This window comes from Micromonospora sp. NPDC048909 (genome assembly GCF_040649635.1).
In the GTDB taxonomy this organism is placed as follows: Bacteria; Actinomycetota; Actinomycetes; order Mycobacteriales; family Micromonosporaceae; genus Micromonospora.
Window position 1 is genome coordinate 397806 of the sequence record NZ_JBEZFU010000002.1, and the last position, 226816, is coordinate 624621.

A 226816-nucleotide genomic window follows, 5' to 3' on the forward strand; every position below is an offset into this window, starting at 1 on the left:
CGCGTCGAGCCCGTTGTCCCGCCGCCCCCGGCGGGCCCCACCCGCTGACACCGGACACCCTCCTCAACGCGCCTGCCGGCGCGGCCGCCCCAGCCCCCTCGGCGTGTGCGCACGCCGTGCCCTGAATCGTGACACGTCAGGGCCCGGTTCCGGGAGTGCGTTGTGTCGCGTCTTCCAAAGTGAGCGGCCGTCCCGCTGGTCGTGGCCGGGGCCGTATGTCCGTTTGTGCGCAGAACGCGGCAGGTGACTACCCGCTCTCCTGGTCGTCAACCGGCCACCGGCGGCCGGTGGCGGCGTACCCCGGTCGCGGTGGAGCCGAGTCGATCTACGTCGCTGGTCGGGACGGACGTCCATTGTGGCGAGCGCCCGCGCTTCGTAGGCTCGTCCGCGACGGCGGCGCCATTCGCGGCGCGGGGCTGCGCCGGTGCCGTCGTGACCGCCACTGGGAAAGGACGCCGGTGTTCTACTGGCTGATGAAGTACGTCGTGCTCGGCCCGCTACTGAGGTTGATCTTCCGGCCGCAGGTCGAAGGGCTGCACCACGTGCCGGCCTCCGGCCCGGTCATCCTGGCCAGCAACCACCTCTCCTTCTCCGACTCGATCTTCACGCCGTTGATCGTCAAGCGGAGGGTCACCTTCGTCGCCAAGGCCGAGTACTTCACCGGCAAGGGCATCAGGGGGTGGCTGACCAAGATGTTCTTCGTCAGCAGCGGCACCATCCCGGTCGACCGCTCCGGCGGCAAGGCGGCCCGGGCCGCGCTGGACACCCAGTTGCAGGTGCTGCGGGCCGGCGGGATCGCCGGCATCTACCCGGAGGGCACCCGCTCCCCGGACGGGCGGCTCTACCGGGGCAAGACCGGCGTGGCCCGGCTGGCTCTGGAGAGCGGCGCGCCGGTGGTGCCGGTGGGGATGCTCAACGCCGACGAGATCCAGCCGCCCGGCAAGCTGATCCCGAAGATCGCCCGGGTCCGGATCCGGTTCGGGGCGCCGCTGGACTTCTCCCGCTACCAGGGCCTGGCCGGCGACCGGTTCGTCGAGCGCGCGGTCACCGACGAGATCATGTACGAGCTGATGGAGCTCTCCGGCCGCGAGTACGTCGACGTCTACGCCCAGAAGCTCAAGATCCAACCCGCCCCCGTCGCCGCCTGACTCTCGCAGCCGGCCGCGGAGGAGGCCGTAGGTGGCGTCCGGCCCCTGTCGAACTGCTCCATATCTGAACCGGCGGTGCCGCGCGGTGAACCGGCGGTGCCGCGCGGTGAACCGGCGGTGCCGCGCGGTGAACCGGCGGTGCCGCGCACCGCGCCGCCGGGTGTTCATATCTGGAGCAGTTCGACAGCAGCCCCAACCTCCACCCGGGGGCCGCCGCCGACGACGACAGGGATCGCGGTCAGGGCAGGTGGAGCAGGGTGCGGGCGTGGTGGCGGGTGGCGAAGTCGTGCAGGCGGGCGCGGGCCGCCGCTGCGGCGGGCGGGTCGGTCTCGGTCAATGGGCCGATCGCCAGCGCGGTCGTGATGATCTCGTCGGTCACGTCGGTCATCCGGGCGTAGCTCGCCGCCGCCGACTGCAGCAGCCGCGCGGCGGTACGCGGGTCGCCGGCCTGCCGGGCCAGGGTGGCGTCGGCGACCTCGCCGGCGGCCCGGGCCCACGGGGTCCTCCGGGGCGCCCGGTCCAAGAGGTCGCGCACCAGCCGGGCCGCGTCGGCGCCGAGGACCCCGGCGACGTGCCCGACGGCCGGCACCCACTCGGCGAACGGGATCATCCGGGTCCGCCGCCAGTCCTCGTCCAGCTCGGTCAACAGCGCCATCGCCTCGTCCCGGTGGCCCTGCACCGCACGGCAGAGCGCGGCGTGCGCCAGGGTCGAGCGCAACACCCGGTGGAACCCGCTGCGACGGGCCGCGACCAGGGCCTGCTCGACCAGATCCGGGCCGTCGTCGCCCGGGGCGCCGGTCGGCTCGGTGGCGCGCAGCCCCCGCATCCAGCCGGAGACGGCCACGATGTGCAGGTCCCACTCGGCGGTCGGCCGGCGGGTCGACTCCGCCGCGATGGCCAGCGCCGAGGTCCAGTCGCCCGCGTAGTACGACCGGGTCCACTGGTCGGCGTAGCTGGTGGCCAGGCTGTGCTCGCCGCCCAGGTCGAGGCTCAGCTGCTCGTCGACCAGCCGGACCGAGCCGGCCAGGTCGCCCTCCTCCTGCAACGCCCACGCCAGGTTCTGCACCGCCCGACGTCGGCTGGTCAGCCGCTCCACCCGGCAGTGCTCGGTCACGTCGACCAGCTCCGCGTACGCCTCGGCGGAGCCGGCCAGGTAACGCGCCACCGCGAGGGTGATCCGCGCGTTGGCCTGGACCTCGCGCAGCTGGAGCCGCTCGGCGAGGCTGGCCGCGGTCCGGGCCGCGGCGCAGGCCGGGTCGGTCTCCGCGTTGAGCATGTGCACCCGGGCCAGCTCCAGCAGGGCGCTCGCCTTCTCCTGGCTGTCCGGCAGCTCGTCGTAGATGCCGATCGCCCGGTCCAGGCAGTGCAGCGTCGCGGCGCGGTCGGCCCGGCTCCAGGCGGCGGTGGCCAGCAGCGTCCAGGCCCGCGCCGCACCCGTCCGGTCGCCGCCCGCGGTGAGCCGCTCGGCGAGCCGGGTGAGCGTGTCCGTGCCGCCGCCCACCAGGAACGCGTCGCCGTCGCGGTAGAACGCCAGCTCGGCGTCGAACAGCTCCAGCGCCGGGTCGGCGTCGACGTCCAGCGTGAGCGCCCGGCCGACCAGCGCGGCGGCGGTGTCCAGCGCGTGCAGCTCGTACGCCCGTCGGGCCGCCCGGTGCAGCGCGGCCCGCGCCGCCGCGGCGTAGGGGGCGGTGTCCAGGCCGACGGTCCGGGCGATCTCGTGCGCCGCCCATCGGTGGTTGGCCAGCACCTCGGCCAGGTCGTGCTGCCGCCCGTCGGCGAGCTGCTCCAACCAGCCGGCGGTGCGGTGGTGCCGCAGCACCCGTTCGGCCCGCGGCAACCGCTGGTAGCAGACGTCGCGCACCAGGATGTGCCGGAACCGGTACTCGGACCGGCCGGGCATCGTCGAGCTTGCCTGCTCGTAGACCAGGTCGCGGCGTTGCAGCCGGTCCAGTGCCCGCTCCACCCACTCCACCGGCCGCCCGAGCGCGCTCGCCACGGGCGCGGCCCAGAACTGCACCCCGACCACCGCGGCGGCCTGGAGAACCGCCCGGTCGGCCGGGTCGAGCAGGTCGAGCCGGTTGGCGATGACCGCCTGCACCGTCCGCGGCATCTCCGCGCCGCCGGCCGGGTCGAGCCGGGCGGTCGGGCCCGCCGTGTCGAGCAGGCCGCCGTCGAGCAGCATCCGGGCGTACTCCTGCGCGTAGAGCGGGTTGCCGTCGGCGAACTCGATCAGTGGCGTGCGCGCGGTGGTCGGCAGCGTCGCCTGTCCGAGCAGCAGCGAGTAGAGGGTGTCGATGTCGGTGTCGTGCATCGGCGGCACCGAGATGGACATCGTGCCGCTGATCGTGCCGGTCCACGCCGGATGCCGCTCCCGCAGCTCCGGCCGGGCGGTCGCGACGACCAGCAGCGGTACGCCGCGCGCCGTCGCGCCCAACTGCTCGACGAAGGCGAGCATCGCCTGGTCCGCCCAGTGCATGTCCTCGAAGACCAGCACCGTCGGCCCGGTCGCGGCCAGCGCGAGCAGGAACCGGCGCCAGGCGGCCTCCGTCTCGCCGGGGGTGAGCCGCTCGCCCGGCACCCCGATCAGCGGCCCGAGCGCCTCGGCGAGTCGGACGGCGTGCGGGTCGGCGAGCTGGCTCAACCGGGCCCGCAGTCGATCGCGCAGTGCGGCCGGGTCGTCGACCTCCGGCACCCCCACCCAGCTCTTCACGATGTCGGCCAGGGCCGACCAGGTGACGTTCTCACCGAACGGGGGGCACTGCCCGACGAGCCAGGTGACCGGCGGGCCGGGCAGGTTCGCGGCGTGCCGGGAGAGTTCGCGCAGCAGCCGGCTCTTGCCCACCCCGGCCGGGCCGAACATCGTCACCAGCTGGGAGGTCCGCTCGGTCACCGTCCGGTGCAGGGCGTTGAGCAGCAGTCCGCGCTCGTGCTCCCGGTCCACCATCGGCGTCAGCTCCGCCGCGTGCGGGCCGGGGTGCGGCCGGGCCCGTACGGCCAGCCAGATCCGGCTCACCGCGGACCGGCCGCGCAGGGTGACCGGTGGCTGGTCGTCGTACTCCAGTTCGCGGCGGGTGGCCGACCAGGTGCTCTCGTCGACGACGACGCCGCCGGGTGGGGCGAACGACTGCAACCGGGACGCGGTGTTGACCACGTCGCCGGTGACGAAGGCCTGCCCACCGTCGCGGGTGGCGGAGAGGTCGACGAGGGCCTCGCCGGTGGCGATGCCGACCCGGAAACCGAGCGGCGGCTGCGAGCCGGCGGGCTGACGGGCCAGGTTGCGTTGCAGCTCCAGGCCGGCGCGGACGCAGCGCAGCGCGTCGTTGTCGGTGGCCACCGGCGCGCCGAAGAGCGCCATCACCGCGTCGCCGATGTACTTCTCGACCACCCCGCCGTACTGGTGCACGACCCGCCGGACGGTGGCGAAGTAGGTCTGCTGCAGACCACGGGCCTGCTCGGGGTCGGCCCGTTCGGCGTACGTGGTGAAGTCGACGATGTCCACGAAGAGCACGCTGACCTGCCGGCGGTCCTCCTGCACCGCGACGACGTGGTCGCGCAGCGGGTGACCGCAGCTGGTGCAGAAGTTCGCCCCGGTGTCGTTGCCGTGCCCGCAGTGCGCGCAGCTGACCGTGAGTGGCTGTCCACATCCGCCGCAGAAGCGGTCGTCAGGTCCGGCTGCGCGTGCGCAGTGTCCACACTTCAGGTCGATGTCGAGCTCCCGTAGGCGAGAGAGCCCAGTATCCCGCCCCGGTCGGCCAGTCGGGTACCCGACGTGCGGGTGGGCCACGCGGCCGATAGGGCGGGACTACTCTTCGGTACCAGGAAATTTCACATCAGGGAGAGTGCCGTGCAGGTCCGACTGTCCGCCCCGTGGACCGATCCGGGGGGCACGGTGTGGGCCCCCGGCGACACGATCGACGTCGACGCGGTCACTCTCGCCGAGCTGGAGGAGCAGGGCATGGTAGATGAGCCCGAGGGCCAGGCGAGCGGGTCCGGGAAGAACACGACCACCTCGTCGAGCACGTCCACGTCGGGGAAGCAGACCGATCCGCAGAAGATCGGCCCGGGGCCGGGCGCCCCGCCGGCCGACGACACCGACGACTGACGGTCGGGTGCGGCCGGCGGGCCACCCGGCCCGCCGGCCTCACCCGTTCGCCGGCGCCAGCCGCATCCGTGGCCGGCGCCCCAGCGCCCGACCGAGCAGCGGAGCGACCAGCCCGAGGGCGGCCAGTACGCCGAGACCGGAGATGACCAGCACCCATCGTGGACCGGCCGCCGCCAGCAACGGGGCGCCGACCGCGTAGGCCAGCGCCTCCGCGGCGTACGGGAACATGTAGACGGTGCCGAAGACGACGCCGAGCCGTTCGGCGGGCACGCTCTGCTGGATGAGGGTGTCCGCGGCGACGTTGTGCCAGCCCGCCCCGATCCCGGCCGCCGCCTGACCGGCGACGGCGAGCGCGATCACCGGGCTGACGCCGGTGACCAGCGTCCCCAGGGCAGCCGACCATGAGCCGGCGCTGGTCGAACCGGTCGCGCCGGGCGACGACGGACGTGGGGGAGAGGTCAGCGGTCGTTCATGCCGGCGCGGCGGCGCAGCGCGGCCACGTCGGTCACCACGATCCGGCGCCCCTCGGTGCGCAGCCAACCCCGGTTGGCGAAGGAGCCGATCGCCTGGTTGACGCTCTGCCGGGAGCCGCCGGCCATCTCCGCCAGCTGGCTCTGGTTGAGCTCGATGGTGATCATCGGCGCCTGGCTCTCGCCGGCCAGCCGCACCAGGGTCTTGGCCACCCGACCGGGCAGGTCGAGGAAGACGTGGTCGGCGTTCTGCTCGGTGAGCCGGCGGATCAGCCCGCCGAGCGAGCGCATCACCGCGTCGAGGATGCGCGGGTTGGAGTGCACCAGCTCCATGAACGCGCCCCGGGACAGCGCCAGGGCGGTGCAGTCCTCGATCGCCTCGGCCGAGGCGGACCGGGTGGAGGCGTCCAGCAGGGAGACCTCGCCCAGCACGTCGGGCGGACGGATCACCGACAGCACGGCCCGCTCGCCCGTCGGGGCGGTGCGGAAGACCGCGACCGCGCCGCGGCGCAGCACGATCAACGACTCGCCGGGGTCGTTCTCGACGAAGAGCAGCTGGCCCTTGCGGTACGTGCGCGGCACGGCGGCAGCGATCACACGCTGCCGTACCTCCGGCTCGAGCCCGGCGAACATCTCCACACCCGTGAGCGCGTCACCCGGCTCCGGCAGGCGAACCTCCACGGCCCAACCCCTCCCCAAGGACCACAACTCGCACACCGGGTGAACCTGACGGCCACTGACGTAGGTGAGCTGACACCAGTACGGCGTCCGGTAAGCGGTACACATCAGATCATGACGGTCCTGTCGCTTGCTGTACACCCCTCAAATCACTTCCGTGACAGTGCCCAGCTGGGACGGCCCGCCATCGTGAGGTGCGGATCCACCCGGTGGGGCGTGGGGGCGGGTGGATCCGGCCGCGGCCGGCCGGGGCGGGTCGGCACCCTCCCGCACCGCCGGCCGGCCCGGCGTCGCCGCCCGATCGGGGCCCCGACGGCCGCGGCGAACCGGCGGTGGGCGAGGATGTCGACGATGGTTTACCGCTATTTCTACGACTGCGAGTTCATCGAGGACGGCCTGGTCGTCGACCTCGTCTCGATCGGCGTCGTCGACGAGAACGGCCGCGAGTTCTACGCGGTCTCCACCGAGTTCGACGACTCCCGAGCCGTGCCCTGGGTGCGCCGCAACGTGCTGGACAAGCTGCCGTCCCCGGCCGACCGGGCCTGGCGCTCCCGGGCACGCATCCGCGACGAGCTGTACGACTTCCTCGTCGAGCCGATCCGGGACCGGCCCGGCGAGCAGCTCGAACTCTGGGCCTGGTACGCCGCGTACGACCACGTGGTGCTGGCGCAGCTGTGGGGGGCGATGCCGGCGCTGCCCCGGGAGATCCCCCGGTTCACCAAGGAGCTGCGCCAGCTCTGGGACGACCGTGGGCGCCCGACGCTGCCGGACGCCGAGGCGGCGCGGCACGACGCCTTGGTCGACGCGCGGCACAACCTGGCCCGCTGGCGCGCGATGACGGCCCGCTGAGCGGAGTTCGGAAAGGCCGCGTCTCGTAGGTTTGACCGGTTCTGTCCCGGGCACCGCCTCCGACGAGCGGAGTCGAGCGAGGGAGACCATCATGAGCAAGGAGCCGTCCAGCGCCGCCGACGCCCGCCGACGGGTCACCGAACTGATCCGGGACGCCCGGGTCGGCATGCTCACCACGATCTCCCTCGACGGTCGACAGGTGAGCCGGCCGATGGGCCTGCAGGACGCCGAGTTCGACGGCGACCTGTGGTTCTTCGCGTACGCGGACTCCGCCAAGGTCCGGCAGATCCGGGTCAACCCGGAGGTCAACATCGCCTTCTCCGACCAGCGCCGGCACGCGTGGGTGTCGGTCACCGGCACCGCCACCGAGGCGTTCGATCCGACCCGGGCGGAGCGGCTGTGGCATCCGCTGCTGCGGACCTGGTTCCCGGACGGGCCGGACACCCCGGGCCTGACCCTGATCAAGGTGCACGCCAGCTCGGCCGAGTACTGGGACTCGCCCGGCGGGACGGTGGTGAACCTGCTCGGCTTCGCCCGGGCCGTGGCCACCGGCCGGCCGCCGCAGCCGGGCGAGAACCGCGAGGTCCGGTACTGACCCCACCTGCCCGGTGGTCGGCGCAGGGGCGCGCTGTCGTTGCCCAGCCAGGACGACTACAGTGCGCAGTGACGGCCCGCCCCGGGCCGGCAACGGCGCCGACGGTCTCATCCGACCCATATCCTGGGGCTATTCCGGGCTTCACCTGATGCTCCAGGAGGATGAGCAGATCATGCGTATCGGCGTGCTCACCGGCGGTGGCGACTGCCCCGGTCTCAACGCGGTCATCCGGGCGGTGGTCCGCAAGGGCGTCGCCACTTACGGTCACGAGTTCGTGGGCTTCCAGGACGGCTGGAAGGGCCCGCTGGAGGGTCAGTCCAGGCCGCTGGGCATCGCGGACGTCCGCGGCATCCTGCCGCGCGGCGGGACCATCCTCGGCTCGTCCCGGACCAACCCGTTCAAGATCGAGAACGGCGTCGAGCGGATCAAGGACAACCTCGCCGAGCAGGGCGTCGACGCGCTGATCGCGATCGGCGGCGAGGACACCCTCGGCGTGGCCACCAAGCTCTACGAGCTGGGCGTACACGTCATCGGTGTGCCGAAGACGATCGACAACGACCTGGGCGCCACCGACTACACCTTCGGCTTCGACACCGCGGTCAACATCGCGATGGAGGCCATCGACCGGCTGCACACCACCGCGGAGAGCCACCACCGCACCCTGGTCGTCGAGGTGATGGGCCGGCACGCCGGCTGGATCGCCCTGCACGCCGGCCTGGCCGGTGGCGCGAACGTGATCCTGCTGCCGGAGCGGCAGTTCGACGTCGAGCAGGTCGCCGGTTACGTCGAGAAGCGCTTCCAGCACCAGTACGCCCCGATCGTGGTGGTCGCCGAGGGCGCCCAGCCGCTCGACGGCCAGATGGTGCTGCACAACCAGGAGCTCGACGCCTTCGGTCACGTCCGCCTCGGCGGCATCGGCCAGTGGCTCGCCGAGCAACTGGAGGCGAAGACCGGCAAGGAGGCCCGCACGGTCGTGCTCGGCCACATCCAGCGCGGTGGCACCCCGACCGCCTTCGACCGGGTGCTCGCCACCCGCCTCGGCCTGCAGGCGATCGACGCGGCGCACGAGGGCGACTGGGGCAAGATGGTCGCGATGCAGAGCACCGACATCGTCCGAGTGCCGCTGGCCGAGGCGACCCGCGAGCTGAAGACCGTGCCGCTGGAGCGGTACGCCGAGGCCGAGGTCTTCTTCGGCAGCTGATCGACCGACGCGGCGTCGCGGCCGGCCACCCGGCCAGCCGCGACGCCGTGCCTGGCGAGAAGGGGGTACGACCGGATGTCAGCCGGGGTGCACACCGTCGCGGTGGTCGGCGCGGGCAAGATCGGTGAGCTGATGCTCTCCGGGCTGCTGCGTTCCGGCTGGCCGGCGGACCGCTTGCTGGCCACCGCCCGGCGGCAGGCCCGGGCCGAGGAGCTGGCCACCCGCTATGGCGTCCGGGTGGTGGACAACCTGACCGCGGTCGACGAGGCCGAGGTGCTGGCCGTGGCGGTGAAGCCGCAGGACGCGGCCGCGCTGCTCGACGAGATCGGCCCCAAGGTGCCGGCCGACAAGCTGGTGATCTCGCTCTGCGCCGGCCTGCCCACCACCTTCTTCAGCCGCCGGCTGCCCGAGGGCACCCCGGTGGTCCGGGTGATGACCAACACCCCGGCGCTGGTCGACGAGGCGATGACGGCCATTTCCGCCGGCGCCCACGCCACCGGGGCGCACCTGGCGCTGGCCGAGGAGATGTTCTCCCCGCTCGGTTCGACCATCCGGGTGCCCGAGTCGCAGCAGGACGCGGTGACCGCGCTCTCCGGCTCCGGCCCGGCCTACTTCTACCTGCTGGTCGAGGCGATGATCGACGCCGGCATCCTGCTCGGGTTGCCCCGGCAGGTGGCGCACGAGCTGATCGTGCAGACCGCGATCGGCTCGGCGGTGATGCTCCGCGACTCCGGCGAGCACCCGGTGAAGTTGCGTGAGGCGGTCACCTCGCCCGCCGGCACCACCATCTCCGCCGTCCGCGAGCTGGAGAAGCACGGCGTACGGGCGGCGCTGCTCGCCGCCCTCGAAGCGGCCCGGGACCGGGCCCGCGAGCTGGCCGCCCAGAGCTGACGTCGTTCAGCCCGACTGCATCGCCAGGTCGTCGACCCCGCGCCGCAGCGGCTCGGTGAGCGGGGTCCGATGGGCGGTCGGTTGCGCGGGCACCCGGGCGAACCGGGTCCAGGCGGAGATGACCTGTGCGGCGGCGTGCCACGGCGCCGGGTCGTCGACTTCCGGGTCGGCGAGTCGGGTGACAATCACGCCCCAGTGCCGCAGCCGCTCCAGGTTCTCCAGGAAGGCGGGGTGCTGGGCGAGCGTCGGGTCCGGCACCGGCACGGCGACCACCGGCAGGCCGACGGCGGTCGCCTCGTTGAGCAGCCGCAGGGCCAGGTTGTCGTTGAGCCCGTACGCCCACTTGTTGACCAGGTCGAAGCTGGCCGGCGCGACGGCGTAGGCCTCGGCCGGCGGCAGCGGGTGCAGCGCTTCGGCCTGTTCGTCCTCGCGTATCGGATGGTCGGTGAGGGCGGTCAGGGCATCCCGGTCGATCACGTCGACCGCGTCCGGGGTGGTGACGATGTGGACCTCCCAGCTCAGCTCCTGGCAGGCCGCGATGAAGGGTGTGAGCTCGGCGGCCGGTTCGGTGCCGCAGACGACGAGGTGCAGGACAGGAGATCGTGACTTCCCGGGCATGGCGGCTCCTATCGCAGGTCCCGAGCCGAGGGTATCGGCGCTGACCCGGACGCGAGCCGTTTTCCGGGCAACCGGCCGGACAACGGCGACCAGCCACCGGTTGGCTGAGTGAAGACTCAGCCGAACGTCCGTCCCTAGTAGAACAGGTGCGACCGGCGGCGCCGCTCGAACGCCGCCAGCTCGCCGGCCCAGTCGCCGACCACGTCGTCATCCGGTCAAGGAGGGTCAGCCACCTCCGTCGGGTACTCCGCTGGGCGGCGGGACGGCCATACTGGCCCGGTGTTCACACTCGCCCAGGCCCGGCACCTGGTGGCCACCCTGCGCCCGCGCATCGACGAGCTGATCCGGTTGCGCGCGGACCTGACCGAGCTCCGCGCCGACCTGGCCGAGCACGGCACGAGCCGGCTCGGCGGCCGGCCCGAGGTCAAGGGGCTGGAGGCCCGGCTGCACGCCGTCCTCGACGAGCTGCACCAGCACGACATCGAGGTCAAGGGCATCGCCCCGGTGCTGCTCGACTTCCCCGGCGAGCGGGACGGTCGGGCGGTGCTCTGGTGCTGGCTGGAGGGGGACACGGACGTGCGCTGGTACCACCGGGCCGAGTGCGGCTTCGCGGGTCGCCGGCCGGTGTGAGGGCTCAGCGGGACGAGCCCGGGCTCGGGCTGCGGCGCGGCCGGCCGCCCGGCTCCGCGACGGCGAAGACCACCACGTTGTCGGTGTAGTGGCGGCGTCGACGGTCGAAGTCGCCGCCGCAGGTGATCAGGCGCAGCTCCGGGCCGGGCGTCGGGCCGTAGACCGAGGCGGTGGGGAACGCGTCCTTGCGGGTGCGCAGCGACCCGGTCACCCGGAACACCAGCCGCTGCCCGCCGCGCCACACCTCGACCGGGTCGCCGGGGCGCAGCTCGCCGAGCCGGGCGAAGACGGCCGGGCCGCGCCGGGAGTCGAGGTGCCCGGCGAGGACGGCCGGGCCGGGGTCGCCGGGGGCCGGACCGCCGCGGTACCAGCCGGCGACGTCGAAGCCGGCCGGTGGGATCAGGGTGCCGGCGCGGTCCAGCCCGAGCGTGGTGAGCGGGGCGTCGACGCCGATCCGCGGCACGCGTACCCGGCTGGGTTCGCCGCGTGGCGCGGACCGGCCCGGCGGCGGGGTGGCCGACGGGCAGCCGTCGGCGCACCCGGGCCGCCAGCTGGCGGCCCGGGGCGGCGGATCGGTGGTGGCCAGCCCGACCCCGGTCCCGGCGGCCAGGCAGACCGCCGCGCCCACCGCGACCAGCGCGGCCGCCGCCGACGGGTGGTCCCGGTGCCGGCGGATCGCCGGGCCACGCCGCGCGATCACCAGGTGGTACGTCGCCGGCGCAGCAGCAGCGCGAGACCGGCGGCCAGGGCCAGGGCGGCCAGCCCGCCGACGAGCAACGGGTAGCCGCCGGGCCAGCGTCCGGCCAGGCCGCCGGCGCCGGTGTCCACCCCGCCGGCCGGCACCACCGTGCCGCCCTCGGCGTCGCGCCGCAGCTCGGTGGTGAGGCCGCCCTTCTTCGCGTCCAGTACCAGCAGCGAGTAGACGGCGCCGCCGGTCAGCTGCACCTCGGTCTGGGTGCTCGGGCCGCCGCTGCCGGAGAGCCGCAGCCGCCAGCTGCCGGGCTCGACCAGCTGGTAGTCGGTGGTGGTGGCGAAGTGCACCCCGTTGGCGATGGTCGGCCCGTCGGCGGCGGCCACGTCGAGCACCGGTGCGCGTACCGAGGCCTGGACGACGCGGACCTTGGCCTGGCCGCCACGCGGTGCGCTGAGGTCGTCGCGCAGCACGCGCAGCCCGAGGTCGGCGTAGCGGCCGACCCCCGCGACCGTGTACGCCTCACCGCCGGTCACCGCGACCTCGGTGGTGAGCACCGGCGGGTCGCTGGCCGGGGCGCCCGCCTCGCGCATCGCCACCGCGTAGCGGCCGCTCGGCAGCGACAGGTAGTCGGAGACCACGCCGTATCCGACGCCCGGGAAGACCCGGGGCTCCGCCGTGCCGGGGGCGGCCAGGTAGACGTCGACGCTCGGGGTGTCGGGGGAGAGGTGGGCGAGCCGGACGTAGCCGACGGTCGCGGCGCCGGCCGGCACGGCCGTGGTGGTCACGAGGCCCGCACCGATCAGGAGCGCGGCGGCTCCGGCGAACAGGCGGCGCGGTGCGGTACGGAGCAGGTGCATGTCGCCTCCGGGGTCCGGACTTCGGGGGAGCCGTCCGTCCGAGAGCGTCCCGTGTACGGGACTGCGATGCAACTGCCACCGACCCGACACGCCGAGGAATCGCCGCGCCACGGTCCGTGCGCGGCGGTCGGGTCAGGCGGCGGCCAGCGCGGCGCGCACCGTGGCGGCGTCCGCCGGGGTCGAGCGCTGCGGATCCTGCGGGTCGCTGTTGTAGACAACCCCGTAGACCGGGGCGCCCGGCTGCTGCCGCCGTCCCTCGGCGAGTGGGCCGGCGTCCACCGCGTCGTAGCCGATCCGGTCCAGCAGGGCGGTCGCCGCGGCCTTCGCGTCCGCGTCGTCCCCGGCGATCGGCAGCGCGGTGCGGTCCGGCGCCCCGGTCGGCCGGGGCAGCGTCCCCAGGTGCCGGAAGTTGATGTTGTTGAAGACCTTGACCACCCGTGCCGCCGGCAGGTGGCGCTGAAGCAGCTCGCTGCTGGTGGTCGCCCCGGAGTCCAGGTCGGCGATCTGCCCGTCGCGCTGCGGGTAGTAGTTGTTGGTGTCCAGCACGACCTTGCCGGCCAGCGGTTCCACCGGCACGTCGCGGTAGGCCTTGAGCGGGACGCTCACCACCACCAGGTCGCCGGCCTCGGCAGCCTCCTGGACGGTTCCGGCGCGGGCCCGTGGGCCCAGCTCCTCGACCAGTTCGCGGAGCGACTCCGGTCCCCGCGAGTTGCTGAGCACCACGTCGTAGCCGGACGCCACCGCGAGCCGGGCGACCGTCCCGCCGATGTTGCCGCTGCCGATCATTCCCACCGTCGTCATGTCTGGCACAACTCCGTCCCACCGTGGCCGCCGGTGCGGCGCCCGAACGCGCCGCGAGCCCGTCCGGCCCAACCTACTGCCGGGGCCGTTCGAGGGCCGGCGCCTCGGGAAACACCACGCTGCCGGGCGGTCGGCCCCGGGGGAGGGCTTCCGGCTCACCACCGTGGTGTCGCCACTCGTCGAGACGGGCGCGTGCGACGGTGGCTCAGGCGGTGGTCGGCAGCACCTTCTCGACGGCGGCGCGCAGCTCGGCCGAGTCGGGCTCGACGGTCGGGGCGAACCGGGCGGCCACCGCGCCGTCCGGCGCGACCAGGAACTTCTCGAAGTTCCACCGGACGTCGCCGGTGTGTCCCTCCGCGTCCGGCGTCTGCACCAGCGCGGCGTAGAGCGGGTGCCGCTCGGGCCCGTTGACGTCGACCTTCTCCGTCAGCGGGAAGGTGACGCCGTAGTTGACCTGGCAGAAGTCGCTGATCTCGGCGGCGCTGCCGGGCTCCTGGCCGGCGAACTGGTTGCACGGCACGCCGAGCACCACCAGGCCGCGGTCGGCGTACTCGGTGGCCAGGGCCTGCAGGCCGGCGTACTGCGGGGTGAGCCCGCAGCGCGAGGCGACGTTGACCACCAGCAGCGCGCGGCCGCGGTAGCTGGCGAGGTCGGCGGGGCCGCCGTTGAGGGCGCCGATCGGAATGTCGAAGACGGTCATCCGGCGAGGCTACCGCCGTCCCGCGCGGCCCGCCTCGGTGGCCGCGCCGCCCGCCGCCGGCACCGGCGCCGTCCGCGGCGCGAGCGGGCCGAGGGGTGGCATTTCGACCGGTACGGGAAATCGAAACATGCACATCTTGACTAACTGATGACGCCGTGAGTAGCGTCTCACCATCCTTTTGGAAAGTTTCCTAACTGTTTGGGGAGACGCCACATGAAGAGATCGCTCCGCCGGGCCCTCTGGGCCGGCGCCGTGGTCGCGGTGACCGCCGCGATGTTGCCCGTAACCACCGCGTTCGGCGCCGGAAGCGTGACCACCACGTTCACGAAGGTGCAGGACTGGGGGACCGGTCACGAGACCAGGGTGACGATCACCAACGGCTCGGACGCCACGGTCAGCACCTGGCGCATCGAGTTCGACCTGCCCTCGAGCACCAGCATCAGCAGCTCCTGGGACGCCGACGTGACCCGCAGCGGCAACCACTACGTCGCGGTCAAGAAGAGCTGGGCCGGTGGCATCGCTCCGGGCGCCTCGTTCAGCTGGGGCTACAACGGCAGCGGCGCCTACCAGGCCCCGTTGAACTGCACCGTCAACGGCGCCTCCTGCGGCGGTGGCGGCACCCCGCCCACCACCCCGCCGCCGACCACGCCCCCGCCGACCACTCCGCCGCCGACCACCCCGCCGCCGACCACGCCGCCGCCGACCACCCCGCCGCCGGCCGGCGCGAAGAAGGTCGTCGGCTACTTCGCCCAGTGGGGCGTGTACGCCCGCAACTACCACGTGAAGAACATCCACACCAGCGGCTCGGCCGCGAAGCTGACCCACATCCTCTACGCCTTCGGCAACACCACCGGCGGCCGCTGCACGATCGGTGACAGCTACGCCGACTACGAGAAGGCCTACACCGCGGCGGACAGCGTCGACGGCGTCGCGGACACCTGGGATCAGCCGCTGCGCGGCAGCTTCAACCAGCTGCGCAAGCTCAAGCAGATGTACCCGCACCTCAAGGTGATCTGGTCCTTCGGCGGATGGACCTGGTCCGGCGGGTTCACCCAGGCCGCGCAGAACCCGACCGCGTTCGCCGACAGCTGCTACAACCTGGTCGAGGACCCGCGCTGGGCGGACGTCTTCGACGGCATCGACATCGACTGGGAGTATCCGAACGCCTGCGGCCTGAGCTGCGACGCCAGCGGCCCGAACGCGTTCAAGAACGTCGCCGCCGCGCTGCGGACGAAGTTCGGCTCCAACGCCCTGGTCACCGCCGCGATCACCGCGGACGGCAGCAACGGCGGCAAGATCGACGCCACCGACTACGCCGGGGCCGCGGGCAGCCTCAACTGGATCATGCCGATGACGTACGACTACTTCGGCGCCTTCGCCGCGCAGGGCCCGACCGCCCCGCACTCCCCGCTCACCTCGTACACCGGCATCCCGCAGCAGGGCTTCTGGTCCGACGCGGCGATCCAGAAGCTCAAGAGCAAGGGCATCCCGGCCAACAAGCTGCTGCTCGGGATCGGCTTCTACGGCCGGGGCTGGACCGGCGTCACCCAGAGCGCCCCGGGTGGCAGCGCGACCGGCGCCGCCCCGGGCACCTACGAGGCGGGCATCGAGGACTACAAGGTCCTCAAGAACACCTGCCCGGCGACCGGCACCGTCGGCGGTACGGCGTACGCCAAGTGCGGCAGCAACTGGTGGAGCTACGACACCCCCTCCACCATCAACGGCAAGATGACGTACGCGAAGAACCAGGGCCTCGGCGGCGCCTTCTTCTGGGAGCTCTCCGGTGACACCACCAACGGTGAGCTGATCGGCGCCGTCAAGGGCGGTCTCGGCTGAGCCGTAGGCCGACGCACCACCCACACGGCGGGGAGGGACACGCACCGTCCCTCCCCGCCCGCGTGCGCCTGTCGCGCCGCGGCTGGCCGAGGGACCCTCGCCGCCACCCAGGTTGATGTGGCAGACTCGCCGCTCGGCATGTCTCGATGTCCAGCGGTCGGAGGGAGGGGTTGATGGGTGTGACGCACCGGAGGCTGATGGGTGCCGCCGCCACGCTCGCGATCCTGCCGCTCGCCCTCACCGGCTGCGGTCTCGTGGGCGGCGAGGACGAGCCGGCGGCGAAGCCCGAGCGCGCCCCCGCGGAGGAGGCCGCCGCCAAGTCCCGCGAGCGGGTGCAGGCCTACCTCGACGCGATGACCGCCAAGGACGCGGCGGCCGGTCGCAGCCAGCTCTGCGCGACGATGCACGACGGCTTCGACGCGGCGTCGACGGGGCCGAACGGCGACTTCGCCGACCACTTCGAGGTGCCGCAGGCGGCGATCACCGACATCCGGTCCGGCCCGCGCGGCCAGGAGGTGAGCGTCTCGGTCTCGGTCACCGCCGGTTCGCGGAAGGTCACCCGGCCGCTGGTGTTCACCGTCACCAAGGACGGCGCCGACTGGTGCATCTCCGGCGAGGCGCCGGCCAGCGCCACCGCCACGCCGGTCGCCCCGGCCGGGACGCCCGCTTCCTGAGCTGCGCCGATGCCACGGCCGGCCGGCGACCTCCCAGTTTCCGGAACGATCCCCCTCGCCGCTCGGCCGCCCCAGCCGTCGCCGTACGCTTTCTGTCATGCGCCATGAGTGGCATCAGCTGAGCCATCCCGCGGTGGGCAGCCCGGGGCTGCAGACCAGCCGCCCGACCGTCGACTCCGCCGAGGACGCGGCCCTCGGCCTCGACCGCTGGCGGGACCTGCCGCGCGAGCAGACCCCGCCCTGGCCCGATCCGGGGGCGGTGGCCGAGGTGTGCAAGGTGCTCGACACCGTGCCGTCGGTGGTCGCGCCCTACGAGGTCGACCAGCTCCGGCAGCGGCTGGCGCTGGTCTGTGAGGGCAAGGCGTTCCTGCTCCAGGGCGGTGACTGCGCCGAGACCTTCGCCGACAACACCGAGAGCCACCTGCTGGCCAACGCCCGCACGCTGCTCCAGATGGCGATCGTGCTGACCTACGGCGCGTCGCTGCCGGTGGTGAAGGTGGCCCGGGTCGCCGGGCAGTACACCAAGCCCCGGTCGCTGCCGACCGACGCGCGGGGCCTGCCGGCCTACCGCGGCGACATGATCAACTCGCTGGAGGCCACGCCGGCGGCGCGGGTCGCCGACCCGCAGCGCATGATCCGGGCGTACGCGAACTCGGCCGCCGCGATGAACATGCTCCGGGCGTACCTGGCCGGTGGGCTGGCCGACCTGCACGCGGTGCACGACTGGAACAAGGGGTTCGTGAAGAACTCCCCGGCCGGCGAGCGCTACGAGGCGATCGCCCGGGAGATCGACCGGGCGCTGGCGTTCATCCGGGCCTGCGGGATGACCGACGACGAGGCGCTGCGCACGGTCACCCTGCACTGCTCGCACGAGGCGCTCGCGCTGGAGTACGACCGGGCGCTGACCCGGGTCTCCGACAACCGGGCGTACGGGCTCTCCGGGCACTTCCTGTGGATCGGGGAGCGCACCCGGCAGATCGACGGCGCGCACGTCGACTTCATCTCCCGCATCGCCAACCCGATCGGGGTCAAGCTCGGCCCGTCCACGACCCCGGACGAGGCGATCGAGCTCTGCGAGAAGCTCAACCCGGACAACATCCCCGGCCGGCTCACCCTGATCAGCCGGATGGGCAACCACCGGGTCCGGGACGCCCTGCCGCCGATCGTGGCCAAGGTCACCGCGGCCGGCGCCAAGGTGGTGTGGCAGTGCGACCCGATGCACGGCAACACGCACGAGTCGTCCAACGGCTACAAGACCCGGCACTTCGACCGCATCGTCGACGAGGTGCTCGGCTACTTCGAGGTGCACCGGGGTCTGGAGACCCACCCCGGTGGCCTGCACGTCGAACTGACCGGCGAGGACGTCACCGAGTGCCTCGGCGGCGCCCAGGGCATCGAGGACCTCGACCTGCCCGACCGCTACGAGACCGCCTGCGACCCGCGGCTGAACACCCAGCAGTCGTTGGAGCTGGCCTTCCTGGTGGCGGAGATGCTCCGTGGCTGACGCGATGGGTGAGCTTGCGAGCCCCGCAGTCGGCAGCCGAGGAATGACAGTGGCTGACGCGAGGGCAGCCGAAAGGATGATCGTGGCTGAGTTTGTTGATCTGCGTTCGGACACCGTCACCCGGCCCACCGCCGGGATGCGGGAGGCGATGGCCACCGCCGAGGTCGGCGACGACGTGTACGGCGAGGATCCGACCGTCAACGCGCTGGAGGCCGAGGTCGCCGCCCTCTTCGGGCACGAGGCCGCGCTCTTCGCCCCGAGCGGGTCGATGGCCAACCAGATCGCCCTGCAACTGGTGGTGCCGCCGGGGCAGGAGCTGCTCTGCGACGCCGACGCGCACGTGGTCACGTACGAGATCGGCGCCGCGGCCGCGTACGGCGGAATCTCCTCGCGGACCTGGCCGGCGGTCGGTGCGGACATCGACCCGGACGTGGTCGCCGCCATGATCCGGCCGGACGGCTACTTCGCGGTCCCGACCCGGGCGATCGCCGTGGAGCAGACCCACAACCGGGGTGGCGGCGGCGTGATCCCGCTGGCCACGCTGCGTCAGTTGCGCGAGATCGCCGACGACGCGCAACTCGCGCTGCACTGCGACGGCGCCCGCATCTGGCACGCCCACGTGGCCGACGGGGTGCCGCTGATCGAGTACGGCCGCCTCTTCGACACCATGTCGGTCTGCCTCTCCAAGGGCCTCGGCGCCCCGGTCGGCTCGCTGGTGGTGGGCAGCGCCGAGAAGATCGAGCGGGCCCGGCTCATCCGCAAGCGGATGGGCGGTGGGATGCGGCAGGCGGGCATCCTGGCTGCGGCCGGCCGGTACGCCCTCGCCCACCACGTCGACCGGCTCGCCGAGGACCACGCGAAGGCCGCCCGGCTGGCCGAGGCGATCGCCCCGTTCGGGGTGCTGGCCAGCGCGGTGCGGACCAACCTCGTGCCGCTGGACCTGACCAAGTCCGCCTTCGACGCGCACGCGCTGGCCGCCGCCGCGCGGGCCGAGGGCGTGCTGATCTCGGTGCTCGGCCCGCGGACCGCCCGCCTCGTCACCCACATGGACGTCACCGACGCCGCCATCGACCGGGCTACCCACGCCCTGACCAAGATCTTCCGCAGCTGACCACCTAACTCCCGCGCGGTCGCCGGTGATCAAGAGGTTTGCGCCATTCCCGGCCGGGATCCTGACGCGAATCTCTTGATCACCCCGCCGCAGTGGGCGGGGGGAGGGGTTGGGCGGGGGTCAGGGGTGCAGGCGGGTGAGGGTGGCGATGTCGGCGGCGTGGCCGACGTGCTTCTCGGTGGGCGTCTCCACCACCACCGGGACGCCGGCGGTCGCCGGGTGCGCCATCAGCTCCGCGAACGCCGGCTCGCCGATCATGCCCTTGCCGATGTTCTCGTGCCGGTCCCGGGTCGAGCCGCACAGGTCCTTCGAGTCGTTCGCGTGCACCAGCCGTAGCCGGTCCGCCCCGACCGTGGCCACCAGGGTGTCCAGGGTCGCCGTCATGCCGCCCTCGGCGGCCAGGTCGTGCCCGGCGGCCCAGGCGTGGCAGGTGTCGAAGCAGACACCCAGCCCCGGGTGCCGGTCGACGGCGTCCAGGTAGGGCCCGAGCTGCTCGACCCGGGAGGCGAGCGACCGCCCGCCACCCGCGCTCGGCTCGACCAGCAGCATCGGACCACCGGCCGCGGTGGTCGAATCCAGCAGCGGCAGCAGCGCCTCGCGCACCTGCCGCATCGCCGCCTCGGCGTGCCCGGCGTCGACCGCGCTGCCGGCGTGGAACACCACGCCCTGCGCCCCGATCGCCGTGCCCCGCCGCAGCGCGTGAGCCAACGTCTCGGCCGACTTCTCGACCGTGGCCGGGGTGGGCGAACCGAGGTTGACCAGCAGCGACGCGTGGATGAAGACCGGCACGCCCCGCTCGGCGCAGCCGGCGCGGAACAGCGCGTCCTGCCCCGGGTCGCCGGGCGGCAGCGCCCAGCCGCGGGAGTTCGAGACGTAGACCTGGACCACCTCGGCGCCGGTCGCGTCGAGGTAGGGCAGGGCCGCCTTCGCCAGACCGCCCGAGGTCGGCGTGTGCGCGCCGACCCGACGGACCCCGCTCACCGCCATGTCAGAAGCATCCGATCGTCACCTGGGTGCCGGGCGGCACCTGCGAGTTCTCGCCCGGGTTCTGGAACCGGACGACCGCGTTCGGGTTGAACTGGATCGCCACCGGGAAGCCCTGGCTCTCCAGCACCTGCTTGGCCTGCGGGCACGGCAGGTCGATCACCCGGGGTACGACCACCAGCGGCGGGCCCTTGCTGACCTCCAGCTTGACCTGGGTGCCCTTCTCCACGCCGGTGCCATCGGCTGGGCTCTGCCCGAGAATCTCGTCCTTCGGCTTGTCCGAGTCCTTGTAGTTCTCCACCACGACCAGGCCGAGCTGGGTGAGGGCGGTCCGGGCGTCGGTGAGGCTCTTGCCGACCAGGTTCGGCACGCTGATCGGGGCCCTGCCCTTGCTGAGGATGACCGTCACCTTGGCGCCCGGCTTGACCTCGGCACCCACCTTCGGGTTGGTGTCGATCACCACTCCGGCCGGCAGGCTGTCGTCGTAGCGGGCGGTGCCCTTGGCCACCACCAGCTTCGCGTTGAGCAGATCTGCCTCGGCCAGCTCGAACTCCTTGCCCACCACGTCCGGCACCGGGAAGCGCTCCGGGCCGAGCGAGAGAGTCAGAGTGATCGTGCTGCCCTTGACGATCCGGGCGGCCGACGCCGGGTCCTGGAGCAGGACGCTGTCCTTCGGGGCCTTCTCGTCGTACTGCGGGTCGGCGTAGGCGAGGGTGATCCCGGCGCGGGCGGCCTGCGCCTCCGCCTCGGCCTTGGTCAGGCTGACCAGCTGGGGGGCGTCCGTGTAGCGACCCGCCCCGAACCACCAGCCCCCGACAGCGGCGACCAGGCCGAGGACCACCACGACGGCGGCCACCGCCAGCCGGCCGCGACGGTCGCTCATCACCCGGGCGCGCAGCTCGCCGAGCCGGGACCAGAGGTCGCCCTCGCCGGGCGACGAGGTGGCCCGCCGTCGGCCGGCCCGCTGGCCGCCCTCGGGCAGCCGGGCCCAGTTCGGCCGCTCGGCCGGACGGACGGCCGCGACCACCATGGTCGGCTGTGACAGCGGCTGCTCGTCGGGAACCCGGCGCAGCACGGCGGTGTGGCTGTTCTGGTTGCCCAGCTGATCGCGGGCCACCTGGACCTCGGTGAGCAGCGCTCCGGCGTCGGCGGGCCGGGCTGCGGGGTCGCGCCGGGTGGCCCGGGCGACGAGCTCGTCCAGGACCGGCGGCAGGGCGGGGACCAGGGTCGACGGGGCCGGCACGTCCCGGTCGACGTGCTGCCAGGCGATGTCGATCGGGCGGTCGCCGTCGTAGGGCACCCGACCGGTGAGCATCTCGAAGAGCACGATGCCGGCCGAGTAGACGTCGGTACGCGCGTCGGCCCGGCCCTCGGTGACCAGCTCGGGTGCGACGTAGGCCACCGTCGCCATGAGCTGGTTGCCGTCCTCCTCGGCGCTGGCCTCGACCGCCCGGGCCAGGCCGAAGTCGGCGACCTTGACCACGCTGTCGACCAGGTTGGCCACGCCGCCGGTGGGCGCCTCGGCGACCAGCACGTTCTCCGGCTTGACGTCGCGGTGCACCACCCCGGACCGGTGTGCGGCGGCGATCGCGGCGAGCATCTGCTCGAAGATGGCCAGCGCCTCGTCCGGGTTGAGCCGGCGCCGCTCGGCGAGGACGTCGCGCAGGGTGCGGCCGCGGACGTACTCCATGACCAGGTAGGGCAGGCCGCCGTGGGTGCCCTGGTCGTAGACGGCGACCACGTTGGGGTGGGTCAGCCGGGCGATCGTCTTCGCCTCGTCGGTGAACCGCGCGACGAAGCCGGCGATGTGCGACCGGGCCTCGGAGGCCTGGGTCGGGTGAATGATCTTGACCGCCACGGTGCGCTCGAGGCGCTCGTCGGTGGCGGTGTACACGGTCGCCATGCCGCCACGGGCCACGCGACCGCGGATGCGGTAGCGCCCGTCGATCAGCGAGCCCAGCAACGTGTCGGCGACCTGTGTGTCCATCGGCAGGGAGTCTATGTGTCCAGAGGGTGAAGGTTGAACAGGATGCTACAGCCGGGGCCCGACCGGGTGGGTCCCGGCGCGCTCGCCGCTCGCCGGAGAACGCTCTGACCTGCACCGACACCCCGTCGATACGTCGGCGGCCGGCCCGCGCCGGATCGGCGGCAGGAATCCGCCGGCGGGCGGGCGCTCCACCCCCGACCGGCGTCTGCCGGACGCCTCCTGCGGGGTGCCGTTGGCCCGGCACGGCGGCGGCGTGGCAGGGTGATCGGGTGACCGAACCCGTACCCGCCGACCAGGCCGCAGCCGGCCCCGACCTCGCCGGACCCGCCGACGCGGCCGGCTGGCTCACCCTGCCGGACGTCGCCGAGCGCCTCGACGTGTCGATCAGCAAGGTGCACCAGATGATCCGCGACCGCGAACTCCTGGCGGTCCGCCGGGACGGCATCCGCCGGGTGCCGGCGGAGCTGGTGGCCAACCACACCGTGCTCAAGCATCTGCCCGGCGTGCTCAACCTGCTCGCCGACGCCGGCTACGACGACGAGGCCGCGCTGCGCTGGCTGTACGAGCCGGACGACAGCCTCTCCGGCACCGCCGCCGCCGCGCTCGGCGGCGACCAGGCCCGCGAGGTCAAGCGCCGCGCCCAGGCCCTCGGCTTCTGACCCACCCCCACCCCCACCCGCCGGGCCGACGTTGATCATGGAGTTGTTGTCACCGGCACCGGCACCGGCGTGTCGTGACAACAACTTCTTGATCGACAGGCCGGCCGGGGGAGGCCGGGGTGAGAGAGGGCGGCCGGGGTGGCTCAGTCGGTGCGGCGGGTGGCGGCGATGGCCAGGTCGACCAGGGCCTGGCGGGCCTCGGTGTCGAGGTCGACGGTGGCCAGCGCGGCCAGCGCGGTCTCGGTCAGCGTGGCGATCCGCTGCTCCGTCCGGGCCAGCGCGCCGCTCGTGGTGATCAGCTCGCGCAGCCGGGCGACCCGCCGCTCGTCCAGGCCCGGATCGCCGATCCCGGCCATCAGCAGCTCACGGCCGGCGTCGTCGGTCGTCTCCAGGGCCGCCGCCACCAGGAAGGTGCGCTTGCCCTCGCGCAGGTCGTCGCCGGCCGGCTTGCCGGTCTGGGTCGGGTCGCCGAAGACGCCGAGCACGTCGTCACGGAGCTGGAACGCCTCGCCCAGCGGCAGCCCGTACGCCGAGTAGGCCGCCTGGACCTCCGCCGGCGCGTCGGCCAGCGCGGCGCCGAGCAGCAGCGGCCGCTCGACCGTGTACTTCGCCGACTTGTAGCGGGCGACCTTGCCGGCCCGCTCCACCGACGTGTCCCGGGTCACCTGGGTGAGGACGTCCAGGTACTGGCCGACGGTGACCTCGGTGCGCATCTCGTCGAAGACCGGCCGGGCCCGGGCCACCGTGCGCGGGTCCAGCCCGGCGGAGTGCAGCAGCTCGTCGGACCAGACCAGGCAGAGATCACCGAGCAGGATCGCGGCGGCGTCGCCGAACCCGTCGGGGTCGCCGCCCCAGCCGGACCTGCGGTGCCGGGCAGCGAACCGTCGGTGCACGGCGGGCTCCCCGCGCCGGGTGTCCGAGCGGTCCATCAGGTCGTCGTGGATCAGGGCGCTGGCCTGCACGAACTCCAGAGCGGCCAGGGCGGCCAGCACCTGGTCGCTGTCCACCCCGCCGGCGCCCCGGTAGCCCCAGTAGGCGAAGGCCGGCCGCAGGCGCTTGCCGCCGCCCAGCACGAAGGTCTCGATCGCTTCCGCCACCGGTGTCAGCGCGTCGTCGACACCGGCCATCCAGATCCGCTGATTGGCCAGGAACTCGGTGAGGGCCTTGTCGATCCGCTGGCGGAGGCCGGCACGGTCGATCGGGGAGACGGGAGCAGCGTCGGTCACGCCAGAACGCTAGCCGGTCCGGTCGGCGCTCGGATACCCGCCAGTATCGGCTGTGCCGCGCGGCCCGGTGGTCCCCGACCCGTCTTCGCCGGGGGCGCCGGACGGGGCAGGTAGGGGCGGGCCGCCGTGACCAGGGCCGAGTGCCGGCGGACCGCGGGCGCCCGCCGGTGGGCGGCCAGCCGGCGACGTACCTCGGTCAGTTGGGTCACCGCCCGGGGTGACCCGGCGCGTACCGCGTCGAGCAGCGCCACGCCGGCCACGTCGCAGGCCAGCTCGACCTCGCCGAGCTGGAGATAGCCCCGGGCCAGCCAGCCGCCGTAGATCGCCGCCCGGCGCGGGCGCCCCGGCTCCCGGGCCGCGTCGAGCAGCGCCTCGGCCCGTCGGGGTCGGCCCAGGGCGACCAGGGCCCGACCGGTCATCGCCGCCAGCTCCGGGCCGTCGAGCCAGTAGAGCCACGGCGGCTCCCGCTCCGGCTCGGGCGCCCCGGCGACCCGATCCGCCGCACCGAGGGCCTGCCGGGCGGCGTCCGGCTGCCCGCCGAGCGCGGCGGCCAGCGCCACCCGGTGCAGCAGCAGGGCACGCAGCCCCGGGCTGGCCCACCGCCGGCTGCCCGCGTAGCCGGTGCGGGCCAGCAGCAGCGCGCCCTGCGGATCGCCGGCCCCGGCCAGCAGGTGACTGGCCGAGCCGAGCAGGTGCCCGGCGAGGGCCGGATCCCCGGCGGCGGCCGCGGCGCGCAGCCCGAGCCGGTAGGCGTCCAGCCCACCGGCCAGATCGCCGGCGTCGGCGGCGAGCCAGCCGGCGAGCTGGGCCGACTCGGCGAGCACCGGCAGCAACCGGCGGCGCCCGGCCGGCCCGGACCGGGGCAGGGCCCGGACCACCCGGCGGAGCCGGTCGGCGCCGAACGGGGCGAGGTCGACGCCGCCGGCGAGGTCGTCCAGCCGGCGCAGCCCGGCCAGGTCGACGCCGGGTGCCGGGCCCGGGCGGGAACGCGGGGACGGGCCACCGGGCGGTGCCGCCCCGACCGACGGCCACCCGGGATGCCGGCCGGACCCGACGCCCGGTGCGTCGGAGGCGGTGAGCCGGCCGGGCGCGGGGACCAGCAGGGCAGCCCGCGGATCGGCCAGCCAACGCTGTGCCAGGGCAAGCAGCGCCGCGCGGGACCGGGCGCCCGCGGCGGGCCCGACCGGCGGCCGGGCGAGGCGTCGGGCCCGGGCCGCGGCGTCGGTCAACAGCGCGACCGGCGCGGCGAGGACGACGGCGAGCCAGCGCAGCCAGAAGTCGCCGGGCACCCGGACCTGCCGCTCCCACCGGGAGATCTCGTGCCGGCTCAGCGTCGGCACGCCGGCGGCGGCGCAGAGCTCGGCGGCGGTGCGCTGCTGGCTCCACCCGCGAGCCAGCCGGAGCTGGGTGAGCAGCGGCCCGAGCAGCAGCGGGCCGGCGTGCGGGGTCGGCGTCATGATCCCTCCCGACGGGGTCGGCGCGGCGCCGCGGGCCGGCCCACCGGACCGGCCGCGCCACCACTGGCGGCGACCCCCGCGCGTGCCCCCGGGAGCCGGCCGACCCGGCCGGCTCCACCCGCGCTGCCATCTGGATATCCCGGGGGTACGACGCTTTCCCGCGCCGCCCGGCCCGACCCGCCGCCCGGCGGCGTCCCGTCCGGCCGTCATCGGGTGGGAAGATCGTGGGTACGGGGGCCCGCTCCCGCTAGAGTCGGAGCGTGGCGCTCGGTCTTCCCTCGGTCCTCCCCAACCCGCAGCCGGCGATCGGGGAGCTGATCCGTGAGCGGCAGCCGACCTTCTCCTTCGAGTTCTTCCCGCCCAAGACGGCGCAGGGCGAGCGCCTGCTCTGGCAGGCGATCCGGGAGCTGGAGTCGCTGCGGCCGTCGTTCGTCTCGATCACGTACGGCGCGGGCGGGTCGACCCGGGACACCACCGTCGCGGTCACCGAGCGGATCGCCACCGAGACCACCCTGCTGCCGATGGCCCACCTGACCGCGGTCGACCACTCGGTCGCCGAGCTGCGGCACGTGATCGGCCGGCTGGCCGGGGTCGGGGTGCGCAACGTGCTGGTGGTGCGCGGCGACCCGCCGGGCAACCCGGGCGGCGAGTGGGTCCGCCACCCCGAGGGGGTGCTCTACGCCGAGGAGCTGGTCCGGCTGGTGCGCGACGCCGGTGACTTCAGCGTCGGCGTGGCCGCCTTCCCCTACAAGCACCCGCGCTCCCCGGACGTGGTCAGCGACACCGAGCACTTCGTCCGCAAGTGCCGGGCCGGCGCCGAGTTCGCGATCACGCAGATGTTCTTCGACGCCGACGACTACCTGCGGCTGCGGGACCGGGTGGCCGCCGCCGGCTGCGACACCCCGATCCTCGCGGGCGTGATGCCGGTGACCCAGCTGGGCACGATCGAGCGGTCGGTCCAGCTCTCCGGGGCGCCCTTCCCGACCGCGCTGGCCGAGCGGTTCGAGAAGGTCGCCGACGATCCGGAGGCGGTGCGCCGGCTCGGCATCGAGCAGGCCAGCGAGATGTGCCGCCGGCTGCTCGACGAGGGTGTGCCGGGGATCCACTTCATCACCCTCAACCGCTCCACCGCCACCCGCGAGGTCTGGCAGAACCTCCGGGTGGACGCGCGGGCGTGAACGCGCGCACCGCGACACCTGATCACCGCCGCGACGGTTGATCCGTGGTGGGCACAAACCTGAAGTGGGACGAGTACGCCACGGCGTGGGCGCGGCTGCACGGCGGCTTCGACCCCCGGTCGGCCGCGCCGGTGGTGCGCGCCTGGCTGCGCTTCGCCTACCACGTCGGGTACGTGCTGGGTCGGCTGCGGGTCGGCCCGACCGCGGTGACGGTGGTCGGCGTGCTGCTCTGCGTCTGCGTGCCGGTCTTCGCCGTACGGCCGGGGGACGGACCGTTCCTCGGCGCGTTGTTCGTGCTGCTGGCCGGGGTCGCGGACAGTGTCGACGGCGCGGTGGCGGTGGCCACCGGCCGGACCACCCGGCTCGGCTACGTCTACGACTCGGTGGCCGACCGGCTCGGTGAGGTCGCCTGGCTGGTCGCGTTCTGGCTGATCGGCGCGCCCGGTGCGTTGGTGGTCGCCGGTGGGGCGCTCTCCTGGCTGCACGAGTACGTGCGGGCCCGGGCGGTCTCCGCCGGAATGCGGGAGATCGGGGCGGTGACCGTGGGGGAGCGCCCGACCCGGGTCTCGGTGGCCGTCGGCGGGCTGCTGGTGGCGGGGCTGGCCGGGCTGATCCAACCCGACCTGACGGCCGGCACGATCACCATGGCGACCGCGGTCTGGGTGCTGCTCGCCGGCTTCGGTCTGGGCCAGTTGACGTCCGCCGTCCGCCGGGCCCTGCTCGAAGCCGGCTGAGCCCGACCCGTCCGGGCCGGTCCGGCGACGAGCCGCCCACGCCCCAGGTTCAGGCCGGGCCGATCGCGGTGGCGACGATCTGGGCGGAGAGGGTGACCATCGGCAGGCCGCCGCCCGGGTGACCGGAGCCGCCGACCAGCCACAGCCCGTGCACCGGGCCGCGGTTGGCGGGCCGGAGCAGGCCACCCGCGGTGCCGTAGATCGTCCCGCCCGGCGCGCCGGTCGCCGCCCCCAGGTCGGCCGGGGTACGGATCTCCCGGAACAGCACCCGGTCGCGCACGTCCACGCCGCGCGCGGCGAGCACGTCCAGGATCCGGTCGGCGTACGCCTCGGCGAGCCCGGGCCGGCGCCAGTCGACCGCACCCGCCGCGGTGCCGTGCCGGGGCGCGTTGACCAGCACGAACCACGCCTCGTGTCCGGCCGGCCGGACCATCGGGTCGTCGGCGACGGTGACGAAGACCGTCGGGTCGGGCGCCGGCCGGGCCCGGACGCCCCGGCCCGGGTCGCCGAAGATCGCGTCGAACTCGGCGTCGTAGTCGCCGGGGAACAGCACGGTGTGGTGGGCCAGCCCGGAGGAACCGCTCACCCCGAGCAGCAGCACGAAACCGGCCAGGCTGCGGTCGGTCAGCCCGGCCAGCCGGCCCGGGTTGGGCAGCAGGTCGCGGTAGAGGGTGAGCGCGTCGCAGTTGGCCACCACCACGTCGGCGGGGACCGGCGCGGCGACGCCGTCGAGGCGTACCCCGTGCACCCGGCCGCCCGCGGCGTCGATCCGGGTCACCGTGGCGCCGGTCTGCACGACCACGCCGAGGTCCAGACAGCGCGACAGCAGCGCGTCGGCGAGCGTGCCCAGGCCGCCGCGCAGGTACCAGCCGCCGAAGGCCAGCTCGGCGTAGGGCACGGCGACCAGCGCGGCCGGGGCCCGGCGCGGATCGGCGCCGGTGTAGGTGGCGTACCGGTCGAGCAGCATCCGCAGCCGCGGATCGGTGAGATGCCGGCGACCCAGACCGCGCAGCGTCCGGCCCGGCCCGATGGCGGCCAGGTCGCCCAGCCGCCAGGCCAGCGCGGCGAGGTCGCGGGGCGAGTCCACCGGGCGGCGCAGCACGTGCCGGGAGGAGGCCGCCCAGACCCGCTCGGCGCGGCGCCACAGCCGCTGCCAGTCCGCCGCCGCCCGGTCGCCGAGGGCGGCGCCGATCCGGGCGGCGAACTCGGCCGGGTCGGCGCAGGAGTCCAGGGTCGAGGAGTCCGGGAAGACGTGCCGGACGACCGGGTCCAGCGGAGCCAGGTCGAGGTACTCGTCGAGCTTCGCCCCGGTCGCCTCGAACAGGTCGGTGAAGACCTCGGGAAGGGTCAGCAGGCTCGGCCCGGTGTCGAAGTGGAACGACCCGGCCGGGGTGTCGTGCACGTACCGGCCCAGTTTGCCGCCGACCGTCTCGGCCCGCTCGAAGACGGTCACCTCGTGCCCGGTTGCGGCCAGCCGGGCGGCGGTGGCCAGCCCACCCACCCCGGCGCCGACGACCACGATCCGCGCCATCCGACGCCTCCTAGCTGACCGGGCGGCCCCGCCAGGACAGTTGCCGCCGCCTGCGCAGATGGTACGACCGCAGAGTCAGCCAACCGAGGACCACGACCGACACGGGGTGTGCCAGCGCGTCGGGCCACCACCGGCCGCCGGTGGCCCGGGCGGTGACCACCCGCCCGGCTACCCCGAGCAGGTAGGCCACCGCGGCCACCACCGCCGCCACCGGATGTCCGGCGACGAGCGTGCCCAGCGCCAGCAGCGGCGGGGCGGTGTAGAGCAGGAGCAGCAGCGCCAGCACGGCCGCCGCCGCGCCCGGATGCCCGAACGTGGCCCAGAGCGACTTCGAGTAGCCGTCACGCAGCTGCGGCCAGGTGTCGTACATCCGGCAGACGGCCAGCCGCGAGCCGTCGACGAGCGCGATCCGGCCGCCGGCCCGCTTGACCGCCCGGGCCAGCTCGACGTCCTCCAGGATCTTCTCGGCGACCGCGGCGTGCCCGCCCGCCCGCAGGTAGCCGGCCCGGTCCAGCACCAGGAACTGCCCGCCGGCGGCGGCCAGCGACGGTCGGGGCGAGCGCTCCATCGCCCGCAGCGGCAGGAAGGTCAGCCACAGCCACTGCAACAGCGGCTGGACCAGCCGGTCGGCCGCCGTGGCCGCCACGATCCGGGGGTACGGCGACAGCAGCGTCACGCCCGCCGCGCGCAGTTCGGTGACCGCCGCCGCCACCGCGTGCGGGGCGAGCACCACGTCGGCGTCGACGAAGACCAGCGCGGTGGCCGCCGGGTCGGCCCGGGTGGCGAGCTGCCAGCAGGCGTACGGCTTGCCCAGCCAACCCGGCGGCGGGGCCGTCCCGATGAGCAGGGTGACCCGCGGGTCGTCGCCGGCGATCGCCCGCACCACCTCGGCGGTGCCGTCGGTGGAGCCGTCGTCGAGCACCACGACGCGCAGCCCGGGCACCCCCCGCTGGTCGAGCAGCGCCCGCAGGCAGGGGCCCACCCGTTCGGCCTCGTCCCGCAGCGGCAGCAGCACCGCCACCGGCTCGGTCACCTCGGCCACCGGCGCGGCCGGCCGGCGCAGCCAGCGGGCGGCGTTGAGCACGGTGTGCGCGGTCAACGCCGCGACACCGAGGGCGAGCGCGAGCAGCGGGGTCATGTCGTCGCGTCGACGCCGGAGCGCTGCGCCCGGCGCGGCTCCCGCCGATCGTCGCGGTGCCGGAGGGCGCGCAGCAGCACCACCGCCAGCGGCACCGCGGTCACCCCCATCCCGGCCGCCCCCCACAGCGCCGACGCGGGCAGGTCCAGGAAGACCGCGTGGGCCAGCACGCTGGAGCCGTACGTCCAGAGGTAGAGCGCGAGCATCGGGGCGTCCCGGCCGTCGGTGACCGCCACGGCCGGTCCGGCCAGCGGGCGCAGCGCGCTCATCAGCAGCACCGCGAAGAGCAGCCAGCCCAGGTAGTTGCTGACCGGGACGCCGGGCAGCCCGGGCAGGGCTTCGGTGGCGTCCCGCCAGCGCCAGTAGCCCTCGGCCACCATCTGCGGGTCGAGGAAGAGGTCCCAGGCGGCCAACCCCACCGCGGCCAGCGCCACCCGCCGCACCACCAGCCGGCCCCGGGCCGGCGCGCCGGTGCCGCCCGGCGCGGTCAGCCGTACCGCGGCCAGCCAGGCCGGCCAGGCCATCCAGGTCCAGGCCAGCGGGATGATCAGGGGTACGCCGGCAAGCTTCGGCCCCAGCTCGCCGGAGTAGTCGTAGCTGCCGAACGGCACCCCGGTGGCCACCCCGACCGCCTCGATGGCGAACCCGCCGCCGGTGGCCACCGCGACCAGCGCCGCCGCGCCGCGCGGCCCCCGGCTGAGCAGGGCGTGGCCGACCGAGAGCAGGTAGCCGAGGACGACGGTGGCCACGGTCAGCCGGGCCCGGGCCGGCCCGTCGGTCAGCGGATAGCAGATCTGGGCGAGCACCAGGACGGCCAGCAGCGCCCAGGGCAGCCGCCGGCTCATGCCGCCGGATGGTCGAGCGGCAGATCCCGGCCGAGCACGCCGAACGGCCGCTCGTCGCCGGGGAAGTGGAAGTCGCGCAGCACGTCGCTGAAGCCGAACCGGCGGTACAGCCGCCAGGCCCGTGACGTCTGCTCGTCGGCCTCCGGGGTGGAGAGCAGGGTGGTGCTCCCCTCGGCCATGGTGAGCAGCGCGCGCAGCTGCCCGGCGCCCAGGCCGTGCCCCTGCGCCGGCGGCCGGACGTGCAGCTCGACCACCTCGAAGCACTCGGTCAGCCAGCGCTGCCGGGCCGGCGGGTCCAGCGCCCGCAGCACCTGGTCGTGCCACCACTGCCCGGCGGCGCCGAGGTAGCCGTAGCCGAACCCGGCGAGGCGGCCCTCACTGGTCAGGCTGGCGACGGCGCGGAACCCGGGTCGGCGTACGTGGGTGGCGATGTAGCCGCGCCGGGCCTCCAGCAGGTCGGCCCGGTAGCCCATCGCCTCGCCGTAGACGGCCACCACGTCGTCCAGCCGTCGGACGAGATCGTCCGGGGTCCACCGCACCAACCTCATGCCCACCCACCTCTGTCGTCCACGTCCTCGTCGACCCAGCCCAGCACCGCGCGGTCACCGACCACGCCACGCACCTCGAAGCGCGCGAAGAGCTCCTCGGCGTACCAGCCCTCGGTGGGGGTCCGGGTGATCGCCGCGCGATGCTCCGGGTGACGGTACGCGAACGCCACCAGGTCCGCCGGGTCCCGCCACACGCTCACGGTGCCCTGCCAGCCCAGCGGCGCCTCGCCCACGCCGAAGCGGGCCAGCAGCCCCGGCGCGGTGTGCAGGGCCGCGGCCACCGGCGGGACCGCCCGCCAGAACGTGGCCGCCCGGCGGGCCCGCAGCCGGGCCCGGGTCAGCGCGAGCACCGGCCCGGCGACCCGGCCGCCGGCCGGCTCACCGAACGGCCGGCGACGGGACCACTCACCCCGGCTGGTCAGCGGGCGCAGGTCGACCCGGACGGCGGCGCGGGCGATCCGGGCCCAGGCCCGGCCGACCGGCGTGTCGTCGAAGCCGGCGGCCGCGGTGGGGGAGTCCCAGACGGTCAGCGCGGCCCACCGGGTCAGGTCGGCGTCGCCCGGTCCGAAGCCGGTCCCGGTCCCGGTGCCGAGCAGTTTGCCGAACCGTACGCCCGGGGTGGCGCGCAGCCGGCGCGGGTCGAGCGCCATCCGGGTCAGCGCCCGGGGCAGCGCCGCCGGTGCGGTCCGCCACACGTGCAGGGTGACCAGGTCCGGAACGGCGTGCTCCACGGCCCGCTCGGTCACGCCACCTCGGTCGGGGTGCCGGCGGTGATCCGCAGCAGTTCGATGTAGGTGCTCGGGAAGACCGCCCGGGGCACGCCGCCGGCCGCCCAGACCTCGTGGTACGCGGCGAGCGCGGTGTCCACCAGGGTGCGCAGCGGCCGCGGGTGCCCGAGCGGGGCAACCCCGCCGATCGGCTGGCCGGTGTGCGTCCGGACGAACTCCGGGGTGGCCCGGCGCAGCCGGCTGACCCCGACCGACGCGGCCAGCCCGGCCACGTCCACCCGGTGCGCGCCGGAGGTGAGCACGAGCAGCGGCGCGTCGTCGGCGTCGAAGATGAGCGAGTTGGCGATCTGGCCGACCTGGACGCCGAGCGCGTCGGCGGCGGCCGCGGCGGTGTGCACCGCCTCGGGCAGCAGGCGGACGGCGGCGGGCGCGCCGGAGCCGTCGCGCGCGTCCGCGCCGGCCAGCGCGTCCTGCACCGCCCGTACGTTCGGGTGTGGCTGCATGCCGCCATTCTCCCCGGTTCGCTCCGCCGCGGGTGGGTCGGGCCACGCCGTGTCCCGTCGCCGGTGAGGGCCCGGCGCGTCACACGTTGCATTTTCGTCGGTGGGGAGGTGTACTGTCAGCAGTAGTTAGAACGAGTGTTCGATTGCCTCGAACGTTCGTTCCAACCCACCCCGGTAGCGGTGTTTCGCGGCGCGGCTCCGGGCGGTGCGGCTCCGCGGGCCGCACCGGGGTTCCGGGCAGTCGCGAGCCCGAGCCCCATCAGGCAGGAGCGTCGCCCGCCGCCCACGACCCCCGGGCGGCGGGCGACGAACCCGCCGGTACGCCGGCCGGGTGTGGTGTGGGGAAGCATCCACACCCGGCCGGCCCCCACACCGGTGCGTCTTCCTCCGCACCACTCGACCCGGCGTCCCGCCGGCGGATTCCGTCCGCCGCCGGCCGGCCGCCTCGGCCAGTGGAGGAGACAGTCCCATGCCGACCAACGCGGCTCAGCCACCGACGGTGCCGGCGCACGTGCTGCCGCACCGCACCCCCGCCCAGCTCCTCGCGGTGGCCCGGCACGGGCTGGCCGAGGCCGGCCAGACCCGTCCCGACGGTCTCCGCTACGCGGCCGCCCACCTGGCCGCCCTGCGTGCGGCCGCGGCCCTGCTCGCCGCCCGGGCCCGGCCCGCCCCCACCCGGCGCAACCGGATCACCAGCGTCTGGGTGCTGCTCTCCACCGTCGCCCCCGAGCTCGACGAGTGGGCCCGCTTCTTCGCCGCTGGGGCCGGCAAACGGGCCGCCGCCGAGGCCGGCATACCCCGGGTGGTCAGCGCCCGGGAGGCCGACGACCTGCTCCGCGCGGCCGAGCAGTTCGTCTCGGTGGTGGAGACCGCGCTCGGCGTGGTCCACCAGCCGGCGCTCGACGGCCTCGCCGCCTGACCCGGGATCCGTTCCCGCAGCAACACCTGATCCATCAGCAACACGACGGGGGGTTGGTCCGATGGCGGGCCGAATGGTGGTCGGTTCCGCCGCGCTGGCCGATCTGGTCCGTCCAGCGAGCGCGCCTGATCCGGCGGGCGGCCACCGGACGCTGCCGGTGGCCCCCGAGTTGACCGGGCTGCTGCCCAACCGGGGGCTGCGCCGGGGCAGCACGATCGCGGTCGCCACCGGCCACCCACGGCGCAGCGGCGGCACCTCGCTGGTGCTGGCGCTGCTCGCCGAGGCGTCCCGGGCCGGCTCGTGGTGCGCCGTGGTGGGGGTGCCGACGTTCGGGGCGGGCGCCGCCGCCGAGCTCGGGATCGCCCTGGACCGGCTCGCCCTGGTGCCGAACCCCGGGCCCGAGTGGGCCACCGTCATCGCCGCGCTGATCGACGGGGTGGACGTCGTGGTCACCGCGGTGCCGGCGGCGGTCTCCGCCTCGGTCGCCAACCGGCTGGCCGCCCGGGCCCGGCAGCGCGGCAGCGTGCTCGTCCCGTACGGGCGGTGGGACGGCGCGGACGTGACGTTGCAGGTGGTCCGGGGGGTCTGGGAAGGGCTCGGGTCGGGCCGGGGCCGGCTGCGCCGCCGGGAACTCACCGTCTCGGCGCGCGGGCGGGGGGCGGCCGCCCGGCCCAAGGAGATCAAGGTCTGGCTGCCCGGCGCGGAGCTGACCCGGGTGATTCCCCGTACCGTGACGCCCGCCGCCGGTCGCCCGGTCGCCGCCGGCCGGCTCCGCCCGGTGGCCTCGCCCGGGCGCGCCCTCGCCGACGACTCCCACCGTGGCGCGCTCACCCTGGTCGATCCGGCGTGACCGACGCACCGCTGCGCACCCTGCTGCTCTGGTGCCCGGACTGGCCGGTGCTCGCCGCCGAGATCGTCGACGGGGTGCCGGCCACCGGCCCGGTCGCGGTGCTGCACGCCAACCGGGTGGTGGCCTGCTCCGAGCAGGCTCGGGCCGAGGGGGTGCGGCGGGGCCTGCGCAAACGGGAGGCGCAGGGCCGCTGCCCCCAACTCACCGTCGTCGAGTACGACCCCGGGCGGGACGCCCGCGCGTTCGAACCGGTGGTCGCCGCGGTGGAGGAACTGGTCGCCGGGGTGGAGGTGGTCCGACCGGGCGCGTGCGCGCTGACCGCCCGGGGGCCGAGCCGCTACCTCGGCGGTGAGGAGGCGGCGGCCGAGCGGATCATCGAGCACGTCGCCCAGACCTGCGGGGTGGAGAGCCAGGTCGGGATCGCCGACGGCGTCTTCGCCGCCGGGCTGGCCGCCCGCGGCGGGCGGATCGTCCCGACCGGCGGCACCCCGGCGTTCCTGGCCGAGCTGCCGGTCGAGGCGCTCGGCCGGCCGGCCCTGGCCGACCTGCTGCGTCGGCTCGGGGTGCGCACCCTCGGCGGCTTCGCCGCGCTGCCCGCCGGCGACGTGCTGGCCCGGTTCGGGTTCGACGGCGCGCTGGCCCACCGGCTGGCCGCCGGGCGCGACGACCGACCGCTCGCCGTCCGCCAACCCCCGGCCGACCTGACGGTGACCGCCGAGCACGACGAGCCGATCGACCGGGTCGACGCGGCGGCGTTCGCCGCCCGGGCGTTGGCCGAACAGCTGCACGACCGGCTCGCCGGGCACGGGCTGGCCTGCACCCGGCTCGGCATCGAGGCGGTCACCGCGCACGGCCAGGAGCTGCACCGGGTCTGGCGTCACGACGGTCTGCTCACCGCCGCGGCCATCGCCGACCGGGTCCGCTGGCAGCTCGACGGCTGGCTCACCGGCAGCAGCGGGCGCGGCGGGGCCGGCCCGACCCGGCCGACGGCCGGCATCATCCGGCTGCGGCTGGTCCCCGACGGGGTGATCGCCCAGGCCGGTCTGCAGTCCGGTCTGTGGGGGGAGACGGGCGAGGAGCGGGAGCGGGCGCACCGGGCGCTGAGCCGGGTGCAGGGCATCCTCGGCCCGGAGGCGGTGCTCACCGCGGTGCTCGGCGGCGGCCGGTCCCCGGCCGACCAGGTGCACCTGGTGCCGTGGGGCGACGAGCGGCTGCCGGCCCGCCCCGGTCCGCCGCCGCTGCCCGGCGAGCCGGCCGCCGGCACCGGGGCCGGCGGTGGTGCCCGAGCGGGCGGTGGTGCCCGAGCGGGCGGTGGTGTCCGAGCGGGCGGTGGTGCCGGGGCCGGCGGTGGTGCCGGAGCCGGCGTCGGGCGGGCCGGTCGTACCGGTGCCAGCCCGCCCTGGCCCGGTCGGCTTCCGCCGCCCGCGCCGGCCGTGGTGCTGCCCAGTCCGCTGGCCGCCACCGTGCACGACGCCGCCGGCGAGCCGGTCGTGGTCAGCGCGCGCCTGGCGGTGAGCGCCGCGCCGGCCCGGATCACCGTGGGCACGGCGTCGCCGGTCGAGATCGTCGGCTGGGCCGGGCCGTGGCCGGTCGACGAGCGCTGGTGGGCGCCGGCCGAGGCCCGGCGCCGGGCCCGGTTCCAGGTCAGCCTCGCCGACGGCGCCGCCCTGCTGCTCGCGGTCGAGGCCGGGCAGTGGCTGGTGGAGGCGATCTATGACTGAGCGTCGGGCGGTAGCGGCCGCAGGGGTGACCGCCGGCCGGGCCGGAGCGGGCGGATGAGTTTCCACAACCCGAAGATGCCCTGGTCCGAGCTGGAGGGGGTGCTCTCCGGCCGGCCGCCCGGCGGCGCGTCCGGCCGGTCCCGCGCGCAACGGCACCTGCATGTGGTCGACCCGCTCGCGGTTGACGCCGACGGCGGGGACAGCCCGGCCTGGAGCCGCCGGCGGGAGCAGTACGAACCGCCGGCGGTGGCCCGCCCCGAGGGCGCGGTCCCCTACGCGGAGCTGCACGCGCACACCAACTTCAGCTTCCTCGACGGGGCCAGCCACCCGGAGGAGCTGGCCGAGGAGGCGGCCCGGCTGGGGCTCACCGCGCTCGCCGTCACCGACCACGACGGCTTCTACGGCGTGGTGCGCTTCGCCGAGGCGGCCCGGGCGTTGCAGCTGCCGACCATCTTCGGCGCCGAACTCTCCCTCGGCCTGCCCGGCCCGCAGAACGGCGAACCGGACCCGCTCGGCGCGCACCTGCTGGTGCTCGCGCACGGCCACGAGGGGTACGCCCGGCTGGCCAGCACCATCGCCCGGGCCCAGCTGCGCGGCGGGGAGAAGGGCCGCCCGATCTACGGCGAGCTGGAGGAGGTCGCCGCCGAGCTGCGCGACCACGTCCTGGTGCTCACCGGTTGCCGCAAGGGGCACGTGCCGGCGGCGCTGCTCACCGAAGGGGTCGACGCGGCGGCCCGCGAGCTGGACCGGCTGACCGCGCTCTTCGGCGCGGAGACCGTCGCGGTGGAACTCACCGACCACGGTCACCCGGTCGACGCGGACCGCAACGACGCGCTCGCCGAGCTGGCCGCCGCCGCCGGCCTGCCCACGGTGGCCAGCAACAACGTGCACTACGCGACCCCGGGGCGTCGTCGGCTGGCCACCACGGTGGCCGCCGTCCGGGCCCGACGCAGCCTGGACGAGATCGACGGTTGGCTACCCGCGGCCTCCACCGCCCACCTGCGCAGCGGCGCCGAGATGGCGGCCCGGTTCGCCGCGTACCCGGGCGCGGTGGCCCGGGCCGCCGAGTTCGGCGCCGAACTCGCCTTCGACCTGCAACTGGTCGCGCCACAGCTGCCCGCCTACCCGGTGCCGCCGGGGCACACCGAGATGAGCTGGCTGCGCGACCTGACCGAGCAGGGGGCGCGGGAGCGCTACGGCCCCCGGGAGGCGCACCCGACGGCGTACGCGCAGCTCGACCACGAACTGGGCATGATCGAGGAGCTGGGCTTCCCCGGCTACTTCCTGGTGGTCTACGACATCGTGGCGTTCTGCCGGGAGCAGGACATCTACTGCCAGGGCCGGGGCTCGGCGGCGAACTCGGCGGTCTGCTACGCGCTGCGGATCACCAACGTCGACGCGGTCCGGCACCGGCTGCTCTTCGAGCGGTTCCTCGCCCCGGAACGCGACGGCCCGCCGGACATCGACGTGGACATCGAGTCCGACCGCCGGGAGGAGGTGATCCAGCACGTCTACACCCGCTACGGCCGGGAACACGCCGCCCAGGTGGCCAACGTCATCTCCTACCGGCCCCGCTCCGCGGTGCGGGACGTCGCCAAGGCGTTCGGCTTCTCGCCCGGGCAGCAGGACGCCTGGAGCAAGCAGATCGACCGGTGGGGCTCGGTCGCCACGGTCGACGTCGAGGACATCCCCGAGCAGGTGGTGGAGTACGCCAACGAGCTGCAGACGTTCCCCCGGCACCTGGGCATCCACTCCGGTGGGATGGTGATCTGCGACCGGCCGGTGATCGAGGTCTGCCCGGTCGAGTGGGGGCGGATGCCCGGCCGCAGCGTGCTCCAGTGGGACAAGGACGACTGCGCCGCCGTCGGCCTGGTCAAGTTCGACCTGCTCGGCCTCGGCATGCTCTCCGCGCTGCACTACGGCTACGACATGATCGGGACGACCCTCGACCTCGGCGACATGACGCTGGACGACCCGGAGGTCTACGACATGCTCTGCCGGGCCGACTCGGTCGGGGTGTTCCAGGTGGAGAGTCGTGCTCAGATGGCCACCCTGCCCCGGCTCAAGCCCCGCGAGTTCTACGACCTGGTGGTCGAGGTGGCGCTGATCCGGCCCGGCCCGATCCAGGGCGGCTCGGTGCACCCGTACATCCGGCGCAAGAACGGCCAGGAGCCGGTGACGTTCGCGCACCCGCTGATGCGCAACGCGCTGGAGAAGACCCTCGGCGTGCCGCTCTTCCAGGAGCAGCTGATGCAGCTCGCCATCGACCTGGCCGGCTTCGACGCGGCCGGGGCCGACCAGCTGCGCCGGGCGATGGGCGCCAAGCGCTCGGTCGAGCGGATGGCGCAGATCGCCGACCGGCTCTACGCCGGCATGGCCGAGCGGGGCATCACCGGCGAGCTGGCCGACGACGTCTACCGCAAGCTCACCGCGTTCGCCAGCTACGGCTTCCCGGAGAGCCACGCGATGAGCTTCGCCTACCTGGTCTACGCCAGCTCCTGGCTCAAGCGCTACCACCCGGGGCCGTTCCTGGCCGCGTTGCTCAACGCCCAGCCGATGGGCTTCTACTCGCCGCAGACCCTGGTCGACGACGCCCGCCGGCACGGGGTGCAGGTGCGCCGACCGGACATCAACGCCAGCGGCGCCAAGGCGGTGCTGGAATCCACCCCGGACACCCGGTGGGGCAGCGAGCCGGGGGAACCGCCGCACGCCTGGGGGTTGGGCGGTCCGGCGGTCCGGCTCGGACTGTCCAGCGTGCGTACCCTCGGCGACGAGCTGGCCGAGCGGATCGAGGTCGAGCGGAGCGCGCGCGGGCCGTACCGCGACATGCCGGACCTGGCCCGGCGGGTCGGTCTCACCGCCGGGCAGCTGGAGGCGCTGGCCACCGCGGACGCCTTCGCCTGTTTCGGGCTGACCCGGCGGCAGGCGCTCTGGGCGGCCGGCGCGGCGGCCCAGGACCGGCCGGGCCGGCTGCCCGGCACGGTGACCGGCGCGGCCCCGCCGACCCTGCCCGGCATGGAGGCGGTCGACCGGCTGGTCGCCGACGTGTGGGCCACCGGGCTGTCGCCGGAGAGCCATCCGGCCCGGTTCATCCGCCCCCAGCTCGACCTGGTGGGGGCGGTGCCGATCGCCCGGCTCGGCCGGGTGGAGCCGGGCCAGCGCATCCGGGTCGGCGGCATCGTGACCCACCGGCAGCGCCCGGCGACCGCCGGCGGGGTCACCTTCCTCAACCTCGAGGACGAGACCGGCATGCTCAACGTGACCTGCTCGCCGGGGCTGTGGCAGCGCTACCGGCGGGTGGCCCGGACCAGCACCGGGCTGGTGGTCCGCGGTCGGCTGGAGCGGCACGAGGGGGTGGTCAACCTGGTCGCCGACCGGCTGGACGCGATCGAGCCGCCGGTCACTCCGGCCTCCCGCGACTTCCGCTGACGGCAGTGATCCACATTACGGTTTTCCGCCCAGCGGAGCGGGACACTTGTGGTCGCGCGGGCAGTGCGGCCCGCGCGGCACAAGGGGTGTACCGATGACAGGCAATGACGTGCACAGCGGCGCAGTGGCCAACTCCCGGCGGACCCGGCTGAGCGCCGGTTGGACCCCGGCCCACCACGCCGAGCAGCGTGAATACGAGGTCACCGACGGTCCGGTGGCCAACGCACTGCGGTCCCGCGCCCCGGAGGACGGCGACGCCACCGCCGAGTCCTGACGCGGTCGGACGCGTCCTGAGCGGGCCTGGACCGGATGACTAGGCTCGACCGGGTGGAGCAGACCCCAGGCCGGTTCGCCGGGCCGCCGCTGACCCCCCGTACCGCCGTGATCTGGTCGGTGCTGCGCGCCGAGCTGGACCGGCGGGGTGCGGCCGAGCTGACCGTCCTCGACGTGGGTGGCGGCACCGGCGGCTTCGCCGTCCCGCTCGCCCAGGCCGGGCACCGGGTCACCGTGGTCGACGCCAGCCCGGACGCGCTCGCCGCGCTGACCCGACGGGCCACCGAGGCCGGGGTGGCCGACCGGGTGCGGGCCGTGCAGGGCGACGGCGACGCCCTCGCCGGTCTGGTCGAGCCGGCCGCCGCCGACCTGGTGCTCTGCCACGCCGTGCTGGAGGTGGTCGACGACCCGGCGCCGGTGGTGGCCGCGTTGACCACCGCGCTGCGGCCCGGCGGCGCGGCGAGCGTGCTGGTCGCCGGTCGGGCCGCCGCCGTGCTCGGTCGGGCGATGAACGGCCACCTCGAGGTCGCGGCCACCGTGGCCACCGGTCCGGCCGGGAGCGCCGGCCCCCGGGACACCTTGCGGCGGCGCTACGACGCCGACGGCGCCGCCGCGCTGCTCACCGCCGCCGGGCTGGTGGTCGAGGAGATCCACGGCGTACGCGTCCTCGCCGACCTGCTGCCCGCCGCGGTCGCCGACGGGCAGCAGGGCGCGCTGGTCGAGCTGGAGCGGGCGCTCGCCGGCCGGCCGCCGTACCGGGACCTCGCCGCCCAACTGCACCTGTTCGCCCGCCGCCCGGCATGACCGGGCCGTCCGTGCCGACTGATCCGCTGGCGGTCGTCGCCCCCCGGTACGGCGACGGCAGCCTGGCCGACGTGCTGCCCAGCGCGCTCGCCGTGCTCGGGGTGCCGGGCGCTCCCGACCCGCTCGGGCTGACCGAGCCGCTGGCCGGGGTACGCCGGGTCGCCGTGCTGCTCGTCGACGGGCTCGGCTGGTACCAGATCCCCACCGCCGCCCCGCACGCCCCGACGCTGGCCGGGCTGGCCGCGACGGTCGGCCGGCCGCTCACCTCCGGCTTCCCGTCCACCACCCCGACCAGCCTGGTGACCCTTGGCACCGGCGTCGCGCCCGGCGCGCACGGCGTGCTCGGTTTCACCGTCCGGGTGCCCGGCACCGACCGGGTGCTCAGCCACATCGAGTGGACCGCCGACCCGGACCCGCGGAGTTGGCAGCCGGTGCCGACCCAACTGGAACGGGCCCGCGCCGCCGGGGTGGCGGTGACCGCGGTGACCCGCCCGGAGTTCGGCGGCAGCGGGTTGACGGTGGCCGCCAACCGGGGCGGCGACTTCCGGGGCGCGGCCGGCGTGGACGCGCTCGCCGAGACGATGCTGGCCGCGCTGACCGCCGGGAACGGCCCCACCCTGGTCTCCGGCTACCACCCCGACCTGGACCGGCACGGCCACCTCACCGGCGTCGACTCGGCACCCTGGCGGGTCGCCGCGGCGGAGGTGGACGCCCTGCTCGCCCGGCTGGTCGACGGTCTGCCACCGGACGCCGCGCTGCTGGTCACCGCCGACCACGGCCAGCTCGACGTGCCGGCCACGCACCGGTTCGACCTGGACACCGACCCCCGGCTGCGGGCCGGGGTGCGGGTCGTCGCCGGTGAACCCCGGGTGCGCTACCTGCACGTCGCCCCGGGCGCGGTCGACGACGTGGTGGCCGCCTGGTCGGCGGTGCTCGGCGCCGCGGCCCGGGTCCGTACCCGGGACGAGGCGGTCGCCACCGGATGGTTCGGGCCGGTCGGAGAGGAGCACCTGGCCCGCATCGGCGACGTCGTGGTGGTCTGCAACGACACGTACGCGGTGCTGGCCAGCCGGTCGGAGCACCCGACGGCGTCGCGGCTGGTGGCCTACCACGGGTCGGACACCGCCGCCGAGATGACCATCCCGCTGCTGGTCGTCCGAGGCTGACCGACCCGGGCACCCGCCGGATGCGGGCCAGCCCGCGTCCGGTCGGCGAGGTCGACCGGACCGTCTCGCCGCTCGCGTCGTACCCCCGGGCTAACCTGCCGCAATGGGCCGCAGTCAGTCGTTGCCCCGAGGCGGTGATCCGCGCTTCGGGCCAGACGCCGACGATTCCGGCAGCCCGATCCTGCACGTCGACATGGACGCCTTCTACGCCTCGGTCGAGGTGCGCCACCGGCCCGAGCTGCGGGGCCGGCCGGTGGTGGTCGGCGGCCTCGGGCCGCGCGGCGTGGTCAGCTCGGCCAGCTACGAGGCCCGGCGCTACGGCGTACGCAGCGCGATGCCGATGATGCGGGCCCGGTCGCTCTGCCCGCACGCGGTCTACCTCCCGCCGGATTTCCCCGCCTACACCGCGGCCTCCCGGGCGGTGATGCAGATCTTCCGGGACGTCACGCCGCTGGTCGAGCCGCTCTCCCTCGACGAGGCGTTCCTCGACGTGACCGGCGCCCGCCGGCTCTTCGGTCCGCCGTCCGCGATCGCCCGCCAGATCCGCGCCCGGGTCGCCGACGAGCAGGGGCTGACCTGCTCGGTCGGGGTGGCGCCGAGCAAGTTCGTGGCCAAACTCGGCTCGACCCGGGCCAAGCCGGACGGCCTGCTCGTCGTGCCCACGTCGCAGGTGCTCGACTTCCTCCACCCGCTGCCGGTGGACGCGCTCTGGGGGGTGGGGGAGCGCTCCGCGCAGACTCTGCGCCGGCTCGGACTGGCCACCATCGGCGATCTCGCCGAGGCGCCGTACGGGATGCTGCGCAAGGCGCTCGGTGAGGCGTCCGCCAACCACCTGCACGAGCTGGCCCAGGGGCGCGACCCGCGCGGGGTGAGCCCGGAGCACGTGGAGAAGTCGATCGGCGCCGAGGTCACCTTCGACGTCGACGTGGCCGACCCGCTGGAGATCCGGCGCGTGCTGCTCGGGCTCGCCGACAAGGTCGGCGCGCGGCTGCGCCGGGCCGGGCAGGTCGGCCGGACGGTGTCGCTCAAGGTGCGGCTGGCCGACTTCCGCACGGTCAGCCGGTCCCGCACCCTCGCGGTGCCCACCGACACGGCCCGCGAGATGTTCGACACGGTCTGGGCGCTCTACACGGCGCTCGACCCCGGTGAGCGGGTCCGGCTGGTCGGCGTACGCATGGAAGGGCTCGCCGCGGCGCAGGAGACGCCGCGTCAGCTCGCCCTCGGCGCACCCGAGCGCGGCTGGCGGGAGGCGGAAGCTGCCGCGGACGCCGCGGCTGCCCGTTTCGGGCGGTCCGTCATAGGTCCGGCCAGTCTGCTCGGCAACCGTGATCAGCATCGGAATGAAAATCCACCCCGGCCATAGGTCGTCCCGCTTTCCGACGCGCGACCCCCCTCGTAGACTTGCGGGTAAGCAGCCGGTTGGCTGCCACGGTCTGTCGGTCCGAACGGGCCGACCAACGTGACCGGGGAGGAGTGCCGTGCCGCTCTCGGAGCACGAGCAGCGGCTGTTCGAGCAGATCGAGCGGTCGCTTGCCGAGGACCCCAAATTCGCCTCGGCCGTGCGCGCCAGCGATCCGCGCTTCCATGCGCGGCGTCGCCTGCTCGTCGCTGCCGGCGTCATCATCGCTGGCCTGGCCCTGCTGGTCTATGGCGCGGTGATCAAGACTCCGCCGCTCGCTGTGGCGGGTTTCGTCGTCATGCTGGCCTCGGCCGCGTTCGCGGTGCAGTCGCACCGTCGGGCGCAGTCACCAGACCTGCACGTGGTGGGCGGCACGACGAGTCGTCGCCGGTCCCGCGGTCGTTCCGGTCGACGGTCCTCGATTCTGGACCGGATGGAGGACCGCTGGCGGCAGCGCCCGGAGGGGCACCGCTGAGCCCGGCCCGCCGCTGACCCGGGCGCGGTCGAGGCGGGCGCGACGAGCGGGTCGCCGGAGCATCCGGCGACCCCTGTGGCTTTCGCGCGCCCCGATCCGGCTGGCACCCTGCCGAGTAGGCCTCCAAGCGCCCGCCCCGGCCCGGCGCGCCGGCGTCCTCGAGCCCGTGGTCTCGCCCCGGCCCTGACCTGCGTCCGTTTTCAGGCTCGCGATCGCGTCTTCGAGCCCAGGTTCTGGTAGTCGGGCCCGCGGTCGCGCTGTTCGGCGTCCGCTCCGCGTGTTCGGCCTCGGCCCCGAGTGCTCGGGCTGGCGTTCGCCGACGCTGATGAGTGGATCTCGCTCGGACCAGCGGCCACCGCCCACCCGCCCGCGCCGCATGCCGCATGCGCACCCACCCCCGCACGCCGCATGCCGCACCCGCATGCTGCACGCCGCACTCCGCGCGCTGCGCCGCACTCGGCGCACCGCACGCCGGGCCGGGCCGGAAAGTGTTCGGGCCCGTCACCGCGTGTCGCGGTGACGGGCCCGGTGGAACTGACGGCCGGGTCAGCGGGCCGCCCGGTCGGCGAGCAGGCGGCGGGGGTTCCACCGCAGCAGCCGGTAGCGGGCCCGGCCGTTCGCCGACACCAGGCGGGCCGAGGCGTCCGCCACGGCGATCCGCCAGCGCAGCAGCACCGACGGCGGCAGCACCGCGGCGAGCAGCCGGGTCCGCCGGTCGGCGGTCTCGGCGAGCGCGCCGCGGACCGCGCGCAGCGCCGGCGTCAGCGCCTCGCCGGTCAGCGGGTCCCGGGCGTAGCGGGCGCGCTCCTCCGCCCGGCCGAGCAGCCGTACCGCGCCGGCGGCGTCGGGGTGCTCGGTGAGCGTGTCGCCGGCCAGCCGGTCGGCGGTCGCCCGGGGGGTCTCGGTCCGGTCGACCCGGACGCGGAAGTCCACCAGCGTGTCGAGCAGCTCGTCCCAGGCCGCGTGCGCGTCGGCCCGGGCCCGGTCCGCGTCGGCCCCGAGCACCACCATCCGGGGGCCGGTGGCGGCGGCCGCGCCGACCTCCGGCGCGCTGGCCGTGACGACCGCCGGCGTGGGGCGGCCGCGCCGTCGGCGCAGCGCCATCCGGCGCAGTGCCGGCACGGCGAGCAGCAGCAGGACGACGAGCGCCCCGGCGGTCCACCACGGCCAGACCGGCGCCTGCTCGGTCGGCGTGCCGCCGCCGACCGCGAGCCCGGAGTCGGTGTCCTGGTCGGCCGCGTCCGGGCCGGTGGGGCCGGCGGAGGCCGCGGTGTCCTCCGGGGTGGTCGGCGTGCCAGCCTCCGGCGTGGTCGGCTCGGGGGCGTCGGTGTCCGGCGCCCAGGCCGACCGGGTGGAGCCGGTGACGCCGTACGCCGGGGTGGCGTCGAACGGCACCCAGCCCATCCCGTTGAAGTAGACCTCGGTCCAGGCGTGCAGGTTGCGGTTGGTCAGCGTGTAGGTGTCGCCGGTGCGGTTGCTGCCGTTGGTGAAGCCGAACGCGACCCGCGCCGGGATGCCGGCCGCCCGGACCAGCCAGGCCATCGCGGCCGCGTACTGCTGGCAGAAGCCGACCTTGTTGGTGAGGAAGTCGACGATGTCCTGCCCGCTGCTGCCCTCCTCGGTGCTCAGCCGGTAGGAGAAGCCGTTGTCCGAGGAGAAGTAGTCGTAGATCGCGCGGACCCGGTCGTAGTCGGTGCTCTTGCCCTGGATGAGCTGCTTCACCAGCTCCTCCACCTCGGGCACGATCGGGGTGGCGGTCTGCTGTCGCCGCACCGGGTGGTCGGTTGCCAGCGGCGTGGCGGCCCGCAGTGCCGCCGGGGTGTACGTCGACCGGACGTAGTCGAAGGTGTACTTCTTGCTGCGTGAGTTCTCCCGGTTGGAGAAGACGATCTGCAGGTTCGGGTCGTAGAGCCAGTTGCCGTTCAGGTCCTCCACCTGCACCGGCTCGGCGTAGACCGGCATCAGCGGCATGGCCAGGTTCTTGGTGACCTCGACGGTCGCCTGGTAGCGGTTCCGCTGCACGCCCCCGGTTGCCCGCTCGGAGGGGTCGGGCAGGTCGCGGTTGATCGGCCGACCGGTGGGGTTGCGGACCTGGAAGCCCTCCGGTCGCAGCTCGTCGGCCACGCCGAAGCGCAGGTAGAACGGGTCCGGCTCGCTGGTGGTGACCTTGACCAGGTCGGCCACCTCGGACTGGTTGAGCTGACCGCGCAGCGTGGCGAACAGGTCGATCCGCCCGGGCGTGCCGCCCTGGCCGGCCCGTCCGGTGCCGTTGCCGTTGCCGGAGTTGCTGAGGCTGTCGAGCAGGCCGCCGGTCATCCCCGGCACGGCCAGGGGCAGCAGCACCGCCACCGCGACGCCGACCGCGGCCAGCCGGCGGCCGGCGGCGGCCAGCGGAGAGGCCTCCCAGACGTCCACGTCGCGCCCGTCGCCGGTGAACCGGCGGCCGAACCGGCGGACCCGGTCGACGTTGTCGGCGACCAGCAGCCACAGGTAGCCGGCGGCGCCGATCACGAACGGCACCGCGGGGACGCTGTTGACGTAGACCGCGACCGGCACCGAGTAGATGGCGAGCATCGGCAGGCCGGCGAGCGCCGGGCGACGCAGCCCGACTGCGAGCACGTCGACCACGACGGCCACCGAGCCGACGCCGAGCACCGTGATGAAGAGCAGCGGGTCGGTGTCCGGCACCTCCACGCCGTAGGAGCGCATGTCCTGCACCGAGCCGCCGATCAGCGCCCGGAAGTGGCTGAAGGTCTCGGGCGTGGGCAGGAACGCGAGCAGCTCGGTGCCGCCCGGGAAGAGCCAGGTCAGCGCGAGGGTCAGCCCGGCCAGCATGGCCAGCACCTGCCCCCAGAGCGGGGCGCGCAGCGCCCGGGCCAGCGCGGCCACCCCGGCGACCACGGCGACCGCGAGGGCCGACTGGATCAGCCAGGTCCAGCGCTCGAAGATCGCGGACAGCGGCGCCGCGGCGAGCAGCGTCGCCGCGGCGGCCACCAGGCCGAGGTTGCGTTGGCCGACCATCACCACGTCCCTTCGCTCATCGCACGCCCCCGGCGACCGTCTCGGCCAGCGCGGCGCGCAGCGCGAAACCCTGCGAGCCCCGGCCGGCCTGTGGCCAGATCGCCGGCAGTCGGCTGCCGTGGTCGACGCCGATCACCCGCCACCCGCTCTGCAGCAGCGCCAGCGCGGCGGCCGCGTGGGCGTGCTCGGCCTCGGCGCGGGCCTTCTCCGGCAGGTTGATCCAGGTGGAGCTGTCCAGCAGGAAGCCCACGCAGGTCGCGCCGTTGGCCCGCAGGCCGGCCAGCAGCTCGGCCTCGGCCGTGCTCACCGAGCCGAAGACGCCGATGATCAGGCCGCCGTCGGAGCGCTGGCGGACCCGCTGCACCAGCTCGGCGAGCTCGGCCCGCTGATCGAGGCGGACCTCGGCGAGCTGGTCGAGGAGCAGCCCGTCGCCGGCCGCCTCGGAGGCGTCCACGTCCGCCCCCGAGCCGGTGACCAGGCGCAGCTTGTAGCCGGCCTGGCGCAGGTGCACGGCGACGCTCGCGGCGCTGGAGACCGCCCACTCGAAGCTGGCCGTCGGGCCGTCGCCGCGGTGGCCGTACGCGCGGGTGTCCAGCAGCACGGTCGCCCGGCTCTCCCAGGGCTGCTCCTCGCGGCGCACCATCAGCTCGCCGGTGCGCGCGGTGGACTTCCAGTGCACCCGGCGCAGGTCGTCGCCCATCCGGTACTCCCGGGTCGCCGCGTCGTCCTCGCCGTGCACCGCCACCGAGCGGGCCCGGCTGTCGCCGCTGCCGGCGTACTCGCCGGGGAGGCGGACCGAGGGCAGCGGCGTGACCTGCGGGATCACCGTCAGGTGGTCGGTGCTGGGGAAGGCCCGGGTGAGCTCGCAGAGACCGAACGGGTCGGTCAACCGGACCACCAGCGGGCCCACCTCGTAGCGGCCACGCACGTCGGCGCGCACGGTGTAGGCCACCGAGCTGGCCTGGTGCGCGCCGAGGCGCTCCAGCACCACCCGGGGCCGGCTGCCCAGCGCGTAGGGCAGCCGGTCCTCCAGCAGCAGGGTGCCGGTGGGCAGTCGGGACATGTTCTGCAGCCGCAGCACCACCCGGGAGCTGGCACCGACCGGCACCCGGTGCGGATCCAGCGACCGGTTGCAGGCCAGCTTGTAGCGGCTACGACCGACGTACGCCGCGGCGAGCAGCGGCAGCACGGCGAGCAGCACGGCGACCCGGAGCAGATCCTTCTCGCCGAGGATCGCGGCGGAGATGGCCGCGGCGACCGCGGCGGCGAGGAAGGAGCGGCCGCGGGTGGTCAGCCCGCGGAGCGCTTCGCGCACGTCACGGCCTCCGCGGCTCGTACGGCCCGCGGCCGTTGCCCTGGGTGGGCCGGGTGTCGTAAGGGGAGCGCTTGCGGTCGTGCGGCAGGGGGAGTCGGTGCACCAGCTCGGAGACGATCGCGTCGGTGGTGCGCCGGGCCAGCTGCGCGTCGGCGGTCGGGATGATCCGGTGCGCCAGCACCGGCACGGCGAGGGCCTGGAGGTCGTCGGGCAGGACGTAGTCGCGCCCCTCCAGCGCGGCCACCGCACGGGCGGTGCGCAACAACTGCAGGGTGGCCCGGGGAGACGCGCCGAGGCGCAGGTCGGGAGCCTCCCGGGTGGCGGTGACCAGGTCGACCGCGTACTGCTTGACCGCGTCGGCGACGTGCACCTGGCGGACCGTGGCGATCAGCTGCCGGACGATCGCCGCGTCGGAGACCGGCCGCAGCTCGTTGAGGGGGTCGGTCGCGCCGTGCCCGTCGAGCATGGCCAGCTCGGCGCCGGCGTCCGGGTAGCCCATCGCGATCCGGGCGGTGAACCGGTCGCGCTGCGCCTCGGGCAGCGGGTAGGTCCCCTCCATCTCGATCGGGTTCTGGGTGGCGATCACCATGAACGGGGTCTGCAGCTGGTAGGTCACGCCGTCGACGGTGACCTGCCGCTCCTCCATGCACTCCAGCAACGCGGACTGGGTCTTCGGCGAGGCCCGGTTGATCTCGTCACCGACGACCAGGTTGGCGAAGACCGCGCCGGGGCGGAACTCGAAGTCGTGCGTCTCCTGGTTGTAGACGCTCACCCCGGTCACATCGCTGGGCAGCAGGTCGGGGGTGAACTGGATCCGGCGTACGGAGCAGTCGATGGACCGCGCCAGGGCCTTGGCCAGCTTGGTCTTGCCGACGCCGGGGACGTCCTCGATGAGGAGGTGACCCTCGGCGAGCAGGACGGCCAGGGCGAGGCGCACGGTGGCGGTCTTGCCCTCGATGACCTGCTCGATGTTGGCCACGATGGCTTCGCTGGCGGCGCGGAACTCGTCGTGGGGAAGCAGTCCACCCACCTCGTCCCAGGTCTGTTGTGTCACGGGCCTCCTCCTCGTCGCCGAACGGCAGCTCTGTAAAGAGCAGCTGGACCCGCCGTGGGGTTCGCGACGTCGAGCCTCGTCTGCCGCAGAAATCTCATGGGCCTCTCAGGCTAACCATGTTTGTCGTGATCGCCGACCCCCGCAGGCAGACCGCCGGTTACGCCCCGAATATTCGCCGTCCCGGGGGACATCGCCGGCCCTGACGGGGCGACGCGGGCCGGACGGCGAAAGGGCAAGGAGCCCGACCCCTGGCCAGCCACGGCCGGCTGACCCGGCTGCCCCGTCCCGACTCGTGGTAGCGGGCCCCCGTCGGCTCCCGGCCGGGGGGTACACTGCCGTCATGGTCGGAGTCTTCCTGCTTCTTACCGAGCCGTGCTGATGCGCTGAACGCGCGCGACAGCACGGCGGCCCCTCCTGCGTGAGGGGCTTTTTTGTGCCCGTCGCCAGCCGGCCGGCGCCGGGCGGCGAGCAGCCAGCAGACACGAGACGACCGCGCCGAGTGACGCGAGGAGACACGATGAGTGAGGCAGCCGCACCGGCGGGCGACATTCCCCCGTTCCGGTACACCGCGGCCCTGGCCGACGAGATCGAGAATCGTTGGCAGGACATCTGGGAGCGGGAGGGAACCTTCCACGCCCCCAACCCGACCGGGCCGCTGGCCGACCCCGGCCATCCCCGGGCCGGTGCGGAGAAGCTCTACGTGCTGGACATGTTCCCCTACCCGTCGGGGGCGGGCCTGCACGTCGGGCACCCACTGGGCTACATCGGCACCGACTGCTTCGCCCGCTACCAGCGGATGGCCGGCCGCAACGTGTTGCACGCGATGGGCTTCGACGCGTTCGGCCTGCCGGCCGAGCAGTACGCGGTGCAGACCGGCACCCACCCCAGGACCACCACCGAGCAGAACATCGAGCGCTACAAGGCGCAGCTGCGCCGGCTGGGCCTGGCGCACGACGAGCGCCGTTCGGTGGCGACCATCGACACCGACTTCTACCGCTGGACCCAGTGGATCTTCCTGCAGATCTTCAACTCCTGGTACGACCGGGACGCGGGACGGGCCCGGCCGATCGCCGAGCTGATCGCCGAGTTCGAGGGCGGCAACCGGCCGACCCCGGACGGGCGCGCCTGGGCGGAGCTGACCGTGGCCGAGCGGCGGGCGATCGTCGACGACCACCGGCTGGCGTACGTCTCGCAGGCGCCGGTGAACTGGTGTCCGGGCCTGGGCACCGTGCTGGCCAACGAGGAGGTCACCGCCGACGGCCGCTCGGAGCGGGGCAACTTCCCGGTCTTCAAGCGCAACCTGAAGCAGTGGATGATGCGGATCACCGCGTACGGCGACCGGCTGCTGGACGACCTGGACACGTTGGACTGGCCGGAAGCCATCAAGCTGATGCAGCGCAACTGGATCGGCCGCTCCACGGGCGCGCACATCTCCTTCCCGGTCTCGACCGGTGATGCCGACTCCGCGAGCGCAGCCCGCATCGAGGTGTTCACCACCCGGCCGGACACCGTCTTCGGGGCCACCTACATGGTGCTGGCGCCCGAGCACGAGCTGGTCGACGCGCTGGCGCCGGCGGCCTGGCCGGCCGGGACGAAGGACGCCTGGACCGGCGGGCACGCCAGCCCCCGGGCGGCCATCGAGGCGTACCGCAAGGCGGCGGCGGCCAAGACCGACGTCGAGCGGCAGGCCGACACGAAGGAGAAGACCGGCGTCTTCGTCGGGGCGTACGCCACCAACCCGGTCACCGGCGGGCAGATCCCGATCTTCATCGCGGACTACGTGCTGGCCGGCTACGGCACCGGCGCGATCATGGCGGTGCCCGCCCAGGACGAGCGGGACTGGGCCTTCGCCGAGGTCTTCGACCTGCCCATCGTGCGCACGGTGCAGCCGGCCGAGGGCTTCGCCGGCAAGGCGTACACCGGCGACGGGCCGGCGATCAACAGCGCCGCGCCCGATCGCGGCCTGGACCTGAACGGCCTGGGGGTCGCCGACGCCAAGGCCCGGATCATCGAGTGGCTGGAGGCGAACGGGCACGGCCGCGGCGCGGTCACCTACCGGCTGCGCGACTGGCTGTTCTCCCGCCAGCGCTACTGGGGCGAGCCGTTCCCGATCGTCTACGACGAGACCGGCGCCGCGATCGCGCTGCCCGAGTCGATGCTGCCGGTCGAGCTGCCCGAGGTCGACGACTTCTCGCCGAAGACGTTCGACCCGGAGGACGCGAACTCCAACCCCGAGACCCCGCTGTCCCGCCGTCGGGACTGGGTCGAGGTGGAGCTGGACCTGGGTGACGGCCCGAAGCGGTACACCCGGGAGACGAACGTGATGCCGCAGTGGGCCGGCTCCTGCTGGTACGAGCTGCGCTACCTGGACCCGACCAACGCCGACCGGTTCGTCGACGCGGAGAACGAGCGCTACTGGATGGGCCCGCGCGGCGAGGGCGACTGCGGCGGCACCGACCTGTACGTCGGCGGCGCCGAGCACGCCGTGCTGCACCTGCTGTACGCCCGGTTCTGGCACAAGGTGCTGTTCGACCTGGGGCACGTGTCGTCGTTCGAGCCGTTCCGCAAGCTGTTCAACCAGGGCATGATCCAGGCGTACGCGTACACCGACGACCGGGGCAGCTACGTGCAGGCCGAGGAGGTCATCGAGCGCGACGGCGGCTACTACCTGGGTGACGCCGTGGTCAACCGCGAGTACGGCAAGATGGGCAAGTCACTGAAGAACGTGGTGACCCCCGACGACATGTGCGCGGCGTACGGAGCGGACACCTTCCGGGTCTACGAGATGTCGATGGGCCCGCTGGAGGTGTCCCGCCCGTGGGAGACCCGGGCGGTGGTCGGCTCCTACCGGTTCCTGCAGCGGGTCTGGCGGGCCGTCGTCGACGAGCAGACCGGCGCGCTGCGGATCACCGAGGACCCGGCCGACGAGGCGACCCGGCGGCTGCTGCACAAGGTGATCGACGGGGTTCGGGGCGACATGGAGGGGATCCGGTTCAACACCGCGATCGCCAAGCTGATCGAGCTGACCAACGGGCTGACCCGGTTGCCGGCCACCCCGCGTGAGGTGGCCGAGCCGCTGGTGCTGATGCTGGCGCCGTTCGCCCCGCACGTGGCCGAGGAGCTGTGGCGGCGGATGGGGCACGACACCTCGTTGACCTACGCGGACTTCCCGGTGGCCGACCCGGCGCTGCTGGTCGCCGACTCGGTGACCTATCCGGTGCAGATCAACGGCAAGGTCCGTGGCCGGATCGAGGTCCCCGCCGGCGCCGGTGAGGACACCGTCCGCACGGCCGCCCTGGACGCCGTCGCCGCCTCCCTGGCCGGCAAGGAGCCCCGCAAGGTCATCGTCATCCCCGGCCGGATGGTCTCCATCGTCGCCTGACCCACCCACCCCGCTCCAACCCCACCCATTCAACCGCCCACGCCCCGCCCCGCCCCGCGCGTCGATCATGCAGTTGTGGTGCCCGGATCATTCCGGCACGAGGGCTTTGTACCCCACCACAACTGCATGATCGCCGGGGGCGGGGCGGGGCGGGGCCGGGCCGGGCCGGGCGCGGGCGCGGGGTGGGGGCAGAAAGGTGGGTCAGGGCATGGTGGGGCGGTGGGTGCGTAGCCAGTCGTGCCAGCCGTGGATGAGCTCGACGACGCCCGCCGCCCGGAGCCGGCGCATCCCCGGCAGGCCACGGTCGGCGTCCGCGTCGATGCCGCGCCAGGTGCTGTCCAACTGGGCCAGCATCACGTCGACCAGCTCCGCGCGGGGGAGGAGCCCCGCGCCCGCGTCGGACCCCTCGTAGGCGTCGCAGATCAGCCGGCACCGGCGACCCAGCTCCGCCGGGTCCGCGCCCGGCCCCAGCTCGGCCCAGTGCCAGCAGGCGAACGCCACGTCCTCGATCCGCCGGCCCGGGCGGGCCAGGTCCCAGTCGAGGAAGGCGACGGGCAGCAGCCCGTCCGGGGAGTCCCGGTAGACCGTGTTCTTGGGCGACAGGTCGCGATGGCAGACCGTCTCGGCGTCGCCGGCCAGCGCGCTGCCGGCGCACGCGTCGTGCAACCGACGGATCAGCCGAGCCAGTTCGACCAGGGCCGGATCGGCGAAGTAGGCCGGGTCCTCCCGGTCCCGCCAGGGCACCCGACCGGCCAGGTGGCTGAGCACCTGCCGGCCGCGCTCGTCGACGCCCAGACAGCGGGGTGCGAGGTCGGCGCCGGCCCGCTCCAGGTGGACCAGCAGGTCGGCCACGAAATCGGCGTTGGCCGGCGGGGTACGCCGGACGGTGTCCCCGACCCGGACCACCTCGGTGATGAAGCCACCGGGCAGCCGCTCCTCGGTGCCGCTCGCCGCCGCCCCGCCCAGCCGGCGGCCGGATTCAGGCGCGTGCTCGATGTCGTCCGCCCGGCGGCGGGGTTGCGGCGCGTGTTCGATGTCGTCGGTCAGCCGGCCGGGTTCGGGCGAATGCTCGACGTCGTCGGCCCGGCGGCCCGGTTCCGACTCCTGCTTCATGTCGTCAGCCCGGCGGTCCGGCGTTGCCGCTCGGCGCGCCACCAGCGCCGGATCAGCACCACGCTGGCAATCAACCCCAGTCCGGCGGGGGCGGCGGCGTACCAGTTCACCTCGCCGGGCGAGGAAACTGCGGCGCCGACCGCCGCGTAGCCGAACGCGGTCGGGGCGGAGGCGATCACGCTGCCGGCCAGGAATGGCAACACCCGCGCGCCAGTGGTGCCGTAGCCGTAGCTGACCAGCCCGAAGCCGGCGATCGGCACCAGCCGGACGGTGATCACCCCGAGCACGCTCTGCCGGGCGAACCAGCCGTCCAGCCGGGCCAGCCGGCCGCGGACCCGCTCCGCGACGAACTCCCGGCCGAGCAGGCGACCGACCGCGAAACCGACCGCCGCCGCCACCAGCGCCGCGCCCAGGGCGTACGCGGCGCCCTCCAGCGGCCCGAAGATCGCGCCCGAGGCGAGCGTGATGAAGGTACGCGGTACGAGAGCCACCAGCAGCAGCGCGCCGCCGAAGACCGCCGCGACCGGGGCGAGTTCTCCGAGCCGGTCGGCCAGCCGGGGCAGCTCGGACGGGGCCGGCCGGGGCACGACCAGCAGCAGTACGCCGCAGGCCGCCAGCAGGAGCAGCAGCAGGGCGAACCGGACGACCGGCGGCTGCCGGAGCAGCCGCCGGACGGCGGGGGTCATGCCCGGGCGGCGGCGGCCACCGCGGCGCGGCGCTCGGACCGGAGCCGGTCGGACCAGGTGTCGTCCACCGGCGGGAGCTGGTGCACGCCGGTGGCCCAACGCAGCAGCAGGTCGGCCAGGGCCGGGTTGCGGGCCAGCGCCGGGCCGTGCGAGTAGGTGCCGAGCAGCTTGCCGCGCCAGGCGCCCTCGGTGGCCCCGTCGTTGCCGATGCCGGCGGTGATCCGGGCCAGCGGGGAGACGCTCGGCCCGAGGTGGGTGCGCCCGCCGTGGTTCTCGAAGCCGCTCAGCGGCGGCACCCCCAGCCGCGGGTCGATGTCGCCGGCCAGCTCGCCGACGGCCCGGGTGTCGCCCCGGTCGGAGCTGATGTCGAGCAGCTCCAGCCCCTGGCACCTGGTGCCCTTGGCGAAGAAGGAGGTGCCGAGGAGCTGGTAGCCGGCGCAGACGCCGAACACCACCGAGCCCTGGGCGACCGCCCGGTGCAGCCCGCCGTCGGCGATCAGCCGCTGCGCGCCGAGCGCCTGCGGGCCGTCCTCGCCGCCGCCGAGCAGGTAGATGTCCGCGGTGGCGGGCAGCCGCTGGTCGGAGCGCACCTCCAGCACCTCGACCGGCATGCCGCGCTGGCGGGCCCGCCGGGCCAGGATCAGCGCGTTGCCCCGGTCGCCGTAGGTGGAGAGCAGGTCGGGGTAGATCCAGACGATGCGCAGGCTCTCAGTTGACACGGTCCAACTCCGCTCGGATGTCCTGGAACGCGGTGTAGTTGGCGATGACCTCCAGGCGCCCCGGGGGCACCGCGCGGATCGCCTCGTCGAAGGTCCGTACGTGCTGGAACGGCACGTCGTTGACGTCGAGCCGGACCGCCAGGTCGTACGCCCGGTCGCCGGTGATCAGCACCTGCCGGCCGCGGAGCGGGGCGAAGTCGACGTCGAAGAGCCATGACGTGTCGAGGCCGTCCGGGTCCCGCGCGTTGATCGACAGCAGGGTCGGCGCCAGGTCGGCCATGTCGAACGCCTCCAGCCAGCTCGCCGGATTCTTGGCCAGCAGCAGCCGGATGTTGCGCCCGTCCCGGTCCACCTGCGCGTAGCGCCCGGCGACCGAGGTGACGCTGCCCAGCCGGGAGACCGCGTCGACCGGCCGGACCCCGAACTCGGCCGCCAGCGCGAGCGCGGTCGCCGCGTTGCCGAGGTTGACCTTGCCGGGCAGCTGGAGGGCGACCTTGTGCCAGGCGCCCGTCGGGTCCAGCACGCCGTCGTCCTCCACCGTCCACTGCGGTTCGGGGCGGCGCAGCGGGCAGCCGGTGCACCACCACTGGTCACCCGAGCGTTGGATGGTGGAGCCGCACTCGGGGCAGACCCACGAGTCGTCGTGCCAGCGCTGGCCGGCGCTGAACCAGGTCACGTGCGGCGGGGTGATCCGGTGGTCGTGGTTGGCCGGGGGCGAGGCCGCCCAGACCACCATCGGGTCGTCGGCGTTGGCCACCACCCGCACGTCCGGGTGCCGGACCAGCGCGGCGCGCCAGAGCTGCGCCATCATGGCGACCTCCTTGGCCCGGTCGAGCTGGTCGCGGGAGAGGTTGAGCAGCGCCACCACGTGCGGCTCGGTGGCCTCCAGCACCTGGGCGAGGTAGTGCTCGTCCACCTCCAGCACCGCGTACGGGGTGCTGCCGGCCTTGGCCAGCGCGGAGGTGTGGCCGGTGGGCATGTTGGCGCCGAACGAGTTGGTGGCGACCCGGCCGAGGACGCCGACCGCGGCGGCGGAGAGCCGGGTGGTGGTCGTCTTGCCGTTGGTGCCGGAGACGAGCGCGATGGCGCGGCCGGCAGAGAGGTGCGCGAGCAGGTCCGGGTCGATCTTGAGGCCGATCCAACCACCGATCACCGAGCCGTCGCCCCGGCCCGCCGCCCGCGACAACGCCGCAGCGGTCCGGGACACGGAGCTGGCCACCTTCGCCCGCAGGGGCATCTTCGCGTCCGTCACCCGAGCGAGGTTACCGGACCACCCGCTCCACCAGATCGCCGCCGAGGGCGAACCGTTCGGCCGGGGGGTGGGCTCGCCCGGCCGATTCCGGCTCGGCCGGCCGGAGTCGATCTATGTCGGAAAGCGGACGTCGCCCGGGGGGCGCTGCGGCCCTCCACTCCGCCCCACCCCCCGTGACGTGCGGTTTTGGTCCCGGGCCGGGCGCGCCACGCGGGCGAATCTGGTTGCAGGTGGAGGGAAGTGGAGTAGAGTGGGGCCCAATGGTGAGGCCGGGAGGGTCGCACCGGCCCGGGGGGTCAGCGGCGCCGCGAACGCCGCTCAAGGGCGAGGGGGTTGGGCCGTGTTTCTCGGCACCCACACCCCACGCCTGGACGACAAAGGCCGGTTGATCCTTCCGGCGAAGTTCCGGGATGAGCTGGCGGGGGGTGTCGTGATCACCAAAGGGCAGGAGCGCTGCCTCTACGTCTTTCCGACGCCTGAGTTCCAGCGGATCGCGGAGCAGTTGCGCGCCCAGCCGATGACGCACAAGGCGGCCCGGGCCTACAGCCGGGTCTTCTTCGCCAGCGCCCACGACGAGGTGCCCGACAAGCAGGGCCGGGTGACCATCCCGGCACACCTGCGGGACTACGCCGCGCTCGACCGCGACCTGGTCGTGATCGGCGCGAGCACCCGGGTGGAGATCTGGGACAGGGTCGCCTGGGAGACCTACCTCGCGGAGAGCGAAGACGAGTTCGCCGACATCGAGGAGGGGGTGCTGCCCGGCGGTCTGTAGGGCGGCACGGCGCCCGGCGTACTGCGAGATCTCCAGCCGCTTTCGAGTTCCTGGCATCCCTTCCCCGGTGCCAGGCGCACGATCTCTCGGGGGGCCTCGGCCCCGCGACGGGCGGGAGCGGATGGGGATCTGGCGGTACGGCGGCAAGGGCCGTCCGGTACGGAGCGCGAATCGGAAGAACGGTTAACCAGCGGTGGGGGTCGACATGGGGGAGCTACGCGGCACGCACGTGCCGGTGCTGCTCGAGCGGTGTCTCGAGCTGCTGGCCCCCGCGCTGGGGCGAGGTGGGCGGACGGTCCACGTCGACGCGACGCTGGGCCTGGGTGGGCACGCCGAGGCGGTGCTCGAGGCGCATCCGCAGACGGTGCTGATCGGGCTGGACCGTGACACCGAGGCGCTCGCCCATGCGCGTGTCCGGCTGGCCCGGTTCGCCGACCGGATCCACCTGGAGCACGCGGTCTACGACGAGCTGCCCGAGGTGCTGCACCGGCTGGGCTATCCGGGGATCGACGGGATCCTGTTCGACCTGGGGGTCTCGTCGCTGCAACTGGACGCGCCCGATCGCGGGTTCGCCTACGCGCAGGACGCCCCGCTGGACATGCGGATGGACCAGACCCGTGGGGTGACCGCCGAGGAGGTGGTCAACACCTACGGTCACCCGGAGCTGGCCCGGGTGCTGCGGGTCTACGGCGAGGAGAAGTTCGCCGGGCGGATCGCCTCGGCGATCATCCGCGAGCGCGAGCGGACTCCGATCACCTCGTCGGCCCGGCTCGCCGAGCTGGTCAGGGAGTCCATTCCGGCACCAGCCCGACGAACCGGTGGACACCCGGCAAAGAGAACGTTTCAGGCTCTGCGGATCGAGGTAAACAAGGAGCTGGCAGTGCTGGAGACAGCACTGCCAGCCGCGCTCGACACGCTCAACGTGGGCGGCCGCATGGTGGTCCTGTCCTACCACTCGCTGGAGGACCGGCTCACCAAGGCGGCGCTCGCCGACCGGGTCCGCAGCAAGGGCCCGGTCGACCTCCCGGTCGAGCTGCCCGGCACAGGTCCGACGTTCCGGCTGCTCAGCCGGGGCGCGGAGCTGCCCGGGGAGCGGGAGGTCGCCGCGAACCCGCGGGCCGCCTCGGTGCGGTTGCGGGCCGCGGAACGGATCGACCCGGATGCGGAGCAGCAGGGGCGGACCGACCGCGAACGGTACCGCCGGCGGGTGAAGGCGATGCACCAACCGGGAACGGCGACCGCGCGATCCGTGGGGGATCGACCGCGGGCGTCGGGGGACGGCAGTGGGACGGACGAAGAGGGGGAGGGGACATGAACGTTGACGGGCGCGAGCGTCGGGACATCACCGGCGTCGGGCAGCGCGCACCGCGGTCGGGGGGCCGGACCGCGGCGGAGCGGGCCACCCGCGTCGGGAACGGTACGGCACGCACGGACCGAAAGAGCCGGCAGGGGGAGAACCGTGCGCGGGGGGCGCGCGAGTTTCCGACCCAGGGCAACGCCGCACTGCGGCCGCAGGAGCGCAGCGCCGTCGCCGGCGCCCGCCCACCGCGGCTGCGGGTGGCGCCGCCGCCGCCGGTGTCGGTCCCGCGGGCGCCGTTCGCGGCGCTGATCGTGGTGCTCGTGGTCGGTGGGGTGCTCGGCGTCCTGCTGGTCAACACCAAGATCAACGAGAATGCGATCCGGATCGAGAAGCTCCAGCAGCAGCAGGCCAAGCTGGACGTGGAGCAGGAGCAGCTGAACAAGCAGATCGCCGACTTCGAGGCGCCGGGCAACCTGGTCGCCGCCGCGCGCAAGCTCGGCCTGGTCGAGTCGGGCGAGCCGGGCTACGTCCGGCTGCCGGACGGCCGGACCATCGGCGTGCCGCAGCCGGCCGCCGGCCAGCCGTCGGTGACCAGCCAGCAGGGCGCGGGAGGCTGATCCGTGCCGCCGAGGTCGGAAGAGCCGCGCCGGAACCCCACGGGATCCCGGCGCGGCTCGTCGCGGGACACCGGGGGCCGGGGCGCCGAGCCGCGCGCCGGCGAGCAGGGCGTCGGGGGGATCTCCGGCGCCCGCGCGTACACCCCGCGCGGACGCACCATCCGCGAGGAGGGCGGTGGGCAGGCCCGGGGCGGCAGCGGGGGCGCCGAGCAGCGGCGTACCCCACGCAGCACCCGCTCCGGTGACCCGTTCCGCCCGGCCTTGCAGGTGCTCGACGGCGGTCGCGCCGGGGCCGCCCGGGCCGCCCGTCGGGCGGCGCCGGCCGCCGGCCGCTCCGGCGTGGTCCGCACCGTGCAGCCGCGCAACCCGCGTACCCCCTCGGACGAGCCGCCCGCGCCGCGGCGACGGACCAGCGCTCCGCGCGCCCCGCGCCGGTCGGACCGACCGGCCGCCCGGCGGCCGTCGCGCAAGCCGCCCCGGCCGCCGAAGCTGGCCGACCCGCGGCTGAGGCTGCGGCTGGGCACCGCGCTCACCCTGGCGCTCTTCGCCGTCATCGGCATCCGGCTGGTCTTCCTCCAGGCGGTGGACACCCCGGCCTACGCCGGCGGCGGGGTGGCCGACCGGACCCGGACGGTCGACCTGCCGGCGCCACGCGGGGCGATCTACGACCGCACCGGGGCCCCACTGGCGCACAGCGTCGAGGCCCGGTACGTCTTCGCCGACCCGACAATGATCAAGGACGCCCCGGCCACCGCGAAGGCGCTCTCGCCGCTGCTGGGCATCTCGGCGTCCAAGCTGACCGAGCTGATGCGCCAGCGCAAGCTGGAGAACGGCAACCCGTCCCGGTTCGAGTACCTGGCCCGGGGGGTGGAGATCCCGACCGCCAAGCAGGTGCTGGCGCTGGAGCTGCCCGGCATCGGCGTGCACCGCGACGAGCGCCGGGAGGTGCCCGGCGACGACCTGGCCGCCAACCTGATCGGCTTCACCAGCCAGGACCTGAACGGGCTGGAAGGGCTGGAGGCCCGCTACGACGAGCTGCTCCGCGGCGAGGACGGCAAGCGGGTCTACGAGGCCGGCCTCGGCGACCTGGCCGCCCCGATCCCCGGCGGCTACAGCCGGACCACCCAGCCGAAGCCCGGCAGCTCACTGCGGCTGACCACCGACCGGGACCTGCAGTACATGGTGCAGGTGATCCTCAGCCGGCACATGGCGCAGGTCAAGAACGGCACCGCCGCGGCCGTCGTGATGGAGGTCGGCAGCGGTGAGGTGCTGGCCCAGGCGAGCCACCCCACCTACAACGCGGCGAAACCGGTGCCGAGCGACCCGGTCTCCCGGGAGGACGTGGCCACCAGCTTCGTCGTCGACCCGGGCTCGGTGCACAAGGCGATCACCTTCGGCGCGGCCCTGCAGGAAGGGGTGATCACCCCGGACACCACGCTGCCGCTGGCGAACAGCATCAAGAAGGGCGACACCTGGTTCTCGGACACCCACCCGGCCAACGGCCGGCGGATGAGTCTGCCCGGGATGCTCGCCTACTCCTCCAACGTCGGCACCATCACCATCGCCGACCGGCTGGGCCGGGACCGCCTGATCGACTACCAGCGCCGGTTCGGGCTCGGGCAACCCACCGGCGAGGGGATGCCCGGCGAGGCCAGCGGCCGGCTGCTGCCCGCCGACGAGTGGAGCGGTTCGTCGTACGGGTCGGTGCCGATCGGGCACAGCGTGGACGCCACCCCGTTGCAGATGGCCGCCGCGTACGCCGCCATCGCCAACGACGGGACGTACGTCCAGCCGCACCTGATCAAGGAGGTGATCGGGCCGGACGGCAAGCACGCGCCGGGCAAGGCCCCGGTCACCCGTTCCGTGCTGAGCCCGCAGAACTCCGCCGCGCTGCGCACCATGCTGGAGGCGGTCACCACCGTCGACGGGGCCACCGGCGAGCAGGCCGCGATCCCGGGCTTCCGGGTCGCCGGGAAGACTGGCACCGGCTGGCGGCTGGTCAACGGGCAGAAGCAGCCCGGCGAGGTCTCCTCGTTCATCGGCATGGCCCCGGCCGAGAAGCCGCGCTACGTGATCGCGGTCTTCGCGTACGCCCCGGACGGCGGGGGGAGCGCGGTCGCCACTCCGGCGTTCAAGGAGATGATGCAGTTCACCCTGCGTCACAACAAGGTGCCCCCGTCGACCACGGGCAAAGCGCCCAAGTTCGTGGTCTATCCGCGCTGAGCAGCCAAGGCGGGACATCATCGGTGAGTGGGGACGAACCACCGGGGCGGCTTTGCGATCTGCGCCGGGCGACCGGGTAGGGTCTGACGCCGTGCCCGGCAATCCTCGCCCCCGTACCGTGATCGGCACCCGGCTCGGCGACCTCGCCGCCCGGCTCGCCGTCGAGCCTCCGGCCGATGCCGCCGAGGTGCTGGTGACCGGCGTCACGCACGCCAGCCAGGAGGTCCGTTCCGGCGACCTCTACGCGGCGCTGCCCGGCGCCCGCCGCCACGGCGCGGAGTTCGCCGCCGGCGCGGCCCAGGCCGGCGCGGTGGCCGCCCTGACCGATCCGGCCGGCGTGCCCGCGGTGACCGCGGCCGGCCTGCCGGCGATCGTGGTGGACGACCCGCGCGCGGTGCTCGGCACGCTCGCCGCCGCCGTCTACGGCGACCCGACCGCCGACCTCACCGTCATCGGGGTGACCGGGACCGCGGGCAAGACCTCCACCGCCTACCTGGTCGAGTCCGGGCTGCGCGCCGCCGGGCACACCACCGGGCTGATCGGCACGGTGGAGACCCGGCTGGGTGACCTGGTGATCGACAGCGTGCGGACCACTCCCGAGGCGACGGACCTGCACGCCATGCTCGCCGCCGCCCGCGAGCGCGGGGTCACCGCGGTGGTGATGGAGGTGTCCAGCCACGCGCTGGCGATGGGTCGGGTCGGCGGGGTCCGGTTCACCGTCGGCGGCTACACCAACTTCGGCTCCGACCACCTCGACTTCCACGCCGACGCGGCGGACTACTTCGCCGCCAAGGCGCAGCTCTTCGACGGGCGCTGCGCGGTCGAGGTGCTCAACCACGACGACCCGGCGCTGCGTCCGCTCTTCAAGCCGGCCACGCTCAGCTACTCGGCCGCCGGCGACCCCGAGGCCACCTGGTGGGCCGACGGGGTCGGCGGTGCGGGGTACGCCCAGCGGTTCACCGTGCACGGCCCGGACGGCCTCACCCTGCCGGCCGGCGTGGCCCTGCCCGGCCGGCACAACGTGGCGAACGCCCTGCTGGCCATCGCCGCGCTGGTGGCCGTCGGGGTGGACCCGCGGACCGCGGTCACCGGGGTGGCGGAGTGCGGCGGCGTCCCCGGCCGGCTGGAGCTGGTCACCCCGGCGGAGGCTCCGGTCCGCGGCGTGGTCGACTACGCGCACAAGCCGGACGCCATCGTGGCGGCGCTGACCGCGCTGCGCGAGCTGAGCAGCGGCCGGCTGATCTGCGTGATCGGTGCCGGCGGCGACCGGGACCGGGGCAAGCGGCCGGTGATGGGCGCCGCCGCCGCGGAGGGGGCCGACGTGGTACTGGTGACCGACGACAACCCGCGTACCGAGGACCCGGCGGCGATCCGCGCCGAGGTCCTCGCCGGGGCACAGCAGGCGGGTGCGGCGGCCCGGATCGTGGAGGTGGCCGGCCGTCGGGCGGCCATCGACGAGGCGGTCCGGCTGGCCGAGCCGGGCGACGTCATCGCCGTGTTGGGCAAGGGCCACGAGCGGGGGCAGGAGATCGCCGGCGAGGTGCACCCGTTCGACGACCACACCGAACTGGCGGACGCGCTGCGGGCCCGCTTCGGCGACCTGGCAGGCCACCGGTGATCCCGCTGACGCTGGCCGAGGTGGCCACCGCGGTCGACGGCCGGCTGGTCGACGCCGACCCGGACGCCCGGGTCACCGGCCCCGTCGAGTTCGACTCCCGCAAGGTCTCCGCCGGCACGCTCTTCGTCGCCTTCCCCGGCGAGAAGGTCGACGGGCACGACTACGCCGCCGCGGCCGTCGAGGCCGGCGCGGTGGCGGTGCTCGGCACCCGCGAGGTGCCCGGCGTGCCGATGGTGCTGGTCGCCGACGCGCTGACCGCGATGGGCCGGCTGGCCCGCGCGGTGGTCGACCGGCTGCCGGGGCTGACCGTGATCGGGCTGACCGGCTCCTCCGGCAAGACCACCACCAAGGACCTGATCGCCCAGCTCACCGCCCGGCTCGGTGCCACGGTGGCGCCGGCCGGGTCGTTCAACAACGAGCTGGGGCACCCGTACACGGCGATGCAGGCCGATCGGGAGACCCGCTACCTGGTCATGGAGAAGGGCGCCCGGGGGGTGGGGCACGTGCGCTACCTCTGCGAGGTGGTGCCGCCCCGGATCTCCGTGGTGCTCAACGTCGGCACGTCGCACATCGGCGAGTTCGGCTCGCGGGAGAACATCGCCCTGGCCAAGGGCGAGCTGGTCGAGGCGCTGCCCGCCGACGGCCTGGCCGTGCTGAACGCCGACGACCCGCTGGTGGACGCGATGGCGAGCCGCACCGGAGCCCGGGTGGTCCGCTACGGCGAGGCGCCGGACGCCGAGGTGCGCGCCGAGGACGTCGCCCTGGACGAGCGGGGGCGGGCGTCGTACACCCTGGTCACCCCGGACGGGCGCGCGCCGGTGCGGCTCGGGCTGACCGGGCGGCACCAGGTCTCCAACACCCTCGCCGCGGCGGCGGTGGCCCGGGAGCTGGGCATGCCACTGGCCGAGCTGGCCACCGCGCTGGGCGAGCTGGGGTTGGTCTCCACCCGGCGGATGGACGTCTTCGACCGGCCCGACGGGGTGACGGTCATCGACGACTCGTACAACGCCAACCCGGGCTCGATGGCGGTGGCGCTGAAGGCGCTGGCCGGCCTCGGCCAGGGTCGGCGTACCGTCGCGGTGCTCGGTTACATGGCCGAGCTGGGTCCGTACGAGCGCGACGGGCACGCCGAGGTCGGTCGGCTCGCGGCCGAGCTGGGTGTCGACCGGCTGCTCGTGGTGGGCGAGCCGGCCGCGCCGATCCACGAAGGCGCGACAGCGGTAGGAAACTGGGGAGGAGAGTCGGTGCTGCTCACCGATCAGGCGGCGGCCGTCGAGGTGCTGCGGGGCGAGCTACGGCCGGGCGACGTCGTCCTGGTCAAGGGCTCCCGGTACCGCACCTGGGACGTGGTGGACGCGCTGCGCGCGGACGCCAATGGGGAGAGCGCCGGATGAGGGCGGTCATCGTCGCCGTCGGGGTGGCGTTCCTGATCTCGCTCTTCTGCACCCCGATCGCGATCAAGGTGTTCACCCGGCTGAAGGCCGGCCAGCCGATCCGGTCCGACGGCCCGGTGATGCACCAGGGCAAGAAGGGCACGCCGACGATGGGCGGCGTGGTGTTCATCCTCGCCACGGTCATCGCGTACGTCGCCGGTCACCTGGCCCTGACCACCCTGCCGGACGCCCAGATCGCCCAGGTCGAGCCGACCATCACCGCGCTGGTGCTGCTGGGGCTGATGGTCTTCTCCGGCGCGGTCGGCTTCCTCGACGACTTCCTGAAGGTGCGCAAGCGCAACAGCGCCGGGCTCAACAAGCGCGGCAAGCTGCTCGGCCAGATCTTGGTCGGCGCGGTCTTCGGCGTGGTGGCGCTCTACTTCCCGAGCACCATGACCGACTCCTCCGGTGCGGTGACCAACACCGAGACGGTCGGCAGCACCACGCTGAGCTTCATCCGGGACATCCCGGCCCTGGACGTCACCAAGGTCGGGGCGGTGGTCATCTTCATCTTCGTGGTGATGGCGGCGACCAACGGCGTCAACCTCACCGACGGCCTGGACGGCCTGGCCACCGGCGCCTCGGTGATGGTCCTCGCCGCGTACGCGCTGATCGCCTTCTGGCAGTACCGGCACTGGTGCGCCGACCCGAGCTACACCCAGGCCTACTGCTACACGGTCCGTGATCCGCTGGAGATCGCGCTGATCGCCGGGGCGGCGGCCGGGGCCTGCGTCGGCTTCCTCTGGTGGAACACCTCGCCGGCGCGGATCTTCATGGGCGACACGGGTGCGTTGGGACTGGGCGGTCTGATCGCCGGCATGGCGATGTCGACCCGGACCATCCTGCTGCTGCCGATCATCGGCGGCCTGTTCGTGATCATCACGATGTCCGTGGTGATCCAGATCATCTCGTTCCGGACCACCGGCAAGCGGGTCTTCCGGATGTCGCCGTTGCAGCACCACTTCGAGCTCGCCGGGTGGAGCGAGGTCAACATCGTGGTCCGGTTCTGGATCATCGCCGGCATCGGGGTGGCCATCGCGCTCGGCCTCTTCTACAGCGAGTTCCTCGCCAACATGACCTGAGCCGCGCCCCGACCGGGCCGGCCCCGAACTGTGTCGCGTCCGCTCGGGCCGGCCCGGTGCGGGGCGGCCCGATACCGGTGCGCCCGAGCCCTCCGCCACCCGGCGGAGGGCTCGCCCGTTTCCGGCGACACGCCGAGCGGACCGTTGCGGGGGTGGCGAGCCGGCACAGCGGCGATGATGTCCGGGTGGGGGAGGGACGAGACACCGACGGCACCATCCAGGCCCGGCCGCGGCGGGCGCCCGGCGGCGGTCGTGGCACCGAAGCGACCGCGGCGCCGCGTGCGCCCGACGAGCCGGGCGCGGCGGCACCGGCGCCCCTGCGCGGCCTGGACGCCGCGGGCGGGCTGGCCGCGCTGCGCGGCCTGTTGGACCGCCCGCTGGCCTCCTACTACCTGCTGATCTCCAGCGCCGGCCTGCTGCTGGTGATCGGCCTGACCATGGTCTTCTCGGCGACCAGCGTGACGGACTACGCGGAGAACGGCAACGCCTCGACCTCGCTGACCAAGCAGGCGATCTTCGCGGTGATCGGCATGGTGGCGTTCTGGGCCTGCCAGCGGCTGCCGGCGAGCACCTACCGGGCGCTGGGCCGGCCGCTGCTGATCACCGCGATCGGCCTGCTGCTGCTGCTCAACCTGCTGCTCGCCTATGCCCGGCTGACCGGGCAGGACTCCGCGCGGGTCGGCCCGATCGAGGCACGGCTGCTCTGGCTCTTCATCGGTGGGATCCAGGTGCAGCCCTCCGAGCTGGCAAAGTTCGCGCTGGTGCTCTGGGGTGCGCACGTGATCGCCCGCAAGGGCGCCGCGCTGGGCTGGTGGCGGGAGCTGGCCACGCCGCTCTTCCCGGTGGTCGGCCTGCTCTTCGTGCTGGTCGGCTACAACGACCTGGGCACCATGATCTGCCTGCTGGCGCTGGTGGTCGGGCTGCTCTGGGCGGCCGGGGTGCGGCTGCGGGTGTTCGGCGCGCTCTCGGTGGCCGGGCTGATCGGCGTCGGCCTGCTCATCGCGGTCGCCTCGCTCGGCGCGGGCTCCGGCGAGCAGGGCGAGCAGAACTACCGGTTCGCCCGGCTGGTCTCCTTCTTCAACCCCCCGGCGCCCGAGGACTGCAAGCTGACCGGCTGCTACCAGCTCTTCCAGGGCCGCCTGGCCATCGAGCACGGCGGCTGGTTCGGCGTCGGGCTGGGCAAGAGCAGCCTGAAGTGGGACTGGCTGCCCGAGGCGCACAACGACTTCATCTTCGCCATCATCGCCGAGGAGCTCGGCGTGGTCGGCTGCGCCGTCGTGCTCGTCCTCTTCGCCGTGCTCGCCTACAGCGGTCTGCGGATCGCCCGGCGGGTCGAGGATCCGTTCCGTCGGCTCGCCGCCGCGGCGGTGACCACCTGGCTGGTCAGCCAGGCCGCGATCAACATCGGTGGGGTGGTCGGGCTGCTGCCGATCACCGGGCTGCCGCTGCCGTTCATCTCCGACGGCGGAAGTGCCCTGGTCGTGACGCTGGCGGCGGTCGGCATGCTCGCCTCCTTCGCCCGCGCCGAACCCGATGCGGCCAGAGCCCTGCATGCCCGTCCGCCGGCCCGTTGGGTCCGACTACTCTGGGCCCCGTTGCCGCCGCTTCCCGGACGGCGTCGCCGACCGGCGTCGCCGCCGGCGGCCCGAGGGCCAGTGCCCCGGGCGCGGGAGCGGCGGGAGGACGAGCAGGCCGTGGCCCGCCGTGTCCGGCAGACCCGGACGCGGCTAGGCGCGGCGAACGAGAGGAGACGCTGATGGGTCCGCTGCGTTCGGTGGTGCTCGCGGGAGGTGGCACCGGGGGGCACATCTACCCGCTGCTCGCCTTCGCCGACTGCCTGCGCCGACACGACCCCGGCGTCCGGATCACCTGCCTGGGCACACCCCGGGGCCTGGAGAACGAGCTGATCCCGCCGCAGGGCTACGACCTGCGCACGATCCCCGCCTACCAGCTGCCCCGCTCGGTCAACATGAACCTGGTCCGCACCCCGGGCCGGATGTGGACCGCGGCCCGCGCCGCCGGCAAGGTGATCGACGAGGTGCAGGCCGACGTGGTGGTCGGCTTCGGCGGCTACGTCTCGGTGCCGGCCTACCTCGCCGCCTGGCGCCGCGAGCTGCCCATCGTCATCCACGAGGTGAACGTGCCACCGGGTGTGGCGAACCGACTCGGGATGAAGTTCACCAAGCACGTCGCCGTCGGCTTCCCGCACCAGCCGGCGCAGGCCGAGTCGCTGCGCGACGCCCGGGTGGTCGGCGTGCCGCTACGCCGCAACATCGCCGGCCTGGACCGGGCCGCGCTGCGCGCCAGCGCCCGGGCCCATTTCGGACTCCGTCCCGACCTGCCGGTGCTCTTCGTCGCCGGCGGCTCGCAGGGGGCCCGCTCGATCAACCTCGCCGTCTCCGGCGCGGCCAAGGAGCTGGCCCGCAACGGCGTGCAGGTGCTGCACGTGATGGGCGCCCGCAACGAGCCGGTGCCGATCCCCACCGACCTGCCGGTGCCCTACGTGACCCTGCCCTACCTGTCCGAGATGGAGCTGGGTTACGCCGCGGCCGACCTGATGCTCGGCCGGGGCGGCGCGATGACCTGCGCCGAGGTGGCCGCGATCGGGCTGCCCACCATCTACGTGCCGTACCCGCACAGCAACCAGGAACAGAAGCGCAACGCGCTGCCCGTGGTGGAGGCCGGCGGCGGGTTGCTCGTCGACGACGCCGAGCTGACCCCGGACTGGCTGGAGCGGACGGTGATCCCGCTGATCCGCGACCCGCACCGGCTCGCCGCGATGGGCGCGGCCGCGTCGGCGTACGGGCGGCGCGACGGCGACGTGGCGTTGCTGAACTACGTCTACGAGGCGGTGGCCCGATGACCGCGCAGTTCACCCCGGCCGGCACGCTCACCGCCGAGGACCTCGGCACCATCCACCTGATCGGGGTCGGCGGGGTCGGCATGAGCGGGCTCGCCCGGCTCTTCCTCACCCGGGGCATTCCGGTCTCCGGCAGCGAGCTGCGCGAGTGGCCCTCGCTGGCCGGGCTGCGCGCGCTCGGCGGCACGATCCACATGAGCCACGAGGCGGCCAACCTGGACGGCGTGGACACCGTGGTCTACTCCTCGGCCATCCCGCAGGACCACCTGGAGATGGCGGAGGCGCGCAAGCGCGGCCTGCGGGTGCTGCACCGCTCCGAGGCGCTCGCCGCGGCGATGACCGGTCGCCGGACGGTGGCCGTGGCCGGCACCCACGGCAAGACCACCACCACCTCGATGGTCACCATGGTGCTCCAGCAGGCCGGTGCGGATCCCTCCTTCGTGATCGGCGGGGAGATCTCCGAGGTCGGCTCGGGCGCCCACCACGGCACCGGCGAGCACTTCGTGGTGGAGGCGGACGAGAGTGACCGCTCGTTCCTGATCTACCGCCCGTACGTCTCGGTCATCACCAACGTCGAGGCCGACCACCTGAACACGTACGGCGACCTGGCCAACCTGGAGGCGACCTTCGCCGAGTTCGCCCGGCTCACCGACCCGGACGGATACATCATCACCTGCGCCGACGACCCGGGCGGTCGCCGGCTGGCCGAGACGTTGCGGGCCGAGGGCCGCCGCGTGCACACCTACGGCGAGGCGGCAGACGCCGACCTGCGGCTGACCGAGGTCGCCTCGTCGGCGCAGGGCGTGCGCTACCTGGCCGCGATCGACGGCCGGTCGCTGGGCGAGTTCCGGCTGCCGGTGCCGGGGCGGCACATGGGGCTCAACAGCGCCTCGGCGGTGCTCACCACGTACCTGCTGGGGCTGCCGCTGGAGGCGGCGGAGGCCGCGCTGGCGGCGTTCCCCGGCGTGCGGCGGCGGTTCGAGCGCAAGGGCGTCGCGGACGACGTGCTGGTCTACGACGAGTACGCCTACCACCCCACCTCGATGACGCTGGCCCTGCAGACGCTGCGCGAGGTGGCCGGCGACGGCCGGCTGATCGTGGTCTTCCAGCCGTACCGGCTCTACCGCACCCGCGACCTGCAGGCGGAGATCGCCGCGGCGCTGGCCATCGCCGACGAGCTGGTGCTGCTGGAGGTCTTCGGCCCGGGTGAGCTGCGCCAGCCCGGCGAGGGGTCGGCGGCGCTGATCGAGGCGGTGTCGCTGCCGGCCGAGCGCAAGGTCTTCGTGGACTCCTGGGAGGCGGCGCCGGTGGAGGTGGCCCGCCGGGCCCGCCCCGGTGACGTGGTGGTGACGATGGGCGCCCCGCCGATCTCGCTGATGGGCGACCAACTCCTGGACGCCCTGCTGGCCCGGGCGGACGCGGCGGCGGACCCGGCCGGGACGGTGCCGCCGGGCGGCTCCTCCGGCGGCAGCGCGGCCATCGGGGGAACCGTCCCCGACGCCCCGCCCGGCGCCGGCACCTCGGCCGCGGGTGGCGCCGTGGCTCCGGACGGCGCGGCGCCCGCCGCCGGATGAGCCCCGGGCCGGCCCGCGGGCGGACCTCCGGCGCCGAGGCGGCCGGCCGGCGCGGTTCGGTGCGCCGGTGGCAGCTGGTCCGCGCCGGCAGCGACGCGGTGCCCGCCTCGACCCGGCGGTTCATGCGCCGGGCCCGGCAGCGCCGGATGCGCGCTGCGCTGCCGTGGGCGGTGGCGGCGGGGCTGCTCGCGCTGGCCGGGCTGGTCGCCTGGGCGGTGCTCGGCACCGGGCTGTTCGGGGTGCGCGAGGTGCGAGTGGAGGGCGCCGAGCTGGTGAACCCGGTGCAGGTGCGCGACGCGGCGGGGATACCGGACGGCGTTCCGCTGGCCCGGGTGGACCTGGCCGGCACCGCCCGGCGGATCGGCGCGCTCGCTCCGGTGCAGCGGGCAACGGTGACCCGGGACTGGCCGGACGCGCTGGTCGTCCGGGTGGTGGAGCGCACCGGGGTCGCGGTGGTCCCGCAGGGCGAGCGGTTCGTGGTGATCGACGACAGCGGGACGGTCTTCCGCAGCCTCACCCAGCGCCCGGACGGCCTGCCGCTGATCCGGGTCGTCGAGCCGGGGCCGGACGATCCGGGCACCCGGGCGGCGGTGGACGTGCTCGGCGCGCTCACCCCGCAGCTGCGCGCCGCGTTGGTCGACGTGACCGTGGAGAGTCTGGCCCTGATCAAGCTCCGGCTCGACGGCGACCGGACGGTGGTCTGGGGCGACGCCTCCCGGGGCGACGACAAGGCCCGGGTGGCCACCGCGCTGCTCGGACAGCGGGCGGAGACGATCGACGTGAGCGCGCCGGACGTCGTGACCTTCCGGTGATCCGGGGGTGCGACGAGGCGGGCGCGACGTGAGCCGTTCCGCTCCGGGCGGCGACACGCCGAGCAGGTCCTTGGCTCTGCGGGCGGGGACGCTTACGTTGCCCCGAAGAGGATCAGTGGTTGACATAACTGTAAGCCTCTAGTAGAGGGTGAGGGTTCCATCCCTGACCCCCGCTGGAGCACCGACGTCGACCACTGGCCTGGCCAAGCCGTGTGGGGCCGGCCCATGCCAATCTCGAGGGGAAAGGACCGGAGATGACACCTCCGCACAACTACCTGGCGGTCATCAAGGTCGTCGGCATCGGGGGCGGCGGCGTCAACGCCGTCAACCGGATGATCGAGGTTGGGCTCAAGGGCGTCGAGTTCATCGCGATCAACACCGACGCGCAGGCGCTGCTGATGAGCGACGCCGACGTCAAGCTCGACGTCGGCCGGGAGCTGACCCGCGGGCTCGGCGCGGGCGCCAATCCGGACGTCGGCAAGAACGCCGCCGAGGACCACCGGGACGAGATCGAGGAGGTGCTCAAGGGCGCCGACATGGTCTTCGTGACCTGCGGCGAGGGCGGCGGCACCGGCACCGGCGGCGCGCCCGTGGTGGCGAACATCGCCCGCAAGCTCGGCGCGCTCACCATCGGTGTGGTGACCCGGCCGTTCTCGTTCGAGGGCAAGCGCCGCCAGGTGCAGGCCGAGGCGGGGATAGACGAGCTGCGCAACCAGTGCGACACGCTGATCGTGATCCCCAACGACCGGCTGCTGGCGCTCGGCGACCGCAACATCAGCATGATGGACGCCTTCCGCACCGCCGACCAGGTGCTGCTCTCCGGTGTGCAGGGCATCACCGACCTGATCACCACGCCGGGTCTGATCAACCTTGACTTCGCCGACGTGAAGAGCGTGATGAGCGGCGCGGGCAGCGCCCTGATGGGCATCGGCAGCGCCCGGGGCGAGAACCGCGCGGTCGAGGCGGCCGAGGCGGCCATCTCCAGCCCGCTGCTGGAGCAGAGCATGGACGGCGCCCGCGGGGTGCTGCTCTCCATCGCCGGCGGCTCCGACCTCGGTCTGTTCGAGATCAACGACGCGGCGCAGCTGGTCACCGACGCGGCCCACCCGGACGCGAACATCATCTTCGGCGCGGTCATCGACGACGCCCTCGGCGACGAGGTGCGGGTCACCGTGATCGCGGCGGGCTTCGACGGCGGCACGCCGGCCTACAAGGCGGCCGAGCCGGGGCGGAAGACCAACCAGAACCAGCCGGCCCCGCAGAGCCCGCCGGTCACGCCGCCGGCCGCCATGCCGGCGCCGCAGCAGTCGCCCCGTCGGGTGCTCTTCGACGACGTCGACGTGCCCGACTTCCTCAAGAACGGGTCCTGAGCACCGCCGATGACCGACAGCTCGACCACGGTACGGCCGGACCGCCGGGCCGAACTCGCGGCCGGCCTGGTCCGGGTCCAGGCCCGGATCGCGGACGCGTGCGACGCGGCAGGCCGGGACCGCGCCAACGTCACGATGATCGCCGTCACCAAGACCTACCCGGCCGGTGACGTGCTGGCGCTGGCCGGCCTCGGGGTGACCGACATGGGGGAGAACCGGGACCAGGAGGCGGGCGAGAAGGCCGCCGCGGTGGCAGCGGCCGGCGCGACGCCGCGCTGGCACTTCATCGGCCGGTTGCAACGCAACAAGGCTCGGTCGGTGGTCCGGTACGCCGACGTGGTGCACTCGGTGGACAGCGTCCGGCTGGCCCGGGCGCTGGACACCGCGGCGAGCACCCGGGACAGTCCGCTGGCGGCGCTGGTGCAGGTGAGCGTCGACGGTGACCCGGCCCGGGGCGGCGCGCTGCCCGGCTCGGCCGATCCGGACGTCGGGTTGGACGCGGTCGCCGAGGCGTTGGCAGCGGCGCCGGCGCTGCGGCTGGCCGGGCTGATGGCGGTGGCGCCGCTGGGCTGGGAGCCGGAGCGGGCGTTCGCCCGGCTGGCGGAGGTGGCTGCCGCGTTCCGCGCGGTCCATCCCGGAGCCACCGAACTCTCGGCGGGTATGAGCGGCGACCTGGAAATCGCGATCAGATACGGCGCGACACATGTCCGCGTCGGTAGCGCGTTGCTCGGAATGCGCCCCACGCTGCGGTAGCCTGACCGCGAAAGAAGCAAATTACATCTGTGTTGTTTTCAAGGAACGGCATCCCGTTGTCGGGGGTCGTGGCGCGGGACGCGAATCGCGCGCCAGGGGATTGCCGTTCCGGTCCAGTGGGCAGAGAAGTCCACTCGCGACAGGCGACACGGCACGGGGGCGTGTGCCGCACGGCGGACGGAAGGGCGCGGGATGGGTGCACTGCGCAAGGCGGGGGTCTGGCTCGGTCTGGTCGAAGAGGACGACGAGCGGGCCTACGACGACGGTGGCTACGAAAAGGGGGGCTACCGCGAGTCGCGCTACCGGCAGAGCCGGTACGCCGAGGAGTTCGCCGAGGACGACGAGGACGACACCGAGGAGCCGCCGGCGCCGCGTCCCCGGGTGGGGGAGCGTGGCCGCCTCGGCGAGCGGGCTGGTCGGGCGACCGAGTCCGAGCGGGCCGAGGTCGAGCGGCCGGAGCGGGTCGAGCGCTCCAGCGTCCGGTCGATCACCCGGTCGACCGGCGAGACCTCGGGTGCGCTGACCTACCACACCCGGGACAACCTGGCCCTGGCCCCGCAGACGTCGCCCCGGGAGCGGGCGGTGGTCGCCGACGAGGAGCAGCGCTACCAGATCACCACGCTGCACCCGACCACCTACCGGGAGGCTCGGACCATCGGTGAGCACTTCCGCGACGGCGTTCCGGTGATCATCAACCTCACCGAGATGGACGAGGCGGACGCCCGCCGTCTGGTGGACTTCGCCGCCGGGTTGGCGTTCGGGCTGCGCGGTACGATCGAGCGCGTGACCAATCGGGTGTTCCTGCTCTCACCGGCCAACGTCCAGGTCACCGCGGAGGACAAGGCCAAGATCGCTGAGGGCGGCTTTTTCAGTCTGAGTTGACCCCGCCCGACCCGAGGGACGTCGCCTGCCGTGTTGTCGATCCTGCTGCAAGTCCTGTACCTGATCCTCTACGTCTTTCTGCTCCTTCTTCTGTCCCGGTTTGTCCTGAGCGCTGTGCTCCAGTACGGCCGCCGGTGGCAACCGGGGCGTGGGGCATCGGCGGGACTGGAATCCGTGTGGAGCGTCACTGATCCCCCTCTCAGCGCGTTGAGGCGTGTGATCCCTCCGCTGCGAATTGGTACCGTGAGCATCGACCTGGCCTCCCTTGTGCTCCTGGTTATCCTGTTCGTGCTGATGGAGTTCGTGTTAGAGCCGTCGATCATCAGGACCGCCTGATGACCGACGCGCTATCGCGGCCGCAACTGACCCGAGGAGTTTCGATGCCGCTGACCCCGGCCGACGTACACAACGTCGCCTTCAAAAAGCCGCCGATCGGCAAGCGGGGGTATGACGAGGAGGAGGTCGACGCCTTCCTTGACGAGGTCGAGCGCGAGCTCGCCCGTCTCATCGAGGAGAACAACGAGCTGCGCGCCCAGGTGGAGCGCGGCGGCCGTGGTGGCGCCCCCGCCGGCCCCGGCGGCGACGCCCGTCTCGCGGCGGAGCTCAACGACGTCAAGGCCCAGCTCGACCGGGTGCAGCGTGACAAGGCAGCGGCCGAGCAGGCCGCCCGCGCGATGCAGGCCGAGCTGGAGCAGGTCCGCGCGACCGGTGGCCCGGCCGTCACCGGTGACGGTGAGCAGCAGGCGCTGCGGGTGCTGATGATGGCCCAGCGGACGGCCGACGACCACGTCTCCGACGCCCGTCGCGAGGCCGACCAGCTGCTCTCCGAAGCCCGCTCGAAGGCCGAAGAGGTGACCCGCGAGGCGCGGGCGAAGGCTGACGCGCTGGAGCGCGACTCCCGCCAGCGGCACCAGGAGGCCATGGGCGGCCTGGACGCCAAGCGCACCGCGCTGCAGAAGCACATCGAAGAGCTCAAGCAGTTCGAGCGCGAGTACCGCACCCGGCTCAAGGCCTACCTGGAGAGCCAGCTGCGCGACCTGGACGGCCGCGGTCAGGGCCTGGAGGCCGAGATGACCCGCTCCGAGGGCAACCGGGCCGCCGGCGGCAACGGGCTGGCCACCGCCGGCCTCGCCGGCTCCTACGGTGGCGGTCGCTCCGGTGCTCTCGAGGCCGGTCGCTGATCTTCGGTCGGCGGCCGTCGGGAACGATGGCGGTCGCCGACCGCGTCTGGATGGTACGACGCGGCGGGGGTGAGCCGTGATAGTCGCAAGTCTCCTGCTCATCCTCGTCGCCGTGGCGCTGCTGGTGCTCGGCCTGGCCGGTGGCTCCAGCCTGATGCTGATCATCTCGATCGGGGCCAGTCTGCTGGCCGCCGTCGCGTTGGTGGTGGGTGCCCGCCAGGCAGCCACCAGCCGGACGACGGCGGGCCCGGATCCGTCCGGTCCGTGGCAGCCGGAAGCCTCCCGCCCGGCCGAACCGGCCGCGCCGCGGGTCGCGTACGGCCCGCCGCTGGCGGAGCCGGAGATTCCGGTCCAGCACGTTCCTTCGACTGTCGGTACCGGCGGCACCGGGTGGCGGCAACCACCCGAGGCCCCGGCCGACGACGAACCCTCCCCGGGCGCTGCCGCCGCCGGGGCCCAGGACGACGAGCCGGCCGCGCAGCCGGTCACGCCCGCCGAGGAGGCCCGGCTGACCCGGCTGGTGGACGAGGTCCGGGTGGTGGACGGCAGGCCCCGCTACCACCTCGACGACTGCGCCCACCTGGTCGGGCGGACGCACGAGCCGCTGCCGGTGGCCGAGGCGGTCGAGCTGGGCTTCACCCCGTGCCTGCGCTGCGCGCCGGCCACCGTCCTGCTCGCCGACGCCCGGCCGTACTGAGCGGGACTCATCGTGCCCGCCGACGACGCTCTCACGGTGGCGGTACGGGTGAAGCCCGGTGCCGCCCGGGCCCGGGTCGGCGGCTGCTTCGACGGGCCGCACGGCCCCGCCCTGGTGATCGCGGTGAACGCGCCGGCCGTCGACGGCCGGGCCACCGAGGCCGCCCGCCGGGCGCTGGCCGGGGCGCTCGGCGTCCGCGCCGCCGCGGTGTCGCTGCGCACCGGCGCGGCCAGTCGGGACAAGCTCTTCCTCGTGGAACGGCCCGGCCCCGAGCTGTCCGGCGTGCTGCGCCGGCTGCGCGACGGATCCGGCGAGTGAGGAACGCCCGGGCCAGGCGGTCGTGACGCCCGGGCTCGATCTCGCGCTGCTGGTCGGCGCGGCCGTGCTGCTGGTGGCGGTCGGCGCCGTCCGGCTCTCCAGCCGGCTCGGGGTGCCCAGCCTCCTCGTCTACCTGGCCATGGGCGTGGGGATCGGCGAGGCCGGGCTGGGCATCCGGTTCGACGACGTCGAGCTGACCCGGGCGCTCGGCTTCTGCGCGCTGATCGTGATCATCGCCGAGGGCGGGTTGACCGCCCGGTGGAGCACGTTGCGCCCGGTGCTCGGGCTCTCCGCCGCGCTCTCCACCGTCGGCGTGGTGGTCAGCATCGTGGTGGTCGGGGTCGCCGTGCACCTGTTGCTCGGGCTGGACTGGCGGCTGGCGCTGCTCTACGGCGCGGTGCTCTCCTCCACCGACGCGGCGGCGGTCTTCGCCACCCTGCGCCGACTGCGCCTGCCGCCCCGGCTGGTGGCCACCCTGGAGGCCGAGTCGGGGATGAACGACGCCCCGGTGGTGCTGCTCGTGGTGCTGCTCTCCCGGGAGGGCGCCGGTCATCCCTGGTGGTACGAGGTCGGGCTGGTCGGCTACGAGCTGGCGGCCGGCGCGGCGGTCGGGGTGGGTGCCGGGCTCGCCGGGCGGTGGGCGCTGCGCCGGGCGGCGCTGCCCTCGGCGGGGCTGTACCCCATCGCCGTGGTCGGCTTCACCGTGCTGGCGTACGCCGTCGGCGCGGTGCTGCACGCCTCCGGCTTCCTCGCCGTCTACGTCGCCGGGGTGCTGCTCGGCAACGCCCGACTGCCGCACCGGCAGGCGATCCTCGGCTTCGCCGACGGGCTGGCCTGGCTGGCGCAGATCGGCCTGTTCGTGCTGCTCGGGCTGCTGGTCTCCCCGGGGCGGCTGGACGCCGCGGTGCTTCCCGCGGTGGTCGCCGGGCTGGCCCTGGTGCTGGCCGCCCGGCCGCTGTCGGTGGCGGTCGCCGCGCTGCCGTTCCGGGTCGGGGTGCGCGAGCAGACGTTCCTGTCCTGGGCCGGGCTGCGTGGCGCGGTGCCGATCGTGCTGGCCACCATCCCGCTCTCCGAGCGGGTGCCCGGCGCGGACCGGCTCTTCGACGCGGTCTTCGTGCTGGTGGTGATCTTCACGCTGGTGCAGACCACGACGCTGGCGCCGCTCGCCCGCCGGCTCAGGGTCACCGCGCCGGCCGAGGCGACGGAGATCCACGTCGAGACCGCTCCGCTGGAGCGGATGCGGGCCGACCTGCTCCAGTTGGAGGTGCCGCCGGGATCTCGGCTGGCCGGGGTGCACGTCGACGAGCTGCGGTTGCCGCCGGGCGCCTCGGTGACGCTGGTGCTGCGCGACGGGGTCGGTTTCGTGCCGGTCCCGGACACCCGGTTGAAGACCGGCGACAGTCTGTTGATCGTGGCGACCGGTGGGGTCCGCGACGAGGTCGAACGGCGGCTGCGGGCGGTCAGCCGGCGGGGTCGGCTGGCCCGTTGGTTTGGCGAGTACGGCAATGATCGGGACGGTTGATCTGCTAGCGTTCCTTTTGTCCCGGTTAGGTGGGACTCGAGGCTGAATAGCGGTGCGTCGGTGCGGCACGTTGTCGGACGCCGATACGTTCCGTATTCTTGCCAACCTCCGGAGTGCGCGGCCGTTGTCGCCGCGCGCCCCTTTTCGTACCTGGGGGTGCCTGGTCGGTGCCCCCTGTCCAGGTGCCGCGGACCGCCGCGGTTCCGCGGCCGAGGGAGCGACGATGGCGAAGCCAGCCGACACCAGGACAGCCGGCCGAAAGCCGGTGGCGAGGCCCACCCGCAGCGCGGCGGAGACCGAGAAGATCCGGGCGGCGCTGGCGGCGCGGCGGGACGAGCTTCGCGCCGAGTACGATCAGACGCTGAGCGAGATCACCGAGCTGCAGCGCGATCGGCTGACCGACTCGGCCGGGGACGACCAGGCCGACACCGGGACCAAGACGTTCGAGCGGGAGCAGGAGATCTCTCTCGCCAACAGCATCCTGGAACGGATCACGCAGGTCGAGCGCGCGCTGGAGCGGCTCGATGAGGGTGGCTACGGCTGGTGCGAGCGGTGCGGCAACCCGATCCCGGTGGAGCGGCTCGCCGCCTTCCCGTCGGCGACCCTCTGCGTGACCTGCAAGCAGCTGGAGGAGCGGCGCTGAGGTCCGTTCCCCGGCGGCGATGGAGACGGTGAGCGATCACCGCCGAGTGTCGATGGGGAGCAGATGAGCGCAGCACCGTCCGCCGGATCCGGCCGGGCCGAAGAGGCCGACCGCAAGCCCCGGCCCCGGGCCGTCGCGATCCTCGCCGGCACCGCGCTGGTCGCCTTCCTGGCCGACCTGACCACCAAGCATCTCGCCCTGGCCAACCTCTCCGACCACGAGCCGGTCCGGATTCTCGGCGGGTTCATCTACCTCAGCCTGATCCGCAACAGCGGCGCCGCCTGGAGCATCGGCTCCGACTACACCTGGGTCTTCCCACTGATCACCATCGGCGTGATCGGCTGGATCGTCTGGATGGCGCTGCGGCTGCGGTCGATGCCCTGGGCGATCTCGCTCGGGCTGGTGCTCGGCGGGGCGCTCGGCAACCTGGCGGACCGGATCTTCCGGGCCCCCAGCCCCTTCCACGGTCACGTGGTCGACATGATCAGCGTCTTCGGGCCGTTCGGCGAGTACTTCCCGGTCTTCAACCTGGCGGACAGCTCGCTGGTCTGCGGCGTGATCCTCGCCGTGCTGCTGGAACTCACCGGCCGCCAGCGCGACGGCGGGCGGGTGACCCGCGACGGACGTCCGGTCGACGCGGGCGACGGCCAGGCGACCGCCACCGAGCAGCGGGAGCGCGCGTGACCTCCGCGTTCGCCGCCGGGGGCGACCACCGTTCGCTGCCGGTGCCGGACGGCCTCGACAGCATGCGGCTGGACCAGGCGGTTTCCCGGCTCTTCGGTCTCTCCCGCACCGCTGCCGCGGCCCTGGTGGACTCCGGCGACGCGCTGGTCGACGGCGTGGTCCGGGCCAACTCGTACAAGGTCAAGGCCGGTTCGTGGCTGGAGGTGACCCTGCCCGCGCCGGTCGCGCCGCCGACCGTGGTGCCGCAGGCGGTGCCCGGTCTGCGGGTGGTCCACGCCGACGACGACATCGTGGTGGTGGACAAGCCGGTCGGCGTGGCGGCCCATCCCAGCCCCGGCTGGACCGGCCCGACCGTGATCGGCGCGCTGGCCGCGATCGGCCACCGCATCTCCACCAGCGGCGCCGCCGAGCGGCAGGGAGTGGTGCACCGGCTCGACGTCGGTACCACCGGGATCATGGTGGTGGCCAAGAGCGAGCAGGCCTACAGCGCGCTCAAGCGGGCGTTCAAGTACCGCGAGGTGGAGAAGCGCTACCACGCGGTGGTGCAGGGCCACCCGGACCCGCTGCGCGGCACCATCGACGCCCCGATCGACCGGCACCCCACCCACGACTACCGCTGGGCGGTGGTCTCCGGCGGCAAGCCGAGCATCACCCACTACGACACCCTGGAGGCGTTCCCGGCCGCCAGCCTGCTCGACGTGCGGCTGGAGACCGGCCGGACCCACCAGATCCGGGTGCACTTCTCCACGCTGCGCCACCCCTGTGTGGGCGACCTCACCTACGGCGCCGACCCGACGCTGTCCGGTCGGCTCAAGCTGGACCGACAGTGGCTGCACGCCCGCGAGTTGAGCTTCGAGCACCCCCGAACGGGGGACGAGGTCCGCTTCGTCAGCGACTACCCTGACGATCTGGAACGCGCGCTCCGGATCCTCCGCGACTGAGCGGCGGCCCGTCCGACACCGACCGACGAGGGGACCAGCCCGTGCGCGCCGGCGATCTGCTGCGCCAGCTTGACCAACGGCTGCTGCCACCCCTGACCCGGGTGGTCAGGCGCCTCGCCGACACCTCGTCCCGGCCGCGGATGCTCACCTCCACGGCGCTGCTGTCGGTGACGGCGGTGCTGCTCACCGCCGTCTGGGCCGCCGGTGACCGCGGCCCGGTGGGTGACCCGACCGTCGGCGAGGTGACCCGCGTCGGGGTCGTCGACGGCGACTCAGTGCCGGGCTACCTGCGGGCCGCGGCGGCCGACCTGGCGGCCCTGCCCACGGCCGTGCCGGGCGGCGCCGAGGGCACCTACGCGCTGGTCTCGCTGGAGACCTACCTGCCGCCGCAGCGGCTCGCGGCGGTGCTCGGCGACGTGTCGGTCTCCGAGGTCTTCGGGCGGGTGCCGCTGCCCGGCCGGCAGACCGAGATCGTCCGGATCCCGGCGCTGCGCATCCCGGACGACGTGGTCGCCGGGATGGCCGAGCTGGCCGCGCGCAAGGACCAGGAGGCCGCCGACTACCGGGCCCGCGCCACCGCGTCCGCCGGCGACGCCGACGTGCGTCAGGTGTACGCCAGCGGCGCCGTGGTGGCCGCGGCGGAGGCGGACGCCTACCGCTCCGGGTGCGCCTGCGTCTACGCGGCGGTGGTCCGTGCCCAGCCGGCCGCGCTGCGCGCGGTGGCCGGCCGGCAGACCGTACGGTCGGTCGACCCGGCGCCGGAGGTGCGTCGGCTGGACCGGACGGTCTTCACCCCGCCGCTGCCCGAGCAGCAGGAGGTGGTCCGCCCACCGGCGGACACCGCGCTACCCACGGCGACCGTGGACGGGCCGGCCAGCCCCTCGGCGACGCCCTCGGCCACCCCGACGGTGGGCGAATCGTCGGAACCCGCACCGGTCGTGACGGATCCGGCACCCGAGCCGGAGCCGACGGCGCCGTCCGTGGCCCCGCCGCCGACCCCGGCCACCTCGCCCGACGCGACCGGTGCCGAGGCCGCGGAGCCGACCACGTCGTGATCGGGGACCGGCGGATTGGGCAGGATGGTGTGGTCCGAATAGGGTTTCCTTCGTAGCCTGTTTGATGGAGATTGATCGCGCTGGGGAGGGCGAGCCGTGGAGGGCAGCGAGACCGGCTGGGGCCGGCCGGCCGAACCGGCACCGCGGTGGCGGGCGCTGCTCGACCGGGCCCGGCTCGCCGGCCGGGGCAGTGAGCAGCCCGAATCCGACCGACGGGTCGAGGATCCCCTGCCTCCCGCCGAGCCGCTGCCGCGGCGGTCGCACGACGGCTACGCCGGGCGGGCGCAGGCCGTCAGCCCGCCGGTCGAGCAGCCCTACGGCGCGGATCCCGGTTACCGGGCCGAGGCCACCTACCGGGTGGACCCCGCCTACCGGGCGGAGCCGGCCTACCGGCCCGAGCCGACCTACCAGCCGGAGCCGACCTACCAGCCCGAGCCGACCTACCAACCTGGACGCGGCTACCAGCCCGAGCCCGGCTACCCCGCCGAGCCGGCCTACCGGGTGCCGGAGCCGCGCCGGCCGGACCCGGTCGAGTCGCGCTACGCGCTGCTGGAGAACGGTTACCGACCCGATCCGCCGCCGGTGGAGTCCCGCTACGCGCTGCTGGAGAACGGCTACCGACCCGAGGGCCGTGCGGCCGCCCCGGCGCCGCCGCCCGCTCCCGCGCCACCGGCTGCCCCGGCTCCGGCGCTCGCGCCGCCCCCGGCGGTCGTCGACCGGGGCTATCCGGCCCGGGTCGACTGGCGTCCGCCGGCCGCCGACCCGGAGCTGGAACGGGCCACCGCGCTGCTGCGCCAGGAGTTCGGCACCCCACGGGTGCTCGCCTTCGCCAATCCCAAGGGCGGGGTACACAAGACCACCGCCACGGTGCTCGCCGCGGCGACCGTCGGCAGCGTCCGCGGCCGGGGCGTGCTGGCCTGGGACGACAACGAGTTGCGCGGCACGCTCGGGCTGCGCGCCGGCAGTGCCCGGCACGCCCGGACCATCCGCCACCTGATCACCGATCTGGCCCAGATCGAGATCCTCGAGGGCAACACCCTGCTCGAGCACCTCGACGACTACCTGCGGCACGCCTCCGACAACTCCTACGACGTGCTGGCCGGGGAGGAGAGCCCCCGGTTCGCCCAGCGGCTGGACCAGTTCACCGTCCGGCGGGTGCTGGAGCTGCTCCGGCGTACCCACGAGGTGGTCTGCGTCGACACCGGCAACAACGTGGAGAGCCCGAACTGGCGCACCGTGATGCAGGCGGCGGACCAGTTGGTGGTGACCACGGTGCCCCGCGAGGACGCGGCGTTCAGCGCCGACTGGATGCTCGACCTGCTGCACGAGGTGGGCATGGGCGAGCTGGCCGACAACGCGGTCACCCTGATCTCCTGCCCGACGCCGGGCCGATCGACGTTGCAGGACGACCTGGAGCGGCACTTCGCCACCCGCACCCGCGCGGTCGCGGTGGTGCCGTACGACCCGGCGCTGGAGACCGGTTCGTCGATCGAGTACCACCAGCTCCAGCCGGCGACCCGGGACGCCTGGCTGAAGGCCGCGGCGATGATGTTGGAGCCGTTCGCCCGGTGAGGGGGTGTGCCGCCACCGGCGCCCCCGCCCGTCCGCCCGCCTGAGAGGATCATCGGGTGAGCCCGGACACCCCCGACCCCGACCGGTCCGCCGCCCAGCCCGGCGAGGCCGACCGCGCCACCCCGCCCGCCCACGACCCCGCCCCGGCGGACCCCCCGCCCGACCCGCGGGCCACGCCGGGCCCGCAGGCCGGTCTGCCCGGTCCGCTGGTCTCGCCGCCCGGCGCCGAGGACGGCTTGGCCGGTCCGGAAGCCGGGCCGCCCGCCTGGGCCTACCCGGGCGACCGCGCGCCGACGGAGGAGACCGGGTCGCGTCGACGGGGCGCGGTGCTCGCCGTCGGGGCCGGTCTGGCGCTGGCCGTGCTCGGCGCGCCGCTCGGTCTGCTCTGGGCGGCCGTCGCCCCGGACACCCCCGTGATCAAGACCGCCGAGGGCGCGGTCTACGCCCAGCCGCAACCGGAGCAACCGATCGCGGCGGACGGCTGGTTCAGCCTGCTCGGGCTCGCCTTCGGGGTGCTCGCCGCGCTCGCCCTCTGGTTCCTGCTGCGCCGCCGGCGCGGCCCGGTCGGGCTGGTCACCGCCGTGCTCGGCGCCTTCGCCGCCGGGCTGGTGGCCTGGCAGCTGGGGCGGCGGATCGGGCTGTCCCGCTTCGACCAGCTGCTGACCAGCGCGCCGGAGGGGCAGGGCTTCGGCAAGCCGTCCGACCTGCGGGCCGGTGGGATCGACTGGGTGCTCGGCGTGCTGCCGGTGCCGCACGGCAACCTGCTGCTGCCCGCGTTCGGCGCCGCCATCACGTACACCCTGCTGGCCGGCTGGTCCCGGTGGCCGTCGCTGCGCCCGGAGCCCGACGCCGCCGACCTCAGTTGGGTGTCGGCGGCGACGCCAGCTCCGCCAGCGGCACCGGAACCGCCCGCACCTGGCGCAGCAGAGCCGCCTCGCGGTTGAGCAGCCGCAACTCGGCCCGGAGCCGGGCCGCGGTGTCGTCGATGGCGAGCAGCCGCTGCCGGTCGTCGACGGTCAGCGCCGCCGTCGCGGCGACCAGGTGGGACAGCACGGTCGGATCCTCCGGCAGCTGCTCGGAGATCTCCTCCGGGTCGGCACGGATCAGCCCGAGATACTGCCGGAACACCGCGATCACCCGGGCGGCCAGCAGATCGGCGACCTCGTCCGGACCACCCGGCTCGGGCAGCCACTCCACCTCGGCCGTCAGGTAGGGCGCGGACTTCTCGTCGACGTCGGCGATCCGGAACCGGCGTCGCCCGACGGTCACGATGTCGAAGCCGCCGTCGGCCAACTCGGTGACCTGCCGCAGCTCGGCGGTGCAGCCCACCTCGTGCAGCGTCACATCGCCGCCGGCCGGTGTCGGCCGGGCGCCGGGCCCGGTCGGGGCGACCTCCCAGCCGGCCTGGATGGCGACCACGCCGAACTCGCGCGGGGCGCCCTCGGGGAGCCCGACCAGGTGTCGGACCAGGGCGCGGTAACGCTCCTCGAAGATGTGCAACGGCAGCACCAACCCGGGGAAGAGCACCGTTCCGAGGGGGAACACCGGCAGCCGCGCAGTCACGCCGTCGAGCCTAGCCGGATCCGGAACCGGCGGAGTGTCCCGGCTCACCGTCGTGCCGGCCGGGCGTCCCCGGACCGCTCCGGTGGGACGCGGGTGTCCCGGCTCACCGTCCCGTGGTACGGGCGGTCCCGGCCCGCCCCGGGCCGGCCGCCTAGACTCGCAAGGGTGTTGAATCGGATCGACCTGCGCGGTGGTCTTCGTGACCCGCGCCGCCTGCTGCCCCGTGCCCAGCTCGACGTCTCCGTGGCCGTCGAGCGGATCCGGCCCGTCGTGGAGACGGTCCGGGAGCGTGGCTACCCGGCGATCCGGGAGGCGAGCGAGCGGTTCGACGGAGTCTGCCCCGAGGTGCTGCGGGTGCCCGTCGAGACGATCGCCGCCGCGGAGGGGACCCTCGACCCGGAGGTCCGGGCCGCGCTGCTGGAGTCGATCAGCCGGGCCCGTCGGGTGCACGCCGACCAGCGGCGTACCGACCACACCACCCAGGTGGTGCCCGGCGGCACGGTGACCGAGCGCTGGGTGCCGGTCGACCGGGTCGGGCTCTACGTCCCGGGCGGCCTGGCCATGTACCCGTCGACCGTGGTGATGAACGTGGTGCCGGCCCAGGCGGCCGGGGTCCGCTCGCTGGTGGTGGTGAGCCCGCCGCAGAAGGACAACGGCGGCCTGCCCGACCCGCGGGTGCTCGCCGCGTGCGCGCTGCTCGGCGTCGACGAGGTCTACGCCGTCGGTGGCGCCCAGGCGGTGGCGATGCTCGCGTACGGGGCGGCGGTCGACGCGGCCGGCGAGGCGCACTGCACGCCGGTCGACATGATCACCGGCCCGGGCAACATCTGGGTCACCGCGGCGAAGCGGCTGCTGCGCGGCGTGGTGGGCATCGACGCCGAGGCCGGCCCGACCGAGATCGCCATCCTGGCCGACGACACCGCCGACCCGGTGCACGTGGCAGCCGACCTGATCAGCCAGGCCGAGCACGACCCCCTCGCCGCGAGTGTCCTGGTCACTCCCTCGGTCGAGCTGGTCGAGGCGGTGGAGCGCGAGCTGGCTCGGCAGGTGCCGGCGACCAAGCACGCCGAGCGGGTCACCAACGCGCTGACCGGCGAGCAGAGCGGCGTGGTGCTGGTCGACGACCTCGACGCCGGGCTGCGGGTGGTCGACGCGTACGCAGCCGAGCACCTGGAGATCCAGACCCGGGACGCCCGGGAGTGGGCGCTGCGGGTGCGCAACGCCGGCGCCATCTTCGTCGGCGCCTGGTCGCCGGTGTCGCTCGGCGACTACTGCGCCGGCTCCAACCACGTGCTGCCCACCGGCGGCTGCGCCCGACACTCCTCCGGGCTCTCCGTGCAGTCCTTCCTGCGCGGCATCCACCTGGTCGAATACACCCAGCAGGCGCTGCGCGAGGTGGCCCCGCACGTGGTCACCCTGGCCACGGTGGAGGACCTGCCGGCGCACGGCCAGGCCGTCAGCGCCCGCTTCGCCGGGGGCTCGGCATGACCACGCTGGACGATCTGCCGCTCCGCGACGACCTGCGCGGGCTGTCGCCGTACGGGGCGCCGCAGCTGGACGTGCCGGTGCGGCTGAACACCAACGAGAACTCCTACCCGGTGCCGGAGCCGGTGGTGGAGGCGATCGGCAAGGCCCTCGCCGCCGAGCTGCGCGACCTCAACCGCTACCCCGACCGGGACGCGGTCGCGCTCCGCGCCGACCTGGCCGGCTACCTCGGGCACCGGCTCACCGTCGACCACCTCTGGGCGGCGAACGGCTCCAACGAGATCCAGCAGCAGCTGCTCCAGGCGTTCGGCGGGCCGGGGCGCAGCGCGCTCGGCTTCACACCGGCGTACTCGATGCACCCGCTGCTGGCCCTCGGCACCGGCACCCGGTGGGTGCCCGCCCGGCGCGGCGTCGACTTCGGGCTGACCGCCGACGAGGCGGTGGCCCAGGTCCGCGAGCACAGGCCGGACGTGGTCTTCCTCTGCTCGCCGAACAATCCCACCGGCACCGCGCTGGACCCGGCCGTGGTGGCCGCGGTGCTCGACGCGGCGCCGGGCATGGTGGTGGTGGACGAGGCGTACGCCGAGTTCGCCCGGCCCGGCACGGTGAGCGCGCTCGCGGTGCTGCCCGGGCACCCCCGGCTGGTGGTGACCCGGACGATGAGCAAGGCGTTCGGCTTCGCCGGTGGGCGGCTGGGCTACCTCGCCGCCGACCCGGCGGTGGTGCAGGCGGTGCAGCTGGTCCGGTTGCCGTACCACCTCTCGGCGCTCACCCAGGCCGCCGCCCGGGCGGCGCTGGCCCACCGCGACGCCCTGCTCGGCACGGTCGCCGCGATCATGGTCCAGCGCGACCGGATCGTCGCCGAGCTGCGCGGCCGCGGCGTACGGGTCGCCGACAGTGACGCCAATTTCGTACTCTTCGAGGTCGGTGGCGACCAGGCCGCCGCCTGGCGGGCCCTGCTGGAGCGGGGCGTGCTGGTGCGCGACGTCGGCCTGCCCGGGTGGCTGCGGGTCACCGCCGGCACCCCCGCCGAGACCGACGCCTTCCTGTCGGCGATGGAGAAGCTCTGATGGCCGGGCGCGGTCCGCGCGTGCCAGCCCCGCAGTCACCACTGAAAGGCGAGCGATGAGCCGGACCGCCCGGGTTGAGCGGATCACCAAGGAGACCAAGGTCCTCGTCGAGATCGACCTCGACGGCACCGGCGCGGCGGAGATCAGCACAGGGGTCGGCTTCTACGACCACATGTTGAACCAGATCGCCCGGCACGGCGGTGTCGACCTCACCGTGCGCACCGTCGGTGACCTGGAGATCGACGCGCACCACACGATGGAGGACACCGCGCTCGCCCTGGGCGCCGCCCTCGACCAGGCGCTGGGTGACAAGGCGGGCATCCGGCGGTACGGTTCGGCCACCGTGCCGATGGACGAGGTGCTGGTCCGGGCCGCGGTCGACCTCTCCGGCCGGCCGTACGTACTGCACGACGAACCACCGCTGGCTCCGTACATCGGGCCGGTCTACCCGACCAGCATGACCCGGCACATCTTCGAGTCGTTCGGCCAGGCGGCCCGGATCACCCTGCACGTCGACGTGCTGCGGGCGGCCCGTCCGGGTGGACACCCGGACGCGCACCATGTGGTGGAGGCGCAGTTCAAGGCGGTCGCCCGGGCGCTGCGCGAGGCCGTCGCGATCGACCCGCGGTCGGCCGGCGCGGTGCCCAGCACGAAGGGAGCATTGTGATGAGCGCGGCGCTGCCGGTTCTGCTGCTGATCCTGGCCGGGGTGCTGGTGGGTGGCGTCTGGTCGCTGCACCGCCAGGGCGCCCCGCGCGGCGCGGTGCTGCTCACCGCGCTGCTCGCGGTGCTGGCCACCGTCGGTGGGGTGCTGTGGCTGCTGCCCGGGGAGGGCCAGTGAGCGACCGGAGGGAGGCGGCGGCGTGAGCGACGTGGTGGTGCTCGACTACGGCTCGGGCAACCTGCGGTCGGCCGAACGCGCGCTCGCGGCGGCCGGCGCGAGCGTACGGGTGACCGACGACCTGTCGGCCGCGGCCGCCGCCGACGGCCTGGTGGTGCCGGGCGTGGGCGCGTTCGCGGCGTGCATGGCCGGGATCGAGGCGCTCGGCGCCGGTCCGATGATCGCCGACCGGGTGGCCGCCGGTCGTCCGGTGCTCGGCATCTGCGTCGGCATGCAGGTGCTCTTCGAGCACGGCGACGAGCACGGGGTGGTGACCAAGGGGCTCGGCCTGCTGCCCGGCGGCGTCACGAAGCTGACCGCCCCCCGGCTGCCGCACATGGGTTGGAACACCGTCCGGGCGCCCGAGTCGTCGGTGCTCTTCGCCGGCCTGCCCGTCGAAAGCCGGTTCTACTTCGTGCACTCCTACGGGGTGGGCGACCCGGGTGCGCTGGCCGCGGCCGGCGCCACGGTCACCACCGCCCACCACGGGGCGGACTTCGTGGCCGCGGTCGAACGCGGCCCGCTCTCCGCCGCCCAGTTCCATCCGGAGAAGTCGGCCGACACCGGTGCCGCGCTGCTGCGCAACTGGCTGGCCGCGCTGTGACCGCCGGTGGTTGAGTCGTCCGTGGCCGCGGCCGGGTGGGGGGCGGCGTGAGCAAGGAACGGGCCCGGCGCCGGGAGGCGCGCGAAGCCGTACTGGCCCGGGAGCGCGCCGCGCGCCGGCGTCGGGTGGCCCGCCGGGAACGCCGCCGGGCGGTGCTCCGCAGGATCACGCCCCGGCTGCGTCGGGGCAGCGCGGGCCGGCTGGCCCGGCACAGTCGCGCCGAACGGGCCGCGATCGTGCTGCTCACCGCGGCCGCGCTGATTCTGATCTGGTCGTTCGTGGACGACCTGGCGCTCCGCCTCGCGCTGGTCGTGCTGCTGCTGCTCGTACTGCCGGCGATCGTCGTGATCGCCCTGGACCGTCGTACCTGATTGAGGAGAAGACGTTGAGCCTCACCCTGTTGCCTGCCGTGGACGTCGCCGACGGCCAGGCCGTCCGGCTCGTCCAGGGCGCCGCCGGCAGCGAGACCAGCTATGGCGACCCGATCGAGGCGGCGCTGGCCTTCCAGCGCGACGGCGCCCAGTGGATCCACCTGGTCGACCTGGACGCCGCGTTCGGCCGGGGCACCAACGCCCACCTGCTCGCCGAGGTGGTCCGCCAGCTCGACGTCAAGGTGGAGCTCTCCGGCGGCATCCGCGACGACGAGTCGCTGCTCGCGGCGCTCGGCACCGGGGCGGCCCGGGTCAACATCGGCACCGCCGCCCTGGAGGACCCGGTCTGGTGCGACCGGGTGGTCGGGGAGTACGGCGACCGGGTGGCGATCGGGTTGGACGTACGCGGCCGTACCCTCGCCGCCCGGGGCTGGACCCGCGAGGGCGGCGACCTGTTCGAGGTGCTGGAGCGGCTGGACAAGGCGGGCAGCGCCCGGTACGTGGTCACCGACATCACCAAGGACGGCACCATGCGCGGGCCCAACCTGGACCTGCTGCGCGAGGTGTGCGCCCGTACCGACGCGCCGGTGATCGCCTCCGGCGGCGTCTCCACCCTGGACGACCTGCGGGCCCTGGCCACCCTGGAACCGCTCGGGGTGGAGGGCGTGATCACCGGCAAGGCGCTCTACGCGGGGGCCTTCACGGTGCGGCAGGCGCTCGACACGCTGGCCGCCGCGTGACGGTCACCCGGCTCGGCTCGGGCGGCCCGTGGGAGGCCACCTACGGCTACGCGCGGGTGGTCCGCGCCGGTGAGCTGGCCTGGACCGCCGGCTGCACCTCCACGGTGGACGGTCAGGTGGCCCACGTCGGGGACGCCGCGGCGCAGACCGCGCAGGCGCTGCGGATCGCCCTGGACGCGCTCGCCGAGGTGGGCGCGCAGCCGGGCGACGTGGTCCGCAGCCGGATGTACGTGACCGACCGCGGCTACGCCGACGAGGTGGGCCGGGCGCACAACGCGGTCTTCGGGGCGGTCCGCCCGGCGGCGACCCTGGTGGTGGTGGCCGGTCTGCTGGATCCGGAGCATCTGGTCGAGGTGGAGCTGGAGGCGTACCTCGGCGATCGCTGACCGGGCCGCCGCGAACCGCCGCATTGCCGGGTTTCGCCGGCCGGGAGACGGCTCGAGCTTTTAGGTTGTGCACAACTTAGTTGTGCGATACCTTTCCCGGGTGACCGATGACCTGGTGCTGCGAGGGCAGGTGTGCTTCGCGCTCTACGCCGCCTCGCGTGCCATGACCGACGTCTACCGCGGCGTCCTCGACCCCGTCGGGCTGACCTACCCGCAGTACCTGGTGCTGCTGGTGCTCTGGGAGCGCGACGGCGACACCACCACCGTCTCCGAGCTCGGCGCCGCGCTGCGGCTGGACTCCGGCACCCTCTCGCCGCTGCTCAAGCGGCTGGCGGGCGCCGGGCTGGTGGTCCGGCAGCGCGCGGCCGATGACGAGCGGCGGGTCGAGGTCGGGCTGACCGACGCCGGTCGAGCCCTGCGGCAGCGGGTGGCCGACGTGCCGGCGCGGATCGCCCGGGCGACCGGGCTCTCCGTGCCGGAGCTGGTCGCCCTGCGCGACACCCTCACCCAGGTCACCGAGACCATCCACCGACAGAAGGAGCACTGACCCCTCATGCAGGTTCTCTACACCGCCTCCGCCCGGGCCACCGGCGACGGCCGCGACGGCCACGTCGCCACCTCCGACGGCACCTTCGACCTCGACCTCGCGGTGCCGAAGGAGATGGGCGGCGCCGGCGGCGCGGCCAACCCCGAACAGCTCTTCGCCGCCGGTTACGCGGCCTGTTTCCACGGTGCCCTGCGGCTGGTCGCCCGGCGGGCCAAGGCCGACGTGACCGGCTCGGTCGTCGAGGCGGAGGTGGGCATCGGCCCGAACGGCGCCGGTGGCTTCGGGCTGACCGTGACGCTCGTGGTCGACCTGCCCACCGTCGAGCGCGCCGCGGCCGAGCAGTTGGTGGAGCAGGCGCACCAGGTCTGCCCCTACTCGAACGCGACCCGCGGCAACATCGACGTCGCGCTCACCGTGCGGGCGGCGGCGTGAGCGGGCCGCTGAACCGGGAGATCCACCTGGCCTCCCGGCCGGACGGCTGGCCGACGGCGGAGAACTTCCGGCTGGTCGAGACGGAGGTGCCGAAGCCCGGGCCGGGCCAGCTCCTGGTCCGCAACCGCTTCATGTCCGTCGATCCGTACATGCGCGGACGGATGAACGACGTCAAGTCGTACGTGCCGCCGTTCCCGCTCGACGCGCCGCTCGACGGTGGCGCGCTCGGCGAGGTGGTGGCCAGTGAGGCCGACGGGTTCAGCCCCGGCGACGTGGTGCTGCACGGGCTGGGCTGGCGGGAGTACGCGCTGGTCGACGCCCGGTCGGCCCGGACCGTCGATCCAGAGCTGGCACCGCTGAGCGCCTACCTCAGCGTGCTCGGGATGACCGGGCTGACCGCGTACGCCGGGCTGCTGGAGGTGGCCGGGATGCGGCCGGGCGAGACGGTCTTCGTCTCGGCCGCCGCGGGCGCGGTGGGCAGCCTGGTCGGGCAGATCGCCAAGCTCAAGGGCGCCGCCCGGGTGGTCGGCAGCGCTGGCTCGGCGGCGAAGGTCGAGCGGCTGCGGGCGCTCGGCTTCGACGCCGCGTTCGACTACCACGACGGGCCGGTCCGCGACTCGCTGAAGGCCGCCGCGCCGGAGGGCATCGACGTCTACTTCGACAACGTGGGCGGCGACCACCTGGAGGCGGCGATCTCGGCCATGCGCCTGCACGGCCGGGCGGCGATCTGCGGCATGATCGCCCAGTACAACGACACCGCCCCGCCGGCCGCGCCGCGCAACCTGGCGCTGCTCATCGGCAAGCGGCTCACCCTGCGCGGCTTCCTGGTGGGCGACCACGGCTCGCTGCGCGAGCAGTTCGTCCAGGAGATGTCCGACTGGCTGCGCGAGGGCCGGATCTCCTACGACGAGACCACCGTCGACGGCATCGAGAACGCCCCGGCCGCCTTCCTCGGCCTCCTGCGCGGCGAGAACCTGGGCAAGATGCTGGTCCGCCTCTGACCGGCCCGTTCGGTAAACGTCGATCATGCAGTTGTGGTGGGGGATGAAGGCGGCAAACCGCCCCGGATCCGGCACCACAACTCCATGATCGACGGGCCGGGGCGGCGGGCGGGATAGGGTCGGGGCATGACGGTGGCGGTACGGGTCATCCCCTGTCTGGACGTGGACGCCGGACGGGTGGTCAAGGGCGTCAACTTCCTCGACCTGCGCGACGCCGGCGACCCGGTGGAGCTGGCCGCGGCCTACGACCGGGCCGGCGCGGACGAGCTGACCTTCCTCGACGTCACCGCCTCCAGCAGCGACCGCGGCACCATGCTCGACGTGGTGCGGCGCACCGCCGAGTCGGTCTTCATCCCGCTCACCGTCGGCGGCGGGGTACGCCAGGTCGCCGACGTCGACACCCTGCTGCGGGCCGGGGCGGACAAGGTCGGGGTGAACACCGCCGCGATCGCCCGGCCGGAGCTGATCGCCGAGATCGCGGACCGGTTCGGCCGGCAGGTGCTGGTGCTCTCGCTGGATGTGCGGCGGGCGCCGGCCGGCACCACCCCGAGCGGCTTCGAGGTGACCACGCACGGCGGTCGGCGGGGCACCGGGCTGGACGCGGTCGAGTGGGCCCGCCGCGGCGCCGAGCTGGGCGCCGGGGAGCTGCTGCTCAACTCGATGGACGCCGACGGCACCAAGGCCGGCTTCGACCTCGAGCTGATCGGCGCGGTGCGCCGGGTGGTGGACGTGCCGGTGGTGGCCAGTGGCGGCGCCGGAGAGGTGGCCCACTTTCCGCCGGCGGTCGGCGCCGGCGCCGACGCGGTGCTCGCCGCCAGCGTCTTCCACTTCGGTGAGCTGACCGTCGCCGAGGTCAAGGACGCGCTGCGCCGGGACGGCCACCCCGTCCGCTGACGGCCGGCCCCGGGCGGCTCAGTCCCGCCCGGAGTGTCCCTCCGGAGAGCGCCGCGGGGTGGGGATCGAGCGGACGACGTATTCCTGCACGGCCGCCGCGTGGTCGGCCTCGTCGAGCGTCCACTCGGCACTGCCCGGTGCGTGCCGCCGGCTCAACACCCCCTGCACGGTGTCCACGGTGGTCGCCAGCCCGGCGCTCGGCCGGCTGCGCCAGAGCCGCTCACCCTCGGCGGTGATCCGGAACCAGCCGTCGCTGACGCTCACCAACCCGGCCCCGGCCAACCGTTGGATCGCCGCCTCGACCTCGTGCCGTTCGGGAATCGACTGGTTGAGGTGATCGGCGGTGGAGAGCACGTCGGCCAGGCGTACGCCCTCGGGCCGCCGGCTGGCCGCGGCCCGGCGGTGCCGCCCGGCGCCGCTCGCGATGACCAACGACACGAAGATCCAGGCGTCGCTCCGGCGCCATCCGCTCTCCCCCATGCAGAGATGATGCAGGCGCGTGTCGCGGAAGGGAACACCCGGCCACCCCCGACCCCGCCGGCAGCAGCCCGGTGTGCCCCTCGCCGGACGCTGCGTGACTTCTCAGCCCGCCGGTTGCGCGGCCACCGGCCCGGCGGTGTCGACCTCCGGCTCGGCCACGGCGAACAGGGGAATGAACAGCTGTGCCAGCGGGCCGATGCTGAGCGCGTAGGCGACGGTGCCGAGCCCGACGGTGCCGCCGAGCAGCCACCCCAGCGCCAGCACGGTGACCTCGATCACGGTCCGGACCAGGCGGATCGACCGGCCCGGTCGGCGGGCGACGTAGCCGGTCATCAGCCCGTCGCGCGGGCCGGGGCCGAGCCGGGCACCCAGGTAGAGCCCGGTGGCCGCGCCGTTGGCCACGATCCCGGTGACCAGCAGTCCGATCCGGACCCAGAGCGGACCGCCCGCCGGCAGCAGGGCCAGCGTGGCGTCCACCACCAGACCGATCACCACCACGTTGCTGACCGTGCCGAGCCCGGGGCGCTGTCGCAGCGGGATCCAGAGCAGCAGGACGAGGGCGCCGACCGCGATGGTCACCGTGCCGAACGAGAGCCCGGTGAGCCGGGACAGCCCCTGGTGGAACACGTCCCACGGGTCGAGGCCCAGCCCGGAGCGGATCATCAGGGCCATGGACACCCCGTAGAGGCCCAGGCCCAGGTAGAGCTGGGTCAGCCGTCGCGCCGGCCGGTGCCGCAGATTGCCAATCGCTGCCATACATGCCAACCTAGGGGCCAATTCGCCGAGCGATAGAGCCAATCTCGCAGGAGTGGCCATGACGAGTCAGGTACGGGGCGTCCAATTGGCTCGGCTGCTCGGGCAGTGGCACGCCCTTCCCGGCCGCCGACGCAGCCCCGACTACGCCGCGCTCGCCGGCGCGGTCCGCGGGCTGCTCGCCGACGGCCGGCTGCCGCTGGGCGTCCGGCTGCCCGCCGAACGGGAGCTGGCCGAGGCGCTGCGAATCAGCCGGACCACGGTGACCGCCGCCTACCGGCAGCTGCGCGAGACGGGCCACCTGGCCAGCCGCCGCGGCGCCGGCAGCTGGACCATGCTGCCCGGCAACCACCGGGTGGCCAGCTCCGGGCTCTGGACCCCGCAGGACGATCTGGACATGATCGACCTCGGCTGCGCCGCGCTGGCCGCCCCGCCGCAGCTGGTGCCGGCCGCCCGCGCCGCCGCCGAGGACCTGCCCCGCTACCTCTGCGGCGCCGGCTACCACCCGACCGGGATCGTCGAGCTGCGCGAGGCGGTGGCCGCCGCGTACACCGAGCGGGGCCTGCCCACCTCGGCCGAGCAGATCATGGTCACCAGCGGCACCCAGCACGCCCTCGACCTGGTGCTGCGGCTCGCCCTCGCGCCGGGCGCCAGCGTCCTGGTGGAGTCGCCGACCTACCCGAACGCGCTCGCCGCGCTGGCCGCCCGGCGGGCCCGGATCGCCACCCACGGGTTGGCCGCGGACGGCGCCGGCTGGGACGCCGACCTGCTGCTCGGCAGCCTGCGGCAGACCCGGCCGAAGCTGGCGTACCTGATCCCGGAGTTCCACAACCCCACCGGCCACCTGATGCCGACCGACCTGCGCGAGCGGGTGGTGGCCGCGGCCCACGCCGCCGGCACCGACCTGGTGGTCGACGAGTCCTTCGTGGAGCTGCCGCTGGACGGCACCGAGCTGCCCCCACCGACGGCGACCTTCGACCGGCACTCCCGGGTGATCTCCATCGGCGGAATGAGCAAGCCCTACTGGGGCGGCCTGCGCATCGGCTGGGTACGCGCCTCCGCCCCGCAGGTGCAGCGCCTCGCCGCGGCCCGGGTCGGGGTGGACATGGCCAGCCCGGTGCTGGACCAGTTGGTCGCGGTACACCTGCTGGCCGACGGGCCGGCGATCGTGGCGGCCCGCCGGGCGCAGCTCGCCGCCCAGCGCGACGCCCTGCTCGGCGCCCTCGCCGAGCGGTTGCCGGACTGGCGGGTCACCGTGCCGCGCGGCGGGGTGACGCTCTGGGCGGAGCTGGACGGGCCGATCTCCAGCGCGCTGGCCCGGGCCGCCGAGGAGGTCGGCGTACGGCTCGCGCCCGGTCCCCGGTTCGGGCTGGACGGGACGCTGGAGCGGTTCCTGCGGCTGCCCTTCACGCTGCCAGCGGGGGAACTGGTGGAGGCGGTCGACCGGATCGCGACGGTCCGCTACGACCTGGACCGGGCCGCCCGACCGCAGTGGCGGGAGCCCGCGGTCATCGCCTGACCCCGGCGCGGCGGCCGTCGCGGGGCCACGGCCGGGTCAGCCGGCTGTCAGACTGACCGCCGTGCTGGACAGCGGCACGACGCGACGGGCGTCGCGGATGCGGGTGATGACCGAGGGCTCCGCAGTCACCCCGCTGGAGCTCTTCTTCGACCTGGTCTTCGTCTACGGGCTCACCCAGGTGACCACGCTGATGGCCGACGACCTCACCGGGCGGGGCCTGCTGGTGCTCGCGCTGCTCTGGTGGTGCTGGTGTTGCTACGCCTGGCTCGGCAACACGGTGCGCGCCGACGAGGGGCCGGTGTGGCTGGTGCTCTTCGCCGTGATGGCCACCATGTTCGTGGTCGCGGTGACCATTCCGGAGGCGTTCGACGACCTGCCCGGTGGGCTCTCCGGGCCGGTCGTCTTCGCCGCCTGCTACCTGACGGTCCGGGTCCTGCACCTGGTGATCTACTGGTCCGCCGCCCGGGGCGACCGCGGTCTGCGCCGCCAACTGCTCCGCGCCGCCCTGCCGATGCTCGGCGGGACGGTGCTGCTCTTCTCGGCCGCGCTGCTGCCGCAACGGATCACCGACTCACCCGGGCCCCCGCACCCGGCAGTCGACCCGCGCCGGAGCTGCGCTGATGCCGCACCCGGTGGCCCGCCCGGAGGGGGCGGGCCACCGGCTCGGCGCGTTCAGAGTTCGGCGAGCGTGCCCTGGTACATCTTGTCGATCTCGGTCGAGAAGTTGCTCTCCACGCCGCGCCGCTTGATCTTCAGCGACGGGGTGATCTCACCGTCCTCAATGGTGAGGTCGCGCGGCAGGATGGTGACCTTCTTGATGGTCTCCCAGCGGTTGAGCTTGGCGTTGAGCTGGGCGACATACTCCTCGACCATGGCCCGCGCCTCGGGCGAGGCCACCACCGTGGCGTAGTCGCGCCCCTCCAGCGGCGTGCCGGCGGCCCAACCCTTGATCGCGTCCGGATCCAGCGTGACCAGCATGGTGCAGTAGTTGCGGGCCTGGCCGATCACGATCGCCTGCGAGGTGTACGGGCAGATCGCCTTGAACATCCCCTCGATGTGCGAGGGCGCGATGTACTTGCCGCCGGACGTCTTGACCAGGTCCTTCTTCCGGTCGGTGATCCGTAGGTAGCCCTGGTCGTCCAGACTGCCGATGTCGCCGGTGCGGAAGAAGCCGTCCTCGGTGAAGGCGGCGGCGGTATCCGCGGGCAGGTTGTGGTAGCCGCGCATCACCGGCCGGCCGCGCAGCAGAATCTCGCCGTCGGTGTCGATCCGGCACTCCAGGTCGCCCATCGCCCGGCCGACCGTGCCGATCCGCAGCCCGTCCGGCGGGTTGACGAAGTTGCCGGCGCTGGTCTCGGTCAGGCCGTAGCCCTCCGAGATCGGCAGGTTGGCGGCGGCGAAGAAGGTGGCGATCTCCGGGCTGAGCGGTGCCGCGCCGGAGACCAGCACCCGCATCCGGCCGCCGAGCCGGGCCTGGATCTTGCTGAAGACCAGCTTCTCGGCCAGCCCGTAGCGCAGCTTCAGCCCGGCCGGGAGCGGCTTGCCGGCCTGTTCCAGGGCGACCTTCTCCTTGCCGACGCGTACCGCCCAGGCGAAGATCTTCGCCTTCGCGCCGCCGGCGTCCTGCGCGGTGGTCACCGACTTGTTGTAGACCTTCTCGAAGACGCGGGGGGCGCCGCACATCAGCGTCGGCCGGATCACTCCGAGCAGGTCGACCAGCTTCTCCACCCGGCCGTCGACGTAGGTGGGCAGGCCGACGTGGGTGGCACCGCAGAGCAGCGTCTTGCCGAACGAGTGGGACAGCGGCAGCCAGAGGTACTGCAGGTCGTCGGGGCGCAGCAGGCCGAGCTCGGCCTGCGCGACGCCCTCCCAGACCCACCCGCCGTGCAGCAGCTCGACGCCCTTGGGGCGGCCGGTGGTGCCCGAGGTGTAGATCAGGGTGGCCAGATGGTCCGGGCCGATGCCCGCGACGATCATGTCGATCAGATCCGGCTCGGCGGTCAACGCCTGTTCGCCGCGGCGCTCCAGCTCGGCCAGGGTGAGCTGGGGGATGGCGGCGTTCGGGTCGGCGACGCCGTCGAAGAGCACCACGTGGGTCAGCGCGGGCAGCTCGGCGCCGGCGATCTTGGCGGCCTGGTCGGCGTTGTCCGCGAAGAGCACCCGCGACCCCGAGTCGGCGATGATGTAGGTCGCGTCCTCCGGCTCGGTGGTCGGGTAGACGGTCGTGGTCGCGCCGCCGGCACACATGATGCCGAGGTCCGCGATCACCCACTCCAGCCGGGTGGGCGCCAGGATCGCCACCGGTTCCTCAAGGCCGAGGCCGAGCCCGTGCAGCCCGGCGGCGACCGCCTTGGCACGGTCGCCCACCTGTCGCCAGGTCAGCCAGACCGGGCCGGAGTCGTCAGCCGCGGGGTGGGCGAAGGCCTGGCGGTCGGGCGTTTCCGCCACGCGCTTGAGGAACATGTCGGGGATGGAGCGGTACGGTACATCGAGAGCCATCGCTGTGCCGCCTTCGGGGGTGTGGCGTGACGGTCGTCACGTCATGGTGGTTACCGCAGAGTATTGCGTGGCACCCGGCGACGGCTAGCCCGGGTGATCGTCCGACAGGCTCGTCCCAGCAGGCGGAACGGACTCCTCAGGCGTAACGGGCGGCGATCAGCGACCAGTCGTAGGTGGCCCGGATCCAGTTGCGGCGCGCGGTGAGCACCGGGCGGATCGCCTCGTCGCCGGTCGCCAGCAACGCGGCTTCGCCGGCCAGGTACGCCGCCAACGCCCCGTTGAACCGGTCCGCCGCCGCCAGCAGGGCCTCGGCCTCGCCCTGTCGGGACTCCCGGGCGATCGCCGTGACCAGGTTGTGCCCGTCCGGGGCGACCCGCTCCTTGGCGTAGGAGAAGACGTCGTTGCACCAGCAGACCAGGTCCGCGGCGAGGGTGTCCACGGCGAGCAGCGCCGGTTCGGCCTGCGGCCCCGCACCCGGCAGCCCGTCCAGGGCGAGGTCGGTCAGCGCGAAGCTGGGGTGGACCCCGCCGGTGTGTCGCCGCATCTGGACGTACTCGGCCACCCCGGGCGCGCGCCGGTGCTCGCGATTCGCCGCCTCCCACAGCAGCGCCAGCAGGTAGTCGCGCAACCGGCTGACGAACCGCAGCAGCAGCGCCGGATGCCCGGCGGCCCGGACCCGGCGGCAGAGGTCGTGCAGCGCGGCGCCGAGCGCGCCGGCGGCGGGCGGTGCGACCCCCGCGTCGCCGTGCCGGTCGAGCACGTCCATCAGCCCGGCCACCACCGGCGCCAGGCGGGTGGGCGCGGCGCCGAGGCCGTCCTCGTCGCAGGCGTCGTCCACCACGAAGAGCCAGGAGATCAGGTCGGTCAGCAGGCAGAGCCGTTCCAGCGGTGCGTCCGGGCAGGCGCGGCCCGCCAGCCCGGCAGCGTCCGCCCGGCGCAGTCGGTCAAGCCGATGTCCGGAACTGATCAGCCCGAAACTCTGCGCCCACGCCGTGCTCTCTTCCGCCGCCAGATCGGTGCCGTGGTGGCGTCCCGCCGGGAAGGGGGGTTCCCGCAGCGCCGAGACCGCGAAGATCCGCATGGTGCCCCCAGTTTGTGCCGCGCCCCACGCGCGGCAGCGCGGAAAGCGTACGGGAGCAGAGATCGGTGCGGGTCGCTGGGTGCAAAATGCAGGACGGACAGTGGGTGACCGTTCACGCACAGTCAGTTACAACCCCAGGCTGGCGCCCCGCAGCCGCTGCGCCGACGCCGCCGGCCCGGCCAACTGGACCCGGGCGACCCGCTGGCGGCCGGAGAGGAACAACGTCAACTCGCCCGGTGCGCCGACCACCCGCAGCGGCTCGCCGCCCCGGCCGACGGAGAGTTCGCCGTATCCGGGCGCCTGCACGTAGAGATCGGCGGGGAACCGGCGCAGCGTCAGCCGGGCCAGCTGCGCGGCCCGCCGCCAGAGCGCGGACTGCAGACCGGCCGGCAGGTCCCGGGGCAGCCACCCGGGCCGGGCCCGGCGCACGTCCTCGTGGTGGATGAAGAACTCCATCGTGTTCGCCGCCTCGTCGGTGAGCGGGTTGCTCACCGGACTCCAGACCGGCGGCCGGCGTACCTGCGCCACCAGCTCGGCGAACGGCCGGGCGGCGATCCGCCGGCGGACCCGCTCGGCGTAGCCGCGCAGCGGCGGGAGCACGATGCCGCCGGCGGCGTCCGGGCGGCGTTCCCGCAGGACCAGGTGTGCGGCGAGGTCACGCGTCGACCATCCCTCGGCCACGGTCGGCGCGTCCGGCCCGACGGTCAGCAGGAGATCGGCCAGCGCTTCGCGCTCGGTTCGGGCGTACCGCGACATGGCCCGATGGTAGGCCCGGAAGTCCCGGCCGGCTCGCCGGCGCGGCCCACGACGCCGCGCGGACAAGGCACGTGACCGTCGACATACCCACGCGGTCGGCATCACCCGCCCCGAACGGTAAGGATGGAGGAGATAATTAAGGCTTACGGCGGGGGAACGCGTGGCGAGCAAGACGAGTCGGGACGTGCTCATCCGGGGCTTCGTGGTCCTCGGAAGGGCGATCCGGGAGCAGCCCCGGATCTTCGCGGTCGCGGTGAGCGGCAGTGTGCTCTTCGGGCTCATGGTGATCGCCAGCGCGTACGTCGTCGGCGCGGTGGTCGGCGACGTGGTGGTCCCCGCGATCGCCCGCGGGTCGATCGGCGTCGGCGCGCTCGTCCTGGCCGCGACGGCGCTCTTCGGGATCAGCGTGCTGCGGGTGGTCGGGATCTTCGGCCGCCGGCTCGGTGCGGGCTACATGCAGTACCGCCTCCAGGCCGCCTACCGGCGCCGGGTCACCCGCCGCTACCTCGATCTGCCGCTCTCCTGGCACCACCGCAACGCCACCGGCACCCTGCTCTCCAACGCCAACTCCGACGTCGAGGCGGCCTGGTATCCGATCGCGCCGCTGCCGTTCGCGGTCGGCACCCTGGTGATGCTGGTCGGCGCGGTCGTGTCGCTCTTCGTCACCGACTGGGCGCTGGCCCTGGTCGGGCTGGCGGTCTTCCCGGCGCTGTTCGCGCTGAACGTGGTCTACTCCCGCCGGATGGCGCCCCGACAGGCCCGGGCCCAGCGGCTGCGGGCCGAGGTCAGCGGGATCGCCCACGAGAGCTTCGACGGCGCGCTGGTGGTCAAGACGATGGGCCGGGAGGCGCAGGAGACCGCCCGGTTCGCCGGGCGCGCCGGCGAGCTGCGCGACGCGCTGATCGCGGTCGGGCGGCTGCGCGGCGTCTTCGACCCGATGCTGGAGGCCCTGCCCAGCCTGGGCACCCTCGCCGTGCTGGTGGTCGGCGCGTTCCGGCTGCGGCAGGGCGCGATCGACGTCACCGAGCTGGTCAGCGTGGCGTTCCTCTTCACCGTGCTGGCCTTCCCGGTGCGGGCGATCGGCTGGGTCCTGGCCGAGCTGCCGCGCAGCGTCGCCGGCTGGGACCGGGTCAGCCGGGTGCTCGACGCCACCGGCGAGATGCCGTACGGCGACCGCGAGTTGCCGGCCGACCCGACACCGGCCACCCTCCAGTTCGCCGACGTCAGCTTCGGCTACGAGCCGGCCGAGGCGCACCTGCCCGGCACCGAGGTGCTCGGCGAGGTCACCTTCACCGTGCCGGCCGGTCGGACGGTCGCACTGGTCGGGCCCACCGGCGCCGGCAAGTCGACCATCGCGTCGCTGGCCGTGCGGCTGGTCGACCCGCGCGCGGGCACGGTCACCCTGGACGGGGTGGACGTCCGCCAGCTCACCGCCGGGTCGCTGGCCCGTACCGCCGCGCTGGTCGCCCAGGTGCCGTTCGTCTTCGACGACACGGTGCGCGCCAACATCGCGCTGGACCGGCCGGGGATCGGCGACGACGACGTCTGGGCGGCGCTGCGGTTGGCCGAGGCGGACGGCTTCGTCGCCGCGCTGCCCGACGGGCTGGACACCATGGTCGGGGAGCGGGGCACCTCGCTCTCCGGCGGGCAGCGGCAGCGGCTGACCCTGGCCCGGGCGTTGGCCGGCCGGCCCCGGCTGCTGGTCCTCGACGACGCGACCAGCGCGGTCGACCCGAGAGTGGAGGCGGCCATCCTGGCCGGGCTGCGCTCGGCCGACCGGCCCGGCGCCGCCGTCGCGTCGATCCTGGTGGTGGCGTACCGGCGGGCCACCATCGCGCTGGCCGACGAGGTGATCTACATCGAGCAGGGCCGGGTGGTGGCCCGGGGCACGCACGCCGAGCTGCTCGCCACGGTGCCCGGCTACACCGACCTGGTCACCGCCTACGAGCAGGCCGAGGTGGAGCGCGCCCAGGAAGAGCCGTACGACGAGGGGGCCGACCCGCTGTCGTCGGGCCTGGAGATCGAGGTGGACCGGTGAGCGCGAGGAGTGAGCTTGCGAGCCCCGCAGTCGCGAACGAAAGGCCGGCACCGGTGAGCGCGAGGAGTGAGCTTGCGAGCCCCGCAGTCGCGAACGGAGGGGTGGACCGGTGAGTGAGGTCGAGGAGCGGCCGGAGGCGGGCGAGTCGACCTGGCGGACGCTGCGCCGGGGCCTGGCGCTCTCCCCGGAGTTGCGTACGGGGCTGATCGGCACCCTGGGCCTGGCCCTGGTCTACATGGTCGGCCGGGTCGCCGTGCCGGTCGCCGTGCAGCAGGGCATCGACCGCGGCATCGTCGGCGGGCTGGACCTCGACGTGGTGTGGATCGTGACGGCGGTGACCGCGGTCATCCTGGCGGTGACCACGCTCTGCGGCTACCTGATGATGCGCCGGTTGTTCACGGTGAGCGAGACCGCGCTGGCCAACGTCCGGACCAGGGCGTTCCGGCACGTGCACGACCTGTCGATGCTGCACCAGCAGTCGGAGCGGCGTGGCTCGCTGGTCTCCCGGGTGACCAGCGACGTCGACCAGATCACCCAGTTCCTCCAGTGGGGCGGGGTGATCCTGCTGGTCAACCTCGGTCAGCTGGTGGTCACCACGATCGTGATGCTGGTGTACTCGTGGCAGCTGACGCTGGTGGTGTTCGCCGCCTTCCTGCCGGCGGTGTTCGTGATCCGGCAGCTCCAGCGCCGGCTCGGCGCGGCGTACGGGACGGTCCGCCAGCGCACCGGCACCCTGCTCGGTGCGATCGGTGAGAGCGTGGTCGGCGCGCCGGTGATCCGGGCGTACGGCATCGCCGGGCGCACCGCCCGGCGGCTGGACGAGGCGATCGACGGGCAGCGTCAGGCGCAGCAGCGGGCCATCCGGATCAGCATCGTGGGCAGCTCGGTGGGCGAGCTGGCGGCGGGCCTGGCGCTGGCCGGCGTGGTGGTGCTCGGGGTCACCCTCGGGGTGGACGGCACCCTCTCCATCGGTCAGCTGACCGCGTTCCTGTTCCTGGTCACCCTCTTCATCCAGCCGGTGCAGATCGCCACCGAGGTGCTCAACGAGGCGCAGAACGCGATCGCCGGCTGGCGCCGGGTGTTGGACGTGCTGGACGTGGCGCCGGACGTGGCCGACCCCGGCGAGCAGGGGCGGGACCTGCCGGCCGGTCCGCTGGACATCCGCTTCTCCGGAGTGGGCTTCGCCTATCCGGGCGGTCCGCCGGTGCTGCACGAGATCGACGTGGAGATCCCGGCGAAGAGCCGGGTGGCGGTGGTCGGCGAGACCGGCAGCGGCAAGACCACCTTCGCCAAGCTGCTCACCCGGCTGATGGACCCGACCGCCGGGGCGGTGCTGCTCTCCGGGGTGCCGCTGGACGACGTCCGGTTCGACTCGCTGCGTTCGCGGGTGGTGATGGTGCCGCAGGACGGCTTCCTCTTCGACGCCACGGTGGGGGAGAACGTCCGGTTCGCCCGGCCGGAGCTGACCGACGAGCAGCTCGGCACGGCCTTCGGTGAGCTGGGGCTGGCCGACTGGCTCGCCGGGCTGCCCGCCGGGCTGGACACCCCGGTGGGGGAGCGCGGCGAGGCGCTGAGCGTGGGAGAGCGGCAGCTGGTCGCGCTGGCCCGGGCGTATGTGGCCGACCCCGACCTGCTGGTGCTGGACGAGGCGACCAGCGCGGTCGACCCGGCCACCGAGGTGCGGCTGCAACGCACCCTGGACGCGGTCACCCGGGGGCGGACCACGCTCGCCATCGCGCACCGGCTCTCCACCGCCCAGGCCGCCGACGAGGTGATCGTGGTGGACCGGGGTCGGATCGTCCAGCGCGGGCCGCACGACGAGCTGGTCCGCGACCCCGAGTCCACCTACGGCCTGCTCTACGCCTCGTGGCTGGAGCAGACCCGCTGAGCGCGGGTCAGCGGGAGTAGAACTCCACCACCAGCTGCTCGTCGCAGATCACCGGCACCTCGTGCCGTTCCGGCTCGCGCACCAGGGTCGCCCGCAGCGTGGCCAGGTCCACCGACAGGTACGGCTGGCCCGGCCCGTCGCCGCGGTTGGCGCCGGCGGCGGCGAGCTGGAACGGCAGTCGTTCCCGGCTGCGCTCCCGGACGCCGACCACCTGGCCGGGGCGCAGCCGGTACGACGGCCGGTCGACCTTGCGTCCGTCGACGGTGATGTGCCCGTGCGCGACCAGCTGCCGCGCCTGGTAGATGCTGCGGGCCAGCCCGGCCCGGTGGACCACCGCGTCGAGTCGCCGCTCCAGGAGCGCGACCAGGCTCTCGCCGGTCTTGCCGGCGCCCCGGACCGCCTCGTCGAAGGTGCGGCGCAGCTGGGTCTCGCTGACGTTGTACTGGCGGCGCAGGCGCTGCTTCTCCAGCAGCCGCACCTGGTAGTCGGAAGTCTTGCGGCGCTGCCGGCCGTGCACGCCCGGGGGGAAGGGCCGACGCTCGAAGTACTTGACGCACTTGGCGGTCAGGGGGATGCCGAGGGCGCGGGAGAGCCGGACCTTGGGCCGGGACTGGTTCACGGTGGACCTCTCCGATCGAGTGCTCTAGGGTGCTAGTTAGGTAAGGCTAACCTATGAAGGAGAGCGTCATGCGGCCCAGCCCCGCGGAGATCGTCCGCACTCTCGTCGCGGGCCGGCTTCCCGGTCTCGTCCACCTCGCGCACCGGCCCGGTCCGCACCACGTGCGGCACGTCACCGATCCGGACGGGCAGGTGCTGCTGCTGGTGCCGGTGGTCAGCGACCTGGCCGCCGCGCTGCGTCCGGCGGACGGCGAGGACGACGTCGCGCTCGTCCTCGACGTGCTCGACCTGCCGCCCGCGGCCGGCGCGCCGACGCTGGGCCGGGCCTGGGTCTCCGGCTGGGCGACCGAGTTGGGCGGCGACGAGGCACGGGCGGCGGCGGTCGACTTCGCCGCCGCCGAGCCGACCGGTGACCTGCTCGACCTGGGCGTCCGGTTCCGGCTGTTCCGCTTCGAGGTGGTCGAGGCGCGCTGGGAGCGCGCCGGCGGCGTGCGCCGGATCGACCCCGAGGCGTACGCCGCGGCGGAGCCGGATCCGCTGCACCCGGTCGAGGCGGAGCTGCTGGCCGACCTCGCGGACCACCACGGTGCCGAGGTGGCGGGCTACCTGCGCCGGCAGCTCGGGCTGACCGACGACGGCGACGGCCCGCCCCGGGTGGTTCGGATCGACCGGTACGGGCTGGTCGTCGCCCTGGGGCGGCCCGGCGCCCGGCGGCGGGTCCGGCTCGCCTTTCCGCACCCGGTCGCCGACCACGCCGAGCTGGTCCGGCTGCTGCACCCGATGGTCTGCCCCCGCGCCGCCGCGGGCTGACCGGGGCCGGCTCGGCGACCCGCGGTCAGCCGGTGAGGTCGCCGGTGAGGTAGCGCTGCACGGTCGGCCCGACGGTGGCCACCAGCGTCTCCGGGGCGGCGGAGGCGACCGGCTCCAGCCGGATCACGTGCCGCATCATGGCCAGCCCGATCAGCTGGCTGGCCACCAGCGAGCCGCGCAGCGGCAGCTCGGCCGGGTCGATGTCGAGGTGCTCCAGCACCCGGCGCAGCACCTGGGTGACGATGAACTCCCGCAGCAGCCGGGCCGTCCACTCGTTGCTCACCGCCGAGCGCAGCAGCGCCACCCCGGCGGTGCTGGCCGGGGAGTCCCAGACTCCGAGGAACATCCGGACGAGGCGCTCGCCGATGCCGTCCGGGCCGCCCGCGAGCACCTTCGGCAGCAGCTCCCGGGGATTGACCGGCGCCTGCATCGCCGCCAGGAAGAGCTGGTCCTTGTTGCCGAAGTAGTGGTGCACCAGGGCCGGGTCCACGCCGGCGGCGGCGGCGATCGACCGGATCGAGGCCGCGTCGAAGCCGCGCTCGGCGAACGCCGCCCGTGCCGCGTCGAGGATCGCCTCGCGGGTGTCCGGCTTGCCGGGTCGCCGGCCGGTCCGTCGCGTCATCGCCGCCCTTCGCTCGTTCATCCGCCGCCCCCGGGACGTGGTTGCCCGGCCCCCGCCGGGCGCCGTGCCCGGGCCCGCCGGCGCCGCCGGCCGGCCCGGGCGCCGGGTCAGCCGCTGCGCCGCCGCAGGGTGGTCGCGGCCAGCACCAGGGCGAGCACCACGGCCCCGGCCACCACCGTCAGGTCCCGCCACATCCGACCGGTCGGGTCGGCGTGCGCGCCGACCTCCTGCAACGCCTCGACGGCGTACGACAGCGGCAGCGCGTCGCTGACCGCCTGGAGCCAGCCGGCCATCTGATCCCGGGCCACGAAGAGCCCGCAGAGCAGCAGCTGGGGGACGACCACGACCGGCATGAACTGTACGGCCTGGAACTCGGTGCGGGCGAAGGCGCTGCAGAGCAGCCCGAGCGCGACGCCGAGCACCGCGTCGACCACCGCGATCAGGATCACCAGCCCGCTGCTGCCCGCGGTGTCCAGGTCGAAGACCCAGTACGCCACCCCGGCGGCGACCGCGGCCTGCACGGTGGCGGCGAGACCGAACGCGATGCCGTAGCCGAAGAGCAGGTCCAGCTTGCCCAGCGGGGTGGTGAGCAGCCGTTCCAGCGTGCCGGTGGTGCGCTCCCGGAGCATGGCGATGCTGGTCACCAGGAACATGATCACGAAGGGGAAGATGCCGAGCATGACCAGCGCCACCCGGTCGAACGTCGACGGCTGTCCGGGCGGGGTGGGCTGGTCGGCGTACATGAAGTAGACCAGGGTGAGCAGCGCGGCCGGGACGGCGACCAGGAGCGCGACGGTGCGTCGGTCGTGCCGCAGCTGACGCAGGACGCGGCCGGTCGTGGCGGCCAGGATCCGGGCGTTCACGCCGCCTCCCCGGTGCCGGCCGGCGCCGCCTCGCCGGCCCGGATCAGTCGCAGGAACGCCTCGTCGAGGTCGTCGACGCCGGCCGCGGCGCGCACCGCGTCGGGGCTGTCGTCGGCGATCAGCCGCCCCTCGCGGATCAGCAGCAGCCGGTTGCAGCGGGCCGCCTCGTCCATCACGTGGCTGGAGACGAGCAGCGTGGTGCCGGCCGCGGCCATGGCGTGGAACCGGGCCCAGAGGTCGGCCCGCAGCACCGGGTCCTGCCCGACCGTGGGCTCGTCCAGGATGACCAGCTCCGGTTGGCCGACCAGCGCACACGCCAGCGAGGCGCGGCTGTGCTGGCCGCCGGAGAGATTGCCCACCAGCTGGCCGGCGGCCGAGGCGAGCCCCACGTCGCGGATCGCCTGCTCGGCCTCGGCGTGGCCGCGCCCGTAGAGCGCGGCGAAGTAGCGGGCGTTCTCCCGCACGGTCAGGTCCGCGTAGACGCTGGGCGCCTGGGTGAGGTAGCCGACCCGGTGGCGCAGCGCGGCGGACCCGGCGGGCTGGCCCAGCACGGTGACGCTGCCGCCGTGGACCACCTGCACCCCGACCACCGCGCGCATGAGGGTGGTCTTGCCGCTGCCGCTCGGCCCCAGCAGCCCGGTGACCGCGCCGCGCGGGACCGCGCAGCTGATGCCGTGCAGCACCCGCCGTCGACCCCGGTCGACGACCAGGTCACGGACGGCGATCGCATCGTCCATCGTCCACCTCCCAAACTCATCAAGTGTTGAACTCAACGCTAGATGAGATACCGGCCGGCACGCAACGGTTGACTTCGTGTGCACTCGAACTGGAAGCCTGGACGGGTGGACGTGGACATCAGCACTCGGGAGATCACCCTCACCGTCGGCGAGGCGGCCGAGCGGGTCGGCCTCACCACCTACACGCTGCGCTGGTACGAGCAGGAGGGCCTGGTGGCCCCGGTCGGGCGGGACTCCGCCGGGCGACGTCGCTACACCCCCGGCGACGTGGACTGGCTCTTCCTGCTCACCCGGCTGCGCCGGACCGGCATGCCGGTGCGGGACATGCGCCGCTACGCCGAGCTGGCCCGGCAGGGCGACCACACCCTCGGCGCCCGGCGGGCGCTCTTCGAGGCGCACCGTGACCGGGTACTGCAACGGATGGCCGACCTCGAGGACGACCTGAAGGTGCTCGAGTACAAGATCGATGCCTACCGCCGGGCGGAGCAGGAGGTCCGGTGACCCGCCACCGGACGGGTGACCGGAAGATCGACGGTCACCGACGAAAGGTATCCTGAGGCAGCAATCAGAAGCCTCGGGCACTAGCCATCGGACCGGACAGTCGGTCCGGCATCGGACATTGCGCCTCGAACGGACGTGCGGCACGATGACGCCGTGGGTCACGCTCCGTTACCGGACGCCGGCTTCCTCGACGACTGGGCCGCCCGGCTGCGCCAGTTCGCCGAGCGACCCGTCGTCGGCATCATGCTGCGCGGCAGCCATGCCCGGCAGGCGGCCACCGCGCACAGCGACGTCGACCTCGACGTGCTGGTCGTCGGCGCCCCGTACGCGGCGCAGCGGGCGTACCTGGCGCGGACTCCGGGCAGGCTGACCCACGTGTCGGTGGCCGCCCGGGACATCCGGTCCTGGGTGGCCCGACTCGGCGAGCCCGCCGACTGGGCGTTCGGCCTGCCGGTCTTCGCGCCGGCCCGGCTGCTCTGGGCCGACGCGCACTGGCGGCGCCGGATCGACCTGCCGGTGCTCTGCCAGCCGGCCGGCGAGCCGCAGCTGGAAGAGCTGATCGCCACGCTCGGTAAGGCTGCCCGGGCCCGGGCAACCGCGGACCACCTCGGCGTCCGGCTCGCCGCCGCGGACCTGGCCCGGCTCTGCCCCTCGGTGCTCCGGCTGGCCAACCCCTCGGTGCGGGTCGCCTCCCGCCGGGCCGCGTTCGCCGCCGCGCTGAACCTGCCGGTCGCGCCGCCCGGCTACCGCGAGGACATGCTGCTCTGCCTCGGCCTGCGTCCCGGCGCCACCGGGCAGCTCTGGGCGGCGGCGGTGCGGCTGGTGACCGGCACGCTCCCGCTGATCCGCCCGTACGCCGCGCGGATCGCCGAGGCCGCCGGGGCGGACCTGGCCGACGCGCTGCTCGACGGCCGGCTGCACCGCTACGTCGCCCAGCTCACCGGCCCCACCGAGGGTCCGAACCGGCCCGGTCGGGAGCCGTCGCCGGTGCCCGCGCCGCGTGCGGGAGAATGGCTCACTGTGCCCGTACCTGACGCGCCGGTGACCGGCGCCCCCAGCGAAGCGAGCGAGCCGACGGCCACGGCCCGCCCGTCCCGGCTCGACCCGGCCATCGCGGCCCGGCTCCGGCGTACCGCCGACGGGCTGGTGGCGGCGGTCGTGCGCCAGCACGGCTCCGGCGAGGTGCTGATGGTCGCCTGGATGGACGACGAGGCGCTGCATCGCACCCTCACCACCGGACGGGCGACCTACTGGTCGCGCAGCCGCCGGGAGTACTGGGTCAAGGGCGCCACCTCCGGGCACCACCAGTACGTCCGCTCGGTGGCGCTGGACTGTGACGGCGACGCGTTGCTGGTGAGCGTCGACCAGGTCGGCGCGGCGTGCCACACCGGTCACCGCACCTGCTTCTTCGAGGAACTGCCGGTCACCGGCGCGGAGGCGCCGTGAGCGCCGCGGCCCCCGCCGGCGGCGCGGGACGCCAGGGACGGGTCCGGTCATGACCGACGGCGTGGTGAGCCCCGACGAGGCGACCTTCACCGGGCTGGCCGCCCGCTGGCGGGTGGTGCCGGTGACCCGGCGGCTGCTCGCCGACGCGGAGACCCCGGTCGGGGTCTACCGGAAGCTGGCCGGCGGCCCGGGCACCTTCCTGCTGGAGTCCGCCGAGCAGGGCGTCGGCTCCGCCGGGATGGCCTGGTCGCGCTACTCGTTCATCGGTGTACGCAGCGGCGCCACCCTGGTCGAGCGGGACGGCGCGGCGGCCTGGCTCGGCCAGCCGCCGGCCGGGCTGCCCACCACCGGTGATCCGGTCGAGGTGCTGCGGGAGACCGTCGCGGCCCTCGCCGGCCCGGCCTGGGACCCGGCCAGCGGGATGCCGCCGCTGACCGGGGGCATGGTCGGCTACCTCGGCTACGACCTCGTCCGGCGCTTCGAGCGGCTGCCCGAGCTGACCGAGGACGACCTGGGCGTGCCGGAGCTGGGCATGATGCTCGCCACCGACCTGGTGGTACTCGACCACTACGACGGCTCGGCGATCCTGGTCGCCAACGCGGTCCTGCCCCCGCTGGACGAGCCGGACCGGGACGCGCGGGTCGCCGCGGCGTACCACCACGCGGTGGGGCGGCTGGACGCGATGACCACCGCGCTGTCCCGGCCGATCCCGCCGATGATCTCCACGGTCGACCGGCCCCCGACCGGCGAGGTGGCCAGCCGGACCCCGGACGGCGGCTATCCCAAGGCGGTGGAGGCGGCCAAGGAGGCGATCCGGGCCGGCGAGTGCTTCCAGATCGTGCTGTCGCAGCGGTTCGAGCGGGCCACCCACGCCGACCCGCTGGACGTCTACCGGGTGCTGCGCACCACCAACCCGAGCCCGTACATGTACCTGCTGCGCTTCGACGGCTTCGACATCGTCGGCTCCTCGCCGGAGGCGCACCTGAAGGTGACCACCGCCGCCGACGGGCAGCGCCGGGCGCTGCTGCACCCGATCGCCGGCACCCGACCGCGTGGTGGCACCGCGGTCGCCGACGCCCGGCTCGCCGCCGAGCTGCTCACCGACCCGAAGGAGCGGGCCGAGCACGTCATGCTGGTCGACCTGGGCCGCAACGACCTCGGCCGGGTCTGCCAGCCGGGCACGGTCGAGGTGCCCGAGTTCGCCACCATCGAGCGGTACAGCCACGTCATGCACATCGTCTCCACCGTGGTCGGCACGCTGCGGGCGGACCGGACGGCGTTCGACGCGCTGGCCGCGACGTTCCCGGCCGGCACCCTCTCCGGCGCGCCGAAGGTGCGCGCCATGGAGATCATCGAGGAGCTGGAGCCGGTCCGGCGCGGCGTCTACGGCGGCACCGTCGGCTACTTCGGCTTCGGCGGCGACCTGGACATGGCGATCGCCATCCGGACCGCGCTGATCCGCGACGGGCGGGCCTACGTGCAGGCCGGAGCCGGCGTGGTGGCCGACTCCGACCCGGCCGCCGAGGACCAGGAGACCCGGAACAAGGCCGCAGCCGTGCTGGCCGCCATCGTCGCCGCCGAAACCCTCCGGGCCGCCCGATGACGGGGGGTGCGCGGCCGGGCGCGGGACGGCGCGAGCTGACGTACGCGGTGCTGCTCAGCCTCGCCGGCGCGGGCCTCGCGCTCTGGGCGGCGACCCGCACCTGGTCGGTCGAGCTGACCGTACGCCCGACGCCGCTGCCGCCGGAGCGCACCACCCACAGCGGTGGTGGCCTGCTGCCGTGGCTGCCGGCCCTGGCGGTGGTCGGGCTGGCCGGCGGGGGCGCGGTGCTCGCCACCCGGGGCCGGCTGCGCCAACTGCTCGGCGCCCTGCTCGCCCTGCTCGGGGTGGCGGTGGCGGTCGGCGGTGGCTACGGCCTGCTGGCCGGGTTCGCCGGGGCGGTGAACCGGCAGTGGCCCGCCCTCTGTCTGCTCGGCGGGCTGATGGCCGCCGCGGGTGGGCTGTTGACGGCGCTGCGCGGGCGCGGCTGGCCGGCGATGGGCGCCCGGTACGAGCGGCCGTCCCGGGTCGAGCCGGCGGGACCGGTGGCCGCACCGTCCGGCCCGGTCGCCGGGCGGCGCACCACCGAGGCGTGGGACGCGCTGGACCGGGGCGAGGACCCGACGGTCAGCTGACCGGCTGCTCCTCGCGCTGACGGCGGGCGGCGGCCCGGGTCGCGGCCAGCTCGGCCACCAGGCGGTCCAGCTCGGCCCGCCGGTCGGCGCGGGCCCGGTCGGCGCAGACCGCCTCCCACGCGTTCCCCCGCGCGGTCCGCATCCGCCCCTCGCCGACCACCGCGCGCTCCAGCGTGTGCACCACGCCGACGGCGAGGGACGCGACGGTCCGCGAGATGGTGGTCAGTCCGACGGTCGGGTTCGGATCGGCAGTGCTCATGGTCACCCCGCAGGAGGATGGTTGGCGACGGGTCGGCAGGCGCGTCATCGAGTCTGCCTGAGGGACATGCTTGCCGGCTCACGTTTCGCCGCGGTGACCGGCCGGTCAACTGTCCATCAGGGCCCAACACCAGGGACAGAGCCACTCGTCCTTGAGCTTGATCACAGCATCGACGCTCATCGCTGAGCGGGCGGCGGGCGACCCGGTGGTGGCATGATCTATGCGTCGACGTCGATGCGAGCCGGGGTTGGCCCCGAGCGTCGCCGGTCGGTCCGGGAGGTGGCGCTGCGTGACATCCTCTTCACGGCAGGTCGGCCATTATGCCCCAGCCGGTTTCGTGAGGAGCGCCATACCCCCACCACCTGGCGCCAGCTGGCGCCCCCTAGCATCGGCCCATGACACCCGGAGAGGGGAGTCCGATGGTGACTGCTGAGCATGCGCACGCGGAGGGGGACGAGGCCGGTCCGGCGGCGTCCGCAAGCGTGCTCGACGAGATCCTGGCCGGGGTGCGCGAGGACGTCGCCCGGCGACAGGAGCAGGTTCCGCTGGAGCGGATCCGGGAACTGGCCGCCGCCGCCCCGCCGCCCCTGGACGCGTACGCGGCCCTGCGCCGCCCCGGCGTCGCGGTGATCGCCGAGGTGAAGCGCTCCTCGCCGTCCAAGGGTCAGCTCGCCGAGATCGCCGACCCGGCCGATCTGGCCGGCGACTACGCGGCCGGCGGCGCCCGGGCGATCAGCGTGCTCACCGAGGGGCGCTGGTTCGGCGGCTCGCTGGACGACCTGGCGGCGGTCCGCGCCGCGGTGCAGATCCCGGTGCTCCGCAAGGACTTCGTGGTCTCCAGCTACCAGGTGCACGAGGCGCGTGCGCACGGCGCCGACCTGGTGCTGCTGATCGTCGCCGCGCTGGAGCAGAACGTGCTGATGGGCCTGCTGGAGCGGATCGAGTCGCTCGGCATGACCGCGCTCGTCGAGGTGCACGACGAGGAGGAGGCCGACCGGGCGCTGGAGGCCGGTGCGCAGGTCATCGGGGTCAACGCCCGCGACCTGCGTACCCTGGAGGTCGACCGCTCGGTCTTCGAGCGGATCGCGCCCGGCCTGCCGAGCAGCGTCGTCAAGATCGCCGAGTCCGGTGTACGCGGCCCGCACGACCTCATCCGGTACGCGTCGGCCGGCGCCGACGCGGTGCTGGTCGGCGAGGGCCTGGTCACCCAGAAGAGCCCCCGGGAGGCGGTGGCCGAGCTGGTCAACGCCGGCAACCACCCGGCCACGCCCCGCCCGGCGCGCTGATCCCGCGCCGGCTCCGCCCGCAGCGAGAGGACGATCCGATGAGCGCCGACGCGCTGGCCCCGGCGGCCGGCCCGCAGCCCGACTCCGCCGGCCACTTCGGCCGCTTCGGCGGCCGTTTCGTGCCCGAGGCCCTGGTGGCCGCGCTGGACGAGCTCGACGGGGCGTGGCGCACGGCGATGGCGGACGAGTCCTTCCGGGCCGAGTTCGGCGTGCTGCTGCGTGACTACGCCGGCACGCCGTCGCTGCTCTACGAGGCCCGACGGCTCTCCGCGAAGGTCGGCGCCCGGGTGTTGCTCAAGCGGGAGGACCTGAACCACACCGGCGCGCACAAGGTGCGCAACGTGCTCGGTCAGGCGCTGCTCACCAAGCGGATGGGCAAGACCCGGGTGATCGCGGAGACCGGCGCCGGCCAGCACGGGGTGGCCACCGCCACCGCCGCCGCGCTGTTCGACCTTCAGTGCGTGGTCTACATGGGCCAGGTGGACACCGAGCGGCAGGCGCTCAACGTGGCCCGGATGCGGATGCTCGGCGCCACGGTCGTCCCGGTGACCAACGGCTCGCGGACCCTCAAGGACGCCATGAACGAGGCGATGCGGGACTGGGTCGCCAACGTCGACGACACCCACTACCTGATCGGCACCGCCGCCGGCCCGCACCCGTTCCCGGCCATGGTGCGCGACTTCGTACGCGGCATCGGCGACGAGGCCCGCCAGCAGTGCCTCGACCTGACCGGCGCGCTGCCCGACGCGGTGACCGCCTGCGTCGGCGGCGGCTCCAACGCGCTCGGCATCTTCCACGCCTTCGTCGGCGACCCGGACGTGCGGCTCTACGGCTTCGAGGCGGGTGGCGACGGGGTCGCCACCGGCCGGCACGCGGCCAGCATCACCGGCGGCTCCGCCGGCGTGCTGCACGGCACCCGCACCTACGTGCTGCAGGACGCCGACGGCCAGACCCAGGAGTCGCACTCGATCTCCGCCGGCCTGGACTACCCCGGGGTCGGGCCGGAACACGCCTGGCTGCACGACACCGGCCGGGCGACCTACGCCCCGGTCACCGACGACGAGGCGATGGCCGCGTTCGAGCTGCTCTGCCGCACCGAGGGGATCATCCCGGCGATCGAGAGCGCGCACGCGCTCGCCGGCACCGTCGCGATCGCCCCGAAGCTCGCCGCCGAGCTGGGCCGGCAGCCCACCATCGTGGTCAACCTCTCCGGCCGGGGCGACAAGGACGTGCACACCGCCGGCGACTACTTCGGCATCCTCGACAAGGAGCAGTGAGATGAGCCGGATCGGGGTCGCCTTCGACAAGGCCCGCGCGGACGGCCGGGCCCTGCTGGTCGGCTGCATGCCGGCCGGCTTCCCCACCGTCGAGGGCAGCATCGCGGCGATGACCGCGATGGTGGAGGCCGGGGTCGACGTGATCGAGGTGGAGATTCCCTACTCCGATCCGGTGATGGACGGCCCGGTGATCCAGAAGGCCAGCGACATCGCGCTCGCCGGCGGGGTGCGCACCGCCGACACGCTGCGCATCATCGAGGCGGTCGCGGCCACCGGCGCGCCGGTGGTCACCATGACCTACTGGAACCCGGTCGAGCGGTACGGCGTCGACGCCTTCGCCCGTGACCTCGACGCCGCCGGCGGCACCGGCCTGATCACCCCGGACCTCATCCCCGAGGAGGCCGGCGAGTGGCTGGCCGCCTCGGACGCGTACGGGCTGGACCGGACGTTCCTGGTCTCCCCGTCCTCCACCGACGCGCGGCTGGCGATGACCGTCGAGCACTGCCGGGGCTTCGTCTACGCCACCGCGATCATGGGCGTGACCGGCGCCCGGTCGCAGACCTCCACGGCGGCGCCGGTGCTCGTCTCCCGGGTGCGGGAGGTGACCGACCTGCCGGTGGGCGTCGGGCTCGGCGTCGGCACCGGCGCGCAGGCCGGCACGGTCGGCGGCTACGCCGACGGGGTGATCGTGGGCAGCGCCCTGGTCCGCTGCCTGCTCGACGCCCCGGACGAGGCCGCCGGGCTGGCCGCCCTGCGCGCGCTCAGCGCCGAACTCGCCGAGGGCGTGCGCAACCCCACCCGCTGAGCCCGCCCGCGCGGCAGCGCCGCACGGACGCGTCTCCTCCGCCGCCAACGTCGGCCTCGGAGCTGCCCGCCCAACCGGCGGACCCGCGTCGCGCGTGGTGTCACCGCTGGGCGGAGGTGTCCCGCCCGGGGCGCGGGCCCGGCACCGCCCGGTCCGGGTCGAGCGCCGGGGCCGGGCCGCAGCGGCCCAGCACGCCGGAGTGGCCGGCGGTGGCATCGGCGATGGCCACCCGGGTGGTCGGGGTGACCGCCGCCGGCAGCGCCGACGGGTCGTGCCAGGAGAGCCGGCACCCGCCGGGCGGTTCGGCCGCCGGCCGGTCGCCGCGGATCCGGGCCCGGAAGACGTGTACGAGGACGTCCGGCGGCAGGGCCGGCCGGCCGGGCGGCGTCACCTCGGGTGCCGGCTCGGTGAGCCGGTAGAGCCCGACCAGGTCGATCACCTCGACGTCGTAGCCGGTCTCGGCGCGGATGTCGCGCACCGCCGCCTCGACCGGGCTCTCGGCCCGCCGCAGCCGCCCGCCGGGCAACGCGTAGCGCCGCTCGCCGCGACCCTGGCGGCAGAGCAGCACCCGACCGGCCCGATCGGTGACGACCGCAGCGACCGCCCAGGTGAGCGTGCTCATGGACAAAGAGCCTACGGTGGCGCAAACCAGAAGTCACCGCGATCGGTCCGACCGGTGGACCGGGGTGCCACCGAACGGCTCCTCAGCGGTAGCGTGTGCATCCGTGACTCTCGCCTCGCTGTCGCCCCAGGCGGCACTGCCCAGCCCCAGCACCGCCGTCTGGCAGCTCGGACCGGTGCCGATCCGGGCGTACGCGCTGTGCATCATCGTCGGCATCGTGGTGGCCTGCCTGGTCACCGAGTACCGGTTGCGGCGGCGCGGGGTCGCACCCGGCGCGGTGCTGGACATCGCGGTGTGGGCGGTGCCGACCGGCATCATCGGCGCCCGGATCTACCACGTGATCACCTCGCCGGAGAAATACTTCGGCACCGGTGGCGACCCGATGAAGGCGTTCGCCATCTGGGAGGGTGGGCTCGGCATCTGGGGCGCGGTCGCCGGCGGCGCGATCGGCGCCTGGATCGCCGCCCGGCAGCTCGGCATCCCGTTCGCGGTGGTCGCCGACGCGCTGGCCCCGGGTCTGCCGCTGGCCCAGGCGATCGGCCGGGTCGGCAACTGGTTCAACAACGAGCTCTTCGGCGGCCGGACCACCCTGCCGTGGGGTCTGGAGATCCACCGGATGGACCCGGACAATCCGGGTCACGCGCTGCGCGACGACGCCGGCCAGCCGATCCTCGAACCCGGTCTCTACCAGCCGACCTTCGCCTACGAGGCGATCTGGAACGTCGGCGTCGCCGCGCTGGTCTTCTTCCTCGACCGCAAGCTGCGGCTCGGCCGGGGGCGGGCGTTCGCGCTCTACGTGATGGGCTACACCGCCGGCCGGTTCTGGATCGAGCTGATGCGCACCGACGAGGCGAACACGATCCTCGGCGTACGCCTCAACGTCTGGACCGCCGGGCTGGTCTTCCTCGGCGCGCTGATCTACTTCGTGCGGGTCCGCGGCCCGCGGGAGTACCTGATCCCGCTCGACGCGGCCGCGCCGGCCGTCCCGGCCACGCCGGCCGGGTCCGACGTCTCGCAGGTCGACCTCTCCGCCCGGGAGGCCGGGTCCCGCCCGGCCGCGCCCGAGGGCTACCGGGTGGTCGACGAGGAGCAGTTCCGGGCCTACCAGGAGACCGGTGCGGTGCCCGCCGATCCGGCGGCCGACGCGCCGAGCGCCGACGGCACGCCCGCCGACGAGGCGACGGTGCCCGCGGCGCGGTCCGACGCGGCGGCCGACGCCGAGCCCGACGCCGGCGACCCGGACCGGACGGTCGACGAGACCGAGCCGACCCGCGACGACGACCGGGCCGGCGCGACCGGCTCCGGCCCGGCCGAGCGCGACAGCTGACGGGGGAGCGGCACCATGCGTAGCGCGGTGGTGGTCGGCGCCGGGATCGGCGGCCTGTCGGTCGCCGGCGCGCTGGCCCGCTCCGGCTGGCGGGTCACCCTGCTCGAACGGGCCGACCGGGTCCGCCCCGAGCCGACCGCGGTGGTGCTCTGGCCCAACGGGGTGCGCGCGCTGCGGGCGCTCGGCCTCGGCGCCGGCCTGGAGGCGATCGCCACCCCGCTGCCCGACACCGGGGTACGCCGTCCCGACGGCCAGTGGCTGGTGCAGCCGCGCCCCATCCCGGCCGACCGGATGCCGGTGGTGGTGCACCGGGAGGACCTGCACGACGCGCTGATCGCCGGGCTCGGCGACCGGGTGGAGCTGCGCACCGGCGTGACGGTGCGCAGCGTCCGCGCCGAGCCGGGCGAGCGGCCGGCGGTCGGCGACGGTCGGCAGATCATCGAGGCCGACCTGGTGGTCGCCGCCGACGGGACGGACAGCGAGGTCCGCCGCCGGCTCGCGCCCGAGGCCACCGTCGTCAGCTCCGGCTCCGCCGCGTGGCGCGCGGTGATCCCCTGGTACCGGGCGCCCCGGCTGCCCGCCGACCAGCCGATCGGCGGCGAGGTGCTGGGCGCCGGTTACCGCTTCGTCTCCGCCTCGCTGGGCGAGCGCGGCTCGTCGGGCGGCTCCAGCCGGGGCGGCATCTACTGGGTGGCCACCGCGGCCGGTGCACCCCGCCCGGAGCCGCCGGAGACCCAGCTCGCCCTGCTCCGCCGCTGGTACGCCGGCTGGCCGGGGCCGATCGGCGACCTGCTCGACGCCACCGACCCGGCCGACCTGGTCCAGCAGGAGGTGCGCGAGCTGCGCCCGTTGCCCCGCGCATACGGCTTCCCGGTCGGCCCGGGTGGCGTGGTGCTGCTCGGCGACGCGGCGCACGCCATGCCGCCGCACCTGGGTCAGGGCGCCTGCCTCGCCTTCGAGGACGCGGCCACCCTCGCCGTGCTGCTGCGCGAGTCCCGGTTGCCTGACGCGGTGCAGGCGTACGACCGGGTGCGCCGCCCTCGGGCGGCGAGCGTGGTCCGGCAGACCCGCCGGATGTCGGCGGTGCTGCAGACCCGGGGCCGGCTGGCGCTGCGGGCCCGGGACGCCGCGCTCGGCACCCTGACTCCCCGCCTCCTCAACACCGCCGCCGCCTCCGCCGCCCAGTGGCGCCCGCCGGCCTGACACCGCCGCTGCTCGGGTCGATCATGCAGTCGTGGTGGTGGACGAACGGCGCGGTTCACCCCGGTCCGGGCACCACAACGCCATGATCGACGGCGTCACGGTCCCGGTCAGGGGATGAGGGCGGCGGGTTCGGCGATGCAGGCGGTGCCGATCCGGCGGAAGCCGACCCGCAGGTAGACCCGGGCGATCTCCTCGCTGCCGGCGGAGAGGAAGATCAGCTCGGTGCCGGCGTCGTGCAGCTCACGGGCCAGTGTCGCGGTGACCGCCGCGCCCAGCCCTCGGCGGCGGGCGGTGGGCAGCGTGCCCACCCCGGCGATCTCGGCGACGTCGCCGACCCGCATCGCCATCCCGCTGGCCAGCGCCCCGTCCGCCGCCGTGGCGGCCACCACCGACAGGCGCCGGCCGTCCGCGATCCGGGCGCGTTCCTCGTCGAGCGCGGCGAGCTCCAGCTCGGTCATGGCCGCGTCCCGCTGCGCCGGACCGGCGTCGCCCGGGGCGGTGCCGGCCGCGGCGAACGCCACCGCGGCGACCGCCCGGCGGGCCGCCACATCCGCGGCGAAGTCCGGCGAGTCCGGGTCCAGCACCCGCACCGGTACGTCGCTGAGCGTCGCCGGGTCGGGCAGCGTCGCCGGGTCGAGCACCATCAGCGGGGCCTCCAGCACGGCGAGCCCGGCCGAGCGGGCCACCGGCAGCAGCTCGGGGGTCGTCTCGTGCACCCACTCGAAGGCCTCGGGCAGGCCCAGCTCCCGCTGACGCTCCCGGGCGGCGTTGACGTCGGCCAGCGAGGGGGGTTCGGTCGCGTCCCGCCGGGGCCGGGCGTAGAACGGGAAACCGCCGCCGTCGCGGACGAAGAGCACCAGTCCGCCGTACTCCTCCACCCGCGCCGCATCGCGGGGCACCGCGTCGTAGAAGCGTTCCAAACGGTCGAAGAGGTCCTTGTGCAGGGGATCCACCGCGCGAGACTACACGTCCCAGACTCTGGAAGGTGTGATCAATCTGGACTGGCCTTGCGGCCCCCGCCCTAACGTAGACTCAATAGACCCACGAGGGCCGACGTCGTCCCGACCTTGATCCAACCTGAGTGACGACAGGAGGCCCGGTGGCCTTTCCGTACCCGTACCCGCACCAGCCGCAGTCGGCCCCGACCCTCGGCGCGCCCGCGGCCGGGCTCTACGACCCCGCTCAGGAGCACGACGCGTGCGGCGTGGCCTTCGTGGCGGACCTGTACGGCCGCCGCTCGCACGCGGTCGTCGAGAACGGTCTCGGCGCGCTCTGTCGGCTGGACCACCGGGGCGCCCGTGGCGCGGAACCGAACACCGGCGACGGCGCGGGCATCATGATCCAGGTGCCGGACGCCTTCCTGCGCGCGGTGGTGGACTTCCCGCTGCCGCCCGCCGGCGAGTACGCCACCGGTCTGGTCTTCCTCCCGGACGACGACGACGCCGAGGCCCTCGCCCGCCGGGTGGTGGAGAAGTACGCCCTGGTCGAGGGGGCCGAGCTGCTCGGCTGGCGGGACGTGCCGGTCGACCCGAGCGGGCTGGGCGAGACGGCGCTGGCCGCCCTGCCGCGGATCCGGCAGCTGTTCCTCGCCGCCCACCGGCTGACCGACTCGCCCGCCGGGCCGGCCGGCTCGGCGCTGGACGGCCTCGAGCTGGACCGGGTGGCGTTCTGCGTGCGCAAGCAGGCCGAGCGGGAGAGCGCCGAGCGCGGCGCGCCGGCGTACTTCCCGTCGCTGTCGGCGCGGACGATGGTCTGGAAGGGGATGCTCACCCCCGACCAGCTGCCGGAGTTCTATCCCGACCTGACCGACGAGCGGGTGCAGAGCGCGATCGCGCTGGTGCACTCCCGGTTCTCCACCAACACGTTCCCGTCCTGGCCGCTGGCGCACCCGTACCGGTTCATCGCCCACAACGGTGAGATCAACACGATCCGCGGCAACCGGAACTGGATGCAGGCCCGCGAGGCGCTGCTGCGCACCCCGGGCCTGCCCGGCAACATCCGGCGGATCTTCCCGGTCTGCACGCCCGGCGCCTCCGACTCGGCCAACTTCGACGAGGTGCTGGAGCTGCTGCACCTGGCCGGGCGGAGCCTGCCGCACGCGGTGCTGATGATGATCCCCGAGGCGTGGGAGAACGACCCGGGCATGCGCCCGGACAAGCGCTCCTTCTACCGCTTCCACGCCAGCCTGATGGAGCCGTGGGACGGCCCGGCCTCGGTCGCCTTCACCGACGGCGAGATCGTCGGCGCGGTGCTCGACCGCAACGGGCTGCGCCCGGGGCGCTGGTGGCGCACCGACGACGGCCTCGTGGTGCTCGGCAGCGAGGCGGGCGTGCTCGACCTCGACCCGGCCCGGGTGGTCGCCAAGGGTCGGCTCCAGCCGGGTCGGATGTTCCTGGTCGACACGGTGGCCGGCCGGATCGTGCACGACGAGGAGATCAAGGCCGAACTGGCCGCCGCCCAGCCGTACGGGGACTGGCTGCACGCCGGGCTTATCGAGCTGACCGACCTGCCGGCCCGCGAGCACATCGTCTACACCCACGACTCGGTCCGGCGCCGGCAGCAGACCTTCGGCTACACCGAGGAGGAGCTGAAGATCCTGCTCGCGCCGATGGCCCGCAACGGCGCCGAGCCGATCGGCTCGATGGGCACGGACACCCCGATCGCCCCGCTCTCCACCCGGCCGCGGCTGCTCTACGACTACTTCCACCAGCTCTTCGCGCAGGTCACCAACCCGCCGCTGGACGCCATCCGCGAGGAGCTGGTGACCAGCCTCAGCTCCACCATCGGCCCGGAGGGCAACCTGCTCGACCCGGGCCCGGCGAGCTGCCGGCAGATCGTGCTGCCCTACCCGGTGATCGACAACGACGAGCTGGCCAAGATCCTTTCCATCGACGAGGACGGCGACCTGCCCGGCTTCAAGGCGGTCCGGGTCTCCGGGCTCTACCGGGTCCGCGACGGCGGCGCCGGGATCAAGGCCCGGCTCACCGAGATCTGCCGGCACGTCTCCGAGGCGATCGAGGACGGGGTGCGGATCCTGGTGCTCTCCGACCGGGACTCCAACGCCGACCTGGCCCCGATCCCGTCGCTGCTGCTCACCGCGGCGGTGCACCAGCACCTGGTCCGCGAGCAGACCCGTACCCAGGTGGCGCTGATCGTCGAGTCCGGCGACTGCCGCGAGGTGCACCACGCGGCGGTGCTGATCGGCTACGGCGCGGCGGCGGTCAACCCGTACCTGGCCTTCGAGTCGGTGGAGGACATGATCTCCACTGGCGCGCTGGTCGGCACCGACCCGGCCGCCGCGGTGCGCAACTACGTCAAGGCGCTCGGCAAGGGCGTCCTGAAGATCATGTCCAAGATGGGCATCTCGACGGTGTCGTCGTACTGCGGCGCCCAGGTCTTCGAGGCGGTCGGGCTGGAGGCCCGCCTGGTGCAGCGCTACTTCCGGGGCACCCCCAGCAAGATCGGCGGGATCGGTCTGGCCGGCATCCACGCCGAGGTCGCCGCCCGACACGCCCTGGCCTGGCCGCCCGCCGGGACCCCGGCCTCCGACCGGCTGGAGGTCGGCGGCGAGTACCAGTGGCGCCGCGAGGGCGAGCTGCACCTGTTCAACCCGGAGACGGTCTTCCTGCTCCAGCACGCCACCCGCACCCGCCAGTACGAGATCTTCCAGCGGTACACCGCCAAGGTGGACGAGCTGGCCGCGCGGACCGGCTCGCTGCGCGGCCTGTTCACCCTGCGCACCGGCGTGCGCCCGCCGGTGCCGCTCGACGAGGTGGAGCCGGCCACCGAGATCGTCAAGCGGTTCGCCACCGGCGCCATGTCGTACGGGTCGATCTCCGCCGAGGCGCACGAGACGCTCGCGATCGCGATGAACCGTCTCGGCGGCAAGTCCAACACCGGCGAGGGCGGCGAGGACGTCGAGCGGCTCTACGACCCGGCCCGACGCTCGGCGGTGAAGCAGATCGCCAGCGGGCGGTTCGGGGTGACCAGCGAATACCTGGTCAACGCGGACGATCTCCAGATCAAGATGGCCCAGGGCGCCAAGCCCGGTGAGGGCGGGCAGCTGCCGGGCAACAAGGTCTGGCCCTGGATCGCCCGGACCCGGCACGCCACCCCGGGCGTCGGCCTGATCTCCCCGCCGCCGCACCACGACATCTACTCCATCGAGGACCTCGCCCAGCTGGTGCACGACCTGAAGTGCGTCAACCCGGCCGCCCGGGTGCACGTCAAGCTGGTCAGCGAGGTCGGCGTCGGCACCGTCGCTGCGGGAGTGGCGAAGCTCAAGGCGGACGTCATCCTGATCTCCGGCCACGACGGCGGCACCGGCGCGTCCCCGCTCAACTCGCTCAAGCACGCCGGCACCCCCTGGGAGCTGGGGCTGGCCGAGGCGCAGCAGACGCTGCTGCTGAACAAGCTCCGCGACCGGGTGACCGTGCAGGTCGACGGCCAGCTCAAGACCGGCCGGGACGTGCTGGTCGCGGCGCTGCTCGGCGCCGAGGAGTTCGGCTTCGCCACCACGCCGCTGATCGTCGCCGGCTGCGTGATGATGCGGGTCTGCCACCTGGACACCTGCCCGGTCGGTATCGCCACCCAGAACCCGGTGCTGCGGGAGCGGTTCACCGGTACGCCCGAGTTCGTGGAGAACTTCTTCCTCTTCCTCGCCGAGGAGGTCCGCGGCTACCTGGCTGAGCTGGGCTTCCGGTCGATCGAGGAGGCGATCGGGCGCACCGAGCTGCTCGACGTCGTACCGGCGGTGGCGCACTGGAAGGCGCACGGCCTGGACCTGTCGCCCGTGCTACACCTGCCGGAGCTGCCGCCGGACGCGGCCCGGCGCGGCATCCGGGCCCAGGACCACGGGCTGGACCGCGCGTTGGACAACGAGCTGATCGCCCTCGCCGGGCCGGCCCTGCGCGACGGCACCCCGGTCCGGGTCGAGGTGGACATCCGCAACGACCACCGCAGCGTCGGCGCGATGCTCGGCGGCGAGGTGACCCGCCGTCACGGCGGGGCCGGGCTGCCCACCGACACGATCGAGTTCGCCCTGCGCGGCACCGCCGGGCAGTCCTTCGGTGCGTTCCTGCCCCGCGGGGTGACCCTGCGACTGCACGGTGACGCCAACGACTACGTGGGCAAGGGGCTCTCCGGCGGCCGGGTCATCGTCCGACCGGATCCGGCGGCGCCGTTCGTCGACCCGGACGCCGCCACCGGGGAGCGGGCCGAGGACCAGATCGTCGCCGGCAACACCATCCTCTACGGCGCCACGGCCGGTGAGGTGTTCCTGCGCGGGCGGGTCGGTGAGCGCTTCGCGGTGCGCAACTCCGGCGCGGTGGCCGTCGTCGAGGGCGTCGGCGACCACGGCTGCGAGTACATGACCGGCGGGACGGTGGTGGTGCTCGGCCCGACCGGGCGCAACTTCGCCGCCGGCATGTCGGGCGGTACCGCCTTCGTCCACCGGCTCGACCGGGCTCGGGTCAACACCGAGCTGGTCGACCTGGCGCCGCTGCGCGAGGAGGAGCAGGCGGTGCTGCACGAACTCGTGCAGCGGCACCTGGCGGAGACCGATTCGGCGGTCGCCGAGGAGCTGCTCAAGCGCTGGCCGGAGGCGGTGGAGGAGTTCACCGCGGTGGTGCCCCGGGACTACCGCCGGGTTATGGAGATCATGCGGGCCGCCGAAGCCGCCGGCCGTGACGTCGACGACGCGGTGATGAGCGCACTAGCGGCGTCAGCCGCTTCATCGTCGCAGCCGCAGCCCTCCGCGTCGTCTCTGCCGCCCGCCCCGCGGGTGGCCGCCCAGGAGGTGGCTCGTGCCTGACCCGAACGGTTTCCTGCGCTATCCGCGGCGGATGCCGGCCCGCCGGCCGGTGCCGGTGCGGATCAGCGACTGGCGGGAGGTGTACCCGCCGGCCGGCGAGGAGCTGATCCGCGAGCAGGCCACCCGCTGCATGGACTGCGGCATCCCGTTCTGCCACAGCGACACCGCCGGCTGCCCGCTGGGCAACCGGATCCCGGACTGGAACGACCTGGTCCGGACCGGCAACTGGGACGCGGCGATGGAGTCGCTGCACGCGACCAACAACTTCCCCGAGTTCACCGGGCGGCTCTGCCCGGCGCCGTGCGAGGCCGCCTGCGTGCTCGGCATCGCCGGGGGTGAGCCGGTCACCATCAAGCAGGTCGAGGTGGAGATCGCGGACGCCGCCGTCGCCCGGGGCGGCCTGCGGCCGGTGCCGGTGCCGGCGCCCACCGGTCGCTCGGTCGCCGTGGTCGGCTCCGGGCCCGCCGGCCTCGCCGCCGCCCAGCAGCTGGTCCGCGCCGGGCACGCGGTGACGGTGTACGAGCGGGACGACGCGATCGGCGGGCTGCTCCGCTACGGCATTCCCGACTTCAAGCTGGAGAAGCAGCACGTCGACCGGCGGCTCGCCCAGCTCGCGGCCGAGGGGGTCGAGTTCCGCACCGGGGTCGACGTCGGCGTCGACGTCACCGCCGAGCAGCTGCGGGCCCGGCACGACGCCGTGCTGCTGGCCTGCGGCGCGCTGGCCGGCCGGGACACCCCGGAGACCCCGGGCCGGCAGCTGCGCGGCGTGCACCAGGCGATGGCGCACCTGGTCGCGGCCAACCGGGTGGTCGCGGCGGCGGGCGAGGGTCGACCGGCGCTGGCGGTGCTGCCCGACGGCACGCCGATCGACGCGGCGGGCAAGCACGTGGTGATCATCGGCGGCGGCGACACCGCGGCGGACTGCCTCGGTGTCGCGCACCGTCAGGGCGCGGCCGGGGTGCACCAGCTCGACCTCTACCCGAGGCCGCCGCAGGCTCGTGACGAGGAGCGCGACCCGTGGCCGACCTGGCCGTGGATCCTGCGCAGCTACCCCGCCCACGAGGAGGGCGGCGAGCGGGTCTTCGCGGTGGCGGTGCAGGAGTTCGTCGACGACGGCACCGGCCAGGTGCGGGCTGTCCGGATCGCCGAGGTGACCGTGGAGAAGCGGGACGGCCGGCGGACGGTCACGGTGCTGCCCGGCAGCGAGCGGGAGCTGCCGGCCGACCTGGTGCTGCTGGCGATCGGTTTCGAGGGCACCGAGGAGCAGCCGCTGCTGGCGCAGTTCGGGGTGGTCCGCAATGCCCGCGGTGCGGTGGACGCCGGGCCGGACTGGCAGAGCAGCGAAGGCGTCTTCGTCGCCGGAGACATGCACCGGGGCGCCTCGCTGATCGTCTGGGCGATCGCCGAGGGGCGGGCGGCGGCCGCCGCCATCCACACCTACCTCGGCGCCGGCGGCGCGTTGCCGGCGCCGGTCGGCTCGGCCGCGCAGCCGCTCGCCGCGCGCTGACCCGAGCCACCCGCGGCCGACGGCCGTCGTTTCCGGGATGCCTTCCCGGGGCCGGCGGCCGTTGTCCGCATGGCTCCGCCGCGGTGTCGTCGCCGTCCGGTACCGGCGGATCGTCCGGTCCTGCGCCGTCCGGTGGCGGCCCGGCCGGGATGCGGCGTGACCTGCGTCAACCCGCCGCTCCGGGCCGGTGAGACCGGTCACGAACAGCGGCAGGGCGGGCCGGCAGTGGCCAGACTTGTGCGCTGCCGATCCCACCACGTTCGGCGTCATCGTCATGTCGCCGTTCCTACGGGAGGATCGCCGTGGCCGCAGGTGCCACGTTCGCCGCGCTGCGCCACCGGAACTACCGGATCTGGGCGCTGGCCGGGTTCGTCTCCGTCATCGGGACCTGGATGCAGGTCCTCGGGGTCAACTGGTACGTGCTGAAGCAGACCGGCTCGGCGACCTCCATGGGCGTCACCGTGCTGCTCCAGGCGGTGCCCACGCTGCTGCTCAGCGTCTGGGGCGGCGCACTGGCCGACCGGCTCTCCGCCCGCCCGCTGCTGATCGCCGCCCAGGCGGTCCACGCGGCACTCGCCGCCGGGCTGGCTGCCGCCGCGGTGACCGGGTTCGGCGGCCTTCCGCTGATCTACGCGATCTCGCTGGCCACCGGGGCCGTGTCGGCGATCGAGGGCCCGGTGATGGGGCGCTGGATCGCGACCCTGGTGGACCGGGAGACGCTCGGTAACGCGCTGGCGCTCGGCTCGCTGACCAACTCCGCCGGTCGCATTCTCGGCATGAGCGCCGGCGCCGTCGTGGTCGCGCTGGTCGGGCCCGCGCTGCTCTTCGGGATCAACGCGGCCAGCTTCGTCGCGGTGGTGGCGGCCCTGTTCGCCGTACGACAGCAGGAGACGCACCCGCACCAGCTGGCGGCGGCAGGCGGCGTGACGGCCAACGGTATCCGGGCCGGATTCGACTACCTGCGCCGCCAGCCGGTGGTGCTGCTGGCGCTCGCCCTGTCCTTCGTGCTGGGGAGCCTGGGCCGCAACTACCAGGTGACGATGGCGGCGATGAGCGACGGGCCGCTTGCCGCCGGCGCGTCCGGCTACGGCGTGCTGTCCACCGTCTTCGCCGTCGGCACGGTGCTGGGCGCGCTCGTCGCGGCCCGGCGTCGCGACCTGGGTTACCGCACGCTGGTCGGGGCGGGTCTGCTGGCCAGCGCGTTGCAGATCGTCGCCGGCATCGCGCCGGGCGTCTGGAGCTTCGCCGCGGTGATCCTGCCGATCGCCGCCGCGGCCGTCATCATCGACACCACCGTCGGCACCCGCGCCCAGCTCGACACCGACGGCGCGATGCGGGGCCGGGTGCTCGCCGCGCTGGCGGTGACCGGCTCGATCTCCGCTGCGGTCGGCGCGCCGCTGCTCGGCTGGCTCTCCGAACACGCCGGACCTCGGCAGACGCTGGTCCTGGCGGGCACCGTGGCGGCGATCGCCACCATGGCGGCGGGGGTGGCGTTCGACCGCCGGCGCGGCCGCCGGCTCACTCTGGCGCTGGCCGTGCCGACCGTGTCGCGTCCGGTGCGGCAGGCCGCGCTCGCCGCGGCCCGGATCGTCCGGCCGGTCGGCGTTGCCGCCGGGGACCGTCGCCCGGTGACGCCGCGGCTGGTGCCGGCCGGACCGGCCGGCCCACCCCGGCCGGCGCGGGCCTGTCCGGTCTGCGCACCACCTCTGGGTCGCCGGCGACCGCGGCTGGCCCGCCCCGCGCTCGCCGGCGCACACGCCGCCGGCTGCGCCCAGGCGACCTGACCCGCCCCGCGCTCGCCGGCGCACACGCCGCCGGCTGCGCCCAGGCGACCTGACCCGCGGGGCCGACGGCGGGCCCCCGGCTGGTGTGCCTGGCCGGCTGCGCCGGGTTACCTGCCCCGCCCCACCGTCGTCCTGTTGAGACAGCGGTCACGCCCGGTCGTCGTCCTGCGGGGCGGAAGGCTACGAAGATCATCGTTAGGCTCGGCCCATGAGCACCGAGGAGCGGGTCCGGCGGGTCCGGTGGTGGCTGGCGGTCGTGGTGGTGGGGCTCTTTCTCAGCGGGGTGACCGCGTTCCCGCTGGAGATCGAGGTCCGCTGGTTGCTGCGCGCGCTCGACCCGGTCGCCGACCGGTTGCCGGCCCTGGTCGCCTGGATCGAGCGGGTCCACACCGGACTTGTGGAGACCGGGGACCGCCACCCGTTCATGCTGTACGGCACCGACTGGCTCGCCTTCGCCCACCTGGTGCTGGCGGTGGCGTTCTGGGGGCCGCTGCGCGACCCGGTGCGCAACGTCTGGGTCGTCCAGCTCGGGATGATCGCCTGCGCCGGGATCGTGCCGCTGGCGCTGATCTGCGGGCCGATCCGGGACATCCCCTGGTTCTGGACGCTTGTCGACCTCTCGTTCGCCGTCGGGGCCTTCCCGCCGCTCTGGTTCGCCTACCGGCACATCCGCCGGATCGAGGCGGCGCAGGGTGGCTGGCAGCCGGCCCGGCCGGTCGCCGAGGTGCCCGCCGACGCCCGCTGACCGCCCGCCCATCGGCGGCAATGTGGACGAGGAAGCGAGATGCCGGAGCGGAACAATCGTTCCGCTCCGGCATCTCGCTCATCGCGGAGGTGCCGCCGACGGCCCGCCACCGGTGGCGGGCCGTGCCGCGGTCAGCGCGCCAGGAGCTGGTGTGCCTCCCGGATCTTGGCCCAGGACTTCGGCTCCACCGGCGGCGACGCCTTGCGGGCCGCCGAGCCGGTCACGTCCGGGCGCCCGGCGGTGAACAGCCAGGTGGTGAAGAGGTCGGTCAGGTCCAGTCCGGAGATCCGCTCGGCGAGCGCCTGGAACTGCGCGATCGTGCCGTTGCCGTAGCGGTGCTCGGCCGTCCAGGTGGGCAGGATCTCGAAGAACGCGTCGTCGCCGACGGCCAGCCGGAGCTGGTGCAGCGCCATCGCGCCCCGGTCGTAGACCGCGTCGTCGAAGATCCGTCCCGGGCCCGGGTCGCCCGGCGGCACCTGCCAGAACTCGGAGTCCGCCGGGTAGCTGGCGTAGGTGAAGTCGAACAGCTCCTGCGCGGTGCCCTCACCCTGCTCCTCGGACCAGAGCCACTCGGCGTACGAGGCGAAGCCCTCGTTGAGCCAGATGTCCTGCCAGCCGTTGACCGAGACCGAGTCGCCGAACCACTGGTGGGCCAGTTCGTGCACCACTACCGAGGTATTGGCGCCGCGGCGCCAGAAGCCCGGTCCGTACACCGGCCGGGTCTGCGTCTCCAGCGCGAAGCTGATCCCGTCGACCGGCCCGGCGACGCCGCCCTGCGCCTCGAACGGGTACTCGCCGAAGATCCCGCTCGCCCACTCGACGACCTCGGCGGTCCGCTCGATGCTGGCCCGGGCGGCCGGCGCCAGCTCGCCCAGCGTGGTGCTGTACGCGTTCACCACCGGCTGGCCGTTGGGTGCGGTGTCGGTGACGATGTCGTACTGGCCGATCGCCAGGAAGGCGAGGTAGGTGGCGGTGGGGGAGGTGGTCCGCCAGATCCACCGGGTGCGGTTGCCGGCCTCGGCCAGCGGCGGCCGGGGCTGCACGCCGTTGCTGATCACCTCGACCCCGGTGGGCACCGAGACCGAGATGTCGTAGGTGGCCTTGTCCAGCGGGTGGTCGTTGCTGGGGAACCACCACCACGCCGACTCCGGCTCGTTGACCGCCAGCGCGCCGTCGTCGGTGCGGGTCCAGCCGGTGTAGCCGTTGACCAGGGTCTCCGACGGCACGCCCGCGTAGCGCACCACGATGGTGAGCTGCTGGCCGGCGGTGATGGCGCGGGTGGGGGTGACCACCAGCTCGTGGGCGCCCTCGGTGGCGGTGCTGGCGGCCCAGCCGTTGACCCGGACCGACTCGACGTCGAGCAGGAAGTCGAGGTTGAACCGGGAGAGGTCCTGGGTGGCCCGGGCCAGGATCGTGGTGGTGCCGCTGAGCCGGTCGGCGCCGGGGTCGTAGCGCAGGCGGACGTCGTAGTGCTCGACGTCGTAGCCGCCGTTGCCGTAGTCGGGGAAGTAGCTGTCGCCCAGTCCCGGGCTGCCGGGTTGCGGTGCGGCAGTGGTGACCGTGGGCCGGCCCCAGCCCGGTAGGGCGGCGTGGCCGGGCGCGCCGGTGGCGACAGTGCCGGCGCCGGTGAGGGTCAGGACGGCGATGGCCGCCCGGAGAACTCGTCGCACGAGGTGGACTCCCTCCATCGGGGTGTTCGCCCCGTCAACCTAATCGACGCCGGTGAACATGTCCGCCCCGGCGCGCGGGCCAGACGATTCCATCCGCCCACCCCGATGCCGACGGCCGCCGCTCGCCGCCGCGGGTGACCCGTGTCGAGCACCGTCGTCCGTGGACCGCCGGCCCCCGCGACGCGTGCCGTCGGTGCTGTCCCGTGGTCACCGGAGTCCGTTAGGGTTTCCGCGGACCGGACGGCCGCGGCGGGGGAGGCGGACAGTGGGCAGGCTCGCGTCGGCGTACCGGCAGGCGGTCACCGCGCACCGGGCTGCCCGGGCGCACCTCGACGCCGCCCGTGGCGCGCCGGGCGCGGCAACCGCGCCGGCCACCGCGCTCGGTGGCGGTGCCCTGGTCGCCCGGCTCGCCGAGGTCGGTGGCGCGCTCGCCACCCCGGCGCCCGGCGCCACCGGGCTCACCGGCGCGCCCGTCCCGGTGCGGATCGGCGAGGCGTCCACCCCGGACGGAACGTTCCCGGTGCTGGTGCCGCTCGGCGGCGGCCACCACCTGACGGTCGACGCCGACGCCCGCGATCCCCGGGTCGCCGGGCTGCTGCGGGCGCTGGTGCTCCGGCTGCTCGCCACCGCGCCCGCGGGCGAGGTCCGGGTCGTCGGCATCGACACCGCCGCGCTCGGCGCCACCTTCGGGCCGCTGCGCCCGCTGCTGGACGCCGGCGTGCTCGAGACGCCGGCAACCACCGAGGCCGAGGTCGCCGCCCTGCTCGACGCCGCCGAGCGGCACGCCCGGGCGGCCCAGCACGGCGCCGCCGGGCCGCTGCTGCTGGTGGTCGCCGCGACCACCCCGCCGCCGCGGGAGTTGGCCCGGCTCGCCGCGCTCAGCCACGCCGGCCCGGCCGCCGCGGTCTGCGTCCTGGTCGCCGGCCGCCCAACCGGGCCGCCCGGCGACACATCGCCGTCGATGGGCGCCAGCACCGCGGTCCGGCTGACCGAGCGGTACGCGTACGTCGGTGACCCGCCCGGAGTCCCGTTCAGCGCCGACGGCAGCGGCCTCGCCGCCCAGGTGCTGCTCGACGGTGACCCGCCGGCCTCCTCGACCCGGGCGCTCGCCGAGCACCTCGGCGCCGCCGTGCGCCGCGGCGACGAGCTGGGCTTCGCCGAGCTGCTGCCCGAGCGGCGGTGGGCCGAATCGGCGAGCAACGGCCTGCGTACCGTGGTCGGCCGGGCCGACCGCGCGCCGGTGACCGTCGCCTTCGACGACGCGACCCCGCACTGGCTGGTCGGCGGGCGCACCGGCGCCGGTAAGACAGTCTTCCTCCTCGACGTGCTCTACGGGCTGGCCGCCCGCTACTCCCCGGCCGAGCTCCAGCTCTACCTGCTCGACTTCAAGGAGGGGGTCAGCTTCACCGAGTTCGTGCCGACCGGGCGCGACCCGTCCTGGCTGCCGCACGCCCGGGCGGTCGGCATCGAGTCCGACCGCGAGTACGGCGTCGCGGTCCTCCGCGAGCTGCGCCGCGAGCTGCACCGGCGAGCCACCACGCTCAAGCGGCACGGCGTCACCAAGCTCGCCGACCTGCCCCGCGACGTCGCGGTGCCGCGGGTCGTGGCGGTGATCGACGAGTTCCACGTGCTGCTCGCCGGCAACGACGCGCTGGCCCGCGAGTCGGTCGACCTGCTGGAGGAGCTGGCCCGCAAGGGTCGCTCGTACGGCATGCACCTGGTGCTGGCCAGCCAGAGCATGACCGGCATCGAGGCGCTCTACGGCCGCGCCGAGGCGATCTTCGGGCAGTTCGCGCTGCGGGTCGCCCTGCCCGGCGGCGGCGGGGTGCTCGGCCAGGTCAACGACGCGGCGGCGGCGCTGCCGATCGGCTCGGCCGTCGTCAACACCGCCGCCGGCGCGGTCGGCGCCGACACCGTCGTCCGGTTCCCCGACGCGCACGCCGCCACTGACGAGCTGACCCGGCTGCGCCACGAGCTGTGGCAGGCCCGCCCGGCCGGCGCGCGCCCGCCCGCGGTCTTCAAGGGCTACGAGGCGGCGCGGCTGGAGGACGACCCCACCTTCGGCGGGCTGCGGCCGGGCGGGCGGCGGCCGCTGGCCCTGGTCGGCCGGACGGTCGACGTGCACGGCAGCACCGCGCTGTTCATCATGGACACGACCCCGGGCCGGCACCTGGCCGTGGTCGGCACCTCGGCCGCCGGCGCGGACGTGTTGCGCGCCGCGACGCTGAGCCTGGCCCGGCAGCACGCTCCGGGGGAGTGCCGGTTCCTGCTCGCCCCGCTGGTCGCCGCGGCCGATCCGGTGGCCGACGAGACCGCCGCCGTGCTCGCCGCCGCCGGGCACTGGGTGCGACGACTCGACGCGGCCGGCGTGCGCGAGCAGATCGCCGCCCTGGCCGAGCTGAGCGCTCGGCCCCGCCCGCCGGCCGCCGAGGCGGACCCGAGCGCGGGGTTCCCGCCCGCCGGCCCCGGCGCGAGCGCCGGGTCCCTGCAGGACGGTGCCGGCGCGAGCTCGGTTTCGGTGGCCGTCGGCCCGACCGGGAGCGGCGAGTCGCCGGCGACCGAGCCGGTGGCCGCCGCGTCCGCCGCCGCGCCGGCCAGCCGGGTCTTCCTCGTCGGGTTCGGCATGGACGCCGCGTCGACCGTGCTCGGCGCCCCCGACCCGCAGACCTTCCGCTCCGGCCTGGACGACCTGCGCAGCCTGCTGCGCAACGGCCCGGGCCACGGGGTGCACCTGCTCGGCTGGTGGCGCGGGCTGCGCCGGCTCGCCGACGACCTCGGCGGCACCCAGAACCGCGACGACATGGCCTGCCTGGTCGCGCTGAACGTGCCCGGCAGCGAGCTGGGGCTGCACCTCGGCGTGCACGACCTCGCCTACACCCCCCGGCCGGACCGGGCGCTGCTGGTCGACCGGCACGACCAGCGCACCCGGCTGATCGTGCCGTTCGCCCGGGACGCCGACGAGCTGGCCGGGGAGGGCTGAGCCGTGACCTTCGAGGAGTACGCGGCGCTGGCCCGACAGCTCGCCGAGCACCGTCGGGCCGGCGAGCGGGACGCCGCCGCGGAGACCGAGCGCCGGCGCAACCTGCACGCGACGGCCGACTCCCTGCACCACCGGCTCACCGCCCAGGGGCAGCGCCTCGACCAGCTCGGCCGGGCGATCGGCGTGTCACCCCCACCGCCGGGTCCGCCCACCGGCGCCCCGCCCGCCCCGCCGCCTGGCCCACCCGGTCAGCCGGCCGGGGCGCAGCGGGCCGACGCAGAGGCGAGCGCCCCGCCCGGCCCCCCGACACCGGAAGCGGTGGATGCCGGTGCAGCCGCCCCGCCCGGCTCCCCGGCGCCGGACGCGGCGGATTCCGGTGGCGCCGTCGCCGCGCCCGGGCGGCCGGTGGCCGGGGCGTACATCCCGGTGGCGGAGGAGACGCGGCTGGCGCTGCCCGCGGCGGCGGGCGCGACGGCGGCCGGGATACCGGCGCCGCGGGCCGGGACGCCTGATCCGGCGGTGGAGCTGGAGCTGGCCCGGCGGTACGCCGACGAGGCCGACCGGCACGGGCAGCAGGCGGAGCTGCTGGCCCAGCGGCCGACGCTGCTGCCCACCTGGTCACCGCTGGCCCGGGCGGTCGCCGTCTACGCCGGGTGCGGGGCCGCCGCCGGGGTGCTCATGCTGGTCCTGGTGCTCGCTTCCGGGATCGGCCTGGTCGACGGGTTCACCCTCGGCGCGTGGATCTGCGCCGGGCTGCCCGCGCTGGCGTTCTTCGCCGGATACCTGGTGCTCGGCCGGTGGGGGCGTCCGGCCATGGTCGCCGGCACCCCGCCCCGCTACCTGCCGCTCGGGTTCCTGCTCTGCTTCCTGCTGGTCCCGGCCGCCTACTGCGCCTACCTGCTGTTGTTTCGCGCGCTGCGCTGACTCGTCGACGGTGTGCGCCGCCGACGCCCCGGGGCGCGTGGTGCGCTCCGGGGCGTCCGGTGACTGCTGTGCTCAGCTTGCGGCGGCCGGGACCAGGTCGTCCGCGGTCGGGGTGACCGGCGTGGGCCTGGCGCGCCGGCCGCCGGGCCGCCGGCCGGAGGGCACGGCCAGGGCGGCCACCGCGGCGGCCAGGGCGATGGCGGTGAGCAGCAGGAAGCCCGTGGTGAAGCCGGCCTCCCGGGGCAGGCCGCTGGCCTGCGGGTGGGCGGTGATCACGCCGCTGACCACCGCGGCGCCGATCGCGCCACCGATGGTGCGGATGTTGGCGTTCATGCCGGTCGCCACGCCGGTCTGGCTGGCGGGCACGTTGCCCACGATCAGGTTGGCCATCGAGGCGAAGGCCAGCCCGATACCGAGGCCCACCAGGCCACCGGCGACTCCGACCTCCCAGCGGGAGTCGTGCGCGAGGGCCAGCATCGCCGAGGCGGCCACGTTGAACGCGGCGCCGGTGGCGAGCTGCGCCTTGGCGCTGAACCGCGACTCCAGCCGCCCGGCGGCGATGCCGGCGACGAACATCGCGACCAGCATCGGCAGCATGAGCAGACCGGCCTGGCTGACGCTCGCGCCGAAGCCGTAGCCGGCGCTGGTCGGGGTCTGCACGAACTGCGGCAGGAAGGCGTAGACGGAGAACATCGACGCGCCGTAGAGCAGGGCGACCAGGTTCGTGGTCCACACACCGGGAAGGCGCATCATCCGCATGTCGATCAGCGGGTTCGCCGAGCGGACCTCGGCGACCAGCCAGCCGACCAGCAGCACGCCGGCGAGCGCCAGCAGGCCGAGTACCCGGCCGGAGGTCCAACCCCAGGCCGCGCCCTTGCTGATCGGCAGCAGCAGCGCGACCAGCCAGCCGGAGAGCAGCAGGGTGGCCGCCCAGTTGATCCGGCCCGGGGTGCGCACCGGCGACTGCGGCACGAACAGGTGCGCCGCGAGGGCGGTCAGCCCGACGACGACCATCGGGATCCAGAACAGCCAGCGGTAGCCGAGCACGGCCACGATCGGACCGGCCAGCACGACGCCCAGGCCGCCGCCGGCGGCGACGATCGCCGAGATCGCACCGACGGCCGAGCTGACCCGCGCGGCGGGGAACTCGTCCCGGATGATCCCGAAGGAGAGCGGGAAGACGGCGCCGCCGATGCCCTGGATGACCCGGGCGATGATCAGCACTCCGATGGAGGGTGCGATGGCGGCCAGCAGGCAGCCGAGGGCCAGCGCGGCGAGGGAGACGACCAGCATCCGTTCCTTGCCGATCATGTCGCCGACCCGGCCGAGGATCGGCGTGAAGATCGACGCGGAGAGCAGGTACGCGGTCAGCACCCAGGTCACGGTGTTCTGATCGGTGTGCAGGTCGTGCTGGATGGTGGGCAGCACCGGGGTGATCAGCGACTGGAGCATCGCGAAGAAGCCGGCGCCGGCCGCGAGGACGAGGAAGGTCAGCCGGCGCGAGCTGCGTCGGGTGGTCTCTGTCACGGAAGGGAACTCCAATTTCGCGTACGGAAAGGACGGGGGCGGTGGGGCGTCAGGCGCCCGGCCGCTCCTCGGTCGGGAGGGAGGCGAAGGCTGGGGTGTCCGCTCGCCCGGATCCGGCGGCGGCCCGGATGGGCGCGGCCTGGACGATCTGGCGGCGAAGGCGGTGGGAGCTGCCGGTGGTGGGCCGGATTTCGGACATGGCGGGCTCCTTGGTCCGAGTGTCGGGTTGGCCGGTCCCGCCGGAGGGGACTGGCTGCGGATCCCGGAGTAAGCTATCCGGAGGCACGGCTCCGGTCAGTTCTGGAGGGGTGCCTCCACTAAGCTAGCGGAGGGTTGCCTCCGGTTGCAACCGAAGAGGGGTGACCCGCGTCATGAGCAGCGCCGAGCAGGTGGGCGAGGTCTTCGCGCGGCGTCCCAAGCGGGCCGACGCCCGGCGGAACTACGACGCGCTGATCGCCGCCGCCCGGGAGGTCTTCGCCGCCAACGGAGCGGGCGCCTCGCTGGAGGAGGTCGCCCGGCGGGCCGGGGTCGGCATCGGCACCCTCTACCGGAACTTCCCGAGTCGGCGTGAGCTCTTCGAGGCGGTCTACGTCGAGGAGGTCCGGGCGCTCAGCCGGTCCGCCGCCGACCTGGCCGGGCTGCCCCCGTGGGACGCCCTCGTCGCCTGGCTGAACCGCTTCGTCGCGTACGTCGGCACCAAGCGGGCGCTCGCCGAGGAGCTGGTGCACGACTCCGAGGTGTTCCGCAGCTGCCGCACCGAGATCTACGCGGCGGGTGAGCCGATGCTGCGCCGCGCCCAGGAAGCCGGGGTGGCCCGGCCGGACGCCAGCTTCGACGACGTGGTGCGGTTGATCAGCGGCATCACCGCCTACCAGTTCATGGAGCCGGGCCAGCGCGACCGGGTGCTGGCGATCGCCCTCGACGGCGTGCGCAACCCGACCGCGCCGCGCTGACGCCGGTCGTCGGCCCGCCGGAAGCCCGGCCGGCTGCCGGTGGCGCCCCGCACCACCGGCAGCCGGATGGTGCTCACGCCTCGGCGACGTGCCCGTTGCCCGGCCGGCTCCACGGGCCGGTGATGGCGAAGACGTAACCCGGGGACTGGATGTTGGCGAACAAAATCTTCCCGTCCGCGCTGAACGTCGGCCCGGTGAATTCGCTGTCGTTCAGCTCGTTGCGGGCCAGCGGGTAGGCCTTGCCCTGCTCGGTCACGCCGACCAGGTGGGACACGCCCTCGCCGTCCTCGGCCAGGATCACCCCGCCGTACGGCGAGACGGTGATGTTGTCCGGACCGTCGAAGTTGTCGCCCTCCTCGTCCGGGTTCTGGTTCACCCCGAAGATGGTCTTCAAGGTGACCGTCTCGCTCCTCGGGTCGTAGAACCAGACCTGACCGTCGTGCTCGTTGGCACTGCCGTCGTCGTGCCGGGCGAAGCTGGCCACGAAGTACGCGCCGCCGTCGGCCCACCAGGCGCCCTCCAGCTTGCGGCTGCGGGTCACCTGCTCGTCGGTGAACTGCTCGCGCACGGAGACGGTCCGGGCGTCCCGGTCCGGCACGTCCACCCAGCTCACCTTGTAGCGGGTGCCGGGCTTGGTGGCCTCGGACAGGTCGGCGACGTGCCGGTCGCCGTGCCGGCAGCTCATCGCCTGGAGTTCGCCGACGGTGTCGCCGTCCGGGCGCTGGGCGAGGGCGCGCAGCGTGCCCTTGCCGCCGCGGAAGCGGTACGGCGGCGTCCACCGGTAGTAGAGCCCGTTCGGTCCGCCGGCGTCCTCGGTCAGGTAGATCGAGTGGGTGTACGGGTCGACCGCCACCGCCTCGTGCGAGTAGCGGCCGAGGAACGTCAGCGGGATCGGGTCCTGGTTGGCGGACCGGTCGTGCGGGTCGACCTCGAAGACGTACCCGTGGTCCTTGAGGTAGCTGCCGCCGGCCCGCTGCTCGGTCTCCTCGGCGGTCAGCCAGGTGCCCCACGGGGTGATGCCGCCGGCGCAGTTGTTGTGCGTGCCGGCGAGGCTGACGTACTCGCGCAGCCGGCGGCCGTGCGCGTCCACCTCGATCGTGGTGGTGCCGCCGCGGGCGCCCGGGTCGTAGGTGAGGCCGGCGATCGCCGGCACCGGGAACGGCTCGTCACCGCCGATCTCGTGGTTGTTCACCAGCACCGAGCCCTCGCGGCCCAGGAAGCAGCCGGTGCCGTCGGCGTCGCTCGGGGTGCGCTGCCCCGACTCCAGGATGGTCGCGCCGGCCTGCGCCACGATCGTGTACGAGAAGCCGCGCGGCAGGGCCAGCAGGCCGGCCGGGTCCGGCACCAGCTCGCCGTAACCGACCGCGGGGCGGGTCGCGGCTCGGGCCTCCGGCGGGCCGGCGATCGCCTCCAGGCTGCCGGCCACCACGATCCCGAGGCCACCGGCCGCGCTGGTACGCAGCAGCCTGCGGCGGGAGATGGGAGAAGAGGTCACGTTGCTGCCTTCCTGTTTCGCGCGGCGATCGGGTACCGCGGGGCAAAGGCAAGTGACGCCGGTGGAACGGCGGCTGCCACGGCGCGGGTCGCCAGGTGAACAGTGGACCAACCCTCGAGGTCGGCGGCGCCGATCGTCCCGTCCGGGTGCCGGATGGCCGGCTCGTCCACCGGTCGGGTGGCCGGGTGGGCGGACCGAATTGCCGGATCTTGCTCCGGGTGGGAGATCAGGTTACCGCCGCGTAACTTCTCATTGACGTTTCTGAATTGTTACGCGCATCATCGATCCACGGTCGACCGGACACCCCACCCGTCTCCCCGGTTCGCCGGGTGCCTCCCACCGGAGGTGCAGCCATGCTGCTCCGAAAGACCGCCCTCGCCGTCGCCCTGAGCACCGCCGCCGTCCTGCTCGCCCCCGCCACCGCCCACGCGGCACCGGCGCGGAGCGGCGTCGCCACGCCCGACCGGGCCGGCACCGCGACCGCCGACCGCGCCGCCACCCCGACCGCTGCCGACGGAACCGCGCAGGCCGCCGCCGCGGCCGCCGGCCCGGTCATCGTGGTCGGTGGCCTCAGCGGCATCGCCGCCGCCTACGAGCCGCTCGCCGCCCGACTGCGCGGTGACGGTTTCCGGGTCTTCATCTACCAGCTGCCCGGGCTCGGGCTCGGCGACATCGCCGCCTCGGCCCGCTCCTTCGCCGGCTACGTCGACCAGGTCCGGGCCGCCACCGGTGCGGCCACCGTGGACCTGGTCGCCCACTCCGAGGGCGGCCTGGTTTCCCGCTACTACCTCAAGCGCCTCGGCGGCACCGCCGCGGTCGGTCGCTACGTCAGCCTCGGCACCCCGCAGTACGGCACCTACGTGGCGAACATCCTGCGGTTCCTCGGGCTCGGCAGCTGCGCCGGCGTCGTCGCCTGCCAGCAGATGACGATCGGCTCGGCCTTCCTCGCCGACCTGAACGCCGGCGACGACACCCCGGGCGCGGTGCGGTACACCACGGTCCGGACCGTGCAGGACGAACTCGTCCGGCCGACCCAGAACGCGACGCTCGCCGACGGCGCGACCAACGTGCTGATCCAGACGTACTGCCCGCTGCGGGTGGTCGGGCATCTCGGGCTGGTGCTCGACGGCACCACCTACACCGTCGTCCGCGGTGCCCTGGCCGACGGCCCCGTCCGCCCCAACTGCTTCGCGCTCTGAACCGGCCCCGGCGGGGCGGATCGCCCGCCCCGCCCCGGCCGAGCCGTCAGGTGGCCTTGGCCAGCGCCTCGAACTCGTCGTCGGTGAGCTGCACCTCGGCCGCGCCGACGTTCTCCTCCAGGTGCGCCACCGAGGACGTACCCGGAATCGGCAGCATCACCGGCGACCGGCGCAACAGCCAGGCGATCGCCAGCTGGGCGGGGGTCGCGCCGTGCGCGGTCGAGATGGCGTCCAGCGGCCCGCCCGGCCTGGCCAGGTTGCCGGTCGCGATCGGGAACCACGGGATGAACGCCAGATCGTCGCGCTCGCAGTACTCCAGGACCGGCTCGGCGCTGCGATCGGCCAGGTTGTAGAGGTTCTGCACCGACACGATCGGGGTGATCGCCCGGGCCGCCTCGATCTGCTCCACCGTCACCTCGGAGAGGCCGATGTGCCGGATCTTGCCCTCCTGCTTGAGCAGCGCCAGCTCCCCGAGCTGGTCGGCGAGCGGCACCTGCGGGTCGATCCGGTGCAGCTGGTAGAGCGGGATGCAGTCCAGGCCCAGGTGGCGCAGGCTCAGCTCACACTGCTGACGCAGGTACTCCGGGCGGCCCAGCGGACGCCAGTCGCCCGGGCCGGCTCGGGTGAACCCGCCCTTGGTCGCGACGACCACGTCGTCGGCGTACGGGTGCAGCGCCTCGCGGATCAGCAGCTCCGAGACGAACGGTCCGTACGAGTCGGCGGTGTCGATGAAGGTGACCCCGAGCTCGACGGCCCGGCGCAGCACCCGGACCGCCTCGGCCGGGTCCTTCGGGTCGCCCCAGACACCCGGCCCGGTGATCTGCATCGCGCCGTAGCCGAGCCGGTCGACCTGGACGTCACCGCCGATCCGGTAGGTGCCGGAGGCCTTCGCGGGCCGCGGGCTGGCGTCGGTTGCCATGCTGGATCCCCCTCGCGTCGTCGTCAGCGGCAAATCTATCCACCCTGCTCGGAGCTTTCCCGCCGATCGCCACACCCGCTGTTCCGGCTGGGACGCGTCCGGTGAGCCGCGCGCGGAGCGCGCCCATGGTCGGGATGGCGCTAGCGGTGGGCGCGCCCGCTCTGCTACCACTGGCCCAGGTCGATGCGTTCGACGGGGGAGGATCGATGTGGCGGCGGCTCAGGTCCGACCCGGTGCGCCGGCTGCGGGAGCGGTTGGACGGGTTCGGCACCACCATGGACGCGCGGCGGGTGCTCGGCCCGGACGCGGTCCGGGACGCGGAGGCGGTCATCGACCTGGTCACCCGGTCACCCCCCGAACCGCCGCTGGCGGAGAACGTCACCGAAGGGCTCTTCCTGCTCGCCTGCCTGTACTGGTACCGCTACCAGATCCTGCCCCCGGGCCAGGACGCCGACGAGCTCGCCCAGGCCGTCAAGGTGACCGAGCTGCTGCTGCGCGTCGCGCCGGAGCGGGTCCCGCCGTCGCTGCTGGCCATGCTGCAGGCGCACCGGTCGCCGGCCGGCTCCGGGCGGATCCCCGGCGCGCGCACCGCCGGCGGCACGAGGCCGGGCGGGGGTACGGCTGGCAGCGGCACCGGCGAGGCGGCCGCGTTGTTCGCCGAGGCCGTCATGCTGATGGGCGGCGCGGAATCGACCGGCGACTACCGGGTCGCGGACCAGGCCCAGGCGCTGCTGGAACAGGCGCTGGCGGTCACCCCGGCCGGCGTGCCGGAGCGGCTGCACCACCTCTCCGCGCTCGGCCGGGTGCACCGCGACCAGTTCCGGCACCTCGGCCGGCGCCGGGCGTTGCAGGCGGCGATCGACGCGCACCGGGAGAGCCTGGAGTCGACCCCGGCCGGTGACCCGCAGCGGGCGACCCGGCTGTTCAACCTCGGCAACGTGCTCGCCGACCGCTACGAGCTGGCCGGCGACGCGGCGGCGCTGGACGAGTCGGTCCAGCTGCTCGGCGACGCGGCCCGGGCGACCCCGGCCGACACCCCGCTGGGGGTCCTGGTCCGCGCCAACCTGGGACAGCGGCTGCGGGAGCGCTGGCGGCGGCGCGGCGAACCGGCCGACCTCGACCGCGCGGCGGAGGCCCTCGCGCTCGCGGCGCGCGCCGGCACCGACCCGCAGATCGTCGCCCTGTACGCCTCGGTGGCCGCCGAGCGCTACACCACCGGCCGCGACGACGAGGACCTGGACGAGGCGATCGAGGCCAACCGGGCCGCGCTCGCCGGCGCGGGCTTCGTCGGCGGGCTGGCCGGCATCGCCCGGGTCAGCCTGGCGGCGCTGCTCGGCGAGCGGTACGAGCGCCGCGGCGACCCGGCCGACCTGGACGCGGCGATCGAGGCGTACCGGGCGGCGGCGGAGGGCGCCTCCGAGTCCGACGGGGTGGGCGCGGACGAGCTGTGGCACACCGTCGGCAAGCTGCTGGAGTCCCGCTACCAGCTGCACCGGCGCTCCAGTGACCTCACCGAGGCGGTGCGGCTGCTCCGCGCGGGAGTGGCGGCGGCCACCGACCCGGTGGAGCGGGCGGTGCGCCTGGGCGACCTCGGCTACACGCTCGGCCGCTGGCACAGCGTCCTGGCCGGGGTGACGACGCTGCGCGAGAGCCGAGAGGTGCTGACCGAGGCGGTGCGGTTGCTTCCGGCGGGGCATCCGAAGCGACCCGACCTGCTGAACAACTTGGGCAACGAGCTGCGTGAGCTGGCCGACCAAGCGGGGGAGTACGACCTGCTGGCACCGTCGGCCGCGGCGCTGCGCTCCGCCGTCGCCGCCGCCGACGCGGCCTCTCCGATGCTGCCCCGGTACCTGTCGAACCTCGGGCTGACGTTGCAGGCGCTCTTCGGCCGCACCGAGGACCTCGCGACGCTCACCGAGGCGATCGCGGTGCTGCGCCGGGCCGTCACGGCCGCCGGACCGGGGCACCCGGATCGGCCTGCCGCGCTGACCAACTACGCCTCCGCGCTGAACCGGCGGGTGGAGCTGGCCGTCAACCGAGCGTTGCCGGCCGGCGGGTCCGGCGCCACGGACCCGGAGCGGGACGCGCGGACCGCGGTCGAGATGCTGCGCGAGGCGCTCGAGCTGGCCCCCCGGGAGGCCGAGCCCGAGGAGTACGCGCGGATCCTCGGCACCTTCCTCCTCGCCCAACTGCTCCGCTACCGGCTCACCGGGGACGCCGCGGCCCTCGACGAGGCGATCACGCTGCCCGTGCGCGAGTGGGACGCGTTGCCCGAGGCCTCCCCGGATCGGTACCGGCTGCTCACCAACCTCGGCAACGCGCTGCTGCTCCGGTTCCGCGACTCCCGGTCCGGCCGGGACGCGGTGCGGCTGCTGGCCGTCTACCGGGCCGCGGTCGACGCCCTGCCCGCCGGGCATCCGGACCGCACCATGTGCCTGAGCAACCTGGCGGGCGCGATCGAGACGATCGCCCGTCCACCCGACGAGCCGGACGCCGCCCGGCCGGCCGGCAGCGCCGCCGCCGACCGGGCCGCCGCCCCGGCCGGGCACCCCGACGACGTCGCCGTGCCGGTGGTCGACCTGGCCGAGGCGGCCACGGCGCTGCGGGACGCGGCGGCGGTCGAGTCGGCCCCGTCCGTGCTGCGCGCCGATGCGGCGGCCCGGTACGCGGCGCACGCGGCCTCGGCCGGTGACCTGCCGGCCGCCCTGGACGGGTACGCCACCGCCATCGAGCTGATCGACCTGTTCGCCTGGCACGGCATGGACCCCGACGACCAGGCGCGGCTGCTCGCGCGGTTCCCCGGGCTGGCCGGCGACGCGGCAGCGGTCGCGATCGCGCTCGACCGGCCCGAACGCGCCGTGGAGCTGCTCGAGTACGGCCGTGGGGTGCTGCTGACCCGCGCCCACGACGCCGGCGCCGACCTGGCGGTCCTGCGCGAGCGGGCGGCCCGGCTGGCCGACCAGCTCGCCGGCGTGCAGTCCGAACTGGACGGGTTCGACCCGTCGCCGGTGTGGACGACGTCCGGGCCGGCGTCGCCGTCGTTCCCCGAGCCGGCGTCGCCGTCCCCGCCCGGGCCGCCGTCCCTGCCCGGGGCCCCGGCTCCCGCCGGGCCGGCGGTCGCCCCGATCCCCGCGCCGGCGGGCGGGCCGGAGCGCCGGCACGAGCTGGCCACCCGCCGACGTGAGCTGCTGGCCGAGATCCGGCGACTGCCCGACCTCGCCGGCTTCCTGCGCCCGCCGCCCTTCGCCGATCTGGCCCGAGCGGCCGACGCCGGACCGGTCGTGCTGGTCAACGTCGCCGACCGGCGCTGCGACGCGCTGGTGGTCGGCGCGGGACGGGTCGACGTGGTGCCGCTGCCCGAGCTGACCGCCGCCGAGCTGGTGGTCCGCGCCGCCGTCTTCCTGGCCGCGATCGCCGAGGTCACCGGCGCGGCGCCGGGCGGCGTGCCACCCGCCCCCGACGCCGCGCCGGTGCCGACCGGCGCGGCGGCGGAACGAGGCCGGGTGGCAGCGCGCCGGCGGATAACCGAGACGCTGGACTGGCTGTGGCGGGTGGTCGCCGCCCCGGTGCTCGACACGCTCGACGGCGTCACCCCGCCCCCCGCCGGGTCGGACTGGCCGCGGCTGTGGTGGTGCGCCACCGGCGTGCTCACCCTGCTGCCGCTGCACGCCGCCGCCCCGCTCGGCGGCGGCCCCGGGGTGCTCGACCGGGTCGTGCCCTCGTACACGGCGTCGCTGCGCGCGCTGCGACGGGCCCGGGACGCCACGCCCGGCGGCGCGTCGCCGGTCAACTCGGCGCTGGTCGTCGGGATGCCGCAGACACCGGGCCTGACCGACCTGCCCGGCGTGGCGGGGGAGGAGGCGATCGTCCGCCGGCACCTGACCCACGTGCGGTCGCTGACCGGCCCGACGGCCACCCCGGCGGCGGTGCTCGCCGCGCTGCCCGAGCGGCCGGTGGCTCACCTCTCCTGCCACGGCACCCAGGACCTGACCGCGCCGACCCGGGGCCGGCTCGCGCTGGCCGGCGGTCCGCTGCAGGTACGGGACCTGTGGCGTCCGGCCGGCACCTCGGCCGCGCTCGCCGTCCTGTCCGCCTGCGACACGGTACGCGGCGGCGCGGCCCTGCCGGACGAGGCGCTCACCCTGGGCACCGCGTTCCAACTGGCCGGCTTCCGGCACGTGATCGGCTCGCTCTGGTCCATCTCGGACGCGCTGACCGTGCAGCTCTGCGCGGAGCTCTACGCCGGGCTGGCCGTGCCCGGCGGCATCGACCCGGAACGCGCCGCGCCGGCCCTGCACCACGCGGTCCGACAGCTGCGCGCCGCCCTGCCCGGCCTACCGGAGCTCTGGGCCGGCTACCTCCACATCGGACCATGATCGTGCCGACGCGCCGGCGACGGGATCGGAGTGGCCCGGCGCGTACCAGGTCACGCCGACCGCTGCCACCAGCAGCGCGGTGCAGAGCAGCACCAGGCGCACCCCGGCGCGCAGCGACCGGGCCGCCGCCAACGCCTCCTGGTGGTCGCCGAGGGGCGCCGGCAGGAGTTCGGCCACCGGGGTCACCGACAGCGGCCCGTGCGCGGCCCGCAGCAGCGCCACCGCACCGGCCGCCCCGGTCGCGACCGCCGCCAGCAGCAGCACACCGACCAGCGCGCCCCAGCCCGCGGCGAGCGTGCCGACGTCGGAGCGGCCCCGGATCAGGCTGAACCCGACCAGCGCCACCAGCAGCCCACCCAACCCGTTGCGCCAGGCCAGCGCGGCGGCGCGGACCCGGGTCAGCTCCCCGCCGAGCAACCCGCCCAGCTCCTGGGCCCGGCGCAGGTCGGCGCGGGCCGCCGGCGGCCCGGGGCGCAGCCGGATCACGACTCCACCTCCAGCAGCAGCGTCCAGTACGCGCCGCAGCCGGTCAGCCCGGCCGGGCGCGCCGGGTGCTCCGCCTCGCAGGCGCAGAGCACCGTGCGGTAGCCGGGATCACCGGACGGCGCCGGCGCCACGTGCTTGTAGACGTGCTCGACGACCGGGTAGGTGCTCGGGTGCCGGCAACGCGGGCAGTCCCCGCTCAGCAGCACGGCCGGGCCGTACTCCCGCGCCGTGAAGGTCTCCGCCGCCCACACGGCGTAGCCGTCGTCGGTCACCTCGGCGTACGGCAGCGGGCCCGGTCCCGCCGCCGGCTCGCGATCCTGCACCCTGCGCCCCTCCCGGCCGGTACGGACCGTCCACGGTAGTCGTCGGCGGCCCGGCGGTCACCCGCCCCGCGGGCCGACCCGCCGGCTCGCCCGAGCGGGGACGGGTGCCGCGGCGACCCGCCACGCGGGCGGGACCCGGTGTCCGACCGAGCCGGCCCGCGGCGAACTCGGCGGCCGGGCCGGAACCGCCCAGGGCGGGGGCAACCGGGCGGCCCGGGCGGACCGGATTGGCCGAGCGCCCGGTGGGCCGTCGCGGCCCGTGCGACGCTGAGCCGGTGCCGATGCCGCCGACCCGCGACGGGTCGCGCGCCCGGCGCCACGGCGGGAAGGGGCAGCCAGTGACGGGAGTGCCGCAGGTCGACTTCGCGCTCGACACGTACGAGTGCATCGTGCTCTATCCCGGCGCGGCCGGGCGGGCCCTGCCGACCGAGACGATCCAGCGCCTGCAGGCCGAGCACACCGAGCACATGCAGGCATTGCAGCGCCGGGGCATCGTCCTGGTCGCCGGCTCGGTGGACGGGCCGGCCCGCGAACCGGAGCCGCCGATCGGGTTCGGGCTGGCCCGGACCGGCTCGGTGGACGACGTGCGCAGCGTGATGGAGGCCGACCCGGCGGTGCAGGCCGGGCTCTACCGGGTCGACGTGCTGACCTTCCTCTGCCCGGCCGGTTCGCTGGAGTTCCCGCTGGCCAAGACGCAGAGCTGAGCCGGGTCGCAGATCGGCGGGTGTCGTCATGACGACGGCGCCGGGCTCACGGCCGGTGTTAGCGTCGCGCCAGCCAGGACGGCCGTCGGGGCGCACCGGGCGCCTCGCCCGGCCCGGTCGAGGAGTCGCCATGACCTCCGTCGCCGCCCCCGACGTCCAGCGGGCCGTCGCCGACCTGCGTCCCGTCCTCGGTGATCGCCTGGCGGTGCCCGGCGACGCCGGCTTCGCCGCCACGGTCCGGCTCTGGAACAGGGCCGTCGACCGTACCCCCGCGCTGGTCGCCCGCTGCCACGACGCCGACGAGGTGGCGCTGGCCGTGCGGGTGGCCACCGGCTGCCACCTGCCGCTGTCGGTACGCGCCGGCGGGCACGACTGGGCCGGCCGGGCGCTGCGCGACGGTGGGCTGGTGCTCGACCTGACCGGGATGCGGACGGTGGAGGTCGATCCGGCGGCGGGCACGGTCACCGTGGCCGGTGGCGCCACCGTCGCCGACGCGCTGGCCGCCGCCCGGCCGTACGACCTGGTGCTGGCCACCGGCACGGTGCGCGCGGTCGGCCTGGCCGGATTGACCCTCGCCGGCGGCTACGGGCCGCTCTGCGGCCGGTTCGGGCTGGCGCTGGACAACCTGCTCGCGGCCGAGGTGGTCCTCGCCGACGGCCGCCGGGTCACCGCCGGCCCGGACGACGACGCCGAGCTGTACTGGGCGCTGCGCGGCGGCGGCGGCAACCTGGGCGTGGTCACCCGGCTGCGCTACCGGGCGCACCGGCTGCCTGCCGCGCTCGCCGGCATGATCCTCTTCGCCCTGGACGAGGCGCCGGACGTGCTGCGCGGCTACCGCGACGTGCTCGCCGCCGCACCCGACGAGCTGACCGTGATGGCCGGCTTCCTGCCCGGCCCGGCGGGGGAGCCGCTGGTCTTCGTCTGCCCGACGTACAGCGGCCCGGATCTCGCCGCGGGCCAGGCCGCGGTGGCCGCGCTCCGCGCGCTCGGCACCCCGCTGGTCGACCAGGTCGGGCCGCTGGCCTACGAGGACGTGACGCGAATGTTCGACGGCGGGATGACCGACGGCAACCACTACCTGCTGCGGACCCGCTGGCTGCCGGGGCTCGACGACGCCGCCGTCGAGGTGCTGGTCGACGCGGCCCGACGGATCACCTCGGCGCACTCGGCGGTGGCGCTGCACCACTTCCACGGAGCGGCCAGCCGGGTGGGCTCCGCCGACACCGCGTTCGCGCTGCGCACCGACCACCTGCTGGCCGAGGTGATCGCGGTCTGGACGCCGACGGACGACCCCGGGCCGCACCACGAGTGGGCCGAGCGGACCTCCGCCGCGCTCGCGGCGCACGCGCTGCCCGGCGGCTATCCGAACCTGCTCGCCCCGGCCGAGACCGACCGGGTCCGGCTCGCCTACGGCGCCAACTACGACCGGCTGCTGCGGGCCAAGCGCCGCTACGACCCGCGGGGGGTCTTCACCGCCGTACCCACGCTGGCGCCGTCGCCCAGCGGTGGCCCGGACGACGGTGGGAGCGCGCCCGCCCCGCCGCCGCGGGCGGCGTCCGGTGGCGGCTGAGCCGGTGGTCGGGGACCGGGCGCCGACCTGGCCGGCGGGAGCACCCCGCCGGTCGACGCCGCCGGAGGCGTACGATTCCCGGCGCGCGGTCGCCGTTGCCCGCCAGCCACAACGTCCCCGGTGCGGTTCCGCCCGCCGGTCAGTGCGGATGCCGCGCGACGTTGGACAATTGTTTCGCAGCCCGCAAGGGGTCGGCCCGCAGCCAGACCCGGAAGAGAGACTAGCCTGATGGGCGTGACACGCCGCGCGAAGATCGTCTGCACTCTTGGCCCCGCCACCTCGTCGCCGGAGCGCATCCGAGGGCTCGTCGAGGCCGGGATGAACGTGGCGAGGCTGAACTTCAGCCACGGCAGCCACGCCGACCACGAGGCGGTCTACCGGCTGGTTCGCGAGGCGGCCGAGGCGGCCGGGCGGCCGGTGGCGATCCTGGCCGACCTGCAGGGCCCCAAGATCCGGCTGGGTCGGTTCGCCGACGGCCCGCACGAGTGGCGCACCGGCGACTCCGTCGTGATCACCAGCGACGACATCGTGGGCACCAAGGAGCGGGTCTCCTGCACCTACCGGAAGCTGCCGCAGGAGGTCAAGGCGGGCGACCGGCTGCTGATCGACGACGGCCGGGTCGCCGTCGAGGTCAGCGAGGTCACCGGCAGCGACATCCGCGTGCTGGTCACCGAGGGTGGCCCGGTCTCCAACAACAAGGGCGTCTCGCTGCCGAACGTGGCGGTCAGCGTCCCGGCCATGTCGGAGAAGGACGCCGAGGACCTGCGCTTCGCGCTCGGCCTGGGCGTCGACATGATCGCCCTCTCCTTCGTCCGCTCGGCGGACGACATCAAGCTCGTCCACACGATCATGGACGAGGAGGGCGTGCGCCGCCCGGTGCTGGCCAAGGTCGAGAAGCCCGAGGCGGTGGACCACCTGGAGGCGATCGTGCTCGCCTTCGACGGGGTCATGGTCGCCCGCGGCGACCTCGGCGTGGAGCTGCCGCTTGACCAGGTGCCGCTGGTGCAGAAGCGGGCCGTGCAGCTCTGCCGGGAGAACGCCAAGCCGGTCATCGTGGCCACCCAGATGCTCGACTCCATGATCGAGAATTCCCGCCCGACCCGCGCCGAGGCCTCCGACGTGGCCAACGCGGTGCTCGACGGCGCGGACGCGGTGATGCTCTCCGGCGAGACCAGCGTCGGCAAGTATCCGGTTCTCACCGTCAGCACCATGGCGAAGATCGTCACCACCACCGAGTCCGGCTCGATCGGGGTGCCCCGGCTCCAGCACGACCCGCGTACCCACGGCGGCGCGCTCACCGTCGCCGCCTCCTCGATCGCCCGGGCCATCGGCGCAAAGGCCCTGGTGGCCTTCTCGCAGACCGGCGACACCGTCAAGCGGCTCTCCCGGCTGCACTGCGACCTGCCGCTGCTGGCCTTCACCCCGGTCCCCGAGGTGCGCAACCAGCTCGCGCTCTGCTGGGGCGTGGAGACCTTCCTGATGCCGTTCGTGCAGCACACCGACGACATGTTCCGCCAGGTCGACCAGGCCCTGCTCGGCCTCAACCGGGCCAACCCGGGCGACTACGTGGTGATCGTCGCCGGCAGCCCGCCCGGCACCCCCGGCTCGACCAACACGCTGCGCGTGCACCAGCTCGGCTCGCTGGTCGATGCGGCGTCGGCGCGGGCGTTGCAGTGAGCGCCCCGAAGGTCGCGGTCGGCCAGGCCGCGGTCGACCAGCTGCTCGAGGTGCTCGACCTCGAGCAGACCGGCGACAACGCCTTCCGGGGAATGAGTCCGCCGGTCGGGCCGCAGCGGGTCTACGGCGGGCAGGTCGCCGGCCAGGCGCTGGTGGCCGCCGGCCGCACCGTCGACCCGGAGCGCTTCGTGCACTCGCTGCACGGCTACTTCGTCCGCCCGGGTGACCCGGTCGAGCCGATCGAATACCGGGTGGAGGACGTCCGCGACGGGCGGTCCTTCTCGGTGCGCCGGTCGGTGGCCCTGCAGCACGACAAGCCGATCTTCTTCATGTCGGCCTCGTTCCAGCGGGCGGAGGAGGGGCTGGACCACCAGGCCCCGGCGCCGCCGGACGTGCCCGCGCCGGAGGACGTGCCGACGATGTCCGACCGGCTCGCCCGCTACCCGGAGCGGCTCGGCATCTGGGGCCAGATCCCCCGGCCGATCGACGTGCGCTACGTCGGCGAGCCCGGCTGGGTGCGCCCCGGCGACCGGCCCGCCGACCCGCAGCAGCGGGTCTGGATGCGCATCGACGGCAAGCTGCCGGACGATCCGCTGCTGCACGCCTGCGCGCTCACCTACGCCTCCGACCTCACCCTTCTCGATTCGGTGCTCTCGGTGCACGGCGAGGTGTGGGGGCCCGGCGGCGTGGTCGGCGCCAGCCTGGACCACGCGCTCTGGTTCCACCGGCCGTTCCGCGCCGACGAGTGGTTCCTCTACGACTGCTGGAGCCCGTCGGCGTCCGGCGCCCGTGGGCTGGCCACCGGTCGGATGTTCACCACCGACGGCCGGCAGATCGCCAGCGCCGTCCAGGAGGGCCTGCTGCGCCGCGTCGGCGCCTGAGCGCCCCGGCCCGGGCCGCCGCGCGCCGAGGACCTGCCTCGGGCCGCGCGGCCGGCCGGCCAGCCTTGCTGGCCGATCGGCCGAGGCCGGCGGACCGGGCGGCTGACCAGCGGGCTAACCTTGCCGGCATGCGCCTCTCCGCTCGGGTCGACTATGCCCTCCGTGCCGTCGCCGAGCTCGCGGCGACGGCCAGCGGGCCCGGGCGGGGCCGCCCGGTCACCGCCGAGCAGATCGCCCGAGCTCAGGAGATCCCGCCGAAGTTCCTGGAGAGCATCCTGCTGCAGCTGCGCCGCGGCGGCATCGTGCACGCCCAGCGCGGCCCGGAGGGCGGCTACTGGCTGGCCCGCCCGGCCGAGGAGATCTCCCTCGCCGAGGTGATCCGGGTGATCGACGGCCCGCTCGCGCACGTGCGGGGGCAGCGGCCGGAGCAGCTCGGCTATCACGGGGCGGCCCGCTCGCTGCAGGAGGTCTGGATCGCGCTGCGGGCCAGCGAACGGGAGATCCTGGAGCTGGTGACGGTCGCCGACGTGGCCGGTGGCACCCTGCCCAACCGGATCACCGAGCTGGCCGCCGACCCGCGCGCCTGGATCTGACCGCCGTTCGCCGTCGTCCCACCCACCGATCGGGCCCTTGACCGGAGCCCCGGCGTGCCGCATTGTCGACCAAGTCGATAGGAGATGCCGAAAAGTCAGGGGGCGCTCGTGCGCAAGCTGTTGGTCCTCGCACTGGTCGGACTCGCCGCGCAGCTGGTCGACGGCTCGCTCGGCATGGCGTACGGGTTGACGTCGTCGACGCTGTTGCTGGTCGCCGGGGTGGCGCCGGCCGCCGCGTCGGCCTCGGTGCACCTCGCGGAGATCGGCACCACGCTCGCCGCCGGGGTGGCGCACTGGCGGTTCGGCAACGTCGACTGGCGGGTGGTCTCCCGCATCGCCGTACCCGGCGCGCTCGGCGCCTTCGCCGGCGCGACCTTCCTCAGCTCCATCTCCACCGACTCGGCCGCCCCGTGGATGGCCGGCATCCTCTTCGTCCTCGGCGCCTACCTGCTCATCCGCTTCGCCCGACCGCTGCGCACCGGCGTTGCCGCGGGCCGGCTGCGGGGGCGCTTCCTCGGTCCGCTCGGCCTGGTCGCCGGCTTCGTCGACGCCACCGGCGGTGGCGGCTGGGGGCCGGTCGCCACCCCGGCGCTGCTGGTCTCCGGGCGGATGGAACCGCGCAAGGTGATCGGCTCGGTGGACACCGCCGAGTTCGTGGTCGCCGGCGCCGCCAGTGTCGGCTTCCTGATCGGCCTCGGCACCGAGGGTTTCCTGCTGCCCACCGTGGCCGCGCTGCTGGTCGGCGGCCTGATCGCCGCGCCGGTGGCCGCCTGGCTGGTGCGGATCGTCCCGGCCCAGCTGCTCGGCGCCGCGGTCGGCGGGGTGATCGTGCTGACCAACGCCCGCACGTTGCTGCGCGCCGGCGAGTTCGGCGGCGCGACGCCGCCCCTGATCTACGCGCTGCTCGCCGCCGGCTGGGTGCTCGCCCTGGTGCTGGCGGTACGGGCGCTGCGCCGGACCCGCCGGGAGCGGGCCACGGTGCGGCCGGCCGTGCCGGTCGCCGCGGCCGAGCCGGTCGACGCCGAGCGGGTCGACGCCGAGCCGCGTCCGTTGGCCGCCCTCGAGCGCTGAACCGCCCCCGGGTCCATCAGCCCTTGCCGAGCAGGTCGGTCGCGGCCTCGTCGAGCAGGCGCCAGGCCTCGTCGACGTGCGCCTCGGCGGTCTGCGGGGAGCCGACCGCCAGGCGCAGCGTGTACCGGTCGCCGACCCGGGTGTGGGTCAGATGGACCCGGCCGGTGCCGTTGACCCGGGCCAGCAGGTCGGCATTGACCGCGTCCAGCTCGGCCCCGACCCGCAGCCGGAAGCAGACCAGCGAGAACGGGTGCGGCGCGGCCAGCTCGAACCGGTCGTCGGCGCGGACCCGCTCGGCGAAGCGGGCGGCCAGCGCCACGCCCCGGCGGATGTGCGCCCGAAGCCCCTCGACGCCGTACCAGCGCAGCACGAACCAGAGCTTCAACGCCCGGAACCGGCGGCCCAGCGGCACCTGCCAGTCCCGGTAGTCGATCACCGCGCCGGACTCGGTGGCGGCGTTGCGCAGGAACTCCGGCATCACCGTCAGCGCCTCGATCAGCTCGCTGCGGTCGGCGACCCAGAACGCGTCGCAGTCGAAGCCGGTGAGCAGCCACTTGTGCGGGTCGAAGCAGTACGAATCGGCGTACTCCAGGCCGGCGTGCGACCAGCGCAGCTCCGGGCAGACCGCGGCCGCGCCGGCGTACGCGGCGTCCACGTGCAGCCAGATCCCGTACTCCGCGCAGATCGCGCCGATCTGCGGCAGCGGGTCGACGGCGGTGCTGGAGGTGGTGCCGATGGTGGCCACCACGATCGCCGGCAGGTCACCGGCCGCCCGGTCCGCCTCGATCGCGGCGCGCAGCGCGTCCGGGCGCATCGCCTGCGTGTCCGGGTCGACCTCGACGGCCCGCACCCCTTCGCCGCCGAGACCGGCGATCCGCGCCGCCTTCTCGATCGAGGAGTGCCCGTGCGTCGAGGTGTACGCCCGGTAGCGCCGGTCGACACCGTGGTCGCGCCACCGGCCGCCGCTGGCCCGGTGCAGCGCGGCGAGGGTGGCGACCAGGGTGGCCGAGGAGGCCGAGTCCTGGATGACGCCGCCGCCGCGGGTGTGCGACCGGAACCGCTGCGGCAGGTCGAGCAGCCCGGCCAGCCAGTCCAGCATCACCGTCTCCAGCTCGGTGCAGGCCGGGGCGGTCGCCCAGAGCATGCCCTGCACACCGAGCCCGGAGCTGACCAGGTCGCCCAGCACGCTGGGCCCGGAGGTGTTGGCCGGGAAGTAGCCGAAGAACCCGGGGTGCTGCCAGTGCGTCAGCCGGGGCGTGACCAGCGCGTCCAGGTCGGCCAGGACCGCCTCGACCGGCTCGCCGGCGGTGGGGGGCGCGGCCGGCAGAGCGGCGGCGAGCGCGCCCGGCGGATCGGCCGAGGTGACCGGCCGCTGCCCGAGCGTCGTCCAGTAGTCGGCGATCCAGTCGACCACGGCGTGGCCGGCGCGGCGGAACTCGTCCGGGTCCATGTGCGGTGCGCTCACCCGGACGAGTCGATCACCTGTGGGCGACCGGGGCAAGAGCCCGGCTCGGAGTCGGGGCGCTGCGGCCCGCCGGTCGGCGGGCCGAGGGGGCAGGCACCGGGCCGGCAGCCGCGGAATCCGCACAGCTCCGGCCCGGTGCGCCACACCGCGGCATTCCCGACCCGTCCCGACCGGGAATGCCGTACCACCACCGGGACCAAATCTAGGCCGGGTCCGGGTCGCGGGGGTGACGCCAGCGTGAAGATCGTGTTTCAGGCGGTGCGGCGCAGGCCACCGGCGACCTGCTCGGCGATCAGCTCGTACGAGCGCACCCGGTCGTCGACGTCGTAGACCAGCGTGGTCAGCATCAGCTCGTCGGCGCCGGTGCGCGCCAGCAGGTCGGCGAGCTGCCGCCGCACCGTCTCCGGGGAGCCCATCGCCTGGCCCTCGCGGCGCTGCAGGACGAAGTCCCGCTCGATCTCGGTGTACGGGTACGCCGCCGCCTCGTCGGGCGTGGCCAGCGGCTCGGGCCGCCCCGAGCGCAGCTTCAGGAAGGAGAGCGCGCTCGGCCCGGCCAGCCACTCCGCCCGCTCGTCGGTGTCCGCGCAGACGGCGTTGACCGCCACCATCGCGTACGGCTTCTCCAGCCAGCGCGACGGCCGGAAGTTCTGCCGGTACAGCGCCAGCGCGGGCAGCGTGTTCTGGGCGCTGAAGTGGTGCGCGAAGGAGAACGGCAGCCCGAGCAGGCCGGCCAGTTGGGCGCTGAAACCGCTGGAGCCCAGCAGCCAGATCGCCGGCTGCTGACCACGACCGGGGGTGGCGGTGATCGGGCCCGGCTCCTCGCCGCTGAAGTAGTTCATCAGGTCGGCCAGCTCACGGGGGAAGCCCTCGGCCGACAGCCCCTCCATGGTCCGGCGCAGCGCCAGCGCGGTCACCTGGTCGGTGCCCGGCGCACGGCCGATGCCGAGGTCGATTCGGCCCGGGTGCAGCGCCTCCAGCGTGCCGAACTGCTCGGCCACCACCAGCGGCGCGTGGTTGGGCAGCATCACCCCACCGGAACCGAGCCGGATGGTCGAGGTCGCCGCGGCGAGGTGCGCGAGCAGCACCGCCGGCGCGGAGCTGGCGATCGCCGGCATGTTGTGGTGCTCGGCCACCCAGAACCGGTGGTAGCCCAGTTCCTCGGTACGCCGGGCGAGCTCGGTGGTGTGCCGCAGGGCTTCGCCGGCGGTGGCGCCGGCAGCGACCGGAGCAAGATCAAGAACGGAGAGCGGTACGGTGATCACACGGCAGGCCAACCCCCACCGCGCCGGATTTGTTCCCCGAAGCGACTCATCCCACGCCGCGAGCCTGCTCGAAGATCAGGCTGGTCTGGGTGTGCTGCACCGCCGGGTCCACCGCCAGATGGTCGAGCACGAAGTCGCGCAGCGCGTCGGCCGACGCCGCCCGCACGTGCAGGACGTAGTCCTCCGCGCCGGCCACGTGGAACACCGACACCACGCCGGGCAGCCGCACCGACCGGCCCCGGAACGCGTCCACCGCCGCCCGCTCGTGCTCCCGGAGCCGCACCGAGACCAGCGCCTGCAACGGCAGCCCGAGCGCCGCCGGGTCGACGTCGGCGTGGAAGCCCCGGATCGCCCCGGACTCGCGCAGCGCGCGGGTGCGCGCCAGGCAGGTCGAGGGCGCCACCCCGACCCGCTCGGCGATGGCGTTGTTCGGCAGCCGGCCGTCGGCGGCCAACTCGGTGAGGATCGCGCGGTCGACGTCGTCCAGGGCCGCGAGGGGCCGAAGATCGTTCAGCACAGGGGGCATGGCGACATCCTCCACCGAATCTGATCCACATTCCAGCCGGTTTAACAGAATCATCTTCGGAGCCATTGTGATCTGACGGCCTGATGTTCGACGCTTCCGGCATGACGACGACCGTGGACACCCGCGCCGTACACGCTGGCCGCGACGACCTGAGCGCCCTCGGCGTCCACGTGCCGCCCATCGACCTCTCCACCACCAACCCGCTGCCCTCCGTGCAGGACGGCGGCCACGCCTACGAAACCCTCGCCAACGGCGCGCCGCTGCCACCCGGCGCCAGCGCCGTCTACCAGCGGCTCTGGAACCCCACGGTGGCCCGCTTCGAGACCGCGCTCGCCGACCTCGAAGGCACCGCCGCGGCCGTCGCCTTCGCCAGCGGCATGGCCGCCCTCACCGCCACCGTGCTCGCCGCCACCCGGGACGGGCACCGCCACGTCGTCGCCGTCCGCCCCCTCTACGGCGGCACCGACCACGTGCTCGCCAGCGGGCTGCTCGGCACCACCGTGACCTGGGCCCGACCCGACGAGGTCGCCGCCGCCATCCGCCCCGACACCGCGCTGGTCGTCGCCGAGACCCCCGCCAACCCCACCCTCGACCTGGTCGACATCGCCGCGCTCGTGCACGCCGCCGGCGACGTGCCGGTGCTGGTCGACAACACCGTCGCCACCCCGGTGCTCCAGCAGCCGGCCCGGCACGGCGCCACGCTCGTCCTGCACAGCGCCACCAAGAGCATCGGCGGGCACGGCGACGTCCTCGCCGGCGCCGTCGCCTGCGACGCCGACTGGGCCGCCCGACTCCGGCAGGTCCGCGCGGTCACCGGCGCGATCCTGCACCCGCTCGGCGCCTACCTGCTGCACCGCGGCCTGCAGACCCTGCCCGTGCGGGTCCGCGCCCAGCAGGCCGCCGCGGAGAAGCTCGCCGCCTGGCTCGTCGGCCACCCCGCCGTCGAACGCGTCCACCACCCCTCCCGGCACGACCCGGCCGGGCTGGTCGGCCGGCAACTGGCCGGCACCGGCAGCCTGCTCGCCATCGAGGTACGCGGCGGCGCGGCCGCCGCCGCCACCGTCGCCGGCGCCTGCCGCCTGATCACCCACGCGGTGTCGCTCGGCGGGGTGGACACCCTGATCCAGCACCCCGCCTCGCTCACCCACCGGCCGGTCGAGGGCGACGCGAAGCCGGCCGGCGGCCTGCTGCGCATCTCGGTCGGCCTCGAGGACCCGGAGGACCTGCGCGCCGACCTGGCCCAGGCGCTCGCCATCATCGGCTGACCGCCCGCGGGCCCCTCGGCCCCGGCGGCCCGCCGGGCTCGATCGGCGCAGCCGTCAGGTCAGGTCCCGGTTCGCCAGCACCCGACGCGGCGAGCCCTCCCGGGCCACCCGCAGCATCGCCCGACCGAGCCGGTCGGAGCTGGTGACCTGCCCCGGGAAAAGCCGCTGCACCAGCGGATAGAGCGGGCGGGTCACCACGTACCCGAGCCGGTACCAGCGGGTCTTCGACACCGCGCCGTGCGTCGGCTGGATGAAGCCGGGCCGGGCCGCGTAGCCGTTGGGCAGCAGGTCGAGCACCGCGTTCTCGGCGCGTCCCTTGACCCGCGCCCACATCACCCGACCCTGACCGGTGGAGTCGGTGCCGGCTCCGGAGACGTAGACGAACGTGGCGCCCGGGCTGACCTCGGCGAGCAGGCGCGCCGCCGCCACCGGGTAGTCGTAGCTGATCCGGGTGTACGTCGCCTCGTCCAACCCGAGCGAGGAGACGCCGAGGCAGTAGAAGCAGGCGTCGACGCCGGTCAGCTCGTCGCGTAGCGCGCCCAACTCGCCCACGTCGTCGACGGTGATCTCCCGCAGCTTCGGATGCCGCTGGCCGGTGGGCGTGCGCCCGATCACCAGCACGTCGCGCACGTCGTCGGCGAGCAGGCTCTCCCGGAGCACACCCTGCCCGACCATGCCGGTCGCACCGAAGATGACCACTCTCACCGTTGCGCTCCGCTCTCCGGCCGCCCGCCGGGCTCGATCTGATCGGCGCGCTCGCCCGCGTCGCCGTCGTGGGTGTTGCCGTCGTCCGACCGGATCAGCCGGGCGACCGCGTCGGTGACCGTACGCCGCCGCTGCCGCAGCCCGTCCGGACCGGAGGTCGGCGCCAGCTCGGCCGAGCCGAGCATGGAGAGGCCGACCACCAGCAGCAGCAACTCGTCTGCCGGGTAGCGGTCGGGAAGCCGGCCGGCCCGCTGGGCCGCCGCGATCGCCGCCGCCTTGTCCGCGTTCGACGCCGCCACCGCCGGCGGCAGCGCCGTCATCCCACCGCGCTCGAGCGAGTGCCAGAGCAGCAGCCGCAGCGCCTGCGGATGGGTCTGGTTGCGGTCGAAGAGCCGGCCGGCGTACCCGGGAAGGTCGTCCGGGTCGATCGGCACCTCCGTGACGGTGCTCACCACCAGCGCGTCGAAGACCGCGTCGAAGAGCTGGTCCTTGTTGCCGAAGTAGGCGTAGATCATCGCCTTGTTCGCGTCCGCCGCGGCGGCGATCCGGTCCACCCTTGCTCCGGAGATGCCGCGCGCCGCGAACTCGTCGGCGGCGGCGGCCAGCAGCCGTCGCCGGGTGTCCTCCGCGTCCCTTGCCATGCGGACAGGGTAGCTGACCAACTGGTTAGTTGCGTCGCCGGCCGCGCCGTGCTTCACTCGACGCAGTAACCAACCAGTCAGTTAGTTAGCCGAAAGGAGTGACGATGAGCGGCTACCCCGTGCCCGACCAGTCCGGACGCCTCGCGGTCGTGACCGGCGCCAACAGCGGCGTCGGACTGGAGACCGCCCGCCGACTCGCCGCCGCCGGCGCCGAGGTGATCCTCGCCGTACGCAACACCGACAAGGGCGACACCGCCGCGGCCGACATCCGCGACACCACCCCCGACGCCCGGCTCCGCGTCGAGGAACTCGACCTGTCCCGCCTCGCCTCGGTCGCCGACCTCGCCCGCCGGCTCACCGCCGCCGGCCGGCCACTGGACCTGCTGGTCAACAACGCCGGCGTGATGGCCGTACCGACCCGGCACACCACCGCCGACGGCTTCGAACTCCAGTTCGGCACCAACCACCTCGGCCACTTCGCGCTCACCGGTCGACTGCTCCCGCTGCTCACCGCCGGCAACCGCCCCCGCGTGGTCACCCTGAGCAGCGGCACCCACCACTTCGGCCGGATCGACTTCGACGACCTGCAGAGCGAGCGGCGCTACAGCGCCCACCGCGCCTACGCCCAGTCGAAGCTCGCCACGCTGATGTTCGCCGACGAACTGCACCGGCGCAGCGACCGGCACGGCTGGGGCCTGCTCAGCAACGCCGCGCACCCCGGCGCGACCCGGACCAACCTGCAGGCCGCCGGCCCCAGCCTCGGCCGCGACCGCACCGAGATCCCGTTCTCCACCCGGCTCACCATGCGGATCCCCGGGTTCTGGCAGGACGTCGACCAGGGCGCGCTGCCCACCCTCTACGCCGCCACCAGCCCGGACGCGGCGGGCGGCGAATACTACGGCCCGAACGGCCCGTTCGGCCTGACCGGCCAGCCCGCCGTCGCGCGCAAGTCGCGCCGCGCCCGCGACCTCGCGGCCGCGGAGCGGCTGTGGCGGGACTCCGAGCAGCTCACCGGCGTGGTTTACCCGCGCTCGGCCGTGCCCCTCGACCGCTAGGCACCTGCCGGCCCGCAGGCATCCACAAGATCACGGTCGAACCGGGATGTAGTGGGCTCGCGCTGTCAGGGATGCCACCACATCCTGGATCCAGCCCGATTGTGCGGATCGCGGGCGATCGGCGCGCCCGGCCCTCAGGACTTCGGGCCCACGTGTTGGTCGAGCGCGGCGACCGCGTCCCGCCGGGCCACCGACAGCGAGTTGCGGCGGTTCATCCGCCAGGCGATGCCGAGCTCGTCGAGCGCCCACTGGCAGAGCCCCATGATGTCGACCGACTCGTTGACGAACATGTAGCGCGGATAGACGTACTCCTTGCCACGCACTCTCACCCGGTTGGCGATCCGGCAGCCGTCGGAGTGGAACAGACCCCGGAGGAGGTCGCCCGGACAGGCGCTCACGATCTTCCGCTGCCAGTCGGCCAGAACAATTGGCCGCTCGTGCTTCTTGCCCGGCCCGTGCTGCGGCAGCAGGCAGGGCCAGTGCTTGCCATAGGCGGCGGGGTCTGTCGGATTCTCGACGTCGGGGGAGCAGCCGGAAGCACCGCGAAGCAGTGCCAACGACGGCGGGTTCGGGTCGGTCCACGCACCAGTGCCAGACGGTCGTGTAGGGCAGCGAGAGTGCGCGGGCTATCGAGCGGATGTTGTCGCCCCGTGCGAGAAGAGCCTGGGCGCGCGTCCGCAGGTGTGGTGGATGCACACCCTAATCATCGAACCGATGTACGACAAAAGTGCCGGGAGCGGGACTCGAACCCGCACGCCCTTTCGGGCAGATGCTTTTGAGGCATCCGAGTCTGCCGATTCCTCCATCCCGGCTCCGCCCCTCGGGCGGGTGTCGCTCACTGTACCCGACTAGTCTCATGCGGGAGCATGGGCGGTAGCAGTGCAAGAACGATGGTGGGGGTAGGGCTCGTGGCCGAGACGCAGACGGATGCCGAGCGCAGGCGCGTACTGATCGCCGAGGACGAGGCGCTCATCCGGCTGGACCTCGCCGAGATGCTGGTCGAAGAGGGCTACGAGGTGGTGGGAGAGGCCGGCGACGGCGAGACCGCCGTCCGGCTCGCCGAGGAGCTCAAGCCCGACCTGGTCATCCTCGACATCAAGATGCCGATCATGGATGGGCTGGCCGCCGCCGAGCGGATCGCCGGCGCCCGGATCGCCCCGGTGATCATCCTGACCGCGTTCAGCCAGCGTGACCTGGTCGAGCGGGCCCGGGCGGCCGGCGCGATGGCCTACCTGGTGAAGCCCTTCCAGAAGAGCGACCTGGTGCCGGCGGTCGAGATCGCGCTCTCCCGCTACGCGGAGGTCGCCGCCCTGGAGGCGGAGGTCGCCGGCCTGACCGACCGCCTGGAGATCCGCAAGACGGTGGAGCGGGCCAAGGGCGCGCTGATGACGACCTACGGGATGACCGAGCCGCAGGCGTTCAAGTGGATCCAGCGCACCGCGATGGACCACCGGATGACCATGAAGGAGGTCGCCGAGCGGATCCTCGCCGAGACCGCCGGCGGCGAGGTGACCCGGCCGGCCTCCTGACGGCCGCACTTCGGGGGGCGCCAGCACCGGCTGCTGATAGATAGCATCGGATCCGTGGCCCTCAGGCGCGTGATCGCGATGTTCGGTCTGTCCGCCGTGCTCCTCGCCGGCTGTGACCGCGCGCCCGCGCGGGTCGATCCCGAGCCGCTCGCTCCGGCGTGGCAGCAGGTGACCCTGCCGGCGCCGCCCGGCGCTTCCGGTCGGCTGCTGCTGCGCGACGCCGTGGCCTGCGCGGGCCGCTGGTACCTGGTGGGTGGGGTCGCCGACGCCGCCGGGGGCACCCGCCCGGCGGCGTGGACCAGCACCGACGGCCCCGCCTGGCGGAACGTGCCGATCCGGGCCGACTCCTTCTACGGTCGGCAGAACGTCCTCTACGCGGTGGGCTGCCGCGACGGCGTGGCCGCAGTGATCGGTGCGAAGGTGGGCGGGGCCCACGGTTATCCGCGGGTGAGCACCTGGCGGCAGCTGCCGGACGGCGGGTTGGTCGAGGTGCAGGCGCCGTTCGAGACGTTCGGTGGGCCGAAGGCGGTCAACGTGTCGCGGTTGGCCGGCGGCCCGGCCGGGTGGTTGATCGCGGGCAACCGGTCCAGCGGGGCGGCCGCCTGGGTGTCGCCCGACGCCGCCGAGTTCGCCCTGGTGGAGGGCGCGCCGGAGTTGGCGACCGATGCGACCGGGGTTAGCTGGGCGTTCGACGCGGTGGCCGGGCCGGCGGGCTGGTTGGCGGTCGGCGGGTTGCTGCCGCCGGGGCGCATCGACCGTGATCCGGCGGTCTGGGCGTCGTCCGACGGGCGTTCCTGGCAGCGGACGGTGCTGCCGGGCAGCCGGGACTACGAGGAGTTGCAGCGGGTCGTGCTCGTCGACGGGGTGCCGGTGGCGGTGGGCCTGCGGGGCGGCACCTTCGGTGCGTGGCGGCAGGAGCCGGGCGGGTGGGTGGCGGCGGGTGGTTTCGGCCGTCGGGCCGCGTCCGGGGTGCCGTCGGTGACCTCTCTCGTGGCCGCCGGTGGTCGGCTGGTCGTCGCGGTGAGCGACGGGGAGCGGCACTCGGTCTGGGAGTCGGTCGACCGGGGCGGCTCGTGGCGGGCGGTGCGCACTCCGGCCGAGCCGTTGGCGGGGGCGGACCGGGACGTGGCGCTCGTGGCGGTGGGTGACCGCTGGTGGCTGGCGGTCGACGACGGGCAGCGCGGCGGGCTCTGGACGGCGCCGGTCGGGTCGGGTTCGTGACCGATCGGTCGGGCGACGGGCCGGGTGTGACCGGGTGCCGGCCGGCGCGGTGACCCGGGCTGCGGTGGTGCTCATGGCTGGTCGGGGAGTGGGTGTCGACTGCGCCGGCTGGGGTGTTAAGGACCGATCGACGGATTGACCTGTTACGGGGACCGGGCGGATCGCGTACGTCTTCGTAACGGTTTCGCAGACCCCGGCACTAGGCCTTCCGGGACGGTGTGCGGTGTCGGTACGCTCCGCCATCACGAGCCGTAACGCAGGGGGCGTCCCTGCGGGGTGGGTGGAACTGCGGGTAGCTGCTGTCCCCGTCGTGTTCGGGTCAGGCACGCCCGCATCTGGAGGAGGTCAGGAAGCCGTGAGGCGAAGCTATGTACGGGCGCTGAGCACCGCCGCGCTCGCTGCGACCCTGGTGGTCGCGGCTGGTTGTCAGGACTCTGGCGGTGGCGACGGTGGCACCGCGTCGGGTGACTGCGGTGGCAAGATCGCGATCTTCGGCGCGTTCACCGGTGACAACGCGGGTCTGGTCATCCCGTCTCTGAACGGCGGGAAGCTCGCCGTCAAGCAGTTCAACGAGGCGAACCCGGACTGCAAGGTCACCCTGCAGGAGTTCGACACCCAGGGTGACCCCGCGGTGGCGACCCCGTTCGCGAACCAGATCGCGGGTGACAACTCGTTCCTCGGTGTCATCGGTGGTCACTTCTCCGGTGAGTCGGACGCCACGATGCCGATCTACCAGGCCGCTGGCCTGGCGATGGTGGCCCCGTCGGCGACCCGTACCGACCTGACCCAGAAGGGCAACACGTCCTTCTTCCGGGTGGTCGGCAACGACGGCACCCAGGCCGGCGCGGTGGCGACGTACCTGAAGTCGCAGAACGCGCAGAAGGTCTTCATGATCGATGACGCCAGCGCGTACGGCGCGGGTATCACCGACGAGCTGGGCAAGCAGCTCGGCCCGCTGGTGGTGAACAAGGACAAGATCCAGGAGCGGCAGGCGCAGTTCGACGCCACCATCTCCAAGATCAAGGCGGCGCAGGCCGACTACGTCTTCTACGGCGGTTACACCCGTGAGGCTGCTCCGCTGGTGAAGCAGATGCGCGCCGCGGGCGTGCAGGCCAAGTTCGTCGGCCCGGACGGTCTCTACGACCCGGCGTTCCCGGAGGGTGCTTCCGGCGGTGCCGAGGGCGCGATCATCACCTGCCCGTGCCTCCCGGCTGACAAGGCCGGCGGCACCTTCTCGGCCGACTACCAGAAGGAGTACGGCATCGCGCCGGGCTCCTACGGTGCCGAGGGCTTCGACGCCGCGAAGATCTACCTGGACGCCTTCAAGGACGGCAAGAAGACCCGGGCGGACATCCTGGCGTACGTGAAGGCGTACGACAAGCAGGGCGTGTCGAAGTACATCAAGTTCGACGCCAAGGGTGACGTCGACCCGACCAAGGTCGTCATCTGGGCCTACCAGATCAAGGGCACGGCGATCGAGCCGCTGCAGGAGCTCAAGCTCAGCTGACGCCTAGGCGCTGGAGTGCGGCCGGGGTGTTGAACCCCGGCCGCACTCGATTCAAGGAGACCCCCGGTGCATTTCGATGAACTGATCGGCCATCTCGGCCAGCACACGGTCGACGGCCTTTCCAAGGGCGCCATCTACGCCCTGATCGCCCTTGGCTACACCCTCGTCTACGGCGTTCTTCGCCTGATCAACTTTGCGCACTCCGAGGTGTTCATGGTCGGTACCTTCGCGGTGCTGATCCTGTGGAACCAGCTCGGGGTGGAAAATAACCCGCCGATCGGCCAGGCGATCCTGTTCCTGGTGCTCGGCCTGCTCGTCGCGGCGGTCGCCTCGGGTGGTACGGCCCTGGCGCTCGAACGGATCGCCTACCGGCCGTTGCGGCGTAAGAACGCGCCGCCGCTGATCTTCCTGATCACCGCGATCGGCCTGTCGCTGGTCTTCGTGGAGCTCTTCGGGCAGGTACTGCCCAAGCTGCTCGGTGGCGTCCTGCCGGCGGCGTTCGGCCGGCCCCGGCAGATCGTCGGTATGCCGACGATCATCCAGCAGGAGACCCTGTTCACCATCGGCAACACGGCGATCACGAACATCCAGCTGATCGTCCTCGTCGCGGCGGTGGCGATGATGGCGCTGCTGGACTGGTTCATCAACCGCACGCGCTACGGCCGGGGTGTGCGGGCGGTGGCCCAGAACCCGGAGACCGCCGCGCTGATGGGCGTCAACCAGGAGCGCGTGATCATGCTGATCTTCGTGCTCGGTGGCATCATGGCCGGCGCCGCCGCTCTGTTGTGGAGCATGCGGTTCGGCTTCACCCAGAACAGCATCGGCTTCGTGCTCGGCCTCAAGGCGTTCACCGCCGCGGTCCTGGGCGGCATCGGTAACCTGCGCGGCGCGCTGCTGGGCGGCCTCTTCCTCGGCATCGTCGAGGTCTACGGCGCCACGCTCTTCGCGTCCAACTGGGAGGACGTCATCGCCTTCGTGGTGCTGATCGTGGTGCTGATGTTCCGGCCGACCGGTCTGTTGGGCGAGTCGCTCGGGAGGGCCCGCGCATGATCGACAAGATTCGCTCCGCCGATCGCCGCCGGGTGGGCCTGCTGACCACGGTCGGCGACCGCTGGCGGGCGCTGCCCAAGTGGCAGCGTGTCGTCGGGCTGCTCGCCCTCGTGGCGTTCCTCTACTACCTGCCCGCGCTCGGCAAGCTGCCAGGCAACCTGGTGATTCCGGGCTTGAACGATCTTCGTACCGACTCGATCGACGGTGGCAACAGTTGGGCGGGCGTACTCTTCGTCTGCGCCATCTACGTGCTGGTCGCGATCGGCCTGAACGTGGTGGTCGGCCTCGCCGGCCTGCTCGACCTGGGCTACATCGGCTTCTTCGCCATCGGCGCGTACAGCGTGGCGCTGTTCGGTTCGGTGAACTCGCCGGTGGTGAAGTGGATCCAGCAGGAGTTCGACCTGCCGCCGACCTGGGCGGTGACCTGGACCATCTGCCTGTTCATCGCGATCGTGCTGACGATGATCTCCGGCGTGCTGCTGGGCTGGCCGACGCTGCGGCTGCGCGGTGACTACCTGGCCATCGTGACGCTGGGCTTCGGCGAGATCATCCGGATCGTGGCCCGCAACGCCACCGGGCTGACCAACGGCCCGGTCGGCATCTCGGCCATCCCCGGTCCCGAGGGTGCGCCGTCGGCGGACAACAAGGTCTTCGGGCTGATCGACGCGAAGCCCTGGTACTGGCTGGCCATCACCTTCGTGCTGATCATGGTGTTCCTGGTCCGCCGGTTGGAGCGCAGCCGCGTCGGCCGGGCCTGGCTGGCGGTGCGCGAGGACGAGGACGCCGCGGCGGTGATGGGTGTGTACCCGTTCAAGTTCAAGCTCTGGGCGTTCGCCATCGGCGCGGCGCTCGGCGGCCTGTCGGGCTTCCTCTTCGGCAGCCGGAACGCGTTCATCGACCCGACTCAGTTCAACGCGAACCTCTCCATCCTCTTCGTCGCCATGGTCGTGGTCGGCGGCTCCGGCAACATGATCGGCGTCTCGCTGGGCGCGGTGCTGTTGGCGTACCTGCCGGAGCGGTTCCGCGACTTCGCCGACTACCGGTGGCTGGTCTTCGGGCTGGCCATGGTGCTGGTGATGATCCTGCGTCCGCAGGGCCTGATCCCCAGCCGGCGGCGGGCCCGGGAGTTGAAGGACCGCGCGGCGGAGGCAGAGGAGGCGCCCGCTCATGTCTGACGAAACCACCAGCACGGCGACGCCGAAGATCCCGACTCAGCCGGGTCCGCGCCCGGTGCTGCTCGAGGTCGACGACGTCACGCTCCGCTTCGGCGGTGTGGTCGCCCTCGACAAGATCAATTTTCAGATCCACGAGGGCGAGATCCTCGGTTTGATCGGCCCGAACGGCGCCGGCAAGACCACCAGCTTCAACGTGATGACCGGGGTGTACCGGCCGACCTCCGGGGCGGTCCGGTTCCGGGGCGAGAAGGTGACCGGCCGCAAGCCGCACCAGATCAGCCAGCTCGGTATCTCCCGGACGTTCCAGAACATCCGTCTCTTCCCGGAGATGACGGCGCTGGAGAACGTCATGGTCGGCACGGACTCCCGGCACAAGACCAGCGTGCCGGGGGCGCTGTTCCGGCTGCCCCGGTTGAAGGCCAAGCCGCACGAGTTGCCGCAGGTCACGGCCCCGTCCGGGTTCGCCCGGACGTGGCAGGAGATCCGCCGGTCCTGTGCCAAGACGTTCGGGCTGTCCCGCTACGTCCTGGAGGAGCGGGCCGCCGAGGCCAAGGCGCTGGAGCTGCTGCGCTTCGTCGGGATCGCCGACCGGGCCAACGACGAGGCGCGCAACCTGCCGTACGGCTACCAGCGTCGCCTGGAGATCGCCCGGGCGTTGGCCACCGAGCCGAAGCTGATCTGCCTGGACGAGCCGGCCGCCGGCTTCAACCCGGCGGAGAAGGAGGAGCTCCTCACCCTGATCCGGAAGATCCGTGACATGGGCCTGACCGTGCTGCTCATCGAGCACGACATGCGGCTGGTCATGGGGGTCACCGACCGGATCGTGGTGCTGGAGTTCGGCCGCAAGATCGCCGAGGGTGCGCCCGCGGAGGTCAGCCGCGATCCGAAGGTGATCGCCGCGTACCTGGGGGAGCCCGCCGATGACGCTGCTTGAGCTGGAGAACGTCGCCGTCTCCTACGGCCGGATCGAGGCGCTGCACGGCATCAGCCTCACCGTGAACGAGGGCGAGGTGGTGGCCCTGATCGGCGCGAACGGCGCCGGCAAGACCACCACCATGCGGGCCATCTCCGGCACCCGGGCGCTCTCCTCCGGGAAGATCACCTTCAACGGTGAGGACATCAGCAAGCTCCGGGCCGACCTGCGGGTGGTCCGGGGGCTGTGTCAGTCGCCGGAGGGTCGCCAGATCTTCCCGGGTATGACGGTGATGGAGAACCTGGACATGGGGGCGTACACCCGGCGGGACTCCGCCGGGATCGCCGCCGACCTGGAGCGGGTGCTGACCCTGTTTCCGCGGCTGGCCGAGCGGCGCAAGCAGGCCGGCGGCACGCTCTCCGGCGGCGAGCAGCAGATGCTCGCGGTCGGTCGGGCGCTGATGAGCCGGCCGAAGCTGCTGCTGCTGGACGAGCCGTCGATGGGTCTGGCCCCGTTGGTGATCCGGCAGATCTTCGACATCATCACGGAGATCAACCAGCAGGGCACCACGATCCTGCTGGTGGAGCAGAACGCCCAGCAGGCGCTCTCCCGGGCCCACCGGGGGTACGTGCTGGAGACCGGTCGGATCGTGAAGGAGGGGTCCGGCGAGGACCTGCTGCACGACCCGGCGGTCAAGGAGGCGTACCTCGGCGTCGCCTGAGCGACCCGGACCGTCGGCGGCCGGCCACCCCTCGTCGGGGCTGGCCGGCCGCCGCCGTTCGGATCCGGTGTCCGGTTTCCCGCCGGGGCACGCGGTGCCGGCACCCGGGGATGTCGGTGCGACGGACTAGAGTCGCTGCCGTGACAGCTACGACGCCGCGCCTGCTCCTCGTCGACGGACACTCCCTGGCATACCGGGCTTTCTTCGCCCTGCCGGTGGAGAACTTCTCCACCACGACGGGGCAGCCGACAAACGCCGTCTACGGCTTCACCTCGATGCTGATCAACGTGCTGCGCGACGAGCAGCCGACCCACATCGTCGTGGCGTTCGACGTGTCCCGCCACTCGTTCCGCACCGACCGCTACGCGGAATACAAGGCCGGCCGCAGCGAGACCCCGACCGACTTCAAGGGCCAGGTCAGCCTGGTCAAGGAGGTCCTGGCGGCGCTGCGCATCCCGGTGGTCGAGATGCCCGGCTACGAGGCCGACGACGTCATCGCCACCCTCGCCTGCCAGGCCCGCGACCAGGGCATGCAGGTGCTGATCACCACCGGCGACCGCGACGCGTTCCAGTTGGTGGGCGACCAGGTCACCGTGCTCTACCCCCGCAAGGGCGTCTCCGACCTGGCCCGGATGGACCCGGCGGCCGTCGAGACGAAATACGGCGTCGGTCCGCAGCGCTACCGCGACCTGGCCGCCCTGGTCGGTGAGACCAGCGACAACCTGCCGGGTGTGCCCGGGGTCGGCCCGAAGACCGCCGCCAAGTGGATCAACATGTACGGCGGGGTGGAGGGTGTCGTCGCCCGGGCCGACGAGATCAAGGGCAAGGCCGGCGACAGCCTGCGCGAGCGGCTCGCCGACGTGATCCGCAACTACGAGATCAACTGCCTGGTCTCCGACCTGGAGTTGCCGCTGCGCCCGGAGGAGACCCGCTGGGCCGGTTGGGACCGGGAGGCGGTGCACCAGGTCTTCGACACCCTCGAGTTCCGCATCCTGCGCGACCGCCTCTACCAATATCTGGAGTCGGTCGAGCCGGAGGCCGAGTCGGGCTTCGACCTGGCCGGCGAGGTGCTCACCGAGCCGGGCGCGTTGGCCGGCTGGCTCGCCGCGCACGCCCCGGTCGGCACCCCGGTCGGTGTGGCGGTCAAGCTCGACACCGGCCCCAACCGCCGGCACACCGCTGACCTGCTCGGCATGGCCCTGGCCTCCGCCGGCGGGGCCGCGGCCTGGTTCGACCCGAGCCGGCTCGACCCGGCCGACGAGGCGGCGCTGACCGGCTGGCTGGGCGACGGCGAGCGCCCCAAGGTGCTGCACGACGCCAAGCCGGCGCTGCTGGCGTTGGCCGCGCGCGGCTGGCCGCTGGAGGGGGTGGTCCGCGACACCCAGATCGCCGCCTACCTGGCCCGCCCCGACCAGCGCTCCTACGACCTGACCGACCTCGCGCTGCGCTACCTGCACCGCGAGCTGCGGGTCGACGCGCCCGAGACCGGCCAGCTGACCCTCGACGGGCTCGGCGGCGACGGCGAGGCCGAGCAGAACCTCATGCTCCAGGCCCGGGCCACCCTCGACCTGGCCGACGCGATCGACGCCGAGCTCTCCCGGGACGGTGAGCAGTCCGCCCGGCTGATGTCCGGCGTGGAGCTGCCGCTGATGCGGGTGCTCGCCGCGATGGAGCGCACCGGCATCGCCGCCGACACGCACTACCTCTCCGAGTTGGAGGCGCACTTCGCCGCCGAGGTGAAGGCCGCCGCGCAGGGCGCCTACGAGGCGGTCGGGCGGGAGTTCAACCTGGGCTCGCCCAAGCAGTTGCAGGAGATCCTCTTCACCGAGCTGGGCCTGCCGAAGACCAAGAAGATCAAGACCGGCTACACCACCGACGCCGACGCCCTGCAGTGGCTCTACGCGCAGAACCCGCACCCGGTGCTGGCGCACCTGCTGCGCCACCGCGACGTGGCCAAGCTGAAGTCCACCGTCGACGGTCTGCTCAAGTCGGTCTCCGACGACGCCCGGATCCACACCACGTTCAACCAGACGGTGGCCGCCACCGGTCGGCTCTCCTCGACCGAGCCCAACCTGCAGAACATCCCCATCCGCACCGAGGAGGGGCGGCGGATCCGCCGTGCCTTCGTGGTGGGGGAGGGCTACGACTGCCTGCTCACCGCCGACTACAGCCAGATCGAGATGCGGATCATGGCGCACCTCTCCTCCGACGACGCGTTGATCGACGCGTTCAACTCCGGCGCCGACTTCCATGCCGCGACGGCGTCATCGGTGTTCGAGGTGCCGCTCACCGAGGTCACCGCCGACCAGCGGCGCAAGATCAAGGCGATGAACTACGGCTTGGCCTACGGGTTGAGCGCGTTCGGGCTCTCCCAGCAGCTCGGGATCAGCGCCGAGGAGGCGCGCGGGCTGATGGAGAACTACTTCGCCGGGTTCGGCGGGGTGCGCGACTACCTGCAGGAGGTGGTCGCCCGGGCCCGCCGCGACGGCTACACCTCGACCATCCTGGGTCGCCGCCGCTACCTGCCCGACCTGGTCAGCGACAACCGGCAGCGGCGCGAGATCGCCGAGCGGATGGCGCTCAACGCGCCGATCCAGGGCTCCGCGGCCGACATCATCAAGGTCGCCATGCTGCGCGTCGACACTGCCCTGCGCGAGGCCGGGCTGGGCTCACGGATGCTGCTGCAGGTGCACGACGAGCTGGTCTTCGAGGCGGCCCCGGGCGAGCGGCAGGCGCTCGAGGAGCTGGTCCGCCGCGAGATGGGCGCCGCGCACCCGCTCTCGGTGCCGCTGGAGGTCTCCGTCGGCGAGGGCCGCGACTGGAACAGCGCTGACCACTGATCCGCGGGTCTACCGTCCCGGGCCCCGGCGCGACTCCGGCGGGGCGCCGCGCCGGTCGAGCGCCCGCCGGGACGGGCCGCCGGGCGGCGGCAGCGGCGCCTTGAGCGGGTCGTGCCCCCAGTTCATCAGGGAGTACCGCCACCGGGTGTCCCGGACGTCGCCGCTCGGGCGTTGCGCCATGTGCCGGCGGACGTATCCGACGACCTTGCGCATGTGTTTGAAGTCGGCCTCGGAGAGCTCGGCGCGCTTGCGGCGCAGCAGACCGATGATCCGCCGGCCGGACTCGTGCCCGACCGACTCACCGCCTCCGCCGCCCTTCTTGCGCCAGCCGACGTGCTTGGACTCGTCGCTCTCCAGCCACTTCGACAGCTCGCCGGGCTTCATGTTGACGGCCTCGGTGAACTCCCGGTAGGTGTCCCGGCCGTCGTCACGTGGACTCATGGCGCAACACCTCCGGTCGGTGGGCGACGTCGCGGCCCGAGTCGTCGTTGCGGATCCGGTACTGCGGCTCGTCCTGCGAGGCGTTCACGGCGTGCCCGCGCACGTGCGTCCGGTCGACCAGCTTCTCCTTGACCACGCCGTACGCCCGGCCGCTGTGACTGGCCCAGGAGACGTGGTCGCCCTCGCGGAATTCCCTCTGCTCGGCCATACGCGGTGGCTACCCCTGCCCTGCCCGCCGAAACAGCCAGCCGCCGGCTCCCGGGCCGCCTGCGTGGCGCCGCGGGTGGTCGTCGCGCGGCGGCGACCGCGCTCAGCCGGCGGGCTTCTCGGCCACGAAGATCGCGGTGCCGGGGAAGAGCCGCCCGCGCAGCGGGCTCCACTGCCCCCAGATTCCCTCTTGTCCCGCCGGCCACTCCGGCTCCACCAGGTCGACCAGCCGGAAACCGGCGTCGACCAGCTCCCGGATCCGGTCGCCGAGGGTGCGGTGCTGCTCCACGTAGCTGGCCACCCCGGCGTCGTCCTGCTCCACGTAGGGGGAGCGGTCGAAGTAGGAGTGCACCGCCCGCAGCCCGCCCTCGCCCGGGTCGTCGAGGAAGATCCACCGCATCGGGTGGGTGACCGAGTAGACCCAGCGGGCGCCGGGGCGCAGCACCCGGTACACCTCCCGCATCAGCGCGGCGGAGTCGGCCACGAACGGGATCGCCCCGAACGCCGTGCAGGCGGTGTCGAACGCCTCGTCGGCGAAGGGCAGGGCGAGCGCGTCGGCCTGCACCAGCGGCACGCGTACGCCGCTGCGCTCGGCGGCGAGCGCGGCGTGCCGCAACATGCCGGCGGACAGGTCCATCGCGACCGGCCGGGCGCCCTGGGTGGCCAGCCACCGGGCGGCGGCCGCGGCCCCGGCGCCGACCTCCAGGATGCGGCGCCCGGTCAGCTCGCCGAGCAGCCGGACGTCGGCCTCGCGCACCCCCTCCGGACACCAGACGAAGTCCACCTCGCCGAGAAACGCCCCGTGCTCGGCCTGGTAGTCGTCGGCGTCGGCGTCCCACCACCCGCGGTTGGCCCGGCGGGCCTCGGTGTCACTGACCCGGCGCCGGGTCACCCGGCTGTCGTCGTCCACCCGCTCACGCTAGGGCTCATCGACGCCGCGAGCGCGGGTGGGCCCGGCGTGGCGGCGGAGGTAAGTGGCGTGGCGGGTGTGACACGCGAGACAGGTGGGACGGATTCCGGGTGATTTCTCGGCTTTCGCAGGTCACGAGGCGACGACCAGACGGGAGGGCTTGCACGCTGTGGTAATGCGCAGGGTAGGCTTGACGATGCGCTCGCGGATCGTGTGCCTCGGCAGGGAGCAGGTGCGCGGTCGACGAAGCCACCTGACGGCGCCACATCAATTCTCACTTGGCAGTCGTTCGGTGTGCCCGACGACGGATCCGCTGGCGCGACAGGGTCACCGCGACACCAGCCTGCAGTGACAACCCATCCGACCGGAGCAACCGCCCACATGACGAGCAGCATCGAGGCCCCCTCGAGCGCCACCAAGGTCACCGTCGACGACCTCGGCTCCGAGGAAGCTTTCCTCGCCGCGATCGACGAGACCATCAAGTACTTCAACGACGGCGACATTGTCGAAGGCACCGTCGTCAAGGTCGACCGGGACGAGGTCCTGCTCGACATCGGCTACAAGACCGAGGGTGTCATCCCCTCTCGTGAGCTGTCGATCAAGCACGACGTGGACCCGGCCGAAGTGGTCTCGGTTGGCGATCACATCGAGGCCCTTGTCCTCCAGAAGGAGGACAAGGAGGGGCGTCTGATCCTCTCGAAGAAGCGCGCTCAGTACGAGCGGGCCTGGGGCACGATCGAGAAGATCAAGGACGAGGACGGCGTCGTCCGCGGCTCGGTCATCGAGGTGGTCAAGGGTGGCCTCATCCTCGACATCGGGCTGCGCGGCTTCCTGCCCGCCTCCCTGGTCGAGATGCGGCGCGTGCGTGACCTGCAGCCGTACGTCGGGCGCGAGCTCGAGGCCAAGATCATCGAGCTGGACAAGAACCGCAACAACGTGGTCCTGTCCCGCCGGGCCTGGCTGGAGCAGACCCAGTCCGAGGTGCGCACCGAGTTCCTCAACAAGCTCCAGAAGGGCCAGGTCCGCAAGGGCGTCGTGTCCTCGATCGTCAACTTCGGCGCGTTCGTCGACCTCGGCGGCGTCGACGGTCTGGTGCACGTCTCCGAACTCTCCTGGAAGCACATCGACCACCCGTCCGAGGTTGTCGAGGTCGGCCAGGAGGTCGAGGTCGAGGTCCTGGACGTCGACCTGGACCGCGAGCGGGTCTCGCTGTCGCTGAAGGCGACGCAGGAGGACCCGTGGCGGCAGTTCGCCCGCACCCACGCGATCCAGCAGATCGTGCCGGGTAAGGTCACCAAGCTGGTGCCGTTCGGCGCGTTCGTCCGGGTGGACGACGGCATCGAGGGCCTGGTCCACATCTCCGAGCTGGCCGAGCGCCACGTGGAGATCCCGGAGCAGGTCGTCCAGGTCGGCTCCGAGGTCATGGTCAAGGTCATCGACATCGACCTCGAGCGTCGCCGGATCTCGCTGTCGCTCAAGCAGGCCAACGAGGGCTTCGTCGAGGGCGAGGAGCACTTCGACCCGACCCTCTACGGCATGGCCGCGACCTACGACACCGAGGGCAACTACATCTACCCCGAGGGCTTCGACCCGGAGACGGGCGAGTGGCTCGAGGGCTACGACAAGCAGCGCGAGACCTGGGAGAACCAGTACGCCGAGGCTCGTCAGCGCTGGGAGGCGCACACCAAGCAGGTGCAGAACTCCCGCGCCGCCGACGCCGAGGCCGCTGCCAACCCGACTCCGGTCGTTCCCGCCGGTGGTGGCACCACCTCCTCGACCAGCCCGGCCCCGAGCCGGCAGGCCGAGGAGCCGGCCGGCACCCTGGCCACCGACGAGGCGCTCGCCGCTCTGCGGGAGAAGCTCGCCGGGGGCAAGTGACCCGTACGACGACTCCAGCTCGGCGCGTCTGACGCCGCGCAGTGCCCTGGAGCCGTCGCTGACGACGACGGGCCCCGTCCCGGCGATCATCCGATCGCCGGTGGCGGGGCCCTCGCCGTTTCCGCCGAGGCCCACCCCGCACCGGGCCGGTCGTTTGGCAGGGCGGGCTTGATCAGGTTGACTGGTGCCGTGCTGATGGTGGGACTGACCGGCGGGATCGGGTCGGGCAAGAGCGCCGTGGCGGCCCGGCTCGCCTCGCTCGGCGCGGTGCTGATCGACGCCGACCAGGTGGCCCGGGAGGTGGTCGCGCCGGGCACCCCGGGGCTCGCCGAGATCATCGAGGCCTTCTCCCCGGGGGTGCTGGCCGCCGACGGCAGTCTTGACCGCCCGGCGCTCGGCGCGTTGGTCTTCGCCGACGAGGCCGCCCGCCGCCGGTTGGAGGCGATCACCCACCCCCGGGTCCGGGCCCGGACCGCCGAGCTGGCCGCCGCGGCGGCGCCCGACGCGGTCGTGGTCAACGACGTGCCGCTCCTGGTCGAGGTGGGGCTCGCGCCCACGTACCACCTGGTGGTCGTGGTGCAGGCGGCCGTGCCGACCCGGCTGGAGCGGCTGGCCCGCGACCGGGGGATGGATCGGGCGGAGGCCGAGCGACGGATCGCCGCGCAGGCCGACGACGCCCGCCGGCGGGCGGTGGCCGATGTGCTGCTGACCAACGACGGCAGCCTGGCCGAGCTGCACGCCGCGGTCGACGCGCTCTGGCGGGACCGGCTGCTGCCCTACGAGCGGAACCTGCGCGAGCGGCGGGTGGCCCAACCGGAGCAGGTGCAACTGGCCGAGCCGGACCCGACCTGGCCGCAGCAGTACGACCGGCTGGCCGCCCGGATCCGGCGCGCGATCGCCCCGGCCGAGTGGCGGATCGACCACATCGGCTCCACCGCCGTGCCCAAGCTGGCCGCGAAGGACGTCATCGACATTCAGCTCACCGTGCCCACCCTCGCCGAGGCGGACGGGCCGCTCGCCCAGCGGCTGGCCGACGCCGGCTTCCCCCGGACGCCGGGCCAGTGGTGGGACAGCCCCCGGGCGGCCGGCCGTGGCCGCTGGGAGAAGCGGCTGCACGCCAGCGCCGACCCGGGCCGCCCGGTCAACCTGCACATCCGCGCGGCGGACTCACCGGGCTGGCGGTACGCGCTGCTGACCCGCGACCACCTGCGCGCCGACCCGGACCAGCGGTCCGGGTACCTGCTGCTCAAGCGGGAGCTGGCGGCGACCGCGCCGGACAGCGCCACCTACACCACCGCCAAGGACCCGTGGTTCGACGAGGAGCACCTGCGCGCCGAGCAGTGGGCGGCGCAGACCGGCTGGCGGCCCTGACCGCCGGCTCGTCGCTGCTCCGTCCCGTTCAGCGGCCCGGTGCCGCCGCTCCGGCCCGGGCGGCCGGCCGCTGCGGCGCGGGCAGCCGGGGCACCGTGGCAGGGCTGAGGTCGAGCTGCGCCCAGACGCCCGGCCGGGTGTGCAGCTCGACCCGGCGCAGCAGGCCGGCCCGGTCGATCCAGTAGCGCAGCCGGGTCCTTGAGGTACCCAGCTCGATCACGTCCACCGTCCGCCCGGCCAGGGTGTCCTGCCGCAGCCGCACCGGCGAGCCGGACGGCGCCGTCCGGCCCGCGGCGAGGGCCGCGTCGACCAGCACGGTCAGCTCGTCCGACCCGGCCCGCGGCGAGCGCCAGCCGGCGCCTGACGGCGGCGGCAGCGGAGGCCGGCCCGGTTGCTCCGGGTCGCCGGCGGCAGGCACGTCCGCCCGGGAGGTCCCGGCCCGGTCCCGGCGCAGCAACGTTCGGCGATCCGGTAGGCCGAGGTCGGTCACCGCCAGGTAGGCGGTGCCGGCGCTCCAGCTCAACCAGCCCGCCCCGCGCAGGTTCGTCTCCCGCCCGACCGGGGCGGTGAGCGTCGCCGTGGCGCCGCCCCGGGCCCGCAACCGCCCGGGCAGGCGGTCCAGTCGGGCCTGCTCGTCGGCGGTCAGGGCGCGGGGCAGCCCGGGTCGACCACCGAGGGCGTCGACCGGGCGCAGGGTCGGCCGGTCCGTCCGGTTCAGCGTCACGGTCACCGGCCCCGGGCCGGGCAGCCGGGCGGTCAGCCGGTGCAGCCGGGCCTCCCGGTCCACCCAGTACCGCGGCAGGTCGTCCGGGTCGGCCGCCGGACTCGGTGCGGGCGCGCCCGCGACGGCCGGCAGCGGCGCGGCCAGGACGTCCGCCGGCCCGACCGCGAGGCTCTCCTGGCGCACCCAGCGGGCACCGGACTCGCGCAGCGCCGCGGGGGGTTCCGCGCGGTCGGCGGCGAGGCCGAAGAGCAGCTTGAGCACGGGCGCCAGGGCGCTCCCGGCTGGCAGGTCGTGTAGCCGCCAGCGGTACGCGGGTGGCACCAGCGGAGGCGGCGCCGGAGTGGGTACCGCCGCCGGGTCGGGGCGGATCACCAGCACCGACGGGGTGGCCTGGAGCAGGCCGCGCTCCGCGCCCGCGCCCGGTCCGCCGACGTCGAGGTAGAGCAGCGGGCGGGACCAGTCGACCCAGCCCACCAGCTCGGTGCGGGCCGCTCCGTCGCCGACCGTCACGTGCAGCCCGGCGCGCAGGTCGCGGTAGTTGGTGACCCGTACCGCGGCCAGCCGTTCGCTCTCGGCGACGGTCAGTGCCCGGGGCGGTTCGACCGGATCGGGAGCCCAGCTGAGCAGCCCGAGCACCAGGCCCGCGGCGGAGAGGACCGCGACCCCGCCGAGCAGCGCCAGCAGGCCCCGCCGGCGGCGGCTGGTGACCCGGGGCAGGAACCCGGAGTCGTCGGGGCCGCCGCCCACGCCGGGCGACACCGTGGGGGTTGCCGGGGCGGCGATGGCCGGGACGGCGGAGCCGGTCGGCCGGGGTCGGTCGGCCGGAGAGGTCGCTGGGGGGTCCGGGCGAGGAGCCCGGGCAGGGGACGTGTCCACGCGTTGTTGAACGGGCGGGACACGGGTGGGGTGACGAATAGGGGCGCTCGCGGCGGCCGGTCAGCGCCTCGAGCGCGACCACAACGGGTGCGCACGCCGGGCACGCCGGGTGCTGCGACCCCTGTGCCGGGGATGGCCTGCCGTGATGACGGCCCGGCCACCGGCCCGGTCGGCCGCCGCGAGCGGCCTACGGAAAGAGCGTAGCCGGGTGGCATGTGCCACACAATGGAATATCGAAGCCGATCAGGTGCCTCTCGAGACGGCGGATCGTGTCGGACCTCCGGCGTACCGTTGAGGTCATGGCGCTCGACATTCCCCGGCTGGACGGCCGCTTCCAGGTCGTCAGTGAATTTCAGCCCGCCGGTGACCAGCCGGCGGCCATCGACGACCTGGAGCGCCGGGTCCGGCGCGGCGACCGCAACACCGTGCTGCTGGGCGCGACCGGCACCGGCAAGAGCGCCACCACGGCGTGGCTGATCGAGCGGTTGCAGCGGCCGACCCTGGTGCTGGCACCCAACAAGACGCTCTGCGCGCAGCTGGCCAAGGAGTTCAGCGAGCTGCTGCCGCACAACGCCGTCGAATACTTCGTCTCCTACTACGACTACTACCAGCCCGAGGCCTACATCCCGCAGACCGACACCTACATCGAGAAGGACTCCTCGATCAACGAGGAGGTGGAGCGGCTGCGGCACTCGGCGACCATGTCGCTGCTCACCCGCCGCGACGTGATCGTGGTGGCCACCGTCTCGGCGATCTACGGCCTGGGCACGCCGGAGGAATACCTCGACCGCGCGGTCCGGGTCGCCGTCGGGCAGGAGCTCGACCGCGACCAGCTGCTGCGCCGGCTGGTCGACATCCAGTACACCCGCAACGACATGGCCTTCAACCGGGGCACCTTCCGGGTCCGCGGCGACACTCTGGAGATCATCCCGGCCTACGAGGAGCTCGCCGTCCGGGTGGAGCTCTTCGGCGACGAGGTGGAGAAGCTCTACTACCTCAACCCGCTCACCGGTGACGTGGTCCGCGAGGTCGACCAGCTGGTGATCTTCCCCGCCACGCACTACGCCGCCGGCCCGGAGCGGATGGAGCGGGCGATCCGCGACATCGAGGTCGAGCTGGCCGAGCGGCTGGCCGAGCTGGAGCGGCAGGGCAAGCTGCTCGAGGCGCAGCGGCTGCGGATGCGCACCACCTACGACATCGAGATGATGCGCCAGGTCGGGTTCTGCTCCGGCATCGAGAACTACTCGATGCACATGGACGGGCGGCTGCCCGGCAGCCCGCCGCACTGCCTGCTCGACTACTTCCCCGACGACTTCCTCACCGTGATCGACGAGTCGCACGTCACGATCCCGCAGATCGGCGGCATGTACGAGGGCGACGCCTCGCGTAAGCGCATGCTCATCGACCACGGCTTCCGGCTGCCCAGCGCCGCCGACAACCGGCCACTGCGCTTCGACGAGTTCCTGGAGCGGGTCGGCCAGATGGTCTACCTCTCCGCGACCCCGGGCCCGTGGGAGCTGGAGCAGGCCCAGGGCGAGTTCGTCGAGCAGGTGATCCGCCCGACCGGTCTGATCGACCCCGAGGTCATCGTCAAGCCGACCAAGGGCCAGATCGACGACCTGATGCACGAGATCAAGCTGCGTACCGAGCGCGACGAGCGGGTCCTGGTCACCACGCTGACCAAGAAGATGGCCGAGGACCTGTCCGACTACCTCCTGGAGAACGGCATCCGGGTGCGCTACCTGCACTCCGAGGTCGACACCCTGCGCCGGGTGGAGCTGCTGCGCGAGCTGCGCAAGGGCGACTACGACGTGCTGGTCGGCATCAACCTGCTCCGGGAGGGCCTCGACCTGCCCGAGGTGTCCCTGGTGGCGATCCTCGACGCGGACAAGGAGGGGTTCCTGCGCAGCGGCCGGTCGCTGATCCAGACCATCGGCCGGGCCGCCCGGAACGTCTCCGGCCAGGTGCACATGTACGCCGACAAGATCACGCCGTCGATGGCGGACGCGATCGACGAGACCAACCGTCGGCGCGAGAAGCAGACCGCGCACAACGAAGCGCACGGCATCAGCCCCGAGCCGCTGCGCAAGAAGATCCACGACATCCTGGACGACATCTACCGCGAGGCGGAGGACACCGAGCAGAACACCCGGGTCGGCGGCGCGGTGCGGCAGCTGTCCCGGGGCAAGGCGCCGGTCAAGGAGACCCGCAGCCGTGGCCGGGCCGCCACCGGCGGCACCTCCCGCGAGGGAATGGCCCGGGCCGACCTGGCGCAGCTCATCCAGGAGCTCAACGACCAGATGCTCGCCGCCGCGCGGGAGCTGCAGTTCGAGCTGGCCGCGCGGATCCGCGACGAGGTCGTCGACCTGAAGAAGGAGCTGCGCGGCATGGACGCCACCGGGGTGAAGTGACCGATGGCGGCGGTCGCGCCGGTCGGTGAGGTGGTGCTGGGTCTGCCCGACGTCCGGCTGCGCCCGTTCGTCGACCGGTACGTCGGCTACCGCGAGCACGCGGATCTGCCACTGGTCCGCCGGGAGGTCGCCGGCGCGTTCGTGGTGCTCATCCTCGGCTGGGGCGCACCGCTCGACGTGGTCGTCCCGCACAGCGCCGAGCGGAGCGCCTACCGCGTCGACTCCTTCGTCGCCGGCACCTTCGACCGCTGGTGCACCACCCGCACGATCGGGGTCGGCCAGGGAGCCGAGCTTCTGCTCGCGCCGTTGGCCGCCCGGCGGATCCTGGGCCTGCCGCTCGGCGAGCTGAGCAACCGGGCGGTCGACGCGGCGGCGCTGCCCGGCGGCTGGCTCGACCGGCTCCGCGACCGGCTCGCCTCGGCGGTCACCTGGCCGCAGCGGTTCGCGCTGCTCGACGCGGCGATCACCGCTCGGCTGGCCGGCTCGGGGCCGGTGGACGCCCGGGTGGCCTGGGCGTGGCGGCGGCTGTCGGCCAGCGGCGGGCGGGTCGGCATCGGGTCTCTCGCCGACGAGCTGGGCTGGAGCCGACGCCACCTGGCCGCCCGGTTCCGCCACGAGGTGGGGCTGCCGCCGAAGACCACCGCCCGGCTGCTGCGCTTCCAGCACGCCTACGCGGCGCTGGCCGCCCCGCCGCTGCCGGTGGACGACATGTCAACCGGGCCGTCGGGGGCCTTGGCCGTCGGGCCGGGCGGGCTGCCCGCCGGGCCGAACCACGGTGGGCCGACGGCGGTGGCCGGCGGCTGGGCCGAGGTGGCGGCCCGCTACGGCTACTACGACCAGTCGCACCTGATCCGGGACTTCCGTGAGTTCGCCGGGGACACCCCGGCCGCTCTGCTTACCGCCCGGGCGGCGGCTGGTGGGCAGGGCTGACGTCGCACCGGTCACCCGCGCCGCCCGTGGGTCGGGCCTGCGCGTGAGGGCCGACCATCCACAAGGTCGCGCTCGATCCTGGATCCAGTGGTCTCCGGGCCGACCCGAGGCCCCTACATCCCGGAAGTAGCGCGACCTTGGAGCCCGCCGAGGTCACATTCGTCCAATACCCGCCGCCGTGGCGGCGCCAGACTCGGCGGTATGCGAACCGTTTATCCCGTCTTCCGCTACCCCGATGCCCGGGCGGCCATCGATTGGCTCCGGGCCGCTTTCGGCTTCCAGGTCCACGCCGTGCACGACGCGCCGGACGGCACGGTGGCGCACGCCGAACTGGTCCTGGACACCGGCATGATCATGCTCGGCCAGAGGTCCACGTCGCGCCCGCGGCCGGCCGAGGACGACTGGGCGGTGTACGCGGCGGTCGACGACGTCGACACGCACTGCGCCCGGGCGCGCGCCGCCGGCGCTGAGATCATCCGGGAACCGGCCGACACCGACTACGGCTCCCGCGACTACGCCGCCCGCGACCTCGACGGCAACGTGTGGAGCTTCGGCACCTACCGGCCGTGACCTGCTCCTGGTTCGGGTCGGGGCGAGACTCCCGGCGAGCTTGATGCCGCAGCGGCATAGTGATACCTCAGCGGCATCAAGCTCGTTGTCGACCTACCTGCCGCCCCGGCGCTCCCGGCGCGGGCGTGCCGACCTCTTCCTCTCCGGCGAGGCGGTGACCGCGCGCCGTGCTTCGGGAGCCGGTCGCGAGCCGCCGACCCGGCGCGGGGAACCGCTGATCGGCCGCCGGCGTCGTGCCGTGATCGCCCGCCGGCGGGTCGATGACCAGTCCGGATACGGCAGGGGAGGACGCCGGGTCGGCGGCGGGGCCGACCGGGTCTGATTGCGTTGCGCGAGCGAGGTATTGCAGTGGGTGACGGTCCTGCGTAATCTCCCTCGGTGGGGAGGCCGGGAATGCCGTTGCCAACGAGTCCTGTCATTCGCCGGGTGCGACTCGGCGCCGAGCTGCGCCAGCTGCGCCGGCGCGAAGCGTTGACCCTGGAACAGGTCTGCGACCGGCTGGGGTGGGCCTCCACCTCCAAGCTGTCCCGCATCGAGCTGGGCCAGAGCCGTCCTGACCTGGCCGACGTGCTCGACCTGTTGGACGTCTACCAGGTGCCGACGTCGACCCGGGACGCGCTCATCGTGATCGCCCGGGACGCCGCCACCAGCCGGGGCTGGTGGAAGGCGCTGGGCGAGATGGGGGAGCGGCAGCGCACCTACGCCGAACTGGAGGCGGGCGCGGCGCGCATCGTCGAGTATCAGCCGGCCGTCGTGCCGGGGCTGCTGCAGACGCCCGCGTACGCCCGGCTGCGGGTCGCTGCCGGCGCCACGCTCGACCCCGAGGTCGATGTGGACGCGGAGGTGCGCGCCCGCGCGGTGCGGCAGGAGGTGCTGCGTCGGGCCGAGCCGCCCCGGTACACCGCCCTGCTGGCCGAGGCCGCCTGCGACCCGGGGGAGACGCCGGTCGAGGTGTGGCGGGAGCAGGTGCGGCACCTGGTGGCGTTGACCGGGCTGTCGAACGTGACCGTGCGGCTGCTGCCCCGCGGGGCGGTGGCGCGCGGCGGCCTGCATGCGCTCACGCCGTACTCCTGCTATGCCTTTCCCGACCCGGCGGACCCCCGCACGGTGATGCTGGAGGCGCTCACCACCGACGTGCGGCTGGCCACCGTCGCGGACGTCGACCGGTATGACAGGTTCACCGAGGCGTTGCTGGACGCCGCGCTCTCGGCGGAGGAGACGGTTACCGCGCTGGCCCGCGGCATCGGCGACTGAGCGGGCCGCCGCCCGGCTCGCGCGGTCACCGGGCCCGGCGCCCCCGAGCCCGTCGGGACCGGTGGTCCGCGCGTGCGTCCGCACGATAGGCGACGGGTACGACAGCTGCGGTCAGGCCGGCACGTCGAGGAAGTGTTCGACGTGGGGCGGGCTGGCGAAGTGCGGGCCGATCAGCTCCCGCCACCGGGTGAACCGGTCGGAGCCGCGGAAGTTCTCGTTGTGCGCCTCGACCGAGTCCCACTCGACCAGCAGCACGAACCGGGACGGGGACTCGATTCCCCGGGTCATCCGGACCGACCGGCAGCCGGGCGTGCCGGCGAGCACCGGATGCCCCTGGGCGTACGCGGCGGCGAACGCGTCCTCGTTGCCGGGCAGTACGTCGATCAGCGCGACCTCAAGCACCATGCCGGAAGCCTCCCACGGCGGCTGACCCCACCGGTGCCGCGGGGTCTGTTCTCCGGCCCGCGCCGGCCCTAGGGTGGGCGCGCGGAAAGGAGTGGGAATGATCGACTGGCTCACCGGCACGGCGTTCACCGTGGCCGGCACCGGCACCACCTGGGCGGAGCTGCTCGGCTTCGCCACCGGCGTGGTCAACGTCTGGTTGGTGGCCCGGCAGCGGATCGCGAACTGGCCGGTCGGCATCGCCAACGTGCTGCTGCTCATGCTGCTGTTCTGGACCGCCGGCCTCTACGCCGACGCCGGACTGCAGATCGTCTACGTCGGACTGGGCCTCTACGGCTGGTGGCACTGGCTCTTCGGCGGGGAGCAACGCAGCCGGCTCACCGTGAGTCGGACGGGGCGGCGCGAGTGGCTGGCGCTGGCCGTCGCCGGGGTGCTGCTCACCGCCGGCCTCTGGGCCCTGCTGGACCGGGCCACCGACTCCACGGTGCCGTTGCCGGACGCGCTGACCACGGCGCTCTCCCTGCTGGCCACGTACGGGCAGACCCGCAAGCGGGTGGAGAGCTGGTGGCTGTGGATCGCCGCCGACCTGATCTACATCCCGCTCTACGCCTACAAGGGGCTGCACCTGACCGCTGCCCTGTACCTGGTCTTCCTCGCCCTCTGCGTGCTCGGGCTGCGCACCTGGCGCGCCGACCTGCGCCGGGTCGAGCAGCCGACCCCCGTGCCGCCCGGCCCGGCCCCGGTGACCGCGTGACCGGCCAGGAGGCGAGGCGCGGGAACCAGGCCGCTGACCTGGGGACCGGCCCGGTGGCGCCGGAGTTCCGGCACGGGATGGTGGTGGGCAAGTTCTATCCGCCGCACGCCGGGCACCACGCCCTGATCGCGGCTGCGGCCGCCCGGTGCGCGGCGGTCACCGTGGTGGTGGCCCCGTCCCGCCGGGAGTCCATCCCGCTCGCGCTCCGGCTCGACTGGCTGCGCGAGGTGCACGCGGAGACGCCGTGGGTCCGCTTCGTCGGCCGGTACGACGACCACCCGGTGGACTACGCCGACCCGGCGGTCTGGGACGCGCACTGTGCGGTGTTCCGCGAGGCTGTCGGCGAGACGCCGGTGGACGCCGTCTTCTCCTCCGAGGCGTACGGCGTGGAACTGGCCCGGCGCTTCGACGCCGTACCGGTGGCGGTGGATCCGGAGCGGCGGACCGTGCCGGTCTCCGGTACCGCCGTGCGCGCGGACACGGCGGGCCACTGGGAGTGGCTGGCCCCGCCGGTGCGGGCCTGGTTCGTGAAGCGGGTGGTGGTGGTCGGCGCCGAGTCGACCGGCACCACCACCATGGCCGCCGCGCTCGCCGCCCACTACCGCACCGAATGGGTGCCGGAGTACGGCCGGGAGCTGACCGCCCGCAAGCTCGCCCGCCTGCGCGAGCGGCAGCCGACGGCGACCGTCTTCGACGTGGTCTGGGACTGCGGCGACTTCCGGGAGGTGGTCCGGGAGCAGCAGGCGGCCGAGGACGCCGCGGCCCGGGCGTGCGGCCCGTTGCTGATCTGCGACACCGACGCGCGGGCCACCGCCGTCTGGGAGGAGCGCTACCTCGGCGCCGCGTCCCCGGAGGTACGCGCCGCCGCCCGGCGACCCGCGCTGTACCTGCTCACCGACGACCGGGGTGTGCCGTTCACCGACGACGGCCTGCGCGACGGGGCGCACCTGCGAGCCTGGATGACCGACCGGTTCCGGGCCGAGCTGGCCGACTGCGGGGTGCCGGTGGTGGAGCTGACCGGTCCGCACCAGGAACGGCTGGCCCGGGCGGTCGCGGCCTGCGACGCGCTGCTCGCCGCCGGCTGGCCGTTGGCCGACCCGCTGGCCCCGCCCATCGCAAGCCCAGCCTCCTAGGACGCCTTAGCGGGTGCGGCACCCGGCACGCCGGCCGCGGCGGGGGGTATTCCGACCGGGGACGTGTCCGGTACCACCGGTGCCCGACGTGCGATCACCGCGGGCGGTACGCCACAATGGTGATCGAGGAGGGGAGTATTCCCTCGCGACGGAGTCGTCAGCACGGTCGACCACCCCCCGGTGGCGCGACCCGGCCCCGTCGGTCACCGCCAGCCGGTGACGGAAGAGACCTCCGACAGTCACCAGAGTGAGCGTCACCGGCACACCACCTCCTTCCAGGGCGTACGGTGTGCCGGTCGCCGCGTGTCTGCCGGAGGAATGAACGTTGGACGTGTCCGGATTGGTGTGGGCGGGAACGCTCGTCGCACTGACTGCGGTCCTGCTCGTCGACCTGCTCATCATCGGTCGACGCCCGCACGAGCCGAGCGTGCGTGAGTCGAGCCTCTGGGTCGGCTTCTACGTCGGCCTGGCCCTGCTCTTCGGTGCGGGGATCTGGCTGACCGCCGGCCCGAGCGCGGCCGGCCAGTTCTACACCGGCTGGCTGACCGAGTACAGCCTCTCGGTCGACAACCTCTTCGTCTTCGTGATCATCATGGCCCGGTTCGCGGTGCCTCGGCAGTACCAGCAGAAGGTGCTGCTCGTCGGCATCGTGCTGGCGCTGCTGATGCGCGGTGGCTTCATCGCCGCCGGCGCCGCGCTGATCTCCCAGTTCTCCTGGGTGTTCTACATCTTCGGCGCGTTCCTCATCTACACCGCGATCAACCTGGCCCGCCAGGGGGAGCCCGACGAGGACGAGTTCTCCGAGAACGTGCTGATCCGGTGGAGCCGCAAGGCGCTGCCGATCTCGAAGGCGTACGACGGGGGACGGCTGACCACCCACGAGGGCGGTCGCCGGCTCTTCACCCCGCTGCTGATCGTGATGATCGCGATCGGCACCACCGACCTGATCTTCGCGCTGGACTCGATCCCGGCGATCTTCGGCATCACCCAGGAGCCGTACCTGGTCTTCACCGCCAACGTCTTCGCCCTGATGGGGCTGCGGCAGCTCTACTTCCTGCTCGGCGGCCTGCTCGACCGGTTGATCTACCTCAGCTACGGCCTGGCCGTGGTGCTCGGCTTCATCGGGGTGAAGCTGGTGCTGGAGGCGCTCGCCGACAACAACCTGCCGTTCATCAACGGCGGCGAGCACGTCGGCTGGGCCCCGCACATCCCGATCTGGCTCTCCCTGCTGGTCATCCTCGGCACCCTGCTGGTGGCCACGGTGGCCAGCCTGGTCAAGTCCGCTCGGGACCGGCGTAGGGAGCTGGCCGAGGCGCGCGGCTGACGACCGGGCCGTTCGCGGCCTGACAGCATTGAGGGGCGTCTCCGGAACCGGAGGCGCCCCTCGCCGCGTACGGCTCGCGTCGCGGGTGGTCGGGCTGCTCCGCGGTCGTCGGCTCGCGCCGATGGTGTCGGAACCGTTCTTCGGTCACGAGTGGGGTGGCGTCGGGCGAGGGCCGCGATAGGGCAGGGTGGCGCTGTAGACCACGTTGGTGGTGGTGCTGCCGAACGAGGCGAGTTCGTTGACGGTCTGTTCGAGATGCGCCATCGACGTGGCCGCCACCTTCAGCACGTAACAGTCGTCTCCCGTGGTGCGCAGGCACTCCAGAATCTCCGACCGTCGCTCCATCAGCTGGCGGAGTGGTTCGTGGCGGCTGCCGGGATACTTGAGCCGCACCACCGCGAGCACGGCGAAGCCCGCCTTGGGCAGGTCCACCTCGGCGCGGTAACCGGTGATCACACCGGTCGCCTCCAGCCGCCTGACGCGTTCGGTGGTGGCCGACGCGCTCAGCTTGACCCGGCGGCTGAGCTCGGTGATCGGCAGGCGACCGTCGTTCTGAAGTTCAACCAGGATCGACCAATCGACGGCGTCAAGATTCTCGGCCACGCAGCCAATTTAGCGCCGAATCCACGGCAGAGGCCAGCAATGGCCGGGAACATGGCGTTCCCGACCCCGATCCAGGCTGACTAGGCTCGGACCGTGCAGATTGGCGTGAACGTGCCCAACTTCGCCCCGGGAACCGACCCCGAGTTGCTGCGGCAGTGGGCGCAGACGATCGAGGGTCTCGGCTTCGAGCTGCTGATGGTCTCCGACCACATCGCGGTGACCCCCGACGTGGCCGAGCAGTATCCGGCGCCGTTCTATGAGCCGTTCACCACGCTGTCCTGGCTGGCCGGGTTGACCCGCCGGGTCAGGCTGGGCACCACGGTGCTCGTCCTGCCGTACCGGCACCCGCTGCTCACCGCGCGGATGGCGGCGAACCTCAACCGGCTCAGCGGCGGCCGGCTCGTCCTCGGTGTCGGCGTCGGCTGGGCCCGGCAGGAGTTCGAGGCGCTCGGGGTGCCGTTCCAGCGGCGCGGCGCGCTGACCGACGAGTACCTGCGCGCCGTGCACGACGCGTGGCGGGACACCGACGACTACGGCACGGATGCGATCCCGATCTGGGTCGGCGGCAACAGCGACGTGGGCATGCGCCGGGCCGTACGGCTCGGCGACGCCTGGCACCCGTTGCGGCGCACGCCCGGTTGGCTGGCCGAGGCGGGGGAGCGGCTGAAGGCAATCGCCGACGAACTCGGTCGCCCGGTTCCGGCGTTGACGCCGCGCATCGCACTGCGGGAGACCCCTGAGCCGATCACCGACCCGGGGCGGCTCGCCGGGGTCGGGACCATCGACCAGATCATCGCCGACCTCGAGCAGATCCGCCTGCTCGGTGCCGAGACGGTGGTGCTGGATCCGTTCAACGGCGACCTGACCGAGATCCGCCGGCCCGAACGCGCCTGGCGGACGTTGGCGGCCGTGGCTGCACACCACAAATCCCAGGAGGATCGATGAGCCCCGACGACGAGAGGTTTCTCCGCCGTGCCGTGGAGATCGCCGGTCAGGCCGGTGCGTCCGGCGAACGGCCGTTCGGCTCCCTGCTGGTCGGCCCGGACGGCACAGTCCTGGTCGAGGACCACAACACCGTGGTCTCCGACTCGGAGATCACCGCCCACCCGGAGCTGAAGCTGGCCCGCTGGGCTGCCCGGGAACTCGCCCCCGACGTGGCGGCCGGCACCACCATGTTCACCAGTTGCCAGCCCTGCCCGATGTGTGCGACCGCGATCGACCGGTCCGGCCTCGGCCGGGTGGTGTACGCCCTGTCCAGCGAACAGTTCGAGCAGGTCAAGCCGGCCACCCCGGCGCCGCGTCCGGTGCGCTACGAGGGGCCGGCGCTGTTCGACGAGGCGCGCCGGCCGATCGACGACCACTACTAGCCGACGGAGTGGCAGACGGTCGACGCGGCGGCGTCGCGGCGCTCAGACGCGGTGGGCGCCGACCAGGGTGGCGGTCCGCTCGGCGGGCAGTGGCTCCTCCAGCACCCGGCGTTGCCGGTAGCAGGCGTGCAGCATTCGCCGGTGGTCGCCGTCGCCGGGTTCGGCGGTGACGATGCCGATGTGGTGGATCTTCCGGCCGGGCCGGGCGAAGAAGTAGAGGTCGCCGGGGCGCTCCGCGCCAAGGGGCACCGGCGTGGTCGCCGCCGCCTGGTCGTCGGCATCGCGCGGCAGTTGTACCCCGAACCGCCGCCAGGCGAGGTGCACGAGCCCCGAGCAGTCGATCCCGTGTGCGGAGACCCCGCCCCAGACGTAGACGACGTGCAGCAGCCGTTGGGCCACGGCCAGCACCTGCTCCGCTGACGGCGGGGTCGCCGGCAGCTCCGCCAGGTGCGCCTCGGGCAGCCAGAGCGGGTCGGCGTGGCCGGGCGCGTGCACCGGCCGCCAGTCGTCGCGGGCCGGCCCGGCGGCGGGCAGCCGGGTGCCGAGGATGACGCCGGGCAGGACCACCGACCCGTCGGGGGTGTCGCGCAGCCCGGTCACCACGGCGTCGACCACCAGCGGCGCGGTGTCGGGTGCCGGGGGAGCGGCCGGGGCCGGGACGAGCTGGTCGGCGGGGAGCCAGCCGGGGTAGCCACGAGGGTCGAGCTTGGCGGCCGGCTGCTCGACGGCGACCACGTGCGCCCAGCCGTCCGCTCGCAGCTCGGTGACGAGAACCCGCTCACCGAGCAGCAGCTGACTCAGGACGCAGTCGCCGACCTGCTGGTCGGTGTCCATCCCGGAGATCCAGGCCGGGATGTCTGTGCGCGCGGCGAGGGCGGGACGGTCGATCGGTCGCACCGCCTCGGGGGAGGTCCAGAGCGTCGCGACCGCGACCCGGACGACGGCCTCGCGGCCCGGCTGCAGCTCCACGTCAACCCCCAGCTGGTGTGCCCTGCTCCCGCGAGCCTATGAAAGAAACCAACGATCATCAACCGCGGGCCTGCACCTTTACTTCATCTATCGAGGTCACGCCGAGCCCCGGGGCGTCCGGCAACAGCACCTTGGCGGCCTCGTACCGGATCCCGCCGCGCACCGGCGACCACGCCAGCCACCAGGCGGCGTCCAGGTCCGACACGGCGGTGGTGCCGTACGCGGCGACCAGGCTGGCGGCCGCCCCGATCCCGATCCCGCTCTCCATCATCGAGCCGACCACGGTGCCCATGCCGTGTGCGGCGGCCAGGTCGAGCAGGGTGCGCGCGGGTTGCAGCCCGCCGCACTTGGCCAGTTTGACGTTGACCATGTCGGCCGCGCGGCGGCGGATCACCTCGACCAGATCGCGCGCGCCGAACACCGCCTCGTCGGCGAGGATCGGCACGTCCACCCGGTCGCTGACCCAGGCCAGACCGTCCAGGTCCCACCCGGCGACCGGCTGCTCGACGAGTTCGACGTCGAGCCGGGCGTCCTCGATCCCGCGGATCACGCGGACCGCTTCCCGGGCGGTCCAGCCCTGGTTGGCGTCGAGCCGGATCCGCACGTCCGGGCCGACCGCGGCGCGGACCGCCCGGACCCGGTCCAGGTCGCCGGCGGCGTCGGTGCCGACCTTGAGTTTCAGCACGCCGAAGCCCTCGGCGTGGCGCTTGCGGGCGGCGGCGGCGAGATCGGCCGGGTCGCCGGCGGCGAGCGTCACGTCGGTGGGTACGGCGAGCGCGGTGCCGCCGAGCAGCCGTACCAGCGGTACCCCGAGCCGTCGGGCGGCGAGGTCGTGCAGCGCGACGTCGACGGCGGCCTTCGCCGCCTCGTTGCCGACCACCGCCCGTTGCACCTCGGCGCAGCGGGCCACCAGCTCGTCCGGGTCGCGGCCGGTGAGCATCGGCCCGAGCAGCTCCCGGACGCAGGCCTCGGAGCCGCCGATCGACGCCCCGGTGACCTGCCACACCTGTGGCGCCTCGCCGAATCCGGACCGGCCGTCGCTGTCGATCACCTCGACGACCAGGGTGTCGACCGTGGTGGTGCGGCGCAACGCGGTGACGAACGGCGTGTGGAGGGGGGCGGAGAGCCGGTGGGTGCGCACCGCGGCGATCGTCATGTGCGGCACCCTATACGCAGACGGACGGGCGAAGGGGCGGGCACATGAGCGAGCGCAGCGAGCGAATCATCGGGCGCAGTGCGGTTGATTCTCATGGCGTCGCCGACCGAAGGGAGGCGGCGGCGTGAATGGGCGCAGCGAGCGAATCATCGGGCGCAGTGTGGTTGATTCTCATGGCGTCGCCGACCGAAGGGAGGCGGCGGCATGAGCGATCGGGACGGGCGGGACTGGGAGCTGGTGGGCGCGCCTAACGCGCGTGACCTGGGCGGGTTGGTAGGGGCGGATGGCCGGCGGGTGCGGCCGGGACGGCTGATCCGCACGCCCGCGCTCGGTCGGCTGACCGACGAGGACCTGCCCGTGTTCGGCAAGCTCGCCCCGGCCTGCGTGGTCGACCTGCGCGCCGACTCGGAGATCGAGGTCGCCCCGGTGGACCGGCTGGTCGGTGAGCCCCGCCCGGTCCACCTGCCGGTGCACGACCCGGAGCACCCGGTCTTCACCTACGTCTCGGCGGTGCTGCTCGGCCACGACCTGGGGGCGTACGCGGAGCTGGCGCGGCAGGGCACGCCGGGGGCGATGGCGGCGATCTACCGGTGGTTCGTCACCGGGGCGTCGGCCCGGGCCGGCTTCGCCGAGGCGGTACGGCTGGCGGCCCGGCCGGAGAACCTGCCGCTGGTGTACCACTGCTCGGCGGGCAAGGACCGCACCGGCTGGCTCACCGTGATCCTGCTGACCGCGCTCGGGGTGGACGAGGCGACGATCCGGGCCGAGTACCTGCGCAACAACCCGCTGACCGAGAGCCTGCGCGCGGTGATCGTCGAGTCGATGCGCCGGCGACAGCCGGAGCTGGACGTCGAGGCGGTGCTGCCGGTGCTGGAGGTGCGCCCCGAGTACCTGGACGCGGCCTACAGCGAGGTGCGCCGGGTGCATGGCTCGTTCGAGGCGTACCTGCGCGACGGGCTCGGGCTGGACGACGAGGTCATCGAGGCGCTGCGGGCGCAGCTGCTGGAGTGACCGGCGCCGGGGGCGCGGCGGCGGCGTGGCGCGCCCAGCCGGCGACGATCAGCGCCTGCCCGGCCGCGTAGCTCGCCATCACCAGCACGGGCGCGCCGGGCGGGTCGAGGACGCCGGCCACCCCGGTGGCGATGAGCAGGTCCGAGCCGAGGAAGAGCGCCCCACCGAGGCCGACCCGCCAGCCGTGGGCGGCGGCGGTGCTGGCCATGGTGGCGAGCGCGATCGCGTAACCGGCCACCGGTGTGGCGAGCCCGGCGTCGGTCAGCCCCGGCCACATCCAGACCAGTGCGGCGACGGTCAGCACGGCGTACCCGATCGGGATCGCGAGCAGCGGCGGGCGGCGCAGCGCGGCGGCGGCGCCGTGCCGGGTGAAGGCCGCGACGTAGCAGAGGTGCGCGCCGAGGAAGAGCGCCATCCCGGTGATGAACCAGCCGGTGCCGGTGCCGAGCAGGGCCACGTCGCCCCCGGTGGAGCAGGCGAGGGCGGCGAGGACGAGCCGGGTCGGGCGGTGCCCGCGTTCGGCCGCGGCCCGCCAGAGGTAGCCGGCGAGCAGCGGCATCAGCAGGGGTTTGGTGACCAGTTCGGCGAGGCCGCCGCCGGTGGCGTTGGCGGCCAGGTTGGCGGCGGTCACCGCGACGAAGGCGGCCAGGAGGAGGCGGCTGCGGGGCATCGGCGGCTCCGGGTTGCGGGGGTACGCGCAGCCTAGCCGTGCCGGGGCTCGGTGGTCGGCCCGCGCGGAGCGGGATCCGGTGTGCCGCGGGTCAGGGCAGTCCGTAGCTGTCGGCGAGTGCGTCGATCTCGGCGGCGAGCAGCGTGCCGGGGTCGAAGCCCATCCCGTTGAAGCGGCCGACGGTGGCCAGCCCGACCACGCCGTGCAGGCGGGCCCAGGCGGTCACCGCGCCGGTCAGCGCGTCGCCCGGGTCCGCGGCCGGGGCGAAGGCGCCCACCCAGGTGGCGACGGCGGGGGTGGTCTGCGCCCACCGGGCGAGCTGCGCCCGCAGGGCTGCGGCGCCGGGTCTCGACGCGCCGCAGCCGTGGGGGCCGTTCGACGCGGCGTTCATGAGCGAGTACGCGGAGCTGTTCTACCAGTACGAGGAGGCGCAGGTGATGGACTCCGCGGCTTTCGAGGCGCGGTTCACGCTGCGTCCGACGCCGCTGGCCGACGCGGTGACGGCCACCGTCGACTGGCTCCGCGCGGCGCTCGCCGCCCAGGTCTGAACCGTCCACCCCGCCCGGTCGCCGGGCACCGCGTCACAGGTCGTGTCGGGCGGCCCAGACCCTGGCCGAGACGTCGGCGATCAGCTGGCAGGCGTCGTCGCCGACCCCGTCGCCGCTCGCCCCGCCGTCGGCCAGGTCGGTGGTGGTGCAGACGACCACCGCGTACGGGGGCGCGTCGTCGGGAAAGACCACCCCGGCGCCGTGCCGGACCCCTCGTACCCAGCCGTTCTTGTGCGCAATCCGGGTGCCCGCCGGCAGCCCGGCGGCCAGATCCTCGCGGTGCTCCTGGGCGAAGAGCACGTCCAGCATGGCGGCGCGGCCGGCCGGCGAGGCGAGCGGGCCGGGGCGGCCGGCGCCGACGGCCAGCGCACCGAGCAGGGCGGCCAGGTCGGGGGCGGTGACCAGGTTGGTGACGCCGGCGTCGCGGGCAGCGAAGTCCTCGATGCCCCGCCCGGTGACGCTGTGCCGGGCGCCGGCGAGCGCCCAGACCTCGGCCACCGCCGGCAGGCCGACGTGGCCGATGACCAGGTTGGTGGCGAGGTTGCTGGAGCGGACGATCATCCGGTGGGCCAGCCAGCGCAACGGCGCGCTGGCGCCCACCCGGGCCCAGACCTCGTCGTCGTTGTCGTAGTCCTGCGTGCAGGAGAATCGCGGCGCCCCCGGCAGCGCCGAGTCGAACGCGTTGACCACCGGCACCGGGGCGTCCAGGTCCAGCGCGCCGGCCTCGGCGGCCCGGTGCAGCGCGGCGAGCACCGCCACCTTCATGGTGCTGGCCGCGTAGTGGGTGGCGTCCGGGTGGCGGGTCCAGACCGGCCCGGCGTCGAGGCGTCCGACGTACGCCGAGACGGTGCCGGGCACCTGGTCCAGGTGGGTGTCGAGATCAGCCCAGGTCATGCGGGTGACCGTAGCTGATCAACTGCCGGCGCCGGGCAGCGGTCCGTCGCGCCGGGACCTACCGTGCGGACATGACGACCGCCGCGTACGACGCCATCGCCGACTGGTACGAGGAGTTCGCCTCCGACACCGCCTCCGACTACATGGACCGGGTCCGCCGCCAGCTCGCCGAACTGCTCGGGCCCGGTCCGGGTCGCTGCCTCGACCTCTGCTGCGGGACCGGGCTGCACGCCGCCGAGCTGCGCCGGCTGGGCTGGAGCCCGCTCGGGGTGGACCTCTCCGCCGGCCAGCTGCGCTACGCCCGTACCCGGCTGCCGGCGACCCGGGGCGACGCGGCCCGGCTGCCCGTCGCCGACGCCAGCGTGTCCGCGGTGACCTGCGTGCTCGGGCACAGCGACCTGCCGGACTATCCGGCGGTGATCGCCGAGGCGGCCCGGGTGCTCGCCCCGGGCGGGCGCTTCGTCCACGTCGGAGTGCACCCCTGCTTCGTCGGCGCGTTCGCCGACCGCTCCGACCGCGAGCGGATCGTCGTCGACGCCGGGTACGCCGAGCGGGAGCGCAGCTTCCGCGCCTGGTCGGCGCACGGGGTGCGGGCCCGGGTGGGGGCCTGGCACGTCCCCCTCGCCGACCTGCTCAACGCGGTCACCGCCGCCGGGCTGACCCTGACCCGGGTCAGCGAGTCCGGCCCCGACGCCATCCCCGACCTCTTCGCCCTCCTGGCCACCAAACCCGCCCCCTGACCCCGGCACCCCCGCCCGTCCTCTTGCCGATCATGAGGTTGACGGCGATTCCGATCTCCGGAACAGCCGTCAACCTCATGATCAAGGGGGGAGAGTCGGGGCGGGAGACGGGGCGGGACAGAGACGGGGGAGCCCGGACCGCCGGGGGCGGTCCGGGCTCCGGACAGGTTGGGCTGGGGTCAGCCGGCGTGCTTGCGGCGGGCGGCTGCCCGACCGCGCAGCGCCTGGTCGAGCACCACCTTGCGGATGCGCACGGCGCTCGGGGTGACCTCCACGCACTCGTCCTCGCGGCAGAACTCCAGCGCCTGCTCCAGCGAGAGCTTGCGCGGCGGGATCAGCTTCTCGGTCTCGTCGGAGGTCGAGGCCCGCATGTTGGTGAGCTTCTTCTCCTTGGTGATGTTGACATCCATGTCGTCGGAGCGGGAGTTCTCCCCGACGATCATGCCCTCGTACACCTCGGTGGTCGGCTCGACGAAGAGCTGGCCGCGCTCCTGCAGGTTGATCATCGCGAACGAGGTGACCGCACCGGCCCGGTCGGCCACCAGCGAGCCGTTCTGCCGGGTCCGCAGCTCGCCGAACCACGGCTCGTACGACTCGAAGACGTGGTGCAGGATGCCGGTGCCCCGGGTGTCGGTGAGGAACTCGGTGCGGAAGCCGATCAGGCCGCGCGCCGGGACCAGCCACTCCATCCGGATCCAGCCGGTGCCGTGGTTGACCAGCTGCTCCATCCGGCCCTTGCGGGTGGCCAGCAGCTGCGTGATCGCGCCCAGGTACTCCTCCGGGGCGTCGATGGTCAGCCGCTCCACCGGCTCGCAGGTCTTGCCGTCGATCTCCCGGGTGACCACCTGCGGCTTGCCGACGGTCAGCTCGTAGGACTCACGGCGCATCTGCTCGACCAGGATGGCCAGCGCCAGCTCGCCGCGGCCCTGCACCTCCCAGGCGTCCGGCCGCTCGGTCGGCAGCACCCGCAGCGAGACGTTGCCGACCAGCTCCTTGTCGAGCCGGTCCTTCACCATCCGCGCGGTGACCTTGGCGCCCTTGACCCGGCCGACCAACGGCGAGGTGTTGGTGCCGATGGTCATCGAGATGGCCGGCTCGTCGACCGTGATCAGCGGCAGCGCAATCGGGTTCTCCGCGTCCGCGAGGGTCTCACCGATCATGATCTCCGGGATGCCGGCGACCGCGATGATGTCGCCCGGGCCGGCCGACTCGGCCGGCTTGCGCTCCAGGCCCTCGGTCATCAGCAGCTCGGAGATGCGTACCCGCTGGCTGCTGCCGTCGGTGCGGCACCAGGTCACGGTCTGGCCCTTGCTGATGGTGCCCTGGCGGACCCGGCACAACGCCAGCCGGCCCAGGAACGGCGAGGCGTCGAGGTTGGTGACGTGCGCCTGCAGCGGCGCGTCCTCCTCGTACGCGGGGGCCGGGATGGTGTCCAGCAGGGTACGGAAGAGCGGCTCGAGCGAGGTGCTGTCGTCCGGCACCGAGCCGTCGGCCGGCTGGGTCAGCGAGGCGATGCCGTCGCGGGCGCAGGCGTAGACGATCGGGAAGTCGATCTGCTCCTCGTCGGCGTCCAGGTCGAGGAAGAGCTCGTAGGTGTCGTCCACGACCTCCTTGATCCGGGCGTCCGGGCGGTCCACCTTGTTGATCACGAGGATGATCGGCATGCGGGCCTTGAGCGCCTTGCGCAGCACGAAGCGGGTCTGCGGCAGCGGGCCCTCGCTGGCGTCGACCAGCAGCACGACGCCGTCGACCATGGTCAGGCCGCGCTCGACCTCACCACCGAAGTCGGCGTGGCCGGGGGTGTCGATGATGTTGATGGTGACCGGGTCGGAGCCGTCCGCCGGCAGGTATCGCACGCCAGTGTTTTTGGCGAGGATGGTGATGCCCTTTTCCCGTTCGAGGTCCATCGAGTCCATGACCCGCTCGGTTACCTCGCCGCGGGCGCCGTAGGCGCCGGCCTGCCGCAACATGGCGTCGACCAAGGTCGTCTTGCCGTGGTCGACGTGGGCGATGATGGCGACGTTGCGGAGGTCGGTGCGAAGCTGCATACCCTCCATACTCCCCTGTCTGCGATTGCCGGTACCGACTCGGGGTCATCCCCCGGTTGGCCCGGATCTGTGGTGAAACTCCTGTCCCAGCCGCTACTGCGGCTGGCATGCTGACCCTCGTGTTCATGGGGGCCGAGTGCACGACCTGCTGACCTGGTTGCAGGGTCTACCGCCCCTGCTGATCTACCTGGTCGCCGCGCTGATCGTCGCGGGGGAAACCGCCGTGATCTTCGGCCTGCTGGTGCCGGGCGAGGCGACCCTGCTGCTGGTCGGCTTCCTAGCGTACGCGGGGACGTTACGGCTCGCCCCGGTGCTGTTGGTGATGCTCGCCGCCGCGGTGACCGGCGACACACTCGCGTTCCGGGCCGGCCGCCGGTACGGCCCCCGACTGCGGGCCAGCGGGCTGGGCGCGCGGGTCGGGCCCGAGCGGTGGCAGCGAGCCGACGGGCTGCTCAACCGGCTCGGCGGCCGGGGGGTCCTGGCGGCCCGGTGGGTGGCCTTCGCCCGCACGCTGGTGCCCCGGCTCGCCGGAGCGGCCGGGATGCCCTACCGGCGGTTCGCGCCGTGGAACCTGGCCGGGGTGGTCAGCTGGGTGACCGCGTCGGTGCTGGTCGGATACCTGGCCGGCGAGTCCTACCAGACGGTCTCCCGGTTGCTGGGCCGGGCCACCGGCGCGGTGCTGGTGCTGCTGGCCGCCCTGGTCGCGGTGGTGCTCGCCGGGCGCTGGCTGGGCCGCAATCCGGACCCGGTGCGGGCGCTGCTGTCCCGGGCCGCCGCGTTGCCCCCGGTGCGCTGGCTGACCCGCCGGCACGGGGTCCTCTTCTTCCTACTGGCCATGCACATCGGGCACGGCTGGACGATGCTGCTCAACCTGGCCGCCGGGCTGCTGCTGCTCTTCGCCGCCGGGTTCGCCGTCGCCGGGCTGCTGGAGGTGGTGGTGCGGCACAGCGGCCTGGCCGCGGTGGACGGGGCCATCGCCGACTGGTTCGCCGGGCGGCGTACCCCGGACGCGGTCGACGTCGTGCTGGGCACCGTCTCCGCGCTGCGCGGGGTGGTGCTGATCGCCGTGGTGGCGGTGGTGGCCGCCGTGGTCGCCTGGCGCAGCCGGCCCTGGCGCGACGACCTGCTCAGCCTGCTCGGCACCGCGGGCGCCTTCGTCCCGCTGCTGGTGCTCGCGGTCGTCGCCCACCTCGCCGGTTCGGCCGGGACCGGACCGGACGACGCGGTTTTCCCGACCCAGAACGCGGTGGTGACGGCCAGCCTCTGCACGCTGGCCTGGCTGCTGTCCCGGGGCGCCCGCTGGCCGCTCGCGGTGGCCGCCTGGACGGCCGCCGCGGCCGGCGTCGTCTACCTCGCCGGCGCCCGCCTCTACCTGGGGCTGAGCACCGCCAGCGGGACTGTCGCCGCCGTGCTGCTCGGGGTGCTCTGGACGGCGGTCTTCATGGTCGCGTGGGCCACCCGGGGGCGCGCGGTCGGCGGGCGGGAGCCGGCCGCGGAGTCGTCGCCGGCGGATTCCGAGGGACACCGGCGCCCAGTCGAGCCCTGTTAGGGTGCGGCGACGTCGACGGGAGGAGACGGGGATGCGCCGACGGACCGGGCGGCTGTGCGCCGCGGCGCTCACCGGGCTGCTGCTGCTCGCCGGTGCCGGGTGCGCGGGGCAGGGGGCCCGGCCGCAGGAGGTGGCCGCACCGGTCGCCGTTCCCACCGACGTGCCGAGCGAGGCCGGCGCGGAGGCGGTCGAGGAGCCCTCGTCACCCCCCGCCGCGGAGGAGGGGATGGGTCGGGCGCCCAGCCGCAGCGCGTCGCCGTCGGCGCGGCCGAGCCCGAAGCCGAGCCGCACCGCCGGGCCACGCCCGGTGGCGAAGCCGCCCACCGAGACCAAGGTCCCGCCACCGCCGCCCAAGCCGCCGGCGACCGACTGCAAAGCCACCTACCGGGGTACGCAGGCCAGCCGGGCGCAGGTCAAGCAGGCGCTGGCCGACGCGGCGGCGAAGACCTACTGGCCGACCTCCGCGCCCGACATCAGGATCCCGCTCAACCTGGTGAAGGCGACGGCCTGGCAGGAGAGCGGCTGGCAGTCCAACATCCTCGCCTGCGACGGGGGCATCGGGCTGATGCAGGTCATGCCGGCGACCGCGACGTGGATGAACCAGCGGTTCGAGCAGAGCTACGACCTCGACGACTACCGCGACAACGCCTACCTCGGCGTCAACTACCTGGCCTGGCTCACCAAGTACATCGGCGACATGTACTTCGACGCCGACTACCGGCTGGACGCCGGCCTGTGCACGGCGGAGCTCGACTCGTGCCTGCTCAACGCGGTCATCTCGGCCTACAACTACGGCCACGCGGCCGTCGCGCGGGAGGGCGAGCCGCTGGCCGTCCCTAACCCGCAGTACGTGCGCAACGTGCGGGCGCTGATGACCGAATGCGTCTGCCTGGGCTACTGACGGCCGACCGCCGCTGACGACGCCGGGGGCGCTGCACCGCCCCGGCGCCTTGCCGCGCCGGTTCAGTCGCGCGCCGCCGCCAACGTGGCCGGCTCGCGGCTCGGGTCGTCGCCGGGCGGGTCGGCCCGGGACAGCCGGCCCGGCCACCAGAACCGCCGGCCGAGCAGCAGCACGATCGACGGCACCAGCAGCGTGCGGACCAGCAGGGTGTCCAGCAGGACGCCGAGGCCGACGATGACGCCGATCTCGGTGAGCGTCACCAGCGGCAGCACCCCGAGCACGGCGAAGACCGCGGCCAGCAGGATGCCGGCGCTGGTGATCACCCCGCCGGTGACGGCCAGCGCGGTGAGCACGCCGCGGCGGGTGCCCTCGGTGGCGGCCTCCTCCCGGGCCCGGGTGGCGAGGAAGATGTTGTAGTCCACCCCGAGCGCCACCAGGAAGAGGAAGGACAGCAGCGGCACGCTGGTGTCCAGCGCCGCGTAGTCGAGCACCCGGGTGAACAGGAACGTGCTGGCGCCCAGCGCGGCGAAGAACGTGCCGACCACGGTGGCGACCAGCACCAGCGGGGCCACCACCGAGCGCAGCAGCAGCAGTAGTACCAGCAGCACCACCCCGAGGATCAGCGGCACCACCACGCGCAGGTCGCGTACGGCAGCGTCCCGGGTGTCCAGGTTGGCCGCCACCGTGCCGCCGACGCGGGCCTCGGCGTCGGGCACCCGGTCCACCCGCTCGCGCAACTCCCGGATGGTGTCGTAGCTGGCCGCGCTGTCCGGCTCGGCGGTGAGCACCACGTCCACGGCGACCAGGTCGGCGGTGCGCCCGGTGGGCCGGGCGTCCGCCACCCCCGGCGTGTCGGTGATCGCCGTGAGCAGCGCCGGCTCGGTGCCGGCCCGGGCGACCACCACCGTCGGGTCGGCGGCGCCGGCCGGGAAGTACCGGCTGAGGGTGCTCAGCCCGTCGATGGACTCGGCCTGCACGCGGAACTGCTCGGTCTTGCTCAGCCCGAGCCGGGCGCCGGAGAGCCCGGCGGCGAGCACCACGAGCACGATCAGCGCGCCGGCGAGCACCGCGCGGGGCCGGCGGGCGACCAGGGCGCCCACCCGGGCCCACCCCCCGGTGCGGGTCGGGTCGGGCTGCCCCGGGCGCGGGACGAGCGGCCAGAACAGGCCGCGCCCGCAGACGGCGAGCGCGGCGGGGAGCACGAGCAGGCCGAAGAGCGCCGCGGTGGTGATGCCGACCGCGCCGGCGATGCCGATCGCCCGGTCGTTGCGCAGCACGGCGGTGGTGAGCGTGAGCAGGCTGAGCACCACGGTGGTGGCGCTCGCCGCGACGGCGGGGCCGGCCGAGGTGAGGGCCCGGCGCAGCGCGTCCCGCCGGTCGGGGCGGCGGCGCAGCTCCTCGCGGTAGCGGGCGATCAGCAGCAGCGCGTAGTTGGTGCCGGCGCCGAAGACGAGCACGTCGACGATGCCGGTGGTGGAGGGGTCGATGGGCAGGTCGAGGGTCCGGCTGACCACGGCGATCAGCGCGTTGGCGACCACGTCCGAGGTGCCGACCACCGCCAGCGGCACCAGCCAGAGCCAGGGGCTGCGGTAGGTGACGATCAGCAGCACCGCGACCACCGCGACGGTGACCAGCAGCAGGGTGAGGTTCGCGCCGTCGAAGGCGGAGGCGACGTCGGCGCGGAAACCGGCCCCGCCGGTGACCTGTGCGGTCAGCCCCGCCGGCCGGTCGTCGCCGGCGGTCGCGCGGAGTTGGTCCACGGCGGTGGCGGTCGCCTCGGCGCCGGCGGCGGCGGGCAGCGGCACGGAGAGCAGGGCCGCCCGGCGGTCCGGGGCGAAGACCGGCGGGGACACCGGTCCGCTGGCGACCGCGCTGAAGGCGGCGGCGTCGGCGGCGATGGCCGCCTCGTCCTGCGGCCCGAGCGCGGCGCCGTCGCGGGAGTAGACCACCAGGGCGGGGTTGAGCTGACCACCGGGCAGCTGCCGTTGCAGGGCCGCCACCTGGACGGACTCGGCGCTCGCCGGCAGGGCGCCGGTCGGGTCGTCGCTGGTGCGGGCCGGCCCGGCGAGGGCGACCAGGGCGCCGGAGAGGGCCACCGCGACCAGCAGCACGAGCCACGCACTTCGCCGGCCGCTGACCGCCCCGGCCACCCGGTGGCCGATCGCGCGCAGAATCGCCATTCAACTCTCCCGCCTGTCAAATATCTTGATAACCGAGATTATCGGGGGCTGATCTATGCTGCAAGCCGAGGCGACGGGAGGTGGCCGCAGGTGACGGCGCACGGCATGTACCGGCGGCGCGACACACCCCGCGAGCGGTTGGTCGCCGAGATCACCGGCGAGCTGCGCCGCTACTCGGTCGACGCGCAGCACATCGGGCACGCCTTCGCCAACCTGCACGGGCTCAACCCCACCGACCTGCAGGCGTTGATCGCGGTGATGGACGCCGAACTGGTCGGCCAGCCGATCACCCCCGGCCGGCTCGGCACCCAGCTGAACCTCTCCTCCGGCTCGGTGACCGCACTGATCGACCGGCTGGAACGGGCCGGCCACATCCGCCGGGACCGCGACACCGCCGACCGGCGCAAGGTGTTCCTGCGCTACGCCGACCCGGGCGCCGCGCTGGCGATGGAGTTCTTCCGCCCGCTCGGGCGGCGTACCGACGCGGTGATGGCGGCGTTCAGCGACGACGAGCTGCAGGTGGTGCACCGATTCCTGGGCGCCATGGTCGAGTCGATGCGCGAGCACCGCGACGAGATGCGCGCCGCCCGTCCCGAGCCACCCGCGCGCCCGACGGGCTGACGGCCGTGCTCGACCCGCTGGCCACCCGGTTGGCCGCCGCCGTGCTCCGGCTGCCCGGCCCGCGCACCCGGCGGGTGACGGTGCGCCGGAACATCGCGGTGCGGGTGCGCGACGGGGTGCCGCTGCGCACCGATCACTACGCCCCCGACCTGCCCGACTCGCCGACCGTGCTGATCCGCACCCCGTACGGCCGGGGCGGACCGGCGCGGCTGCTCGGGCGGCTTCTCGCCGAGCGGGGCTTCCACGTGGTGATCCAGTCCTGCCGGGGCACGTACGGCTCGGGCGGCTCGTTCGCCCCGCTGGTGCACGAGCGCGACGACGGGCTGGACACACTGGACTGGCTGCGCCGCCAGCCGTGGTACTCGGGTGGGTTCGGCAGCTTCGGGGCCAGCTACCAGGGCTTCGTGCAGTGGGCGCTGGCCGCCGACGCCGGCGACGAACTGCGCGCGATGGTCGCGGTGGCGACCGCCTCGGCCACTCGGGACTCGACGTACGCGGGGGAGTCCTTCGCCCTGGACACCGTGCTGACCTGGGCCGAGCTGCTTCAGGCGCAGACCGTGCCGTGGCTGGCCCGGCAGTGGGAGCTCAAGCGCGGTCAGCCCCGGCTCGTCGCGGCGCTGTCCCACCTGCCGCTCGCCGAGGCCGACCGGATCGCCACCGGGGTGACCGTGCCCTTCTTCCAGGAGTGGCTGACCCACCACACGCCGCGGGCCGACTACTGGCGTACCCGGATCTTCGACGAGGCCGTGGCCCGGGTGCGGGCGCCGGTGGCCATGATCAGCGGCTGGCACGACATCTTCCTGCCCGCGCAGCTCGCCGACTACGCGGCGCTGCGCGCAGGCGGCTGCCGGCCGCGTCTGGTGATCGGGCCGTGGACCCACGGCAGCCCCGGGCTCTTCGTGGCCGCGCTGCGCGAAGGACTGGCCTGGCTGGACCGGCACCTGGCCAGGCGGCCCACGTCCGACACGGCGGCGGTGCGGCTGCACGTCGGCGGCGCGGGCGGTGGCTGGCGCGACCTGCCGGACTGGCCGCCGCCGGCCGTGCCCACCGCCTGGCACCTGCAGCCCGGCGGTGGGCTCTCCACCCGTCCGCCGGTGCCGTCCCCGCCGGACGCCCTCTGGTACGACCCGGCGGACCCGACCCCCTCGCTCGGTGGGCCGCTGCTGGTCGCCCAGCGGGCCGGACCGGTGGACAACCGGCGGATCGAGGCCCGCCCGGACGTGCTCACCTGGTCCAGCGTCCCGCTGGCGGAGCCGGTCGAGGTGCTCGGGCCGGTCTCGGCCGAGATCCACGTCCGCAGCGAACTGTCGTACCTGGACGTCTTCGTGCGACTGTGCGACGTGGACCGCCGGGGGCGATCGTGGAACGTCTGCGACGGGCTGGTCCGGGTGGCGCCCGGCCGGTTCCCGGTCGACGCCGCTCAGGTGGTGCGGGTGCCGGTGACGCTCTGGCCGACCGCCCACCGCTTCGCCCCCGGCCACCGGCTGCGGGTGCAGGTCTCCGGTGGCGCCCACCCCCGCTACGCGCGCAACCCCGGCACCGGCGAGCCGCTCGGCACCGCCATCACGCTGCGTGCAGGACGTCGGGAGATCCTGCATGACCCGCAGCACCCGTCGAGACTGCTGCTGCCGGTCGTCCAGAGTGGTCGAACCCGCCGCTGAATGTGAATGTGAAACCCGCTGACCTGGGCGTTTGTCCAAAGAGCGGGCTATGGTTGAGCCAACGCCCGGTGCCGTGCACTCAGTAGGCCGGGCTCGCCCGTCAGCCCCCGTCTCGTGACGTGGCGTAACGCCGTGGCCCGGCCCCCATCCCTTCGGAAAGGGGGACCCCATGACCCGGGCCCCGGCGAACCTGTCAGCCGTGCGTAGCCTGCTGCTCACCCACCTCAACATCGACAAGAACACCGTCCGCGACTCCGATCTGGAGCCCGCCGAGGTCGGCATCGTCGGCGACCCCGCGCATCGCGGCGGCTACCACTGCGGCTCGGACCGGGTGGTGACCAACGACTACTCGGTCGTCGAGTCCTCGCGGGACCGCAACGGACTGACCCTGGACGCGGCCGCGCTCGACGTGGGGCAGTTCCAGGTCCGCTCCGGCGGCCGGACCCACGACCTACGCAGCTTCTCCACCTGGTGCGTGGCGCAGTGCGTCGCGAACGCCGCGGACACCCGCGACATCCGGGAGATCATCTACACCCCCGACGGGCGGACGGTCCGCCGGTGGGACCGCCTCGCCCGCCGCACCAGCGGCGACAACTCGCACCTGTGGCACACGCACTTCAGCTTCTTCCGCGACTCGATCAAGGCGGGCCGGGACCAGACCCCGCTGTTCCGCCGCTACCTGACCACCATCGGTCTCCTGGAGGACGACATGACCCCGGAACAGGACGGACGACTCAAGCGCATCGAAACCATGCTCTCCCGCCTCGACGGCCGCGAGCCGATCGGCCAGACGTACCTGCGTCTGGCGGTCGGCAAGGACGACGCGGCCGACGCCAAGCCGGTCAGTCACCCGACACTGACCAGCCTCGGCAGTCAGCTCAGCGGTGTCCAGCAGGCCCTGGCCACCCTCGCGGGCCGGGATTTCACCGACGAGCCGGCGATCGTCCAGGGCGTACTCGCCTCGCTGACGCCGGAGAAGATCGCCGCGGCGATTCCGCCGACCATGGCGAAGCAGGTCGCCGAGGAGTTGGCCCGCCGGCTGGCCGCCTGAGTCGTGGGCGGGCCGCCCCGGCCCGGGGGTGGCCCGCCCGCCCAGCGCGCAACACCAGTTGCGCAATGACTGTTGCGCAACTGGTGTTGCGGATGGCAGGCTGGCGACATGGAGAACCGCGACGTACGCCAGGTCACCGACTCGCGGGTGCTGGCGGCGATGTCCCACCCGCTGCGCCGGCGGCTGATGGACGTGCTCAAGGTGCACGGTCCGGCCACCGTCGGGATGCTCGCCGAGCGCACCGCGCAGGCACCCGCGAACGTCAGCCACCACCTCAAGGCGCTCGCCGCCGCCGAACTGGTCGCCGAGGCACCGGAACTGGCCCGCGACCGTCGCGAGCGGTGGTGGCGACTGGTCAGCCGTGGGCTGCGATGGTCCAACGCGGACTTCGACAGCGACCCGGCCGCGCGCGCGGTGGCCGACGCGGCCACCTCGCTCAACCTGGACCGGCACGTCGCCCTCGCCCGGGCCTGGCACGCCACCGACGACGCGACGCACGCCGCCTGGGCCGACGCGCCGTTCTCCACCGACCGCTGGCTGCACCTCACCCCCGAGGAGCTGGACGAGCTGGGGCGCGAGGTGATCGACCTGTTGGCCCGCTGGGCAGACCGGAAGGTCCCCGACGACGGGCGGGAACGGCAGCCGGTCTTCCTGTTCGCCTACGGCATCCCGGCGCAGCCGTGACCGCGCTCGCCCCGGCCGGCCCGGCCCCGGCGCCCCCGCGTCGCGGCGGTCTGCTGTGGCACCGCGACTTCCGGCTGCTCTGGGCCGGCCAGGCGATCAGCAGCATCGGCAGCAACGTCACCGCGGTGGCGCTGCCGCTGGTGGCGGTGGCCGTGCTCGACGCGAGCACCTTCCAGGTGGCGATGCTCACCGCCGCGGCCTGGCTGCCCTGGCTGCTGTTCGGCCTGCTGGTCGGCGCCTGGGTGGACCGACTGCCCCGCCGACCCGTCATGATCACGTGCGATCTGGCGGCGGCGCTGCTCTTCCTCAGCGTGCCGCTCGCCGCCGCGCTCGGCGTGCTCACCATCGGGCAGCTGCTGGCCGTGGCGCTCTGCGCGGGGCTGGCCCGGGTCTTCTTCGAGACCGCCGACCAGGTCTACCTGCCCGTCCTGCTGCGCCCGGCCGAGGTGCCGGAGGGCAACGCGAAGCTGCAGGCCACCCAGACCGCCAGCTACGTGATCGGCCCGGGCGTGGCCGGCGGGATCGCGCAGGCCGTCGGGGCGGTGGCCGCGTTGCTGCTCGACGCGCTGACCTTCCTGGTCTCCGCGGTCTGCCTGGCTCGGATCCGCACGGTGGAGCCCCGGTCGGCGCGCGCCGACCGGGCGCGGTCACTGCGCCGGGAGATCGCCGACGGGGTGCGCTTCGTCGCCCACGACCCCTACCTGCGGGTGCTGACGCTCTTCGGCGCCGCGAGCAACATCGGGCTGGTCGGCTACCAGGCGGTGCTGGTGGTCTACCTGATCCGCGACGTCCGGCTGGCCCCCGGGACGGTCGGCGTGCTGGTCGCCGCGATGAGCCTCGGCGGCGTGGTGGGCGCGCTGCTCGCCACGGCCGCCGGGCGGCGGCTCGGCACCGCACGGGCGATGCTGCTGGCGGCGGCCTTCACCGGGCCACCGGCGCTGCTGATCCCACTGGCCGAGCCGGGGGCCGGCCTGCTCTGGCCGGCGCTCGGCGGGGTACTGGTCAGCCTCGGTGTGGCGGTGGGCAACGTGCTGAAGGGCAGCTTCCGCCAGACCTATCCGCCGCACCACCTGCTCGGCCGGATCACGGTGAGCATGCAGCTGCTCAACTACGGCACCATCCCGCTGGCCGCGCTGCTGGCCGGCGCCCTGGGCACCGCGTACGGCGACCGGACCGCGGTGCTGGCGATGACCGGGTGGCTCGCCCTGACGCCGCTGATCCTCTTGGTCGGGCCGCTGCGCCGCCGGCGGGACCTGCCCACCGCGCCGGCACAGTGAGGCCGACGCCGCGCAGATACCCGCCGGCGGTCCGGAACGAAGACCCCACGCCGGCAGTGCCCGGCGAGGGGTGAGGCGCAGTGCGACGGCGGCCGGTCATCGGCCGCCGCCACCGGCGCGGGTCTAGATCGGACGGACGTTGTCCGCCTGCGGGCCCTTCTGCCCCTGGGTCACCTCGAACTCGACCTTCTGCCCCTCGTTCAGCTCACGGTAGCCACTGGACTGGATGGCCGAGTAGTGGACGAACACGTCCGGGCCGCCGCCGTCCTGCTCGATGAAGCCGAAGCCCTTTTCCGAGTTGAACCACTTAACCGTGCCGGTTGCCATGCGTCTCTCCCTGTTCAAAGCGGGAGACCACCGACCCGCGGCCGATGATCGCCCTTTGCCTCCCCGACAGTAACCGGCCAGACCGCCATCTGCTGGGCGAAGTGCCGCAGGCGACCGGGTGAACTCTCGGCGCGGCACGATGAAAGCCGCACCGGAGGGCTCCCGCTGAGGCATGCTTGCGCCGATGAGGGATGCCACGGACGCCGCGCTCGCCGAGCTGGAGCGCGAGATCGGCGCCCCCGGCGGCGGGTTGGACCGGCTGCGGTTGGTGTCCGCTCCCTACGTACCCGAGGTGCGGCTGCACCTGGCCGAGGACGCGATCGTGTGGTGGGCCCGGATGGAGGCGCTCGCCGGGCACGCCCTGCCGGCGCCGTACTGGGCGTCCGTCTGGGCCGGTGGCCAGGCGCTGGCCCGCCATCTGCTCGACCACCCCGAGCTGGTCGCCGGGCGCCGGGTGCTGGACCTCGCCGCCGGCTCCGGCCTGGTCGCGATCGCGGCCGCGCTCGCCGGAGCCGAGCAGGTGATCGCCAACGACATCGACCCGTACGCGGTGGCCGCCGTCACGGTGAACGCCCGGGTGAACCAGGTCACCGTCACCGCCGTCGGCGGCGACCTGCTCGACTCGACCGGGGACGACACCGACCTGCTGGTCGCCGGTGACGTGCTCTACGACCGGGAGATGGCCGACCGGGTGCTGCCCTTCCTCGCCCGGGCCGCGGCCGGCGGCACCGAGGTGCTCGTCGGTGACCCGGGGCGCGGATTCCTGCCGCCGGGTCGGCTGGTGGCGGTGGACAGCTATCCGGTGCCCACCACCGAGCCGTCGGTCGACTCGGCGCTGCGCCGGGTGCAGGTGCTGCGCCCGGCCTGAGCAGTCGTCTCAGGGACCACCCCGAGCCGGTATCAGGGGAGGGGTGGGGATCCGGCCGGATGTGCGCGCTGGCGCGGTGGCCATACCGTACGGACATGGCGGATTGGCTGGCCCAGATCGGAGAGCTTCCCACCACCCTGTTGATGGGGGTGCTCGGGGTGGTGATGCTCTTCGACGCCGTGCCGCTGCTCGGGGTGCTGGTCCCCGGCGACGTGGCCATCCTCGCCGCGGTGGGGGTGGGCCGGCCCGCGACGGGGCTGGCCACCTTCGCCGCCGTGGTGACCGGTTGCCTGGCCGGATGGTCCCTGAGCTTCCTGGTCGGCCGTCGGTACGGCGACCGGCTCCGGCACAGCCGCGTCGGCGACTGGATCGGCGAGTCCCGGTGGGCGGCCGCCGAGGGCATCCTGTCCCGGGGCGGCGGCCGGATGGTGCTGGTCGCGCCCTTCCTGCCGGTGTTCAACGCGCTGCTGCCGCTGGCCGCCGGTGGGCTGCGGATGTCCTACCGGCGCTTTCTCGGCTGCGCGGCGCTCGGTGCCGCCAGCTGGGCCGGGCTCTACCTGATCCTCGGCACCGCGTCCCGGTCGTTGGCCGGGCTGCTTCCCGGTGAGGCCAGCCCGATGCTGGTCACCATGGCGGTCGGTCTGCTGCTCGCCGGCGGGGTGCTGCTGGGCACCCGCCGCCGGCTGCGCGCGCTGACCGCCGTCGACCCGGTCGGCTCAGGTCGGGTCACCAACCGCGGGCCCGCCACTGCGGCAGCGCCGGCCGCTCCGCGCCGAGCGTGCTGTCCTTGCCGTGACCGGGATAGAACCAGGTCTCGTCCGGCAGCCGGTCGAAGAGCTTCTGCTCGACGTCGTCGAGCAGCGCGTTGAAGCGCAGCGGGTCCTTGTTGGTGTTGCCCACCCCACCGGGAAAGAGACTGTCGCCGGTGAACAGGTGCGGCGTACCGGCCGGGTCGCGGTAGAGCAGGGCGATCGAGCCGGGGGTGTGCCCGCGCAGGTGGATGACCTCCAACGCGCAGTCGCCGACCCGCACGGTGTCGCCGTCGACGAGCGTCTCCGCCTCGATCGGCAGGCCGGCCGCGTCGTCGACGTGCACCAGGGCCTGGGCCCCGGTCTTGGCGACCACCTCCTCCAGCGCCACCCAGTGGTCCATGTGCTGGTGGGTGGTGACCACGGTGCCCAGCCGGGCGTCCCCTACCAGCTCGAGCAGCCGGGGCGCCTCGTTCGCCGCGTCGACGAGCAGTTGGTCGCCGGTGGCGCGGCAGGTCAACAGGTAGGCGTTGTTGTCCATCGGGCCCACCGACAGCTTGCTGATGGTGAGCTGGTCGAGCTCGCGTACCGCCGGCGCACCGCCGGGGGTGACGTCTCCGCTGTAGGTCATCTGGTCGTCTACATCCATTCCGGTGGGTTCGGCAGGGTGCCGTCGGGGGTGACGCTGAGCGGGCCGCCGTCGCCCCGGCCGATCAACCAGGCGGCGAGGTCGGGGGCGGGACCGGCGACGACCGGCGCTTCGCCGCGCCCACCGATCACCAGTTCGTGCCGGCTGCCGTCGAAGCGCAGCACCATCGGCGGCACCCCGGGCCGGTCGGCCAGGTCGCTGGCCACCTCGTGCAGCAGCCGGTGGGCGAACGCCTCCGGCCACGCCGCGGGCCGGTGCCCGGCAGCCAGGTCCAGATGGTGCACCTCCAGCTCGCGCAGCCGACCCCAGACCAGCAGCGCGGCGACCCTCGGGCCGCGTGGCGTGTCGATGCTCGCGGCCCACGCCGCCGCGGGCATGGCGGCGACCGCCTCGGCGAACCGGTCGGCGGAGCGGCGGAGGTCGTCGAGGTGCGCGGCGGGCGGCCGGGCGGCACCGGCCTCGATGTCCGCGGCGCGGGCGGCGGCCGAGGCGTACATCGGCCGGGGCTCGCCGGTACGGGCGGCGGTGAGCAGGTTGACGAACCCGTCGGCGTTGCGAGCCACGTGCGCGAGCACGTGGCCGCGGGTCCAGCCCGGCAGCAGCGACGCGGCGGCCAGCTCCGCCTCGTCCAGGGCGGCGGCGGTACGCAGCAGCCGGGACGTCGCGTCGTGCACCTCGCCGATCAGCAGCAGCGGGTCCGTGGTCACGTTCCGACCCTAGCGGTCCGGCGTCCCGCCGTCGTCGCGGAAATCGCTTTCGGCGCGCCGTCCCGCCCCCTACCGTCGGTGCGGTAACGCGGCACCGGGACGGGGGAGGAGGTGGGGCTCATGCCGGTCGTAGCACGCGTGCTCCACCGCAGTCACCTCCGACACCGATGAGGATGCCATGACCATCGATCTGACCGCCCTCGGCTGGGACGCCGAGTGGGCGGCCCACGTACGCCGACGCACCGATCACCGACCGGGCCGGGTGACCCGGGTCGACCGGGGGGTCTGCACCGTGCTCTGCGCGGACGGCCCGATCCGGGCCAGCCTCGGCGGGGCGGTGCTGGCCACCGCCGCCAACGATCTGAGCACACTGCCCTGCGCGGGCGACTGGGTGCTGGTCGGCACCTGGCCCGACCGGCGGGCCACCGTCGAGGCGGTGCTGCCCCGGCGTACCGCGCTGGTGCGCCGGACCGCCGGCAAGGACGCCAGCGGCCAGGTGCTCGCCGCGAACCTGACCGCCGCCGCGGTGGTCGAGCCGGTGCATCCGGAGCCGGACATCGGCCGGATCGAGCGGCTGCTCGCCCTGGCCCACGAGTCCGGCGCCCAGCCGCTGGTCGTGCTCACCAAGGTCGACCTCGCCGCCGATCCGGACGCGATCGCCCGCCAGCTCGCCGCGGTCGCCCCCGGGGTGCCGGTGCTGCCGGTCAGCGCCGAACGTGGTGCCGGCCTCGACCCGCTGCGGGCGCAGGTCGCGACCGGCCGCACGCTGGCTCTGCTCGGCCCGTCCGGGGCGGGCAAGTCGAGCCTGGTCAACGCGTTGGCCGGGGCGGTCGTGATGCCGACCCAGGCGATCCGGCGGGTGGACGGCAAGGGCCGGCACACCACCACCTGGCGGTCGCTGGTGCCGGTACCCGGTGCAGGCGCGGTGCTCGACACACCCGGTGTGCGGGCGGTCGGCCTGCTGGACGGCTCGCGGGGCCTGGACCGGGCCTTCGTCGACATCGCCGAGCTGGCCACCGGCTGCCGCTACGGCGACTGCGGGCACGACGGCGAGCCGGCGTGCGCGGTGCGCGAGGCGCTGGAGAACGGTGAGCTGACCGCCCGACGCTGGGAGAGCTGGCGCCGGTTGCAGCGGGAGCTGGCCTTCGAGACCCGGCGCCGGGAGACCCGGGTGGCCGCCGAGCGGCGCGGTGGCTGGCGAGGCGGCCGCCGCCGCCCGACCCGGCCGGCGAGCCCACCGTCGGCGGGCGGGTTCTGACCCGCCCGACCGGGCTGAGCTGGGGGAATGTGCGGGCGCGGGAACTTGTCGTACCTCGGGGCTAGAGTTGCCGAGGCGTCATTCCTGCGCCCTCACAACCGCTCAGAATCGTCCTCTGACGGACAGATCCGCCTCATCTTCTGCACCCGGGAGTACACGCACCGTGGCCGACCGACTGATCATCCGTGGCGCGCGCGAGCACAACCTGCGTGACGTCAGTCTCGACCTGCCCCGGGACGCTCTGATCGTCTTCACCGGGCTCTCCGGGTCGGGCAAGTCGAGCCTGGCCTTCGACACCATCTTCGCCGAGGGGCAGCGCCGCTACGTCGAGTCGCTCTCCTCGTACGCCCGGCAGTTCCTCGGCCAGATGGACAAGCCCGACGTCGACTTCATCGAGGGGCTCAGCCCCGCCGTCTCGATCGACCAGAAGTCGACCTCGCGCAACCCGCGTTCCACGGTCGGCACGATCACCGAGGTCTACGACTACCTCCGACTGCTCTTCGCCCGGGTCGGCGAGCCGCACTGTCCGGTCTGCGGCGAGCGGATCTCCCGGCAGAGCCCGCAGCAGATCGTCGACCGGGTGCTGGCGATGGCCGAGGGCACCCGGTTCATGGTGCTCGCCCCGGTGGTCCGGGGCCGCAAGGGCGAATACGTCGACCTCTTCGCCGAGCTGCAGGCCAAGGGCTACGCCCGGGCCCGGATCGACGGCGTCGTGCACCCGCTGACCGAGCCGCCGAAGCTCAAGAAGCAGGAGAAGCACACCATCGAGGTGGTGATCGACCGGCTCACCGTCAAGCCGAGCGCCAAGCAGCGACTGACCGACTCGGTCGAGGCGGCGCTCGGCCTCTCCGGCGGGCTGGTGCTGCTCGACTTCGTCGACCTGGCCGAGGACGACCCCGACCGGGAGCGGCGCTACTCCGAGCACCTGGCCTGCCCCAACGACCACCCGCTCGCCATCGAGGACCTCGAGCCCCGGGTCTTCTCCTTCAACGCGCCCTACGGCGCCTGCCCGGAGTGCACCGGGCTGGGCACCAAGAAGGAGGTCGACCCGGAGCTGGTCGTCCCCGACCCGGAGCGCACCCTGCGCGAGGGCGCGATCCAGCCCTGGTCCGGCGGGCACACCCTGGAATACTTCCTCCGGCTGCTCGAGGCGCTCGGCGACGCCGAGCACTTCGACCTGGACACGCCGTGGCGGGCGCTGCCGTCGCGGGCGCAGAAGACGATCCTGCACGGCTCCGGCGACCAGGTGCACGTGCGCTACCGCAACAAGTACGGCCGCGAGCGCTCCTACTACACCGGCTTCGAGGGCGTGGTGCAGTGGATCGAGCGCCGGCACACCGACACCGAGTCGGAGTGGTCGCGGGAGAAGTACGAGGGCTACATGCGCGACGTGCCCTGCGCGGCCTGCGGTGGCGCCCGGCTCAAGCCGGAGGTGCTCGCGGTCACCCTGGCCGGCAAGAGCATCGCCGAGGTCTGCAACCTGTCCGTGGGCGAGGCCGCCGACCTGCTGGCCGGCATCGAGCTCACCGACCGGCAGAAGATGATCGCCGAGCGGGTGCTGAAGGAGATCAACGCCCGGCTGCGGTTCCTGCTCGACGTCGGGCTGGACTACCTCTCCCTCGACCGGCCGGCCGGCACCCTCTCCGGCGGCGAGGCGCAGCGCATCCGGCTGGCCACCCAGATCGGCTCCGGTCTGGTCGGCGTGCTCTACGTGCTCGACGAGCCGTCGATCGGGCTGCACCAGCGCGACAACCACCGGCTGATCGAGACCCTGATCCGGCTGCGCGGGCTGGGCAACACGCTGATCGTGGTCGAGCACGACGAGGACACCATCCGCACCGCCGACTGGATCGTCGACATCGGCCCCGGCGCGGGCGAGCACGGCGGCAAGATCGTGCACAGCGGGTCGGTGCCGGCGCTGCTGGAGAACCCGGACTCGATGACCGGGGCCTACCTCTCCGGTCGCCGGTCGATCCCGACCCCGCAGTTGCGCCGGCCGCAGACGCCGGGCCGCGAGCTGGTGGTGCACGGCGCGCGCGAGCACAACCTGCGCAACCTGACCGTCTCCTTCCCGCTCGGCCAGCTCATCGCGGTCACCGGGGTCAGCGGCTCGGGCAAGTCGACGCTGGTCAACGACATCCTGCACGCGGTCCTGGCCAACCAGATCAACGGCGCCCGGCTGGTGCCCGGCCGGCACACCCGGGTCACCGGGCTGGAGCACGTCGACAAGGTCGTCGGGGTGGACCAGTCGCCGATCGGTCGTACGCCGCGGTCCAACCCGGCCACCTACACCGGCGTCTGGGACCACATCCGCAAGCTCTTCGCCGAGACCACCGAGGCGAAGGTGCGCGGCTACGGGCCGGGCCGCTTCTCGTTCAACGTCAAGGGCGGGCGCTGCGAGGCGTGCTCCGGCGACGGCACGATCAAGATCGAGATGAACTTCCTGCCCGACGTCTACGTCCCGTGCGAGGTCTGCAAGGGCGCCCGCTACAACCGCGAGACGCTCGAGGTGCACTACAAGGGCAAGACCGTCTCCGACCTGCTGGAGATGCCGATCGAGGAGGCGGCCGAGTTCTTCTCCGCCATCCCGGCCATCCACCGGCACCTGAAGACGCTGGTCGACGTCGGGCTGGGCTACGTCCGGCTCGGCCAGCCGGCGCCGACCCTCTCCGGCGGCGAGGCGCAGCGGGTCAAGCTCGCCTCCGAGCTGCAGAAGCGCTCCACCGGCCGGACGGTCTACGTGCTCGACGAGCCGACCACCGGGCTGCACTTCGAGGACATCCGCAAGCTGCTCATGGTGCTGGAGGGCCTGGTCGACAAGGGCAACACCGTGATCACCATCGAGCACAACCTCGACGTGATCAAGACGGCCGACTGGCTGATCGACATGGGCCCGGAGGGCGGTCACCGGGGCGGCACCGTGCTCGCCACCGGCACCCCGGAAGAGGTCGCCGAGGTGGCCGAGAGCCACACCGGGCAGTTCCTGCGCCAGGTGCTCAAGCTCGACGGCGAGGCGAAGGGCGCTGCGGCGGCCACCTCCCGGGCGGCCAAGGCCAACGGGGCGAAGACCACCCGTACCTCGCGGAAGGTGCCCGCCGGGGCGCGCTGAGGACGCCCCTGACGGACGGCGGGCCGGTGGTCCGCCTCCGTCGGGTGCCGCATCGTGGTACGGCTGAACCGTCCGGCACAGTGAGCCGTGTGCAGAAGTGTGGCCACGGTCAGGTCCGGCCGCGGCAGCCGAGAGAAGGGCGAGGCATGAGTGACGATCAGGTGCTGACCGGTCCGGGTACGCAGACGCGGCGGGCACTGCTCGCCGGCGCCGGCGCGGTCGGGGCGGCCGTCGTCCTGGCGGCCTGCGGCGGGGACGACGCGGGTGACGGCACCCCGCCGCCCACCAGCGGCGGGCCGGCGGTGCCCAGCACCGGTGACGCCGGCGGCGGCGACCGGCAGAACTCGCAGTCGCTGGCGACCACGACCGACATCCCGCTCGGCGGCGGCAGGGTCTTCCCCGCCGAGGGCGTCGTGATCACCCAGCCCAGCCCGGGCCAGTTCAAGGGCTTCGACCCGATCTGCACCCACCAGCGCTGCCCGGTGTCGAACGTCGACGGCGGCACCATCAACTGCACCTGCCACGGCAGCAAGTTCTCGATCGAGGACGGCTCGGTCAAGGCCGGCCCGGCCACCAGGCCGCTGCCCGCGAAGGACGTCAAGGTCGTCGGCGACCAGATCTCGTTCGCCTGACCGTCCGCGCGGCAGGACGCCTGACTAACCCCCACCCGGGGGACACCTGCGCGTGCCCTTTGCTCTGCTTCAATCCCGGCAACACCGGAGGCCGGTTCGCGTCGCCTCCGCTGAAGCAGAGCAAAGGGCGCGGTGAGGGCTGCCGCGCCGGCCCGGACGGCGCGGTGAGGGCTGCCGCGCCGGCCCGGACGGCCCGGTGGGGGCGCCGTATCACCGCACCGCGCCGGCCCGGACGGTAGCGCCGCGGGCCGGGGCTGTCAGTCGCCCGGACTAGTCTTGAGATCGTGGCAGACCCCTCGACCTACCGTCCCGCACCCGGCACCATTCCGGAGTCGCCCGGGGTCTACCGCTTCCGCGACGGCACCGGCCGGGTGATCTACGTCGGCAAGGCGAAGAACCTGCGCAGCCGGCTCAACTCCTACTTCGGCGACATCTGGAACCTGCACGAGCGCACCCGGCAGATGGTGACCACGGCCGAGTCGGTCGACTGGATCACCGTGGGCACCGAGGTCGAGGCGCTCCAGCAGGAGTTCACCTGGATCAAGCAGTACGACCCGAGGTTCAACGTCCGCTACCGCGACGACAAGTCCTACCCCTACCTGGCCGTCACCCTCGACGAGGAGTTCCCGCGGCTGCAGGTGATGCGCGGCGCCAAGCGCAAGGGGGTGCGCTACTTCGGGCCCTACTCGCACGCCTGGGCGATCCGCGAGACGCTCGACCTGCTGCTGCGGGTCTTTCCCGCCCGCACCTGCTCCGCCGGGGTGTTCAAGCGCGCCGGCCAGGTCGGGCGCCCCTGCCTGCTCGGCTACATCGGCAAGTGCTCGGCGCCCTGCGTGGGCAGCGTCTCCGCCGAGCAGCACCGGGAGATCGTCGACGGGTTCTGCGAGTTCATGGCCGGCCGCACCGACAGCATGGTTCGCGGGCTCGAACGCGAGATGACCGAGGCGAGCGAGCAGTTGGAGTTCGAGCGGGCCGCCCGGCTGCGTGACGACGTGGCGGCGCTGCGCCGGGCGCTGGAGAAGCAGGCCGTGGTCCTCGGGGACGGCACCGACGCCGACGTGGTCGCGTTCGCCGACGATCCGCTCGAGGCGGCCGTGCAGGTCTTCCACGTCCGCGACGGCCGGGTCCGGGGCCAGCGCGGCTGGGTGGTGGAGAAGACCGAGGAGCTGACCACCGGGGACCTGGTGCACCACTTCTGCACGCAGGTCTACGGCGGCGAGCACGGCGAGGCCGACGTGCCCCGTGAGCTGCTCGTCCCCGAACTGCCGGCCGACGCCGACGCGCTGGCCGACTGGCTCTCCGACCACCGGGGCAGCCGGGTGACGCTGCGGGTGCCCCAGCGCGGTGACAAGCGGACCCTGATGGAGACGGTGGAGCGCAACGCCAAGGACGCGCTGACCCGGCACAAACTGCGCCGCGCCGGCGACCTGACCACCCGGAGCAAGGCGCTCGACGAGATCAGCGAGGCGCTCGAGATGCGCACCTCGCCGCTGCGCATCGAGTGCTTCGACATCTCCCAGATCCAAGGCACCGACGTGGTGGCCAGCATGGTCGTCTTCGAGGACGGGCTGCCGCGCAAGAGCGAATACCGCCGGTTCATCATCCGCGGCGCCACCGACGACCTCTCCGCGATGTCCGAGGTGTTGCGCCGCCGCTTCGCCCGCTACCTCGACTCGCGGGCCGAGACCGGTGAGGTGGGGGTGGACTCGGCCGACGACCTCGAAACCCCCGCCGGCCCGGCCGGCATCGACGAGCCGCGGATCGGCGCGCTGGTCGACCCGACCACTGGCCGGCCGCGAAAGTTCGCCTACCCGCCGCAGCTGGTGGTGGTCGACGGCGGCCCGCCGCAGGTCGCGGCGGCGGCCCAGGCGCTCGCCGAGCTCGGCATCGACGACGTGGCGCTCTGCGGTCTGGCCAAGCGGCTGGAGGAGGTCTGGCTGCCCGACGACGAGTTCCCGGTCATCCTGCCGCGCACCTCCGAGGGGCTCTACCTGCTGCAACGGGTGCGCGACGAGGCGCACCGCTTCGCCATCACCTTCCACCGGCAGCGACGCTCCAAGCGGATGACCGCCTCGGCGCTGGACGATGTGCCCGGCCTGGGGGAGGTGCGGCGCAAGGCGCTGCTGCGGCACTTCGGCTCGCTCAAGCGGCTCTCCGCGGCCAGCGTCGACGAGATCACCGAGGTCCCGGGCGTCGGCCGGCGGACGGCCGAGGCCATCCTGGCCGCCCTGGACGGCGGCACGAAGACCCCGTCCACCGACTGAGCATCGGGCGGCCGGCGCGGCTAGCCGTCGGTGTCGCCCTCGGCCAGTACGGCGAGGATCTGTTCGCCGTACTTGGCCAGTTTGTTCTCGCCGACGCCGTTGACCCGGGACAGCTCGGTCAGCGAGGCGGGCGCGTCGGTGGCGATCTGCCGCAGCGTGGCGTCGTGGAAGATCACGTACGCGGGGACGCCCTGCTCCTTGGCCGACGCCGCGCGCCAGGCACGCAGCCGCTCGAAGAACGGGGCGGCGGCCGGCGGCAGCTCGACGGTCGCGGCCGCGCCGGCGCGGGACCGGCCGGCGCGGGTGGCTGCCGGCCGCTCCGGCTCGCGCCGCATCATCACCGTGCGCCGGCGGCCCAGCACCTCGGCGCTGGCGTCGGTGAGCGCCAGCGTGCCGTAGTCACCCTCGACGGCGAGCAGACCCTCGGCGAGCAGTTGCCGCACCACCCCGCGCCACTCGGCCTCGCTCAGGTCACCGCCGATGCCGAAGACGGTGAGCGAGTCGTGGCCGAACTGGGTCACCTTCTCGGTGCTGCGGCCGAGCAGGATGTCGATGCACTGCCCGGCCCCGAACCGCTGGTTGCGCTCCCGGTCGAGCCGGAACACCGTGGAGAGCAGCTTCTGCGCGGCGACCGTGCCGTCCCACGACTCCGGCGGATTCAGGCAGGTGTCGCAGTTGCCGCAGGCGCCGGTCGGCGGTTCGCCGAAGTATTCCAGCAGCTGGGCGCGGCGGCACCGGACCGTCTCGCAGAGCGCGAGCATCGCGTCGAGGTGCCGGGCCAGCCCGCGGCGGTGGGCCAGGTCGCCCTCGGAGGTCTCGATCATCTTCCGCTGCTGCACCACGTCCTGCAGCCCGTACGCCAGCCAGGCGGTCGACGGCAAGCCGTCGCGCCCGGCGCGGCCGGTCTCCTGGTAGTAGCCCTCGACCGACTTCGGCAGGTCGAGGTGGGCGACGAAGCGGACGTCCGGCTTGTCGATCCCCATCCCGAAGGCGATGGTGGCGACCATGACCAGCCCGTCCTCACGCAGGAAGCGCTGCTGGTGGCGGGCGCGGGTGGCCGCGTCCAGGCCGGCGTGGTAGGGCAGCGCGGCGATGCCGTTGGCGTTGAGGAACTCGGCGGTCTTGTCCACCGAGGCGCGGGAGAGGCAGTAGACGATGCCGGCGTCGCCCGGGTGCTCGTCGCGCAGCAGGCTGAGCAGCTGCCGGCGCGGCTCCCGTTTGGGCACGATCCGGTACTGGATGTTGGGCCGGTCGAAGCTGGCCACGAAGTGCCGGGCGCCGGTCAGGTCGAGCCGGGTGGCGATCTCGGTGCGGGTGGTGCTGGTCGCGGTGGCGGTCAGCGCGATCCGGGGCACCTCCGGCCACCGCTCGTGCAGCATCGACAGGGCGAGGTAGTCGGGGCGGAAGTCGTGCCCCCACTGGGACACGCAGTGCGCCTCGTCGATGGCGAAGAGGGCGATCTTTCCCCGGTCGAGCAGCTGCACGGTGGACCGGCCGGCGAGCGCTTCCGGCGCCAGGTAGAGCAGGTCGAGCTCGCCGGCGAGGAAGGCCGCCTCGACCCGGCGACGGGCGTCGAGATCCTGGGTCGAGTTGAGGAAACCGGCCCGCACGCCGACCGCGGTCAGGGCGTCGACCTGGTCCTGCATCAGCGCGATCAGCGGGGAGACCACGACCGCCACCCCGGGGCGGACCAGCGCCGGGATCTGGTAGCAGAGCGACTTGCCGCCCCCGGTCGGCATCAGCACCAGCGCGTCGCCGCCGGACACCACGTGGTCGATCACCTCCTGCTGGAAGCCGCGGAAGGCGTCGTAGCCGAACACCCGGCTCAGCACCTGTAGCGCGTCGGAGGTGCGCAGGTCGGTGGGGGAGGCCATCCGCGAAGTGTACGAGCCACCCCCGACGCTGCCCTCCTCCCCGCGCCGCGACACTCCCCGCCGCCGATCACACAGTCGTGGTGCCCGGTTCGGTACCCCTGGAGCCTTTTGTCAGGCACCCCACAACGGCATGATCGCGACGACGTCCGCCCGGGGGACGCCGGGGTGGGGCGGTTGAGGGGCGGTGCGGAATTGACGGGATAGAGTCGCGGTTTGACCGTTCGTGGGCCAGGGGCGGCCGCGGCGTCGTGGTTTTGGGGGTAGTCGGTGAGCGAGGCGCGCACGACCGAGGGGCGGCACGAGACCTCGGCGGAGCCCATCTCGGGGCAGCCGGCGTCGGCGGAGTCGGACACCACCCTCGTGGTGGTCACCGGCCTCTCCGGCGGCGGGCGCAGCACGGTGGCCCGAGCCCTGGAGAACGTCGGCTACTACGTGGTGGACAACCTCCCGCAGGCGCTGATGCTCGACATGGCCGAGCTGGCGGTCAAGGCCGGCGGCGCGGCCCGGCGTACCGCGATGGTGCTGGACGTGCGCTCGCGCGCCTTCTCCACCGACCTGGCCGGGGCGATCCGCGAGCTCAAGGAGCGCGGTTTCTCGCCCCGGGTGGTGTTCGTGGACGCCGACGACGAGGTGCTCATCCGCCGGTTCGAGAGCGTCCGCCGCTCGCACCCGTTGCAGGGCGAGGGCCGGCTCGCCGACGGCATCGCGGTCGAGCGCGGCCTGCTGGAGGAGGCCCGCGACCAGGCCGACGTGATCATCGACACCAGCCACCTCAACGTCAACCAGCTGCGCCGGCGGATCGAGGAGCTCTTCGGCGGCGAGGACGCCCGCCGGCTGCGGGTCACCGTGCTCTCCTTCGGCTTCAAGTACGGGCTGCCGCCGGACGCCGACTTCGTGCTGGACGCCCGATTCCTGCCCAACCCCTACTGGGTGCCGGAGCTGCGCGAGCACACCGGCCGGGAGGAGGCGGTCAGCGCCTACGTGCTCGGCCAGGAGGGCGCGGACGCCTTCGTCGCCTCGTACGCCGACCTGGTCAACGCCACCACGGGCGGGTTCGAGCGGGAGGGCAAGCGCTACCTGACGGTCGCGGTCGGCTGTACCGGCGGCAAGCACCGCAGTGTGGCGATCGCCGAGGAGTTGGCCGCCCGGCTGCGCCACTCCGGGCTCGCCGCCAACGCCCAGCACCGCGACCTGGGGCGGGAATGACGACGAGGGTGGTGGCGTTCGGCGGCGGCCACGGCCTCTCCGCCTCGCTGCGGGCGCTGCGCCGGTGCGCCCCCGGACTCGACCTGGACATCACCGCGGTGGTCACCGTCGGCGACGACGGCGGCTCCAGCGGCCGGCTGCGCGCCGAGCGGGGCGGCCTGCCCCCGGGCGACCTGCGGCAGGCGCTGGTCGCGCTGGCCGGCGACCACCCGGCCACCCGCCGCAGCGCCGGCCTGTTCCAGCACCGCTTCGCCGACGCGCCGGCGGCGCGCACCGCCGGCGCGGCTGGGACCGACGGTGTGGCCGGTCCCGCCGGCGGCGACGGCGCCGGTGACGGGCTGGCCGGGCACGCGGTGGGCAACCTGGTGCTCTGCGGGTTGATGGAGCTGCTCGGCGACCCGGTGGCCGCGCTGGAGCACGCCGGCGCGATGCTCGGCGCGGTGGGCCGGGTGCTGCCGATGTCCTGCCAGCCGGTGGGGATCGAGGCACGGGTACGCGGCGCCGACCCGGACCGGCCCGACGAGGTACGCACGGTCAGCGGCCAGCACCAGGTGGCGGTGACCACCGGCCGGGTGGAGTCGCTGCGGCTGACCCCGACCGCGCCGGCGGCCTGCCCCCAGGCGGTCGACGCGATCGGCGCGGCCGACTGGCTGATCTTCGGCCCCGGCAGCTGGTACACCAGCGTGCTGCCGCACCTGCTGGTGCCGGAGCTGGCCGACGCGATCGTGTCCAGCCCAGCCCGCCGGCTGGTCACCCTCAACCTGGCCGCGGAGAAGGAGACGCTCGGGCTCTCCGTCGCCGACCACCTGGCCGCGCTGCGCTGGTACCTGCCCAAACTGAAGGTGGATCACGTCCTGGCAGACGCCAAGGCGGTGGGTGACCCCGATCCGGTCGAACGTGCGGCAGAATCGCTGGGTGCCCGGCTGGTCCTCGCCCCCGTCGCCGTCCTCGACGGCACTCCTCGCCATGATCCGGCCGCCCTGGGCGCCGCACTGGTGCCTGTCCTGGGCGCCGATCGTTAGACACGTACGTAATCTCCGGCGACACGCCGGAACCGGTCCGTGAGGGGACGCACAATGGCGATGACGGCTGCGGTCAAGGACGAGCTGAGTCGGGTCGACGTGCCCAAACCCTGCTGCCGGCGGGCGGAGATGGCGGCGTTGCTGCGCTTCGCCGGCGGGCTGCACATCGTCTCCGGCCGGGTGGTCGTGGAGGCGGAGCTCGACACCGGAGCGGTGGCCCGCCGGCTCCGGCGGGAGATCGCCGAGGTCTACGGCTACTCCAGCGAGATCCACGTGCTCGCCTCCGGCGGGCTGCGCAAGGGCAGCCACTTCATCGTCCGGGTGGTCAAGGACGGCGAGGCGCTGGCCCGGCAGACCGGCCTGCTCGACGTGCGGGGCCGGCCGGTGCGTGGCCTGCCGCCGCACGTGGTGGCCGCCAACGTCTGCTGCGCCGTCTCCGCCTGGCGGGGCGCGTTCATGGCGCACGGCTCGCTGACCGAGCCGGGCCGCTCCAGCGCGTTGGAGATCACCTGCCCCGGCCCGGAGTCCGCGCTGGCCCTGGTCGGCGCCGCCCGCCGGATCGGCATCACCGCCAAGAACCGCGAGGTGCGTGGGGTGGACCGGGTGGTGGTCAAGGACGGCGACGCGATCGCCGCGCTGCTCACCCGGATCGGCGCCCACTCCAGCGTGCTGGCCTGGGAGGAGCGCCGGGTCCGCCGCGAGGTGCGGGCGACCGCCAACCGGCTGGCCAACTTCGACGACGCCAACCTGCGCCGCTCGGCGCGGGCCGCCGTGGCCGCCGCCGCCCGGGTCACCCGAGCGCTGGAGATCCTCGCCGAGGAGGCGCCCAACCACCTCACCGACGCCGGGCGGCTGCGCCTGGAGCACCGCCAGGCCTCGCTGGAGGAGCTGGGCGCTCTCGCCGACCCGCCGCTGACCAAGGACGCGATCGCCGGGCGGATCCGCCGGTTGCTCGCACTGGCCGACAAGCGGGCCCGGGACCTGGGCATCCCGGATACCGAAGCGGCCGTCACGCCCGACATGCTCGTGGTCTGATAGGACGGTGGCGGTCAGCGGAGACGAGCGAGCCGGAAGGCGTGACATCGTCTCCGCCTCGGGTGGTGGGGGAGCCTGCGCCCCGGCCGGGCGAGCAGGTCGCCACCCCCCGCAGCGCCGTGCCCCGCGCTCGGATAGGGTCGCTGCGTACGGCAAGGGGGCCGGCACAGGCACGCCTCGCCGTGCTCACCGCCTCGGGCGGTCAGGTCCTTGGAAAGACCGCGGCGGGGTGGCCTTGATGAACTGTCAACGGCCGGCTCCAAACGGCCGGCGCACATCACTCTGCCGGCGCCACGGTCTGCGGCCGGCGGACCAGAACGCGAGGAGATGGGACCTGTGACCATCCGGGTTGGCATCAACGGCTTCGGCCGGATCGGCCGTAACTTCTTCCGGGCAGTGCTGGCGTCCGGCGCTGACATCGAGGTCGTCGCGGTCAACGACCTGACCGACAACGCGACGCTCGCCCACCTTGTCAAGTACGACAGCATCCTGGGTCGCCTCCCGCACGAGGTCAAGGCCACCGCCGACGAGATCACCGTGGGCGGCAAGACCATCAAGGCGTACGCCGAGAAGGACCCGGCGGCGCTGCCGTGGGGCGAGGTCGGCGCGGACGTCGTCATCGAGTCGACCGGCTTCTTCACCGATGGCAGCAAGGCCAAGGCGCACATCGACGGCGGGGCCAAGAAGGTCATCATCTCCGCGCCGGCGAAGAACGAGGACGTCACGGTCGTCATGGGCGTGAACCAGGACCAGTACGACCCGGCCAAGCACACCATCATCTCGAACGCCTCCTGCACCACCAACTGCCTCGCCCCGATGGCGAAGGTCCTGCAGGACACGTTCGGCATCGAGCACGGTCTGATGACCACCATCCACGCCTACACCCAGGACCAGAACCTCCAGGACGCCCCGCACAAGGACCTCCGCCGGGCCCGGGCCGCCGCGCTGAACATCGTGCCGACCTCCACCGGCGCCGCGAAGGCGATCGGCCTGGTGCTGCCGGAGCTCAAGGGCAAGCTGGACGGCTACGCGCTGCGGGTGCCGATCCCGACCGGTTCGGCCACCGACCTGACCGTCAACCTCCACCGTGAGACGACGGTCGACGAGGTCAACGCCGCGATGAAGGCCGCCGCGGACGGCCCGCTCAAGGGCATCCTGGTCTACAACGAGGACCCGATCGTCTCCACCGACATCGTGACCGACCCGGCGTCGTGCATCTTCGACGCCCCGCTGACCAAGGTGGTCGGCAACCAGGTCAAGGTCGTCGGCTGGTACGACAACGAGTGGGGCTACTCGAACCGCCTGGTGGACCTGGTCAAGCTGGTGGGTAGCTCGCTGTGAGCATCCGTACCCTCGACGACCTGCTCGGCGAGGGGGTGTCGGGTCGGCGCGTGCTGGTGCGCGCCGACCTGAACGTCCCGCTCGACAAGCAGACCGGCGCGATCACCGACGACGGGCGGATCCGCGCGGTCCTGCCCACGCTGACGGCCCTCACCGGCGCCGGTGCCAAGGTGGTCGTCTGCTCGCACCTGGGCCGCCCGAAGGGCGCGCCGGACCCGCAGTTCAGCCTGCGGTCGGTCGCCGACCGGCTGGGCGAGCTGCTCGGCGGCTCGGTGCGTTTCGCCAGCGACACCGTCGGCGACTCGGCCCGCTCCACCGTGGACGCGCTCGCCGACGGTGAGGTCGCGCTGCTGGAGAACCTGCGCTTCAACGCCGGTGAGACCAGCAAGGACGACGCCGAGCGGGGCGCGTTCGCCGACCAGCTGGCCGCGTTCGGCGAGGCGTACGTCGACGACGCGTTCGGCGCGGTGCACCGCAAGCACGCCAGCGTCTACGACGTGCCGGCCCGGCTCCCGCACGTCGCGGGCCGGCTGGTGCTGCGGGAGGTGGAGGTCCTCTCCACGCTCACCGGCGACCCGGCGCGGCCGTACGTGGTGGTGCTCGGCGGCTCGAAGGTCTCCGACAAGCTGGCGGTGATCGAGGCCCTGCTGCCGAAGGTCGACCGGCTGCTCATCGGCGGCGGCATGTGCTTCACCTTCCTCAAGGCCCAGGGCCACGAGGTGGGCACGTCGCTGCTGGAGGAGGAGATGGTCGAGACCTGCGGCAACCTCCTCGCCCGCTCCGAGGGCAAGATCATGCTCCCGGTCGACGTGGTGGCCGCCGACGCCTTCGCGCCGGACGCCACGCACGACACGGTGCCCGCCGACGGCATCCCGAGCCACCGGCTCGGGCTGGACATCGGGCCGGAGACGGTGGCCGGGTTCGCCGCGGCGCTCAAGGGCGCGCGGACGATCTTCTGGAACGGCCCGATGGGCGTCTTCGAGATGCCGGCCTTCGCCAACGGCACCCGGGGTGTGGCCGAGGCGATCGCGAAGACCGACGCGTTCACCGTCGTCGGTGGCGGGGACTCCGCCGCCGCCGTCCGCGCGCTCGGGCTGGACGAGTCCTCGTTCGGGCACATCTCCACCGGCGGCGGCGCCTCGCTGGAGTACCTCGAGGGCAAGACCCTCCCCGGTATCGCGGCTCTGGAGAAGTGATGGCGAACACCCCCCGCCGGCCCCTGATGGCCGGCAACTGGAAGATGAACCTCAACCACCTCGAGGCCAACCTGCTGGTGCAGAAGCTGGCGGCCAGCCTCACCGAGAAGCAGCTGACCGACGTCGAGACGGTGGTCCTGCCGCCCTTCACCGACCTGCGCACCGTGCAGACCGCGGTGGACGGCGACAAGCTGCTGATCGGCTACGGCGGGCAGGACCTCTCCCCGCACGCCTCGGGCGCCTACACCGGTGACATCTCCGGTCCGATGCTGGCCAAGCTCGGCTGCACGTACGTCGTGGTCGGCCACTCCGAGCGGCGGGCCTACCACCACGAGGACGACGCGCTGGTCAACGCCAAGGTGAAGGCGGCGCTGACGCACGGGCTGACCCCGATCCTCTGCGTGGGCGAGGGGCTGGACGTGCGGGAGCAGGGCACCCACGTGGCGCACTGCTCCGAGCAGGTCGACGGAGGCCTCGCCGGGCTCACCGCCGAGCAGGTGCGGCAGGTGGTGATCGCGTACGAGCCGGTCTGGGCGATCGGTACCGGCAAGACCGCGACCCCGGAGGACGCCCAGGAGGTCTGCCGGGCGGTCCGCCAGCGGTTGGCGGAACGCTTCGACCAGGAGACCGCCGACCAGGTCCGGGTGCTCTACGGCGGCTCGGTCAAGGCGTCGAACGTCGCCTCGATCATGGCCCAGCCGGACGTGGACGGGGGCCTAGTGGGGGGCGCCAGCCTGGACGCCGAGGAATTCGCGCAGATCTGCCGGTTCCCCGAGCACATCGCCCGCTGATCGCTCGCTATCCTTGACTCCGCCCGTCCACCGGCCGGTGCCACCGTGCCCGACCTGTCCGGGCGAGGATCGCTACGAGAGGACTGACCCCAGCCATGCCGATCTGGTTCGCATACACGTTGATCGTGTTGCTGGTCATCACGAGCGTTCTGCTCACCATGCTGATCCTGCTGCACCGAGGTAAGGGCGGCGGGTTGTCCAGCATGTTCGGCGGTGGGGTCAGCTCCAGCCTCGCCGGTTCGTCCGTCGCGGAGAAGAACCTGGACCGCTACACCGTCCTGGTGGGCGTCGTCTGGTTCGCCTGCATCGTCGGGCTGGGCCTCTGGCTCCGCCTCCAGGTCGACGGCGGCGGTGCCTGAGCAGCCGGTTCAAGTCGTACAATCTGCGCGCGGTCCGTCACCCGACGGGCCGCGCGCAGGTCTTTTCGCTGCACCGCGTCGCCCGCCGTCCACCCCCGCGGCGGTCCCCTCCGACGACAGGAGCGAGCAGCCGTGCCGAACGGCAACGTGATCCGGGGTTCCCGGATCGGATCCGCCCCCGAGCGTCCGCCCGAGCGTTACGAACCGGCTCCCCGGCAGACGGTCACCTACTGGTGCCGCAACGACCACCAGGTGGAGATCCTGATCGCCGCGGAGGCCACCGCGCCCCCACTCTGGGACTGCCCGCGCTGCGGCCTCCCGGCCGGTCAGGACGCGCAGAACCCACCCGGGCGGGCCCGGGCCGAGCCCTACAAGAGCCACCTGGCGTACGTGAAGGAGCGGCGCACCGACGAGGAGGGCGCCGCTCTCCTCGCCGAGGCCCTGGCCAAGCTGCGCCGCCGCCGCGGGCGCTGAGCGGGCCCGACCGGGCCGCGCCGGGGGCTTGCGCTGCGGGCGGCCGGGCCGGGGCTCAGCGCAGGCTGCGCAGCCGGGCCGGCACGTCGGCCGCGGCGGCCCGGTCGAGCAGCCAGAGCGTCCGGCTGACCCCCCGCACGCCGGCCGCGGGCAGCTGCACCGAGCCCGCTCCGGCCAGGGCCATGCCCACCGCCCGGGCCTTGTCCGCGCCGCTGGCCACCAGCCAGACCTCCTCGGCGGTGTTGATCGTCGGCAGGGTGAGCGTGGTGCGCACCGGCGGCGGCTTCGGGCTGCCCCGCACCGCGCTGACCGGTCGGCTCTCGTAGTGCACCGGATGCTCCGGGAAGACCGAGGCGACGTGCCCGTCCTCCCCGACGCCCAGCATCAGCACGTCGAAGTGGGGCAGCGCCGCAGTGCCCGGCCGAGCCGCCGCGGCCAGCTCGGCGGCGTACCGGGCCGCCGCCTCCTCCGGGTCGGCCCCGGCGTCGGAGGCTGGCATCGGGTGTACCCGGGCCGGGTCCAGCGGCAGCGCGTCCAGCAGCGCCGCACGCGCCTGGGTTTCGTTGCGCTCCGGGTCGCTGGCGGGCAGGAACCGCTCGTCGCCCCACCAGACATCCACCCGGGACCAGTCGATCGCGTCCTGGGCGGGTAGGGCCGCCACCGCCAGGTAGACGGCGGCGGCGATCCGCCCGCCGGTCAGAACCACCGACGCCTGACCCCGGTCGGCCTGTGCGTCGAGCAGCTTCACCACCAACCGGGCCGCCACCGCCTGCGCCAGCAGGTGGGAGTCGGCATGGACGGCGACACTCGCCTCACTCATCTCGTGCCTTTTTCGTTCGTCGCGGACCGCTCGGCGGGCCGGTTGCTGGTCTTCGGTGCGCGGGGGAGCGCGCCGCCACCGTCAGTGCTCGCCGCTGGTGCCGGCGTGCGCGCTGACCCCCGCCTCGGCCCGCCGCGCGGTGGCCGGGTCCTTCCAGACGTGCACCCGGGTCGCCGGGCGCTGGTCCAGGCCGGTCAGCCCGGCGGTGGCCCCGAGCGCCTCCGCGTACACCTGGTCGGCGTCCAGCCGGCGCAGCTCCTCGGCCAGCTCGTCGCCGAGCGGCCGGCGGACCAGCGGCAGGGCGCGGTCCTCCTGACCGGTACGGCGGAAGATGGCCATGCTGTCGTCCCGGGTCAGCGTGAGCTGGTCGCCGTTGGCGCAGCGCAGCTGCACCTCCCGCATCCGGGGGAACTCGTCGGTCTGCTCCCACCGCGGGGTGATGCCGAGTCGGCTGGTCAGCCAGCCGGACATCAGCGCGGCCGTCGGGTCGGTGCGCGGCGCCACCACGGTGGCCTCGGTGACCCGGGCCTCGGTGGTGTCGAACGCGCCGGCGACCAGGGTGCGCCACGGAGTGATCCGGGTCCAGGCCAGGTCGGTGTCGCCCGGGGCGTAGTCCCGGGCCCGCTGTCGCAGCGCCTCGATCGGGTCGGCGGCCTGCGCGGCGTCGGTGATCCGGCGGTCGGCCACCACGCCGAGGAAATCGGTGGCGATCTCCGCAGGCGGCTCGTTGTGCCACCAGGTGACCACCGGCACGTCCGGCACCAGCAGCGGCATCACCACCGACTCGGCGTGCAGCGCGAGCCGCCCGTACATCCGGGTGACCACCGCCTCGCACGGCCCGAGCCGGCCACCGACCACGATCTCGGCGTCCAGCCGGTTGCGTTCCCGGTCGATGTCGGAGCGGACCACCACCACCAGCCGGCACGGGTGGGCGGCGGCGGCGATGGTCGCCGCCGCCTCCGCCTCACGTACCCGCTTCTCGTCCACGACCACGATCAGGGTCAGCGCCATGCCGCTGGCCACCCCGCCCGCGCTGCGCCGCTCGGCGGCCAACGCCTTGACCACCTCGTTGCCGGTGGTGTCCCACAGGCCGATCACGGGAGCCTCCTGGTTGACTCGCTACGGCTGGTCACGCCCGCCGCCAGGCGCGGCCCTCGCGGGCCAGCATCTCGTCGGCGGCCCGGGGGCCCCACTCGCCGGCCCGGTACGGCTCCGGCGTCGTGCCGACCCAGGCATGCTCCAGCGGGTCGACCACCTGCCAGCTCTGTTCGACCTCGGCCGCGTCGGGGAAGAGCGTCCGGTCGCCGATCAGCACGTCCAGCACCAGCCGCTCGTACGCCTCCGGGCTGGACTCGGTGAACGCCTCGCCGTACTGGAAGTCCATCGCGATGTCGCGGACCTCCATGGTGGTGCCGGGCACCTTCGAGCCGAACTTGAGCACCACGCCCTCATCCGGCTGGACCCGGATGACCAGCTGGTTGTTGCCGAGCGACTCCATGTCGGCCGCGTTGAACGGCAGGTGCGGCGCCTTCTTGAACATGATGGCCACCTCGGTGACCCGCCGCGGCAGCCGCTTGCCGGCCCGGATGTAGAACGGCACCTCGGCCCAGCGCCGGTTCTGGATGCCGAGCCGGACGGCCACGTACGTCTCGGTGGTGGAGTTCGGCGGTACGCCCTCCTCGTCGAGGTAGCCGACCGCGCGTTCGCCCCCCACCCAGCCGGGCAGGTACTGGCCCCGGACGGTGCCCTGCGCGACGTCCTGCGGCAGGGTGATCGCCTTGAGCACCTTCAGCTTCTCGGTCCGGATCTCGTCGGCGTCGAAGCTGGTCGGCTCCTCCATCGCGACCAGCGCGAGCAACTGGAGGAGGTGGTTCTGGAGCACGTCGCGGGCGGTGCCGACGGTGTCGTAGAAGCCCGCACGGGTGCCGATGCCGACGTCCTCGGCCATGGTGATCTGCACCGAGTCGACGTACTTGGAGTTCCAGAGCGGCTCGAACAGGTTGTTGGCGAACCGCAGGGCCAGGATGTTCTGGACCGTCTCCTTGCCC

General features: G+C 74.0%; 205 protein-coding genes, 1 tRNA gene and 3 pseudogenes (2 of these 209 only partly in view). 136 read left to right on the forward strand and 73 right to left on the reverse strand.

Going from position 1 to position 226816, the window contains the following annotated elements; genetic code table 11:
• A protein-coding gene (locus AB0C04_RS08025) for a DUF308 domain-containing protein (protein ID WP_357050071.1) crosses the window boundary here: on the reverse strand, nt 1–51 show its 5' portion. The gene continues 786 nt to the left of window position 1, outside the view; the window shows 51 of its 837 coding nt (coding positions 1–51); it begins with the start codon at nt 49–51; the stop codon falls past the left edge of the window.
• 407 nt (nt 52–458) lie between these two features.
• On the opposite strand from AB0C04_RS08025, the gene AB0C04_RS08030 reads away from it, so the two are divergent.
• On the forward strand, nt 459–1148 hold the full coding sequence (locus AB0C04_RS08030; protein ID WP_357050074.1) for a lysophospholipid acyltransferase family protein: 690 nt from the start codon (nt 459–461) through the stop codon (nt 1146–1148).
• 238 nt (nt 1149–1386) lie between these two features.
• Here AB0C04_RS08030 and AB0C04_RS08035 read toward each other — a convergent pair whose 3' ends face one another.
• Nucleotides 1387–4932, reverse strand: a complete 3546-nt coding sequence (locus AB0C04_RS08035) for an adenylate/guanylate cyclase domain-containing protein (RefSeq protein ID WP_357050077.1) — start codon at nt 4930–4932, stop codon at nt 1387–1389.
• A gap of 60 nt (nt 4933–4992) precedes the next feature.
• Between AB0C04_RS08035 and AB0C04_RS08040 the strand changes: the two genes are divergently transcribed.
• Nucleotides 4993–5250 (forward strand): hypothetical protein, encoded by a 258-nt coding sequence (locus tag AB0C04_RS08040; RefSeq protein WP_357050080.1) that lies wholly within the window; start codon nt 4993–4995, stop codon nt 5248–5250.
• Between the two features lie 39 nt (nt 5251–5289).
• On the opposite strand, the gene AB0C04_RS08045 is transcribed toward AB0C04_RS08040, so the two are convergent.
• Both AB0C04_RS08045 and AB0C04_RS08050 read right to left on the reverse strand, forming a co-directional pair.
• On the reverse strand, nt 5290–5610 hold the full coding sequence (locus tag AB0C04_RS08045; RefSeq protein WP_357050083.1) for a hypothetical protein: 321 nt from the start codon (nt 5608–5610) through the stop codon (nt 5290–5292).
• A 98-nt stretch (nt 5611–5708) separates the two neighbouring features.
• Nucleotides 5709–6401 carry a Crp/Fnr family transcriptional regulator gene (locus AB0C04_RS08050; protein ID WP_091596564.1) on the reverse strand — a complete coding sequence of 231 codons (693 nt, stop codon included), beginning with the start codon at nt 6399–6401 and terminating at the stop codon, nt 5709–5711.
• A 348-nt stretch (nt 6402–6749) separates the two neighbouring features.
• On the opposite strand from AB0C04_RS08050, the gene AB0C04_RS08055 reads away from it, so the two are divergent.
• From AB0C04_RS08055 to proC, 4 genes are all read left to right on the forward strand, one after another.
• Nucleotides 6750–7247, forward strand: coding sequence for a polyadenylate-specific 3'-exoribonuclease AS (locus AB0C04_RS08055; protein ID WP_350872315.1), 498 nt, complete (start codon nt 6750–6752; stop codon nt 7245–7247).
• 91 nt (nt 7248–7338) lie between these two features.
• Entirely contained in the window at nt 7339–7842 is a 504-nt protein-coding gene (locus tag AB0C04_RS08060) for a pyridoxamine 5'-phosphate oxidase family protein (protein ID WP_357050087.1), read from the forward strand.
• A 172-nt stretch (nt 7843–8014) separates the two neighbouring features.
• Nucleotides 8015–9043, forward strand: coding sequence for a 6-phosphofructokinase (locus tag AB0C04_RS08065; RefSeq protein ID WP_350872945.1), 1029 nt, complete (start codon nt 8015–8017; stop codon nt 9041–9043).
• Between the two features lie 75 nt (nt 9044–9118).
• Complete coding sequence (gene proC / locus AB0C04_RS08070; protein ID WP_357050090.1) at nt 9119–9934, forward strand: pyrroline-5-carboxylate reductase; 816 nt, start codon at nt 9119–9121, stop codon at nt 9932–9934.
• A gap of 6 nt (nt 9935–9940) precedes the next feature.
• Here the strand turns inward: proC and AB0C04_RS08075 are convergent, their stop codons facing one another.
• On the reverse strand, nt 9941–10552 hold the full coding sequence (locus AB0C04_RS08075; RefSeq protein ID WP_357050093.1) for a flavoprotein: 612 nt from the start codon (nt 10550–10552) through the stop codon (nt 9941–9943).
• 279 nt (nt 10553–10831) lie between these two features.
• On the opposite strand from AB0C04_RS08075, the gene AB0C04_RS08080 reads away from it, so the two are divergent.
• Nucleotides 10832–11182, forward strand: coding sequence for a DUF2203 domain-containing protein (locus AB0C04_RS08080; protein WP_357050097.1), 351 nt, complete (start codon nt 10832–10834; stop codon nt 11180–11182).
• 4 nt (nt 11183–11186) lie between these two features.
• Here AB0C04_RS08080 and AB0C04_RS08085 read toward each other — a convergent pair whose 3' ends face one another.
• The 4 genes from AB0C04_RS08085 to AB0C04_RS08100 form a co-directional block, all read right to left on the reverse strand.
• Nucleotides 11187–11882, reverse strand: coding sequence for a class F sortase (locus AB0C04_RS08085; RefSeq protein ID WP_357050099.1), 696 nt, complete (start codon nt 11880–11882; stop codon nt 11187–11189).
• Entirely contained in the window at nt 11879–12733 is an 855-nt protein-coding gene (locus AB0C04_RS08090) for a DUF4397 domain-containing protein (RefSeq protein WP_357050102.1), read from the reverse strand. The genes AB0C04_RS08085 and AB0C04_RS08090 overlap by 4 nt, the downstream gene beginning before the upstream one ends.
• A gap of 132 nt (nt 12734–12865) precedes the next feature.
• Nucleotides 12866–13696 (reverse strand): NAD(P)-binding domain-containing protein, encoded by an 831-nt coding sequence (locus AB0C04_RS08095; RefSeq protein ID WP_357050105.1) that lies wholly within the window; start codon nt 13694–13696, stop codon nt 12866–12868.
• A gap of 43 nt (nt 13697–13739) precedes the next feature.
• A complete protein-coding gene (locus AB0C04_RS08100) occupies nt 13740–14234 on the reverse strand; it encodes a glutathione peroxidase (protein WP_357050108.1) in 495 nt (164 codons plus the stop codon).
• 213 nt (nt 14235–14447) lie between these two features.
• Here AB0C04_RS08100 and AB0C04_RS08105 point away from each other — a divergent pair, with 213 nt between their 5' ends.
• The 4 genes from AB0C04_RS08105 (at nt 14448) to AB0C04_RS08120 (ending at nt 19359) form a co-directional block, all read left to right on the forward strand.
• The gene (locus tag AB0C04_RS08105) at nt 14448–16070 is read left to right on the forward strand and encodes a glycosyl hydrolase family 18 protein (protein ID WP_350872333.1); all 1623 of its coding nucleotides are present in this window, start codon (nt 14448–14450) and stop codon (nt 16068–16070) included.
• A gap of 173 nt (nt 16071–16243) precedes the next feature.
• On the forward strand, nt 16244–16744 hold the full coding sequence (locus AB0C04_RS08110) for a hypothetical protein (protein WP_357050112.1): 501 nt from the start codon (nt 16244–16246) through the stop codon (nt 16742–16744).
• Nucleotides 16745–16841: 97 nt separating this feature from the next.
• Complete coding sequence (locus AB0C04_RS08115) at nt 16842–18248, forward strand: class II 3-deoxy-7-phosphoheptulonate synthase (protein ID WP_357050115.1); 1407 nt, start codon at nt 16842–16844, stop codon at nt 18246–18248.
• A 76-nt stretch (nt 18249–18324) separates the two neighbouring features.
• On the forward strand, nt 18325–19359 hold the full coding sequence (locus AB0C04_RS08120; protein ID WP_357050118.1) for a GntG family PLP-dependent aldolase: 1035 nt from the start codon (nt 18325–18327) through the stop codon (nt 19357–19359).
• Between the two features lie 120 nt (nt 19360–19479).
• Here AB0C04_RS08120 and AB0C04_RS08125 read toward each other — a convergent pair whose 3' ends face one another.
• Nucleotides 19480–20346 (reverse strand): deoxyribonuclease IV, encoded by an 867-nt coding sequence (locus AB0C04_RS08125; RefSeq protein ID WP_357050121.1) that lies wholly within the window; start codon nt 20344–20346, stop codon nt 19480–19482.
• A gap of 1 nt (nt 20347) precedes the next feature.
• A complete protein-coding gene (gene pknB / locus AB0C04_RS08130; protein ID WP_357050124.1) occupies nt 20348–22330 on the reverse strand; it encodes a Stk1 family PASTA domain-containing Ser/Thr kinase in 1983 nt (660 codons plus the stop codon).
• A 269-nt stretch (nt 22331–22599) separates the two neighbouring features.
• On the opposite strand from pknB, the gene AB0C04_RS08135 reads away from it, so the two are divergent.
• Nucleotides 22600–22989, forward strand: coding sequence for an Rv2175c family DNA-binding protein (locus AB0C04_RS08135; RefSeq protein WP_350872345.1), 390 nt, complete (start codon nt 22600–22602; stop codon nt 22987–22989).
• 143 nt (nt 22990–23132) lie between these two features.
• Here the strand turns inward: AB0C04_RS08135 and AB0C04_RS08140 are convergent, their stop codons facing one another.
• Both AB0C04_RS08140 and AB0C04_RS08145 read right to left on the reverse strand, forming a co-directional pair.
• Nucleotides 23133–24215, reverse strand: coding sequence for a polyprenyl synthetase family protein (locus AB0C04_RS08140; protein ID WP_357050128.1), 1083 nt, complete (start codon nt 24213–24215; stop codon nt 23133–23135).
• The gene (locus AB0C04_RS08145) at nt 24212–25672 is read right to left on the reverse strand and encodes a transcriptional regulator (protein WP_357050131.1); all 1461 of its coding nucleotides are present in this window, start codon (nt 25670–25672) and stop codon (nt 24212–24214) included. The genes AB0C04_RS08140 and AB0C04_RS08145 overlap by 4 nt, the downstream gene beginning before the upstream one ends.
• Nucleotides 25673–25932: 260 nt before the next feature.
• Between AB0C04_RS08145 and metF the strand changes: the two genes are divergently transcribed.
• Both metF and AB0C04_RS08155 read left to right on the forward strand, forming a co-directional pair.
• Nucleotides 25933–26850: a methylenetetrahydrofolate reductase [NAD(P)H] gene (metF, locus tag AB0C04_RS08150; RefSeq protein ID WP_357050134.1), complete on the forward strand. Its 918-nt coding sequence runs from the start codon at nt 25933–25935 to the stop codon at nt 26848–26850.
• Nucleotides 26851–26894: 44 nt separating this feature from the next.
• On the forward strand, nt 26895–27584 hold the full coding sequence (locus AB0C04_RS08155) for a CDP-alcohol phosphatidyltransferase family protein (protein WP_350872353.1): 690 nt from the start codon (nt 26895–26897) through the stop codon (nt 27582–27584).
• Nucleotides 27585–27633: 49 nt separating this feature from the next.
• Here AB0C04_RS08155 and crtI read toward each other — a convergent pair whose 3' ends face one another.
• The 6 genes from crtI to AB0C04_RS08185 are packed head-to-tail and all read right to left on the reverse strand — an operon-like array spanning nt 27634 to nt 32877.
• Entirely contained in the window at nt 27634–29115 is a 1482-nt protein-coding gene (gene crtI, locus AB0C04_RS08160; protein WP_357050138.1) for a phytoene desaturase family protein, read from the reverse strand.
• Between the two features lie 10 nt (nt 29116–29125).
• Complete coding sequence (locus AB0C04_RS08165; RefSeq protein ID WP_357050141.1) at nt 29126–30253, reverse strand: glycosyltransferase; 1128 nt, start codon at nt 30251–30253, stop codon at nt 29126–29128.
• Nucleotides 30250–31098: a carotenoid biosynthesis protein gene (locus AB0C04_RS08170; protein ID WP_357050144.1), complete on the reverse strand. Its 849-nt coding sequence runs from the start codon at nt 31096–31098 to the stop codon at nt 30250–30252. The genes AB0C04_RS08165 and AB0C04_RS08170 overlap by 4 nt, the downstream gene beginning before the upstream one ends.
• Nucleotides 31095–31646, reverse strand: a complete 552-nt coding sequence (locus tag AB0C04_RS08175) for a GNAT family N-acetyltransferase (protein WP_357050147.1) — start codon at nt 31644–31646, stop codon at nt 31095–31097. The genes AB0C04_RS08170 and AB0C04_RS08175 overlap by 4 nt, the downstream gene beginning before the upstream one ends.
• Nucleotides 31643–32392 (reverse strand): monooxygenase, encoded by a 750-nt coding sequence (locus tag AB0C04_RS08180; protein WP_357050150.1) that lies wholly within the window; start codon nt 32390–32392, stop codon nt 31643–31645. Before AB0C04_RS08180 ends, AB0C04_RS08175 begins: the two co-directional genes overlap by 4 nt.
• On the reverse strand, nt 32389–32877 hold the full coding sequence (locus AB0C04_RS08185) for a YbaK/EbsC family protein (RefSeq protein WP_357050153.1): 489 nt from the start codon (nt 32875–32877) through the stop codon (nt 32389–32391). The genes AB0C04_RS08180 and AB0C04_RS08185 overlap by 4 nt, the downstream gene beginning before the upstream one ends.
• Before the next feature lie 469 nt (nt 32878–33346).
• Between AB0C04_RS08185 and AB0C04_RS08190 the strand changes: the two genes are divergently transcribed.
• From AB0C04_RS08190 to AB0C04_RS08230, 9 genes are all read left to right on the forward strand, one after another.
• Entirely contained in the window at nt 33347–33796 is a 450-nt protein-coding gene (locus AB0C04_RS08190; protein ID WP_350872367.1) for an SAV_6107 family HEPN domain-containing protein, read from the forward strand.
• A 61-nt stretch (nt 33797–33857) separates the two neighbouring features.
• Nucleotides 33858–34646, forward strand: a complete 789-nt coding sequence (locus tag AB0C04_RS08195) for a hypothetical protein (RefSeq protein WP_357050157.1) — start codon at nt 33858–33860, stop codon at nt 34644–34646.
• The gene (locus AB0C04_RS08200; RefSeq protein WP_357050160.1) at nt 34643–36367 is read left to right on the forward strand and encodes a DNA polymerase Y family protein; all 1725 of its coding nucleotides are present in this window, start codon (nt 34643–34645) and stop codon (nt 36365–36367) included. Before AB0C04_RS08195 ends, AB0C04_RS08200 begins: the two co-directional genes overlap by 4 nt.
• Before the next feature lie 54 nt (nt 36368–36421).
• Nucleotides 36422–39796 (forward strand): error-prone DNA polymerase, encoded by a 3375-nt coding sequence (locus AB0C04_RS08205; protein WP_357050163.1) that lies wholly within the window; start codon nt 36422–36424, stop codon nt 39794–39796.
• Nucleotides 39797–39890: 94 nt separating this feature from the next.
• A complete protein-coding gene (locus tag AB0C04_RS08210) occupies nt 39891–40070 on the forward strand; it encodes a hypothetical protein (protein ID WP_350872375.1) in 180 nt (59 codons plus the stop codon).
• 35 nt (nt 40071–40105) lie between these two features.
• Complete coding sequence (locus AB0C04_RS08215; RefSeq protein ID WP_357050166.1) at nt 40106–40873, forward strand: methyltransferase domain-containing protein; 768 nt, start codon at nt 40106–40108, stop codon at nt 40871–40873.
• Complete coding sequence (locus tag AB0C04_RS08220; protein ID WP_357050169.1) at nt 40870–42039, forward strand: nucleotide pyrophosphatase/phosphodiesterase family protein; 1170 nt, start codon at nt 40870–40872, stop codon at nt 42037–42039. The genes AB0C04_RS08215 and AB0C04_RS08220 overlap by 4 nt, the downstream gene beginning before the upstream one ends.
• A gap of 103 nt (nt 42040–42142) precedes the next feature.
• Complete coding sequence (locus tag AB0C04_RS08225) at nt 42143–43402, forward strand: DNA polymerase IV (protein WP_357050172.1); 1260 nt, start codon at nt 42143–42145, stop codon at nt 43400–43402.
• A gap of 115 nt (nt 43403–43517) precedes the next feature.
• The gene (locus AB0C04_RS08230; protein WP_091596662.1) at nt 43518–43913 is read left to right on the forward strand and encodes a DUF3040 domain-containing protein; all 396 of its coding nucleotides are present in this window, start codon (nt 43518–43520) and stop codon (nt 43911–43913) included.
• A gap of 546 nt (nt 43914–44459) precedes the next feature.
• On the opposite strand, the gene AB0C04_RS08235 is transcribed toward AB0C04_RS08230, so the two are convergent.
• The 3 genes from AB0C04_RS08235 to AB0C04_RS08245 are packed head-to-tail and all read right to left on the reverse strand — an operon-like array spanning nt 44460 to nt 49303.
• Nucleotides 44460–46934: a transglutaminaseTgpA domain-containing protein gene (locus AB0C04_RS08235; protein WP_357050176.1), complete on the reverse strand. Its 2475-nt coding sequence runs from the start codon at nt 46932–46934 to the stop codon at nt 44460–44462.
• A 16-nt stretch (nt 46935–46950) separates the two neighbouring features.
• Nucleotides 46951–48249, reverse strand: coding sequence for a DUF58 domain-containing protein (locus AB0C04_RS08240; RefSeq protein WP_357050179.1), 1299 nt, complete (start codon nt 48247–48249; stop codon nt 46951–46953).
• Between the two features lies 1 nt (nt 48250).
• The gene (locus tag AB0C04_RS08245) at nt 48251–49303 is read right to left on the reverse strand and encodes a MoxR family ATPase (RefSeq protein WP_350872387.1); all 1053 of its coding nucleotides are present in this window, start codon (nt 49301–49303) and stop codon (nt 48251–48253) included.
• A gap of 517 nt (nt 49304–49820) precedes the next feature.
• Here AB0C04_RS08245 and leuS point away from each other — a divergent pair.
• The gene (leuS, locus tag AB0C04_RS08250) at nt 49821–52685 is read left to right on the forward strand and encodes a leucine--tRNA ligase (RefSeq protein ID WP_357050183.1); all 2865 of its coding nucleotides are present in this window, start codon (nt 49821–49823) and stop codon (nt 52683–52685) included.
• A gap of 201 nt (nt 52686–52886) precedes the next feature.
• Here the strand turns inward: leuS and AB0C04_RS08255 are convergent, their stop codons facing one another.
• Genes AB0C04_RS08255 through AB0C04_RS08270 form a run of 4 tightly spaced genes read right to left on the reverse strand, consistent with a single transcriptional unit; the run spans nt 52887 to nt 56440 of the window.
• Entirely contained in the window at nt 52887–53798 is a 912-nt protein-coding gene (locus tag AB0C04_RS08255) for a phosphotransferase (RefSeq protein WP_357050186.1), read from the reverse strand.
• On the reverse strand, nt 53795–54484 hold the full coding sequence (locus tag AB0C04_RS08260; protein ID WP_357050189.1) for a VTT domain-containing protein: 690 nt from the start codon (nt 54482–54484) through the stop codon (nt 53795–53797). The genes AB0C04_RS08255 and AB0C04_RS08260 overlap by 4 nt, the downstream gene beginning before the upstream one ends.
• Complete coding sequence (locus tag AB0C04_RS08265; RefSeq protein WP_357050192.1) at nt 54481–55203, reverse strand: glutamine amidotransferase; 723 nt, start codon at nt 55201–55203, stop codon at nt 54481–54483. Before AB0C04_RS08265 ends, AB0C04_RS08260 begins: the two co-directional genes overlap by 4 nt.
• Complete coding sequence (locus AB0C04_RS08270) at nt 55193–56440, reverse strand: MurT ligase domain-containing protein (RefSeq protein ID WP_350872946.1); 1248 nt, start codon at nt 56438–56440, stop codon at nt 55193–55195. The genes AB0C04_RS08265 and AB0C04_RS08270 overlap by 11 nt, the downstream gene beginning before the upstream one ends.
• Nucleotides 56441–56795: 355 nt before the next feature.
• On the opposite strand from AB0C04_RS08270, the gene mraZ reads away from it, so the two are divergent.
• From mraZ to AB0C04_RS08395, 25 genes are all read left to right on the forward strand, one after another.
• Nucleotides 56796–57227, forward strand: coding sequence for a division/cell wall cluster transcriptional repressor MraZ (gene mraZ / locus AB0C04_RS08275; RefSeq protein WP_357050195.1), 432 nt, complete (start codon nt 56796–56798; stop codon nt 57225–57227).
• 205 nt (nt 57228–57432) lie between these two features.
• Entirely contained in the window at nt 57433–58542 is a 1110-nt protein-coding gene (gene rsmH / locus AB0C04_RS08280) for a 16S rRNA (cytosine(1402)-N(4))-methyltransferase RsmH (protein WP_357050198.1), read from the forward strand.
• Nucleotides 58539–59144 carry a hypothetical protein gene (locus tag AB0C04_RS08285; protein WP_357050201.1) on the forward strand — a complete coding sequence of 202 codons (606 nt, stop codon included), beginning with the start codon at nt 58539–58541 and terminating at the stop codon, nt 59142–59144. The genes rsmH and AB0C04_RS08285 overlap by 4 nt, the downstream gene beginning before the upstream one ends.
• A gap of 3 nt (nt 59145–59147) precedes the next feature.
• Nucleotides 59148–61367: a penicillin-binding protein 2 gene (locus AB0C04_RS08290; RefSeq protein ID WP_357050204.1), complete on the forward strand. Its 2220-nt coding sequence runs from the start codon at nt 59148–59150 to the stop codon at nt 61365–61367.
• Nucleotides 61368–61458: 91 nt separating this feature from the next.
• Nucleotides 61459–62985, forward strand: coding sequence for a UDP-N-acetylmuramoyl-L-alanyl-D-glutamate--2,6-diaminopimelate ligase (locus tag AB0C04_RS08295; RefSeq protein WP_357050207.1), 1527 nt, complete (start codon nt 61459–61461; stop codon nt 62983–62985).
• Nucleotides 62982–64379, forward strand: a complete 1398-nt coding sequence (gene murF / locus AB0C04_RS08300; protein WP_357050210.1) for a UDP-N-acetylmuramoyl-tripeptide--D-alanyl-D-alanine ligase — start codon at nt 62982–62984, stop codon at nt 64377–64379. The genes AB0C04_RS08295 and murF overlap by 4 nt, the downstream gene beginning before the upstream one ends.
• On the forward strand, nt 64376–65500 hold the full coding sequence (mraY, locus tag AB0C04_RS08305) for a phospho-N-acetylmuramoyl-pentapeptide-transferase (protein ID WP_350872409.1): 1125 nt from the start codon (nt 64376–64378) through the stop codon (nt 65498–65500). The genes murF and mraY overlap by 4 nt, the downstream gene beginning before the upstream one ends.
• Before the next feature lie 344 nt (nt 65501–65844).
• On the forward strand, nt 65845–67257 hold the full coding sequence (locus AB0C04_RS08310; protein WP_357050782.1) for a putative peptidoglycan glycosyltransferase FtsW: 1413 nt from the start codon (nt 65845–65847) through the stop codon (nt 67255–67257).
• A complete protein-coding gene (gene murG, locus AB0C04_RS08315; protein WP_357050214.1) occupies nt 67257–68363 on the forward strand; it encodes an undecaprenyldiphospho-muramoylpentapeptide beta-N-acetylglucosaminyltransferase in 1107 nt (368 codons plus the stop codon). Before AB0C04_RS08310 ends, murG begins: the two co-directional genes overlap by 1 nt.
• Nucleotides 68360–69934 (forward strand): UDP-N-acetylmuramate--L-alanine ligase, encoded by a 1575-nt coding sequence (gene murC, locus AB0C04_RS08320; RefSeq protein WP_357050217.1) that lies wholly within the window; start codon nt 68360–68362, stop codon nt 69932–69934. The genes murG and murC overlap by 4 nt, the downstream gene beginning before the upstream one ends.
• Complete coding sequence (locus AB0C04_RS08325; RefSeq protein WP_357050220.1) at nt 69931–70746, forward strand: FtsQ-type POTRA domain-containing protein; 816 nt, start codon at nt 69931–69933, stop codon at nt 70744–70746. The genes murC and AB0C04_RS08325 overlap by 4 nt, the downstream gene beginning before the upstream one ends.
• Before the next feature lie 254 nt (nt 70747–71000).
• Nucleotides 71001–72116, forward strand: coding sequence for a cell division protein FtsZ (ftsZ, locus tag AB0C04_RS08330; RefSeq protein WP_350872417.1), 1116 nt, complete (start codon nt 71001–71003; stop codon nt 72114–72116).
• Between the two features lie 9 nt (nt 72117–72125).
• Nucleotides 72126–72869, forward strand: coding sequence for a YggS family pyridoxal phosphate-dependent enzyme (locus AB0C04_RS08335; RefSeq protein WP_357050223.1), 744 nt, complete (start codon nt 72126–72128; stop codon nt 72867–72869).
• Nucleotides 72870–73061: 192 nt separating this feature from the next.
• Nucleotides 73062–73751 carry a cell division protein SepF gene (gene sepF, locus AB0C04_RS08340; protein ID WP_357050226.1) on the forward strand — a complete coding sequence of 230 codons (690 nt, stop codon included), beginning with the start codon at nt 73062–73064 and terminating at the stop codon, nt 73749–73751.
• Between the two features lie 30 nt (nt 73752–73781).
• Nucleotides 73782–74087: a YggT family protein gene (locus AB0C04_RS08345; protein ID WP_281573071.1), complete on the forward strand. Its 306-nt coding sequence runs from the start codon at nt 73782–73784 to the stop codon at nt 74085–74087.
• Nucleotides 74088–74131: 44 nt separating this feature from the next.
• Nucleotides 74132–74932, forward strand: coding sequence for a DivIVA domain-containing protein (locus AB0C04_RS08350; RefSeq protein ID WP_357050230.1), 801 nt, complete (start codon nt 74132–74134; stop codon nt 74930–74932).
• A 76-nt stretch (nt 74933–75008) separates the two neighbouring features.
• A complete protein-coding gene (locus AB0C04_RS08355; RefSeq protein ID WP_357050233.1) occupies nt 75009–75629 on the forward strand; it encodes a hypothetical protein in 621 nt (206 codons plus the stop codon).
• 12 nt (nt 75630–75641) lie between these two features.
• On the forward strand, nt 75642–75947 hold the full coding sequence (locus AB0C04_RS08360) for a DUF167 domain-containing protein (protein ID WP_357050235.1): 306 nt from the start codon (nt 75642–75644) through the stop codon (nt 75945–75947).
• 22 nt (nt 75948–75969) lie between these two features.
• Nucleotides 75970–77469, forward strand: a complete 1500-nt coding sequence (locus tag AB0C04_RS08365) for a potassium/proton antiporter (RefSeq protein ID WP_357050238.1) — start codon at nt 75970–75972, stop codon at nt 77467–77469.
• Between the two features lie 223 nt (nt 77470–77692).
• Nucleotides 77693–78112 carry a TraR/DksA C4-type zinc finger protein gene (locus AB0C04_RS08370; protein WP_350872431.1) on the forward strand — a complete coding sequence of 140 codons (420 nt, stop codon included), beginning with the start codon at nt 77693–77695 and terminating at the stop codon, nt 78110–78112.
• Nucleotides 78113–78175: 63 nt separating this feature from the next.
• Nucleotides 78176–78796 (forward strand): signal peptidase II, encoded by a 621-nt coding sequence (gene lspA / locus AB0C04_RS08375; RefSeq protein WP_357050241.1) that lies wholly within the window; start codon nt 78176–78178, stop codon nt 78794–78796.
• Nucleotides 78793–79737 carry an RluA family pseudouridine synthase gene (locus AB0C04_RS08380; protein ID WP_357050244.1) on the forward strand — a complete coding sequence of 315 codons (945 nt, stop codon included), beginning with the start codon at nt 78793–78795 and terminating at the stop codon, nt 79735–79737. Before lspA ends, AB0C04_RS08380 begins: the two co-directional genes overlap by 4 nt.
• Nucleotides 79738–79778: 41 nt before the next feature.
• Nucleotides 79779–80792 (forward strand): hypothetical protein, encoded by a 1014-nt coding sequence (locus tag AB0C04_RS08385; protein ID WP_357050247.1) that lies wholly within the window; start codon nt 79779–79781, stop codon nt 80790–80792.
• A gap of 96 nt (nt 80793–80888) precedes the next feature.
• On the forward strand, nt 80889–82364 hold the full coding sequence (locus AB0C04_RS08390) for an AAA family ATPase (protein WP_357050250.1): 1476 nt from the start codon (nt 80889–80891) through the stop codon (nt 82362–82364).
• Nucleotides 82365–82558: 194 nt separating this feature from the next.
• Nucleotides 82559–83308: a DUF2567 domain-containing protein gene (locus tag AB0C04_RS08395; protein ID WP_357050785.1), complete on the forward strand. Its 750-nt coding sequence runs from the start codon at nt 82559–82561 to the stop codon at nt 83306–83308.
• Here AB0C04_RS08395 and AB0C04_RS08400 read toward each other — a convergent pair.
• Nucleotides 83223–83927 carry an LON peptidase substrate-binding domain-containing protein gene (locus AB0C04_RS08400; RefSeq protein ID WP_357050253.1) on the reverse strand — a complete coding sequence of 235 codons (705 nt, stop codon included), beginning with the start codon at nt 83925–83927 and terminating at the stop codon, nt 83223–83225. The two genes, AB0C04_RS08395 and AB0C04_RS08400, sit on opposite strands and share 86 nt — an antisense overlap.
• 165 nt (nt 83928–84092) lie before the next feature.
• Between AB0C04_RS08400 and hisD the strand changes: the two genes are divergently transcribed.
• The 12 genes from hisD (at nt 84093) to hisF (ending at nt 92336) form a co-directional block, all read left to right on the forward strand.
• On the forward strand, nt 84093–85415 hold the full coding sequence (hisD, locus tag AB0C04_RS08405) for a histidinol dehydrogenase (protein ID WP_357050256.1): 1323 nt from the start codon (nt 84093–84095) through the stop codon (nt 85413–85415).
• The gene (locus AB0C04_RS08410) at nt 85412–86482 is read left to right on the forward strand and encodes a histidinol-phosphate transaminase (RefSeq protein ID WP_357050259.1); all 1071 of its coding nucleotides are present in this window, start codon (nt 85412–85414) and stop codon (nt 86480–86482) included. The genes hisD and AB0C04_RS08410 overlap by 4 nt, the downstream gene beginning before the upstream one ends.
• A 55-nt stretch (nt 86483–86537) precedes the next feature.
• Entirely contained in the window at nt 86538–87149 is a 612-nt protein-coding gene (gene hisB, locus AB0C04_RS08415; protein WP_350872449.1) for an imidazoleglycerol-phosphate dehydratase HisB, read from the forward strand.
• Nucleotides 87149–87322: a hypothetical protein gene (locus tag AB0C04_RS08420; protein WP_350872451.1), complete on the forward strand. Its 174-nt coding sequence runs from the start codon at nt 87149–87151 to the stop codon at nt 87320–87322. The genes hisB and AB0C04_RS08420 overlap by 1 nt, the downstream gene beginning before the upstream one ends.
• 22 nt (nt 87323–87344) lie before the next feature.
• On the forward strand, nt 87345–87965 hold the full coding sequence (hisH, locus tag AB0C04_RS08425; protein WP_357050263.1) for an imidazole glycerol phosphate synthase subunit HisH: 621 nt from the start codon (nt 87345–87347) through the stop codon (nt 87963–87965).
• 47 nt (nt 87966–88012) lie between these two features.
• A complete protein-coding gene (locus AB0C04_RS08430) occupies nt 88013–88336 on the forward strand; it encodes a hypothetical protein (RefSeq protein WP_357050265.1) in 324 nt (107 codons plus the stop codon).
• A gap of 14 nt (nt 88337–88350) precedes the next feature.
• Nucleotides 88351–89076: a bifunctional 1-(5-phosphoribosyl)-5-((5-phosphoribosylamino)methylideneamino)imidazole-4-carboxamide isomerase/phosphoribosylanthranilate isomerase PriA gene (gene priA, locus AB0C04_RS08435; protein ID WP_357050268.1), complete on the forward strand. Its 726-nt coding sequence runs from the start codon at nt 88351–88353 to the stop codon at nt 89074–89076.
• Nucleotides 89073–89462 carry a RidA family protein gene (locus AB0C04_RS08440; RefSeq protein WP_357050270.1) on the forward strand — a complete coding sequence of 130 codons (390 nt, stop codon included), beginning with the start codon at nt 89073–89075 and terminating at the stop codon, nt 89460–89462. Before priA ends, AB0C04_RS08440 begins: the two co-directional genes overlap by 4 nt.
• A gap of 100 nt (nt 89463–89562) precedes the next feature.
• A complete protein-coding gene (locus tag AB0C04_RS08445) occupies nt 89563–90009 on the forward strand; it encodes a MarR family transcriptional regulator (protein WP_357050273.1) in 447 nt (148 codons plus the stop codon).
• 6 nt (nt 90010–90015) lie between these two features.
• Complete coding sequence (locus AB0C04_RS08450; RefSeq protein WP_357050276.1) at nt 90016–90441, forward strand: organic hydroperoxide resistance protein; 426 nt, start codon at nt 90016–90018, stop codon at nt 90439–90441.
• Nucleotides 90438–91442 (forward strand): NADP-dependent oxidoreductase, encoded by a 1005-nt coding sequence (locus tag AB0C04_RS08455; RefSeq protein ID WP_357050279.1) that lies wholly within the window; start codon nt 90438–90440, stop codon nt 91440–91442. Before AB0C04_RS08450 ends, AB0C04_RS08455 begins: the two co-directional genes overlap by 4 nt.
• Before the next feature lie 126 nt (nt 91443–91568).
• Nucleotides 91569–92336 (forward strand): imidazole glycerol phosphate synthase subunit HisF, encoded by a 768-nt coding sequence (gene hisF, locus AB0C04_RS08460; protein WP_357050282.1) that lies wholly within the window; start codon nt 91569–91571, stop codon nt 92334–92336.
• Between the two features lie 18 nt (nt 92337–92354).
• On the opposite strand, the gene AB0C04_RS08465 is transcribed toward hisF, so the two are convergent.
• Together AB0C04_RS08465 and AB0C04_RS08470 are read right to left on the reverse strand one after the other, a co-directional pair.
• On the reverse strand, nt 92355–92816 hold the full coding sequence (locus AB0C04_RS08465; RefSeq protein WP_350872472.1) for a hypothetical protein: 462 nt from the start codon (nt 92814–92816) through the stop codon (nt 92355–92357).
• 102 nt (nt 92817–92918) lie between these two features.
• The gene (locus tag AB0C04_RS08470) at nt 92919–93572 is read right to left on the reverse strand and encodes a hypothetical protein (protein WP_357050286.1); all 654 of its coding nucleotides are present in this window, start codon (nt 93570–93572) and stop codon (nt 92919–92921) included.
• A gap of 58 nt (nt 93573–93630) precedes the next feature.
• On the opposite strand from AB0C04_RS08470, the gene AB0C04_RS08475 reads away from it, so the two are divergent.
• Together AB0C04_RS08475 and AB0C04_RS08480 are read left to right on the forward strand one after the other, a co-directional pair.
• A complete protein-coding gene (locus AB0C04_RS08475; RefSeq protein ID WP_357050289.1) occupies nt 93631–95088 on the forward strand; it encodes a PLP-dependent aminotransferase family protein in 1458 nt (485 codons plus the stop codon).
• 106 nt (nt 95089–95194) lie between these two features.
• Nucleotides 95195–95641: pseudogene (locus AB0C04_RS08480) on the forward strand (low temperature requirement protein A); the annotation flags it as partial.
• 119 nt (nt 95642–95760) lie between these two features.
• Here AB0C04_RS08480 and AB0C04_RS08485 read toward each other — a convergent pair.
• From AB0C04_RS08485 to AB0C04_RS08495, 3 genes are all read right to left on the reverse strand, one after another.
• A complete protein-coding gene (locus AB0C04_RS08485) occupies nt 95761–97587 on the reverse strand; it encodes a long-chain fatty acid--CoA ligase (RefSeq protein WP_357050292.1) in 1827 nt (608 codons plus the stop codon).
• 136 nt (nt 97588–97723) lie between these two features.
• Complete coding sequence (locus tag AB0C04_RS08490; protein ID WP_357050295.1) at nt 97724–98668, reverse strand: terpene synthase; 945 nt, start codon at nt 98666–98668, stop codon at nt 97724–97726.
• Nucleotides 98669–98794: 126 nt separating this feature from the next.
• Complete coding sequence (locus tag AB0C04_RS08495) at nt 98795–99424, reverse strand: TIGR03085 family metal-binding protein (protein ID WP_357050298.1); 630 nt, start codon at nt 99422–99424, stop codon at nt 98795–98797.
• Nucleotides 99425–99584: 160 nt separating this feature from the next.
• On the opposite strand from AB0C04_RS08495, the gene AB0C04_RS08500 reads away from it, so the two are divergent.
• Nucleotides 99585–101462 (forward strand): ABC transporter ATP-binding protein, encoded by a 1878-nt coding sequence (locus tag AB0C04_RS08500; RefSeq protein WP_357050301.1) that lies wholly within the window; start codon nt 99585–99587, stop codon nt 101460–101462.
• A gap of 109 nt (nt 101463–101571) precedes the next feature.
• Nucleotides 101572–103350, forward strand: a complete 1779-nt coding sequence (locus AB0C04_RS08505; RefSeq protein WP_357050304.1) for an ABC transporter ATP-binding protein — start codon at nt 101572–101574, stop codon at nt 103348–103350.
• Nucleotides 103351–103357: 7 nt separating this feature from the next.
• Here the strand turns inward: AB0C04_RS08505 and rpsD are convergent, their stop codons facing one another.
• Nucleotides 103358–103969, reverse strand: coding sequence for a 30S ribosomal protein S4 (rpsD, locus tag AB0C04_RS08510; RefSeq protein ID WP_357050307.1), 612 nt, complete (start codon nt 103967–103969; stop codon nt 103358–103360).
• Nucleotides 103970–104037: 68 nt separating this feature from the next.
• Here rpsD and AB0C04_RS08515 point away from each other — a divergent pair, with 68 nt between their 5' ends.
• Entirely contained in the window at nt 104038–104778 is a 741-nt protein-coding gene (locus AB0C04_RS08515; RefSeq protein WP_357050310.1) for a DUF2470 domain-containing protein, read from the forward strand.
• 25 nt (nt 104779–104803) lie between these two features.
• Here the strand turns inward: AB0C04_RS08515 and AB0C04_RS08520 are convergent, their stop codons facing one another.
• The 3 genes from AB0C04_RS08520 to AB0C04_RS08530 all read right to left on the reverse strand — a co-directional run bounded on the left by AB0C04_RS08520 (nt 104804) and on the right by AB0C04_RS08530 (nt 107000).
• Entirely contained in the window at nt 104804–105400 is a 597-nt protein-coding gene (locus tag AB0C04_RS08520) for a TetR family transcriptional regulator (protein ID WP_350872948.1), read from the reverse strand.
• Between the two features lie 107 nt (nt 105401–105507).
• Complete coding sequence (locus AB0C04_RS08525) at nt 105508–106263, reverse strand: ABC transporter permease (RefSeq protein WP_357050315.1); 756 nt, start codon at nt 106261–106263, stop codon at nt 105508–105510.
• Complete coding sequence (locus AB0C04_RS08530; RefSeq protein ID WP_357050318.1) at nt 106260–107000, reverse strand: ABC transporter ATP-binding protein; 741 nt, start codon at nt 106998–107000, stop codon at nt 106260–106262. The genes AB0C04_RS08525 and AB0C04_RS08530 overlap by 4 nt, the downstream gene beginning before the upstream one ends.
• A gap of 105 nt (nt 107001–107105) precedes the next feature.
• Between AB0C04_RS08530 and AB0C04_RS08535 the strand changes: the two genes are divergently transcribed.
• From AB0C04_RS08535 to AB0C04_RS08555, 5 genes and pseudogenes are all read left to right on the forward strand, one after another.
• Complete coding sequence (locus AB0C04_RS08535; protein WP_357050321.1) at nt 107106–107501, forward strand: MerR family transcriptional regulator; 396 nt, start codon at nt 107106–107108, stop codon at nt 107499–107501.
• A 243-nt stretch (nt 107502–107744) separates the two neighbouring features.
• A pseudogene (locus AB0C04_RS08540) lies at nt 107745–108341 on the forward strand (phosphoribosyl-AMP cyclohydrolase); the annotation flags it as partial.
• 201 nt (nt 108342–108542) lie between these two features.
• Nucleotides 108543–108947 carry a phosphoribosyl-AMP cyclohydrolase gene (gene hisI / locus AB0C04_RS08545; protein WP_357050788.1) on the forward strand — a complete coding sequence of 135 codons (405 nt, stop codon included), beginning with the start codon at nt 108543–108545 and terminating at the stop codon, nt 108945–108947.
• 49 nt (nt 108948–108996) lie between these two features.
• On the forward strand, nt 108997–110550 hold the full coding sequence (locus tag AB0C04_RS08550) for an anthranilate synthase component I (RefSeq protein WP_357050324.1): 1554 nt from the start codon (nt 108997–108999) through the stop codon (nt 110548–110550).
• Complete coding sequence (locus AB0C04_RS08555; RefSeq protein WP_357050326.1) at nt 110547–111122, forward strand: Trp biosynthesis-associated membrane protein; 576 nt, start codon at nt 110547–110549, stop codon at nt 111120–111122. The genes AB0C04_RS08550 and AB0C04_RS08555 overlap by 4 nt, the downstream gene beginning before the upstream one ends.
• Here AB0C04_RS08555 and AB0C04_RS08560 read toward each other — a convergent pair.
• Entirely contained in the window at nt 111115–111381 is a 267-nt protein-coding gene (locus tag AB0C04_RS08560; RefSeq protein WP_357050791.1) for a hypothetical protein, read from the reverse strand. The genes AB0C04_RS08555 and AB0C04_RS08560 overlap by 8 nt on opposite strands.
• 482 nt (nt 111382–111863) lie before the next feature.
• Between AB0C04_RS08560 and trpC the strand changes: the two genes are divergently transcribed.
• The 3 genes from trpC to trpA are packed head-to-tail and all read left to right on the forward strand — an operon-like array spanning nt 111864 to nt 114749.
• The gene (gene trpC, locus AB0C04_RS08565) at nt 111864–112667 is read left to right on the forward strand and encodes an indole-3-glycerol phosphate synthase TrpC (RefSeq protein ID WP_350872951.1); all 804 of its coding nucleotides are present in this window, start codon (nt 111864–111866) and stop codon (nt 112665–112667) included.
• Between the two features lie 38 nt (nt 112668–112705).
• Nucleotides 112706–113944 carry a tryptophan synthase subunit beta gene (trpB, locus tag AB0C04_RS08570; protein ID WP_357050329.1) on the forward strand — a complete coding sequence of 413 codons (1239 nt, stop codon included), beginning with the start codon at nt 112706–112708 and terminating at the stop codon, nt 113942–113944.
• Between the two features lies 1 nt (nt 113945).
• Nucleotides 113946–114749, forward strand: coding sequence for a tryptophan synthase subunit alpha (trpA, locus tag AB0C04_RS08575; RefSeq protein ID WP_357050332.1), 804 nt, complete (start codon nt 113946–113948; stop codon nt 114747–114749).
• A 100-nt stretch (nt 114750–114849) separates the two neighbouring features.
• On the opposite strand, the gene AB0C04_RS08580 is transcribed toward trpA, so the two are convergent.
• A complete protein-coding gene (locus tag AB0C04_RS08580; protein WP_357050336.1) occupies nt 114850–115371 on the reverse strand; it encodes an NUDIX hydrolase in 522 nt (173 codons plus the stop codon).
• 103 nt (nt 115372–115474) lie between these two features.
• Here AB0C04_RS08580 and lgt point away from each other — a divergent pair, with 103 nt between their 5' ends.
• Nucleotides 115475–116698, forward strand: coding sequence for a prolipoprotein diacylglyceryl transferase (gene lgt, locus AB0C04_RS08585; protein ID WP_357050339.1), 1224 nt, complete (start codon nt 115475–115477; stop codon nt 116696–116698).
• A 15-nt stretch (nt 116699–116713) separates the two neighbouring features.
• Complete coding sequence (locus tag AB0C04_RS08590) at nt 116714–117901, forward strand: NAD(P)/FAD-dependent oxidoreductase (protein ID WP_357050342.1); 1188 nt, start codon at nt 116714–116716, stop codon at nt 117899–117901.
• Between the two features lie 107 nt (nt 117902–118008).
• On the opposite strand, the gene AB0C04_RS08595 is transcribed toward AB0C04_RS08590, so the two are convergent.
• Nucleotides 118009–118845, reverse strand: coding sequence for a GNAT family N-acetyltransferase (locus tag AB0C04_RS08595; protein ID WP_357050795.1), 837 nt, complete (start codon nt 118843–118845; stop codon nt 118009–118011).
• 155 nt (nt 118846–119000) lie between these two features.
• Between AB0C04_RS08595 and gltB the strand changes: the two genes are divergently transcribed.
• The 4 genes from gltB to AB0C04_RS08615 all read left to right on the forward strand — a co-directional run bounded on the left by gltB (nt 119001) and on the right by AB0C04_RS08615 (nt 127749).
• Nucleotides 119001–123713, forward strand: a complete 4713-nt coding sequence (gene gltB / locus AB0C04_RS08600; protein WP_357050346.1) for a glutamate synthase large subunit — start codon at nt 119001–119003, stop codon at nt 123711–123713.
• Entirely contained in the window at nt 123706–125220 is a 1515-nt protein-coding gene (locus AB0C04_RS08605) for a glutamate synthase subunit beta (protein WP_357050349.1), read from the forward strand. Before gltB ends, AB0C04_RS08605 begins: the two co-directional genes overlap by 8 nt.
• Before the next feature lie 302 nt (nt 125221–125522).
• Entirely contained in the window at nt 125523–127004 is a 1482-nt protein-coding gene (locus tag AB0C04_RS08610; RefSeq protein ID WP_357050352.1) for an MFS transporter, read from the forward strand.
• 208 nt (nt 127005–127212) lie between these two features.
• On the forward strand, nt 127213–127749 hold the full coding sequence (locus tag AB0C04_RS08615; protein ID WP_357050355.1) for a hypothetical protein: 537 nt from the start codon (nt 127213–127215) through the stop codon (nt 127747–127749).
• 131 nt (nt 127750–127880) lie between these two features.
• Here the strand turns inward: AB0C04_RS08615 and AB0C04_RS08620 are convergent, their stop codons facing one another.
• Nucleotides 127881–129419, reverse strand: a complete 1539-nt coding sequence (locus AB0C04_RS08620) for a M1 family metallopeptidase (RefSeq protein ID WP_357050358.1) — start codon at nt 129417–129419, stop codon at nt 127881–127883.
• Between the two features lie 265 nt (nt 129420–129684).
• On the opposite strand from AB0C04_RS08620, the gene AB0C04_RS08625 reads away from it, so the two are divergent.
• Complete coding sequence (locus tag AB0C04_RS08625) at nt 129685–132399, forward strand: FtsK/SpoIIIE domain-containing protein (protein ID WP_357050361.1); 2715 nt, start codon at nt 129685–129687, stop codon at nt 132397–132399.
• A gap of 3 nt (nt 132400–132402) precedes the next feature.
• The gene (locus tag AB0C04_RS08630; protein WP_357050364.1) at nt 132403–133323 is read left to right on the forward strand and encodes a hypothetical protein; all 921 of its coding nucleotides are present in this window, start codon (nt 132403–132405) and stop codon (nt 133321–133323) included.
• A 72-nt stretch (nt 133324–133395) separates the two neighbouring features.
• Here the strand turns inward: AB0C04_RS08630 and AB0C04_RS08635 are convergent, their stop codons facing one another.
• Entirely contained in the window at nt 133396–134850 is a 1455-nt protein-coding gene (locus AB0C04_RS08635) for an MFS transporter (RefSeq protein ID WP_357050367.1), read from the reverse strand.
• A 49-nt stretch (nt 134851–134899) separates the two neighbouring features.
• Nucleotides 134900–135049, reverse strand: coding sequence for a hypothetical protein (locus AB0C04_RS08640; RefSeq protein ID WP_357050370.1), 150 nt, complete (start codon nt 135047–135049; stop codon nt 134900–134902).
• A gap of 172 nt (nt 135050–135221) precedes the next feature.
• Here AB0C04_RS08640 and AB0C04_RS08645 point away from each other — a divergent pair, with 172 nt between their 5' ends.
• Nucleotides 135222–135803 carry a helix-turn-helix domain-containing protein gene (locus AB0C04_RS08645; protein WP_357050373.1) on the forward strand — a complete coding sequence of 194 codons (582 nt, stop codon included), beginning with the start codon at nt 135222–135224 and terminating at the stop codon, nt 135801–135803.
• A 73-nt stretch (nt 135804–135876) separates the two neighbouring features.
• Here AB0C04_RS08645 and AB0C04_RS08650 read toward each other — a convergent pair whose 3' ends face one another.
• Nucleotides 135877–137298: an alkaline phosphatase PhoX gene (locus AB0C04_RS08650; RefSeq protein ID WP_357050376.1), complete on the reverse strand. Its 1422-nt coding sequence runs from the start codon at nt 137296–137298 to the stop codon at nt 135877–135879.
• A gap of 353 nt (nt 137299–137651) precedes the next feature.
• On the opposite strand from AB0C04_RS08650, the gene AB0C04_RS08655 reads away from it, so the two are divergent.
• Nucleotides 137652–138497: an alpha/beta fold hydrolase gene (locus AB0C04_RS08655; protein ID WP_357050379.1), complete on the forward strand. Its 846-nt coding sequence runs from the start codon at nt 137652–137654 to the stop codon at nt 138495–138497.
• Between the two features lie 46 nt (nt 138498–138543).
• On the opposite strand, the gene AB0C04_RS08660 is transcribed toward AB0C04_RS08655, so the two are convergent.
• Nucleotides 138544–139416, reverse strand: a complete 873-nt coding sequence (locus tag AB0C04_RS08660) for an aldo/keto reductase (RefSeq protein ID WP_357050382.1) — start codon at nt 139414–139416, stop codon at nt 138544–138546.
• A 134-nt stretch (nt 139417–139550) separates the two neighbouring features.
• Here AB0C04_RS08660 and AB0C04_RS08665 point away from each other — a divergent pair, with 134 nt between their 5' ends.
• Nucleotides 139551–143792 carry a CHAT domain-containing protein gene (locus AB0C04_RS08665; RefSeq protein WP_357050385.1) on the forward strand — a complete coding sequence of 1414 codons (4242 nt, stop codon included), beginning with the start codon at nt 139551–139553 and terminating at the stop codon, nt 143790–143792.
• On the opposite strand, the gene AB0C04_RS08670 is transcribed toward AB0C04_RS08665, so the two are convergent.
• Nucleotides 143751–144278 carry a hypothetical protein gene (locus tag AB0C04_RS08670; protein ID WP_357050388.1) on the reverse strand — a complete coding sequence of 176 codons (528 nt, stop codon included), beginning with the start codon at nt 144276–144278 and terminating at the stop codon, nt 143751–143753. The two genes, AB0C04_RS08665 and AB0C04_RS08670, sit on opposite strands and share 42 nt — an antisense overlap.
• The gene (locus tag AB0C04_RS08675; RefSeq protein WP_357050391.1) at nt 144275–144601 is read right to left on the reverse strand and encodes a hypothetical protein; all 327 of its coding nucleotides are present in this window, start codon (nt 144599–144601) and stop codon (nt 144275–144277) included. The genes AB0C04_RS08670 and AB0C04_RS08675 overlap by 4 nt, the downstream gene beginning before the upstream one ends.
• Nucleotides 144602–144939: 338 nt before the next feature.
• Between AB0C04_RS08675 and AB0C04_RS08680 the strand changes: the two genes are divergently transcribed.
• From AB0C04_RS08680 to AB0C04_RS08705, 6 genes are all read left to right on the forward strand, one after another.
• A complete protein-coding gene (locus AB0C04_RS08680) occupies nt 144940–145305 on the forward strand; it encodes a YciI family protein (RefSeq protein WP_357050394.1) in 366 nt (121 codons plus the stop codon).
• Between the two features lie 130 nt (nt 145306–145435).
• A complete protein-coding gene (locus tag AB0C04_RS08685) occupies nt 145436–146875 on the forward strand; it encodes an FAD-binding oxidoreductase (RefSeq protein WP_357050397.1) in 1440 nt (479 codons plus the stop codon).
• A 228-nt stretch (nt 146876–147103) separates the two neighbouring features.
• Nucleotides 147104–148552 carry a pyruvate kinase gene (gene pyk / locus AB0C04_RS08690; protein ID WP_357050400.1) on the forward strand — a complete coding sequence of 483 codons (1449 nt, stop codon included), beginning with the start codon at nt 147104–147106 and terminating at the stop codon, nt 148550–148552.
• Nucleotides 148549–149433, forward strand: a complete 885-nt coding sequence (locus AB0C04_RS08695) for an acyl-CoA thioesterase II (RefSeq protein WP_350872559.1) — start codon at nt 148549–148551, stop codon at nt 149431–149433. The genes pyk and AB0C04_RS08695 overlap by 4 nt, the downstream gene beginning before the upstream one ends.
• Before the next feature lie 128 nt (nt 149434–149561).
• Nucleotides 149562–150026: an Rrf2 family transcriptional regulator gene (locus tag AB0C04_RS08700; RefSeq protein ID WP_357050404.1), complete on the forward strand. Its 465-nt coding sequence runs from the start codon at nt 149562–149564 to the stop codon at nt 150024–150026.
• 108 nt (nt 150027–150134) lie between these two features.
• Complete coding sequence (locus AB0C04_RS08705) at nt 150135–151097, forward strand: sulfite exporter TauE/SafE family protein (protein ID WP_357050407.1); 963 nt, start codon at nt 150135–150137, stop codon at nt 151095–151097.
• A 16-nt stretch (nt 151098–151113) separates the two neighbouring features.
• Here AB0C04_RS08705 and AB0C04_RS08710 read toward each other — a convergent pair whose 3' ends face one another.
• The 3 genes from AB0C04_RS08710 to AB0C04_RS08720 form a co-directional block, all read right to left on the reverse strand.
• A complete protein-coding gene (locus tag AB0C04_RS08710) occupies nt 151114–152562 on the reverse strand; it encodes a pyridoxal-dependent decarboxylase (RefSeq protein WP_357050410.1) in 1449 nt (482 codons plus the stop codon).
• Between the two features lie 251 nt (nt 152563–152813).
• Entirely contained in the window at nt 152814–153824 is a 1011-nt protein-coding gene (locus AB0C04_RS08715) for an LLM class flavin-dependent oxidoreductase (RefSeq protein ID WP_357050413.1), read from the reverse strand.
• Nucleotides 153825–153870: 46 nt separating this feature from the next.
• The gene (locus AB0C04_RS08720) at nt 153871–154350 is read right to left on the reverse strand and encodes an Lrp/AsnC family transcriptional regulator (protein ID WP_350872568.1); all 480 of its coding nucleotides are present in this window, start codon (nt 154348–154350) and stop codon (nt 153871–153873) included.
• 83 nt (nt 154351–154433) lie between these two features.
• Between AB0C04_RS08720 and AB0C04_RS08725 the strand changes: the two genes are divergently transcribed.
• Nucleotides 154434–155615: a PLP-dependent aspartate aminotransferase family protein gene (locus AB0C04_RS08725; protein ID WP_357050416.1), complete on the forward strand. Its 1182-nt coding sequence runs from the start codon at nt 154434–154436 to the stop codon at nt 155613–155615.
• A gap of 54 nt (nt 155616–155669) precedes the next feature.
• Here AB0C04_RS08725 and AB0C04_RS08730 read toward each other — a convergent pair whose 3' ends face one another.
• Both AB0C04_RS08730 and AB0C04_RS08735 read right to left on the reverse strand, forming a co-directional pair.
• Nucleotides 155670–156320: an epimerase gene (locus tag AB0C04_RS08730; protein ID WP_357050419.1), complete on the reverse strand. Its 651-nt coding sequence runs from the start codon at nt 156318–156320 to the stop codon at nt 155670–155672.
• Entirely contained in the window at nt 156317–156961 is a 645-nt protein-coding gene (locus AB0C04_RS08735; protein WP_357050422.1) for a TetR family transcriptional regulator, read from the reverse strand. Before AB0C04_RS08735 ends, AB0C04_RS08730 begins: the two co-directional genes overlap by 4 nt.
• A 104-nt stretch (nt 156962–157065) precedes the next feature.
• Between AB0C04_RS08735 and AB0C04_RS08740 the strand changes: the two genes are divergently transcribed.
• The gene (locus tag AB0C04_RS08740; protein ID WP_357050425.1) at nt 157066–158016 is read left to right on the forward strand and encodes an SDR family oxidoreductase; all 951 of its coding nucleotides are present in this window, start codon (nt 157066–157068) and stop codon (nt 158014–158016) included.
• A 134-nt stretch (nt 158017–158150) separates the two neighbouring features.
• On the opposite strand, the gene AB0C04_RS08745 is transcribed toward AB0C04_RS08740, so the two are convergent.
• Nucleotides 158151–158573, reverse strand: a complete 423-nt coding sequence (locus AB0C04_RS08745) for a hypothetical protein (protein WP_357050428.1) — start codon at nt 158571–158573, stop codon at nt 158151–158153.
• Between the two features lie 171 nt (nt 158574–158744).
• Nucleotides 158745–158828, reverse strand: a tRNA-Leu gene (locus AB0C04_RS08750).
• A 96-nt stretch (nt 158829–158924) separates the two neighbouring features.
• On the opposite strand from AB0C04_RS08750, the gene AB0C04_RS08755 reads away from it, so the two are divergent.
• From AB0C04_RS08755 to polA, 8 genes are all read left to right on the forward strand, one after another.
• Nucleotides 158925–159545: a response regulator gene (locus tag AB0C04_RS08755; RefSeq protein WP_350872578.1), complete on the forward strand. Its 621-nt coding sequence runs from the start codon at nt 158925–158927 to the stop codon at nt 159543–159545.
• 54 nt (nt 159546–159599) lie between these two features.
• Entirely contained in the window at nt 159600–160766 is a 1167-nt protein-coding gene (locus tag AB0C04_RS08760; RefSeq protein WP_357050433.1) for a hypothetical protein, read from the forward strand.
• A gap of 355 nt (nt 160767–161121) precedes the next feature.
• Nucleotides 161122–162273 (forward strand): branched-chain amino acid ABC transporter substrate-binding protein, encoded by a 1152-nt coding sequence (locus AB0C04_RS08765; protein ID WP_350872582.1) that lies wholly within the window; start codon nt 161122–161124, stop codon nt 162271–162273.
• Nucleotides 162274–162339: 66 nt separating this feature from the next.
• Nucleotides 162340–163323 carry a branched-chain amino acid ABC transporter permease gene (locus AB0C04_RS08770; RefSeq protein ID WP_350872585.1) on the forward strand — a complete coding sequence of 328 codons (984 nt, stop codon included), beginning with the start codon at nt 162340–162342 and terminating at the stop codon, nt 163321–163323.
• Nucleotides 163320–164498, forward strand: a complete 1179-nt coding sequence (locus AB0C04_RS08775) for a branched-chain amino acid ABC transporter permease (protein ID WP_357050438.1) — start codon at nt 163320–163322, stop codon at nt 164496–164498. Before AB0C04_RS08770 ends, AB0C04_RS08775 begins: the two co-directional genes overlap by 4 nt.
• Nucleotides 164491–165432, forward strand: a complete 942-nt coding sequence (locus AB0C04_RS08780; protein WP_357050441.1) for an ABC transporter ATP-binding protein — start codon at nt 164491–164493, stop codon at nt 165430–165432. Before AB0C04_RS08775 ends, AB0C04_RS08780 begins: the two co-directional genes overlap by 8 nt.
• Nucleotides 165419–166132 (forward strand): ABC transporter ATP-binding protein, encoded by a 714-nt coding sequence (locus AB0C04_RS08785; protein ID WP_357050444.1) that lies wholly within the window; start codon nt 165419–165421, stop codon nt 166130–166132. Before AB0C04_RS08780 ends, AB0C04_RS08785 begins: the two co-directional genes overlap by 14 nt.
• A 140-nt stretch (nt 166133–166272) precedes the next feature.
• On the forward strand, nt 166273–168972 hold the full coding sequence (gene polA, locus AB0C04_RS08790) for a DNA polymerase I (RefSeq protein WP_357050447.1): 2700 nt from the start codon (nt 166273–166275) through the stop codon (nt 168970–168972).
• A gap of 9 nt (nt 168973–168981) precedes the next feature.
• On the opposite strand, the gene AB0C04_RS08795 is transcribed toward polA, so the two are convergent.
• From AB0C04_RS08795 to AB0C04_RS08805, 3 genes are all read right to left on the reverse strand, one after another.
• The gene (locus AB0C04_RS08795; RefSeq protein ID WP_350872594.1) at nt 168982–169413 is read right to left on the reverse strand and encodes a DUF3140 domain-containing protein; all 432 of its coding nucleotides are present in this window, start codon (nt 169411–169413) and stop codon (nt 168982–168984) included.
• Nucleotides 169400–169621: a DUF2945 domain-containing protein gene (locus tag AB0C04_RS08800; protein ID WP_350872596.1), complete on the reverse strand. Its 222-nt coding sequence runs from the start codon at nt 169619–169621 to the stop codon at nt 169400–169402. Before AB0C04_RS08800 ends, AB0C04_RS08795 begins: the two co-directional genes overlap by 14 nt.
• A gap of 102 nt (nt 169622–169723) precedes the next feature.
• Complete coding sequence (locus AB0C04_RS08805; protein WP_357050451.1) at nt 169724–170530, reverse strand: class I SAM-dependent methyltransferase; 807 nt, start codon at nt 170528–170530, stop codon at nt 169724–169726.
• A 381-nt stretch (nt 170531–170911) separates the two neighbouring features.
• Between AB0C04_RS08805 and rpsA the strand changes: the two genes are divergently transcribed.
• Together rpsA and coaE are read left to right on the forward strand one after the other, a co-directional pair.
• On the forward strand, nt 170912–172408 hold the full coding sequence (rpsA, locus tag AB0C04_RS08810) for a 30S ribosomal protein S1 (RefSeq protein ID WP_350872599.1): 1497 nt from the start codon (nt 170912–170914) through the stop codon (nt 172406–172408).
• 189 nt (nt 172409–172597) lie between these two features.
• The gene (gene coaE, locus AB0C04_RS08815) at nt 172598–173779 is read left to right on the forward strand and encodes a dephospho-CoA kinase (RefSeq protein WP_357050455.1); all 1182 of its coding nucleotides are present in this window, start codon (nt 172598–172600) and stop codon (nt 173777–173779) included.
• A 28-nt stretch (nt 173780–173807) separates the two neighbouring features.
• Here coaE and AB0C04_RS08820 read toward each other — a convergent pair whose 3' ends face one another.
• Nucleotides 173808–175250, reverse strand: a complete 1443-nt coding sequence (locus AB0C04_RS08820; RefSeq protein WP_357050458.1) for a hypothetical protein — start codon at nt 175248–175250, stop codon at nt 173808–173810.
• Between the two features lie 428 nt (nt 175251–175678).
• On the opposite strand from AB0C04_RS08820, the gene uvrB reads away from it, so the two are divergent.
• From uvrB to AB0C04_RS08840, 4 genes are all read left to right on the forward strand, one after another.
• Entirely contained in the window at nt 175679–177790 is a 2112-nt protein-coding gene (gene uvrB / locus AB0C04_RS08825; protein WP_357050461.1) for an excinuclease ABC subunit UvrB, read from the forward strand.
• A gap of 3 nt (nt 177791–177793) precedes the next feature.
• The gene (locus AB0C04_RS08830) at nt 177794–178720 is read left to right on the forward strand and encodes a helix-turn-helix domain-containing protein (protein ID WP_357050464.1); all 927 of its coding nucleotides are present in this window, start codon (nt 177794–177796) and stop codon (nt 178718–178720) included.
• A 201-nt stretch (nt 178721–178921) separates the two neighbouring features.
• A complete protein-coding gene (locus AB0C04_RS08835) occupies nt 178922–179290 on the forward strand; it encodes a VOC family protein (protein ID WP_357050467.1) in 369 nt (122 codons plus the stop codon).
• Nucleotides 179291–179683: 393 nt separating this feature from the next.
• Nucleotides 179684–180544 carry a helix-turn-helix transcriptional regulator gene (locus AB0C04_RS08840; RefSeq protein ID WP_357050470.1) on the forward strand — a complete coding sequence of 287 codons (861 nt, stop codon included), beginning with the start codon at nt 179684–179686 and terminating at the stop codon, nt 180542–180544.
• Between the two features lie 111 nt (nt 180545–180655).
• Here AB0C04_RS08840 and AB0C04_RS08845 read toward each other — a convergent pair whose 3' ends face one another.
• Nucleotides 180656–180949 (reverse strand): antibiotic biosynthesis monooxygenase family protein, encoded by a 294-nt coding sequence (locus tag AB0C04_RS08845; RefSeq protein ID WP_357050473.1) that lies wholly within the window; start codon nt 180947–180949, stop codon nt 180656–180658.
• A gap of 97 nt (nt 180950–181046) precedes the next feature.
• Here AB0C04_RS08845 and pnuC point away from each other — a divergent pair, with 97 nt between their 5' ends.
• From pnuC to AB0C04_RS08860, 3 genes are all read left to right on the forward strand, one after another.
• Complete coding sequence (gene pnuC, locus AB0C04_RS08850; RefSeq protein WP_357050475.1) at nt 181047–181700, forward strand: nicotinamide riboside transporter PnuC; 654 nt, start codon at nt 181047–181049, stop codon at nt 181698–181700.
• A complete protein-coding gene (locus AB0C04_RS08855; RefSeq protein WP_357050478.1) occupies nt 181697–182833 on the forward strand; it encodes an AAA family ATPase in 1137 nt (378 codons plus the stop codon). Before pnuC ends, AB0C04_RS08855 begins: the two co-directional genes overlap by 4 nt.
• A gap of 325 nt (nt 182834–183158) precedes the next feature.
• On the forward strand, nt 183159–184157 hold the full coding sequence (locus AB0C04_RS08860; RefSeq protein ID WP_350872612.1) for a TerC family protein: 999 nt from the start codon (nt 183159–183161) through the stop codon (nt 184155–184157).
• Between the two features lie 144 nt (nt 184158–184301).
• On the opposite strand, the gene AB0C04_RS08865 is transcribed toward AB0C04_RS08860, so the two are convergent.
• Entirely contained in the window at nt 184302–184760 is a 459-nt protein-coding gene (locus AB0C04_RS08865) for an Lrp/AsnC family transcriptional regulator (protein WP_357050481.1), read from the reverse strand.
• A gap of 93 nt (nt 184761–184853) precedes the next feature.
• Here AB0C04_RS08865 and AB0C04_RS08870 point away from each other — a divergent pair, with 93 nt between their 5' ends.
• Nucleotides 184854–185705: an LLM class flavin-dependent oxidoreductase gene (locus tag AB0C04_RS08870; protein WP_357050484.1), complete on the forward strand. Its 852-nt coding sequence runs from the start codon at nt 184854–184856 to the stop codon at nt 185703–185705.
• Nucleotides 185702–186127, forward strand: a complete 426-nt coding sequence (locus tag AB0C04_RS08875; RefSeq protein WP_357050487.1) for a nucleoside deaminase — start codon at nt 185702–185704, stop codon at nt 186125–186127. Before AB0C04_RS08870 ends, AB0C04_RS08875 begins: the two co-directional genes overlap by 4 nt.
• A 42-nt stretch (nt 186128–186169) precedes the next feature.
• Here the strand turns inward: AB0C04_RS08875 and AB0C04_RS08880 are convergent, their stop codons facing one another.
• Entirely contained in the window at nt 186170–187096 is a 927-nt protein-coding gene (locus tag AB0C04_RS08880; RefSeq protein ID WP_357050489.1) for a C40 family peptidase, read from the reverse strand.
• A gap of 58 nt (nt 187097–187154) precedes the next feature.
• A complete protein-coding gene (locus AB0C04_RS08885; RefSeq protein ID WP_357050492.1) occupies nt 187155–188252 on the reverse strand; it encodes a dipeptide epimerase in 1098 nt (365 codons plus the stop codon).
• Nucleotides 188253–188456: 204 nt separating this feature from the next.
• Between AB0C04_RS08885 and AB0C04_RS08890 the strand changes: the two genes are divergently transcribed.
• On the forward strand, nt 188457–189263 hold the full coding sequence (locus AB0C04_RS08890; RefSeq protein WP_357050495.1) for a tyrosine-protein phosphatase: 807 nt from the start codon (nt 188457–188459) through the stop codon (nt 189261–189263).
• Here the strand turns inward: AB0C04_RS08890 and AB0C04_RS08895 are convergent.
• Together AB0C04_RS08895 and AB0C04_RS08900 are read right to left on the reverse strand one after the other, a co-directional pair.
• Nucleotides 189229–189933, reverse strand: coding sequence for a lysoplasmalogenase (locus tag AB0C04_RS08895; RefSeq protein ID WP_357050498.1), 705 nt, complete (start codon nt 189931–189933; stop codon nt 189229–189231). The two genes, AB0C04_RS08890 and AB0C04_RS08895, sit on opposite strands and share 35 nt — an antisense overlap.
• A 91-nt stretch (nt 189934–190024) precedes the next feature.
• Nucleotides 190025–190324 (reverse strand): TetR-like C-terminal domain-containing protein, encoded by a 300-nt coding sequence (locus AB0C04_RS08900; RefSeq protein WP_357050501.1) that lies wholly within the window; start codon nt 190322–190324, stop codon nt 190025–190027.
• Here AB0C04_RS08900 and AB0C04_RS08905 point away from each other — a divergent pair.
• Nucleotides 190323–190481: a hypothetical protein gene (locus AB0C04_RS08905; protein WP_357050504.1), complete on the forward strand. Its 159-nt coding sequence runs from the start codon at nt 190323–190325 to the stop codon at nt 190479–190481. The two genes, AB0C04_RS08900 and AB0C04_RS08905, sit on opposite strands and share 2 nt — an antisense overlap.
• Before the next feature lie 33 nt (nt 190482–190514).
• Here AB0C04_RS08905 and AB0C04_RS08910 read toward each other — a convergent pair whose 3' ends face one another.
• Entirely contained in the window at nt 190515–191375 is an 861-nt protein-coding gene (locus AB0C04_RS08910; RefSeq protein WP_357050507.1) for a serine hydrolase, read from the reverse strand.
• A 71-nt stretch (nt 191376–191446) separates the two neighbouring features.
• On the opposite strand from AB0C04_RS08910, the gene AB0C04_RS08915 reads away from it, so the two are divergent.
• The gene (locus tag AB0C04_RS08915) at nt 191447–192115 is read left to right on the forward strand and encodes a methyltransferase domain-containing protein (RefSeq protein WP_357050510.1); all 669 of its coding nucleotides are present in this window, start codon (nt 191447–191449) and stop codon (nt 192113–192115) included.
• Nucleotides 192116–192294: 179 nt separating this feature from the next.
• Here the strand turns inward: AB0C04_RS08915 and typA are convergent, their stop codons facing one another.
• Nucleotides 192295–194163: a translational GTPase TypA gene (gene typA / locus AB0C04_RS08920; RefSeq protein WP_350872630.1), complete on the reverse strand. Its 1869-nt coding sequence runs from the start codon at nt 194161–194163 to the stop codon at nt 192295–192297.
• A 136-nt stretch (nt 194164–194299) separates the two neighbouring features.
• Here typA and AB0C04_RS08925 point away from each other — a divergent pair, with 136 nt between their 5' ends.
• Nucleotides 194300–195712, forward strand: coding sequence for a DedA family protein (locus tag AB0C04_RS08925; protein ID WP_357050513.1), 1413 nt, complete (start codon nt 194300–194302; stop codon nt 195710–195712).
• A 31-nt stretch (nt 195713–195743) separates the two neighbouring features.
• Nucleotides 195744–196613, forward strand: a complete 870-nt coding sequence (locus AB0C04_RS08930) for a transglycosylase SLT domain-containing protein (RefSeq protein WP_357050516.1) — start codon at nt 195744–195746, stop codon at nt 196611–196613.
• A gap of 62 nt (nt 196614–196675) precedes the next feature.
• Here the strand turns inward: AB0C04_RS08930 and AB0C04_RS08935 are convergent, their stop codons facing one another.
• Entirely contained in the window at nt 196676–198793 is a 2118-nt protein-coding gene (locus AB0C04_RS08935; RefSeq protein ID WP_357050519.1) for an MMPL family transporter, read from the reverse strand.
• Between the two features lie 105 nt (nt 198794–198898).
• Between AB0C04_RS08935 and AB0C04_RS08940 the strand changes: the two genes are divergently transcribed.
• The 5 genes from AB0C04_RS08940 to AB0C04_RS08960 all read left to right on the forward strand — a co-directional run bounded on the left by AB0C04_RS08940 (nt 198899) and on the right by AB0C04_RS08960 (nt 204087).
• Nucleotides 198899–199414 (forward strand): MarR family transcriptional regulator, encoded by a 516-nt coding sequence (locus AB0C04_RS08940; protein WP_357050798.1) that lies wholly within the window; start codon nt 198899–198901, stop codon nt 199412–199414.
• Between the two features lie 5 nt (nt 199415–199419).
• A complete protein-coding gene (locus AB0C04_RS08945) occupies nt 199420–201075 on the forward strand; it encodes a CocE/NonD family hydrolase (RefSeq protein ID WP_357050522.1) in 1656 nt (551 codons plus the stop codon).
• 169 nt (nt 201076–201244) lie between these two features.
• Complete coding sequence (locus tag AB0C04_RS08950) at nt 201245–202126, forward strand: hypothetical protein (RefSeq protein ID WP_357050525.1); 882 nt, start codon at nt 201245–201247, stop codon at nt 202124–202126.
• A 108-nt stretch (nt 202127–202234) separates the two neighbouring features.
• A complete protein-coding gene (locus tag AB0C04_RS08955) occupies nt 202235–202810 on the forward strand; it encodes a helix-turn-helix domain-containing protein (protein WP_357050528.1) in 576 nt (191 codons plus the stop codon).
• Entirely contained in the window at nt 202807–204087 is a 1281-nt protein-coding gene (locus AB0C04_RS08960) for an MFS transporter (protein WP_357050532.1), read from the forward strand. The genes AB0C04_RS08955 and AB0C04_RS08960 overlap by 4 nt, the downstream gene beginning before the upstream one ends.
• Nucleotides 204088–204210: 123 nt before the next feature.
• Here the strand turns inward: AB0C04_RS08960 and AB0C04_RS08965 are convergent, their stop codons facing one another.
• Nucleotides 204211–204414: a cold-shock protein gene (locus tag AB0C04_RS08965; protein ID WP_091663412.1), complete on the reverse strand. Its 204-nt coding sequence runs from the start codon at nt 204412–204414 to the stop codon at nt 204211–204213.
• 172 nt (nt 204415–204586) lie between these two features.
• Between AB0C04_RS08965 and AB0C04_RS08970 the strand changes: the two genes are divergently transcribed.
• Both AB0C04_RS08970 and AB0C04_RS08975 read left to right on the forward strand, forming a co-directional pair.
• Nucleotides 204587–205282 carry a 50S ribosomal protein L11 methyltransferase gene (locus AB0C04_RS08970; protein WP_357050535.1) on the forward strand — a complete coding sequence of 232 codons (696 nt, stop codon included), beginning with the start codon at nt 204587–204589 and terminating at the stop codon, nt 205280–205282.
• Between the two features lie 95 nt (nt 205283–205377).
• Nucleotides 205378–205968 (forward strand): annotated as a pseudogene (locus AB0C04_RS08975) (VTT domain-containing protein); the annotation flags it as partial.
• Nucleotides 205969–206008: 40 nt separating this feature from the next.
• Here the strand turns inward: AB0C04_RS08975 and AB0C04_RS08980 are convergent.
• Complete coding sequence (locus AB0C04_RS08980) at nt 206009–206662, reverse strand: MBL fold metallo-hydrolase (RefSeq protein ID WP_357050538.1); 654 nt, start codon at nt 206660–206662, stop codon at nt 206009–206011.
• Nucleotides 206663–206670: 8 nt separating this feature from the next.
• Nucleotides 206671–207387 (reverse strand): maleylpyruvate isomerase family mycothiol-dependent enzyme, encoded by a 717-nt coding sequence (locus AB0C04_RS08985; protein ID WP_357050541.1) that lies wholly within the window; start codon nt 207385–207387, stop codon nt 206671–206673.
• 178 nt (nt 207388–207565) lie between these two features.
• Here AB0C04_RS08985 and rsgA point away from each other — a divergent pair, with 178 nt between their 5' ends.
• The 4 genes from rsgA to uvrC all read left to right on the forward strand — a co-directional run bounded on the left by rsgA (nt 207566) and on the right by uvrC (nt 214650).
• Entirely contained in the window at nt 207566–208645 is a 1080-nt protein-coding gene (gene rsgA / locus AB0C04_RS08990; protein WP_357050544.1) for a ribosome small subunit-dependent GTPase A, read from the forward strand.
• 163 nt (nt 208646–208808) lie between these two features.
• Nucleotides 208809–211754, forward strand: coding sequence for an excinuclease ABC subunit UvrA (gene uvrA / locus AB0C04_RS08995; protein WP_357050547.1), 2946 nt, complete (start codon nt 208809–208811; stop codon nt 211752–211754).
• A 146-nt stretch (nt 211755–211900) separates the two neighbouring features.
• On the forward strand, nt 211901–212386 hold the full coding sequence (locus AB0C04_RS09000; protein WP_357050550.1) for a Rieske (2Fe-2S) protein: 486 nt from the start codon (nt 211901–211903) through the stop codon (nt 212384–212386).
• A gap of 284 nt (nt 212387–212670) precedes the next feature.
• Nucleotides 212671–214650 carry an excinuclease ABC subunit UvrC gene (gene uvrC / locus AB0C04_RS09005; protein ID WP_357050553.1) on the forward strand — a complete coding sequence of 660 codons (1980 nt, stop codon included), beginning with the start codon at nt 212671–212673 and terminating at the stop codon, nt 214648–214650.
• 20 nt (nt 214651–214670) lie between these two features.
• Here uvrC and recQ read toward each other — a convergent pair whose 3' ends face one another.
• Nucleotides 214671–216524, reverse strand: a complete 1854-nt coding sequence (gene recQ / locus AB0C04_RS09010; protein WP_357050556.1) for a DNA helicase RecQ — start codon at nt 216522–216524, stop codon at nt 214671–214673.
• Nucleotides 216525–216842: 318 nt separating this feature from the next.
• On the opposite strand from recQ, the gene rapZ reads away from it, so the two are divergent.
• From rapZ to AB0C04_RS09050, 8 genes are all read left to right on the forward strand, one after another.
• Complete coding sequence (gene rapZ, locus AB0C04_RS09015; RefSeq protein ID WP_350872953.1) at nt 216843–217730, forward strand: RNase adapter RapZ; 888 nt, start codon at nt 216843–216845, stop codon at nt 217728–217730.
• Nucleotides 217727–218752 (forward strand): 2-phospho-L-lactate transferase CofD family protein, encoded by a 1026-nt coding sequence (locus tag AB0C04_RS09020; RefSeq protein WP_357050559.1) that lies wholly within the window; start codon nt 217727–217729, stop codon nt 218750–218752. Before rapZ ends, AB0C04_RS09020 begins: the two co-directional genes overlap by 4 nt.
• A 54-nt stretch (nt 218753–218806) precedes the next feature.
• Nucleotides 218807–219787 carry a DNA-binding protein WhiA gene (gene whiA, locus AB0C04_RS09025; RefSeq protein WP_357050562.1) on the forward strand — a complete coding sequence of 327 codons (981 nt, stop codon included), beginning with the start codon at nt 218807–218809 and terminating at the stop codon, nt 219785–219787.
• A 336-nt stretch (nt 219788–220123) separates the two neighbouring features.
• The gene (gene gap / locus AB0C04_RS09030; protein ID WP_357050565.1) at nt 220124–221128 is read left to right on the forward strand and encodes a type I glyceraldehyde-3-phosphate dehydrogenase; all 1005 of its coding nucleotides are present in this window, start codon (nt 220124–220126) and stop codon (nt 221126–221128) included.
• On the forward strand, nt 221125–222324 hold the full coding sequence (locus AB0C04_RS09035; RefSeq protein ID WP_357050568.1) for a phosphoglycerate kinase: 1200 nt from the start codon (nt 221125–221127) through the stop codon (nt 222322–222324). Before gap ends, AB0C04_RS09035 begins: the two co-directional genes overlap by 4 nt.
• Nucleotides 222324–223115, forward strand: a complete 792-nt coding sequence (gene tpiA / locus AB0C04_RS09040; RefSeq protein WP_357050571.1) for a triose-phosphate isomerase — start codon at nt 222324–222326, stop codon at nt 223113–223115. The genes AB0C04_RS09035 and tpiA overlap by 1 nt, the downstream gene beginning before the upstream one ends.
• Before the next feature lie 95 nt (nt 223116–223210).
• Nucleotides 223211–223474 (forward strand): preprotein translocase subunit SecG, encoded by a 264-nt coding sequence (secG, locus tag AB0C04_RS09045; RefSeq protein WP_350872679.1) that lies wholly within the window; start codon nt 223211–223213, stop codon nt 223472–223474.
• 132 nt (nt 223475–223606) lie between these two features.
• Complete coding sequence (locus AB0C04_RS09050; RefSeq protein ID WP_357050574.1) at nt 223607–223948, forward strand: RNA polymerase-binding protein RbpA; 342 nt, start codon at nt 223607–223609, stop codon at nt 223946–223948.
• A 55-nt stretch (nt 223949–224003) separates the two neighbouring features.
• Here the strand turns inward: AB0C04_RS09050 and pgl are convergent, their stop codons facing one another.
• From pgl to zwf, 3 genes are all read right to left on the reverse strand, one after another.
• Nucleotides 224004–224768, reverse strand: a complete 765-nt coding sequence (gene pgl, locus AB0C04_RS09055; RefSeq protein ID WP_357050577.1) for a 6-phosphogluconolactonase — start codon at nt 224766–224768, stop codon at nt 224004–224006.
• Between the two features lie 81 nt (nt 224769–224849).
• A complete protein-coding gene (locus AB0C04_RS09060; RefSeq protein WP_357050580.1) occupies nt 224850–225866 on the reverse strand; it encodes a glucose-6-phosphate dehydrogenase assembly protein OpcA in 1017 nt (338 codons plus the stop codon).
• 31 nt (nt 225867–225897) lie between these two features.
• A protein-coding gene (zwf, locus tag AB0C04_RS09065) for a glucose-6-phosphate dehydrogenase (RefSeq protein WP_357050802.1) crosses the window boundary here: on the reverse strand, nt 225898–226816 show its 3' portion. 632 nt of this gene lie beyond the right edge of the window; only the last 919 of its 1551 coding nucleotides appear in the window; the start codon falls outside the window, past its right edge; its stop codon occupies nt 225898–225900.

What these genes read in the sequence shown, in the direction of transcription:
- AB0C04_RS08055 (WP_350872315.1), top strand. Translation starts at nt 6,750, where the DNA reads ATGGTTTACCGCTATTTCTACGACTGCGAGTTCATCGAGGACGGCCTG.
- AB0C04_RS08060 (WP_357050087.1), top strand. Translation starts at nt 7,339, where the DNA reads ATGAGCAAGGAGCCGTCCAGCGCCGCCGACGCCCGCCGACGGGTCACC.
- AB0C04_RS08065 (WP_350872945.1), top strand. Translation starts at nt 8,015, where the DNA reads ATGCGTATCGGCGTGCTCACCGGCGGTGGCGACTGCCCCGGTCTCAAC.
- proC (WP_357050090.1), top strand. Translation starts at nt 9,119, where the DNA reads ATGTCAGCCGGGGTGCACACCGTCGCGGTGGTCGGCGCGGGCAAGATC.
- AB0C04_RS08075 (WP_357050093.1), bottom strand. Translation starts at nt 10,552, where the DNA reads ATGCCCGGGAAGTCACGATCTCCTGTCCTGCACCTCGTCGTCTGCGGC.
- AB0C04_RS08090 (WP_357050102.1), bottom strand. Translation starts at nt 12,733, where the DNA reads ATGCACCTGCTCCGTACCGCACCGCGCCGCCTGTTCGCCGGAGCCGCC.
- AB0C04_RS08100 (WP_357050108.1), bottom strand. Translation starts at nt 14,234, where the DNA reads ATGACCGTCTTCGACATTCCGATCGGCGCCCTCAACGGCGGCCCCGCC.
- AB0C04_RS08105 (WP_350872333.1), top strand. Translation starts at nt 14,448, where the DNA reads ATGAAGAGATCGCTCCGCCGGGCCCTCTGGGCCGGCGCCGTGGTCGCG.
- AB0C04_RS08110 (WP_357050112.1), top strand. Translation starts at nt 16,244, where the DNA reads ATGGGTGTGACGCACCGGAGGCTGATGGGTGCCGCCGCCACGCTCGCG.
- AB0C04_RS08115 (WP_357050115.1), top strand. Translation starts at nt 16,842, where the DNA reads ATGCGCCATGAGTGGCATCAGCTGAGCCATCCCGCGGTGGGCAGCCCG.
- AB0C04_RS08120 (WP_357050118.1), top strand. Translation starts at nt 18,325, where the DNA reads ATGATCGTGGCTGAGTTTGTTGATCTGCGTTCGGACACCGTCACCCGG.
- AB0C04_RS08125 (WP_357050121.1), bottom strand. Translation starts at nt 20,346, where the DNA reads ATGGCGGTGAGCGGGGTCCGTCGGGTCGGCGCGCACACGCCGACCTCG.
- pknB (WP_357050124.1), bottom strand. Translation starts at nt 22,330, where the DNA reads ATGGACACACAGGTCGCCGACACGTTGCTGGGCTCGCTGATCGACGGG.
- AB0C04_RS08145 (WP_357050131.1), bottom strand. Translation starts at nt 25,672, where the DNA reads ATGACGCCGACCCCGCACGCCGGCCCGCTGCTGCTCGGGCCGCTGCTC.
- crtI (WP_357050138.1), bottom strand. Translation starts at nt 29,115, where the DNA reads ATGGCGCGGATCGTGGTCGTCGGCGCCGGGGTGGGTGGGCTGGCCACC.
- AB0C04_RS08165 (WP_357050141.1), bottom strand. Translation starts at nt 30,253, where the DNA reads ATGACCCCGCTGCTCGCGCTCGCCCTCGGTGTCGCGGCGTTGACCGCG.
- AB0C04_RS08170 (WP_357050144.1), bottom strand. Translation starts at nt 31,098, where the DNA reads ATGAGCCGGCGGCTGCCCTGGGCGCTGCTGGCCGTCCTGGTGCTCGCC.
- AB0C04_RS08175 (WP_357050147.1), bottom strand. Translation starts at nt 31,646, where the DNA reads ATGAGGTTGGTGCGGTGGACCCCGGACGATCTCGTCCGACGGCTGGAC.
- AB0C04_RS08185 (WP_357050153.1), bottom strand. Translation starts at nt 32,877, where the DNA reads ATGCAGCCACACCCGAACGTACGGGCGGTGCAGGACGCGCTGGCCGGC.
- AB0C04_RS08190 (WP_350872367.1), top strand. Translation starts at nt 33,347, where the DNA reads ATGCCGACCAACGCGGCTCAGCCACCGACGGTGCCGGCGCACGTGCTG.
- AB0C04_RS08195 (WP_357050157.1), top strand. Translation starts at nt 33,858, where the DNA reads ATGGCGGGCCGAATGGTGGTCGGTTCCGCCGCGCTGGCCGATCTGGTC.
- AB0C04_RS08205 (WP_357050163.1), top strand. Translation starts at nt 36,422, where the DNA reads ATGAGTTTCCACAACCCGAAGATGCCCTGGTCCGAGCTGGAGGGGGTG.
- AB0C04_RS08210 (WP_350872375.1), top strand. Translation starts at nt 39,891, where the DNA reads ATGACAGGCAATGACGTGCACAGCGGCGCAGTGGCCAACTCCCGGCGG.
- AB0C04_RS08215 (WP_357050166.1), top strand. Translation starts at nt 40,106, where the DNA reads ATGACTAGGCTCGACCGGGTGGAGCAGACCCCAGGCCGGTTCGCCGGG.
- AB0C04_RS08220 (WP_357050169.1), top strand. Translation starts at nt 40,870, where the DNA reads ATGACCGGGCCGTCCGTGCCGACTGATCCGCTGGCGGTCGTCGCCCCC.
- AB0C04_RS08225 (WP_357050172.1), top strand. Translation starts at nt 42,143, where the DNA reads ATGGGCCGCAGTCAGTCGTTGCCCCGAGGCGGTGATCCGCGCTTCGGG.
- AB0C04_RS08235 (WP_357050176.1), bottom strand. Translation starts at nt 46,934, where the DNA reads ATGGTCGGCCAACGCAACCTCGGCCTGGTGGCCGCCGCGGCGACGCTG.
- leuS (WP_357050183.1), top strand. Translation starts at nt 49,821, where the DNA reads ATGAGTGAGGCAGCCGCACCGGCGGGCGACATTCCCCCGTTCCGGTAC.
- AB0C04_RS08255 (WP_357050186.1), bottom strand. Translation starts at nt 53,798, where the DNA reads ATGAAGCAGGAGTCGGAACCGGGCCGCCGGGCCGACGACGTCGAGCAT.
- AB0C04_RS08260 (WP_357050189.1), bottom strand. Translation starts at nt 54,484, where the DNA reads ATGACCCCCGCCGTCCGGCGGCTGCTCCGGCAGCCGCCGGTCGTCCGG.
- AB0C04_RS08270 (WP_350872946.1), bottom strand. Translation starts at nt 56,440, where the DNA reads ATGCCCCTGCGGGCGAAGGTGGCCAGCTCCGTGTCCCGGACCGCTGCG.
- rsmH (WP_357050198.1), top strand. Translation starts at nt 57,433, where the DNA reads ATGGGGGAGCTACGCGGCACGCACGTGCCGGTGCTGCTCGAGCGGTGT.
- AB0C04_RS08285 (WP_357050201.1), top strand. Translation starts at nt 58,539, where the DNA reads ATGAACGTTGACGGGCGCGAGCGTCGGGACATCACCGGCGTCGGGCAG.
- mraY (WP_350872409.1), top strand. Translation starts at nt 64,376, where the DNA reads ATGAGGGCGGTCATCGTCGCCGTCGGGGTGGCGTTCCTGATCTCGCTC.
- murG (WP_357050214.1), top strand. Translation starts at nt 67,257, where the DNA reads ATGGGTCCGCTGCGTTCGGTGGTGCTCGCGGGAGGTGGCACCGGGGGG.
- murC (WP_357050217.1), top strand. Translation starts at nt 68,360, where the DNA reads ATGACCGCGCAGTTCACCCCGGCCGGCACGCTCACCGCCGAGGACCTC.
- AB0C04_RS08325 (WP_357050220.1), top strand. Translation starts at nt 69,931, where the DNA reads ATGAGCCCCGGGCCGGCCCGCGGGCGGACCTCCGGCGCCGAGGCGGCC.
- ftsZ (WP_350872417.1), top strand. Translation starts at nt 71,001, where the DNA reads ATGACACCTCCGCACAACTACCTGGCGGTCATCAAGGTCGTCGGCATC.
- AB0C04_RS08335 (WP_357050223.1), top strand. Translation starts at nt 72,126, where the DNA reads ATGACCGACAGCTCGACCACGGTACGGCCGGACCGCCGGGCCGAACTC.
- sepF (WP_357050226.1), top strand. Translation starts at nt 73,062, where the DNA reads ATGGGTGCACTGCGCAAGGCGGGGGTCTGGCTCGGTCTGGTCGAAGAG.
- AB0C04_RS08350 (WP_357050230.1), top strand. Translation starts at nt 74,132, where the DNA reads ATGCCGCTGACCCCGGCCGACGTACACAACGTCGCCTTCAAAAAGCCG.
- AB0C04_RS08370 (WP_350872431.1), top strand. Translation starts at nt 77,693, where the DNA reads ATGGCGAAGCCAGCCGACACCAGGACAGCCGGCCGAAAGCCGGTGGCG.
- lspA (WP_357050241.1), top strand. Translation starts at nt 78,176, where the DNA reads ATGAGCGCAGCACCGTCCGCCGGATCCGGCCGGGCCGAAGAGGCCGAC.
- AB0C04_RS08410 (WP_357050259.1), top strand. Translation starts at nt 85,412, where the DNA reads ATGACCACGCTGGACGATCTGCCGCTCCGCGACGACCTGCGCGGGCTG.
- hisB (WP_350872449.1), top strand. Translation starts at nt 86,538, where the DNA reads ATGAGCCGGACCGCCCGGGTTGAGCGGATCACCAAGGAGACCAAGGTC.
- AB0C04_RS08420 (WP_350872451.1), top strand. Translation starts at nt 87,149, where the DNA reads ATGAGCGCGGCGCTGCCGGTTCTGCTGCTGATCCTGGCCGGGGTGCTG.
- AB0C04_RS08450 (WP_357050276.1), top strand. Translation starts at nt 90,016, where the DNA reads ATGCAGGTTCTCTACACCGCCTCCGCCCGGGCCACCGGCGACGGCCGC.
- hisF (WP_357050282.1), top strand. Translation starts at nt 91,569, where the DNA reads ATGACGGTGGCGGTACGGGTCATCCCCTGTCTGGACGTGGACGCCGGA.
- AB0C04_RS08465 (WP_350872472.1), bottom strand. Translation starts at nt 92,816, where the DNA reads ATGGGGGAGAGCGGATGGCGCCGGAGCGACGCCTGGATCTTCGTGTCG.
- AB0C04_RS08470 (WP_357050286.1), bottom strand. Translation starts at nt 93,572, where the DNA reads ATGGCAGCGATTGGCAATCTGCGGCACCGGCCGGCGCGACGGCTGACC.
- AB0C04_RS08475 (WP_357050289.1), top strand. Translation starts at nt 93,631, where the DNA reads ATGACGAGTCAGGTACGGGGCGTCCAATTGGCTCGGCTGCTCGGGCAG.
- AB0C04_RS08485 (WP_357050292.1), bottom strand. Translation starts at nt 97,587, where the DNA reads ATGGCTCTCGATGTACCGTACCGCTCCATCCCCGACATGTTCCTCAAG.
- AB0C04_RS08490 (WP_357050295.1), bottom strand. Translation starts at nt 98,668, where the DNA reads ATGCGGATCTTCGCGGTCTCGGCGCTGCGGGAACCCCCCTTCCCGGCG.
- AB0C04_RS08495 (WP_357050298.1), bottom strand. Translation starts at nt 99,424, where the DNA reads ATGTCGCGGTACGCCCGAACCGAGCGCGAAGCGCTGGCCGATCTCCTG.
- AB0C04_RS08515 (WP_357050310.1), top strand. Translation starts at nt 104,038, where the DNA reads ATGCGGCCCAGCCCCGCGGAGATCGTCCGCACTCTCGTCGCGGGCCGG.
- AB0C04_RS08520 (WP_350872948.1), bottom strand. Translation starts at nt 105,400, where the DNA reads ATGACGCGACGGACCGGCCGGCGACCCGGCAAGCCGGACACCCGCGAG.
- AB0C04_RS08530 (WP_357050318.1), bottom strand. Translation starts at nt 107,000, where the DNA reads ATGGACGATGCGATCGCCGTCCGTGACCTGGTCGTCGACCGGGGTCGA.
- AB0C04_RS08550 (WP_357050324.1), top strand. Translation starts at nt 108,997, where the DNA reads ATGACCGACGGCGTGGTGAGCCCCGACGAGGCGACCTTCACCGGGCTG.
- AB0C04_RS08555 (WP_357050326.1), top strand. Translation starts at nt 110,547, where the DNA reads ATGACGGGGGGTGCGCGGCCGGGCGCGGGACGGCGCGAGCTGACGTAC.
- AB0C04_RS08560 (WP_357050791.1), bottom strand. Translation starts at nt 111,381, where the DNA reads ATGAGCACTGCCGATCCGAACCCGACCGTCGGACTGACCACCATCTCG.
- trpB (WP_357050329.1), top strand. Translation starts at nt 112,706, where the DNA reads ATGAGCGCCGACGCGCTGGCCCCGGCGGCCGGCCCGCAGCCCGACTCC.
- trpA (WP_357050332.1), top strand. Translation starts at nt 113,946, where the DNA reads ATGAGCCGGATCGGGGTCGCCTTCGACAAGGCCCGCGCGGACGGCCGG.
- AB0C04_RS08580 (WP_357050336.1), bottom strand. Translation starts at nt 115,371, where the DNA reads ATGAGCACGCTCACCTGGGCGGTCGCTGCGGTCGTCACCGATCGGGCC.
- AB0C04_RS08590 (WP_357050342.1), top strand. Translation starts at nt 116,714, where the DNA reads ATGCGTAGCGCGGTGGTGGTCGGCGCCGGGATCGGCGGCCTGTCGGTC.
- AB0C04_RS08615 (WP_357050355.1), top strand. Translation starts at nt 127,213, where the DNA reads ATGAGCACCGAGGAGCGGGTCCGGCGGGTCCGGTGGTGGCTGGCGGTC.
- AB0C04_RS08640 (WP_357050370.1), bottom strand. Translation starts at nt 135,049, where the DNA reads ATGTCCGAAATCCGGCCCACCACCGGCAGCTCCCACCGCCTTCGCCGC.
- AB0C04_RS08645 (WP_357050373.1), top strand. Translation starts at nt 135,222, where the DNA reads ATGAGCAGCGCCGAGCAGGTGGGCGAGGTCTTCGCGCGGCGTCCCAAG.
- AB0C04_RS08655 (WP_357050379.1), top strand. Translation starts at nt 137,652, where the DNA reads ATGCTGCTCCGAAAGACCGCCCTCGCCGTCGCCCTGAGCACCGCCGCC.
- AB0C04_RS08660 (WP_357050382.1), bottom strand. Translation starts at nt 139,416, where the DNA reads ATGGCAACCGACGCCAGCCCGCGGCCCGCGAAGGCCTCCGGCACCTAC.
- AB0C04_RS08665 (WP_357050385.1), top strand. Translation starts at nt 139,551, where the DNA reads ATGGCGCTAGCGGTGGGCGCGCCCGCTCTGCTACCACTGGCCCAGGTC.
- AB0C04_RS08685 (WP_357050397.1), top strand. Translation starts at nt 145,436, where the DNA reads ATGACCTCCGTCGCCGCCCCCGACGTCCAGCGGGCCGTCGCCGACCTG.
- pyk (WP_357050400.1), top strand. Translation starts at nt 147,104, where the DNA reads ATGGGCGTGACACGCCGCGCGAAGATCGTCTGCACTCTTGGCCCCGCC.
- AB0C04_RS08700 (WP_357050404.1), top strand. Translation starts at nt 149,562, where the DNA reads ATGCGCCTCTCCGCTCGGGTCGACTATGCCCTCCGTGCCGTCGCCGAG.
- AB0C04_RS08720 (WP_350872568.1), bottom strand. Translation starts at nt 154,350, where the DNA reads ATGCCCCCTGTGCTGAACGATCTTCGGCCCCTCGCGGCCCTGGACGAC.
- AB0C04_RS08725 (WP_357050416.1), top strand. Translation starts at nt 154,434, where the DNA reads ATGTTCGACGCTTCCGGCATGACGACGACCGTGGACACCCGCGCCGTA.
- AB0C04_RS08735 (WP_357050422.1), bottom strand. Translation starts at nt 156,961, where the DNA reads ATGGCAAGGGACGCGGAGGACACCCGGCGACGGCTGCTGGCCGCCGCC.
- AB0C04_RS08740 (WP_357050425.1), top strand. Translation starts at nt 157,066, where the DNA reads ATGAGCGGCTACCCCGTGCCCGACCAGTCCGGACGCCTCGCGGTCGTG.
- AB0C04_RS08775 (WP_357050438.1), top strand. Translation starts at nt 163,320, where the DNA reads ATGATCGACAAGATTCGCTCCGCCGATCGCCGCCGGGTGGGCCTGCTG.
- AB0C04_RS08780 (WP_357050441.1), top strand. Translation starts at nt 164,491, where the DNA reads ATGTCTGACGAAACCACCAGCACGGCGACGCCGAAGATCCCGACTCAG.
- AB0C04_RS08785 (WP_357050444.1), top strand. Translation starts at nt 165,419, where the DNA reads ATGACGCTGCTTGAGCTGGAGAACGTCGCCGTCTCCTACGGCCGGATC.
- AB0C04_RS08795 (WP_350872594.1), bottom strand. Translation starts at nt 169,413, where the DNA reads ATGAGTCCACGTGACGACGGCCGGGACACCTACCGGGAGTTCACCGAG.
- AB0C04_RS08800 (WP_350872596.1), bottom strand. Translation starts at nt 169,621, where the DNA reads ATGGCCGAGCAGAGGGAATTCCGCGAGGGCGACCACGTCTCCTGGGCC.
- rpsA (WP_350872599.1), top strand. Translation starts at nt 170,912, where the DNA reads ATGACGAGCAGCATCGAGGCCCCCTCGAGCGCCACCAAGGTCACCGTC.
- uvrB (WP_357050461.1), top strand. Translation starts at nt 175,679, where the DNA reads ATGGCGCTCGACATTCCCCGGCTGGACGGCCGCTTCCAGGTCGTCAGT.
- AB0C04_RS08830 (WP_357050464.1), top strand. Translation starts at nt 177,794, where the DNA reads ATGGCGGCGGTCGCGCCGGTCGGTGAGGTGGTGCTGGGTCTGCCCGAC.
- AB0C04_RS08835 (WP_357050467.1), top strand. Translation starts at nt 178,922, where the DNA reads ATGCGAACCGTTTATCCCGTCTTCCGCTACCCCGATGCCCGGGCGGCC.
- AB0C04_RS08840 (WP_357050470.1), top strand. Translation starts at nt 179,684, where the DNA reads ATGCCGTTGCCAACGAGTCCTGTCATTCGCCGGGTGCGACTCGGCGCC.
- AB0C04_RS08845 (WP_357050473.1), bottom strand. Translation starts at nt 180,949, where the DNA reads ATGGTGCTTGAGGTCGCGCTGATCGACGTACTGCCCGGCAACGAGGAC.
- pnuC (WP_357050475.1), top strand. Translation starts at nt 181,047, where the DNA reads ATGATCGACTGGCTCACCGGCACGGCGTTCACCGTGGCCGGCACCGGC.
- AB0C04_RS08875 (WP_357050487.1), top strand. Translation starts at nt 185,702, where the DNA reads ATGAGCCCCGACGACGAGAGGTTTCTCCGCCGTGCCGTGGAGATCGCC.
- AB0C04_RS08885 (WP_357050492.1), bottom strand. Translation starts at nt 188,252, where the DNA reads ATGACGATCGCCGCGGTGCGCACCCACCGGCTCTCCGCCCCCCTCCAC.
- AB0C04_RS08890 (WP_357050495.1), top strand. Translation starts at nt 188,457, where the DNA reads ATGAGCGATCGGGACGGGCGGGACTGGGAGCTGGTGGGCGCGCCTAAC.
- AB0C04_RS08895 (WP_357050498.1), bottom strand. Translation starts at nt 189,933, where the DNA reads ATGCCCCGCAGCCGCCTCCTCCTGGCCGCCTTCGTCGCGGTGACCGCC.
- AB0C04_RS08905 (WP_357050504.1), top strand. Translation starts at nt 190,323, where the DNA reads ATGAGCGAGTACGCGGAGCTGTTCTACCAGTACGAGGAGGCGCAGGTG.
- AB0C04_RS08900 (WP_357050501.1), bottom strand. Translation starts at nt 190,324, where the DNA reads ATGAACGCCGCGTCGAACGGCCCCCACGGCTGCGGCGCGTCGAGACCC.
- AB0C04_RS08910 (WP_357050507.1), bottom strand. Translation starts at nt 191,375, where the DNA reads ATGACCTGGGCTGATCTCGACACCCACCTGGACCAGGTGCCCGGCACC.
- AB0C04_RS08915 (WP_357050510.1), top strand. Translation starts at nt 191,447, where the DNA reads ATGACGACCGCCGCGTACGACGCCATCGCCGACTGGTACGAGGAGTTC.
- typA (WP_350872630.1), bottom strand. Translation starts at nt 194,163, where the DNA reads ATGCAGCTTCGCACCGACCTCCGCAACGTCGCCATCATCGCCCACGTC.
- AB0C04_RS08930 (WP_357050516.1), top strand. Translation starts at nt 195,744, where the DNA reads ATGCGCCGACGGACCGGGCGGCTGTGCGCCGCGGCGCTCACCGGGCTG.
- AB0C04_RS08935 (WP_357050519.1), bottom strand. Translation starts at nt 198,793, where the DNA reads ATGGCGATTCTGCGCGCGATCGGCCACCGGGTGGCCGGGGCGGTCAGC.
- AB0C04_RS08940 (WP_357050798.1), top strand. Translation starts at nt 198,899, where the DNA reads ATGTACCGGCGGCGCGACACACCCCGCGAGCGGTTGGTCGCCGAGATC.
- AB0C04_RS08950 (WP_357050525.1), top strand. Translation starts at nt 201,245, where the DNA reads ATGACCCGGGCCCCGGCGAACCTGTCAGCCGTGCGTAGCCTGCTGCTC.
- AB0C04_RS08955 (WP_357050528.1), top strand. Translation starts at nt 202,235, where the DNA reads ATGGAGAACCGCGACGTACGCCAGGTCACCGACTCGCGGGTGCTGGCG.
- AB0C04_RS08965 (WP_091663412.1), bottom strand. Translation starts at nt 204,414, where the DNA reads ATGGCAACCGGCACGGTTAAGTGGTTCAACTCGGAAAAGGGCTTCGGC.
- AB0C04_RS08970 (WP_357050535.1), top strand. Translation starts at nt 204,587, where the DNA reads ATGCTTGCGCCGATGAGGGATGCCACGGACGCCGCGCTCGCCGAGCTG.
- AB0C04_RS08980 (WP_357050538.1), bottom strand. Translation starts at nt 206,662, where the DNA reads ATGACCTACAGCGGAGACGTCACCCCCGGCGGTGCGCCGGCGGTACGC.
- rsgA (WP_357050544.1), top strand. Translation starts at nt 207,566, where the DNA reads ATGACCATCGATCTGACCGCCCTCGGCTGGGACGCCGAGTGGGCGGCC.
- AB0C04_RS09000 (WP_357050550.1), top strand. Translation starts at nt 211,901, where the DNA reads ATGAGTGACGATCAGGTGCTGACCGGTCCGGGTACGCAGACGCGGCGG.
- recQ (WP_357050556.1), bottom strand. Translation starts at nt 216,524, where the DNA reads ATGGCCTCCCCCACCGACCTGCGCACCTCCGACGCGCTACAGGTGCTG.
- AB0C04_RS09020 (WP_357050559.1), top strand. Translation starts at nt 217,727, where the DNA reads ATGACGACGAGGGTGGTGGCGTTCGGCGGCGGCCACGGCCTCTCCGCC.
- whiA (WP_357050562.1), top strand. Translation starts at nt 218,807, where the DNA reads ATGGCGATGACGGCTGCGGTCAAGGACGAGCTGAGTCGGGTCGACGTG.
- tpiA (WP_357050571.1), top strand. Translation starts at nt 222,324, where the DNA reads ATGGCGAACACCCCCCGCCGGCCCCTGATGGCCGGCAACTGGAAGATG.
- secG (WP_350872679.1), top strand. Translation starts at nt 223,211, where the DNA reads ATGCCGATCTGGTTCGCATACACGTTGATCGTGTTGCTGGTCATCACG.
- pgl (WP_357050577.1), bottom strand. Translation starts at nt 224,768, where the DNA reads ATGAGTGAGGCGAGTGTCGCCGTCCATGCCGACTCCCACCTGCTGGCG.